The sequence below is a fragment of the Rhizobium sp. AG207R genome (assembly GCF_027109195.1).
GTDB classification, from domain to species: Bacteria; Pseudomonadota; Alphaproteobacteria; order Rhizobiales; family Rhizobiaceae; genus Rhizobium; species Rhizobium dioscoreae.
Window position 1 is genome coordinate 337,984 of record NZ_JAEPVT010000005.1, and the last position, 184,253, is coordinate 522,236.

General features: G+C 59.8%; 174 protein-coding genes and 1 pseudogene (1 of these 175 running past the window's edge). 70 read left to right on the forward strand and 105 right to left on the reverse strand.

The window, feature by feature from the left end; translation table 11 throughout:
- Positions 1 to 244, reverse strand: the start of a protein-coding gene (locus tag JJQ51_RS14080; RefSeq protein WP_246661166.1) for an acyl-homoserine-lactone synthase. It extends 584 nt beyond the left edge of the window; the window shows 244 of its 828 coding nt (coding positions 1-244); it begins with the start codon at positions 242 to 244; its stop codon lies beyond the left edge, outside the window.
- A 36-nt stretch (positions 245 to 280) separates the two neighbouring features.
- Positions 281 to 490: pseudogene (locus JJQ51_RS14085) on the reverse strand (3-hydroxyacyl-CoA dehydrogenase NAD-binding domain-containing protein); the annotation flags it as partial.
- 144 nt (positions 491 to 634) lie between these two features.
- On the opposite strand from JJQ51_RS14085, the gene paaG reads away from it, so the two are divergent.
- The 4 genes from paaG to JJQ51_RS14105 all read left to right on the forward strand — a co-directional run bounded on the left by paaG (position 635) and on the right by JJQ51_RS14105 (position 3,978).
- The gene (gene paaG / locus JJQ51_RS14090) at positions 635 to 1,423 is read left to right on the forward strand and encodes a 2-(1,2-epoxy-1,2-dihydrophenyl)acetyl-CoA isomerase PaaG (RefSeq protein ID WP_113350791.1); all 789 of its coding nucleotides are present in this window, start codon (positions 635 to 637) and stop codon (positions 1,421 to 1,423) included.
- Positions 1,420 to 1,863 carry a hydroxyphenylacetyl-CoA thioesterase PaaI gene (paaI, locus tag JJQ51_RS14095; RefSeq protein WP_113350790.1) on the forward strand — a complete coding sequence of 148 codons (444 nt, stop codon included), beginning with the start codon at positions 1,420 to 1,422 and terminating at the stop codon, positions 1,861 to 1,863. Before paaG ends, paaI begins: the two co-directional genes overlap by 4 nt.
- A gap of 104 nt (positions 1,864 to 1,967) precedes the next feature.
- Positions 1,968 to 3,278, forward strand: coding sequence for a phenylacetate--CoA ligase PaaK (gene paaK / locus JJQ51_RS14100; RefSeq protein ID WP_113350789.1), 1,311 nt, complete (start codon positions 1,968 to 1,970; stop codon positions 3,276 to 3,278).
- Between the two features lie 103 nt (positions 3,279 to 3,381).
- Positions 3,382 to 3,978 (forward strand): TetR/AcrR family transcriptional regulator, encoded by a 597-nt coding sequence (locus JJQ51_RS14105; RefSeq protein WP_113329420.1) that lies wholly within the window; start codon positions 3,382 to 3,384, stop codon positions 3,976 to 3,978.
- A gap of 9 nt (positions 3,979 to 3,987) precedes the next feature.
- Here JJQ51_RS14105 and JJQ51_RS14110 read toward each other — a convergent pair whose 3' ends face one another.
- The 11 genes from JJQ51_RS14110 to JJQ51_RS14160 form a co-directional block, all read right to left on the reverse strand.
- Positions 3,988 to 4,602: a transferase hexapeptide repeat family protein gene (locus JJQ51_RS14110; protein ID WP_113350788.1), complete on the reverse strand. Its 615-nt coding sequence runs from the start codon at positions 4,600 to 4,602 to the stop codon at positions 3,988 to 3,990.
- Positions 4,603 to 5,121 (reverse strand): acyl-CoA thioesterase, encoded by a 519-nt coding sequence (locus JJQ51_RS14115; RefSeq protein WP_113329422.1) that lies wholly within the window; start codon positions 5,119 to 5,121, stop codon positions 4,603 to 4,605.
- Between the two features lie 4 nt (positions 5,122 to 5,125).
- Positions 5,126 to 7,183 carry a phenylacetic acid degradation bifunctional protein PaaZ gene (gene paaZ / locus JJQ51_RS14120; protein WP_113350787.1) on the reverse strand — a complete coding sequence of 686 codons (2,058 nt, stop codon included), beginning with the start codon at positions 7,181 to 7,183 and terminating at the stop codon, positions 5,126 to 5,128.
- 69 nt (positions 7,184 to 7,252) lie between these two features.
- On the reverse strand, positions 7,253 to 8,008 hold the full coding sequence (locus tag JJQ51_RS14125; RefSeq protein ID WP_113350786.1) for a Phenylacetic acid catabolic protein: 756 nt from the start codon (positions 8,006 to 8,008) through the stop codon (positions 7,253 to 7,255).
- A 28-nt stretch (positions 8,009 to 8,036) separates the two neighbouring features.
- Positions 8,037 to 9,113: a 1,2-phenylacetyl-CoA epoxidase subunit PaaE gene (paaE, locus tag JJQ51_RS14130; RefSeq protein ID WP_113350785.1), complete on the reverse strand. Its 1,077-nt coding sequence runs from the start codon at positions 9,111 to 9,113 to the stop codon at positions 8,037 to 8,039.
- A gap of 25 nt (positions 9,114 to 9,138) precedes the next feature.
- Positions 9,139 to 9,663 (reverse strand): 1,2-phenylacetyl-CoA epoxidase subunit PaaD, encoded by a 525-nt coding sequence (paaD, locus tag JJQ51_RS14135; protein WP_162748759.1) that lies wholly within the window; start codon positions 9,661 to 9,663, stop codon positions 9,139 to 9,141.
- 9 nt (positions 9,664 to 9,672) lie between these two features.
- Positions 9,673 to 10,455: a 1,2-phenylacetyl-CoA epoxidase subunit PaaC gene (gene paaC / locus JJQ51_RS14140; protein ID WP_145634792.1), complete on the reverse strand. Its 783-nt coding sequence runs from the start codon at positions 10,453 to 10,455 to the stop codon at positions 9,673 to 9,675.
- Complete coding sequence (gene paaB / locus JJQ51_RS14145) at positions 10,455 to 10,739, reverse strand: 1,2-phenylacetyl-CoA epoxidase subunit PaaB (RefSeq protein WP_113350783.1); 285 nt, start codon at positions 10,737 to 10,739, stop codon at positions 10,455 to 10,457. Before paaB ends, paaC begins: the two co-directional genes overlap by 1 nt.
- 30 nt (positions 10,740 to 10,769) lie before the next feature.
- Entirely contained in the window at positions 10,770 to 11,774 is a 1,005-nt protein-coding gene (gene paaA / locus JJQ51_RS14150; RefSeq protein ID WP_113350782.1) for a 1,2-phenylacetyl-CoA epoxidase subunit PaaA, read from the reverse strand.
- Positions 11,775 to 12,098: 324 nt separating this feature from the next.
- Positions 12,099 to 12,989 carry a phenylacetic acid degradation operon negative regulatory protein PaaX gene (gene paaX / locus JJQ51_RS14155; protein ID WP_113350781.1) on the reverse strand — a complete coding sequence of 297 codons (891 nt, stop codon included), beginning with the start codon at positions 12,987 to 12,989 and terminating at the stop codon, positions 12,099 to 12,101.
- An 84-nt stretch (positions 12,990 to 13,073) separates the two neighbouring features.
- On the reverse strand, positions 13,074 to 13,553 hold the full coding sequence (locus JJQ51_RS14160) for an Lrp/AsnC family transcriptional regulator (protein WP_069610127.1): 480 nt from the start codon (positions 13,551 to 13,553) through the stop codon (positions 13,074 to 13,076).
- 118 nt (positions 13,554 to 13,671) lie between these two features.
- On the opposite strand from JJQ51_RS14160, the gene JJQ51_RS14165 reads away from it, so the two are divergent.
- The 4 genes from JJQ51_RS14165 to JJQ51_RS14180 all read left to right on the forward strand — a co-directional run bounded on the left by JJQ51_RS14165 (position 13,672) and on the right by JJQ51_RS14180 (position 19,841).
- The gene (locus JJQ51_RS14165; RefSeq protein ID WP_269244831.1) at positions 13,672 to 15,750 is read left to right on the forward strand and encodes an alpha-ketoacid dehydrogenase subunit alpha/beta; all 2,079 of its coding nucleotides are present in this window, start codon (positions 13,672 to 13,674) and stop codon (positions 15,748 to 15,750) included.
- 2 nt (positions 15,751 to 15,752) lie between these two features.
- Positions 15,753 to 16,970: a dihydrolipoamide acetyltransferase family protein gene (locus JJQ51_RS14170; RefSeq protein WP_152093068.1), complete on the forward strand. Its 1,218-nt coding sequence runs from the start codon at positions 15,753 to 15,755 to the stop codon at positions 16,968 to 16,970.
- A gap of 17 nt (positions 16,971 to 16,987) precedes the next feature.
- Positions 16,988 to 18,178 (forward strand): aromatic amino acid transaminase, encoded by a 1,191-nt coding sequence (locus tag JJQ51_RS14175; protein ID WP_269244832.1) that lies wholly within the window; start codon positions 16,988 to 16,990, stop codon positions 18,176 to 18,178.
- A 337-nt stretch (positions 18,179 to 18,515) separates the two neighbouring features.
- On the forward strand, positions 18,516 to 19,841 hold the full coding sequence (locus tag JJQ51_RS14180) for an MFS transporter (protein ID WP_113350777.1): 1,326 nt from the start codon (positions 18,516 to 18,518) through the stop codon (positions 19,839 to 19,841).
- Positions 19,842 to 19,916: 75 nt separating this feature from the next.
- On the opposite strand, the gene JJQ51_RS14185 is transcribed toward JJQ51_RS14180, so the two are convergent.
- The 12 genes from JJQ51_RS14185 to JJQ51_RS14240 all read right to left on the reverse strand — a co-directional run bounded on the left by JJQ51_RS14185 (position 19,917) and on the right by JJQ51_RS14240 (position 31,780).
- The gene (locus tag JJQ51_RS14185; protein ID WP_113350776.1) at positions 19,917 to 21,281 is read right to left on the reverse strand and encodes an amidase; all 1,365 of its coding nucleotides are present in this window, start codon (positions 21,279 to 21,281) and stop codon (positions 19,917 to 19,919) included.
- Between the two features lie 17 nt (positions 21,282 to 21,298).
- On the reverse strand, positions 21,299 to 22,516 hold the full coding sequence (locus tag JJQ51_RS14190) for an ABC transporter substrate-binding protein (protein ID WP_113350775.1): 1,218 nt from the start codon (positions 22,514 to 22,516) through the stop codon (positions 21,299 to 21,301).
- A 16-nt stretch (positions 22,517 to 22,532) separates the two neighbouring features.
- On the reverse strand, positions 22,533 to 23,582 hold the full coding sequence (locus JJQ51_RS14195) for a CobW family GTP-binding protein (protein WP_113350774.1): 1,050 nt from the start codon (positions 23,580 to 23,582) through the stop codon (positions 22,533 to 22,535).
- The gene (locus tag JJQ51_RS14200) at positions 23,572 to 23,904 is read right to left on the reverse strand and encodes a hypothetical protein (protein WP_113350773.1); all 333 of its coding nucleotides are present in this window, start codon (positions 23,902 to 23,904) and stop codon (positions 23,572 to 23,574) included. The genes JJQ51_RS14195 and JJQ51_RS14200 overlap by 11 nt, the downstream gene beginning before the upstream one ends.
- Before the next feature lie 45 nt (positions 23,905 to 23,949).
- Complete coding sequence (locus tag JJQ51_RS14205; protein WP_113350772.1) at positions 23,950 to 24,831, reverse strand: polysaccharide deacetylase family protein; 882 nt, start codon at positions 24,829 to 24,831, stop codon at positions 23,950 to 23,952.
- Positions 24,832 to 24,863: 32 nt separating this feature from the next.
- Positions 24,864 to 25,967 (reverse strand): ABC transporter ATP-binding protein, encoded by a 1,104-nt coding sequence (locus tag JJQ51_RS14210; RefSeq protein ID WP_113350771.1) that lies wholly within the window; start codon positions 25,965 to 25,967, stop codon positions 24,864 to 24,866.
- A gap of 78 nt (positions 25,968 to 26,045) precedes the next feature.
- Positions 26,046 to 27,278 carry an ABC transporter substrate-binding protein gene (locus JJQ51_RS14215; protein ID WP_113329440.1) on the reverse strand — a complete coding sequence of 411 codons (1,233 nt, stop codon included), beginning with the start codon at positions 27,276 to 27,278 and terminating at the stop codon, positions 26,046 to 26,048.
- Positions 27,279 to 27,377: 99 nt separating this feature from the next.
- The gene (locus tag JJQ51_RS14220) at positions 27,378 to 28,145 is read right to left on the reverse strand and encodes an SDR family NAD(P)-dependent oxidoreductase (protein WP_113350770.1); all 768 of its coding nucleotides are present in this window, start codon (positions 28,143 to 28,145) and stop codon (positions 27,378 to 27,380) included.
- Positions 28,146 to 28,158: 13 nt separating this feature from the next.
- Positions 28,159 to 28,911, reverse strand: a complete 753-nt coding sequence (locus JJQ51_RS14225) for an SDR family NAD(P)-dependent oxidoreductase (RefSeq protein WP_113350769.1) — start codon at positions 28,909 to 28,911, stop codon at positions 28,159 to 28,161.
- A complete protein-coding gene (locus JJQ51_RS14230; RefSeq protein ID WP_113350768.1) occupies positions 28,911 to 29,756 on the reverse strand; it encodes an ABC transporter permease in 846 nt (281 codons plus the stop codon). Before JJQ51_RS14230 ends, JJQ51_RS14225 begins: the two co-directional genes overlap by 1 nt.
- A gap of 2 nt (positions 29,757 to 29,758) precedes the next feature.
- Positions 29,759 to 30,658 (reverse strand): ABC transporter permease, encoded by a 900-nt coding sequence (locus tag JJQ51_RS14235; protein ID WP_145634806.1) that lies wholly within the window; start codon positions 30,656 to 30,658, stop codon positions 29,759 to 29,761.
- Between the two features lie 48 nt (positions 30,659 to 30,706).
- Positions 30,707 to 31,780, reverse strand: coding sequence for an ABC transporter ATP-binding protein (locus tag JJQ51_RS14240; RefSeq protein ID WP_145634809.1), 1,074 nt, complete (start codon positions 31,778 to 31,780; stop codon positions 30,707 to 30,709).
- Between the two features lie 553 nt (positions 31,781 to 32,333).
- Here JJQ51_RS14240 and JJQ51_RS14245 point away from each other — a divergent pair.
- On the forward strand, positions 32,334 to 33,344 hold the full coding sequence (locus JJQ51_RS14245) for a GntR family transcriptional regulator (RefSeq protein WP_145634812.1): 1,011 nt from the start codon (positions 32,334 to 32,336) through the stop codon (positions 33,342 to 33,344).
- A gap of 75 nt (positions 33,345 to 33,419) precedes the next feature.
- Here JJQ51_RS14245 and JJQ51_RS14250 read toward each other — a convergent pair whose 3' ends face one another.
- The 5 genes from JJQ51_RS14250 to JJQ51_RS14270 are packed head-to-tail and all read right to left on the reverse strand — an operon-like array spanning position 33,420 to position 37,673.
- Positions 33,420 to 34,391: a biotin-dependent carboxyltransferase family protein gene (locus tag JJQ51_RS14250; RefSeq protein ID WP_145634815.1), complete on the reverse strand. Its 972-nt coding sequence runs from the start codon at positions 34,389 to 34,391 to the stop codon at positions 33,420 to 33,422.
- Positions 34,381 to 35,256: a 5-oxoprolinase subunit B family protein gene (locus tag JJQ51_RS14255; RefSeq protein WP_145634818.1), complete on the reverse strand. Its 876-nt coding sequence runs from the start codon at positions 35,254 to 35,256 to the stop codon at positions 34,381 to 34,383. The genes JJQ51_RS14250 and JJQ51_RS14255 overlap by 11 nt, the downstream gene beginning before the upstream one ends.
- Complete coding sequence (locus tag JJQ51_RS14260; protein WP_145634821.1) at positions 35,256 to 36,641, reverse strand: acetyl-CoA carboxylase biotin carboxylase subunit; 1,386 nt, start codon at positions 36,639 to 36,641, stop codon at positions 35,256 to 35,258. The genes JJQ51_RS14255 and JJQ51_RS14260 overlap by 1 nt, the downstream gene beginning before the upstream one ends.
- Positions 36,638 to 36,880: an acetyl-CoA carboxylase gene (locus JJQ51_RS14265; protein WP_145634824.1), complete on the reverse strand. Its 243-nt coding sequence runs from the start codon at positions 36,878 to 36,880 to the stop codon at positions 36,638 to 36,640. Before JJQ51_RS14265 ends, JJQ51_RS14260 begins: the two co-directional genes overlap by 4 nt.
- Positions 36,867 to 37,673, reverse strand: a complete 807-nt coding sequence (locus JJQ51_RS14270) for a 5-oxoprolinase subunit PxpA (RefSeq protein ID WP_145634827.1) — start codon at positions 37,671 to 37,673, stop codon at positions 36,867 to 36,869. The genes JJQ51_RS14265 and JJQ51_RS14270 overlap by 14 nt, the downstream gene beginning before the upstream one ends.
- 259 nt (positions 37,674 to 37,932) lie before the next feature.
- Here JJQ51_RS14270 and JJQ51_RS14275 point away from each other — a divergent pair, with 259 nt between their 5' ends.
- Positions 37,933 to 38,841 carry a LysR family transcriptional regulator gene (locus JJQ51_RS14275; RefSeq protein WP_113329450.1) on the forward strand — a complete coding sequence of 303 codons (909 nt, stop codon included), beginning with the start codon at positions 37,933 to 37,935 and terminating at the stop codon, positions 38,839 to 38,841.
- An 84-nt stretch (positions 38,842 to 38,925) separates the two neighbouring features.
- Here the strand turns inward: JJQ51_RS14275 and JJQ51_RS14280 are convergent, their stop codons facing one another.
- The 11 genes from JJQ51_RS14280 to JJQ51_RS14330 form a co-directional block, all read right to left on the reverse strand.
- On the reverse strand, positions 38,926 to 40,662 hold the full coding sequence (locus tag JJQ51_RS14280) for a pilus assembly protein TadG-related protein (protein ID WP_145634830.1): 1,737 nt from the start codon (positions 40,660 to 40,662) through the stop codon (positions 38,926 to 38,928).
- The gene (locus JJQ51_RS14285; protein WP_113329452.1) at positions 40,662 to 41,084 is read right to left on the reverse strand and encodes a TadE/TadG family type IV pilus assembly protein; all 423 of its coding nucleotides are present in this window, start codon (positions 41,082 to 41,084) and stop codon (positions 40,662 to 40,664) included. The genes JJQ51_RS14280 and JJQ51_RS14285 overlap by 1 nt, the downstream gene beginning before the upstream one ends.
- 148 nt (positions 41,085 to 41,232) lie before the next feature.
- Positions 41,233 to 41,409: a hypothetical protein gene (locus JJQ51_RS14290; RefSeq protein ID WP_162748758.1), complete on the reverse strand. Its 177-nt coding sequence runs from the start codon at positions 41,407 to 41,409 to the stop codon at positions 41,233 to 41,235.
- Positions 41,410 to 41,619, reverse strand: a complete 210-nt coding sequence (locus JJQ51_RS14295; protein WP_069610151.1) for a hypothetical protein — start codon at positions 41,617 to 41,619, stop codon at positions 41,410 to 41,412.
- Between the two features lie 73 nt (positions 41,620 to 41,692).
- Positions 41,693 to 42,493: an ABC transporter permease gene (locus JJQ51_RS14300; protein WP_113350759.1), complete on the reverse strand. Its 801-nt coding sequence runs from the start codon at positions 42,491 to 42,493 to the stop codon at positions 41,693 to 41,695.
- A complete protein-coding gene (locus JJQ51_RS14305) occupies positions 42,490 to 43,344 on the reverse strand; it encodes an ABC transporter permease (RefSeq protein ID WP_113350758.1) in 855 nt (284 codons plus the stop codon). The genes JJQ51_RS14300 and JJQ51_RS14305 overlap by 4 nt, the downstream gene beginning before the upstream one ends.
- Positions 43,345 to 43,436: 92 nt before the next feature.
- On the reverse strand, positions 43,437 to 44,609 hold the full coding sequence (locus tag JJQ51_RS14310) for an ABC transporter substrate-binding protein (RefSeq protein WP_269244833.1): 1,173 nt from the start codon (positions 44,607 to 44,609) through the stop codon (positions 43,437 to 43,439).
- Between the two features lie 48 nt (positions 44,610 to 44,657).
- Positions 44,658 to 45,755: an ABC transporter ATP-binding protein gene (locus JJQ51_RS14315; RefSeq protein ID WP_269244834.1), complete on the reverse strand. Its 1,098-nt coding sequence runs from the start codon at positions 45,753 to 45,755 to the stop codon at positions 44,658 to 44,660.
- A gap of 1 nt (position 45,756) precedes the next feature.
- Positions 45,757 to 47,820, reverse strand: coding sequence for a hydantoinase/oxoprolinase family protein (locus JJQ51_RS14320; protein ID WP_269244835.1), 2,064 nt, complete (start codon positions 47,818 to 47,820; stop codon positions 45,757 to 45,759).
- Entirely contained in the window at positions 47,817 to 49,511 is a 1,695-nt protein-coding gene (locus tag JJQ51_RS14325) for a hydantoinase B/oxoprolinase family protein (RefSeq protein WP_269244836.1), read from the reverse strand. Before JJQ51_RS14325 ends, JJQ51_RS14320 begins: the two co-directional genes overlap by 4 nt.
- Before the next feature lie 98 nt (positions 49,512 to 49,609).
- Entirely contained in the window at positions 49,610 to 52,177 is a 2,568-nt protein-coding gene (locus JJQ51_RS14330; RefSeq protein WP_269244837.1) for a LuxR C-terminal-related transcriptional regulator, read from the reverse strand.
- Between the two features lie 439 nt (positions 52,178 to 52,616).
- Between JJQ51_RS14330 and JJQ51_RS14335 the strand changes: the two genes are divergently transcribed.
- Positions 52,617 to 53,945, forward strand: a complete 1,329-nt coding sequence (locus JJQ51_RS14335) for a DUF882 domain-containing protein (RefSeq protein WP_269244838.1) — start codon at positions 52,617 to 52,619, stop codon at positions 53,943 to 53,945.
- A gap of 30 nt (positions 53,946 to 53,975) precedes the next feature.
- On the opposite strand, the gene JJQ51_RS14340 is transcribed toward JJQ51_RS14335, so the two are convergent.
- On the reverse strand, positions 53,976 to 54,677 hold the full coding sequence (locus JJQ51_RS14340) for a TetR/AcrR family transcriptional regulator (RefSeq protein ID WP_113350753.1): 702 nt from the start codon (positions 54,675 to 54,677) through the stop codon (positions 53,976 to 53,978).
- Between the two features lie 133 nt (positions 54,678 to 54,810).
- On the opposite strand from JJQ51_RS14340, the gene JJQ51_RS14345 reads away from it, so the two are divergent.
- Genes JJQ51_RS14345 through JJQ51_RS14360 form a run of 4 tightly spaced genes read left to right on the forward strand, consistent with a single transcriptional unit; the run spans position 54,811 to position 59,866 of the window.
- Positions 54,811 to 55,821: an efflux RND transporter periplasmic adaptor subunit gene (locus tag JJQ51_RS14345; RefSeq protein ID WP_113350752.1), complete on the forward strand. Its 1,011-nt coding sequence runs from the start codon at positions 54,811 to 54,813 to the stop codon at positions 55,819 to 55,821.
- 12 nt (positions 55,822 to 55,833) lie between these two features.
- Complete coding sequence (locus tag JJQ51_RS14350; protein WP_113350751.1) at positions 55,834 to 57,594, forward strand: ATP-binding cassette domain-containing protein; 1,761 nt, start codon at positions 55,834 to 55,836, stop codon at positions 57,592 to 57,594.
- Positions 57,591 to 58,742 carry an ABC transporter permease gene (locus tag JJQ51_RS14355; RefSeq protein WP_113350750.1) on the forward strand — a complete coding sequence of 384 codons (1,152 nt, stop codon included), beginning with the start codon at positions 57,591 to 57,593 and terminating at the stop codon, positions 58,740 to 58,742. The genes JJQ51_RS14350 and JJQ51_RS14355 overlap by 4 nt, the downstream gene beginning before the upstream one ends.
- 2 nt (positions 58,743 to 58,744) lie before the next feature.
- Positions 58,745 to 59,866, forward strand: a complete 1,122-nt coding sequence (locus tag JJQ51_RS14360; RefSeq protein WP_113350749.1) for an ABC transporter permease — start codon at positions 58,745 to 58,747, stop codon at positions 59,864 to 59,866.
- Between the two features lie 160 nt (positions 59,867 to 60,026).
- On the opposite strand, the gene JJQ51_RS14365 is transcribed toward JJQ51_RS14360, so the two are convergent.
- Positions 60,027 to 61,121 (reverse strand): GGDEF domain-containing protein, encoded by a 1,095-nt coding sequence (locus tag JJQ51_RS14365; RefSeq protein WP_113329465.1) that lies wholly within the window; start codon positions 61,119 to 61,121, stop codon positions 60,027 to 60,029.
- Between the two features lie 215 nt (positions 61,122 to 61,336).
- Between JJQ51_RS14365 and JJQ51_RS14370 the strand changes: the two genes are divergently transcribed.
- The 5 genes from JJQ51_RS14370 (at position 61,337) to copC (ending at position 64,971) form a co-directional block, all read left to right on the forward strand.
- Positions 61,337 to 61,741 carry a hypothetical protein gene (locus tag JJQ51_RS14370; protein ID WP_173004571.1) on the forward strand — a complete coding sequence of 135 codons (405 nt, stop codon included), beginning with the start codon at positions 61,337 to 61,339 and terminating at the stop codon, positions 61,739 to 61,741.
- A 221-nt stretch (positions 61,742 to 61,962) separates the two neighbouring features.
- The gene (locus tag JJQ51_RS14375; RefSeq protein ID WP_145634832.1) at positions 61,963 to 63,336 is read left to right on the forward strand and encodes a PepSY-associated TM helix domain-containing protein; all 1,374 of its coding nucleotides are present in this window, start codon (positions 61,963 to 61,965) and stop codon (positions 63,334 to 63,336) included.
- Positions 63,337 to 63,400: 64 nt separating this feature from the next.
- Positions 63,401 to 63,880, forward strand: a complete 480-nt coding sequence (locus tag JJQ51_RS14380) for a copper chaperone PCu(A)C (RefSeq protein WP_145634835.1) — start codon at positions 63,401 to 63,403, stop codon at positions 63,878 to 63,880.
- Positions 63,870 to 64,466 carry an SCO family protein gene (locus tag JJQ51_RS14385; RefSeq protein ID WP_145634839.1) on the forward strand — a complete coding sequence of 199 codons (597 nt, stop codon included), beginning with the start codon at positions 63,870 to 63,872 and terminating at the stop codon, positions 64,464 to 64,466. The genes JJQ51_RS14380 and JJQ51_RS14385 overlap by 11 nt, the downstream gene beginning before the upstream one ends.
- 136 nt (positions 64,467 to 64,602) lie before the next feature.
- On the forward strand, positions 64,603 to 64,971 hold the full coding sequence (copC, locus tag JJQ51_RS14390; protein ID WP_145634842.1) for a copper homeostasis periplasmic binding protein CopC: 369 nt from the start codon (positions 64,603 to 64,605) through the stop codon (positions 64,969 to 64,971).
- 56 nt (positions 64,972 to 65,027) lie between these two features.
- On the opposite strand, the gene JJQ51_RS14395 is transcribed toward copC, so the two are convergent.
- Positions 65,028 to 65,684 carry a TetR/AcrR family transcriptional regulator gene (locus JJQ51_RS14395; protein WP_145634845.1) on the reverse strand — a complete coding sequence of 219 codons (657 nt, stop codon included), beginning with the start codon at positions 65,682 to 65,684 and terminating at the stop codon, positions 65,028 to 65,030.
- A 122-nt stretch (positions 65,685 to 65,806) separates the two neighbouring features.
- Between JJQ51_RS14395 and JJQ51_RS14400 the strand changes: the two genes are divergently transcribed.
- Positions 65,807 to 67,006: an HlyD family secretion protein gene (locus tag JJQ51_RS14400; RefSeq protein ID WP_145634848.1), complete on the forward strand. Its 1,200-nt coding sequence runs from the start codon at positions 65,807 to 65,809 to the stop codon at positions 67,004 to 67,006.
- A 32-nt stretch (positions 67,007 to 67,038) separates the two neighbouring features.
- Positions 67,039 to 68,619 carry a DHA2 family efflux MFS transporter permease subunit gene (locus tag JJQ51_RS14405; protein ID WP_145634871.1) on the forward strand — a complete coding sequence of 527 codons (1,581 nt, stop codon included), beginning with the start codon at positions 67,039 to 67,041 and terminating at the stop codon, positions 68,617 to 68,619.
- Between the two features lie 560 nt (positions 68,620 to 69,179).
- On the opposite strand, the gene JJQ51_RS14410 is transcribed toward JJQ51_RS14405, so the two are convergent.
- Together JJQ51_RS14410 and JJQ51_RS14415 are read right to left on the reverse strand one after the other, a co-directional pair.
- The gene (locus JJQ51_RS14410) at positions 69,180 to 70,484 is read right to left on the reverse strand and encodes a sigma-54-dependent transcriptional regulator (RefSeq protein WP_145634852.1); all 1,305 of its coding nucleotides are present in this window, start codon (positions 70,482 to 70,484) and stop codon (positions 69,180 to 69,182) included.
- On the reverse strand, positions 70,481 to 71,596 hold the full coding sequence (locus JJQ51_RS14415) for a sensor histidine kinase (RefSeq protein ID WP_246661171.1): 1,116 nt from the start codon (positions 71,594 to 71,596) through the stop codon (positions 70,481 to 70,483). Before JJQ51_RS14415 ends, JJQ51_RS14410 begins: the two co-directional genes overlap by 4 nt.
- 33 nt (positions 71,597 to 71,629) lie before the next feature.
- Between JJQ51_RS14415 and JJQ51_RS32920 the strand changes: the two genes are divergently transcribed.
- Positions 71,630 to 72,226, forward strand: a complete 597-nt coding sequence (locus tag JJQ51_RS32920) for a hypothetical protein (RefSeq protein ID WP_442966500.1) — start codon at positions 71,630 to 71,632, stop codon at positions 72,224 to 72,226.
- A 360-nt stretch (positions 72,227 to 72,586) separates the two neighbouring features.
- Complete coding sequence (locus tag JJQ51_RS14425; RefSeq protein ID WP_113350739.1) at positions 72,587 to 73,912, forward strand: MFS transporter; 1,326 nt, start codon at positions 72,587 to 72,589, stop codon at positions 73,910 to 73,912.
- 131 nt (positions 73,913 to 74,043) lie between these two features.
- Here JJQ51_RS14425 and JJQ51_RS14430 read toward each other — a convergent pair whose 3' ends face one another.
- The 3 genes from JJQ51_RS14430 to JJQ51_RS14440 all read right to left on the reverse strand — a co-directional run bounded on the left by JJQ51_RS14430 (position 74,044) and on the right by JJQ51_RS14440 (position 76,585).
- Complete coding sequence (locus tag JJQ51_RS14430) at positions 74,044 to 74,325, reverse strand: hypothetical protein (RefSeq protein WP_113351051.1); 282 nt, start codon at positions 74,323 to 74,325, stop codon at positions 74,044 to 74,046.
- 358 nt (positions 74,326 to 74,683) lie between these two features.
- A complete protein-coding gene (locus JJQ51_RS14435; RefSeq protein WP_113350738.1) occupies positions 74,684 to 75,316 on the reverse strand; it encodes a Vgb family protein in 633 nt (210 codons plus the stop codon).
- Between the two features lie 48 nt (positions 75,317 to 75,364).
- Positions 75,365 to 76,585 carry a helix-turn-helix domain-containing protein gene (locus tag JJQ51_RS14440; RefSeq protein ID WP_113350737.1) on the reverse strand — a complete coding sequence of 407 codons (1,221 nt, stop codon included), beginning with the start codon at positions 76,583 to 76,585 and terminating at the stop codon, positions 75,365 to 75,367.
- Between the two features lie 120 nt (positions 76,586 to 76,705).
- Here JJQ51_RS14440 and JJQ51_RS14445 point away from each other — a divergent pair, with 120 nt between their 5' ends.
- On the forward strand, positions 76,706 to 77,503 hold the full coding sequence (locus JJQ51_RS14445; RefSeq protein ID WP_113350736.1) for a DUF899 domain-containing protein: 798 nt from the start codon (positions 76,706 to 76,708) through the stop codon (positions 77,501 to 77,503).
- Complete coding sequence (locus JJQ51_RS14450; RefSeq protein WP_113350735.1) at positions 77,503 to 77,781, forward strand: hypothetical protein; 279 nt, start codon at positions 77,503 to 77,505, stop codon at positions 77,779 to 77,781. Before JJQ51_RS14445 ends, JJQ51_RS14450 begins: the two co-directional genes overlap by 1 nt.
- Positions 77,782 to 77,794: 13 nt before the next feature.
- Here JJQ51_RS14450 and JJQ51_RS14455 read toward each other — a convergent pair whose 3' ends face one another.
- On the reverse strand, positions 77,795 to 78,607 hold the full coding sequence (locus JJQ51_RS14455; RefSeq protein WP_113350734.1) for a helix-turn-helix transcriptional regulator: 813 nt from the start codon (positions 78,605 to 78,607) through the stop codon (positions 77,795 to 77,797).
- A gap of 187 nt (positions 78,608 to 78,794) precedes the next feature.
- Between JJQ51_RS14455 and JJQ51_RS14460 the strand changes: the two genes are divergently transcribed.
- The 5 genes from JJQ51_RS14460 to JJQ51_RS14480 all read left to right on the forward strand — a co-directional run bounded on the left by JJQ51_RS14460 (position 78,795) and on the right by JJQ51_RS14480 (position 83,612).
- Positions 78,795 to 79,886, forward strand: a complete 1,092-nt coding sequence (locus JJQ51_RS14460) for an ABC transporter ATP-binding protein (protein WP_113350733.1) — start codon at positions 78,795 to 78,797, stop codon at positions 79,884 to 79,886.
- Positions 79,887 to 79,908: 22 nt separating this feature from the next.
- Positions 79,909 to 81,072, forward strand: coding sequence for a polyamine ABC transporter substrate-binding protein (locus tag JJQ51_RS14465; protein ID WP_113350732.1), 1,164 nt, complete (start codon positions 79,909 to 79,911; stop codon positions 81,070 to 81,072).
- Positions 81,073 to 81,158: 86 nt separating this feature from the next.
- A complete protein-coding gene (locus JJQ51_RS14470) occupies positions 81,159 to 82,025 on the forward strand; it encodes an ABC transporter permease (RefSeq protein ID WP_269244839.1) in 867 nt (288 codons plus the stop codon).
- Positions 82,025 to 82,837, forward strand: coding sequence for an ABC transporter permease (locus JJQ51_RS14475; RefSeq protein WP_113329485.1), 813 nt, complete (start codon positions 82,025 to 82,027; stop codon positions 82,835 to 82,837). Before JJQ51_RS14470 ends, JJQ51_RS14475 begins: the two co-directional genes overlap by 1 nt.
- A 13-nt stretch (positions 82,838 to 82,850) precedes the next feature.
- A complete protein-coding gene (locus tag JJQ51_RS14480) occupies positions 82,851 to 83,612 on the forward strand; it encodes an SDR family NAD(P)-dependent oxidoreductase (protein WP_113329486.1) in 762 nt (253 codons plus the stop codon).
- A gap of 46 nt (positions 83,613 to 83,658) precedes the next feature.
- Here JJQ51_RS14480 and lhpI read toward each other — a convergent pair whose 3' ends face one another.
- From lhpI to JJQ51_RS14495, 3 genes are all read right to left on the reverse strand, one after another.
- Positions 83,659 to 85,356: a cis-3-hydroxy-L-proline dehydratase gene (gene lhpI, locus JJQ51_RS14485; RefSeq protein WP_269244840.1), complete on the reverse strand. Its 1,698-nt coding sequence runs from the start codon at positions 85,354 to 85,356 to the stop codon at positions 83,659 to 83,661.
- Positions 85,357 to 85,428: 72 nt separating this feature from the next.
- Positions 85,429 to 86,673 (reverse strand): NAD(P)/FAD-dependent oxidoreductase, encoded by a 1,245-nt coding sequence (locus tag JJQ51_RS14490; RefSeq protein WP_152093104.1) that lies wholly within the window; start codon positions 86,671 to 86,673, stop codon positions 85,429 to 85,431.
- A complete protein-coding gene (locus JJQ51_RS14495) occupies positions 86,673 to 86,831 on the reverse strand; it encodes a hypothetical protein (RefSeq protein ID WP_156090750.1) in 159 nt (52 codons plus the stop codon). The genes JJQ51_RS14490 and JJQ51_RS14495 overlap by 1 nt, the downstream gene beginning before the upstream one ends.
- 301 nt (positions 86,832 to 87,132) lie before the next feature.
- Between JJQ51_RS14495 and JJQ51_RS14500 the strand changes: the two genes are divergently transcribed.
- On the forward strand, positions 87,133 to 88,170 hold the full coding sequence (locus JJQ51_RS14500; protein ID WP_152093105.1) for an Ldh family oxidoreductase: 1,038 nt from the start codon (positions 87,133 to 87,135) through the stop codon (positions 88,168 to 88,170).
- A gap of 91 nt (positions 88,171 to 88,261) precedes the next feature.
- Here JJQ51_RS14500 and JJQ51_RS14505 read toward each other — a convergent pair whose 3' ends face one another.
- The 3 genes from JJQ51_RS14505 to JJQ51_RS14515 form a co-directional block, all read right to left on the reverse strand.
- On the reverse strand, positions 88,262 to 89,224 hold the full coding sequence (locus JJQ51_RS14505) for a dihydrodipicolinate synthase family protein (RefSeq protein ID WP_113329489.1): 963 nt from the start codon (positions 89,222 to 89,224) through the stop codon (positions 88,262 to 88,264).
- A gap of 124 nt (positions 89,225 to 89,348) precedes the next feature.
- A complete protein-coding gene (locus JJQ51_RS14510) occupies positions 89,349 to 90,050 on the reverse strand; it encodes a GntR family transcriptional regulator (RefSeq protein ID WP_113329490.1) in 702 nt (233 codons plus the stop codon).
- A gap of 99 nt (positions 90,051 to 90,149) precedes the next feature.
- The gene (locus JJQ51_RS14515; RefSeq protein WP_269244841.1) at positions 90,150 to 91,316 is read right to left on the reverse strand and encodes a GGDEF domain-containing protein; all 1,167 of its coding nucleotides are present in this window, start codon (positions 91,314 to 91,316) and stop codon (positions 90,150 to 90,152) included.
- Positions 91,317 to 91,584: 268 nt separating this feature from the next.
- On the opposite strand from JJQ51_RS14515, the gene JJQ51_RS14520 reads away from it, so the two are divergent.
- From JJQ51_RS14520 to JJQ51_RS14530, 3 genes are all read left to right on the forward strand, one after another.
- Positions 91,585 to 92,460, forward strand: a complete 876-nt coding sequence (locus JJQ51_RS14520) for an ornithine carbamoyltransferase (RefSeq protein WP_269244842.1) — start codon at positions 91,585 to 91,587, stop codon at positions 92,458 to 92,460.
- A gap of 140 nt (positions 92,461 to 92,600) precedes the next feature.
- Positions 92,601 to 93,041: a hypothetical protein gene (locus JJQ51_RS14525; protein ID WP_113350724.1), complete on the forward strand. Its 441-nt coding sequence runs from the start codon at positions 92,601 to 92,603 to the stop codon at positions 93,039 to 93,041.
- A gap of 76 nt (positions 93,042 to 93,117) precedes the next feature.
- A complete protein-coding gene (locus JJQ51_RS14530; protein ID WP_173004572.1) occupies positions 93,118 to 93,543 on the forward strand; it encodes a DoxX family protein in 426 nt (141 codons plus the stop codon).
- A 906-nt stretch (positions 93,544 to 94,449) separates the two neighbouring features.
- On the opposite strand, the gene JJQ51_RS14535 is transcribed toward JJQ51_RS14530, so the two are convergent.
- Complete coding sequence (locus tag JJQ51_RS14535; RefSeq protein WP_145634861.1) at positions 94,450 to 94,986, reverse strand: hypothetical protein; 537 nt, start codon at positions 94,984 to 94,986, stop codon at positions 94,450 to 94,452.
- A gap of 921 nt (positions 94,987 to 95,907) precedes the next feature.
- Here JJQ51_RS14535 and JJQ51_RS14540 point away from each other — a divergent pair.
- The 4 genes from JJQ51_RS14540 to repC all read left to right on the forward strand — a co-directional run bounded on the left by JJQ51_RS14540 (position 95,908) and on the right by repC (position 100,514).
- Positions 95,908 to 96,384 (forward strand): ProQ/FINO family protein, encoded by a 477-nt coding sequence (locus tag JJQ51_RS14540; RefSeq protein ID WP_113329495.1) that lies wholly within the window; start codon positions 95,908 to 95,910, stop codon positions 96,382 to 96,384.
- 467 nt (positions 96,385 to 96,851) lie between these two features.
- A complete protein-coding gene (repA, locus tag JJQ51_RS14545) occupies positions 96,852 to 98,045 on the forward strand; it encodes a plasmid partitioning protein RepA (RefSeq protein WP_069610191.1) in 1,194 nt (397 codons plus the stop codon).
- A gap of 4 nt (positions 98,046 to 98,049) precedes the next feature.
- The gene (gene repB, locus JJQ51_RS14550) at positions 98,050 to 99,051 is read left to right on the forward strand and encodes a plasmid partitioning protein RepB (protein ID WP_113350721.1); all 1,002 of its coding nucleotides are present in this window, start codon (positions 98,050 to 98,052) and stop codon (positions 99,049 to 99,051) included.
- A gap of 155 nt (positions 99,052 to 99,206) precedes the next feature.
- Entirely contained in the window at positions 99,207 to 100,514 is a 1,308-nt protein-coding gene (gene repC, locus JJQ51_RS14555; RefSeq protein WP_113350720.1) for a plasmid replication protein RepC, read from the forward strand.
- Between the two features lie 490 nt (positions 100,515 to 101,004).
- Here repC and JJQ51_RS14560 read toward each other — a convergent pair whose 3' ends face one another.
- The 7 genes from JJQ51_RS14560 to JJQ51_RS14590 form a co-directional block, all read right to left on the reverse strand.
- Positions 101,005 to 102,012 (reverse strand): hypothetical protein, encoded by a 1,008-nt coding sequence (locus JJQ51_RS14560; protein ID WP_113350719.1) that lies wholly within the window; start codon positions 102,010 to 102,012, stop codon positions 101,005 to 101,007.
- 507 nt (positions 102,013 to 102,519) lie between these two features.
- Positions 102,520 to 103,236, reverse strand: a complete 717-nt coding sequence (locus tag JJQ51_RS14565) for a hypothetical protein (protein ID WP_113350718.1) — start codon at positions 103,234 to 103,236, stop codon at positions 102,520 to 102,522.
- A 175-nt stretch (positions 103,237 to 103,411) separates the two neighbouring features.
- Positions 103,412 to 104,041 carry an exopolysaccharide biosynthesis protein gene (locus JJQ51_RS14570; protein WP_113350717.1) on the reverse strand — a complete coding sequence of 210 codons (630 nt, stop codon included), beginning with the start codon at positions 104,039 to 104,041 and terminating at the stop codon, positions 103,412 to 103,414.
- 48 nt (positions 104,042 to 104,089) lie between these two features.
- Complete coding sequence (locus tag JJQ51_RS14575; RefSeq protein ID WP_113350716.1) at positions 104,090 to 104,401, reverse strand: hypothetical protein; 312 nt, start codon at positions 104,399 to 104,401, stop codon at positions 104,090 to 104,092.
- Between the two features lie 68 nt (positions 104,402 to 104,469).
- Entirely contained in the window at positions 104,470 to 105,453 is a 984-nt protein-coding gene (locus tag JJQ51_RS14580) for a TerC family protein (protein WP_113350715.1), read from the reverse strand.
- Positions 105,454 to 105,622: 169 nt separating this feature from the next.
- Positions 105,623 to 106,339, reverse strand: a complete 717-nt coding sequence (locus tag JJQ51_RS14585; protein WP_113350714.1) for an SAM-dependent methyltransferase — start codon at positions 106,337 to 106,339, stop codon at positions 105,623 to 105,625.
- Between the two features lie 143 nt (positions 106,340 to 106,482).
- Positions 106,483 to 106,962 carry an Lrp/AsnC family transcriptional regulator gene (locus tag JJQ51_RS14590; protein WP_113350713.1) on the reverse strand — a complete coding sequence of 160 codons (480 nt, stop codon included), beginning with the start codon at positions 106,960 to 106,962 and terminating at the stop codon, positions 106,483 to 106,485.
- A 300-nt stretch (positions 106,963 to 107,262) separates the two neighbouring features.
- Here JJQ51_RS14590 and JJQ51_RS14595 point away from each other — a divergent pair, with 300 nt between their 5' ends.
- From JJQ51_RS14595 to JJQ51_RS14610, 4 genes are all read left to right on the forward strand, one after another.
- Positions 107,263 to 109,017, forward strand: coding sequence for an alkaline phosphatase (locus JJQ51_RS14595; RefSeq protein WP_113329506.1), 1,755 nt, complete (start codon positions 107,263 to 107,265; stop codon positions 109,015 to 109,017).
- A 74-nt stretch (positions 109,018 to 109,091) separates the two neighbouring features.
- Positions 109,092 to 109,556, forward strand: a complete 465-nt coding sequence (locus JJQ51_RS14600; protein WP_113350711.1) for a hypothetical protein — start codon at positions 109,092 to 109,094, stop codon at positions 109,554 to 109,556.
- A 4-nt stretch (positions 109,557 to 109,560) separates the two neighbouring features.
- Positions 109,561 to 110,247, forward strand: coding sequence for an ABC transporter ATP-binding protein (locus JJQ51_RS14605; RefSeq protein WP_113350710.1), 687 nt, complete (start codon positions 109,561 to 109,563; stop codon positions 110,245 to 110,247).
- Positions 110,244 to 111,536 carry an ABC transporter permease gene (locus JJQ51_RS14610; RefSeq protein WP_113350709.1) on the forward strand — a complete coding sequence of 431 codons (1,293 nt, stop codon included), beginning with the start codon at positions 110,244 to 110,246 and terminating at the stop codon, positions 111,534 to 111,536. Before JJQ51_RS14605 ends, JJQ51_RS14610 begins: the two co-directional genes overlap by 4 nt.
- 6 nt (positions 111,537 to 111,542) lie before the next feature.
- Here JJQ51_RS14610 and JJQ51_RS14615 read toward each other — a convergent pair whose 3' ends face one another.
- Positions 111,543 to 112,100, reverse strand: a complete 558-nt coding sequence (locus JJQ51_RS14615) for a winged helix DNA-binding protein (RefSeq protein ID WP_113350708.1) — start codon at positions 112,098 to 112,100, stop codon at positions 111,543 to 111,545.
- A 126-nt stretch (positions 112,101 to 112,226) separates the two neighbouring features.
- On the opposite strand from JJQ51_RS14615, the gene JJQ51_RS14620 reads away from it, so the two are divergent.
- Entirely contained in the window at positions 112,227 to 113,330 is a 1,104-nt protein-coding gene (locus JJQ51_RS14620; RefSeq protein WP_246661170.1) for an LLM class flavin-dependent oxidoreductase, read from the forward strand.
- A 65-nt stretch (positions 113,331 to 113,395) separates the two neighbouring features.
- On the opposite strand, the gene JJQ51_RS14625 is transcribed toward JJQ51_RS14620, so the two are convergent.
- From JJQ51_RS14625 to JJQ51_RS14650, 6 genes are all read right to left on the reverse strand, one after another.
- Positions 113,396 to 114,463 carry an ABC transporter ATP-binding protein gene (locus JJQ51_RS14625; RefSeq protein ID WP_113350706.1) on the reverse strand — a complete coding sequence of 356 codons (1,068 nt, stop codon included), beginning with the start codon at positions 114,461 to 114,463 and terminating at the stop codon, positions 113,396 to 113,398.
- A 30-nt stretch (positions 114,464 to 114,493) separates the two neighbouring features.
- Positions 114,494 to 115,348, reverse strand: a complete 855-nt coding sequence (locus tag JJQ51_RS14630; protein WP_113350705.1) for a carbohydrate ABC transporter permease — start codon at positions 115,346 to 115,348, stop codon at positions 114,494 to 114,496.
- On the reverse strand, positions 115,338 to 116,243 hold the full coding sequence (locus JJQ51_RS14635) for a carbohydrate ABC transporter permease (protein WP_442967314.1): 906 nt from the start codon (positions 116,241 to 116,243) through the stop codon (positions 115,338 to 115,340). Before JJQ51_RS14635 ends, JJQ51_RS14630 begins: the two co-directional genes overlap by 11 nt.
- A gap of 97 nt (positions 116,244 to 116,340) precedes the next feature.
- The gene (locus JJQ51_RS14640; protein ID WP_113329514.1) at positions 116,341 to 117,555 is read right to left on the reverse strand and encodes an ABC transporter substrate-binding protein; all 1,215 of its coding nucleotides are present in this window, start codon (positions 117,553 to 117,555) and stop codon (positions 116,341 to 116,343) included.
- Positions 117,556 to 117,641: 86 nt separating this feature from the next.
- Positions 117,642 to 118,427: a DUF4037 domain-containing protein gene (locus JJQ51_RS14645; RefSeq protein WP_113329515.1), complete on the reverse strand. Its 786-nt coding sequence runs from the start codon at positions 118,425 to 118,427 to the stop codon at positions 117,642 to 117,644.
- Positions 118,428 to 118,461: 34 nt separating this feature from the next.
- Positions 118,462 to 119,781, reverse strand: a complete 1,320-nt coding sequence (locus JJQ51_RS14650) for an alpha-L-fucosidase (protein ID WP_113350704.1) — start codon at positions 119,779 to 119,781, stop codon at positions 118,462 to 118,464.
- A 201-nt stretch (positions 119,782 to 119,982) separates the two neighbouring features.
- Between JJQ51_RS14650 and JJQ51_RS14655 the strand changes: the two genes are divergently transcribed.
- Positions 119,983 to 120,990: a LacI family DNA-binding transcriptional regulator gene (locus JJQ51_RS14655; protein ID WP_113350703.1), complete on the forward strand. Its 1,008-nt coding sequence runs from the start codon at positions 119,983 to 119,985 to the stop codon at positions 120,988 to 120,990.
- 262 nt (positions 120,991 to 121,252) lie between these two features.
- On the forward strand, positions 121,253 to 123,457 hold the full coding sequence (locus JJQ51_RS14660; RefSeq protein ID WP_113350702.1) for a DUF1217 domain-containing protein: 2,205 nt from the start codon (positions 121,253 to 121,255) through the stop codon (positions 123,455 to 123,457).
- A 17-nt stretch (positions 123,458 to 123,474) separates the two neighbouring features.
- Here JJQ51_RS14660 and JJQ51_RS14665 read toward each other — a convergent pair whose 3' ends face one another.
- Positions 123,475 to 124,251 carry an SDR family oxidoreductase gene (locus tag JJQ51_RS14665; protein WP_113350701.1) on the reverse strand — a complete coding sequence of 259 codons (777 nt, stop codon included), beginning with the start codon at positions 124,249 to 124,251 and terminating at the stop codon, positions 123,475 to 123,477.
- A 55-nt stretch (positions 124,252 to 124,306) separates the two neighbouring features.
- The gene (locus JJQ51_RS14670; RefSeq protein WP_113350700.1) at positions 124,307 to 125,200 is read right to left on the reverse strand and encodes an aldose 1-epimerase; all 894 of its coding nucleotides are present in this window, start codon (positions 125,198 to 125,200) and stop codon (positions 124,307 to 124,309) included.
- 379 nt (positions 125,201 to 125,579) lie between these two features.
- Here JJQ51_RS14670 and JJQ51_RS14675 point away from each other — a divergent pair, with 379 nt between their 5' ends.
- The 4 genes from JJQ51_RS14675 (at position 125,580) to JJQ51_RS14690 (ending at position 130,009) form a co-directional block, all read left to right on the forward strand.
- Positions 125,580 to 126,563, forward strand: coding sequence for an arabinose ABC transporter substrate-binding protein (locus tag JJQ51_RS14675; RefSeq protein ID WP_113350699.1), 984 nt, complete (start codon positions 125,580 to 125,582; stop codon positions 126,561 to 126,563).
- 71 nt (positions 126,564 to 126,634) lie between these two features.
- Positions 126,635 to 128,140 (forward strand): L-arabinose ABC transporter ATP-binding protein AraG, encoded by a 1,506-nt coding sequence (gene araG / locus JJQ51_RS14680; protein WP_113350698.1) that lies wholly within the window; start codon positions 126,635 to 126,637, stop codon positions 128,138 to 128,140.
- Between the two features lie 16 nt (positions 128,141 to 128,156).
- The gene (gene araH, locus JJQ51_RS14685) at positions 128,157 to 129,113 is read left to right on the forward strand and encodes an L-arabinose ABC transporter permease AraH (RefSeq protein WP_162748756.1); all 957 of its coding nucleotides are present in this window, start codon (positions 128,157 to 128,159) and stop codon (positions 129,111 to 129,113) included.
- Positions 129,114 to 129,232: 119 nt separating this feature from the next.
- Positions 129,233 to 130,009 (forward strand): FadR/GntR family transcriptional regulator, encoded by a 777-nt coding sequence (locus tag JJQ51_RS14690; RefSeq protein WP_113329523.1) that lies wholly within the window; start codon positions 129,233 to 129,235, stop codon positions 130,007 to 130,009.
- A gap of 38 nt (positions 130,010 to 130,047) precedes the next feature.
- Here the strand turns inward: JJQ51_RS14690 and JJQ51_RS14695 are convergent, their stop codons facing one another.
- Positions 130,048 to 130,821, reverse strand: coding sequence for an SDR family oxidoreductase (locus JJQ51_RS14695; protein ID WP_113329524.1), 774 nt, complete (start codon positions 130,819 to 130,821; stop codon positions 130,048 to 130,050).
- A gap of 135 nt (positions 130,822 to 130,956) precedes the next feature.
- Between JJQ51_RS14695 and JJQ51_RS14700 the strand changes: the two genes are divergently transcribed.
- On the forward strand, positions 130,957 to 131,877 hold the full coding sequence (locus tag JJQ51_RS14700; protein ID WP_113329525.1) for a LysR family transcriptional regulator: 921 nt from the start codon (positions 130,957 to 130,959) through the stop codon (positions 131,875 to 131,877).
- Positions 131,878 to 132,099: 222 nt separating this feature from the next.
- Complete coding sequence (locus JJQ51_RS14705; RefSeq protein ID WP_113350696.1) at positions 132,100 to 132,483, forward strand: YybH family protein; 384 nt, start codon at positions 132,100 to 132,102, stop codon at positions 132,481 to 132,483.
- Between the two features lie 38 nt (positions 132,484 to 132,521).
- Here the strand turns inward: JJQ51_RS14705 and JJQ51_RS14710 are convergent, their stop codons facing one another.
- Positions 132,522 to 133,805: a cystathionine gamma-synthase family protein gene (locus JJQ51_RS14710; protein WP_113350695.1), complete on the reverse strand. Its 1,284-nt coding sequence runs from the start codon at positions 133,803 to 133,805 to the stop codon at positions 132,522 to 132,524.
- 336 nt (positions 133,806 to 134,141) lie between these two features.
- On the opposite strand from JJQ51_RS14710, the gene JJQ51_RS14715 reads away from it, so the two are divergent.
- Positions 134,142 to 134,921 (forward strand): class I SAM-dependent methyltransferase, encoded by a 780-nt coding sequence (locus JJQ51_RS14715; RefSeq protein WP_113350694.1) that lies wholly within the window; start codon positions 134,142 to 134,144, stop codon positions 134,919 to 134,921.
- A gap of 103 nt (positions 134,922 to 135,024) precedes the next feature.
- On the opposite strand, the gene ppk2 is transcribed toward JJQ51_RS14715, so the two are convergent.
- Together ppk2 and JJQ51_RS14725 are read right to left on the reverse strand one after the other, a co-directional pair.
- Complete coding sequence (gene ppk2, locus JJQ51_RS14720; RefSeq protein ID WP_113350693.1) at positions 135,025 to 135,939, reverse strand: polyphosphate kinase 2; 915 nt, start codon at positions 135,937 to 135,939, stop codon at positions 135,025 to 135,027.
- 96 nt (positions 135,940 to 136,035) lie between these two features.
- Positions 136,036 to 136,824, reverse strand: coding sequence for a 3-hydroxybutyrate dehydrogenase (locus tag JJQ51_RS14725; protein WP_113329531.1), 789 nt, complete (start codon positions 136,822 to 136,824; stop codon positions 136,036 to 136,038).
- Positions 136,825 to 137,030: 206 nt separating this feature from the next.
- Between JJQ51_RS14725 and JJQ51_RS14730 the strand changes: the two genes are divergently transcribed.
- Both JJQ51_RS14730 and JJQ51_RS14735 read left to right on the forward strand, forming a co-directional pair.
- The gene (locus JJQ51_RS14730) at positions 137,031 to 137,777 is read left to right on the forward strand and encodes an acetoacetate decarboxylase (RefSeq protein WP_113329532.1); all 747 of its coding nucleotides are present in this window, start codon (positions 137,031 to 137,033) and stop codon (positions 137,775 to 137,777) included.
- 37 nt (positions 137,778 to 137,814) lie between these two features.
- Positions 137,815 to 138,972, forward strand: a complete 1,158-nt coding sequence (locus JJQ51_RS14735) for a patatin-like phospholipase family protein (protein WP_113329533.1) — start codon at positions 137,815 to 137,817, stop codon at positions 138,970 to 138,972.
- Between the two features lie 114 nt (positions 138,973 to 139,086).
- Here JJQ51_RS14735 and JJQ51_RS14740 read toward each other — a convergent pair whose 3' ends face one another.
- Entirely contained in the window at positions 139,087 to 139,707 is a 621-nt protein-coding gene (locus JJQ51_RS14740; RefSeq protein WP_113350692.1) for a CGNR zinc finger domain-containing protein, read from the reverse strand.
- Between the two features lie 307 nt (positions 139,708 to 140,014).
- On the opposite strand from JJQ51_RS14740, the gene JJQ51_RS14745 reads away from it, so the two are divergent.
- Positions 140,015 to 140,857, forward strand: coding sequence for an alpha/beta fold hydrolase (locus tag JJQ51_RS14745; protein WP_113350691.1), 843 nt, complete (start codon positions 140,015 to 140,017; stop codon positions 140,855 to 140,857).
- A gap of 354 nt (positions 140,858 to 141,211) precedes the next feature.
- Positions 141,212 to 142,036 (forward strand): DUF535 family protein, encoded by an 825-nt coding sequence (locus JJQ51_RS14750; protein WP_246661119.1) that lies wholly within the window; start codon positions 141,212 to 141,214, stop codon positions 142,034 to 142,036.
- A 23-nt stretch (positions 142,037 to 142,059) separates the two neighbouring features.
- Here JJQ51_RS14750 and JJQ51_RS14755 read toward each other — a convergent pair whose 3' ends face one another.
- Positions 142,060 to 143,289 (reverse strand): ATP-binding protein, encoded by a 1,230-nt coding sequence (locus JJQ51_RS14755; RefSeq protein ID WP_113350689.1) that lies wholly within the window; start codon positions 143,287 to 143,289, stop codon positions 142,060 to 142,062.
- On the reverse strand, positions 143,286 to 143,978 hold the full coding sequence (locus JJQ51_RS14760; protein WP_113350688.1) for a response regulator: 693 nt from the start codon (positions 143,976 to 143,978) through the stop codon (positions 143,286 to 143,288). The genes JJQ51_RS14755 and JJQ51_RS14760 overlap by 4 nt, the downstream gene beginning before the upstream one ends.
- Before the next feature lie 308 nt (positions 143,979 to 144,286).
- Between JJQ51_RS14760 and JJQ51_RS14765 the strand changes: the two genes are divergently transcribed.
- Both JJQ51_RS14765 and JJQ51_RS14770 read left to right on the forward strand, forming a co-directional pair.
- Positions 144,287 to 144,949, forward strand: coding sequence for a phosphatase PAP2 family protein (locus JJQ51_RS14765; RefSeq protein ID WP_233788565.1), 663 nt, complete (start codon positions 144,287 to 144,289; stop codon positions 144,947 to 144,949).
- Positions 144,950 to 145,202: 253 nt separating this feature from the next.
- The gene (locus JJQ51_RS14770) at positions 145,203 to 145,379 is read left to right on the forward strand and encodes a hypothetical protein (RefSeq protein ID WP_162748755.1); all 177 of its coding nucleotides are present in this window, start codon (positions 145,203 to 145,205) and stop codon (positions 145,377 to 145,379) included.
- A 109-nt stretch (positions 145,380 to 145,488) separates the two neighbouring features.
- On the opposite strand, the gene JJQ51_RS14775 is transcribed toward JJQ51_RS14770, so the two are convergent.
- Entirely contained in the window at positions 145,489 to 146,166 is a 678-nt protein-coding gene (locus JJQ51_RS14775; protein ID WP_113350685.1) for an O-methyltransferase, read from the reverse strand.
- Between the two features lie 177 nt (positions 146,167 to 146,343).
- Entirely contained in the window at positions 146,344 to 147,567 is a 1,224-nt protein-coding gene (locus tag JJQ51_RS14780) for an adenylate/guanylate cyclase domain-containing protein (RefSeq protein WP_113350684.1), read from the reverse strand.
- 57 nt (positions 147,568 to 147,624) lie between these two features.
- Between JJQ51_RS14780 and JJQ51_RS14785 the strand changes: the two genes are divergently transcribed.
- Positions 147,625 to 148,257: a TetR family transcriptional regulator gene (locus tag JJQ51_RS14785; RefSeq protein WP_113351047.1), complete on the forward strand. Its 633-nt coding sequence runs from the start codon at positions 147,625 to 147,627 to the stop codon at positions 148,255 to 148,257.
- A gap of 189 nt (positions 148,258 to 148,446) precedes the next feature.
- Positions 148,447 to 149,634, forward strand: a complete 1,188-nt coding sequence (locus tag JJQ51_RS14790) for an arabinose transporter (protein ID WP_113350683.1) — start codon at positions 148,447 to 148,449, stop codon at positions 149,632 to 149,634.
- Positions 149,635 to 149,710: 76 nt separating this feature from the next.
- Here the strand turns inward: JJQ51_RS14790 and JJQ51_RS14795 are convergent, their stop codons facing one another.
- From JJQ51_RS14795 to JJQ51_RS14805, 3 genes are all read right to left on the reverse strand, one after another.
- On the reverse strand, positions 149,711 to 150,304 hold the full coding sequence (locus tag JJQ51_RS14795; RefSeq protein ID WP_113350682.1) for a class I SAM-dependent methyltransferase: 594 nt from the start codon (positions 150,302 to 150,304) through the stop codon (positions 149,711 to 149,713).
- Positions 150,305 to 150,455: 151 nt separating this feature from the next.
- Entirely contained in the window at positions 150,456 to 151,034 is a 579-nt protein-coding gene (locus JJQ51_RS14800; RefSeq protein WP_113350681.1) for a flavodoxin, read from the reverse strand.
- Between the two features lie 70 nt (positions 151,035 to 151,104).
- Entirely contained in the window at positions 151,105 to 151,356 is a 252-nt protein-coding gene (locus JJQ51_RS14805) for a hypothetical protein (RefSeq protein ID WP_145633950.1), read from the reverse strand.
- A gap of 572 nt (positions 151,357 to 151,928) precedes the next feature.
- Between JJQ51_RS14805 and JJQ51_RS14810 the strand changes: the two genes are divergently transcribed.
- Positions 151,929 to 152,654: a response regulator gene (locus tag JJQ51_RS14810; protein WP_113350679.1), complete on the forward strand. Its 726-nt coding sequence runs from the start codon at positions 151,929 to 151,931 to the stop codon at positions 152,652 to 152,654.
- Positions 152,651 to 154,150 carry a sensor histidine kinase gene (locus JJQ51_RS14815; RefSeq protein WP_113350678.1) on the forward strand — a complete coding sequence of 500 codons (1,500 nt, stop codon included), beginning with the start codon at positions 152,651 to 152,653 and terminating at the stop codon, positions 154,148 to 154,150. Before JJQ51_RS14810 ends, JJQ51_RS14815 begins: the two co-directional genes overlap by 4 nt.
- A 291-nt stretch (positions 154,151 to 154,441) precedes the next feature.
- Here JJQ51_RS14815 and JJQ51_RS14820 read toward each other — a convergent pair whose 3' ends face one another.
- From JJQ51_RS14820 to JJQ51_RS14835, 4 genes are all read right to left on the reverse strand, one after another.
- Positions 154,442 to 155,791: a c-type cytochrome gene (locus JJQ51_RS14820; protein ID WP_113350677.1), complete on the reverse strand. Its 1,350-nt coding sequence runs from the start codon at positions 155,789 to 155,791 to the stop codon at positions 154,442 to 154,444.
- Between the two features lie 215 nt (positions 155,792 to 156,006).
- Complete coding sequence (locus tag JJQ51_RS14825; protein WP_113350676.1) at positions 156,007 to 158,271, reverse strand: xanthine dehydrogenase family protein molybdopterin-binding subunit; 2,265 nt, start codon at positions 158,269 to 158,271, stop codon at positions 156,007 to 156,009.
- Positions 158,268 to 158,729: a (2Fe-2S)-binding protein gene (locus JJQ51_RS14830; RefSeq protein ID WP_113350675.1), complete on the reverse strand. Its 462-nt coding sequence runs from the start codon at positions 158,727 to 158,729 to the stop codon at positions 158,268 to 158,270. The genes JJQ51_RS14825 and JJQ51_RS14830 overlap by 4 nt, the downstream gene beginning before the upstream one ends.
- Positions 158,730 to 159,004: 275 nt before the next feature.
- Positions 159,005 to 159,724, reverse strand: coding sequence for a CDP-diacylglycerol diphosphatase (locus JJQ51_RS14835; protein WP_113350674.1), 720 nt, complete (start codon positions 159,722 to 159,724; stop codon positions 159,005 to 159,007).
- Positions 159,725 to 160,059: 335 nt separating this feature from the next.
- Here JJQ51_RS14835 and JJQ51_RS14840 point away from each other — a divergent pair, with 335 nt between their 5' ends.
- The gene (locus tag JJQ51_RS14840; RefSeq protein ID WP_092707204.1) at positions 160,060 to 160,263 is read left to right on the forward strand and encodes a hypothetical protein; all 204 of its coding nucleotides are present in this window, start codon (positions 160,060 to 160,062) and stop codon (positions 160,261 to 160,263) included.
- Between the two features lie 90 nt (positions 160,264 to 160,353).
- Here JJQ51_RS14840 and JJQ51_RS14845 read toward each other — a convergent pair whose 3' ends face one another.
- Positions 160,354 to 160,701, reverse strand: coding sequence for an NIPSNAP family protein (locus JJQ51_RS14845; RefSeq protein WP_113350673.1), 348 nt, complete (start codon positions 160,699 to 160,701; stop codon positions 160,354 to 160,356).
- Positions 160,702 to 161,249: 548 nt separating this feature from the next.
- Here JJQ51_RS14845 and JJQ51_RS14850 point away from each other — a divergent pair.
- From JJQ51_RS14850 to fdxA, 4 genes are all read left to right on the forward strand, one after another.
- Positions 161,250 to 161,723, forward strand: a complete 474-nt coding sequence (locus JJQ51_RS14850; RefSeq protein WP_113350672.1) for a (2Fe-2S)-binding protein — start codon at positions 161,250 to 161,252, stop codon at positions 161,721 to 161,723.
- On the forward strand, positions 161,723 to 162,706 hold the full coding sequence (locus JJQ51_RS14855) for an FAD binding domain-containing protein (RefSeq protein ID WP_113351046.1): 984 nt from the start codon (positions 161,723 to 161,725) through the stop codon (positions 162,704 to 162,706). Before JJQ51_RS14850 ends, JJQ51_RS14855 begins: the two co-directional genes overlap by 1 nt.
- Entirely contained in the window at positions 162,703 to 164,991 is a 2,289-nt protein-coding gene (locus JJQ51_RS14860; RefSeq protein ID WP_113350671.1) for a xanthine dehydrogenase family protein molybdopterin-binding subunit, read from the forward strand. The genes JJQ51_RS14855 and JJQ51_RS14860 overlap by 4 nt, the downstream gene beginning before the upstream one ends.
- A 213-nt stretch (positions 164,992 to 165,204) precedes the next feature.
- A complete protein-coding gene (gene fdxA / locus JJQ51_RS14865; protein WP_113350670.1) occupies positions 165,205 to 165,546 on the forward strand; it encodes a ferredoxin in 342 nt (113 codons plus the stop codon).
- Between the two features lie 65 nt (positions 165,547 to 165,611).
- Here the strand turns inward: fdxA and JJQ51_RS14870 are convergent, their stop codons facing one another.
- The 9 genes from JJQ51_RS14870 to JJQ51_RS14910 form a co-directional block, all read right to left on the reverse strand.
- Positions 165,612 to 167,009 carry an amidohydrolase family protein gene (locus JJQ51_RS14870; RefSeq protein WP_113350669.1) on the reverse strand — a complete coding sequence of 466 codons (1,398 nt, stop codon included), beginning with the start codon at positions 167,007 to 167,009 and terminating at the stop codon, positions 165,612 to 165,614.
- 7 nt (positions 167,010 to 167,016) lie between these two features.
- The gene (locus tag JJQ51_RS14875) at positions 167,017 to 167,940 is read right to left on the reverse strand and encodes a LysR family transcriptional regulator (RefSeq protein WP_069610244.1); all 924 of its coding nucleotides are present in this window, start codon (positions 167,938 to 167,940) and stop codon (positions 167,017 to 167,019) included.
- 35 nt (positions 167,941 to 167,975) lie between these two features.
- Entirely contained in the window at positions 167,976 to 168,752 is a 777-nt protein-coding gene (locus JJQ51_RS14880) for an enoyl-CoA hydratase-related protein (RefSeq protein WP_113350668.1), read from the reverse strand.
- On the reverse strand, positions 168,749 to 169,906 hold the full coding sequence (locus JJQ51_RS14885; RefSeq protein ID WP_113350667.1) for a CaiB/BaiF CoA transferase family protein: 1,158 nt from the start codon (positions 169,904 to 169,906) through the stop codon (positions 168,749 to 168,751). The genes JJQ51_RS14880 and JJQ51_RS14885 overlap by 4 nt, the downstream gene beginning before the upstream one ends.
- Positions 169,903 to 171,261, reverse strand: a complete 1,359-nt coding sequence (locus JJQ51_RS14890) for an FAD-dependent oxidoreductase (protein ID WP_269244843.1) — start codon at positions 171,259 to 171,261, stop codon at positions 169,903 to 169,905. Before JJQ51_RS14890 ends, JJQ51_RS14885 begins: the two co-directional genes overlap by 4 nt.
- 27 nt (positions 171,262 to 171,288) lie before the next feature.
- On the reverse strand, positions 171,289 to 172,122 hold the full coding sequence (locus JJQ51_RS14895) for an ABC transporter permease (RefSeq protein WP_269244844.1): 834 nt from the start codon (positions 172,120 to 172,122) through the stop codon (positions 171,289 to 171,291).
- Positions 172,119 to 172,934 carry an ABC transporter ATP-binding protein gene (locus tag JJQ51_RS14900; RefSeq protein ID WP_113329810.1) on the reverse strand — a complete coding sequence of 272 codons (816 nt, stop codon included), beginning with the start codon at positions 172,932 to 172,934 and terminating at the stop codon, positions 172,119 to 172,121. The genes JJQ51_RS14895 and JJQ51_RS14900 overlap by 4 nt, the downstream gene beginning before the upstream one ends.
- Positions 172,935 to 172,939: 5 nt before the next feature.
- Positions 172,940 to 173,974 carry an ABC transporter substrate-binding protein gene (locus JJQ51_RS14905; RefSeq protein ID WP_113329559.1) on the reverse strand — a complete coding sequence of 345 codons (1,035 nt, stop codon included), beginning with the start codon at positions 173,972 to 173,974 and terminating at the stop codon, positions 172,940 to 172,942.
- A gap of 234 nt (positions 173,975 to 174,208) precedes the next feature.
- Positions 174,209 to 175,297, reverse strand: coding sequence for a DJ-1/PfpI family protein (locus JJQ51_RS14910; protein WP_269244845.1), 1,089 nt, complete (start codon positions 175,295 to 175,297; stop codon positions 174,209 to 174,211).
- A 62-nt stretch (positions 175,298 to 175,359) separates the two neighbouring features.
- On the opposite strand from JJQ51_RS14910, the gene JJQ51_RS14915 reads away from it, so the two are divergent.
- Entirely contained in the window at positions 175,360 to 176,385 is a 1,026-nt protein-coding gene (locus JJQ51_RS14915) for a GlxA family transcriptional regulator (RefSeq protein ID WP_233789828.1), read from the forward strand.
- A gap of 101 nt (positions 176,386 to 176,486) precedes the next feature.
- Here the strand turns inward: JJQ51_RS14915 and JJQ51_RS14920 are convergent, their stop codons facing one another.
- The 4 genes from JJQ51_RS14920 to JJQ51_RS14935 all read right to left on the reverse strand — a co-directional run bounded on the left by JJQ51_RS14920 (position 176,487) and on the right by JJQ51_RS14935 (position 181,413).
- A complete protein-coding gene (locus JJQ51_RS14920) occupies positions 176,487 to 177,740 on the reverse strand; it encodes an LVIVD repeat-containing protein (protein ID WP_113329561.1) in 1,254 nt (417 codons plus the stop codon).
- 73 nt (positions 177,741 to 177,813) lie between these two features.
- The gene (locus JJQ51_RS14925) at positions 177,814 to 178,857 is read right to left on the reverse strand and encodes a substrate-binding domain-containing protein (RefSeq protein WP_113329562.1); all 1,044 of its coding nucleotides are present in this window, start codon (positions 178,855 to 178,857) and stop codon (positions 177,814 to 177,816) included.
- A gap of 40 nt (positions 178,858 to 178,897) precedes the next feature.
- Positions 178,898 to 179,932: an ABC transporter permease gene (locus JJQ51_RS14930; protein ID WP_152093139.1), complete on the reverse strand. Its 1,035-nt coding sequence runs from the start codon at positions 179,930 to 179,932 to the stop codon at positions 178,898 to 178,900.
- The gene (locus JJQ51_RS14935; protein ID WP_145318997.1) at positions 179,932 to 181,413 is read right to left on the reverse strand and encodes a sugar ABC transporter ATP-binding protein; all 1,482 of its coding nucleotides are present in this window, start codon (positions 181,411 to 181,413) and stop codon (positions 179,932 to 179,934) included. The genes JJQ51_RS14930 and JJQ51_RS14935 overlap by 1 nt, the downstream gene beginning before the upstream one ends.
- A 333-nt stretch (positions 181,414 to 181,746) precedes the next feature.
- Between JJQ51_RS14935 and JJQ51_RS14940 the strand changes: the two genes are divergently transcribed.
- Positions 181,747 to 181,896 carry a hypothetical protein gene (locus JJQ51_RS14940; RefSeq protein WP_183808890.1) on the forward strand — a complete coding sequence of 50 codons (150 nt, stop codon included), beginning with the start codon at positions 181,747 to 181,749 and terminating at the stop codon, positions 181,894 to 181,896.
- Between the two features lie 80 nt (positions 181,897 to 181,976).
- On the opposite strand, the gene JJQ51_RS14945 is transcribed toward JJQ51_RS14940, so the two are convergent.
- Together JJQ51_RS14945 and JJQ51_RS14950 are read right to left on the reverse strand one after the other, a co-directional pair.
- A complete protein-coding gene (locus JJQ51_RS14945; RefSeq protein WP_269244846.1) occupies positions 181,977 to 183,860 on the reverse strand; it encodes an MFS transporter in 1,884 nt (627 codons plus the stop codon).
- 295 nt (positions 183,861 to 184,155) lie between these two features.
- A partial coding sequence (locus JJQ51_RS14950) for an IS3 family transposase (RefSeq protein ID WP_135488309.1) occupies positions 184,156 to 184,253 on the reverse strand: 98 nt, incomplete at its 5' end.

The window sequence follows — 184,253 nt, forward strand, 5'->3', positions numbered from 1 at the left end:
GCGCGCGGGCGCGGAACATCTGAGTGAAATACGAGGACGCCGCATTGCGGTCTCGTCGGGTCAGTATCTGTAGCATCAGCGTCTCCAAATTTTGCCTTAACAAAGCACCTTGGAGCCAGGCTTCAATATATCGATTCCGCCAGATTGCGTGACCGCGAGTACCCTTTAGAATCGAGGGGTACGGAGCAAGGCAGAGGTTCAACCGCTCCCGCGGCCCCTCCTGTCGGCATGCAAAGGTCGGCATGCAGGGGCTTGCTGGCATTCGGCGCGCTAACGCCTTTCAAGCGCAACGATTTCGGCAAGGCCGCGGGTTTGCCCATAATACATCGGGCCGCCGCGCCAGTGTTAAGCCGATCGCCAGGACTTCCGTGACCGTTTTCCCGGCCGGCACAATCTTCAGAAGCTTCGTGACATAGGCAGGCCCGAAGAAATGCAGCCTCACGAAGCGCTCCGGCTGCACAAGTCCTTCGCTAATTTCATCCGGATCAAGATAGGACGATGAGGGCCATCACACCTTCATACGTGAACGTTGACGGTCATGATCCTCATGTCAATCATTGCATTTATAATTGACTGACCGGTCGGTTTATGCAAGAGTTTTGCGTCGCCATCGAAAGGGCGGCAGGGAGGAAACATGTCCGAATCCGACACCATTCTGTCGGCGCTCGCCGATGGCGTCTTGAGCCTCACGCTCAATCGACCCGACAAACTCAACTCCTTCAACGAAGAAATGCATCTTGCGCTGCGCGCCGGCTTCGAGCGTGCACATCAGGATGCGGATGTTCGCGCGGTTCTCCTGACGGGAGCCGGTCGTGGCTTTTCGGCCGGCCAGGATCTCGGCGATCGCGATCCGCGCAAAGGCACTCCGGATCTCGGCCATACGATCGAGACTTTCTACAATCCCCTGCTGCGCCTCATTCGCAGTCTGGAAAAGCCAGTAATCTGCGCGGTCAATGGCGTTGCCGCCGGCGCCGGCGCCAATATCGCATTCGCCTGCGATATCACGATTGCAGCCCGTTCCGCCCGCTTCATCCAGGCCTTCGCGAAAATCGGCCTCGTGCCGGATTCCGGCGGCACCTGGAACCTGCCGCGGCTGATCGGCGAAGCCCGCGCCAAGGCGCTGGCGCTGACGGCTGAGCCTCTGGGTGCGGAAACGGCGGCCAGTTGGGGCCTGATCTGGCGCGTGGTAGACGATGAAACGCTGATGGATGAGGCAAAGGCGCTTGCCATCAGGCTCGCCGCCGGCCCTACAAAAGGCCTCGGCCTGACGAAGCGCGCCATTCAGGCGGCAGCGACAAATTCGCTCGACGAACAGCTCGATCTTGAACGCGACCTTCAGCGCGAAGCAGGCCGCAGCGCCGACTATGCCGAGGGCGTCACGGCTTTCCTCGAAAAGCGCAAGCCGGAGTTCAAGGGCAAATGAGCATGGCCGACACGCTTTCCCCAGAGGCGCTTGCAGAAGCATGCGCAAAAGCCATGTGGGACGAAGACAATGCCAGCCGCCATCTCGCAATGGAGTTGCTTGCAGTAGCACCGGGTGAGGCTACGCTCTCGATGGCGATCACCGAAGCGATGACGAATGGTCACGGCACCTGTCATGGCGGTTACATATTCACGCTTGCCGACTCGGCATTCGCCTTCGCTTGCAACAGCTACAACCAGCGCACCGTCGCCCAGCACTGTTCGGTGACCTATATCGCGCCGGCCTTCAGGGGCGACCTGCTGACGGCGACGGCGCGGGAGGTGTCGCGCCGCGGCCGCGGCGGAATTTACGACATTGCGATCACCAATCAGCAGGGCGAGCAGATTGCGGAATTCCGCGGCCACTCGCGAACGGTCAAGGGCACGCTGCTGCCGGAATAGGGTTCATGCCGGCAGCGCCCAGCATTACCCGGAAAAATGCGCAGCGGTGTTCCGGCCGGAATGGGGAAGAGACAAGAGGATAAGCATTTCTGGAGGAGACATTCATGGAAAACCTTTCTCCGCGAGCCAGCGAGCTGGAAGCGATCGAGATAGCCTCGCGCGACGAGATTTCCGCGCTGCAGCTCGAACGCATGAAGTGGTCACTCACCCATGCCTATGAGAATTCGCCCTTCTATAACAAACGCTTCGATGAAGCCGGCGTGCATCCCTCCGATCTGAGGGCCTTGTCCGATCTCGCCAAATTCCCCTTCACCACCAAGAAGGATCTTCGCGACACCTATCCTTTCGGCATGTTTGCGGTGCCGCGCGAAAAGCTTGCCCGGCTCCATGCTTCCTCCGGCACGACAGGTAAACCGACCGTCGTCGGCTATACCGCCAAGGACGTCGATACCTGGGCGAGCGTCGTTGCGCGTTCGATCCGGGCCGCTGGCGGCCGGGCCGGCGATCTGGTGCATGTCGCCTATGGCTACGGCCTGTTCACCGGTGGCCTTGGTGCACATTACGGCGCGGAAAAGCTCGGCTGCACGGTAGTCCCTGTCTCCGGCGGCATGACGGAACGGCAGGTGACGCTGATCCAGGATTTCAAGCCGCGCATCATCATGGTTACCCCCTCCTACATGCTGTCCATCCTCGATGAATTCCGCCGCCAGGGCATCGACCCCCGAGAAAGTTCGCTTGTCGTCGGCATCTTCGGCGCAGAGCCATGGACCAACGCCATGCGCGAGGAAATCGAACACGCCTTCGACATGCATGCCGTCGACATCTATGGCCTGTCTGAGGTCATAGGTCCGGGCGTTGCCAGCGAATGCGTCGAGAGCAAGGACGGGCTGCACATCTGGGAAGACCATTTCTATCCGGAGATCATCGATCCCGTCACCGGCGCGATCTTGCCAGATGGCGAACTCGGCGAGCTGGTGTTTACGACGCTGACCAAAGAAGGGTTGCCAATCATCCGCTACCGCACGCGCGACCTGACGCGGCTGCTGCCCGGCACGGCACGCTCGATGCGCCGCATGGAAAAGGTGACGGGGCGCTCCGACGACATGATGATCCTGCGTGGGGTCAATGTCTTCCCGACACAGATCGAGGAGCAGATCCTCAAATGCCGCGGGCTTTCGCCGCACTTCCAGATCGAGCTGACGCGCTCCGGCCGCATGGACAACATGACCGTTCATGTCGAATGCACGCTGGAGGCGGCGGACGAAATCGCGCGCGGCGTTTCGGCAAAGGAACTCACCCATCACATCAAGAGCGTGGTCGGTGTCTCGACGAAGATCGCCGTGCATCCGCCGGGCGGCGTTGTCCGCTCGGAGGGCAAGGCAAAGCGTGTGGTCGACAACCGCCCGAAAGAATGATTGGTGTCGTAGCGGATAGCCCGACAAGGATTTGATCGTGTATAGGAAGCATCGACCATTAGGCATGGATAATGTCAACCGGCAATGAGCAGAGCAGGATCACATGGCACGCACGCGCGCAGTTGATTTCGAGGAAAAGCAGCGCGGCATCCTGGCAAGCGCTGCGGCGGTCTTTGCCGAGGTCGGCATGGAGAAGGCCTCCATGTCGATGATCGCCTCGCACAGCAACGTCTCGAAGGCCCTGCTCTATCATTACTATCCCGGCAGAGATGCGCTGATCTTCGATATCGTGCAGACGCATCTGACAGAGCTGGAAAGCGCGATCGAAGCAGCCGATCGCACCGATGCAACGCCGCAGGAACGGCTGCGCCTGCTCGTGAAAGCCGTATTGAAAAATTACGAAGGCGCGGACAACGAACATCAGGTTCAGCTTAACGGCACGCATGCGCTCTCGCCGGAACAGCTGTCGGAGATCAGGACGATCGAGCGACGCATCGTCAAGCGCTTCTCCAGTGTGATCCAGGACCTCAACCCTGATCTCAACAAGAACAAGCCATTGCTGATGCCGGTCACCATGTCGCTCTTCGGCATGATGAACTGGGTCTATATGTGGTTCCGTCCCAACGGCCCGATCACCCGCGACGAATATGCCGATATCGCCACCACCCTCATCCTTGAAGGGGTCAAGGCCGTCCGTTGATATCGCGCCTCAATCGCCGAGCTTCATCCGTTCGAGAATAAGAGGATCATATTCCGGCGCGCGGATGCGACGGCGATCAGGCTCGGGCGCGGTGAGCGGCTCGACGGCCGCCAGCTTCTCCTTTGCCTCCAGTGCGAGGCGCTGATAGATGGCGGTACCCTGGCGCTTCCACGCAATCTCATCTGCCGTAAGCTCACGCACCGCTCGGGCCGGCGATCCCAGAGCAAGGCTGTTAGCCGGAATTTCGGCACCGGCCTTGACGAAGGCCATGGCAGCGACGATCGCATTCTCGCCGATAACGGCTTCATCCATGATGACGGCATTCATGCCGACCATGACATTGGCGCCGATGCGGCAGCCATGCAGCACAGCGCCATGGCCGATGTGCCCCGCCTCGCCGATCACAACTTCCAGATTCGGGAAGCTATGGACGACGCAGGTCTCCTGCACGTTCGAGCCGCGCTCGAGCACGATGCGCCCGAAATCGCCGCGCAGCACGGCGCCCGGCCCGACATAACAGGCCGGGCCGATGATAACGTCGCCGATGACGGTTGCGGCCGGATGCACGAAGGCTAAGGGATCGATGACCGGGATCAAGCCGTCATAGGAATAGATCTGCGCCATTCAGTCGGCTCCCAAACCTTCCACGTCGCGACCGGTTTCGGCTACGGCTTCCAGCCGCTGCGCGAATTCGCGACGCAAGGTGCGGCGAAGCTGGGCTGCCTTGTGACGGCGGATATCTGTCGGCGTGACCGGAACAAGCTCGGGCACGCGGACCGGTCGACCGGCCTCGTCAACGGCAACCATGGTGAAATAACAGGAGTTGGTGTGGCGGCGCTGGCCGGAACGGATATTCTCCGCTTCCACCCTTATGCCGACTTCCATGGAGGTACGGCCGGTATCATTGATAGAGGCCCGGAAGGTGACGAGTTCGCCAACATTGATCGGCTCCTTGAACAGCACCTGATCGACCGACAGCGTTACGGCATATTGCTTGGAATAGCGCGACGCACAGGAGAAGGCAACGCGATCGAGCAGGTTCAGAAGGGCGCCACCATGCACCTTGCCGCTGAAATTCGCCATATCGGGCGTCATCAGCACGGTCATTTCCAGGCGATGCGGGTCTTGCTCAATCGTCGTCATGCATTCACTCTCTTGTTTTCGCTACCATCGTCAGAACGTCATATTGCGCGACGACGGCATCCAGCTGGTTGGTCACCTTGCAATCCCAGCGCACCTCGCCGTGCTCGGCATTGATGCGGGGATTGATCTCCTTGCAGGTCAACTGCACCTGGAGCGTATCACCCGGATTGACCGGTGTCAGGAAGCGCAGATTATCGACCCCATAATTTGCGAGAACCGGGCCTGGAGCCGGATCGACGAAAAGGCCTGCCGCGAAAGAGACGATAAGATAGCCATGCGCCACCCGGCCCTCGAAGAACGGATTGGCCTTGGCTGCCTCCTCGTCCATATGGGCATAGAATGTGTCGCCGGTGAAACTCGCAAAATGCTCGATATCGTCGAGCGTGACGGTGCGCGTGGTGGTGACGAACTGATCGCCGACCGTTAGCTCGGCAAGCGATTTGCGGAACGGATGCTCGCTGCCGGTGCGCGCATCCGCCCCATCCATCCAACGTCCCGTCACGGCCGAAAGCAGGCGCGGAGTGCCCTGAACTGCAGTGCGCTGCATGTAATGCTTGACGCCACGGATACCGCCGAGCTCCTCGCCGCCGCCTGCGCGGCCGGGACCGCCGTGAACGAGGCCCGGCAAGGGTGAGCCGTGCCCGGTGGAACTCTTGGCACTCAAGCGGTTGCCGATCATGACGCGGCCGTGGAACGGTGCCAGACCGAGAACCACTTCCTCGGCAAAATGCGGATCATTGGTGAAGACGGAGGCCACGAGGCTGCCCTTGCCGCGTCGTGCTAGATCGACCGCCTCTTCCGCCGTATCATAAGGCATGACGGTGCTGACGGGGCCGAAGGCCTCGACATCGTGAATGGCACGCGCCGAGCCCGGCTTGTCACAATAAAGCAGAACCGGATTGAGGAAGGCGCCGGCGCTGGCATCGCCGGACGTGACGCGCGGATTGTCGGGATCGCCGCCGACGATCTCGGCCTCGATAGCGAGATCCCGAATGCGAGCGCGGACTTCCTCACGCTGGTCGAGGCTTGCAAGCGGCCCCATACGAACAGTCTCATCGGCCGGATTGCCGATCACCGTCTTGCCGAGGCGATCGTTCAAGGCGGCAATCAGCGCTTCACTATAGGAACGGGGCGCAATGACGCGGCGGATGGCGGTGCACTTCTGTCCGGCCTTGACCGTCATCTCACGGGCGACCTCCTTGACGAAGAGATCGAACTCCTCCGTGCCAGGAGCAGCATCGAGACCGAGAACGGCCGCATTGAGGCTATCGGCCTCCATGGTGAAACGCACGGAGTTTTCGATAATCGACTTGTGCATCTTCAGACGCTGGCCGGTTGCGGCAGAGCCGGTAAAGGTCACCACATCCTGGCCTTCGACATGATCGAGGAGATCGCCAACCGAGCCGCAAACAAGCTGCAGCGCACCTTCCGGCAGCAGGCCTGTTTCAATGATACGGCGAACCATCAGCTCGGAGAGATAGGCTGTCTGGCTCGCCGGTTTCACGATGGCGGGAACGCCGGCAAGCAAAGTCGGCGCGATTTTTTCCAGCATGCCCCAGCAGGGGAAGTTGAAGGCATTGATGTGAACGGCAACACCCTGTAGCGGGCTTAGGATATGCTGGGCGGAAAAGCTTTGATCCTTGGAGAGCTGCTCCGCATCGCCATCGAGCAGCACGCGTGCATTCGGCAGCTCGCGCCGACCTTTGGAGGCATAGGACAGCAGAGTTCCGATGCCGCCTTCGATATCGACCCAGCTGTCCGCACGCGTGGCACCCGTCGCCGTAGAGAGCGCGTAGAACTCTTCTTTCCTCTCGAGCAGCGCCTGCCCAAGCGCCTTCAGCATTGCGGCACGCTCATGGAAGGATAGGCGCCGCAGTGCCGGTCCGCCCTTGTCGCGGCCATGGGCTAATGTCTGCTTGAAATCGATACCGGAGGAATCGATGAACGCGACGGGTGCGCCGGTCGACGCATCAAGCAGCGGCACGCCTTCCTTGGCGCCGGCGACCCAGGTGCCCCCGACATAGCTTTCAAGCCGGCGCGGCTGTTTTGCCATGATGTTCATCCGTTTTTCCTTCCTTCATCTTTTCCGGCAATCCTGAAAGGCAAATAGCCGTTTGCTTTCCGGGCGTGGCTAAGCCAATCCGAGCGCAGAGAGCTGCGCATCGACATCGGCTCGCCATTCGGCCAGCAGGGTCTCGTTGGGCTGATGACGCAGGCCGAAGCGCGACAATGTCTCGAAGCGGGTCGAGCCGGCATGACCAAAGCTCGCGGCAACACGAGGGTACCAGTAGGCCATCGAAGGTCGCGCCTTGGCCCGCCCCTCATCATCGGCGACGATGCGGGCAAGACCGGCGGCGCCGAGTTCGGCGTGCCGCTTTTCGCGCGGCAGAATGGCACGGAAAGTTTCTGCCAGCGGCTGGTAGGAGACGCGCGCCAGCTCCTTCAACTGCACGACACTGGCAGCACCCATGAGCACATTCATGACGACAGCATCCACCCAGCCTTCGAGCGGGTAGTGGAATACGGCAAGCCGCATGTCGCCGCCGTGCCTCACAGCGCCTATATCGGCATCGCGGGCGAGCCGTGCCGCCCATGGATGCTGGACGGCATAGCGCTCGCCATCAACGCCGAAAGTCTCCATGATCTTCAGGACCTGACCGGCATGGTCGGTCTTTTCCAGCACGATGCGTGCCGCAGAAATGCGCTCCTGAATACCTGGGGCGTCGTTGATGATATCGGCAAAGCCGGCGGAACCGGCCAGTTCGCTATCGACAAAGCTCGCCATCAGACGCAAGAGTTCGCCGCGATAGCGCGGAGGCGCATTGTCCGGCGAGGAGAGCATCCCACCCTCCTCCAGATATTGCTCGATAGGCATCGTCTCGGACATCTTGTTCCTCCCTTCGACCCACACGCGCCTACTGGTCGTAGCTGACGGCGATGCGGTCGGTGAGCGGGTAGCACTGGCAGGTCAGCACATAGCCCTGGCGCACCTCGTAATCCTCGAGCGCGTGGTTGACCTCCATCTCCACCTCGCCTTCGAGAATCTTGGCGCGGCAGGTGGAGCAAACGCCGGCTTTACATGCGTAAGGCACGTCCATCGCATTTTCGAGCGCGGCATCGAGCAGGCATTGGCCATGCTTGGGAAATTTGAACGTTCGCGTCGCGCCGTCGAGCGTGACCGTTGCCTCGCACGCCGCGTCCTGGTCCGCGCCGGCGGCCTGTTCCACTTTGCGCCGCGCGCGGCCGGGCTGCGCGGAGGCGAAAAGTTCGAATTTAATCTGGTCGTCGCGCATGCCGTGCTCGCGCAGCGCCGCGGCAATTGCCAGCATCATCGGCTCGGGACCGCAGATGAAGGCTGTCGCAACCGACTTAATATCGATCCAGCTCTTGAAGAGCGCCTTGCATTTTTCCGCATCGATCCTCCCCGTAAAAAGATCGATTTCCTGCGCTTCGCTTTCAAGAATATGCAGCACCGATAGGCGGCCGAGATAGAGGTTCTTCAGATCATCGAGCTCTTCGCGGAACATGATCGAGCTGATCTGCCTGTTGGCATAGACCAGCGTGAAGACCGAGCGTGGCTCGCGCGCCAGCACGGTCTTGATGATCGAGAGAACCGGTGTGATGCCGCTGCCGCCGGCAAAGCCGAGATAGTGTTTTGCCGCGTCCGGCTCGATCGCCGTGAAGAAGGCTCCCATCGGCGGCATGGCTTCCAGCGTGTCGCCCGCTTTCAGTTTTTCGTTGATCCAGGTCGAGAAACAGCCGCCGGCCACGCGCTTGATGCCGACTTTCAATACGCCCTCGTCCTTGCCGGCGCAGATCGAATAGGAGCGGCGCAGCTCCTCATCATCGAACTTGCGGCGGAAGGTCAGATACTGGCCCTGCGTGAAATCGAAGATGGCTCGGTCCTCCTCGGATGGCGCAAGCGTGACGACGACCGCATCGCGCGTCTCGCGGCGCACATCGGTGACGGTCAGCGAATGGAAACGTGCCATGGATGCGGGCCTTGTCCTGTTGGGGTCAAATGCACTTGAAGTAATCAAAAGGTTCCAGACACTCGGTGCAGCGATAGCTTGCCTTGCAGGGCGTCGAGCCGAACTGGCTGATCTTTTCCGTGTCCGTCGATCCGCAGTGCGGGCAAGCGACAACGAGGTTGGATCGGCCTGCAAGCCGGTCAATGCGTTTCATCAGCACGCCATCGGCAGCGGTGCCATCGATCGGCGGGGCGATTCCGTAGGCGCGCAACTTCTCGCGGCCTTCCGCGCTGATCCAATCCGTCGTCCAGGCAGGCGACAGCCGGCGCTCAAGGCGCACATGGTCGAGGCCTTTTTCGGCAAGCGCCCGCTCGATATCGAGATTGATGACCGTCGTGGCGGGACAGCCCGAATAGGTTGGCGTCACCGTCACCACAAGCGTATCCTCGTGCCAGCCGACATCGCGGATGATGCCGAGATCGGTCAGCGAGATCACCGGGATTTCCGGATCCGGCACCTCAGACAGCCAGTGCCAGACCTCGTCGACCGAGGGATGCAGCGCGGTCACCATGTCAGCCTCCTACCAAGTCGCGCCCGGATAGGCGCGCTGCAGGAACTGCATCTCGGCCAGGAGATAGCCGAGATGCTCGGTGTGAACGCCGCGCCGGCCGCCCTTGTGCATGTAGCCATCTGCCTGGCGTTTCAGCGTCGCTTCGGTAAGTGTATCGGAGACGATCTCGTCCCAGCCCGCCTTGAGGCTTTGCGGTTCCGGGATCACGCCGGCCTGTGCCAGTGCCGCATCGGCGGCATCGCCAACGAACATTTCACCGGTGAAGGCCCAGAGATCGTCGAGAGCCTCCTGCATGCGACGATGGCTTTCGGCCGTGCCGTCGCCAAGGCGGATAATCAGGTCGCGGCTGCGATCGAGGTGATAGGAGACTTCCTTGAAAGCCTTCTCGGCGATCTCGGCGATGCGTCGGTCGGCAGATCCTTTCAACGCTTTCAGCAGCAGATAGTGCCAGGCGTCGAAGAGAAATTGTCGCATCAAAGTCTTGCCGAAATCGCCATTGGGGCGCTCAACCAGCAGGACATTGCGAAACTCGTAGCCATCGCGCAGATAGGCGAGTTCGTCGGCCGAACGGCCCTTGCCTTCCACCTCGCCCGCCAGAGCGAGCCAGAGTTGCGTCTGGCCAATGAGATCGAGTGCGGTGTTGGCAAGCGCGATATCCTCTTCCAGCGCCGGTCCGCGGCCGCACCATTCGGAAACGCGGTGGCCTAAGATCAGCGTGTTGTCGCCGATGCGCAGGAGGAATTCGACGAGAGCGGCCTGAGCGGCCGCCGGCTCAAGGGTAGCGGTCGCCATCACATGTGCCCCACTTCATCCGGAATGTCGAAAAACGTCGGGTGACGATAGACCTTGGAATTAGAGGGATCAAAGAGCGGGCCTTTTTCCGAGGGTGCGCTGGCGGTGATCTCAGACGAGCGCACCACCCAGATACTGATGCCTTCGTTGCGGCGGGTATAGACATCGCGCGCATTGTTGATCGCCATCTCGGCATCGGGTGCATGCAGGCTGCCGACATGGCGATGGTTGAGGCCATGCTGACCACGGATGAAGACTTCCCAAAGCGGCCATTCGCTGGACATGTTTCTCACTCCCTGAACTTTCGAGCCGCCTTATTCGGCGGCAATCTTTGCGGCAGCGCGGCGCTCGGCCACCTTTTCGGCATGCGCCGTCAGACCGTCGCGGAACCAGGCGCCATCGTCCCATGCCTGCTTGCGGGCATTCAGCCGCTCCGCATTGCAGGGGCCGTTGCCGGCGATCACGTTGAAGAATTCCTCCCAGTCCGGTTCGCCGAAATCGTAGCCACCCTTCTCCTCGTTCCACTTCAGATCGGGATCGGGGACGGTCACGCCGAGGTACTCCGCCTGCGGCACGGTCTGGTCGACGAATTTTTGCCGCAGCTCATCATTGGAATTCTGCTTGATCTTCCAGGCCATCGACTGGGCCGAATGCACGGAGGCATCGTCTGAAGGGCCGAACATCATCAGCGACGGCCACCACCAGCGGTTCAAAGCATCCTGCACCATGGCTTTTTGCACCGGCGTGCCCTTCACCATTTTCATCAGGATGTCGAAGCCCTGGCGCTGATGAAAGCTTTCCTCCTTGCAGATGCGGATCATGGCCCTGGAATAGGGGCCGTAGGAACAGCGTTGCAGGGGAACCTGGTTCATGATGGCAGCGCCATCGACCAGCCAGCCGATCGCGCCGATATCGGCCCAGGTCAGCGTCGGATAGTTGAAGATCGAGGAATATTTGGCCTTGCCGGAGTGCAACTGCTCATACATTTCATCGCGGCTGATGCCGAGCGTCTCGGCGGCACAGTAGAGATAGAGGCCGTGGCCGGCTTCGTCCTGCACCTTGGCAAGCAGGATCGCCTTGCGTTCTAGCGTCGGAGCACGGGTAATCCAGTTACCCTCCGGCAGCTGACCGACGATTTCGGAATGAGCATGCTGGCTGATCTGGCGGATCAGCGTCTTGCGGTACCCTTCCGGCATCCACTCCTTCGGCTCGATCTTCTGGCCGGCATCGACGCGCTCCTGAAAGGCGCGCTCCTGGGGATCCATCTCGTCGAGGGAGCGGATGCGGGCGTCGTCGGTTTTCACCATCTGTGCATACATTGATCTTTCCTCCGTCTTCGCGCGTCCGACGCGCTCGAGAATGATCGCAGGCCCGGGGTTGTCTCGAAGCGCATCAGCAAGGCCGCCGCGTTACGGCACCGCCAGTATAAGCCTGTTTCTCGTTCTCCTCCACGAAACAGCGATCCCGCGGCAAATGCATTAACCGACCGATCGGTCACTGTATTAACATGAGATATGTCACAGTACAAATGAATTTTCCAAATTTTTTGTGACATTTTAGACTATCATTTTTTGTGACATTTTAGACTATCAAAGAGTGCAGCGAGGCAACTGCTTCGCTATGTTACTGAGAGGATTGACCCTTCAGAGGGACTTGAGACGTTCGTGCCGATTTTGGCTCGCCGGCGTGGTCTCTTGAAGCTTGCCTGCCTCATTGATGAAATGGCGGCCAACATAAGCATCGGCTTTTTTCGACAAAAGCAGATAGAGATCGGCGAACAGCCGCCGTGCCTCCTCGCCCGGCCAATTATCCGGCAGCGCAGACTTGGGAAGATGCGGCTCACGCAGCATGATCAGGCGATATTGATGCACGAGCAACAGCCGCGCAATCAGGCAATCGAACGGCGATAGCGCGGCACAATTTCCGACGCGTTTGAAAAATGAACCGAACCGGGCAATGAATTCGCGATAGGCCTCTGCGAAACGCGGCAGGTTCCAGGCCTCTTCGGCAAATTCCCGCAATGCGCCGTTCTCGGTCGCCAGCTGCGCGTCGAAGACGACGACGTTGCTCGGCAGGGGCGGTGCTGGATGCGTTCCCACTGCCAGGCGCGGGTTCAACCTCGCAAACCCCTCCCGCTCAAGGCCCTGCATAATCTCTTCCGGCGCAGGTCCGTTGATGAGGACGAACTGCCATCGAACCGCGGGCTGCGGCCCATAAAACAGGCTGGCAGCCTCGACGAATTCGGCTTGAGCGGCGTCGGTCAGCCGATAGAAGCTGCGGCGCCCTTCGCGCTCGCCCACAAGCTGACCCGCCATAACCAATCGCGACACGGCGGTCCGCACCAGTGTCTCGGTAATCCCGACGCTCTTGCACGTCTCGATGAGGTTGCCGATCCAGACGACGCCTCCGCGCGGCTCGATGACATCGCCGTAGATCGTCACGATGAAGCTCGCCGCTTTTATCGGCAAGTTGATAAGGAGCGCCGCAACCGCTTCGCTCAAATCATGGCCGAGCTTGACGTTATCAGCCGACACTCCAACCCTGCTCCGCATCTGAAATTATTAGAGTTTATTAGCGTGAGACGCTCGCACTATTCAAGGCGAGTACGGACAGAGGCTTTATCGTGACACATTCGTCGGCAACGCCGTGGTGTATTTGACGCATTTCAGCGAGAAGTGCGACGATGAGCTCAGCACGGCTTCATGGGTCAGGATACCCCGCATCAAAAGCCCCTCATATTCCCTGACATCGGCAACGACCGCGCGGATCAGGTAATCCCACTCCCCCGACATGGAGTAGCATTCCAGCACCTCGCGATAGCTGGCGATGAACTGTTCGAAGTCGCGCCGCGTCGGCGGATCATGGGTCTTCATTTTGACCTGGCAGAAGACATTCAGCCCCTTGCCGATTTTGTCGGGATCGACAAGGCGAACCGTCCGGCCGAGCACGCCCGCGCTTTCCAATGCCTTGATCCTTCGCCAGCAAGAGGCAGGCGATGCGCCGACCTTTTCTGACAGCGCCGCCTGACTGATATCGCCTTCCTCCTGCAGGACGCGCAGAATCGCTCTGTCGACGTGATCAAGATCGAAATCTTCCATTCAGAAATCCGCCACTTATGAAACATATCTTTCAAAAGCTACGGCAAAGCCTGTCAAATTGAAAGGAATAGAGCTGACGCTTGAATTAAAATAGTTGAGCCATCTGTAGGAGGATCACATGGCCCAGCTTGCCTTCAAAAGCCACGAGCGGAACTCGCCCGACGATCACATCGACTGGCGCAAGGTTGCCTATCTCGTTCATCTCTCCCGGGCTCTCGACGAGATGGAGGAGAAGCGCCTCGTTCCGGAAAAGAAGGTTCTCTACCAGTTTTCCGCACGCGGCCATGACATGGCGCAAATCCTTCTTGGAATGCAGCTGACCGGCCTGCACGACGCGACCTGCGGCTATTATCGCTCGCGGCCACTTCTGCTTTCTCTCGGCGTCGACCCGGCCGATGCGCTGGGTTCAGCCATGGGCCGCGCCGGCGGCTATTCCGACGGCCGCGACATCGGTGTCGTCTTCAACTATCCAAACCGTTCCGGCGCCTCGGCCTTGCCCATGTGCGGCGGCGTCGGTGCGCAATACACGCCGACGGCCGGCTGGGCACAGGCGATGAAATACTATGCCACCACGCTCGGGCGCACGGAATACGCACGCGACATCGGCGTCGTGCTTGGCGGCGACGGCTCGGTTGCCTCGAACGGCTTTTGGTCGGCGCTGACCGCTGCAACCACGCAAGCACTGCCGATGCTGTTCTATATCGAGGACAATGGCTTTGGCATCTCGGTGCCTTCGACGGTGCAGACGCCGGGAGGGAATATCGCCGCCAATCTCGCGAGCTGGAAAAACCTCGCAATCTTCGATGGCGACGGCTGCAACCCCGCCGAAGCTGCGCATCTGGTGCAGGATGCCGTCTCCTTCGTTCGTGACGAACGCAAGCCGGCGCTTCTCAGGCTCACGGTTCCGCGCCTTGAGGGCCACAGTTTTCAGGACACGCAGGCCTACAAGAGCGAGGAAACCGTGAGGCGCGAATGGGAGCGCGATCCCCTGCCGCGCCTGAAAGATTTCCTCGTTCCCGCCGTGATGACAGCACAGGAATGGGATGTCTGCGAAAGCGACGCGCGCGAGACAGCCGAAAACGCCCGTGCGCAAGCCGAAAAGAGGCCGGTCGCCGACCCCTCCTCCGTGACCCGCCATGTGTTCTTCGACGGCGACATGCAGACGATGGGCGGCCAGCATCCCATGGGTTATTCCGCACCGGCCACGACAAGCGAACCGGAGACATCCGGGCCGCGCATCAACATGGTCACAGCAATCCGCAGAACGCTCGAACACGAGATGTCGATCAACGAGCGCGTCGTAATCTTCGGCGAGGACGTCGGCCCAAAAGGCGGCGTCCACGCCGTCACCCTGGGCATGCAGGAAAAATTCGGCAACGAGCGGGTCTTCGATACCTCTCTGTCCGAAGAGGGCATTATCGGCCGTGCGGTTGGCATGGCGCTCGCCGGGCTCGTCCCCGTTCCCGAAATCCAGTTCCGGAAATATGCCGAACCAGCGACCGAACAGCTGAACGATTGCGGCACTATTCGCTGGCGCACCAACAACCGTTTTGCCGCCCCCGTCGTGGTGCGCATGCCCGGCGGCTTTTTCAAATGCGGCGACCCCTGGCACAGCCAAACCAACGAAGTGGCCTTCGTACACCAACCAGGCTGGAAGGTCGCCGTTCCCTCGAACGCCGAAGATGCGGTCGGCCTGCTGCGTACCTCGACCCGCGGCAACGACCCGGTCATCTTCTTCGAGCATCGGGCGATGCTCGATCACGCTTGGGCGCGGCGCCCCTATCCCGGCGACGATTTCGCGCTGCCCTTCGGCAAGGCGAAGCTGACGCGGACCGGCAGCGACATCACCATCGTCACCTGGGGCGCCATGGTGCAGCGCTGCGAGGAAGCAGCCGAGGGTATCTCCGCCGATATCCTCGATCTCCGTACATTGATGCCCTGGGATCGGGAAGCCGTGCTTGCATCGGTCGCCAAGACCCATCGCTGCCTTATCGTCCATGAGGACCTCGAAGCTGCGGGCTTCGGTGCTGAGATTGCAGCCGTCATTGCGGACAAAGCCTTCACGGATCTCGATGCGCCGGTCTCCCGGCTCACCATGCCGGATATCCCCAGCCCGCATAACCCCCTGCTTCTCGACTGGGCCGTCCCGTCCAGCGAGCGGATCGCCAAGCGCATTGCCAAAATCCTGGAGTTTTAAGGATGACTGGTATCATCGAGATCACGGCGCCGATCGAGCAGGAGGGCACGAAAGCGGTTGTCCGAAACTGGCTGAAGCGGATCGGCGACCATGTCAAGGAAGGCGATGCGCTTGTCGAACTGGAAACCGACAAGGTCACCCAGGAGATACCGGCGCCATGCGACGGCATCCTGAGCGAAATCGCGATGGAGGATGGCGATGATGCCGCGCCCGGCGCGATCCTCGGACGGATGAGCATCGAAAATGCAAACGGTGTTGCAGCGCAATTGGCCGAGGTTCCGTCGCAGATACAGCCGGCTTCACCTGCCACGGCCTCCGCAGCCGCTTATTATTCACCCGCCGTTCGCAAGGCCGCCGAGGAATACGGGATCGACCCGGCCAGTCTGAAGGGCAGCGGCAGGGACGGACGGGTCACACGAGCCGATATGGATCATGCGCTGGAAACCGCCAGGCCGCATCCATCTGCGTCAGTGTCACAGCAGGCTGAGGCTGGACAGAACCCGCTGGCAGTCGCGGCTGACGGCAAATCTCGCATCGTTCCCCATTCCGCCATACGGCTTTCGATCGCCAGGCATATGGCCCAATCCCTGGCGACGGCACCGCAGGTCACCGCAATCTTCGAGGCCGATTTCACGGCGATCATGCGTCATCGCGAAAACAACAAGGATCGCCTGAAGGCCGAGGGCGTAAACCTCTCCTACACCACCTATTTCGTGGCAGCATCCGTTGCGGCCATGAAACTCGTACCCGAAGTCAACAGCCAGTGGCATGATGACGGCCTGGAGATCTTCGCCGATGTCAATATCGGCGTCGGCATCGCATTGGGCGACAAGGGCCTGGTCGCGCCGATCATCCGGCAGGCGCAGAATCTCCAGCTGGAGGCGATTGCCGCAAGGCTCCAGGATCTGACGAACCGGGCACGCTCCAACGCTCTCAAGGGCGAAGAGTTGAAAGGCGGAACCTTCACCATCTCCAATCATGGCGTTTCCGGCTCGCTGGTCGCATCCCCGATCATCATCAATCAGCCACAATCCGCCATCCTCGGCATCGGCAAGCTGGAAAAGCGCGTCGTGGTACGGGAGGTCGACGGGGTCGATACGATACAGATCCGCCCGATGGCTTACGTGTCCCTGACGATTGACCATCGCTCCCTGGATGGGCATCAAACGAATGCGTGGCTGACGGAATTCGTGCGGGTTCTGCAGGATTGGCCGCAATGAGCACGAGGGAGGAGCAAATGAACAAGACAGCGTTTTTCGATAGCCTTACGGAACAGAAGCCCGACCCGCTGCTTGAACTGATTGCCAAGTTCGCGGCGGATCCGCGATCCGGAAAGATCGACCTCGGGGTTGGCGTCTATCGGGATGCAACGGGCCGCACACCGGTCATGAGAGCCGTCAAGGCAGCCGAGCACTATCTTTGGGAAACCCAAGAGTCCAAAGCCTATATCGGCCCTGAGGGCGATCATGCTTTTCTGCGCGCGCTGGCCCGCGAAATCTTCGGTGAACGCCACGGCGGCAAGCCGGTCGCGGGAATTCAGACCCCTGGGGGCACCGGCGCTCTGCGTCTGGCTGCGGAACTGCTTGCCCTCGACAAGCGGCGCAAGATCTGGATGGGCACGCCGACATGGGTCAACCATCATGCGATCTTTGCCGCGGTCGGCCTTCAGGTCGAAACCTATCGCTTCTTTGACATCGGCAAGCAGGCTATTCTCGTTGACGAGATGCTGACGACCCTGCGCAACGCAGCATCCGGCGATGCCGTGCTGCTGCAAACAAGCTGCCATAATCCGACAGGCGCAGGATTGTCATCGCAGAATTGGCGAGACATCGCCGAGATCGTCGCCGACAAAGGATTGCTGCCGCTCTTCGACAATGCCTATCAAGGCCTCGGTCACGGCCGGGTCGAAGATGCAGCCGGCATGATCAACGTCATCGAAGCGGTCGGCGAGGCGATGGTTGCCGTCTCCTGCTCCAAATCCTTCTCACTCTATCGGGAGCGCACCGGCGCGGTCTATCTCTTCGGCGATCAGCAGGCGCCGTTGAACAAGGGCATCGGCAATCTGGCGAGCTATGCCCGCGCCAGCTATTCCATGCCGCCAGCGCATGGGGCTGCTATTGTTGCCGCGATCCTGCAGGACCCGTCGCGGCGCCAGGCCTGGGTCGATGAACTCAGCGAAATGCGCAACCGCATAGCCGAAATCCGCCGCGCCGCCGCCGAAGCCTTTGCGCAATTCCGTCCCGATCTCGCCAATATCGCTTCGCAGGAAGGCATGTTCTCCCTTCTGCCGATCCCTCCGGAAAATGTCCGGCAACTTCGGGCCGAACACGGCATCTACATGCCGGATTCCGGCAGGATCAACGTGGCAGGGATGCGTGTTACGGATGTCGCATCCGTCGCGAAGCGCATCGGTCCCTATCTTGCCTGAACATACGCCAAAATAGCCCGGCGTTTCGCGTAGAGACGTGATCGGGACGCGCCAATCGGCTCGCCGGCCGTAGCTTTTGCCGCGCATCCAACTCGGCAAAAGCACCCGGATTCCACTGCTGCCCGAACGCTATGCTCTGCCCTTAAGCGGACCGAGCGCGTGTGGGCTCGCGCCTATTGACCTTTTCATACATAAATATAATCTGCGTATATGCAAGATGGCGGTCAGGCTTGGCTGTCACGTCAATAGCCAGATCGAGATCCGGTTTAAGCATGAAGGCATGCCTTGTCCGCGAGGGTTTCGCTACGAGGCATTCTGCCTTTGGGAGGAGTAACTTATGACAAACGACAATCCGGCGCTGCAAAGCGCCGTGCGCAAGGCGACGATTCGTCTCCTGCCCTTTCTGGGCTTGATGCTGATCCTGAATTTTCTCGACCGATCCAATGTCGGCTTCGCCAAGGTGGCTTATCAGGCCGATACCGGTATTTCGGATGCAGCCTATGCCTTCGGCGCCGGCATTCTCTATCTCGGCTACGCCACCTTCGAAGTGCCGAGCAACCTGATCATGCAGCGCGTTGGCGCCCGCCTTTGGCTGAGCCGGATCATGATTACCTGGGGTATCGTCTCCGCCTGCATGGTCTTTGCCCACACACCAACGAGCTACTACATCGTGCGCTTTCTGCTCGGCGTTTGCGAAGCCGGTTTCTATCCGGGCGTTCTCCTCTATTTGACCTACTGGTTCCCCGCCAAGCAGCGAGCGCGCGCCACCGGCCTGTTCTATCTCGGCATTCCCCTATCGCTGGTGATCGGTGCACCACTCTCCGGCTGGCTGCTCACCCATCACGACGTCCTTGGCCTCACCAACTGGCAATGGATGTTTGCGGTCGAAGGCCTGGCGGCAACCGTCGTCGGCATCGCAGCCCTCTTCTTCCTGACGAGCCGCCCAAACGAAGCAAAATGGCTGACGGCGGAGGAGAAAAACGCGCTGAATGCCGTTATCGAGGCAGAAGAGCGCAGTAAGCTTTCCGAAGTGAAGCACTCGGTCTTCAGCGTGCTGAAAGACTGGCGCGTCCTCGCCTTCATCGGCATCTACCTGTTCATCCAGATCGGTGTCGGCCCGATCACCTTTTACCTGCCGGCGCGGCTAGCGCAGGCGCTCGGCGGCGGCGTCAATACCTGGGTCGGCGTGCTGCTCGGCCTACCCTGGCTTTGCGCGCTTTTCGCAACCCGCTTCTTCACCGTCTATGCCGACAAGCATGACAACCATCGCATCGTCTGCATCGCCATGCTGACGGCAGGCACCATCGCGCTAGGAACGATCGGCCTAACGATGAATCCGTGGGTGATGGTGATTGCGGCCTGCATCGCGGTTCCGGGCCTTGCCTCTTCGCAGCCGGTCTTCTGGAGCCTGCCGACCCGCTATCTCGGGGGCGTCGGTGCCGCTAGCGGCATAGCCTTCATTGTCTCGCTCGGCAATCTCGGCAGCTTCGCCTCGCCGCAGATCAAGGCCTATGTTGACGCAGCCACAGGCAATGGCGATATCGGCTTCTACATCCTCGCCGGCTGCTGCTTCCTGTCTGTCGTGCTGCTGATCGCGCTCGGCCCGCACCGCCGCTGGATCGTCGACGCCGAGCCGACCGCCGGTGGCAGCCGTTCGCATTGAAGGAAGAGAGCTTTCGATCCTCCCCCGCGATAGTGGGCGAGGATCGATAGGATGCGGCAAATCCGCCGCGCAACGTTAGCCCGCGACGATCTCTTCCAACGCCAGCGCCGCGCCCAACAGCCGCTCGTCATGGTTTCTCGGCGCCGACAGCAGGAAGCCAACCGGCATGCCTGCTTCACCCGTGCCGCAAGGCAGGGAGACGCCGCACCAATCGAGGAAATTGCCGATCGCTGTATTGCGCAGTGTTCTGCCATTGATCTTTACGAACAGCTCGTCATCCGCCTCCAAGGGGCCAAGCGCCGGCGCAACATGGGCAACCGTCGGATAGGCGATGAACTCGTTTGGCCCAAGCGTGTCAGTCACTTCCTTGACCAGTTGCTTGCGCACTTTGAGCGTTTCCAGATAGCCGACCAGTGTCGTCTTCTCTCCAAGGCGTGTCCGCGCGACAACACGCCGATCCATGGAAGCGGCTTCCGGTCCTGCCAGACGGCGGTGATGCAGCACGAAGGCCTCGGCAGTAACCAACGGCCCGTACTCAGCCATCAGCTCAAAGAGCCTTTCGAAAGCCGGAAAGGCAGCTCGCCGGATCTTAACGCCAGCGGCGCTCAATCTCGCCAGCGTCGCCTCGAAAGCTGCAAGAACACCATCCTGCGCATCATCCATGACGATATTTGTCGGCACCACGATAGAAAGCCCGGCGGCTTCGGCTCGCTCCACCTCGGGGACAAAGCACCCACGCATTGCGGTATCGACCCAGATCGCATCCTGGACGCTGCGGCACAAAGGCCCAAGCGAGTCGAGGCTGGTCGACAGTGGAAAGACACCGTCCATGCTGTAGCGACCATGGCTTGCCTTATAGCCGACAAGGCCGTTGAAAGCAGACGGTATGCGCACTGAACCGCCCGTATCCGTGCCGATCGAAACCGGCACGAGACCTGCTGCAACCGCGACGGCAGAACCGGAAGACGAACCGCCCGGAATGCGCGCGACATCGATCGCCCGCGGGTTTAGCGGGGTACCGTAATGCGGATTGAGGCCGAGGCCGGAAAAGGCGAACTCGCTCATATTGACCCGACCGACAGCCACCATGCCCGCAGCCTTCAATGCCTTGACGACCTCGGCATCGTCCTGCGCGGGCTTTGCATCCGCAAGTACGATCGACCCGGCTGTGGTCGGCAGGCCGGCGATTGCAAACAAATCCTTCCATGCGACCGGAATACCATCCAGCAGCCCGCGCGAACGCCCCTGACGCAGCCGTCGGGACGAAGCCGCCGCCTCTTCCTTCGCGCGCGTTTCCAACAGCCGCGTGAAGATCGCCTGATCCTTGTAGGTCCGGATCGCATCGAGGGTCTCCTCGGCCAGCGCGATCGGATCGAGACTGCCGGACTGGATCAGGACCGAGAGTTGGGCGATCGATTTGCCGAGATGTGTCTGTGTCATAGTCCCTGCTCTCCTTCTCAGCCGACCAGCTGCATCCAGCGGCGCACGAGATAATTGTGCTCATCCATTGTCGTATTCCAGACGGCAATACAATTGGCGCGCTGCCAATAGGATCCGCCGCTGCGCACAGAACCCTTTCTGATCCGGATCTGCCCATCCGGGCCGGGCAAATCCTCGGCCGCAGCAGCGCCCTCGTACCAATAATCCCATTCCGCCTGGGTCATGAACTGCCGCGAGCGCTGCGGTGTCGAAATGTAATAGCCCTGCCGTGCAACCACGGCACCCGGCCATCCCGAGATCCACCAATTCAGATAGTCATAGGCGACATCGAGCAGGCGGCCGTTCAAGTGTTTCGAAAGGCAGAGGCCGCCATGCCAGGCGCGATAGCCTTCGGCGGGCACGGCCTGCTCGACCGGCACACCCTTCGAATTCAGGATGCCGATGCCAGGCGACCACATGCTCTGCACGCTGGTCTCACCAGCGATCATCAGCCGCGCCGCATCCTCGGCGGTCTTCCAGAAATCCCGGAAGAAGCCGGCTTTCTTGCGCTCCTCCAAGAGATCAATCAGCTGGTCGATCTCCTGAATGGACATATTACCGATATCGCCGAAGGACATGAGGCCGGCGGCCTGTGCTGCGAGCGCAGCGTCAAATATTCCGATGGCGGGCTCATCCACCAGCGCCACCCTGCCTGCCCAGCGCTCGTCAAAGAGCGCGCCCCAGGAATGCATGCCAACACCATTCGGCGCCAGATCCGTCCGATAGGCGAAGCTGTCGAAATTATGCGTCGTCGGCAGCATCGAGATGAAGCGCGACGGCGTATCGCCGAGAGCGAGGTTCGGCTGCACGAAGAGCTTTTTCGCCGGCACATCGCCAAGCCCCATTCGCGGGTTGGGGCCGATATGGCCGGTCTTCGTCAGATCGTTGACCTCATCCCAGAGCACGATGCGCTGCGTGTCCACAGGCTGGATCGCGCGCCAGTGCCAGACGATATCGAGATTGTGGAAGCACTGGTCGTAGATATCGTAGGTTTCCGGCTCGCGGGCCGCCTTGTACTGCGTTGTCAGGAAGTCGTTATTGTCGAATGTCACGTCGATGCCGAGATCCTCCTGCGCGCGCAGGCGCAGTTCCTCCAGCAGTGAAATCGCTGTGCCGAGTACGCGCAGGCGCGGCCGGCCCTTCAGATGCAGGGCGGGAGCAGACATGCTTTTGGCGACGGACTCATGCTTGTTCATGGAGATCCCAATTGTCTCATCGCGCCGCAGCGATCGGGTAAGACGCGGCGGGCACGCGCGCCAATGTGAAGGCTTCGAAGGAGCGTTTCAATAGCGCGCCGTCGAGCCCATCCAAGATGAAGACCAGCCGCGAGTTACGATCTTCCGAAGGCCAACCTTCCATGTGCATCGGTGTATGAACCAGATGCTGGACACCATGAACCGCAACCGGGCGCTCCTCACCGCTGAGATTGAGAATACCCTTCACACGCAGCACCCGTTCGCCATGCCGATTGAGCAGCATGGTCAGCCAGAGCCCGAAAGCGGTCCAATCGACAGGCCTGTCTATGACGAGCGAAATCGAAGAAATGGCGGCCTGATGCGGCGCGCCGCCCGATGAGACGAGCTGCATCGGCTCATCGCAGTAAAAGCCGCTTTGCGAAAGGCTGCTTGTTGAGGCGTTGCTCTGGACCGCGACAAGCGAGGAAAGATCGAGATGCGGATCAGCCGCGATGAGGATCGGGGCATCGGGATTGAGCGTTCGAAGGCGAGCTTGGAGGTCGTATTCGCTACGATCCGCCTCAAGATCCGTCTTGGTCACGATCAACCGGTCCGCGACCGCCGCCTGCCTGTTGGATTCGATATAGGTGTCGAGCTGACGCAGCCCGTTCACCGCATCGACCGTCGTAATCACGTTGCCGGCGCAGAAATGGTGCCTGAGCACCGGATCGGCCTTGATGGTCGAAAGCACGGGGAAAGGATCGGCAAGGCCGGTGCTTTCGATGATGACGCGCCGGAATGGTGGCACCAGCCCGCGCTCGCGGCGGGAGTAGAGTTCCTTGAGTGCTGTGGCAAGGTCGTCACGCACCGTGCAGCAGACGCAGCCGGAGCGCAGCAGCACCATCTCGCCCTCGACGCTTTCGACGAGATCATGGTCCAGCCCAATCTCGCCGAATTCGTTGATGAGCACGGCGGTATCGGCAAAGGCCGGATCCGCCAGGATGCGCTTGAGCAGTGTCGTCTTGCCGGAACCGAGAAAGCCTGTCAGCAGATTGATCGGCAGGAAGCCGCCCGCCTCAATCGACATGCCGAGCCTCCATCCTTGCGACGAAAGCAGGGTCGAGCGGGTCACAGGGCCGGCCGACGAGCCTTTCGGCCGCCGGCCAGAGATGACCGAGATCCTCGATGATCTCACTCCTGCCTGTTCGCGTCGACAGGACGAAGGAGGCGCCCTGCCAATCGGAGAGGACAAGACCGAAACCCGAAAGCATTTCGTTGGCGGCACGCACGCGCTCGACTCGCTCACGCCGCCGGTCGAAGCTTGCGTGATTGCGGGTGAAGACGCCTGGCCGTGCCGCGGCATCCGTCCAGTGCTCATTGCCGCCGAGCACGCCGCACAGTGAACACATGGCAATCGCCTCCAACCTGATGCTTCGATACTTCAGCCTAGCCGGCTATTTCTTGCGCGGAAAGCGGGCTGCGAAATCGTCGGCGATCTCGTTCATCGTGACAAATTTGACGCCGGGATGCTTGACCATATGCGCATAGAGCCGCTCCAGCATCATCAGCACCTGCGGCCGGCCGGCGACGTCGGGATGGATGGTGATCGGGAAGACGGCATAATCCATCTCGCGATAGACCCAGTCGAACTGATCGCGCCACATCTGCTCGATGTGATGCGGATTGACGAAGCCATGGCTGTTCGGCGATTTCTTGATGAACATCATCGGCGGCAGGTCATCGAGATACCAGGATGCCGGGATTTCGATCAGATCGGTCTCCTGGCCGCGTTTCAGCGGTACCATCCAGTCCGACGGCTTGCGGGAATAGTCGATCTTCGTCCAGCTATCACCGACGCGCACATAATAGGGCGTGAAGTCATTATGCATCAGCGAGTGATCATACTTGATGCCGCGCTCCAGAAGCAGCTCGTTCGTCACGTTGGAGAATTCCCACCAGGGGGCGACATAACCGGTCGGGCGCTTGCCGGAAAGTTTTGTCACCAGCTCGATGCACTTATCGAGGATTTCCGTCTCCTGCTCGCGTGTCATCGCAATCGGGTTTTCATGGCTGTAGCCATGGATGCCGATTTCATGGCCGGCATCGGCCACGGCCTGCATCTGCTCCGGGAAGGTCTCGATCGAGTGGCCGGGAATGAACCATGTGGTCTTGATGCCGAAGCGTTCGAAGAGCTTCACCAGACGCAGACTGCCGACTTCACCGGCAAAAAGGCCGCGCGAGATATCGTCAGGCGAATCCTCGCCGCCATAAGAGCCGAGCCAGCCGGCGACGGCATCGACGTCGACGCCAAAACTGCACAAGATTTCCTTTGCCATGGGATGACCTCCTTCAATTTAAGTTTCTGTAATCAGTGAGCCGGGATGACGGTCGCATCGGCCGGATCCCAGGTAAGCATGACCTCGGCGCCTGGGGGAAAGGCGCCGGGCCGGTATTTGTCGACATGCGCCTCCAGCGCCAGGCCTCGGCCATCAGGCAGGCTGATGCCGATCTGCGAGATATGGCCGACCACGTCGAAGCGCTCGACGCGTGCGCCAACCACATTGCCGCCGAAGGTCCGGGCGAGATTTTCGCGCGCCGAGCCGCCCGCTGCGTGAACCTCGATCGCTTCCGAGGGGATGACGATGTTGACCTTGCTAGAGAGGCCGCCATTGGCACAGCCCGACAGCGTGCCAAATGCGGTGGAGACAAAAGTGTTGTCGGCCTCGGTGCCGGCAACCTCACCTTCGAAGATGGTGTTGCGACCGATAAACTGTGCCACGAAAGGCGTGTTCGGGCGTGTGTAGAGCTGAGCGGGCGGACTGATCTGCTCCACCCTGCCCTGGTTCATGACGACGATGCGGTCGGACAGCGCCAGCGCCTCCGACTGGGCATGCGTGACAAAAACGAAGGTCACCCCGAGCTTCTTCTGCAGCAGCTTCAGCTCATTCTGGATGGCCTTGCGCAGATTGGCATCCAAAGCACCCAGCGGCTCGTCGAGAAGCAGCACATCCGGCTCGACGACAAGGCCGCGGGCAAGCGCGATGCGCTGGCGCTGGCCGCCGGAAAGCTTGTCCGGCTTGCGATCGGCAATATCCTCCAGCCCGAGAGTCGCGAGAATACGATCGACCCGGACATCTCGTTCGGCCTTCGCCATGCCCTTGACCTCAAGACCATATCCGACATTCCGCCGGACGGTCATATGCGGGAACAGCGCATAGTTCTGGAAGATCATCGATGTCGGCCGCCTCTGCGGTCTGACATCGTTCATACGCTCGCCCTTGATCATCATGTCGCCGGAGGAAATGCTTTCAAAGCCAGCGATCATACGGAGCGTCGTCGTCTTGCCGCAGCCCGACGGGCCGAGGAAGGCGATGAATTCGCCCTTTCTGATCGATAGATTGAAGTCGATGACGGCGGGCGTGCCATTGTCATAGACTTTGCCGACATCGATGAGTTCCAAGTCATATATCATGGGAGATCTCCGGGCGTGGAGGAGGAGGCGGACATCGCCTCCTCGCGCGGCATGGGATAGCTGGCAGCAGCCATCGGATCAGGCATTGAGGAATTCATCCCACTTCTGGACGAGATGGTCGTATTCATCCGGCCACTGGTGCCAGTAGGCAACGTTCTTGGCGCGTTCCGCCAGCGAGCCGCCGTCGCGCAGGTCGCCTTCCTTGATGCCGCGCTCGGCAGCACCGACCCAAGGCTTGCCCTCGTACCAGAAGGCATACTTATCCGGCGCCATGACCTTCTGGATATTGGTCGACGGCGAATAATAGCCCTGTTCCGAAACGGTGATGCCGGGCTCGCCCGAGAGCCAGTAATCGGCATAGGCGATCACGGCTTCCTTGTTCGGCGTGCCTGCGATCATCGACGGGCCGATCGCCCAGCCACGATAGCCTTCCTTCGGCACGGCATATTTGCATGCCTTGCCCTGGGCTTTGACCGCCATGACAGCCGGCTGCCAGGCGTCGCAGACGACCATCTCGCCCGATGCCATCAGATTGACCAGCTCGCCGAAGTCACCCCACAGAGCGCGGAACTGCCCGTCCTTCTTCTTCGAAACGAGGAACTTCGCCGCTTCGTCGATCTCGGCCGTGCTCGGATTGCCGGGATTCTTGACGTTCAGAAGGCCAAGCGTGTTCATGGCCATGATCGCCTGACCGAAGGCGATCAGCGGATCGGTATTGAGACCTGATTTGCCCTTCCACTTCGGATCGAAGATCGCCGACCATGTATTGGCTTCCTCGGCGGAGAGAACGTCCGGATTGTAGCCGATGGAATCGTAGTTGTAGACCGCAGGCACCATGTTCAGCGTGGTCTTGGCATCATCGGCCCAGATCTGGCCGACGATCTGTTGCTTCGGCTCCCACTTGTCGGAAGGCGTGGTGAAGGTATCGCGGATATTGGCCCAGTTCTTCAAGGAAGCGGCCGGAACCGGCTCGACATTGTTGGTCATGACGATCGAGGGCAAGCGCTCACCGATGATCTCCCAGCAATCGTAATCCTTGGAGCCGGACAGGATCTTGGTCTGCGCGTCCGGAAAGGTCGCCGCTGTACCCGAGGTCTGGCCGACGCCGCTCACCTTGCGGAATTCATCAAGGATACGCTCCTGGACCGTGACCGAGAGACCGATGGTGCGCAACTGTTCCTTGGCAAGGTTCGCAGCCTGGGCGTAGGCCGCTCGCGACGACAGGAAGGGCGTGCCGCCTCCAATCGCGAGCGCCATGACGCCGGCGGAGTGCTTCAACAGAGAGCGTCTGTTCATTTCCATCTTGGACATATCTGTTCTCCAGTGCTGATTGCTGTTCCCTTGTGCCCTTCGCGGGCCTGCTTCATTGCCGTATCGCCCTTGACCCAGTCGTTGCCGGGACGATGGCGATCAGTACCGCCCCACAAGGAGGCCGCCATCCACGACCAGAACCTGGCCGGTCATGTATCTCGCGCCCTTCGAGGCGAGGAATGCGATCACGTCGGCGATGTCTTCCGCTTCACCTAACCGGCCCATCGGAATGAACTCGGCTGCCTTCTCCGCGCCTGCTGGGCCGAGCGAATTTTCTTCCGAAAGAAGCTGGGCTGTGCGGATATAGCCCGGCGCAATGCCGTTGACCCTGATGCCGTCCTTCGCCAGCTCGACGGCGAGCCCGCGCACCAATCCCACGACCCCGGATTTCGCCGCCGAATAATGGACATGCTCGTCCCAGCCATAGGCGACGCCCATGATCGAGGAGAGCGCGACGATACTGCCCGATCCGCGGGCACGCATGCCGGGTACCGCGGCACGCACCAGCTTGAAGATGCCCTTCAGGTCGACATCCATGGTCAGGTCCCATTTGTCGTCGGTGAGCTTCTCAAGAGGTGTGCGATGGGCGATGCCGGCATTGGCGACGATGACATCGATCTTGCCGAAGCGTGCCTCGACATTGGCGACAAGCCGGTTGGCGGCCTCCGTCGAGCGGACGTCGTAGAGATGGAATTCGGCAGAGCCGCCGCTGGTGAGGATGTCGCGGACGGTCTCCTCACCTTCCTTTTCGAGGATATCGGTGACGACGACATGGTCACCGAGCGCTGCAAACGCCTTTGCTGTCGCTTGGCCGATACCGATGCCCGCGCCTGTGACGATGACGATCCGCTTTTCCAAACTATCCATCTGCTTGTCTCCTTCAGAGCATCACATCGCCGGAATTCGGCCCAAGGGTCTGGCCGACGAAAAGGCTCGCTGCCGGCGACGCCAGAAACGCCACGGTCGCCGCCACCTCTTCCGGTTCGCCGAAGCGGCCGAGCGGCAGTTCGCGCTTCTTACGTTCGCGCCATTCTTCGGAAAGACCCCGCACCAGCGGCGTGTTGATCGGCCCCGGCGCTACGGCGTTGACGCGCACTCCGCAGCTCGAAACCTCGCGGGCGAGTGCCTTGGTCATGCCGATGATCGCCGCCTTGGCGCCGGAATAGTGGACCAGCTCGACACCGCCGATCTGCCCGAGCTGGGAGGCGACGTTGACGATGACGCCCTCGCCTCGCGCCAGCATCGACGGCATGACGGCCTTGGTCATCAGGAAGGTGCCGCGCACATGCACCGCAAACATCCGGTCGAAATCCTCAAGCTCGAGGTTTTCGAATGCTGCCTGATGCGCAATACCGGCATTGTTGACGAGAAGGGCGACGTCGCCGTGCGAGGCCTTGGCAGCCGCATGGATAGTCGCCACATCCTCGGGCCGTGCTACGTCGCCGGCGATCGCGGTTGCCACACCGCCCGCCTTGGTGATTTCCGAGGCAACAGTCTCGGCCCGGTCGCCCGAGAGGTCGTTGACCAGAACAGCATAGCCGTCGGTGGCCAGGCGAAGGGCGATAGCTCGACCAATACCCGAGCCGGCGCCGGTGACGATGGCAGAGATCGGAACGGAAACCTTCTCAGCCATCACGCGTCCTCCTGGATGCGGACGCGCTTGGCGCGCCTAACCGACAGACCCATCAGGATCGCGTAGGTGCCGAGAAGCGCGAAGGAAAACAGCGTGGTCAGCACCCCGAAAGCGAAAACGTTCGGATGCACCTCGACGGAGAAGGTGCCGTAGATGGCAAGCGGCAGCGTCAGCTCGCGGCCGGAAGCAAACAGGGTGCGCGAGAACTCATCATAGGAGAGCGTGAAGGCAAAGAGCATGGCCGAAAGCACGCCCGGGAAGATCAGCGGAAAAGTGACCTTGCGGAAGGTGCGTGCCGGCGTGACGCCGAGCGACCATGAGGCCTCCTCCATGCTCGGATCGAACCTGTTGAAGATGGCGAGCATGACGAGGAAAGCAAAGGGGAAGGTGTAGACGACGTGCAGGACGAAGGCCGTGCTCCACCAGTGACGATCGATGCCGAAGGCATTGGCGACAAGCGCCATGCCGAGGCCGACAAGCACGCCCGGCACCATCATGCCGAGAACGATCAGATAGAAGGCGACGCCCGAGCCGCGGAACTTGCGGCGAAAGGCCTGGGCGGACATGACGCCGAGCACGGTCGAGACGATCATGGTCATCAGCGCCAGAAAAAGCGAGCGGATCAGCGCCTGATCGATCGGCAACGGTGCGATGCGCGACGGCGGCGTGAGACCGAAGAGATGCCGATACCAGTAGGTCGACCATTCGATGATCGGAAATTGCGGACCGCCCTCTGGACCGGTCTGGAACGACAGGATCGCCAGGACCGCGAGCGGTCCGTAGAGGAAGATCAAAAAGAGGGTCGTATAGACACCCAGGCCAAGCTTGATGCCGCCGGCATTCATGATCAGAGCTCCTTTCTGAGGTCGACGACCTTGAGCAGCGCTGCGACGACAGCACCCATGATGATCGTCAGCACAACGCCGGCGACTGCGGCAAAGGCCCATTTCAGCGAGCCGACCTGGGTGACGATGATATTGCCGAGCAGATTGACCTTGCGGCCGGACAGGGCAGCGGACGTTGCGAATTCACCGAGAACCATGACGGAGACGAAGATCGCGCCGACCACCACGCCCGGCATGGACAACGGCAGGATGATGGTGCGGAAGATGCGCCAGAAGCCGGCACCGAGATCCTGCGCCGCCTCGATGACGGAGGCGTCGATGCGACCCATCATGAAGGCGATCGGCCCGACCATGAAGACGCAATAGATCTGTGTCATGCCGATGATCACGGACAGCTCCGAAAACAGCAGCACCTCTATCGGCTGCTGCACGATGCCGAGCTTCATCAGGATCATGTTGATGGCGCCCTCGGTGCCGAGCATCGGCCGCCAGGCAAGCACGCGGATCAGGAAGGACGTCCAGAACGGGATGACGCAGAGCACGAGCAACACCGTCTGCAGCGTCTTGTTCTTGATGAGAAGCCCGACGAAGAGCGCCGCCGGATAGCCGACGACAAGCGTCGATACCAGCACCAGCAACCAGATGCGGATCGTCGTCCAGAGCGCGCCGAGATAGGTGGGGCTCGTCAGGAAGGCGACCCAGCTCTGCAATGTTAGCGTCGGCTCGATCTTGAAGGTTGTCTGTGTCCAGAAGGAAACATAGACCATCATCAGCATCGGCAGGACGAGGAAGGCCACCATCCAGATCATGCCCGGCGCCAGAAGCAAGAGTGTCTTATTCGATTTCCGGCGCACGGTTGCGCCTTCCTGCACGGCTTCCTCTGATGTCGCGACCATGGTCATCTCTCGCTCTCCTTGGGGGGTCCGGCGGAAGGGTTGGAAAAAGTCACATCAGCCGAAGACAAGGGCATCCTCCTTCTTCCAGACGAGCGCATAGCGATCCTTTTCGACAAAGGCGGGCGGGCGGGCATGGCTCAGATGAGATTCGACCTCGAAGACGTGGCCGCCATCGAGCGCAAAGAAGGAGTTGACCGCCGCACCGGAATATTCGCTGGCGATGAAATCCGCCTCGATGCGCACTTCGCCATCCGAGAGCACCGCATCGCGGGAGCGGATCGAAACGCGGTCGTAGCGGATCGCATAAGCCGGCTGCGGCGCTTTTCGGCGCGATCCATTCAGAGGGAAGCGGCCGGCCGGTCCGACAAAAGCATCCTCGACGACATTGCCGGCAAAGAGATTGTAGCAATTGAGAAAGCGGGCGACCGAGGCCGTTGCCGGGCTGTTGTAGACCACATCCGAGGCGGCGGCCTGCGCGATGCGGCCGCGATCGAGCACGAGCACGAGATCTCCCATCGCCAAAGCTTCGCTCTCGCTGCCCGTAACATGCAGGAAGGTTACGCCGCAGCGCTCGCGGATGATCTTGAGCTCGCTGCGCATACGGCCGCGCAGATTGGCGTCAAGCGCACCGAGCGGTTCGTCCAGCAGCACCATCTTCGGCTCCGTCACCAGTGTACGTGCCAGGGCGACGCGCTGGCGCTGACCACCTGAAATCTGCGTCACGGCGCGGTCGTCAAATCCCTTGAGACCGACCAGCGACAGCATGTCCTGAACGCGCTTTGCCAGGATGCGCGCATCCGTCACCGGATCGACCCTGCGATTGCGCAGGCCGAAGGCAACGTTCTCGGCAACGGAAAGATGCGGAAACAGAGCGAAGTTCTGAAAGACGAAGCCGATGCCGCGATCATGCGGCTCGACGCCATCGAGCCGTTTGCCATGGAAGAGGATCGAGCCGGCATCCGGCTCCTCGAAGCCGGCAATGACGCGCAGCAGTGTCGTCTTGCCGGAGCCGCTGGGGCCTAGCAGCGAGATATACGCATTGTCGGGCAAAGAGAAATCTATCCTGTCCAGCGCGGGCGCCGCGCCATAGGACTTGGTGACTTGACTAAGCTGAAGAACGGTCGACACCGAATTCCCACCAGTTTCAAGGCAAGGACCATCCTTCGGGCAGAGCTCCGCCTTCGCCCGGATCACAAGTATCCGGACCTTCAGACGTCTGCCTGCGTTCGCGCATGATCACATGCGCGTCAAAGAGATGTTCCTTGGCGTTTCAAAGAGTTCCGCCTGCGGCGCTTCTGACGAGCACCTTGATGTTGAGAGCATTACATAAATGATTTTTGTATTCAATAGACTTTTTCGTGAAAATGCCGAACCCAGAAACACAAGTCAAACGAGGGCGACCGGCGGAAGGCCGCGACGCTGGCGAGCACCCTCGCCTCCGCGTAGAATTGGCATCAACGCAGCCGTTACGGGCGCCAAAGCGTGACGCGCCGCACCCGGATAACATTCGGAAAATAGCGCCAATCGCGGCGCTATGGGTCAGCAACCAGCGAAAAGAGATTCATCGCACTCGAGCGCAAAAACATATTTTGTATTCAATAGTCATTTATTTTTGCGCTATGTTAGAATTACAAAACGCGTAAGAGTGAGGTATCAGAACGACGTGAGTCCATTGCACCAGATGACCGAAAACCGTGCGCGCCCCAATGCGCAAAAGCGCTACGAGATCGCCGAGGATGTTCTGCGTGGCAATATCGAGGACAACACGCTGCCGCAGGGCGTGGTGCTGCTCGAAGGGCCGATCGCCGATATCCTGCAGATTTCGCGCGCGCCCGTGCAGAGGGCGCTGCAGACGCTGGAGAGCGAAGGTCTGGTGCATCGCTTCAACGGACGCGGCTATCTCGTCGGCCCCGCCGGACAAGGCATCGAGCCGAAGCGCACCGATATCAAGACCCTCGGCCTGACCATCCCGCGCCACGCAGACGAAGCCTTGCAGAGCCGCGCCTCCTGGGAACGCATCTACAATACCGTCGAGGCCGATGTCGCCGGCTGCGTCGTCTTCGGCCAGTACCGCATTATCGAGATCGAGCTCGCCGACCATTTCAACGTCAGCCGCACCGTCGTCCGCGATGTGCTGACGCGCCTGCGCGAGCGTGGCCTCGTGCGCAAGAACCAATCGTCCCACTGGATCGCCGGCCCGCTGACGGCGCAGATGATCAAGGATCATTACGGCCTGCGTGGTATGCTGGAACCGCAGGCGCTTGTCGCGGGAGCCAGCCGCGTCGACCGGGAGCGGTTGAACGATTTGTTTCTGCGCCTTTCCGATCTCGAACGGCACGAACCGGCGGATCATCTTGCGGCGCTGGAAGCTATCCATGCCGACTTCATCGACATCTGCATCCTTGCGACGCCGAACGAGCGGCTGAAGGAATCCATCCGCAATAACCTGCTGCCCGTCACGGCGACGGAGCGATTGCTGCGGCGCCTCGGGCTGCCCGGAGATCCTGCCATCATCACGGAGCTCCGCCTGATCGCGGAACTGCTTCTGCGGGGCGCCGTCAAGGCGGCGGCGGCGATGATGGAAAACCATCTCGAAGCCTCCGTCGACCGCACGATCGCACAGATGAAGATCGTCGCGATCGTCCCCGGTCCCGGCGTGACGGCTGCTTATCTCACCCGCGTTCTCGAGTGAGATGCAGGCACGCCCTAACCTATTCGATCTGTGTCGGAAACGCGGGATCGAAGGAGCAGCCATCCGCTTGATCCCTTACGCCAGAGCAGCACGAAGGCGCGCAAGCAATGCCTGCCGGTCCGCCCGGGCCGCCAGCGCCTGATCCATGGTGACCTCCACGAATTGCGTCGGCGTATGCGGCTGCAGTTGCGCGATCAGATCCATGTCGGCGGAGATCACCGTTCCCAGCATGAAATAGCCGCCGCCGGAGACGGCATCGCGATGCAGGATGATCGGCTCCGTTCCGCCCGGCACCTGGATCGAGCCATATGGATAGCAGCTGTCAACGATATTCGACGGATCCGAGCCTGCACCGAAAGGCTGCTTGCGCTCGACGAATTCGAGCTTGCGACCGCCGCGGAAGCGATACCCCATGCGATCGGCCTCCGGCGCAACCTTCCATTGGTCGGCAAAGAAGTTGCTCTTCGTTTGCTCTGTCAACCGATCCCAATAGAGCCCCGGCAGAACCCGGAGCTCCGCCGGGGTACCGGGCTTGCGGCGCAGCTCCTCGGCAATGGATAGCCCCTCGTTCTTCATGGAACCGGAGCCAACGGGAAGCTCATCTCCGGCAGCGATAGCCTTACCATTCAGGCCGCCGAGGGCGCCGATCACATAGGTCGACCGGCTGCCCAGCGCTTCGGGAACATCGATGCCGCCCGACACCGCAATGCAGATCCGCGCCCCGGACCTCAGAAAGTCGAAGCTTACGGTCTGCCCTGCCCTGACCTTGAGTGCCGTCCATCCCGGCTGCAGCTCGTCATCGATCCTGACGGGCATGTCGGCGCCGGTAACCGCAATCAGGGCATCGTCGAGAAATTCGAGCTTAGGCCCCATGAAGACGGCTTCGAGCCCGGCCGCACCCTCATCATTGCCGACGAGAAGATTTGCCGCCCGCATGGCGTAACGGTCCATGGCGCCGCCCACGGGAATGCCGAGATGGAAATAGCCGGGCCGTCCGAGATCCTGAATCGTGGTGGAAAGGCCGTGATGAAGAACCTTAATGGCCATGCAGCGCGCCCTCCAACCTGGCGTTGTAGCCGTCGATATCGGCCTGGTATTGCCTGAGATCGAATTTGACCTCGCGGATCGGCGGAGCGAAGCGGCCCTTGTCGACATCCTCGACCGCCTGGTCGTATCCGTCGCGCTCGATCGGCCGGAACTTCACGATGTCGCCCGGACGGAAGAACACCATGAAATCGCGGAGATAGCTCGTCGTTTGCTTGGGGTCGAAGATCGGCATCGGCGTGATGCCGAACATCTGATAGCCGCCGGCCCCGCGCACCGAATAGATGCAGCCGAAGCAGCCGCCGTGTCCCACCGTCAACCGTGGCGTGTCGGTTCGCGGGCGCAGATATTTCGGCACCTCGATCTGCCGCTGCCGCTCCACCATCTGATACATGAACGGCAGGCCGGCAACGAAGCCGACCATCGAAACGAACCAGGGCGAGCCGGCATGAGCCGAAATGAAGTCCTCGACCGCATCATAGCCATTGATCCTGGCAGCGTAGTCGAGATCGGTCCCCGTCGGCTCCTGATGCCGCTCGCGGAAGCGCATCAGCGTCTCATGCGTCCAGGGATCATTGTAGAAAACAGGGATTTCGACGATGCGGGTGGTAATGACGGGATCGGCCTTTTCGGCAGTACCCTCGATCGCCTTGACCTCGCGCAGGAGATCGTCCGGCTTGATTATGTCGGGATCGAACTTGATCTGAAAGGAGGCGTTGGCAGGGCAAATTTCGGTGACACCTTTGATGGCGCTCTCGCGCACCCCCTTGGCCATAGACAGGCTCTTGAAGAAGGCTTCGAGGGACATCTCGTCGCTGCATTCGACGAAGAGATGCTCGTCACCTCCGAACGTAAAGCGAGCTGGCATCAGGCAACCTCCGCCGATACGCCGTCAACCGCGGCAAAATCGGTCTCCAGCCAGGTTTCGAGAAAACGCGTGTGGAATGCCCCCTTGCGCACGGATGGATCGCGGGCGAGCGCGAGGTGCAGAGGGATCGTCGTCGGCAAGCCTTCGATCGTCAGACTGGAAAGGGCGGCGACCAACCTGTCGAGGCAGGCATCGCGATCCTCGGCCCAGACGATGAGCTTGCCAAGCAGGGAATCGTAGAAGGGCGGCACGGTATAGCCGGCGTAGAGCATTGTATCGAAGCGGATGCCTTCGCCTTCCGGAATCGAGAGCCGCGTCACAGTGCCGGGCGCCGGCAGAAAGCCTCTGGCCGAGTCTTCGGCATTGATCCGGCACTCTATGGCGTGACCGCGCGTCCGGATATCGGATTGCGTCAGTGACAAGGAAGCACCGCCGGCCACCTTGAACATCTCCTGCACCAGATCGATGCCGGTAATCATTTCGGTCACCGGATGTTCGACCTGGATGCGGGTATTCACTTCGATGAAATAGAACTGCCTGCTATCCTCGTCGTAGAGATATTCGACGGTGCCTGCGCCACGATAACCGACTTCCGCCGCAAGGGCGACGGCGCTGGCGCAAAGGCGCTGCCTGATGTCATCGGGCAGCGTGGAGGCCTGCGCTTCCTCCCACACCTTCTGACGGCGACGTTGCAGCGAGCACTCACGTTCGAAGCAATGGACGAAATTCCGTCCGTCGCCGAAAATCTGCACCTCGATATGGCGGGCGCGGGTGACGACCTTCTCCATGTAGAGGCCGCCATCGCCGAAAGCGGCCGCCGCCTCTGCAGAGGCAAGCGGAAACTGCTCCCTGAGCTCAGTGAGCGACTGCACGATACGTATGCCACGTCCACCGCCGCCGGCGGCCGCCTTGATCATGACGGGAAAGCCGATGCGTTCGGCAATCGCCTCTGCAGCCGCAATATCTGCCACGCGACCATCACTTCCCGGTACTGTCGGAACGCCGGCCCGTTTCGCAATCTCGCGGGCTGCCACCTTGTCGCCAAGCAATCGAATGGCTTCGCCGCTCGGCCCGATGAAGATCATGCCCGCAGCCTCGACGGCATCGGCGAAATCTCCGTTTTCGGACAGAAACCCATAGCCCGGATGAACGGCATCCACGCCCGCCGACCGCGCCGCCGAAAGGATGGCTTCGATGTTCAGGTAGGATCTCTTCGGGGCCGGCGAGCCGATATCGATTGCCTCGTCCGCAAGCTTGACCGCCAGCATGTCGGCATCAGCGGCACTATGCACCTGCACGGTGCGTATGCCGAGCGCTTTGGCGGCCTTTATGATCCTGACGGCGATCTCGCCGCGATTGGCAATGAGGACCGAGCGGATGGTCATGGATCCACCTCCGCTATGATCTGGCCGGCCATGACGGGCTCTTCATTATCGACGAGAAAGGTGATGTTCTTGCCATCGAGCCCAGCAGGGATCTGCTGGAAGGTTTTCATGACCTCGATGAGACCGATCGTATCGCTGGCCACAACGGCGTCGCCATCGACCTTGAAGGGAGGCGTGTCCGGAGAGGAAGCCCGATAGAAGGTTCCCGGAAGGGGTGATCTGATCTCAAGCTTGTTCATGGGACCTCCGCGCTGCGTCGCTGTTCAAAATCTGTGAAACGGGTGCAATCCTGATACCCTCGGCAATGAGCGCTTCGCGCATGTGGCGCACGATATCGAGCGCACCCAAAGTATCGGAATGAAAACAGATAGAATCGAAGACGATCGGAATATCCGCACCGTTGACGGTCCGCACGACGCCTTCGGTGCAGGCTCTCACGACCTTGCGGGCAATTGCCTTGGGGTCGGGGCGACCGACATCCCTGGTAAAGACGATCCAGCCCGTATCGCCATAATCGCGATCGGCGTAGAACTCGCGCACGACAGGCTGGCCCGCCTCTTCAGCAGCAAGGCAAGTGGCCGACCCGTCCATGCAGAAGACGAACATATTCGGCGCCACGGTGCGCATATATTGTATGAATATCTGCGAGAGATCGGCGTTCGCCGCCAATTCCATATAGAGAGCGCCATGCGGCTTCACATGCTGCACGGGCACGCCATAGCGTCTGGCGAACTCGCGCAGCGCACCGACCTGATAGATCAGATCGTTGACGATCTCGCGGCTAGTACCGTTGATCTTGCGCCGCCCGAAGCCCTGGAGGTCATTGTAGCCGGGATGAGCACCGACGCCGACGCCGTGGGCGGCTGCCAGCCGCACGGTCTCGTCCATGAGATTGGGATCGCCGGCGTGAAACCCGGTGGCAATATTGGCCGAACTGACGAGTGAGATAAGCTCCTCGTCATGCGCATCGCCGATCCGCCATCGGCCGAAGGCCTCCCCCATGTCGCAATTGATATCGACAACTTCCTTCAAATGCCTTCCCTCGCACCTGCGCCCCAACCGGGACCGATATGTGAACGCTAGAGGCAAAGGCCGCCTTTGAAAAATACAATTTTCAAAGGCATGATATCTGATAAACTGATATCTATGCTTAAAATTGCGTCAAGAAATATCTTGTAGTATCAATTACATATTAAAATTGCGCACGCTTTTGTCGAAAATCAGCTCGTTTTAGATCCATGAAATCTGAATCGCAGCTGGTGTTTTCAGATAAATAGATAGGAAGAACATCATGAGCTTGAGCCTGCGGCAGCTTCGCTACTTCGTCGCGACGGCGGAATATGGACAAATCTCGCACGCGGCCGTCAGCCTGTCGATCTCCCAATCCGCCGTCACTGCGGCGATCAAGGATCTCGAACTTACCGTCGGCGTCTCTCTGTTCAACCGCACGCCACAGGGTATGGATCTAACCACGGCAGGCCGGCAATTCCTGTCCCATGCCTATGAAATTCTGGCCAAAGTCGACGAGGCGACCCATCTCAACCTCGTCAGCAGCGACATCGAAGGCGAGCTTGTCGTTGCCGCGACCTATACCGTTATCGGCTATTTCCTGCCGATGCATATCGAGCGTATCCGCCGCCTCTATCCGAAGCTGAAAATCCAGCTCTACGAGGTCAATCGCGAGTCAATCGAGGAAGGCTTGCTGACCAACCGCTACGACATTTCGGTCTTGCTGACCTCGAACATCCTCAATCCGATGCTGATGACCGAGACGCTTCTGAGTTCGGTCAGACGTCTCTGGCTGCCGGCCGGCCACGAGCTGCAGCGTCGCGACGGCATCGGTCTGCGTGAAATCGCCGAGGAACCCTACATCATGCTGACGGTCGATGAGGCGGCACATTCTTCGCTGCGCTACTGGAGCCGAAGCCCCTATCAACCAAAGGTGCTCCTGCGGACCAGTTCGATCGAAGCCGTCAGATCGATGGTGGCGAACGGCCTCGGCGTCGCTATTTTGTCGGACATGGTGCATCGCCCCTGGTCGCTGGAGGGAAGACGCATCGAGACCGTGAACATACAAGACCCGGTTCCGCCCATGGATGTGGGACTCGCGTGGCGAGCCAATGTCGAGTTCAGCCAGCCCATGCTTGCCTTCAGGCGTTATTTCCAGCAGGCCTACAGCCTGCCGGGTACGAATTCCTGATCCGATCGGTTGGCAATCCAGCCCCTCGTTCGAGGCACAACTGGATTTAGAGCGTGCGGCTCGACCATACGCACCGCGAAGCCATTACTGTACCAGCACCGGCTGCGTGCATCTTGCGTCAGTAACGCTCACGTCGGCTTGACCAATACCAAGCCCGAGAAGGCCGAGTAGGCCGTACAGAACCTGATCGAGGGGCGCGGTCACGACCGACAGCGTATCGGCAACGGCTGAAAGCACTCCCGACGGCGTTCCAATGGTCAAGATGAGCAATTGGATAGTGATCGTCGCGTTTTTCAGAAGCGACGAGACCGTGGACGTGAGGACTGTACTGGTGGAAACCGTCTTGATTGTACCTGCCGAGATCTCCGACGGCTGAAAGTTCAATCGTGTCGGGCTCATATTGGCGATATCGACCTGCGCACTCGCAATCACTTTGAGAAGAAGGGAATCGATGATCGCAGCCGGCGTTACCCGCGGCTCAGAGCCGAAGTTTACGAAAGCAGACGTATTGACGTCACCAAGATCTACCTCGGCAACACCGGGCACGGCGTCTATCCCGACGACCGCGTTTGGCATGGAACCGCCGACACAGGTGATCGAGGCAAGCTTGGCTTCCGCGGGAGCAAGCTCGATATAGAGGGGAACCCTGAGCTTCAACCCGGCGATCAGCGACAGGCCGGTGACGGCGACTTCGAGCGCGGCACGGACTTGCGGCGTACGAACGATCGTGCCCGGAGCGCCCACGGCAAGGGCCGGCGTCTGCTGGGACATTTCCCCGATCGCCAGCGTCAGCTTCGCCGTCGCGACGCCTGGCAGAGCGGCCCCGAGATCGATCGCGATCTGCTTTTGCTGGTTGGCAGCCATTGCGGTCGCCGAGATCAGATCCAGCACGTTCATGGTGGCCGTCAGATTGGGGGAGGTGCCGACGACATTGCTCCCCAACGGACCGAGATTCACGATATCCTGCAGCTTGACGGTCAGCTTCGTTGTGGCAAGCGTCTTGCCGAGATTGTTGATGAGGGTGACGACTCCGGTCGAAAGATTGGTCGACTTGCCAAGAGCGCCGAGAATCTTGTCATAGGTGACGTCAGTTGCCAGAAGCTCGTTATAGCTCACGCCAGTAAGCTTGAGATCCGTAGCCAGCAGATTGAGAAAGCTCAGAAGATTGACATTCGCGCTGACAAGCGACTGATAATCGGCGACTTTCAGAGAGATTTGCGTCCCTAGCAACGTGCCAAGGAGCTGGTTCAGAATACCGCCATTGAGGCTCGCAAGCCGCGATCCCACCGAAAAGGCAGCCAGGCGCTCGCTGGACGCGGTGCCCGTCGCGCTCAAGGTCGGCGGCGTGGCAAAGGCGGAAGCGAAAGGCATCACCGCCTTTTGGGTCAATGTCACCTTAACGGAATCATACGGCGAGGTTCCCGTAGAGGAGAAGCGGTTTGCAAGCGGGATCGATGTATCTGCCGTGTAGGTGCCGAGGACCAGATTGGCCATGGTCTCATATTGACCGGAGTTGGCCGCAGCTGCGGTGACGAGCCCGTTGCTCGTCATATAGTTGCTGCCCGAGGCAACTGCCGCGGTCGTGCCATTGCTCTGGAGATTGTTCAGAAGCGCAGTCCGCGCATTTGCGATATCGGAAGCAGCCGATATCGCGCCGATGTCGCTCAATTGCTGCAGGCGCCGTTGCTGCAGCGTCATCATGCCGTAATCGATGCCGAGGCCAAGGCAATAGAGGATGAGGGGCGAGACGAGCGCAGTCGTGATGGCGACGTTTCCTCGCCTGTCCCGCAGAGAAGCGAGCCGACCGAGAAGCCGCTGCATCAGAGACCTCCGAGCCGGATGGTCGAATAGCGGCGGATGGTTTGATCCGGCATCGCAAAGGTATAGAGGTTCCAGATCGGAAGAGCCGACGCGTCATAGCTGGCGCTGACCGTGAATTGATTGACATTGGTCGGGTCGGTGGCGACGGTTATCGTCAACTTGCTCTTGTCGATGAAAGCGTCGTTGATCGTCGAATTGGTGACGAAGCTTTGAACCAGCTGGCTTCGCTCGTCCGCCGACAACCCGGCGATTGCCGTGCGGGCAGCGTCGGCCGTCAATTGCTGCAGCGAATGAGCGGCGGTAAGATAGATGGCAAAGGCAACCAGCGTGAGAAGCAGAAGGAAAAAAAGCGGCGCGATGAGAGCGAATTCAACTGCTGCAGCGCCCTCTTTCTCCCTGTTGAAATGAGAAACACGATACATGGTCCTGTCTCCTTCAATCGACCTTCATCTGCGCGATGACAGTCGAGGAGACCTTAGGCTTCGGATGTTAATTTTATATTTCTAAATAAGATATTTTCTAATATTATTTACATCTTAAAGATACCGAATACTTAACCAAATCATTATTTCACTGGGGAATAGCTGTCTTGGCAAAATTCCGAGCATGAAAAGCTTGCCAGAATATTGGCACCATGACCTTCCATTTGCAGTCGATGGAAATCTGTCCTTTCCAACCGCTGCGTCTCGCCCGCGCCGCACCTTCGACAGCGCTGGCCTGTTGGATGCCCCGATCAACAGCAGACATCTACTTCTTCTTCGGCACCAGATCCCAGCCGCCCTGAATGTTTCTCACGAAACGGCAGTTTCCTTTGTAATAGGTGACGGCGCCTGTCCGATCCACCTTGATAGACGTCGGCAGCAATTGCGTCGCCGCCTTCAGCCGCTCGACCATGTCAAGTGCCTCCTGCCTCTTTCCCGCGCGGATCAGCGCCATCAGTTTCGACTCTTGTTTCATCCTCTATACTCCCGTTGATGGAGGTCTAAGGGCGGGCGGAACTTGCGACTTGTCAGTCCTATTTGCATATCGATCACCCCACTCGGCGTTGCATGAGCAGCGAACGCAGTGCCACGGCCACCACGCAGACGCTGGAAACAAGGAAGATAGCGCCGGACATCGCATAGATTGTCGGCGACGCACCGGCATTCATCTTGCCGAACAGCACGACCGGCAAGGTGTTCTGGCGGCCTGCCAGATAGAAGGCGCGCGTGAATTCGTTAAGGGACAGCAGGAACGAAAAGATGAAGGCGCTGACGAGACCCGGCCGGATCAATGGCAGGGTAATATCCCAAAACTGCCGGAAGCGGCCGGCACCGAGATCGTCCGCCGCCATCAGATAGGTCCGCTTGACCGCGGCAAAGCTCGTCAGGATGACGATGAAGGCAAAGGGCATTGCCCATAAAAGATGGCCGGCAATGACAGTCAAAGCCGATGCCTTCACGCCGGCGCGGCTGATCACCGTCGATAACGCCAGCCCCTGGATGACGCCCGGTACGAACATCGGTAGCAGCACAGTCAAAAACCACAGGCTGCGTCCGCGATGAAGCTCGCGATGCGCCAGCGCCGCGCCGAGCGACAGCAGCGTCGCAATGAAAGCCGTCGCAAGCGCAATGACGATCGACTGGCCGAGCGCGGCGACGAGCGCGCTTTCGGAGCCGAGTGCAAGGTACCATTTCAGGGTGATGTCGGAGAAATGCGGCAGCCCCGGCTGCAGTGCAGGATTGAACGAGACACCGAGCAGGTAAAGCGGCGGCGCATAGATCACTATGAGGCCGAAGATGGTCAGCGCCCAAATGACGATGCGCGGGGTCGCTCCTTCTCTGACGATCATTGGCCTCGCTCCTCGAATAGTGAGGAGAGGCCGAACAGGGCATCCCCGATCAGCACCAGCCCAAAGACGATGGCGAGCATCAGCGTCGAAATCGCAAAGGCGAGCGGAAAATTGGCGACGCGCATGACGTCGTTGATCATCACCGAGACGATTGAAGCGCCAGCGCCGCCGAGCATCTGCACCTCCGTCGAGGAGCCGGCAACCATGACGAAGACGAACAGGAAGCCGGCGAAGACGCCGGAATAGGTCAGCGGCAGCAATACCGTGCGGACCATCGTCCAGAATCCGGCACCGAGATCGCGCGACGCCGCCAGCGCGATCGGATCGACACGGCGCATGGAAAGCAGGATGGGGAAGGTTGCGAACGGCAGGTAGGAGGCGATCAGTCCGACGATGACAGCAAAATCGCTGAACAGCAGCCAGTCGAGCGGCGCATCCGTGATGCCGGCCTGCTGAAGGAGCGTGTTGATGACACCGGTGCGGCCGAGCAGCAAGCGCCAGGAGAAGGAGCGAATGAGATAGGACGTGAAAAACGGGATCGTAAGCAGGGCCGCAAGCACCACAGACAGGGTGCGGCCCGCCAGGAAATACATCGCATAGGCGGTGGGATAAGCGATGACGAGGCAGATAGCCGATGTCAGAAACGCCTTGCCAAGGGTGGACAGGAACACGCTCCAGCGCCCGGCCTCCAGAATGGCGCCATAGGCAGCGAGGCTGAATTCCGGCTTGATCCAGTAGGTGGCGGAATCCCAGGCGCAGAAGCTCCAGACCACGACAAGAACGAGCGGCGCAAGGCCGAGCAGGATGATCGCCGCGAGCGGAGCAGCAAGCAATAGAACTGGTGTTTTCATCGTCTAACCCTCCTTCTCTCGGCGTTGATCCTATCGGCTCGGGGCCGGCCTCTCCCTCGGCAGATACGCCAGCCCCGATCCATCATGTTAAATCAGGCGTTGCGCAGCTTCTGCCACCACTCCTCGTAGAGTTGGAAATTGTCCGGGCGGCAATTCTGCCAGTAGACCTTTCCGGAGAACTTGGCCTTCACATGTTCGGCAAGCTTGGCAACGTCCTCGGCCCTATATTCATCCGGATGGGCCTTGGCGTAGGCGAGGTTGTTGTCGGTCGGCACGAGATAGCCGCGCGCCTTGCCGAGCTCGCAACCGTAGAGACCGGCAAGCAGACCATCGACGAACTTGTGGGCGACGTCGGCCTTGCCGCGCTCCGTGGCGCCCTTCAGCAGTACCGTATTGTTGCCCCAGCCTTCGTAGCCTTCGACGGGAGCTGCATACTCCACTTGCAGCCCGCGCTTGCGGCCTTCATAGACGATCGGCTCCCAGCCGGTCATAGCGTCGACTTCCTCGTTCGCCACCAGCTGCACGCCCTGTTCCCATCCGTTCCAGAAAGTGCGGAACTGGCCATCCTTCTTGTGCTTGATCAGGAACTCCATGACGAGGCCGAGCTCGGATTCCGTCAGGTTGCCGGGCTCCTTGATCGGCTTGTTCTCGGCTTCCTTCAGATAGATGGCGGTGAAGATGGCACTGTTGATCCACGCATCTTCCATCGCGACCCGGCCCTTGAGCTTGGGGTCGAAGATGACGCCATAGCTGTCGACTTTGCCGAGCTTGTCGGGGCGATAAATGATAGAGTCGGCGTTGACGACGGTGGGAATACCGTACTGCTTGCCCTCATAGGTCAAGGTCGGGATATCTTTGGCCCATTGCCAGATGCCGGCGAAATTCGAGATCTTGGAGACGTCCCAGGGGGCAATCAGGCCCTGCTTGGCGAGCTCGCGCTCGGCGCCGCCCTGAAAGCCGCCGACATCGAAGAGATCGTTGGCATTGCCGGCGGCAAGGCGCGCGACCACCGGCCCGACATCGTTGCCGTTATCGGTAAACTCAGGCGAAACGCCACTTTGGCGAGTAAACTCCTGCCATTTGTCGCCGATATCGAGCGTGGCGGTACCCCAGAATGCAACCGAAGCATCATCGGCCATTGCACTCGTTGCAGAAAGCCCGCCGACGGTGAGTGCAGCCGCACCCGCACCCATCAGCTTGAGCATGTCACGGCGCTGCATGTTACTCCTCAAGGCAGAGGAGACGAGATTATTGCTCTTGTTCATCGTGTCATTCCCTTCCCTCATTTTTCGCTTGTGTCAGCTATTCGGGTTCTACTCATCGCCTCCAGCCAGAGCCGGTATTCCGGAACGATCGATCAGGAGCGCAGCGCCCGGCTTCAGACACACGCGCACGCTTTCGCCCGGCAAGGGCGGAGTTGCGTCCGCGCTAGTCGTTAACACCACGCGCTGGCTGTCGGCGAAAGCGAGCGTAACGTCATGGCTGAGTCCGCGATAGATGCTTTCGACAACCTTAAGTTCAATTATTTCGGCAGCCTCTTCGGCAGCCGGGATCAGCTCAATTCGGTCCGGGCGGATTGCGACAAGCGCATCGGACGGAGGCGCGGCTCCGGAAAAGCTCGCACCGATGCGCTGTCCCGCAATCGTAACGAGAGCCCTGCCGCCTGAAACCGAAATGCTTTCGGGCCTGAGGAGCGTATCGATGCCGACAAAAAGGGCAACAAAGGCATTGGCCGGTGCCTCGAAGAAGCGCGACGGCACGTCGGTCTGCTCGATCCGCCCCTTGTGCATGACAGCCATCCGATCGGAAAGGCTGAGCGCCTCGTCCTGATTGTGGGTGACCAGGATAAAGGTCGCACCGGTACGCTTGTGAAGGCGGCCGAATTCGTCGCGCATCTGCTGGCGCAACCGCTCGTCAAGCCCGGTCAGAGGTTCGTCGAGCAGAAGAATGCCCGGTTCCATGACGAGCGCGCGAGCCAGCGCAACGCGCTGGCGCTGGCCGCCTGAGAGAAGATTGACGTCGCGATCCGCAAAACCCGAAAGTTCGACGAGGTCCAGTGCGCCATCGACCTTGCCTTTCAGGGCGGCACCGGACAACCCGCGCAGCTTCAGCCCATAGCCGATATTCTGGGCGACATTCATATGCGGAAAGAGCCCGAGCGACTGGAAGACGGTATTCACCGGCCGGCGATTGGCCGGAACATCGGCCATGTCCCTTCCATCGAAAAGCACACGGCCCGAGGTCGGCTTATCGAAGCCGCCGATCAGCTTCAGCAGAGAGCTCTTGCCGCAACCGGACGAACCGAGCAGCGTAAAGAACTCCCCTGCCCTGATGTCGAGCGTCACGTCGTCGACGGCGCGCGTCGGCCCGTAATTTCTGACGATATGGTCGAGACCGATCGCTATCGCCATACTAGACGCGTCCCCCATCACATTCGCGGATGAGCAGCAAGCCTTCCTCGCTCACTTCCAGTTCCTGTCCGGCAACAACCAGCGATGTCGCGGTTGCCTCCTCGATGATGAGCGGGCCGGCAATCCTCTCGGAAGACGGGAGCCGCGTGCGCTCGTAGACGGGGCAGGACACCCAACCGGTCGTTCCGCCGAAATAGACGTCGCGGCACCCCTTGAAGGCTGCATCCAGCGACCGGCCGGCGCCATCGAGTTTCGGAATGGCGATGACCGGGCCGTGGAGTACTGCCTCCAGATGGATCATGGTAATCTCGACCGGCGAACCGGGCAGGCAGAAGGTATAGGCGCGCTCATGCGCGGCATGGAAGCGTTCCGCAAAGCTTTCAGCATCGTCCTCCATTTCGAAGGGGGCGAAGACTCCGTGCTCCTGTCCGCGATACCGAGCTTCGACGCGGCAGGCGTAGCGTATCTCCGCCGCATCGCCTTTGGAGAAATATCTGACTGCCTCACGCTTCAGCTCGTCGAAACGACGCTTCAGATTGCTGACGGCTTCAGGACCAAGGGGCGAGAACCACGTGCTGCGGAAATCGGCCCGTGGCTCCGCCGCCAGCATTCCCCAGGCCGAAAAGATGCCGGGATGCGGCGGCACCACAGTCATCTTAACGCCGAGATCGCGCCCGAGGCGGGCGGCAAGCGCCGGCCCTGCGCCCCCGGAAATGACGAAAGCGGCATCGCGCGGATCGTGTCCGCGCTGGACGGTTACCAGCTTCAACGCGTTGATCATCGACGCATGCGCGATCTCGACGATCGCGAGCGCCGCATCCTCGACCGATAGCTCCATCGGCTTGGCAACCGTCGCGATTGCCGCCGCAGCCTTGGACTTATCGAGCTGCATCTGGCCGCCCGCGAAGCTTGCCGGATCGAAGATGCCAAGCGTCAGCAAAGCATCGGATAGCGTCGGCTTGTCGCCGCCACGGCCATAGCAGGCAGGCCCGGGTGTCGAGCCAGCACTTTCCGGGCCGACGCAGAGCGCTCCGCGCTCATCGATGCGGGCAATCGAGCCGCCGCCGGCACCGATTTCGACGATATCGACCACCGGCACCTGCACCGGATAGCCGGGTGCGATGCGGGTGTGCTCGAGCTTGTATTCGCTGTCAAGCGTCGGGCGGCTATCGTGGATCAGCGAGCATTTCGCCGTCGTGCCACCGACGTCGAGCGACAGCACTTCGGATTCGCCAAGCACAGTGCCGATACGCGCGGCACCCGCCACACCGCCGGCCGGCCCGGATTCGACCAATGTCAGCGGGCTCGTCTGCGCCTGATCGAATGTGGAGATGCCGCCGTTCGACTGCATGGCATAATAGGGGCAGGTGAGATCACGCTCGGTCAGCGCGCTTTCAAGCCGCGCAAAATAGCGCTTGATGATCGGCTGCACATAAGCGTTAAGCACGGCCGTATTGGAACGCTCATATTCCCGCCATTGACGGGAAACCTCGTGGCTGGCGCAAACCGTGACATCCGGCAGCGCTTCGGCGATCGCCTTGGCACAGGCGATCTCATGCTCGGGATTGGCATAGCTGTGGAGGAAGACGACGGCGACCGCCTCGACCTTGCGAGCACGGCATTCACGGACGATCGGCTCGATATCGCCAAGCTCGATGGGCGTCAGCACCCGGCCTTTGGCATCCATGCGTTCGCGCACCTCGAAGCGTAGGCTGCGCGGCACAAAGGTTTCCGGGCTCTTGAACTGGAGATTGTAGAGATCGGGGCGATTGCCGCGGCCGATTTCCAAGACGTCGCGAAAGCCGGCGGTCGTCACGAGCGCCGTGCGGACGCCCTTTCGCTCCGTAATCGCGTTGATGACGGTTGTCCCGCCATGCGCAAAGAAAATCACGTCGCGCGCCGAAAGCCCGTCCTTCTTCTCGGCAAGCTCGATTGCCGCAAGTACACCTTCGGATTGGTCGTGAACGGTCGTCAGGCTCTTGGCGGTAAAGATCTCGCCCGTGCGCTCATCATAACCGACGAGGTCCGTAAAGGTACCGCCTACATCCGTAGCCAGTCTGATCATGACGCCATACCCTCTTCATATCCATAGAGGCTGCGCGCCATCTCGCTGGTGATATAGCCATCTTCGACATCGCGGCGGACCTGTTCCCGTTCGCGAGCACGCGGGTCACCCCAGCCACCGCCGCCGCCTGTAATGATCCGCACGAGATCGCCGCGCTTCAGCTCGATATGCGGTTCGCGGCCGAAATTTCGGACCTTTCCGCCGCTCTCTTTCAGCTGCAGAAGATTGATGCTGCCGGATTTACCACCTTCTATTCCCCAGGGAGGCGTGTCGGTCCGCCCAAAGCTGCAATAGGCGGAAGCACCGTCTCCGAGGATTTCATAATCGCGAATGACACCGAAACCTCCGCGACGGCGGCCCGCACCCGATCCCCCTTCCACGTTCAGCCCATAACGGCGAACGAGCAAGGGAAAGCGCGCTTCGATGACCTCGACGGAGTAATTGTAGGTATCGCCATCGGTTAGCGCGATCAGCGCATTGGCGCCATCGCCGTCCCTGCTCGCGCCCCAGCCGCCGTGTTGCGGCTCGATATGGATGAATGGCTGCCCCGCCTCGTCCTTGCCGGAAACATAGAGGACGCAGAGGCTTGTATAGGAACCGGCGGAAAAGCGCTCGGGCATAAGCTTTGCAAGGGCCTTCCAGACGAGTTCGGAAGCATGCACCGAACCCTCATAATACCAGCCCGTCGGAGAAGGCTTCTCGGCGGTGAAAACCGAACCCTTCGGCGCAATGACGGAGAGCGGCCGGAACCAGCCCTCATTGGAGGGTGCCTGTGGTGCGACCAGCGCCTTGAAGATGGTGCGCACCGCCGACTGCAGCGCGCCCGCCGCACAATTGATCGGGCCTGCGACGGCAGGCGGGCAACCGGTGAAATCCGCCTTCAGGCGATCTCCGGAAATCGTGACGGCAACCTTGACCGAAATAGGATCGGTAGTGACGCCATCGCCGTCAATGATATCTTCCGCCTCATAGATCCCGTCCGGCAATGCGGCTATGGCGGCGCGCGCCTGCTTCTCGCTGACCGACAGGAGGTGATTAAACGCGGCTTCGACGACATCGGTGCCATATTTGTGCGCAAGCTCGCCCATCCGGCGCGCAGCAACACGGACGGTCGCCACCTGAGCCGTGAGGTCGCCGATCGCGACTTCGGGCAGACGAACATTCTCGCGGATGATGCGCAGGACTTCGCCCGAGAAGCGATCGCTGCGCACCACTTTGACGCCCGGCAACCTCAGTCCCTCTTGGAAGACAGAGGTGGCGTTCGGCGCAAGAGAACCTGGAACCGAGCCACCGACATCGAGATAATGGGCGACATTGATGGCATAGGCCAATATCCGGCCACCGAAGAAGATCGGCTTGACGATGGCGAAATCGCAGGCATGCGTGCCGCCGGAATAGGGATCGTTCGTAAGCAGGATGTCGCCATCTTCCAGATCATCGCCGTAGAGCGCGATCAGCGATTTGACCTGCGTGCCGAAGGTGCCGGTGAACAGGGTGATGCCGTTCATCTGCGCCACGAGCTCACCGTCACGGGTGAGGAGACCGCAGGCGAAATCAAGCACTTCATAGATCACCGGGCTCATCGAGGTCCTGGCCATGACCACGCCCATCTCGTCGACGGTGGCTGCCAGCTTGCCCTCGATAATCTCCTGCGTCACCGGATCGACGACGATCACGAATCTTCCCCTCATTATTATATTCGCACGCGTGCAGATTAGGTGTTTTTTCGTCCGTCGATAGCCTTCCCGATGGGTGGGCGGGCGCCTCAAAACCTACCCGAACGGGTAGGTCAGCGATCGAGCATGCCCTTTTGACGCGCTGCCGTCACGGCCGCAGTCCGCGTCGAGACATTGAGCTTGGCAAAGATATTGCGCAGGTGAAACTTGATCGTATTGTCGGACAAGGCCAGATTCCGGCCGATTTCCTTATTGGAAAGCCCAGAACTCAACAGCTCCAACACCATGCGTTCCCGGCCGGTGAAGGCATAGCCGCCATCATCGGCGGCAGGTTCGTGCACCGTCTCACCACTCATGAGCAGAGACTGGAGACGCTTTCGAGGAACGTTTGCGACAGTTGGATGATTGGCGAGTGCGCGAAGCTCGCCCAGTCCCGCGGAGTGATCGAGATGAAGCAGCGTCCGGTAGTCGTCGAGGGGGGTCGTCAACACGAGATCGGAAAGGCTGGCGGCGGCGAGATCCGCGCGGCCTTCCGCAAGAAGGATCCCTATTTCGATGAGAGCAAGCTCGATCGCGCGCGGGACATGCGGACGTTGCGACTGACCCATCCTGAACTGATCAAAGACCTCGCGCGCCTTAACCTTCTCACCAAGAGCCAGATAGGCGCGTGTCCAGAAGATCGCCGGCGTGGCTCCGCGCAGATGGATGGCCAGCGCATTGGCGCGATCTGAAACGATTGCCTGCATGCCGAAGCCGTTGGCCTCGGCATGCCGGATTGCCTGATCGAGATCGCCCGATGCCATGAGCAGCATGGCACGTTCACCGTCAATCAATCGCGTCAGCCGATCGAAGCCGCGCCGCCGTGCCACGGCGCGAATGCGATCCATCGCTGCATGGGCGGAAAGCAAATCCTCGCGCATGCGCAGGATCCGTTGCTCGGCCATGAAGCCCGCAGCCAGAAGGTCAAACCAGGTATCATGAAGCTCAAGGTGAGGCAGCGCCCATCCGAGCATCTCCGCTGCTGGCTCCACCTCGCCGCGCATCGACAGAACCTCGGCCTTCAACACCTGGCCGACGGCATCGAGATCGCTGCCCGGACCGATATTGGTCTGCGCTTCGCAGATCAGCTCTTCGTAGGCCGACAGAGCGCTCGCACAATCACCGGAGAGAAAGAAGGCCTGGCCGATATGGGTATAAAGGTGCATGGCGCCGAAATCGGCGCCACCGTCGCGAAAGGCGCGAATGGCCAGATGCCCGTAGTGCAATGCCCGGTCGAGCTCGCTGCGGATCAGGAAATTGTAGGAAAGCATGTTGAGGGCCAGCGCCCGATGAATGAGCTCCATTCCATCCGGCTGCCGCAAATCATCTTCGAGCGCGGAAAGATCGGCCGCCGTCGCCCAGTGATCCGTATAAAGCGCCAGAAGGATGCGCACGACGCGCAGGTCCTTTGCCAAGGTCGGGTCTGCAGCAGCGGCCCGTTCGGCGATGACAAGATAATGATTGGCCGCAGCAAGCTGCGCCGCCTTGGCGTTGAAGATCGAGAGCCCAAGTGTTGCAAGCGGAAAGCGGACGAGATCGATTTCCGAGGCGCGTCCGCTCAAGGCCTGAAAGAGCGTCGCGCCGCCGCGGGTGGTGGCATAGACACGCCGCCAGCCGCCGGCTGTTTCGACGATGCGCGCGGCAAGATTGGCGTCGCCCGCCGCAAGCGCATGATGCACGGCCCGATCTATGTCGCCCTGCGCCTCAAACCAGTGGGCGGCACGATTGAGCGCAAGATTGGCATCGATACCCCTGCGGCTGGCGGTCTTCTTCAGGAACTCGTTGAAGACCGGATGAAACCGCATCCAGTTGCCGGGGCCTGCCAGCAGTGTGACCGGGAGTGCGTAGTCAGCCAGCCTCTCGCTGAGATCCGCCTGCTCTCTGCTTTCCAGCACGGCTTCAAGCAACGAATGATTGAAGGCCGGAAGGGCGGCCGTGCCGATGAGAAACTCACGTATGTCTTCAGGCAGATGTGCGAACACCTGCTCCGACAGGTAAGAGCCCATGTCAGCACCGCCGCCATCGAACGAAGCCAGAATGCTGTCGCTCTCCTCCGATTCCGATACGAGCAGACTCACCATCTGCAGCGCGACCGCCCAGCCTTCGGTCCGGCGATTGAAGGAACCCACCTGTTCCTCTGTCAGATGAGTGCCCTTACCGGCGAAAAGCTCTCCCGCTTCGGCATCGGTAAAGCCAAGCTCGGCAACACCGAACTGTTTGAACTCACCACGCAACCGCAATGCGGAGAGCGGAAAGCGCGGCGGGCTGCGGCTGACCAGCACCAGCTTGACGTGTTCGAGCGAGAGGTCGGCGAGGATCTTCGCCATCAGCGCCTCGGTCGCATCCGTCTGAGCGAAATGATAGTCGTCGAGAAAGGCGACGAGTGGCCCCTCGATCTTGCGCAGGCGCGTCGCCAGCACGGAAAGCAATGCCGCCGCAGGCAGGTTGCCGGCATCCGCGCCATCCTCATGAAGCAGCGTCTGCAGGGCATCGATCAACGCGAGCAGAAAGGCTTCCTGATTGGTATGTTCGGCATCGAGCGACACCCAGCAGAGCTTGACACCATCCTCCTTCAACAGCTCGTACCATTGAACGGCAAGAGAGGTCTTGCCATATCCGGCAGGTGCGACAATGGTCGTCAAACGGCGCAGTCCGGCCCGCCGGAGCTGCCGCAACAGGTCGCTACGTCTGATTGTTTGCTGCCCACTTGATGGGGGAGCAAATCGATTCTGTCCACTCATGGGGCGGGATGATGCTGTCTTGGCCGGCAGTTTGCAACCCACGCGAAAACGTTTGCAAAGCCGGGTTTTCCCCAGCTTTCGAAAGACAGCGCCTTACAGGCACTGGTTGATGCCCACACAAAATTGCAACGGCACAACTGAAGCTTTCCGGAATAAGGGTCGCCAGGGCTGGAGGTGACTTCCGCCGCCCTATGAATGCGCTCGAACGGACAAAATTTTGCCGTTTCCACCTATAAACGGTCCGTTAGGGATTTGTTGACCATAATTGGAGGGTATAGCGATGCCGCGGACGCGGCGCCTCTGATTTCTGTTTCTCTTAGCAAGGGCGAAAGTCGTATCCGTGCATCACGTGATCTTTTCCATTCCGGCGACGGTTTTCGCCACGACTTTCTCATTCGTCGCTTGCCGGGTGGCGCTGATCGCAATGCTGGCGCTCGGTGCTTTTGCCGGCACCGCGGCGGCCGAGGATCGGGCACTCAAGCTCTTCTTCACCCACACGGGGGAAAGAGCGACCATCGTCTTCAAACGCGGCGGCAAATATGACCCGCGGGGCCTTGCTCAAATCAATCGTTTCTTACGCGACTGGCGAAAGAACGAGCCGACCAGGATCGATCCGGAATTGCTCGATCTCGTCTGGGAGGTCTATCGCCGCAGCGGCGCCAACGAGGCCATTCACGTCGTCTCGGCCTACCGCTCTCCCTCGACCAACAGCATGCTGCGCAACCGCTCGCGCAGCTCCGGCGTTGCCAAACACAGCCAGCATACGCTCGGCAAGGCGATGGATTTTTACATTCCCGGCGTGAAGCTTGCGAGCCTGCGCGCGATTGCCATGCAGATGCAGATCGGCGGCGTGGGCTTCTATCCCAATTCGGGCTCGCCCTTCGTGCATCTCGATGTCGGCAGGGTGCGAGCCTGGCCGAGAATGTCGCGCCAGGAACTCGCGCGGCTTTTCCCGAATGGGCAGACGCTGCATGTGCCGGCAGATGGCAGACCGCTGCCGGGCTATGATGTGGCGGTCGCCCAATCCAAAAAGCGGCCGTCTCAAATGAGCAGCAGGATCGCAGCCGTCGTGGATGACGATGACGACGCCGGGTCATCGATAGCGTCGCGCAATGACACGCCCGACCGCAGCCTTCTCACCAGCATGCTGCCGACGCCCAGGAGCCGGGCCCTGACTGGACTGGAGCTTCAGCTCAGCAAGCGAGTGACCGAAGAAAACAAGAGCCAGCCCTTTGCCGATCTTGCGGCCTATGCCGTTCCGCTGCCGGCTTGGCGGCCGACCAGCAGCATCGTCGTTGTCCCGACGGCCGCACCGGGGAGACCCGCCCCTCCCGCTGTGTTCGCCAGCCTGATCGTGGGACGCAGCGACGCCGGAAAGCTCGTAGTTTCGGACAATGCGAAGAATACAGCCGATAGCGCCATGGCAAAGATGCAGCCAATGGAGCGGCTGCCAAGCTCTGCCGTGCAGGACGTATCCGGCGGCGTCGGAGCCATGTCGACCGGAGCCATCGTCGCCTGGGCCTTGCAACCGCCGGGCATGGCAGTCGACATGACGCTCCCGAGCCTCGTCAGCGCGCCCATTCCGATGCATGACGACATGGCGGAGGCCCAGGCCGGAGCGTACGATGGCGACGACTTCGATGTCGAACGTTTCGGTTTCGAAGGCTGAAGCATTCCCCGAGGCGCGATTTGCCAGGAGTCAGCTCGGCTGTTCCGGTGATCCCGCCGCCGCATGTACTGGCAGGGAGAGCTGGGTAAGGCCGCCAAGCGTGAAGCGAAAGAGCCGGTCTGCTAGCTCCTCATCCGTGGTCGCTTCCCGTCCAAGCGCCGGAATGATCTCGGACACGCGCTTTTCGGCTACCAGCAGCATGAAGCATGGCGCCATCGTCGAAAGCGCCGCCTGAGCAACGAGCGGATGGTCCGGCGCCACGCCGATGATCTGGGCGATGACGCCGAACAGCAGGCCTTTCTTGGGCTCGATTTCCTCGCGCCGCAGCTTGTCGATGTGCGGCGTCGGCGCGATCAGTTCGCGGACAATCACCTTGGCCGGCCATGAGTGCTCATTGCCGGTTCGCACCACTTTGACCAGCAACGCGATAAATCGGCGCAGCTTCTCCTTCGGCTCGATGTCCGCGCCCACCGTGCGGGCAAGCACATCGTAACTCATCAGGCGATGATGCGCCTCGGCAAGAACGTCTTCGTACAAGGCCTCGATGCCGCCGAAATGATAGTTGACCGCCGCCGCATTCGTTCCCGCACGCAAGGCGATTTCCTTTGCAGTCGCGCGATCGAAGCCGAATTCGGCGAAGACGGCGCCGCCCGCCTCAAGCAGGCTTATCCGCGTGGCAGCCCCGTCCTGCCGATCTCGAGATCGCGCCGTTCGTCTTATGCCTCTGGCCATTGCTTTCGCTTTCTATTAATTCAAATATTAATTTGAAATTTGAATTTGACAAGTGTTATAATCGTCCCGCGGATCGATCTCTGTCACCGTTCGTTTCATCAAAGCTGGCATCTCTTTGGAGTTCAAATACAGTATGCAGCGCGTCATCATCATCTTGCTCCTGTTGATCGCCGCCGCGGGCGGAGCCTGGTGGTATTTCCATCGGGACAACGGCTCGAACGAGCTTGTTCTTTATGGAAATATCGACTTCCGGCAACTTGCCCTCGCCTTCAACGGCAGCGAACGCGTCGCCGAAGTCCTTGTCGAAGAGGGCGCGCAAGTCAAGAAAGGCCAGGTCGTCGCCAGGCTGGATACGAGCCGTCTTCAGCCCCAGGTCGCCCAGGCCGAGGCGCAGGCAGCAAGCCAGCGGGCCAATCTTGAGCGCCTCAAGAACGGTAATCGTCCGGAAGAGATTGCGCAGTCCCGCGCCAATCTCGAATCCGCCAAGGCGGAGGCGGTCAATGCCCGCGCCCAGTTCGAGCGCCAGAACACGCTTGCTCCCAAGGCCGCCGTCAGCCAACAGGCTTTGGATGAGGCGCGCTCTGCCGCCGCCGTTGCCGACGCCAAGGTCGTCGCCAATCAGAAGGCGCTCGATCTGCTTGTCGTCGGTTCCCGAGTCGAGGACATTCAGGAGGCGGAAGCGCAGCTTCATGCATCGGAAGCCAATGTCGCGCTTCTGCACCAGCAGCTTGCCGATGCCGAACTGAAAGCGCCGGTCGACGCCATCGTGCAGTCCAGACTGATCGAGCCCGGCGAGATGGCCTCACCCACGCGAGCGGCATTCTCGCTTGCGACGATCAGCCCGAAATGGGTGCGCGCCTATGTCTCGGAAACACAGCTTGGAATGCTTCGTCCCGGTATGAAGGCTAACGTCAGCGTGGATTCGCTGCCCGGACGGGCGATCCCCGGGTGGATCGGCTTCATCTCCTCGGTTGCGGAGTTCACGCCGAAATCGGTGCAGACGGAAGAGCTGCGCACAAGTCTCGTCTATGAAGTCAGGGTCTTCGTGGACGATCCCGATAACGCGCTGCGGCTGGGCATGCCGGCAACCGTCCGGCCGCTTCCCGGCGAGCAGGCGAATGTCGCAACCGCACAGCAGCAATAGAGTGGGAATGCCATGAGCGCCGGCGATCTCTCGGTCACAGCAAGGAATGTCCGCAAGACCTTTCGCCGCGACACCGGCGAGATGGTGGAGGCGCTTGCCGATGTCTCGCTGGAGGTCCGCAAGGGAGCGCTGACCGCCCTCGTCGGCCCGGACGGTGCCGGCAAGACGACATTGCTGCGCCTGGCATGCGGCCTCATCGCGCCGAATGAAGGCAGTTTGCAGGTGATCGGCGTCGATATTGCTAGGGAACCGCAGCGCGTTCAGGACCGGATCGGCTATATGCCGCAGAAGTTCGGTCTCTACGAGGATCTGAGCGTTCAGGAGAACCTCGATCTTTACGCCGATCTGCATGGCATGACGCAATCCCAGCGTGACGAGACCTATCCGCGCCTCTTCGAAATGACGCAGCTCGGTCGCTTCAAGGAGCGGCCGGCGGGAAAATTATCCGGCGGCATGAAGCAGAAGCTCGGCCTTGCCTGCACGCTGGTGCGGGCGCCGGAACTGCTGCTTCTCGACGAACCCACGGTCGGCGTCGATCCGCTGTCGCGACGCGAGCTGTGGGAGATCGTCTTCAAGCTCGTCAAGGAGGACGGGCTTTCGGTGATCGTGGCAACCTCCTATCTCGATGAGGCCGAACGCTGCGAACATGCCGTGCTGATGCATGCGGGCAAAATCCTCGATCAGGGGCCGCCGGCGGAGATTACGGCAAAGGCCGATGGCTGTTGCTTCATGGTACAAGGTCCGGAGGACATGCCGGCTAGATCGCTGCAGGCGCGCTTGTTCGCGCTGCCCGGCATTGTGGATGCCGTGCCGGAAGCCGGCCGCGTCCGGATCGTGCGCAAGCCGGAGCAGACGCGCGAGCCGCTGCGGCTGAATGAGACTGAGCTCGATACCGAGAGCGTCGCGCCCCGGTTCGAAGACGCCTTCATGATGCTGTTTTCCGCCGTCGTCGGCGACGCCGAGCGCCAGACGCACACCGGCCAGCCGTCCGACCGTCGCAACGGCGATGAAACGGTCGTGCAGGTGCGCGACCTCCTCCGCAAATTCGGGGACTTCACGGCCGTCGACCATGTGAGCTTCAGCGTCCGCAAAGGTGAGGTCTACGGCCTCCTCGGTCCGAATGGCGCAGGAAAGAGCACGACGTTCCGGATGCTCTGCGGCTTGCTTCCGGCCACTGGCGGCACCTTGATGGTCGCCGGCTCCAATCTGCTGACGGCAGGTGCGAAGGCACGAGAAAAGCTGGGTTATGTCGCGCAGAAATTCTCGCTCTACGGCCAGCTCAGCGTCGACGAAAATCTGGAATTCTTCGCGAGCGCCTATGGCTTACGTGGCCGGCGCAGAAAGGACAGGATCGTCGCCCTGAAGAGCCAGTTCGAACTCGACCAGTTCTCAAAGCTGCCGAGCGGACAGTTGCCAGGCGGATTCAAGCAACGACTGGCGTTGGCCGCGGCGCTGCTGCACGAGCCGGACATCCTGTTCCTCGATGAGGCCACAAGCGGCGCCGATCCGCTGGCACGCCGGCAATTCTGGGGACGGATCACTGCCCTCTCCGAACAGGGCGTCACCATCATCGTGACGACCCATTTCATGGAAGAGGCCGAATATTGCGACCGGATCATCATTCTCGATGCCGGCAAAAACCTGGCTGAGGGAACACCGGTCGAAATCCGGGCTCATGCGGGAGCGCACGGCGAGGCGGCAGCGACGATGGAGGAGGCCTTTATTGCGATCGTCGAGAAGGAGCGCCATAGGAAAATGGAGCAGGCGGCATGAACCAGTCCAAAGACAGCTCCGGCCAAGGATTGCGCGCAACCTTGCGCCGCATTCGCGCCCTCATCCGCAAGGAAACCTGGCAGCTCCTGCGCGATCCGAGCAGCATTGCGATCGGTATCGTCATGCCCGTGGCCCTGCTGATCTTGTTCGGATACGGCATCAATCTCGACGTCAAGAACGTTCCCGTCGCGATCGTCATGGAAGAAAATTCAGCCGAGGCGCGCAGCCTCGCTTCGGCCTTCGAGCTCTCAAGCTACTTCTCCCCGAAGCCCGTCAAGACGATGGCGGAGGCAGAAAGGATGCTCTTGTCCTCCGAAGTGCGGGCGATCCTGCGCATTCCCTCGGATTTCTCGCGGAAGGTTGCTCAAGGCGGTGGCGAAGTTCAGGCCGTCGTCAACGGCAGCGATGCCAATACGGCGCGCATCTCGCTGAGCTATGCCGAAGCGGCCGTTGGCGTCTGGGCCGCCAAGGAAACCTCGCGCAAAGGGACGGCCGGCGGCAGCGGCGTCACGATCGAATCCCGCCTGTGGTTCAACGAGGCCAATGACAGCAGCTATTTCCTCGTCCCTGGTCTCGTCGTCCTCGTTATGACGCTGATCGGCGCGCTGCTGACCGCCCTCGTCATGGCGCGGGAATGGGAGCGCGGCACCTTTGAAGCGCTGTTCGTAACGCCGGTGCGCTCGACGGAGATCCTGCTCGGCAAGACCGTCCCCTATTTTCTTCTGGGGCTTGCGGGCCTTGCGCTCTGCGTCGTCGGCAGCCGGCTTCTCTTTGGCGTGCCGCTTCGCGGATCCTTGCTGGTCCTGACCGTCGTATCCATGCTCTATCTTCTCGTCGCGCTGGGACTCGGCCTTGCCATATCCTCAATCACGAAGAGCCAGTTCATTGCCAGCCAGGTCACAGTTCTCGTGACCTTCCTGCCAGCCATGATGCTTTCCGGTTTCATGTTCGATCCGAGGAGCATGCCTTGGGCCGTGCAGATCATCACCTACATCTTCCCCGGCCGATATTTCGTTACCCTGCTGCAAACCCTGTTTCTCGCCGGCAATATCTGGAGCGTCATCCTGCCCAATGCCGCAGTGCTTGCCGGCATGGCGACAGCACTTTTGGCCCTTGCCGTGCGCATGACCCGCAAGAGGATCGCATAGCCATGTTGATCGCATCGCTTCTGCGCATCCTGACCCTGATCCGCAAGGAACTTCTCGTTATCCTGAAGGACCCGAGAAGCCGGGCAAGCCTTGTCGTGCCGCCGATCCTGCAATGCCTGATCTTCGGTTACGCCGCCACCTACGATCTCAATCATGTTCCCTATGCGCTCGTCGACCAGGACAGGACGACGACATCGAGAAACCTCGTAGCAAAGCTCGAGGGATCGGGCATTTTCGAAAGGGTGGCGACACTGACGCAGACCGGACAGGCCATCCGCTTGCTCGATACCAAGCAAGCCGTACTCATCATCGTCATCGAGCGCGATTTCGAACGACAATTGGAAGCCGGCACCACGGGCACGGTGCAGGTCGTCGCGGATGGCAGGAATTCCAACACCAGCGGCATTGCGCAAGGCTATGCCAACACGATCGTCAGCGACTTCACCTCCGACTGGCTGGCGCAAAAGGGGAGTTCCAACAGCAGCATGAGGGTCACGACGCGGGCATGGTATAACCCGCAACTGGAAACGCGATGGAGCATGGTCCCCTCGCTCATCGGGACCATCACCATGCTGATGACGATGATGCTGACGGCCATGTCCGTTGCGCGCGAACGCGAGGAAGGCACTTTCGATCAGTTGCTTGTGGCACCGTTCACGCCGACCGAAATCATGATCGGCAAGGCCGTTCCCTCGATGATCGTCGGCATTACCCAGGCATCGACGATCCTGCTGGTGGCCTTGTTCTGGTTTCGTATCCCGTTTGCCGGTTCGTTCCTGACGCTTTATCTCGGGCTCAGCCTCTTCCTTGCCGCGGCCATCGGCTTCGGGCTATTCCTATCGTCGATTGCCGCCAACATGCAGCAGGCGATGATCCTCTGCTTCGTCTTCCTGATGCCGTTCATGCTGCTCTCCGGTCTGATGTCGCCGACCGACAACATGCCGGAAGTCCTGCAATATGCGACGATGATCAATCCGCTGAAATACGCGATCAGCATCACGCGCGGCGTCTATCTCGAAGGTGCCGGCATCGACGCGCTGTTTCCGGATATGCTGGCACTCGTCGCCATCGCCGCCGCGACGATGCCGGTTGCCGCCTGGATGTTCCGCCACCGCTTGAACTGAACCACATCGCGTTTTTCCCGCGATCGCTCCGAGGGGATCGAGGGCGGCGAACTCATGCATTGTCTGCCGGGATGCTTCCTACCGCAGATCCTCGCGCATGCGAGTTGCCGGGAAGTGCGGGAAAGCATGCCGTGCTCATCGCCGAAGAATGACAGCCGGCCTATGCGGCCTCTGCCAGTTCAACCCGATTTCTTCCACTCGCCTTCGCTCGATAGAGTGCCTTATCGGCAGCCTCGAGCACATGCTTGAAATCCGTCGTCGGCTCAAGGGAGCAAGCAATACCGATGCTAACGGTGACATGGACGGCTTCCTGCTCAAACATCAGGCTTGTGCCCTCGATGTCCTTGCGAATTTTCTCCGCGACGGCAGCCGCAGCCCTCATATCCGTGTTCGGCAGCAACACGACGATCTCCTCGCCGCCATAGCGGGCCGCAATATCGGTCTTGCGCACGGTTTGCCTGATAACATCGGCCAGCCGAGCCAGAACGGTGTCGCCGAAGGAATGGCCCCAGCTGTCGTTGATCTTCTTGAAATGATCGATATCGAGCATGATAATCGAGAAAGGGATGCGCCGCGTACCCGCTTCTTTGCTGCATCGATCGCCTTCGCGCTGCAGCACGCGGCGGTTGGGCAGCCTTGTGAGTGGGTCGAGGCTCGCTTCATTCTCCAGCGCACGCTGTATGCCGATGCGATATTGCTCCCGCTGCAGCAGGTCTGACAGCAGCATGACGCCGAGGATATTGACGATCGTCACCGGAAGTGTCGCCGAGAGGAGCAGGGCGTGCGCAACCGCCCACGGCAAAAGGAAGACAACCACAATGGATGAGCAGGTCGCCAGACCGAACAGGGCCGATCGCCTCCATCCCGTGCCAGTCCATTGTCGCGGCAGCAGACTGAGCGCATAGCCCACGGCCGCAACAATCACGATGCCGGCAACGCCGACCACGGCGCCCATGCCGCCCACCATGAACCGAAACAGGGCCATCATCACCGCAGCGACAATGGTTCCTAGAAGGCCACCATAGATCGGCGTAAGAACAAGGAGGATCGACCGGCCATCCTGGATCACACCTGGCATCCATTGGATGGGATCGCCCATGGACAGGATGCCGACCAGCCCGAACAGCAGCCCGACGGCCACGGATTTCAAAGCGCCGCGCTCGACGATACGGATGACCCAGGAATAGGCATAGACAATGATCGCCACCTGGCCGAGGACACGTATTAGCGAGATCAAATGTGTTTCGATTTCCATGGCTATTCCCAGTCTTCGCTACGCGCCGCAATGGATGAGCTGTGGCGGCATGGTCGAAGTCCTTACGAGATACCATGCGATCTCTAAAAATAGTTTATATGCTTCTCATCGATCGGCAGTGCGGCAGGATCACGGCACGAATTGACGCATTGCGCTTGTGATAGGCCTGCCCTATGACTGGGACCTTATCCGCGAATGCGGTGGTGGGGACAAGCATGCGGAAGACAATTTCGCGTATAGGACAGTGGAGCACGCGCATTCTTTGCGCCGTTGCGCTGTTGCTCGTCGGCTTCGCCCATCAATCGATCGTCGCAACCGCGGACGAAATATCCCCGATCGAGCTTGCGCAATACAGGCTTCCAGACGGATCACTGCCCGTCCTCTGCATCACCTATAAGGATGCCGACGGCAAGGTACATGGGAAAGCCTATGCGCCTGGATGCGAGGCATGCCGGATCGCGTCCGCTGCGATGCTGCCCACACCTCCGACCGACATTTGCGAGCGCCTTGCCTCCGCGCGCGGAGAGACCGTCATCGCAAGATCGGAGGCTTTTCACCGCCAGCTTTATCCGCCGAATACAGGACCGAGAGCGCCTCCCCTCCTTGACACCGTTGGCTGAACCGGCGTTGCGGCCTCGCCGTGACGCCCGCCGTCAACGCTGCCGCATCGCGACCCTTTGGTCGTAAAATCTGAGGATTGGTGTTCCTGACTGTACTTTGCCGAGGAAGACGGGGCCGATTGGTCCGGCTGCCCAAGTGAAGCAAGCTCACCTCGAATGGCGAACCATCGCCACCCCTCCCCAGATTGATCGTGGCAGCCTGCCGATCTTCGGAGGATTTCATGTCTGCCTTTACCGCTGCAGAGCCTGCAGCCGCAGCAACCCATAATGTCTCGCTCTATCGCGCGATCTGGCGCTGGCATTTTTTCGCTGGCCTTCTCGTCATTCCCTTCATGCTCAATCTGGCGATCACCGGCTCGCTCTACCTGTTCAAGGACCAGATCGACGACACTTTCTATTCGCATCGCTACCTCGTTGCCGAGACCGGCACGATGCTGCAGCCACAGCAGATCGCCGATGCGGCACTCGCAGCCTTTCCCGGCACCCGCGCAACCTCCTATCACGAAGCGTCGGCACCGAACCGCTCGGCCTGGATAACCGTATCCAAGGGCGGCCAGTCAACCATCGTCTACGTCAACCCTTATGACGGCAGCATTCTGGGGTCGGTCGGCTCGAAGCAGGAATTCGGCTGGGTGGTCAAGCGTATCCACAGCCTCGAATATTTCGGGACATGGACCAATCGCCTCATCGAGATCGTCGCGGGCTTTGCCCTCGTTCTCGTGGTGACCGGCATCTATCTGTGGTGGCCGCGACAGCAGAGCGGCGGCGTGCTCACGGTTCGCGGCAATCCGTCCCGGCGCGTCTTCTGGCGCGACCTGCATGCCGTGACGGGGGCCCTTGCCGGCATCCTCATCTTCTTCCTGGCCTTCAGCGGCATGCCATGGTCCGGTTACTGGGGCGCCAATGTCAATGCCTGGCTGACGGCGAATAATCTCGGAACACCGGCTGCGGTGTGGGACGAGGTGCCGAAATCGACGAAGGTCACACAGGATATTGTCAGCCGCGCCGGCTGGGTGGTCGAGAATGCGCCTGTTCCGCTTTCCGATATCGCGGCGGTGCAATCGTCAAGGCCGATCGGCCTGAACAAGGCCGTCCACATCATGCACGGCCTGGGCATGGTCGCCGGTTCCGATCTTGCCATCCCAACGGATGAAACCGGCGTCTATACCGCAAGTCACTATTTCGGCGACCTCGGCAAGGAACGCACCATCCACATCGATCAATATTCCGGCAAGCCGCTCGTCGACATTTCCTATGACCAGTATCCGGCGCTCGGCAAGGCGATCGAATGGGGCATCAACGTCCATCAGGGACAGGAATGGGGCCTTTTCAACCAGCTTCTGATGCTGGCCGCCTGTCTTGCCATCGTTCTTTGCTGCGTGACGGCTGCGACCATGTGGTGGAAGCGAAGGCCATCGGGCCGTCTCGGCGTGCCGCCGATGCCGCCGCAGAAGTCCGTCTATGTCGGCCTCTGGCTCATCGCCATTGTCTTCGGGGTGGCCTTCCCGCTGACGGGAGCCGCCATCGTCGCGATGCTGCTCCTCGACCAGTTCGTGGTTCGTTTCGTGCCGCCGCTCCGGCGTTTCTTTTCCTGACGAGATCGGGCGGAGCCCAAAGGCTTCGCCTGCCCACTTCTTTTCCGGATCAAGGATATCGATCATGCTGAAACAGATTTTTGCCCTTGCCGCTTTCGGGCTGGCATTCCTGTCTTCCTCCCTCGTCTTTGCCGAGGATGTCAAAATCGGCAACCTCACCATTTCCGCGCCCTATGCTCGCGCCATGGTGCCGGGAGCTCCCGTCGGTGGCGGTTATATGACCATCACGAATACGGGCGGCACCGACGACCGGCTGGTGGCTGCGAGTTCACCGCGCGCCGCGACAGTCCAGATTCACGAGATGAAGATGGACAACGACGTCATGATCATGCGCGAGCTTGCCGGCGGCCTGCCGATACCGGCGGGCCAGACCGTCGAACTCAAACCCGGCGGCTATCACGTCATGTTCATGAAGGTTGCCGAGCCCTTCCTTCAGGGCCAGACGGTGAGGGCAACGCTCAAATTCGAAAAGGCCGGCTCGGTCGACGTCGATTTCCCTGTGGGATCGATAGTGGCGAACAAGGAGACGGCCCATGTCAAATAGACGACGTTTCGTTGCAACCGCCGTCGCCCTTACGCTTGCCGCCGGTGCGGGTGTGATCGGCTACGCGACGTTCCTCATGGTTCCTGAGGTGCAGGCCACGGGCAGTCACAGCACAGCCTTCACGCTCACGGACGATCGCGGTGAGCCCATCACCGAAAAGGCCCTGTCGGGCCATCCCTCGCTCGTCTATTTCGGCTATACGCATTGCCCCGACGTCTGCCCGACAACGCTCTACGACATGGCGGGCTGGTTCAAGACGCTCGGACCGCAGGCCGATGGGCTGAAAGCCTATTTCTTCACCGTCGACCCGGAGCGCGACACGCCGGAGATCATGCATAGCTACACGGGCAATTTTACCGACCGCATCACCGGGATCACGGGTGATCCCACCGAAATGCAGAAGGCCATCAAGGGCTGGCGCATCTATGCCAAGAAAGTGCCGAGCCCGGACGGTGGATACACCATGGATCATACCGCCTCCGTGCTGCTCGTCGATGCCGGCGGCAATCTCAGGGGCACCATCGCCTATCAGGAAAACAACGATGTCGCGCTGCAGAAGATCCGAAATCTGCTGCGGCAGGATTAATTCCGTGGCGCGTAAGCACCATCGGGAAAATCGAAATTCCGTCCGGCTCTGCCCGTAGCGGATATCGGCGATCGAGCGATCGCCATCACACGATCCGCAGACCTTCCGCGGATCATCAACAGGATGAGGAAACCAAATGCCCCCGATCAAGAAATTGCTCTTCGCTGCCGGCGTCATCAGCATCGCCTTTGCCAGCCAGGCCATGGCACACGCCCATCTGAAGTCGGCCGTTCCGGCAGCCGACGGCACAGTCAAAACCGCACCATCCGAACTCGACCTAACCTTCTCGGAAGGCCTCAATCTGAAATTCAGCGGCGTCAAGGTCACCGGCCCCAACAAGGCGAGCGTAAAGACCGGAGAAGGCATGCTGATGAACAGCGGCACCACGCTGATGGTGCCCGTGACCGACAAACTGCCAGCCGGCAAGTACACGGTCGAATGGCATGCGCTCTCCACGGACGGCCACAAGACCAACGGGAGCTACAGTTTCACCATTGCGCCTTGACCGGCCCGAAGGCTGCCCGCAATTGCGCGGACACCCTTCGCCCTTCCATTTCCGGCTCAAGCCGAGCCGGAAATGCAGCCCTGCAGGAAGATCGCCGCGCATTCGGTCGCGCGGGTTCTTATTTCCTCGTCGTCAGGAGCCTGGCGCTGGCCCAGCATGACAGCCCGCTGCGGCTCCATGGTCATCATACCCCTGAGGAAGCCGGCCGCGAGGGGGATATTGGCAATTCTAATCGCTCCCTTATCGTGCTGGCTGCGCAGCCAGACCTCGAAAACCACGCTCGATGCCTTGATCGCCCGCTCGTAAAAGGAGGCCGCGATTTCGGGAAAGCGATCGGCCTCGGCTACGGCCAGACGATTGATCGCGATGGTTTCCGGGTCCAGTGCCAGACGGCCGTAGGCAATCAGGATCTGTTCCAGCCCATGATGCAGATCCGTGTGCCTGAGCAAGCCCTGATCCACTTCGACGTTGAAGCGCGCGATGCGATCCGTAATCACGGCATTGAAGATCTCGCCCTTGCTTTCAAACAGCCGATAGACTGTTTTGGTCGATACTCCCGCATCCTGCGCGATGTCGTTGACGCATGCAGCGGCATAGCCTGCCTCCAGAAAACGCTTGCGCGCGGACGAAAGCACGATCGCCTTGGTGTCGTCATCACAGCGGATCTGCGGCCGTCCTCGTGGTCGTTTCGTGGCTTTTTGATTTAGGACCATATATATTTTCCAAAATCCGGTTGACTTGGATTTTATAGTGCTTATTTTGGAAAATATCAAGTTTCTAAAATGAACTTGGCCGCTACCCCTGCCCGGCAGCGACCGCTGTCAGGAGCAAGTACATGGCTAACAATCTGCATATCGTAACGTCCGAAGGCGCTTCCAGCGAGGCGCAGGGGACTGTTAAGGCGAAAGCCAAGGAAGGGATAACAGCCGAGCCCCGACCGGAGGCACCGCAGGGCCAGGTGGGCGGCAATGCTGCAGCAAGGCGCAGCAAGACACCGCGCCGGCTGATGTATGGCGTGGGCGCGATCGCCATTATCGCCGCCGTGGGCTATTACGGGCACGACTATTGGCAGAACGGCCGTTTCGAGGTGTCGACCGACGACGCCTATGTCCAGGCCGACAACAGCTCGATCGCCCCGAAGATCTCAGGCTATCTGGCGGAAGTGCTGGTCAAGGACAATGAGACAGTAAAGGCCGGCCAGCCGCTCGCCCGCATCGACGACCGTGACTTCCGGGCCGCACTCGACCAGGCAAGGGCCGATGTCGCCGCGGCTTTGGCGACCATAGAGGCCGAGCAGGCTTCATTGGATATTCAGCAGTCGACGATCGCCGCGGCCCGCGCAACGCTGGATGTGGACAAGGCCAACGAAACCTTCGCAGAGCAGAACAACAAGCGCTACGCCAGCCTCGCCTCCAACGGCTATGCGGCCGTGCAGACCGCGCAGCAGGCCGCATCGCAGATCGCCGCGGCGCAGGCCTCCATCGTCCGGGATACCGCAACGCTGGAAGGCGCCGTCAAACAGGTCGCACTTCTGAAAGCCCAGATCGCACAGGCAACCGCCGCCCTGCAGAAAAGCCAGGCCGTCCAGCATCAGGCCGAGCTGAACCTTTCCTATACGACCATCATGGCTCCCGTCGACGGCACCGTCGGCAACCGTACGCTGCGCATCGGCCAATATGTCCAGGCGGGAACGCAGCTGATGTCGCTCGTGCCCACCGACCAGGCCTATGTCGTCGCCAATTACAAGGAGACGCAGCTGACGAACGTGCATGCCGGCCAACCCGTCGATATCGAAGTCGACATGTTCCCCGGCAAGGTCTTCCATGGTCATGTCGACAGCCTTGCGCCGGCGAGCGGACAGGAATTCGCCCTACTGCCGCCGGACAATGCGACCGGCAACTTCACCAAGGTCGTCCAGCGCATTCCAGTCAGGATCGCGCTTGACCCGCAGACCATGAATAGCGGTGAACTTCGCCCGGGAATGTCCGTCGAGCCGAGCATAAACACCAAAGCAGACGCCGCACAGCGGAACTGACGGCGGGAGTCCCCACAATGTCCACGATTGAAATGAATGGCCGTCCGATGCCGGCCACAGCGGCAGAGCCGCGCGCATCGACAAGAGAGTGGATCGCAGTGCTGGCCGGCATGATCGGCGCGTTCATGGCGATCCTGAACATCCAGATCACCAATGCCTCCCTCCTCGATATCGAGGGGGGCATCGGCACAGGAGTTGATAATGGCGCCTGGATCTCGACCTCCTATCTGATCGGCGAGATCGTCGTCATTCCGCTCACCGCCTATCTCAGCAGCGTCTTTTCGTTTCGCCGTTATATCCTGGTGAACTCGGTACTGTTTCCGCTGTTGTCTCTCTCCTGCGCCTTTGCCCACGATCTCGGAACGATGATCGTGCTTCGCGGCCTGCAGGGGTTTGCCGGCGGCGTGCTGATCCCGATGGCCTTCACCATGGTGCTGACGAAGCTTCCGAAGCCGCAGCAGCCCTTGGGGCTGGCGATCTTCGCACTGTCGGTCACCTTCGCTCCGGCCATCGGCCCGACGATCGGCGGCTACCTGACCGAGAATTATGGCTGGCAGACCATCTTCTTCATCAATGCCGGCCCGAGCGCCATCATGGTGGTGGCGCTTGCCCTGACGCTGGACAAGCAGCCGATGCAGCTGAAATTGCTGCGCGAAGGCGACTGGGCCGGCATCGTGACGATGGCGATCGGCCTGTCGGCCCTGCAAACCGTGCTTGAGGAAGGCAACAAGGACGACTGGTTCTCCTCGCCCTTCATCGTCAAGCTCAGCATCGTCGCAGCGGTGTTCCTGACGCTCTTCATTATCATCGAGCTGAAGGTTTCGAAGCCGCTGGTGAAATTGCGGCTGCTGAAGCAGAGGAATTTCGGGCTTGGCGTGCTTGCGAATATCCTCGTCGGCGTCGCACTGTTCGGCACGGTCTATGTCCTGCCGCAATACCTGGGCCAGGTGCAGAAGTACAATGCCGAGCAGATCGGCAACGTCCTTGCCTGGACGGGGTTGCCGCAGCTGCTGCTGATCCCTCTGGTTCCATTGATGATGAAGCGCGTCGATGTGCGCTGGCTTGCCTTCTTCGGCATCGCAGTCTTTGCGCTCAGCTGCTTCATGAACGTCACGCTTTCGGCCGACAATGCCGGAGACCAGTTCTTCATTCCGAACATCGTTCGCGCCATCGGCCAGGCCTTCGTCATCACGCCCGTCACCGCGATCACGACAGCAGGAATTGCTCCGGCGGACGCTGCCGCGGCCTCGGGCCTGACGAACATGCTGCGCAACCTCGGCGGCGCCGTGGGCACTGCCTCGCTTGGGACTATCCTGACCAAACGCGAGCAGTTCCACTCCAACATCATCGGCCAATCCGTAACCCTTGCCCGTGACGAGGTTCGCGAGCGGATCGACCAGATGACCGGCTACTTCCTGTCGCATGGAGTTTCGGACCATCAGGCAGCCCAGCAGAAGGCGATCATCGCCCTCGGCCAGATCATCAAGAGACAGGCGCTGATCATGGGCTTCAGCGACACCTTCGCCGTCATCGGCGTGGTGCTTGCCATCGCAGCGATCACCATGCTGTTCACCAAGCGTCCCCAAGCCGGCGGCGGCGCAGGTGCCCACTGAACCATGCGGGTTTATGCACGCGATACCGTATGGCCTGAAGCTGGTAAGAGCGATCTGCGTCTGTACCATGACAATCATACGATGCGCCTCAATGGCGTCCGGAAACCCCAGGCGCTATTGTTCAGTCCCCGTCAGTTTGCCGAATAGAGACGCAAGCGGTCTTGCCGGGACGACAGGGAAACGGTGAACTGAAGAAGCAAATCGCGCGGCGCTGGTTCTTCAGGCACCGAAAGCGGCTACCTGTTCATGTCCTCGACGACCCAGCGGAAAAATAACAATATAACGGCTGCAAATAGTAATAGCTGCATCAATTTAGGCAAATCAAGCATATCATAGCTCTCTAATTTAACTGCTGCATCATGCAGGCGAGCCACAATATCTCAACATGCATTAATTATTCTCTATTTTACGCAGAATAATTATGATTAATTCATCGTTAATCTATTTTATACATCGCACATCTATACAGATATGGAGAAAATTACACTCAATACGCATCACGCCATCAAGTTGAGGCAGTAAACTATACTCGCCCTCTCACTCTCGACTTGCGACTGATCTCACTTACGGTAGGCCGATGGATTGATGCCGTGGCGTTGCAGACGGGCATAGAGACTTCGGCGCGGCAGTTTGAGCGCCTGCGCAACCTCGGAAATATCCCCCTCATATCTCTCCAGCGTGGCCCGCAGAATGTTTGCCTCGAAGTGATCCATCTGATCGGAGAGGCCGAGCTCCACGGAAGGTTGGCTGCGAGCGGAGGCAAGGCCAAGCGCCACTTGGATCGCATAATTGCGCAGCTCCCGGACATTGCCCAGCCAGTCGTCGGTTAGAAATCGCGCCTCCATCGCGGCATCGATGGGCGGACGCGGCACGCCGTGCAGGCGGGCGGCCTCGTCGAGGAAGGCGCTGAACAACAGTCCGATATCAGCCCGGCGCTCCCGCAGGGGCGGAATACGGATCCGCACGGTTTCCAACCGATAGAGCAGATCGGCGCGAACGCGGTTTTCAGCCACCGAGCCATGCGGAGCGTTCTTCGTCGCAGCGACAATGCGAAGATCGACAGGGGTCGATTCGCCGCTCACCGAAGGCAGCTCGCGTTCCTCGGCAACGCGCAGAAGCCGTCCCTGCAGCATGGGGGACATGCTATCAATCTCGTCGAGAAACAGCGTGCCGCGATCTGCCTCGGCAATACGTCCGCGCCGGGCGCGGTTTCCGAACAGGACCTCGTCGGCGATCGCGTCCGGCAGGGAGGCACAATCGACCGAGACGAAGCTGCGGGCGCGCCGCCTGCTCCAGCGGTGGATGAGCCGAGCCACGAGTTCCTTGCCGGTCCCCGTTTCGCCTTCGATCAGGACATCCACGTCGGCATTTGCGACCTGGCGGATCGTCTCGCGCAACCGTGCCATGACCGCCGTCTGGCCGAGAAGCGGCGCTGCGTCCTCCGCCTCTGCGGCTGCTTGTCGCAAACGCCGGTTTTCCAGCACCAGGCGGCGCGTTTCCAGCGCCCGGCGCACGGATGCGATCAGGTGATCGGTGGCAAAGGGCTTGGCAATGAAATCGTAGGCGCCCTGTTTCAGCGCGCCGACCGCCATGGCGATATCGCCGTGGCCGGTCATCAGGATAACGGGCAAATCCGGATCGCGCGCCAGCACGGCTTCCAGCAAATCGTGCCCATCGATGCGCGGCAGGCGGATATCGCTGACGATCACACCGGGCAATGCGGTTGCAAGACTTGCCAACGCAGATTGCCCATCACCATGCGTCTCCACGTCGAAGCCCGCTATGACGAAGGAATCGGTAAGCGCTGCATTGAAGGGACCATCGTCCTCGACCAGAAGGATTTTCTGCGACGCTTCCAGGGTCATGCCCGCCTCATAGTCATTACGAATGCCGCGCCGCCGAGCGGCGACGAACCGATAGTCAACGATCCGCCGAGATCGTTCATAATGTCCTGCGCGATCCCGAGCCCAAGACCGAGCCCATCGGGCTTGCCGGTAATGAATGGGCGGAATATCTCCTTGGCCAATGCCGGATCGATGCCGGGGCCATTATCGGCGACGGTCAGTTTCACCATATCCTTTCCGGCGGCGTCCACGAGCAGCGCAACATGCGGATCCTCGATACCGGCAACCGCATCGATAGCGTTCTGCAGCAGATTGACGATGACCTGCTCCAGCCGCACCCGCTCGGCAAGCACATGCGGCAGCCCTTTCGCCGGCAGATCCAGCCGCACGCCGGCTTTGCGAAATCGATTCCCCACCAGCAGCAAGGCGCCCGCAATGATGGCATCGAGCGGTTCCGCTGCTGCTGCGCGTCGCCCCCTGCGCGAAAACCGTCGCATCTCCTGCGTAATCGTCCCGATACGCGCCGTCACCTCGACCGCGGCATCGAGATTGGCGCCAACGCGATCGAGACGATTGGCCGCGAGATGGTGGCGCGCATTCTCGGCAAGGGTGCGGATGGTCGCGACAGGCTGGTTTATTTCATGCATCAACCCCGCCGTGATCGAACCGACAGAAGCAAGCCGGTTCGCCTGGGCAAGTTCCTCCCGAGCATCGCGATATCGGTCCTCGGCGCGCGCACGTTCAGCCATCTCCTCGTGCAGCTCGGCCGTGCGTGCGGCGACGGCCTCCTCAAGCGCTCGCCGATCAGCCGCTGCCCTGGCCGCCCGGGTCATCCGCCACCAGATCGCAGCAACAACGACGGCCAAACCGACGATGACGGGTAACGCCAGCAGCCAGGCGCGCGCCTGTGCCTCCTGCAGCGCCGCACGGGTATCGAGAAGATGCAGGAGACGCAAATGTGTCCCGCCCACCGGCTGCTCGGCAGCGATCATGATCCGACCTCGTGGACCGCGTATGCGACCGGCATCCTCGGCAAGATAATTTCCCTGCCCAAGGGCGGCGTCGCGATATTGGCCGCTTGCGGCGATGCCAACCCGGACTTCGGACGATAGAGGTGCAAGCGTCGTCAGCACCTGTGACGGCTCGGACGCGGCGAGGATGATCTGATGTTCGTCAACGACAAACGTTTTTCCGGGATCGTTCGCCCAGATTCGGGATACCGCATCGAACTCGAATTTGACTACGACGACTCCGACCGGAGCGGCAGCATCGCCGACCCTGCGGGCCAAAAACAGACCCGGCCGGCCGCTTATGGCTCCAGCGCCGTAATATTCCGCCGTGCCGTCTTTCAGCGCCTCGGAAAAATAGGGGCGGAAGCTGAAGTTCTTGCCAACGAAACTATCTTCGGTCCCCGCATTCGACGCGGAAATGACAAGTCCCTTCTGATCGACGAGATAGATGATATAGGCGCCGGTTTCCCGCGCCAGGAAACCAAGCTTTTCATCAAGCCGCCGGGCAGCGTCCGTCGTGGGGCTCGCGAGCGCCTCGCCAAGATCACGATATTCGCCAAGCACGATTGGAAGAAGCCGAAATCGCGCGAGCTCACTGTCAAGCAGGCGAATGTGCTGGACCGCGAGCCCGTTCGCCTCCGCATCCAGCCGCCTAAGCGCATCCTGACGCGCAAGCAAAAGGGCCGAACACCAAATGGCCGCAGCAGCGGCCAAACTGGCCACCACCAACAGCACAATTCGCTTCAGACTTGATCCCCTCATATGTGCAGAATATTGCACAAACTCCGAATTAGTCATGCAAAATCTTGCGCATCATATCCCTGCAATCGGCAGTACGTCCGAGGAAAAGTGAGTTATATCAATAGAATATCCTGACCTCTCCTAAAATCTCGCACCTCGCGTTTTCCCCACTTATCAATAGGATCACTGGGAGAGTGGACCTTCAATACGCAGAACAGTCGGCTACGGGGTCGGGCTACGGTATTGCCGACGGCGCCTTAAATGGCCGACCGCCAGCCGCCCAAATGCATAGGGCTCTCCTGACAAACCTGTCGTTTGCTGCGCCATCGCCGCGTAACGACGATCCGAAGTGAGAACGGGAGGAGAGGAACAATGCTGAATACATTAGAAGATACCATCACGACGACGGCGGCGACCGAAGGAGCCGCGCGGCGTCAACGCCTGAAATCGATCATCGGCGGTTCCACCGGCAATCTGGTCGAATGGTTCGACTGGTATGTCTATGCTGCATTCGCGCTCTATTTCGCACCGCATTTCTTCCCCGCCGGCGACCAGACGGCGCAGCTGTTGAATTCGGCAGCTGTCTTTGCCGTCGGCTTCGTCATGCGGCCGATCGGCGCCTGGATCATGGGGCTCTATGCCGACCGCAAGGGCCGCAAAGCCGGCCTCGCCCTTTCGGTGACGCTGATGTGTGCGGGGTCGCTAATTATCGCGCTGACGCCGGGATATGAGACCATCGGCGTGCTGGCACCGGCACTTCTGGTTCTCGCCCGCCTAATGCAAGGCCTGTCGGTCGGCGGCGAATATGGCGCCTCCGCGACGTACCTCTCCGAGATGGCCGGTCGCCAGCGTCGCGGTTTCTTCTCGTCCTTTCAGTATGTCACGCTGATCTCAGGTCAGCTTCTTGCCATTGCACTGTTGATCCTGTTGCAGGCCGCGATGACGACGGAAGCGCTGAATGCCTGGGGATGGCGCATTCCCTTTTTCATGGGAGCAGCGCTTGCAGTCGTGGTCTTCTGGCTGCGCCGCGGCCTGGCAGAAACCGAAAGCTTCAAGAATGCACGCGCAAGCGATACACAGAAATCCGGCTTCTGGATGCTCATCACCCGGCACCCCAAGGAAACCGCGCTCGTCATGCTGCTCACGGCTGGCGGCACGCTCGCCTTCTACGCCTATTCGATCTACATGCAGAAATTCCTGGTCAACACCTCGGGGTTCAGCCGGGAAACGTCGAGCGAGATAAACGCAATCACGCTGTTCATTTTCATGCTGCTGCAGCCGATTGCAGGTGGCCTCTCCGACAAGATCGGCCGCAAGCCGCTGATGATCGGTTTCGGTCTCTGCGGTATGCTGTTTACCTATCCGATCTTCTCGGCGCTCGAAACCACGAGGGATCCATTCCTCGCCGGGTTGCTCGTCATGGGCGCACTGGTCATCGTCACCGGCTACACATCGATCAATGCCGTCGTGAAGGCGGAACTGTTTCCTGCTCATATCCGGGCTCTCGGCGTCGCATTGCCCTATGCGCTGGCCAACACACTCTTCGGCGGCACAGCCGAATTCGTGGCGTTGAAATTCAAGAGCAGCGGCTGGGAACAGGGTTTCTATTGGTACGTGACCGCGATGATCGGCATTTCGCTCATCGTCTATCTCTTCATGCGGGATACGGCCAAAGACAGCGCCATTCAGGAAGATTGAGGCGATCGCGCCAACCGTCGTCATGTCGGCCGGAGAAGGCCGGCCCGATGGTACGGGAAAGCAAACCGCGCAAAGCATCCATCCGTACGTCCTGAATCGGATGGATGCGGCCGGGCCGGCCATTTATTGCGTCAATGCAGCAGCCCACGACCTTTCTTACGCCCATTCAGCAGATGGATGAAGGTGATCCCCTGCTCCAATAGCAGTTCCGCGGCTTTGAGATCATTCAGCCCGAGATCGGACGAACAGCCGCGCAGATTACATGCCAGGAACAGCGAATTGGTAACGGCGAGCGCATCGCCATCCTCCTCGGCCTCTTCGGCGGTGGCTTGCAGTACATCCGCGACAGCCGCCATAAGATCGGCGCGCTCCTGCAAGTTCATTTCGCCAAGACTTTTCGTGATCTCACTCATGACTTCTCCTTGGCGCGCCTGACCATTCACGACATCCGTCAGGATCGGCGCGGCTCGCAACTTGGAATGATTGAAATGCGGTTGGTAAGTGAAATATGGCAATGAAAGCGGAAACCGGCAAGGCATGGCTTCCATGTTGGAAACGCATGGCATTGCGGTTGGTTCAAAATGCGTGAGATGGCGATCGCAGGATCTAGCCCGAGCTCCGTTTATGGCTCGTCGAACTTCAAAGTCGCGCTATCCGGTCGTGATCGGGATACGATCTTTCAAGCCGGAGACGTAAGTCAACTCTTTCCAAAACCGAGCGCCTGGGATCGATCGACCGATTCCAGGCGCAAGACGTCTTCGTTGCCGCCACTCAGCGCGGACGGCGGATTGCTCGCACTTTGCCGCTGCCGCCGCCACCGGCATAGAAACGGTCCTTGCCATCGGATTCCAGCCCCGAAACGCCGGTACCCTCCGGCATTTCGAGCCGCTCCAAAACTTCGCCAGTCACCGGATCGACGCGGCGGACATCGCTTTCGTCACCCTCCCAGGTGCCGTGCCATAGCTCGCCATCCACCCATGTCACGCCGGTGACGATACGGTTGGATTCGATGGTTCGGCGGATGGCGCCGGTCTCCGGGTCTATCTCGTAGATCTTGCGGCCGCGATGCTGCCCCACCCACAGACTGCCGTCGCTCCAGGCGAGACCTGAATCGCCGCCATTGCCCGGTGCGGGAATGGTGGAGAGAATATTGCCCGTTCCAGGGTCGACCTTATGAATCTTGTCCTCGGCGATCTGATAGAGATTGTGGCCGTCGAAAGCGGTGCCAGCGTGCGAGGCGACGTCGATCGTGCGCACCTGCTCCCCGCTTTCCGGGTTCAGGGCATGCAGCTTGTCGCCGGAGGCGAACCAGACGTGCTGCCCGTCGAAAGTGACGCCGTTTACACGCGGCGCATTGTCGAAGGGGCCATATTCGCGAATGATTTCCGCTTGGGATTTTTTCATGGATGCATCCTCCAGTCGGGATTGGTTGAGTGTCGATGATGCAAAAGCTTAGTCGCTCGGCAGTGGTCCCGGGAGTAACAATGTTGACGGGAAGTCAAGAACCGGCGGCATCATCCAGCGGCGAGCCCGGCCTTTGCCGACGCCCTGCACCATCCCATCCGCGGCAAGTGCGTCGAGCGCGCGCTGCACCGTGCGCGGACTTATCGCGAGCGCGATAGATAGCGCCGAACTCGACCAGGATTCTCCATCCGACAGCAGGGCAAGCAGCGAGGCATTCTCGACTTCGACAGGCGGCACCAGCACCACGACATCTCGCTTTCCTCGCGGCGTCAGCGCGAAACCGTGCTGTGTCGCATTGATATCGGCAAGCGGCTCTAGGGCGGCGCGAAGCCTGCCAATCTCAACCCTCAGTCTGGCCCGATGGGATTCGTCGGCGTGACGGGCGCGAAATGCCCGGGAAAGCAGCAGCTCCCGCGGCGCATCGTCGGGTGCCGCCTCGGCCAGCGCGCGTGCCAGGGCAAAGAGCACCGGCCGGCTCGCAAGCGAGATAATGTCTCCATCGCTGCGCACGACATTGCGGCAGGCATCGACAACCAAGGTATCGGACGCCAGAAGCGTCTCGACTTCGTCAAGCGACAACAGCTTTTCCCGCCCCTGCACAAACAGGCGTGCCGCCGGCTCATCGAGCGCGCGCGCCGCATCGCGGACCTCGACCATAAGCGCGGGGATTCCCGCTTTGCCGGCCGCTTCCTCGGCGCGCGCCAGAGCGGCGCGTGCCGGCTGAATGCGCAGGCGGCGGATGGCGATGCCGGCAACCGCCAGTTCATGGCTCGCCTTTGCAGCGGGCGGCAGCGGCGACGCATCGAGTTTTGCCAGCAGCCGTTCGGCCTCGTCCAGATGACCGACCAGCAGCAGACGCCGTATCTGCAGATTGCGGGCATGGGCAGCGTTGATTTGATCGCCATGTTTTTCGAGAACGGCCCGTGCCGTCTCCAGCGCTTTCTCGGGCCAGCCAAGGTCGCGCGAGACAAGGGCGATCTCGGCTTCGGCCACCACGCAGCGGGCGCGGGCCACGGCCTCGCGCGGACCGAAGGCGCGCGCGGCACTCTTCAGAAGGGTCTTGGCGCGGGCGAGATCGCCGAGCTGGGCCATGGCAATGCCGCGAAGGGCCAGCGCCGGAGCATCGTCGCGCAGTGCGACGCGCTTCAAGGCCCCCAGCACATCTCCGGCAGCAAGCGCCTGGGCGGCCGCGACGATCAGCGAGTCCATCGAAATCCCGTCACACTTGTAACTCCCACCCCTTCGCACTCCAGCCGTAAGGTATCGCACATCGGCAGGCAAGACGCAGCGCCGACAAGGACAGATGTCGCTGACAAGAGGAGATCAACCATGACGATGCATGCGACTGGAACACGCAAAGAGTGGCTTTCGGCACGACTTTCCCTGCTGGAGCAGGAAAAGGAGCTGACGCGGCGCAGTGACGAGATCGCCGCCCGCCGTCAGGAATTGCCTTGGGTGAAGGTGGAAAAGGACTATCGGCTCGAGACGGACCAAGGTGCCGTTCCGCTCTCGGTTCTCTTCAAGGGGCGCTCGCAGCTTCTCGTCTATCATTTCATGTTTGGGCCGGACTATACAGCCGGCTGCCCATCCTGCTCGTCGATCGCTGACGGCTTCAACGGCATCGCAGTTCACCTCGAAAATCACGATGTCGCCTTCTCGGCCATTTCCCGCGCACCGCTTGCGAAACTGCAGGAGTTCAAGCGACGCATGGGCTGGACCTTCGATTGGGCTTCTTCCGCCAACAGCGATTTTAACCATGATTTCAATGTCTGGTTCACGCCGGAGGAACAGAGCGGCGGCAGCATCGAATATAATTATCGCCGCGAGCCGCCAATGCTCGATGCCCAGGCAGGCAAGACGATACAGCAATGGGAGCTGCGCGGCAGCGAAGGCCCAGTCGAACTGATGGCGTCAATGACGGGGACGGATATCGCGACTTACACGCGTGACCGGCCTGGCGTCAGCGCCTTCGCCATGCAAGATGGCGCGATCTATCACACCTATTCGTCCTATGCCCGCGGCCTTGATGGTCTCTGGGGCATGTATCAGTGGCTCGACCGCGCGCCACTCGGGCGCAACGAGACCGGCGTGTGGTGGCGGCACCATGACCGCTATGGAGCAAACTGATGTCCGTCTCGTCCGAAATCGGTGAGAGGGGCGGCCGCACCGCCCCTACCCTACCCCTCATCGCCGGCCGGCTGCTGGCTTTGGCCGCCGCGCCGAGCTTCGCCCTGATGACCGTACTATCCGCTTATGGTTCAGCCGGTGACATGATCTGTTCCACACAGGGCAGTTCGATGCTCGGCGGGATGGTGCCGATGTATCTGCTCATGACCCTCTTCCATTGCGGTCCCTGGCTGAAGCTGCTTGCGAGAGATGGAAATGGTGCGCGTCTGTTGGGCTAGAGCCTCGACTGAACTAGGCGAGATTCTTGAGGTAGAGGGAAAGCAGCTGGGTCTGAGAGGAAATGCCGAGCTTGCGGTAGACGTTGCGGCGATGAACCTTCACTGTACCCGTCGAAATATTGAGCTTCAGGCCGATCGATTCCGATGAGTGCCCCTGCAAGACGAGCTCGACGATGGCAGTCTCACGGCTTGTCAGATTGAGATCCCGCCAGACGGCTTCCGCTGGCGGGACGGTCTCGTTCTCACCCTTCCTGCGCCGGCCCCTGCTGCCGGCCGCCAATTGCGCATCGAAGCGCGAGGCGAGGCCGGACCAATAGTATCGCACCATGTTTGCGACCAGCGGCTCGACCTTCTTCAGCGTCGCAAATTCCGCAGGCGGAAAAACCCCGGTCCTCTCGCGTCGCATCAATGAGAGGACGATCGTAATGTCGTCGTCGGCATTGACAAAGAAGCCGATTTCCTCGGCCAAGCCGGTCTGAACGTAATAGGTTCGGTAGTATTCGCTGGAAAAGAAGCGATCCGGTGCCAGCTCCCGCATCCTGAGCACGCCTTCGCGGCGGCTGCGCGCCGTGTGGTAGAAGGGGTCCAGCAGATAGGGACCGGCCTGGTAGAGCGTGACGAAGACGACATGTTCCCCGGGATCGAAAGTGCTGTAGAGATCGATCGGCCGCTCCTTGCCGCGATAGGCGAAGACGACGACGTAATCGAACCGCACCAGCGCCGCCATCATCTGACGGAACGTCTCTCCGAATTCGGCATCCGTCATCGACGATCGGCCGATCGTGGCGTTGAAGGCGGCAAACAGCCCTTCAAGGTCGGTGCTCATGCGACGGATCCCCCTCTGCCGCCCTGCGCATTTGAGCGCAATCCCTATATACACCTCCCACGAAGCATTTGGCACGAAAATACCTCTTTCGGGGTATATACCTCGCGAGAAGCTCGGGCTTACTCTTTCCTTAACGACGGTGGCAATAAGGCAGATCAAGACTGCCGACCAACCGCAGGGAACAGACGTGGCATCCGCTTCAACGAACGATATCGAATTCCGTTCGGTCACAAAGAGCTATGGCGCCGTGACCGCCGTAACGGACATCAATCTCAATGTGCCCAAAGGCGCATTCCTGGCGCTTCTCGGCCCTTCCGGCTGCGGCAAGACGACGTGCCTGCGCATGATCGGCGGCTTTGAACAGCCGAGCGAAGGCACGGTGCTGATCGACGGACGCGAGATGAACGGCGTGCCCGCCTACCGGCGCCCGGTCAACATGGTGTTCCAGCACTACGCGCTGTTTCCGCATTTCAACGTCGCCCAGAATGTCGCCTATGGGCTGAAGCAGATGCGCCCGAAGATCGGCGGTGCCGAAATCGACCGGCGCGTCGCCGAAGCGCTCGAGATGGTTCGCCTCGGCGGTTTCGCCAAGCGGCGCATCCATGAAATGTCCGGCGGCCAGCAGCAGCGCGTGGCGCTCGCGCGCGCCATCGTCAACCGTCCCTCCGTGCTCCTGCTCGACGAGCCGCTGGCGGCCCTCGACAAGAAACTGCGCTCGGCCATGCAGATCGAGCTTCAGACGCTGCAGCGCGAGCTCGGCATTACCTTCGTTCTCGTCACTCACGATCAGGAGGAAGCGCTGTCGATGGCCGATATCGTCTGCGTCATGAGCGCAGGGCGCATTCGCCAGCTTGGCACGCCGCAGGAAGTCTATGATCGCCCGGCCGATCTTTTCGTCGCCGATTTCGTCGGCAAGACCAATCGCATCGAGGCGACGATGGAAGCCGATGGCGAAACGCTTCGCCTCGCGGATGGTTCGGCACTTTCGTCCGGCAAGCGCCTCGCACCGGGCGCGGCAATTGCGGCTCTGCGCCCGGAGGCAATCCATCTCAGCCGCGACATGGCTACATCCGGCACGTCCTTTAAGGGCACGGTGACGCATCGCATCTTCCTGGGCTCGTCAGCCGAATACGCAGTCACCGTCCCCGGTCTCGGCGATTTCCTGATCACGTCGGATCGCCGCAGCATGAACGACAGCGATCTCGTGGGGCCGGGCGAAGAGGTCTTCCTCGGCTTCGACCCCACGGCCCTCCATGTCTTTCCAGCATCGAATGCATAAGCCAAAACAAGGGAACAGCATCATGAGCAAGGATTACAAAGACAACCTTCCGATTTCAGCCGAAGGCTTCATGGACAAATTCATGCGCCTGAAGCGCGGCTCTATCAGCCGTCGTCACTTTCTGAATATCACCGGCCTCAGCCTTGCAACGGCGGTCCTGTCGCGCGTCCCTGGCGCGCTGTCGACACCCGCCTATGCCGCCGGCGAACTCGGCACGCAGATGTCGATCGCGACCTGGCCGAACTATCACGACCCTGCAACCTTCGAGAATTTCAAGGCCGCAACCGGCGTTGCCGTCGAGGTCAACGTATTCGGCTCGAACGAGGAAATGCTCGCAAAGCTGCAGGCAGGCGCCTCCGGCTGGTCTCTTTACGTACCGACGAACTACACGATTTCGACCTATCACAAACTCGGCCTCATCGAGGAACTCGATCTGTCAAAGATCCCTAACTTCAGCCAGGCAACGGAAAGCCCGCGCTTTACCAAGGAAGGACAGATCGACGGCAAGACCTATGCCGTGCCGAAGAACTGGGGCACGACAGGCTTCTCGGTCAACACCAAGAAGATAAAGACCAAGCTTTCGAGCTGGAAGGACTTCTTCGAGATCGCCCAGACCGAGGCCGACGGCCGCGCTATGGTCCACGACTATCAGCTGACCACCATCGGCAGCGCGCTCGTTTCCCTCGGCTACGATTTCAACTCGATCAAGCCGGAAGAGCTTGCCAAGGCCGAGGAGCTGCTGATCAAGGTCAAGCCGCATCTCTTTGCCATCAACTCCGACTATCAGCCGTCGATGCGTTCGACCGATGCGTGGCTGACCATGTGCTGGACCAATGACGGCGCGCAGCTTAACCGCGACATGCCCGAGCTTGAATATGTGCTCGGCAAGGATGGCGGCGAGATCTGGACCGACTATTACGCGATCCCGAAAGATGCGCCCAACAAGGCGGCAGGCTATGCCCTGCTCAACTATCTGATGGACCCGAAGAATGCGGTGAAGGAGCACATCGCCAATGGCGCGCCGACCACCGACAGCCGTGTGATCGAGCTCCTGCCGAAGGAAATCACCTCGAACAAGATCGTCTATCCGGATGAAGCCTCGCTGACGCCGCTTGAATTCGGTGCCGCCGTGACGCTCACCGATCCGAGCCGTGCCGAACTGATGGCACGCTTCAAGTCGGCCTGATCGTTTTTCTTCGACCCGATCCCTGCACCATGACGGCGGTAAGGGATCGGCTTCCTTCCCAGCACCGGCGGACAAAGAACCTCTCGATGCCCCTTAACCCAGCCACCAAACGGCGCCTCGTCACCGCTGCCCTCGTCGGGCCGGCAAGCATCTGGCTGTTCGTCTTCCTGGTGCTGCCCTTCATCGCCATCATCGTCTTTGCCTTTGGTGAGCGTGCACCCGAAGGTGGCTATCAGGCAGCTTTCACCTTCGCGCAATTCGCCAATCTTGGCTCGCGGTCGGCAGCTTTCATCAATACGTTGATCCTTGCGCCGATTGGTGCGGCTGCCTGCCTGCTCGTTGCTTATCCGGTCGCCTATTATCTGGCCGTCAAGGCGAGCCCGCAACGCCGCCTGCTGCTCGTTTCACTGGTCGTCGTTCCCTTTTGGACGAGCTTGCTCGTGCGCACATACGCCTGGATGTATCTGCTCGGCGCACGCGGCATACCGCATCTGCTGGAATTCCTGGGCATAGAGAATGTCCGGCTCATCAACACGCCCGGAGCCGTGCTGCTCGGCATCGTCTATGGCTATCTGCCGCTGATGATCATGCCGATCTATGTCAGCCTCGAAAAGCTCGACCGCCGACTGCTCGAGGCATCCGCCGATCTCGGCGCCAAGCCTATATCGACCTTCTTCGGCATCACGCTGCCGCTATCCCTGCCCGGCGTCATGACGGGCGTCGCTCTGGTGACGATCCTGTTGCTCGGCGAATATCTGATCCCTCAGCTGCTTGGCGGCGGCAAGGTGTTCTTCATCGGCAATGCGCTTGTCGATCTCTTCCTTCAGTCGCGTAACTGGCCGTTCGGATCGGCGATCGCCGTAACGCTCGTTGCCGTCGTCGTCATCGTGTTGGTAGTCGCGATGCGCATTGCTTGGCGCGTTGCCGGTACGCGCCAGGTGGATCTCGTCTGATGCGCGCACTCGTTACTTTCGTCTACCTGTTTCTCTATACGCCCATCGCGCTCGTCGTCCTGTTCTCCTTCAACGCCGGCCGCAATGCCAGCGAATTCACCGGCTTTTCGACGCAATGGTACGGACGGGCGCTGTCCAATACCTTCCTGATGGAAGCGCTGCGCAATAGCCTCATCATCGCCTTCACCAGTGCAGCACTTGCCGCGGTCTTCGGCACGATGGCAGCAATCGGCCTGGAACGGCTCGGTCCTCGTGCCCGCGCCGTCTTCGACGGGCTCTTTGCCGCCGCGATCGTCGTGCCTGGTGTCGTCATCGGCATTGCGACGCTGGTGGCACTCGTCGAGGTCTTCGGTATCATCAACCCATTGATCGCGGCCATCTGGCCTGGCGATCAGCCGCCGAGATTCGCGCTCGGCTATGGCTCGATTATCGCGGCACACGGCCTCTTCACCATGGCGCTGGTGACGATGATCGTGAAGGCGCGCATTGCAAGCCTTGGCCGTGACATCGTTGAAGCCTCCAGCGACCTCTACGCCACGCCGCTGACCACGTTCCGGCAGATCGTGTTGCCGCAGATCATGCCGTCGATCCTCGCCGGCTTCCTCCTCGCCTTCACCTTCTCCTTCGACGATTTCATCATCGCCTTCTTCGTCGCAGGATCGAACACGACGCTGCCGATCTATGTCTTCGCCTCGATCCGCCGCGGCGTCACGCCGGAGATCAACGCGATCGCGACCATGGTGCTGATCGCATCGCTCTTCCTCATTCTCATCGCGCGTTTCCTGATGCGCGAAAAGACAACGACAAACTGACCAGGGAAACATCATGATACTCAAGGATCGGGTCGCAATCGTCACCGGAGCCGGCTCCGGCATCGGCCGCGCCGGCGCGCTGATCATGGCGCGCGAAGGCGCCCATGTGATCGTCGCCGATATCGACTTGGCAAATGGCGAGGAAACTGTGAACCAGATTACCGGGGCGGGTGGCAGCGCCGAAAGCCTGGTCGTCGACGTCATGGACGATCAGGCGCTTGAGGCCGGCGTCGCAAAGATCGCCGCGAGGCATGGCCGCATCGACATCCTGCACAATCACGCAGGCGCTCAGGTTGCAGGCAATCTGGAAGAGGTCGCTGTTTCCGGTTTCGACGCGTCCTGGAACCTGAATGTGCGGGCGCACTTCATGGCTTCACGCTTTGTCATGCCGGTCATGAAGAAGGCCGGAAAGGGTGTCATTCTCAACACCTCGTCATCATCAGGCGTACTTTATGACCGCGAGATGATCGCCTACACCACCTCCAAGCATGCGGTCATCGCCATGACCCGGCAGATGGCTGGCGACTATGCCCGCTTCGGCATCCGCGTCAACGCGCTCTGCCCCGGCTGGGTCGACACGCCGTTCAACGCGCCATTCATCACGCAGATGGGTGGACGCAGCGCCATTGAAGATTACATCGCCGAGAAAGTGCCGCTTGGACGATGGGCCGATGTGTCGGAAATCGCCGAACCGATTCTGTTCCTCGTTTCCGACCGCTCCTCCTACATGACAGGACAAATCCTCGTCGTCGATGGCGGCGAAACGGTCGTCTAGGCTTACGGAAGAAAACGTCGCACCGATGCGTGGAAACAGTGCACCGTCATTCCTCCCAAAGCCAGTCCGGCAACCCCGCTGCAACGCGCCCGACGACAGCCGCCTCAACACAATCGGCAAGGCTGCCAAAGCGCACGGCGCGTCCGCTGAGCCCCGGCCCGTAATGCGCATACTTGCCCGAATTGGTCATGACCGCACGCGTGCCGGGCGGAAAGACCGGCTCGGAGATCGAGCACCAGCAAAGGTCGGGCAAAACCTGCACGCCGCTGCCGCGCAACCGCGCCAGTGTCCCGTCCACCTCCGCAGCCGCGATGACATCGCGTCCTGCCGTGACGATGACCATTACCTCAGGCAAGCGGCGTCGGCCGGCAAAGGCATCGGCGAGCATATGACATTCGGCAAGCGAGGCATGCGGGCTGCCGATGGCGACAAGCTCGACGGCTTCCGGCCCCTCGTTCAGTATTTTCCAGGCGGCTGCCATGTCGGCGCGTGTGATAGTCAGGCGATCGGCATTCGGATCGTGAGCATCGACAGCCTCCGGCGTCACGCCATCGACATGCAGCATGGGAGCAGCAGACGTCGTGCCAAAGGCAGCGCAGAGCGCCTTCAGGTCGTCGCGTGACGGATGTCCGGCGGCAAGACCACGCAGCAACGGAATGCGATCGGGAGACGCTTTTCCGGCAAGATAGCCGATGAGCGGCCAGAAAGCATCGTCGCGACCTTCTGAAAGTTCAACGTCGAGGATACGCGTCGCCTTGCGATTTTCATCCAGATATACGCCCGAAAGCGGCGCGCGACCTGTCAATGCAATACAAAGATCGAGGAAATCGGGATGCTTGGCGGTGCGCGCGCCCAGCACGCTGTTGGCGAAGATGACGGCATTGGACTCCGCCCAGCCGATGGCCTCCCCGGCGCCCGGTGCGCCGTCGAGCAAATAAGGAGAGCAGGTGAAGGTCGGGCGGCAGCCCATGCGCACATAGGCATCCGCCAGCCGCGCGGCGGGATCGCCAAAATCCTCCGGCACGCCCTGCGATCTCCAATTGGCGCGATCGACCGAAATGGCGTTCATGGTGGTAGGTATCCGCACACGCCCGCCGAGCTCAGCCATTTTTTCGGCGAAGGTCAGATTGGCCGGGCTTGCATAGATACATCCATCGATATGGCCCTGCGTCACGTCGATAAGGGAAGTGGCACCCTGCTGAGCCGCCATGGCAGTCAATATGCGCATGGCCTGAGCAGCCGCAACGCCTTCGTCGCCCTCCAGCATGGACCGGTCGGCTTCTGTTAAAGAAAGCCCGGAGATAGCAGGTGGCAAAAGGGGCATGGTCTCGCCATCTGCGACGACGGCAGCGGTTTCGACCTTGACCGTTTTTGCCTGCGCCAGGCGCACAAATACATCCGGATGGAGCCGCACGACAGGCAGCTGCCGGCCGAACATTTCGGCGGCGACAAGTGCGCCGAGCGTCAGCACATCCTCGGCTTCGCAAAAGATCAGGGCAGCCGGCGCGCGGCCCGTCAGCGCGAGATCGAGCAGCACGCCGGAGCCGCTGCAGGAACCACGGCTCGAAGGCATCATCAGAATTGCGCCGGTGAGACATTCGCCATGTAGCGGGTGATGGATATCGATGACCTTGCCGGTGGCCGGATCGACCCCACCCCAGAAGCTGAGGGCCTCTTGCGTGGCGATGACGCGGCCCTCCGCCGTGCCACCCAGGATGCTGCGAGCCGATGCCGTGTCGTTCATTTCATCGTGGGTCCATATGCGAGAGGATTGTAAGCGCCGATGTGACAATCCACATCGGCATGTCTGTTTGCATTAGAAGCGTTGCGGCGAGAATGGCGTCAGATCGATCGCCGGTGCCTTCCGTGTCAAAAGGTCGGCGACAATACGCGCCGTGCCGGCCGATTGGGTCAAACCGAGATGACCATGGCCGAAGGCATAGATCACGTCCGGCGTCGCCTTGGCGCTGCCGATCGCAGGCAGGCTGTCGGGCATCGATGGGCGGAAGCCCATCCATTGCACGCCATCTTCCGGCTTGAGACCGGTCAGGAAAGTGCGCGCCTTCTGCAGCATGGCTTCGGAACGGCGAAAATTCGGCGGCAAGGCCAATCCGCCCAGCTCCACCGCACCGCCGACACGAATGCCGGTCGAAAGTTTGCTGACGACGAAGCCATGGCCGCCGAAGGTGATCTGCGTGCGCAGGTCGAAGGCATCGGCCGGAAGCGTCGTGTTGTAGCCGCGTTCGGTTTCGAGCGGTATGTGCTCGCCGAGCGTCTTGGCGATCCGATGCGAGAAGGCGCCGGCGGCCAGGACGACCTTGCCGGCCTGGCGCAGCTTTCCATCCGCAGCCACCACCTCGACCCCAACCGGAAGCGCCCGAAGCGACGAAATCTCCGATGTCTCGATGACGCCGCCGCGGCTGCGGAAATGCTTAGCCAGCGCCAGCGTATAAAGCTTGGGATCGGCAATAGAATACCATCCAGGCGTAAACGTGCCGAGGATGAAGCGCGACGCCAACCCGGGCTGGATCGCCGCCATCTCGTCGGCTTTCTTCAGATGCTGGAATTCGATGCCGTGATTGCGGCGAACCTCCCAGCCTTGCAGCGAAGCGCGAAATTCCGCCTCGCTTTCATAGACCTGGAGATTACCCTCCTTGCGCAGCATGGAGAGCGTCTCCGTCGCGGCGAGAAAAGGCTCAAGTTCGGCCTTGGAAAGATCCATCAGGCTTGTCTGCGCCGCCGTGGAGTGGGCCACGCGTGAGGGCTGGCAGGCACGCCAGAACCGAAACATCCAGGGCGCGATCCTGAGTGCATAGGCAGGCGGCACCGAGAGCGGCCCCAGCGGATCGAGGAGCCATTTCGGCGCCTTTTTCAAGATGCCGGGGGACGCCAGCGGCAGGATATCCGTGAAGGCGAAGGCACCGGCATTGCCGGCCGAAGCGCCGGCGGCCGGCCCCTCGCGGTCGACGACAACGACGCTCAAACCGCGCGACTGAGCCGCAATCGCGGCGGATAGGCCTATGACGCCGGCCCCGATGACGATAACGTCCGGTTTTGCCATCAACGCACGCTCGCTAGAGATTTCTGCTGATACTGCGGCGCGCCGAAAATCTGTTCGGACTTGCCGATCTCGGTCATGACGCTCCGGTGGAAAGAGGCAACGCGATCGGAGACATCGCGAGCAGGCGCTGGTCCAAGCGTTAGGCAGATCATGGTCATCCCTCCTCCGATGCGGGATCAAGCGCGGATATTACGTCATCAGACAACATATGTTCCGGCGCCATGGCAAGCGTTCTTGTCGGAAGGATCAAGAACGTCTCGGCAACGCCGGTGCGGATCCGTTTTACCGTCATTTCTTCGGCTGCAGCGACCAGATATTTGCGGGTGACGGCAATTCACTGGCCTTCCTTAGCTGAAGCCGAAAAGCGCGACGGCATAGCATGTCGATTTTTTGTATTCTTTTTGTATTTATAATTTTCAAGTCTATGATGCAAGCGAGCATAATATGGGAGAACCGAAATTGACTGACGTGATCACCCTGACGCCTGATGCGCTGCGAGGCCGTGTCGAAGCGATCCTTTTAATAGCCGGCATCAATGCGCAGCAGGCCGGTGCAATCGCGCGGGTGATCGTCGCCGGTGAACGTGACGCCTGCAAGTCGCACGGCATCTACCGCATCGAAGGCGTGTTGCGTGCGGTCAAGGCCGGCAAGGCGCGGCCGGATGCGGTGCCGCTGCTGGAAAAGCGTGAGGATTCCGCCATCGTGCGGGTGGACGCCAAGAGCGGCTTTTCCAATGCTGCTTTCGAGCTCGGCATGCCTGTGCTTGCCGAACGGGCTCGCCGCTTCGGCATTGCCGCACTCGCCATCAACGACTGCACGCATTTCGCAGCGCTCTGGCCGGAGGTGGAAGCCCTGACGGATCGAGGCCTTGCCGCCTTTGCCATGTGTCCGAGCTATTCCACGGTGGCACCCGCCGGAGGCACAGCGCCGCTCCTCGGAACCAATCCCTTCGCCTTCGGCTGGCCGCGCCTCGATAATCCGCCTTACGTCTTCGACTTCGCGACTTCGGTTGCCGCCCGCGGCGAGATCGAACTGCATCGGCGCGCCGGCAAGCCCCTCCCCGAGGGCTGGGCGATCGATGCCGAGGGCCAGCCGACCACGGATCCGGAAGCGGCACTGGCCGGCGCAATGCTGCCGTTCGGGGGGCATAAGGGGTCGGCGATCGGCACGATGATCGAGCTTCTGGCCGGCATCATGATCGGCGACTTCACCAGCCGCGAAGCGCTCGATTATCTCGGCTCCACGGCCTTCGCACCGCGGCACGGCGAACTCATCGTCGCCTTCTCGCCGGAGGCCTTCGCTGCTGGTCGACCTGGAAATCCGCTCGCCCGTGCGGAAGTGCTGTTCGAAGCGATTGTCGGCCAAGGCGCGCGCCTGCCGTCGCAACGCCGCTTTGCCGCCCGCGCTCGCGCGGAAAAGGACGGTATCCCGCTGACAGCAGAGGAAATCCGGCAACTCGATCGCCTTGAGAAACTCGGCCTAGACGCCGTAGCTTGAGCAATATCGAAATGTAAGTGAAAGCCAACGTAAGGTAACAAAAAGAGGCCCATTCGGGCCTCTCATGTTTGGGTTTAAGCTTGCGACCGCCTCAGGCCTTGTACTTTTCCACGGCACCCGGAAGCTTGCTCCATTCCGCATACCAGCTGTTGAACAGCTTGAACTGCGCTTCGACATAGCCGCGCTGGCTATCGTTCAAGATGTCGCTTTCGTTGAAATGCAGCTCATATTCCTTGTCTCCCTTCAGCACCATCATATGCTTGAAGAAGAGAACCAGATCCGGACCTTCATCGAAAGAAGACAGAACGGCAAGCGCCTGCTCCAGCTCGAGCGCGCGCTGGCGCGCATCGACGTCGCCCTTGGCGGCCGCCTGGGCAAGGTTGCAGAGATGAACGACTTCCCTCGGCAACACGTTGCCGATGCCGGTAATGGCGCCGGTTGCACCGCAATTGACGAAGCCGTGGAAGACCGCCGTGTCAACACCGATCATCAGCGATACGTCATCGTCGCGGCTGGTGATGTTTTCGGCGGCATAGCGCATATCGGCCGGGCCGCCGAACTCCTTGAAGCCGACGAGATTGGCATGTTCAGCGCGTAGCGCGAAGAAGAGATCGGCGCGCGTTGCAAAACCATAGTAGGGGCTGTTGTAGATGACGGCCGGAAGATCGGGGGCGGCCGACAGGATCGCTTTGAAATGCGCCTTCTGGGCGGCGATCACTGAGCCGCGCGACAGCACGCGGGGGATGACCATCAGCCCCTTGGCACCGACCTTCTGGGCATGGGTAGCGTGGGCTACGGCCGATGCCGTATTGACGGCGCCGGTGCCGACGATGACGGGTACGCCCGCTTTGGTCAGCCGATCGACGCCCTCCATGCGTTGCGCATCGGTCAGAAGCGGCCAATCGCCCATCGAGCCGCAATAGACCACAGCCGACATGCCCTCGGCGATCAACTGCTTGCCCTTGCGCACCAACGCATCGAAATCGGGACTGCGATCGGCTTTGCACGGAGTCATCAAGGCCGGGATCACCCCGGAGAAAATGCTGGACTTCATCTTTCTATCCTCTTGGGCCGGGGGTGGATCGGCTATCAGCCCAGCTGCATCCGCCACCGCGCCTCACCGTTTTCGCAGCATTGATATACCTTTGTATTTATTTTGTCGACAAGAAATATGCAAATCAAAGGCTGACGTCGAGACGGTCCCCGCGCATCAGCAATTTCTGGATTTGGGCGACGATCTGCTCAGCATGTTCGCGCGCAAGGCGCTCGGCAAGTTCCGTATCCCGCGCCTCGACAGCGGCAATGATTTCATCGTGCTCCTCGACGAAACGACGCGGCAGACGATCGTCGTAGGATTGGTAATAGAGGCGCAGGAGGCGCCGTCCCTCATCTAGCAATCGCGAGAAGAGGCTGGTGAAATAGGGGTTGCGGCCAGCCTCGGCGATCGCGAGATGAAGCGCGGCATTGGTGGAGATCATGGCGAGCGCATCCTGCGCTTCGACGGCATCGGCGAACTCAGCCTGAAGCGCGCGCACACCTTGAAGATCTTCCGGACGATGATATTTGGCGGCAAGCTGCGTTGTCACCCGATACATCAGCACCAGCGCATCGAAATAGCTATGCATGTTGAGAAAATCGATCTGCGAGACCATGGTCGAGCGGTTGGGCAGCGTATCGATCAACCCCTCGCCTGCCAGCCGCACGAGCGCCTCGCGGATCGGCGTGCGCGACATGCCGAAGCGTTCGGAAAGCTGCACCTCGTCGATGGGGCTGCCAGGCGGCAATTCGAGATCCAGAATTTCGTCCCTCAGGATATCATAGACCACCTTCACGCCGGAGCCGCGCTTGCGCTCGTTTCGGAGGCTTGTTTCATTATCCATGGCTAACTGACCTCTTCTTTCAGCGTGAGAAATAAAGGGGCATGCCAGCTAAATCAACGCCGCTTCCCGGCATTCGGGGCCTTTACCAAAAATCGAGGATTACGCCGAGCGAACGTAAACTTCGGCGACAAAGTCGCTGCTCGCATCACAGACCCGGTTTCGTCCGCCTGCCTTCGCCAGATAGAGGGCACGATCCGCTTCGCGACAAAGCTCGGCTAGCGACCTGCATTCCCGGCTCACCTTCGAAATGCCAATGCTCGTCGTCACCACCACATCGACACCGAGATCCGGAAATCGGGTTCGCTGAACAGCTTCTCGAATGCGCTCGGCCTGGATAAGCGGCTCTCCTGCTTTCAAGGGAAGAAAGATTATGAACTCCTCTCCTCCCTGCCGCGCGAAAATGGCGGACGACGGCAGAATCGCCTCTATTGTTCGCGATACTGCAACGAGAACTTCATCTCCCGCCGCATGACCCCAACGATCATTGAAATGCTTGAAGTGATCGATATCGAGATAAAGAATGGCATCTCCATCCCGAAGCCGTGCGGAAGCGTTCTCGTTGAAGAAGCGGCGATTATAAAGACCGGTCAGGCCATCTCGCTCGGCTGTTTGTCTGAGTTTTATCTGTTGGCGCTCGCTTATGAAAATGACGATCGACAGCGCCAGCACGAACTTGGAAAGGATCATCAGCAGGAAGCCGCTCGCCACATCGAGAAGGACAAAGGAATGGAACGAGAACTCGAAGGCCATTATCAGCGATAGCAGGCTGCAGGTCAATAATATTGCGGCAACGAATTTTCTGATCGGCAGCGGTTCGCGAAAGGAATCCTTGAATATGACGCTCGCCGCGCCGGCAAGCATCACGCTGCCGAGGGAATTGAATGTCACCGCCCGATATGTATTGTTCAAATGAAATGCCGTGAAAGCTCCGACAAGCAAAGTCAGCAGCGCAGGCAGCAATGCAAGAGCCGGTATCACCTTTCTGTCGGGATCGCTGATCACTACGAAAGATGAGCCGAGCAGTGAATATCCAAGCACGGCGCAAACGAGATTGATAAGGCTGAGAGGCGCATAGAATGCCGTATAGGTTTCGGCATATCCGGCCAATGTTGATGCCGCAGCGAGAATTACGAAACTTGAGGCAAGCAGACCAACGCCGCGGCTTTCATTCGAGCTATATTTCAGATAACCCAAAGTCACCGCACCAGCGATATAGGATGTCTTTTGGAGAAAGAGCACCGTCGGCATATCTAATTCATTGATCATCGAAAACTACCAAAGCAGCCGGAAAGCATCGCGGCCTCGATACTCCGAACGATCTAAAGATTTTGCCAATGGGGTTGCTAAAGATCTTGAAAAAGCAGCATCTGCGATAAGTCTTCGCCGAAAGCAGATCACCGCTATGGGCGGGACTGGCATCAAGGCAACACCGGTCGGCTGACGCTTCTCCGCCATTGCGCCGGATCGAAAACTGCCTAGGGTAAACGCCTCGCCTCCGTTGCAGAAAGCTGCCGAATTCAACCTTGAACACGCTATGAATTTTATGTCGAACAGAGATTTTCTCGAGTTTCACTCGTTGCCCCCGAGCGTTATCCTAGGGATTATTGACCGGGCAGACCAACTTGCGAAGCATTGGCATGAACGCACGATGCCACAAGCCCTGTTCGGCAAGCGCGTGGGCATCATTGTCGACGACACGGGATGGAGAAACACGACCGCTTTCGATCTCGGCGTGAAGGCGATGGGCGGCATATCTGCTCAACCTCCCATCAGCTTCAGTACTCGCGAACCCACAGCCGATCTAGCGGGCTACCTCGATAATTGGTTTGATCTTCTTGTCGTCAGGACAAAGGAGCTTGCTACTCTGCATGAGCTTGCAGCCGCCGCAGAAGCACCCGTTATCAATGCCCGAACAAGAACCAACCACCCTTGCGAAACGCTTGGCGATCTTGCCTATATCAAGAGGGTAAGAGGAACGCTTGATGGCCTCAAGGTTGTCGGAATTGCGCCAGACGCCAATATATTGAGATCATGGGTCGAGGCATCACGATCGATGCCGATGCACGTCGTCCAGGTCTATCCGGAGCGCTGGCACGTCACCGACCCGGACCTTCTGAACTCGAATTTTGAAAGCAGCAGGGACATTCGCCATCTGCTCGATGCGGACGTCATCATTACCGATTCATGGCCAACGGACGCAGAAGAAGATGCGTTGGCTGAGTATCGGGTGTCGGCTTCGCTTCTCAACGAAGGAAAGCAAGGCGCTATCTTTTTGCCATGCCCGCCAGTCACGAGAGGTCAGGAACTGACGGCGGATGCAATGCTGCATACAGCCTGCCAAAGCCGATTGGCCAAGGCATTTTTGCTTCATGCCCAGAATGCCTTGATTGAGTGGATGATGACGTCGTAATCGTCGATGACGACATGTCTTGCGATGCGACGCAAATAGCGACCACGACTCTGATTGGTTTTCGAACTTTGAAGCGACGGAAGAGCTTTGGCTATAAAGGCGCCTGCGTGACACAATCCTGAAAATCGGAACCGCGGACAATGATCTGGTTTGATGCCGCTCTTGAAAAGCATGCTGACGATGATCTTCTGCGGCGTTCCATCGCGGCTGTACTCAGTGTCGATACCGACAGCGTGGACGTAATCCACGACATAGCGCAAATCGCGGATATGCCGGCAACATGCCTCGTGACGTCGGAAGCTTTCGATGACTATTCGCAGACCATCAGCATCTATCACTCCAGTGATCTGCACCCGCCGCTTCTTCTGGACGCTGCCAGCCAACTGGCACGACTGCTCCAGAGATCGCTCCTGGTTGCCAACGACGAGACAACGAATCCCTATTCTTTCATTCTGATATCCGGCGCCGGAGAGCCTTCCGTCGTTCTGGTGGATCCGGACGCACTCGACGAGAAACATCGCTATGTCATCACGAGCCATACTTCAGGCATGAGCGGACAATCACGGGAGTCCGGCAAATAATTTTCATCCTCCCTGTCGGAATCACCTTCGGTTGGCCGTCCTTGGAATATCAACCGCGTCAACCTGGAGGGATATCGTGGAAAACGCTCAATCAATTTGGCAGACAGCCGCCATTCTCATCGCGCGCCTCATCTTCACCGCCGTCTTTGTGATGGCCGTCTCGTTCAAGTTTATGGATATGGGCGCGACTGCGAGCTACATCGCTGCCGCCGGCTTTCCATTTCCATTATTCTTGGCTTGGTGTGCCGCAATCCTTGAAGTGCTGCTTGCCGTCGCTTTCTTGACCGGTGCTTTATTCGTCCCGGCAACGCTCGTTGCAGCCGTGTATGTCATCTTCCTTGGATTCTCATTCCATGGTCCGGGCCGTTGGGCCGGCAACCAAGCTGAATTCGGCTTCTTCGTAGATCACTTTGTTTTCGTAGCCGGACTGCTCTTCGCCGCCGTGCATGGGCCGGGAAGCGTATTTGCCCTCAGGTGGACGCCTTGGTCGGAAAGGATATGACGCCGCTTCAGCATGATCTGAAGCTGACCGCACCATTCCGTGTTGAGGGGAGATGGGTAATCCGCTGGCGCAAACTTGCAGCACATCGGTCATATCATGAGCGCTAGCGGCTTGGAATTCTCCTCGACGAACCGATACTGCGATAGGTGAAGCAGATTTGGAGACATAAATGCGCTTTCCAGATTATCCCACATAATTTATGAGATGGCGCCACCCCGCGCACTTAGGCACCCCGTCCCCGTTTAGCAAGCCTACCTCCTAGGCGAAGCGAACTATCCACACGATGAGGAGCATGTCGATTAGCAATGCAATCACCAAAAGGAGGCCTACGAGCTTTCGTCGCTCTACCGTCTCCCTGGATTCAATTTTGAAAGCAGCTTTGTAAGCGTTTTCGGTGTCTCGGTCACTCACTGGTCTAATAGAATTTCGAGGGCGCGTCATATTGACGAGGCCGCATGTGACGAAGATGAAAAATAATAGTAGATAGGGGGCCATCTCAAACGCAGCCTTTTGCTGTCCAGCCACTTGCAATTTCTCATTAGATAAACAGGTTTCACCATCCATCGCAATTGAAAGCCGCCTGCGCAAAGCGAGGCGGTTTTGCATTGCCAGAAATTTGCCCCACGTACGTTGCTGCTGCCTGGAAGCGTCAAGCCGCAGGTTTCACAATAGCTTGAGATTATGGTTAATACTTCGCTTAGCCGAAGCTATTTAAGATTTTGCTTCCGCCACACGCCAGCATCTCTGCAATCGGGTTTGGCAATCCGAGAGACCCGATACCGAACTCTCGAACCAAGAGCCGCTTCGGAGAAACAGATTGCAGCTCTAGGGCTCTCCTCCGCGGAGGACCATTGCCGTTGCCTTCCAACCGCAGGAAAAAGCAGCGGCCCCATACCCTGGCGCGCACTACTTCGGCGGTGATTGCATGCTCTTCATGGCTTCGAGGTCTTCATGCGAGACGAACTCGCAAGCCAGCAGGGTCTTGCCCGGGAAGGCCGCGGATTCGCGGGCGACCACGGAGACTACTCCCATCTCGGCCGCGGGCTGCTCAGCCTTGCGCAAAGCGCGCCCATATGACTTCGTTGCGGTGCCGAGGAGATTGCCAAGCCCATCCGGTGTCAGGTGATAGGTCTTAGCCAGATCGTCCGCCCGCAAGCCCTCGACCAGAATGCCGAAGCTTGTTCCGGCGAAGACGATTTCACTCGTCTTGAAGCCTTGGCGGCCAAAGTCCGTAGACATTTTGTATACGGCAGCCGTCATGAGCGACGTATCCGCCTTCGCGAGCTTTTCAGCCTCATCATACATCTTTGTCGCGCTGGTAGTCGAATAAGGCGGCTTGCAAAGCGCGGCTTCGAAGAAGGAAGCTTTGTCGAAAGCAAACGCACTCGAACCGAGCGTGAGTGAAACAACGACGCCCAATGAAAGGGATGCTGCTATGCTCAAGAAGACTTCCCCCAGTGACTGACGAGCCGTTCGAACTTGGATCGTGTCGACCGTGCTGTATCTATCGCTACGATCGCCGCCAGCCAAGTCGCCCATAGCAACTATCTCCAGATTTTTTACCGGGCTCACAGATTAGATGACGACGGTCGCGGAATGTGCTTCAACCTGCGAGAAAACGCACCCTGATATAGAGCAGCCCTCTTCAATGGACCGAAGGGCGCCGGTTTGGCTTTACGACGCAAGACGCGATTTGCGCGTTCCCGCGCGATACCCGCCCCCTGCCCTCGACGGCTTCATTCTCGCAACCGCTTCTCCGTCTGCAGCATCCCTCAAATACGAATGCTCCCTCGCTGCCTTGCCGATGAAGGATGCTACTCGGCGCCGGAGAATTGCAATGGAGAGCCTCGGACATTTGAAGCCAACAGCTGGCGTGGAGCAGCGAAGCCAAACCCATGCAATACTCTGTTACACCACGCTGCGCGCGGACTATTCGAAGGACGCAGCTTCACCAGGCAACCTGAACAACCGCAAATATAAGGAGTACCGTCGACCCATCGCCTATTGACCGTGACTTGCTCCGCTAGCATTTGGTTTGCAGCCGCCCGAATAAAAGGCCCCTCCCCTTTTGAACACACCAACCCGCGCAAACCAGAGCCCTGCGACATTTTCGCAGGCAGCTTGTTACAAATTCGGGATTGAGGGAAGATGCGCCGCGTACGCGCTACCTATCGCGGCTTCGCGAAAGCTAGCCGTCCAACTATAAAAATCTCGTTAACCAAAAACTTGCTGCAGGCTGCACCATCTCATATATGAACGTCGGCTTGGCGTGAGGGCGAACAAGCGGGACAGATTTCTTTGCCATCCCGTCAAAATCACTTCACAATCAGTCCGTAATGGAATTGCACGCAGAGGAACGATTTGATGGAAGAACCTTGGACAACCAATCGCGAGCCGATCGTGGCGACCGAACTCGATGTCAAGAAGGCAGCCGCGATCAACACGCTCTTGCTTCGCCCCATCGCTATCCTACCCGCCAAAGCCGGCGACCCTATCCGTCCTTTTGCGCTTGGCCTCTGGAATGAAATCCGTCCACTTTTGAAACCTGACGTGCCAGTCATGTCTCTGCGTCGCTCCACCAGCGCGTTTCTGCATTCCAAACGATATTATCATGCCTGCGCCCAGCCGGATTCCATGCGGCACGATCTCGCCGGCAATCCCGTCGAGCCGCTTTCGGCCGAAGACAGGCTTGCCGCACAGCAGCGCCTGATCACGCTGCGCCAAACGCAGGCTAAGGCTGCGGCCCAACGCGAAGAGCCGCCACCACCGCCAGCTTTGAGCAAAGCAGAACTCATTCGAGCCTCCCTCCTCGGCCGACGCTCCGATCGCGCCGCCCGCTGATGCGCCTGGGCGCATCGCCTCATATCCTCCTCGCCTTCATTGTGACGACCGTAATGGAAACGCTGCGCCCTTGGCGTGGTGGTGCGGCGATGCAATTGACAGCAGCTCCGGCTGCGTCCCGGTAGTCCGTGGACTACCGGCCCATCAAGCTCATTCATGAAGTGACACGCTTGGACGCGATCAATCCAGAATCCTGTTGGCCTTCAGCGAAAGTGGTCCGCGGACCACTCGCCGTTCGTCCATGAAAATCGGGATGCGAATCGCTATCCAGATCGGCCGTACCTAAATCGCCGAAATAGTAAAGCGGCATCGGATCGAACGTCGCTGCACGCTGTTGATGCGTAAAAACGCATCAAAAACTGCCTTTTATCTAAGCATTTGTAAAACGGACACGAATCGGAGCATATTGTAACTGCGTAGTTCAGTAGCATTCTGTCACAATTGCGCAGTTAATTGGGAAAACAACCATGCAGCCGAGTCTCGTGCTACAAGAAGATCAAGAGCACCTTCCAACGCTTCTGGCGACAGATGCGCAGGAATTGTCTTATCAGCTCCAGCAACATCAGGCAAAGATCTTCCCGCCTCAGTCACAGAAAACTATGCGGATGTTTTCGCCGGCCGAAGCTGCAGCCTTCATCGGCATCGGTGAGGGCTATCTTCGCCAGATCGCAGCCGAAGGCCATGGACCCGACCCGCTTTCCAATGGGCGCCGGCTTTATGCCGCCGAGGATATGGACCGCATCCGCAAGGTACTGGATGAGCGCAACGGGACACCCAAATATGTTCCCTGGCGCAGAGGGTCGGAAAAGCTCCAGATCATCTCGGTCATGAATTTCAAGGGCGGTTCGGGCAAGACCACCACCGCCGCTCACCTCGCCCAATATCTGGCGCTGAGGGGCTATCGCGTGCTGGCCATCGATCTCGATCCGCAGGCCTCCTTGTCTGCCCTCTTCGGTCATCAGCCGGAACTCGATGTCGGTGAAAATGAAACTCTCTATGGCGCCATCCGCTATGAAGAGCCGCGTCCAATCGCCGATATCGTCCGCTCGACCTATACGCCGAACCTGCATCTGATCCCCGGCAATCTCGAGCTCATGGAGTTCGAGCACGAAACGCCGCGCGCAATGGCGGCAGGTCGTGCGGAGACCATGTTCTTTGCTCGCATTGGTGAGGTTCTGACCGAGATCGAAAGTTTCTACGATGTCGTTGTCATCGATTGCCCGCCGCAGCTGGGTTTCCTGACGATGTCTGCGCTCTGCGCCGCGACGTCGATCCTCATCACCGTTCATCCGCAGATGCTCGACGTCATGTCGATGTCGCAGTTCCTGACAATGACGAGCGAGCTTATGTCCGTGGTCGAGAATGCCGGCGGGCGCACCAGCTACGACTGGATGCGCTATCTCGTCACTCGTTTCGAACCGAACGACGGGCCGCAAAGCCAGATGACAGGCTTTATGCGAGCCATCTTCGGCAATCGCATGCTGCAGAATGCCATGGTCAAATCGACGGCCGTTGCCGATGCCGGTGTCACCAAACAAACGCTTTATGAGGTCGACCGTGCCCAATTCACCAGGGGTACCTACGACCGGGCTCTGGATTCGCTCAATCTCGTCAACAGCGAGATCGAGATGCATCTCCGCCTGACCTGGGGAAGGAAATAAATAGATGGCGCGCAAAAACCTTCTTGAAATTTCGGCGCCGAACACGGCGCGCACGGATGCGCCAGCAGCAAAGGACAATCGCCCGATTGCAGGCTTCCTGCCGCAGGCGAGGGGTGGTGGTCCGGTGGGCGGCATTACGAGGACACTCGGAAACATCACGGAGAAGATGGAACGCGCCAGCGACCTCGAACGGCAGCTGGCGGAAGGGCAGACGGTCGTCGACATCGATCCCGATGTCATCGACGGATCCTTCGTTACCGATCGCCTCGAAATAGATCCCATTGAGCTCGGCCAACTGGTTGAGCAAATACGCGAGCACGGCCAGCAGGTTCCGATCCTTGTGCGACCGCATCCGGAGTCCAAGGGGCGCTTTCAGGTTGCCTACGGTCATCGTCGTCTGGCAGCCGCGAAGGAACTCGGCATCAAAGTGCGCGCTGTCGTCCGTCAGCTCACGGATGACCAGCTAGTGGTTAGTCAGGGCCAGGAAAATAGCGCACGCACCAATCTTTCCTATGTCGAGCGAGCGTTGTTTGCGTTGCGCCTCGAGCAGCGTGGTTTCGGCCGCGATATCATCATGGCCGCACTCGGTGTGGACAAGGCAGCGCTTTCCAAGATGCTGATCGTCACGAGGCAGGTGCCTCTGCCGCTTATCAGCGCGATCGGGCCTGCTCCTGAAATCGGCCGCAGACGTTGGCTGGAACTGGGAGAACGTCTTGAGAGCATCGCTTCCGAGCCGATCATTGCCGAGTTGTCCGCGGACAACTATCGGAAAATGTCTAGCGATGAGCGCTTCCAGCAGGCACTCGCTCTGGCAACAGGTAAGCCCGCTTCTGGCAAGAGCACTGCAGCTCCCTCATCCATAGCCGGAGTTCCGGTAACCTTTAAGCGAACGCCGGCGCGCGCCACTTTTGTTTTCGACAGCAAGGCTGCGCCCGGTTTTGACGAGTTCGTGCAGGAGAGACTGCAATCTCTCTTCAACGAGTTTCAGCAAGGAAAGGAAACGTAACCCGCAAAAGAAAAAGGCCCCCAAACGACGTCGTCGTGGAAGCCCTTCTCTGATCTTAAGCAAATCGAGAATCGCATTTCCCCGAATCACAGTCAAGAGTCTTTGACGCCGTTTTGGTGAGCTGTCTTCTTTTGCCACAACGTAGGTGAAAGAAAATGGAAGCCGAATATGTGACGACGCCTTTTGGGCGGCGGCCGATGACGCTTGCCATGTTGATGGCTCAAAGACGAGCCGAGCATGGGAAGCGCATCAAGTCCGTCGACAAATGGAAGATTTATCGCGCGCTCTGTGAAGCTAAGCCTCTTCTCGGGGTGACGGATCGTGCGCTTGCAGTTCTCAATGCGCTCTTAAGCTTCTATCCGAAAAACGAGCTATCGGATGACGCCAACCTGATCGTGTTTCCCTCGAACGCGCAGCTCTCGTTGCGCGCCCATGGGATGGCCGAGCAGACCATTCGCCGCCACTTGGCTGCGTTGATCGCTGCCGGGCTTCTGGTACGCAGGGATAGCCCCAACGGCAAGCGTTATGCTCGTCGGAGCAGGGCAGGGGACCTCAATGAGGCCTATGGCTTCTCATTGGCGCCTCTTCTCGCACGCGCCGAAGAGATCGAGCATCTCGCCACTCGGGTTGCGGCCGAACGGCTCCATATGCAGAGCTTGCGCGAGCGTATAAGCCTCCACAGACGCGATATCGCCAAACTGATCGAAACTGCCATTGCCGAAGCCGTGGAAGGCCCTTGGGAAGCCGTCTACGTGGCTTTCCGTGCGTTGATTGACGGTGTTTCGCGATCTCCCACCGCAATGGAGCTGGACGTTCTCCTGGATAAACTCTGCCGCCTGCACGACCAAATCATCAACCAATTGGAAACACATGTAAAAGCCACGAAACTAAGCGGCAATCCCTATCAAAATGAGCGGCACATACAGAATTCAGACTCCGAATCCCTAATTGAATCTGAAACCGAGGCCGGACAGCAAGAAATGCCACTGGACGAGACCGTATTTCCGCGGACAACACCACAGACGCCCGAAGCGGCAACATCTCCGGGCGTTATCGGACCAACATCCTCAACAATGCGCAGCTTTCGCGTTGAAGCTCGTAACGAGACTGCGATGGAGCTAAAGTCCTTCCCACTGGATCTCATTCTCCGCGCTTGTCCAGACATCATGTCCTATGGACCAGCAGGGACTATCAACAACTGGCGTGATCTGCTTGCAGCCTCGATCATCGTCAAATCAACACTCGATATCAGCCCTGGAGCCTATCAGGAGGCCTGCAGGATCATGGGGACAGAAAATGCTGCCACCGTCATCGCCTGCATCCTCCAACGCGCCCCATACATCAATTCAGCCGGCGGCTATCTTCGCGATCTGACCCGGCGAACGGAGAAAGGAGAGTTTGCGATCGGTCCCATGCTTATGAGCCTTCTGCGGGCAAATACGACCGCGCCAAAGGTGGCCTAGCCGGTTCTAATTTCAATGTGGAAAGATTGATATCCGGTTCCGCCTAGGCCTCGATACGGAGCGCTGGTTTAACGCAGACCTGATCAAGTCTGCTGAGACGCATCGACCACGGTTTTGGTTGATGCGAAAGACGGCGCAGCCCTCCTATAGGGCTAACGGCAGGAAAGAGAGGGATAGCTTCTGATTGAGGCTTTATCTCAATGAAATCAATCGGCTAGAGGCTGTGTAAAATTCAGCCAGGTCAGCCGAAATAAGTCATAGGAGGCGTTCTTATCGTCCGCCGATCTCAAGTTTTTATGCCGTTTTTACCGGCAAATGTCCATATATTTTCGCGTCGATCCGGCGCTATGGTATCCACAGGCAAGCTTACCGCGCAGGCATTTGGACGCGACAGGAGAAATTGCATCCCGGCTCCCTTAAACAGGCGCGGCAATGATCAATGATCCCGGCCGTCACCTGTCAAATTTCCTGATTTGGCTCTCGGCCACCGTCACGGCTGGTCGCAGATCGGGATCGGCTTGGCAGGCGGTGCCGGATGGTCCTTCTTGTATTGCACGATGATCGGTTCGAGGGTTTCCTTCGGCCAGAACTTAGGCGTGCCGATCTCCTTCAAGCAGGAGTCGTTCCAATATAATCCGGATTGGGCCGGAGAGCGCCCCGCCGCAACGGCTTTGGCGATCGCCTTGATGTCCGAGGACTCCGGATAGATGTAGAGCGTCGTCGGATTGTCCTTCACCATGGAAATGATCTGATTGGCATCCGATGCCGCCCAACTGGTGCAGCCGTCGCTACGGCCGCCAGCATATTCCACCAGCTTTCCGAGCGGAACATATCCGTCCCGGTTGGCGTAGGGGCTCTGCGGATCCTTCTTCATGCAGATGCCCGCAACCTTGGCGGCCGCATGTCCGCCGATCGCCCTTTCGCGAGCATTCGCGGTCTCGCCTTCGCCATCGAACTGGAGGAACGTGCGAAGATAGGCAGCTTCCTTGGTTTGTGAGAGCTTGTAGTAGCCCTTGAAGGTCGTCTTCGTCTCCTCCGTCACATAGGAACCGCCCGTCGTCAGGTTCGAGTCCATCGCATTGCCGAAGTTCTTGGCGCACATGCGGCCGTTGCCGAAATCAGCTACGCCCTTGAGATCGCGGCCGCTGCCGTGGCCGGATGAAACGACACGGAACGTCTGTGTCGCCTCGCAAACGATGTAGAAGCGGCCCGCGGACTTGCCGTCATTTGGAGTGTTCGGACGAGTTGCGTCCATGGCGAAATAGCAGGGATTTTTGACCGTGCCTTCGCTCACCTTTCGCATGTAGAGCGCGCGGGCTCTTTGCAGGACTGGTTGAGCGATCTGCCCGTCGCCGGTACCGACATAGGCTCCGAGCCAGGCCGGAATGTCCGGCTGCCGGGTGGCTGCCAGGGATTGCGATGTTGCGGGAATGACGAGGGCGAGGGAGCAGAGGCTGAGCATCTGGGGGACGCTTCGAAGGGCATATCTCAACCGCACGGAATTAGTTCTCCTATCAAATATTCTGGGTCGGCATTCGCTGCTGCCGTCAAAAGCAATGTTGACAGCCTGCCTGCCCCACAAGCTCGCCTGCCAAACGCTTAGATCCAGAACTCATACTTGTGCGCTGCTTTGCTGAACTAGATCCTAACAGATGCCGGAAATCCTGGCTGACGAGGAAAATTGCTCGCCTGTCATTGATCGACTCCATCCGTTTTGCGCCAGCATTCTTCAGCGATCGCGGCGCAAATATGGCGGACTTGAGGCGGTGAGGGCGCCAACAAAGCCTTGATGGGCTTATGCCGCGTCACGAGGTGGGGTGTGCTGCTTCTGCAAACGCGGCAAGCCGTCTTCCAGATTGAAGGACAGAATTTGCTCGCTCACCTATCCATGGACGGCGGGCGCGTAAAATTCCGGATAATGCAACGGCATCATCCCTTACGATGTCGGGGTGTTGCCGATGTCGCTCTTCGGTGTCTGGATCAGGTCGACAAAGTGGTCGGCCACTTACTGCGATGGCAGATGGGGAGCGGGAAAGTCCAGCACCCGGCTGGTATAGCTTTCGATCAGTGCGCTGAATGGTGTTCCATCCGGCAGCTTCAGCACGGCATGGTGTTCGAGAAGAAAGGAAGGCAAGGCGAGAGACCCGCTCCCGGATGGCGGCAGATCGGCGCCGGTTTCCCATCCTTGCGGGAGCGGCGACCAAAGGAGCTTTGCCGACAGGTTCGTGCGGGTGAAATTGAGAGCCTGAACGGCACGGCCGAACGCGATGTCGCTCGTATCGAGCGACTTGTTCATTTCGGCTGTGAGCTTTGCCGGCACGTACCAATTGTCCGCCTCGGACAGAATACGATCCCCGCAAGCCAGACGAACGCGACGATAGGCGACAGGTTCGTCAGGTCCGACCGCCAGCAGCTTCCGGATTGAATCGTCGGCCGGCTTGTCCTGACCGCGCACGCGCTGCGCAACGATTTTCGAGCCATCCGGTGCAAGCTTATGCGCAGCACACCAGCGATCGAGCGTCAGCGTGGCACTGGCATTGCTGAGGAGATCGGCATTCAGGGTCTGCAGGATTGCCAGTGCTTCCAGACGCGAGGTCGGCGTGTCGGGCCACTGAGAGGCAGCCGGCATTTCCTGCGCCGTCGCCGTGTGCGCGCCAAGCGCGATGGCGACGGAGCTGCCGAGGGCAATCATGCGGACGAAAGACGGGGGCTTTGATGGCATGCGATGAAATCCTCTGCACTGATGATTTTACAGGCCGGAACCTAATGGCTGAGAAATGCGCCGCTGGCATAGATGGCAGGCTTGCCGCTATTGGCAAGACGCGAAAAGGCTGTTGCGGACAAGCGCGGCAACTGGCCGCAAAATCATCCGCTGTCTTCCTTACTGAATAGGATGCTTACGATCCGATCGCATTCAGGCTGGTGAAAGCCAACTGAATGAGACCGGCCGTGGCGATGAAGGCCAGTGCTGAGACGAACAGCGCCGCCAGGATCAGCAAACCGTCCCGTGCCATCAGGGCGACTGAGATCGCCATGAGGGCAACGACCGGCATATAGTTGCCGAGCGGGATCGGAAGGACAATGGCGACGGCCAGCAGGAAGATCGGAAAAGACAGCAGCCATTGCATGGTGCCGCCCGTGAAAGCGGCCAGACGGCCCGGACGAACGACAGTTTCGACCTTGGCGAGGATCGGCGCGCTGTAGCGTACGATGAGTTCCACGATTACTGGCGAAAGCCGGCGTCGGTTGATAAAGGCCGGTAGCCATATCCTCCGGCGGCCCAGTGCGATCTGCACCGCCACCAGAGCGAGAGCGCTTCCGAAGACGACGCCGAACGGTCCTGGGATCGGGATCAGTGCCGGCAGCGAGAGAAAGAGGATGGTAAAGGCCATGCTCGTGTGCCCGAGGCCGCTGAGCACCTCGCCGATGGAGATGCCGCCCTGCTCATGGGTGAGCCTGGCGAGATGGTGCAGGCGAGTGGATGCCCTGTCATCATGCCCAGTCGTATCGGCAGCCTGTTCTGTCATCGGACATCACCAGATAAGGTCACCGGAATTTCTTGTTTGCACAAAGCGTCAGGCTTCATCGACACCTTCGCCCTTTCCCTGGATAAGCCTGATGACGGGCGCGCAGTCCGGATTGCTTTTATCGAGCAGATCGGCAGGGCTGCTCCAGCCGGTCGACAGGCCGATGACGGTTGAAATCGTCCAGAAAGTGTCTTCGGAGGCGCGTTGCGCCAGTGCCGGGACCTCGGACGAGAGACATGCCTGCGATTGCCTGATGATCCCGACAGGCTGGCCGGCGGCAGCGGCATGCCGCTCGATTTCGGCTTGAAGCGGGCCAAGGGCGAAAGTTGCAAAAAGGGCTGCGAGGAGATTGGAGATCATGTCTGTACCTTGTCGGAAATCTGTTTGAAGCGGGGAGGGAAGTGCCCCAAGCGGGGCACCTCATGGCGTCAGGCGCTTTCAGCCTTGTCGCGCGTCTTCAGCAGGCTCCAGCCGACGCCGCTTGCAATGATCGCGAAGGTGATGCCGAGCGAGAGGACGGCCGGGAATTTTTCGAGACCCAGCATATCGGCGACGAAGATCTTCGAGCCGATGAAGACGAGCACGACGGCGAGCGCGGGCTTCAGGTACCGGAAGCGGTGGATCATGGCGGCAAGCGCGAAATAGAGGGCACGCAGGCCAAGGATCGCGAAAATATTCGACGTATAGACGATGAACGGATCGGTGGTGATCGCGAAGATCGCAGGAACCGAATCCACGGCAAAGATGACGTCGGCGACTTCGATCAGCACGAGCGCCATGAAAAGCGGCGTGATGAACCAGACCATTTTTCCGTTCTGCGGATGCGGCTGCTTGACGAAGAAGCGCTCGCCATGATGGTGGTCGGTGACGTTGAAGCGGCTGCGCATGAAGCGTACCAGCGGGTTCTTTGACACATCCGGTTCGGTATCCTTCACGACCAGCATCTTGATGCCGGTGATGATGAGGAAGGCGGCGAAAACATAGAGCAGCCAGGAGAACTCGGCCACCAGTGTCGTGCCGACGCCGATCATGATCGCGCGCAGCACGATGACGCCGAGAATACCCCAGAAGAGCACGCGGTGCTGATAGAGGCGAGGCACGGCGAAGAAAGCGAAGATGAGGGCAATGACGAAGACGTTGTCGAGAGCCAGCGTCTTTTCCACGACGAAGCCCGTCATGTAGGCCAGGCCGGAATCGGCACCGAGATACCACCATACCCAGCCGCCGAAGGCGAGGCCGAGCGTGATGTAGAGAACGGAGAGTTTGATGCTCTCGCCGACACCGATCTCCTTGTTTTCCTTATGCAGCACACCGAGATCGAAGGAGAGAATGGCGATGACGAGCGCAAGGAAGCTTACCCACATCCAGAGCGGCTTTCCCAGCCACTCCACGAAGAGCAAAGACGTTTCCATGTCGGAAAACCCCTGTCGGCGCGGTGTCGGAAAGGTCCGACATCGCGAGAGCGCCGACGGCTCTCACCAGAGGGGCCCGGACCAGCGGGTTGGCCAATAGCTGGGAAGCCGACGTCGGCGTTTCAAGGGTTTGCGTGCATTTTGCAAAGACGACAATGTCACGTAGCGTCTAAGGGTTGGTTCGACCGATATGGATGCCGTAAACGCTTGCCCTTTCCTGCGCGACGAAATCAGCCAGGGCGGGAGGAATTTCGACCTGGGCGGTATGCCGCGCGAGAATATGGAATCCCTTCGGAAGACAGGTCGCGATGCGGCCGATGATCGTTTCATAATCGACGATCAATATCTCCTGTCCGGCCACAAGGTCGAACAGCAGCGGATCGTCGATCACATGCTCATTTTCACAAAACCAGTAAGAGGAGATTGTCAGGTCGGGAAGATACCCGATCTGCGCCGGCAGGCTTCGTTGCTCGAACTGGAAACGTCCCGGCAGGCCAGCCGCTGACATCAGCTCCCTGGCGAGAGCGAGCTGATGTTCGGATATGTCCAGCCCGTAAACCTCGAGCTCGGGATTTCCGGCAAGATAGGCAAAGGCAAGGCTGAAGGCGCCCGAGCCGCAGCCGAGATCGCATACCCTTCTATATTTGTGGACCGTTGCTTCGAGGCTGGTAAGTACCTGCAGGCACTTCAGTGAATTTCGCATTCCGAACGCACGCGTGAAGGCATCGGCGGAACGACTATAGTCGAATATCTCGATCTGGCGCCTGCTTTCGACAGCATTGCGCAAGGCAATGGAATCGTTGCTGGGATGGTATAGATGATTACATCTGAGCAGAACTTCGGCAAATTCTTCGAAATGCCGCGTCTGTACGTCCGTGCCGGTCATGCAAGCCTGTCCTCGCCAAGGATATTGTCTTTGGCGTGATTGGAAAGGCTGCATGCGCCGAAAGCAAGCCCTCAAAACTTGCCCATGATGCCCGGTAGGGCAAGGGCGCGCAACAACGATCATCGAACGTCGGCGCCGCCATGTCAGCCTTGCGGCAGGGCGATCGGAAATCCTTCGAAGGTCTTGAGAGTATCGAGGACGATTGCCGTCTTCACATGCTGGACCGATTCATGCGGAAGCAGCACGTCGTTGACGAAACGGGAGAGATCGGTAAGCCCGCGGGTGGCGACCTTCAGGTGATAGTCCATTTCTCCTGTCAGCGCATAGGCTTCCAGCACCTCCGGCAGACCGTTGATGAGCTGCGAAAACCGGCGGGCATTATCCCTGTTGTGGGTGGCAAGCGTCACCGAGATGACGACGAGCATGTCCAGCCCCAGCTTCTGCCGGTCGAGATTGGCCTGGTAGCTGCGAATATAGCCTTCTGCCTCCAGCCTCGTGCGTCGCCTCGAGCATTGCGACGGCGAAAGCGCAATGCGCTCGCCGAGCTCGTTGTTCGTCAGTCTGCTGTCTTTCTGAAGCTCCTCCAGCAGACGCAGATCCAATTTGTCGAGCTGTTCATCCATTGCACAAAACTCTGAGAATCCTCACGAAGCGTGTGTAGTATTCGCTTATCTTATGAGGATGGCAAGTTTGACATCATGAATGTCGGCTTAGCTTGCATGACGAAGGTTGCGCGGATTGTGTCGAATTGGAAAGAAGGTCCGTAGGTTCGGCTGGCATTTTAGATGCGGCACACACAATCAATCTTACTTACCGATCGTCGTTTTGGAATTAGCGGTTGAGAAAGTTGACTCCATTTTACGTGATTGTCATCTGGCTTTTATAAGTGGGGAGCGGGAAGCAACCAAACGCAGGGGGTATAAATGCGTAAACTTCTTCTCGCCATGATGTCTGCGGCCTTGATGTCCGGCGCAGCCCATGCAGCGACAGTCTATCCGTTGGACCGGGCAACGGTACTTGCCGGCTCTCCGTTCGATTTCAAGGTGGAATTCAACAAGGTCGTCAAGCCGGAAGACGTGAAGGTCACGGTCAACGGCGAAAGCTACGACGCGGTTTTCGGCAAGGCGGCTGATTTCGTCGCAGAAGAGAAGGGCGCTGAAGACAAGGTACTCGGATCGGCCCTGATCCTGCGCGGCATCAAGCTCGCAAAGCCCGGCCAGTACAAGGTCGAGGTTTCGGCCGGCGACGAGAAGAAGTCCGTCAACTGGGATGTCTATGGCACGTCGGCCACGCCGAAGGCCAAGAACATCATCTTCCTGCTCGGCGACGGCCTCTCTGTTGCACACCGAACCGGCGCCCGCATCATGTCCAAGGGCATGACCGAAGGAAAGGCCAATGGCCGTCTTGCCATGGACGATATCCCGCCGGTCGCCTTCATCGGCACCTCCTCGACCTCTGCGATTGCCACCGACAGCGCCAATACCATGTCGGCCTACATGACCGGCCACAAGTCGGCCGTCAACGCCCTCGGCGTCTACGCCGACCGTACGCCGGCAAGCCTGGACGACCCGAAGGTCGAAACGATCGGCGAGGCGTTGCGCCGCACCGGCAAGAAGTCGCTCGGCATCGTCACCACGGCCGAAGTCGAAGATGCGACGCCGGCAGCGCTCGTTTCCCATACCCGCAAGCGCGGCGACAAGGCGGAGATCGTCGGCATGATGTACGACGTCAAGCCGGATGTCCTGCTCGGCGGCGGCTCGGCCTATTTCCTGGCGAAGAGCGTTCCTGGCTCCAAACGCAAGGACGACAAGGACTATATCGCGCTCTTCAAGGATGCCGGCTATGCCGTTGCGACCGACAAGAACGAACTGGCGGCGGCTGCCGGCTCCAACCAGGACAAGCTGCTTGGTCTCTTCCACACCGGCAACCTTGACGTCACGCTCGATCGTGAATTCCTGAAGAAGGGCACCGTCGACAAGTTTCCGAACCAGCCGGGCTTGGTCGACATGACCAAGGTCGCGCTCGATAAGCTTGCCAAGAACCCGGACGGCTTCTTCCTGGTGGTGGAAGGTGCCTCCATCGACAAGATGAGCCATCCGCTCGACTGGGATCGCGCTCTGGTCGAAACCATCGAGTTCGACAAGGCCGTTGCCGTCGCCCGCGAGTTTCAGGCCAAGAATCCGGATACGCTTGTTGTCGTCACCGGCGACCACACGCATGGCGTTTCGATCATCGGCACCGTCGATGACGAAAAGAAGGGCACCGAGATGCGCGAGAAGGTCGGCACCTATGCGGCTGCCGGCTTCCCGAACTATGAGGACAAGGATGGCGACGGCTATCCGGATCGCGTCGACGTTTCGCGTCGCCTGTTCATGGCCGCCAACAATGGTCCGGACCACTACGAGACCTTCCGCCCGAAGCTCGATGGTCCTTTCGTGCCGGCTGTTCAGAACGAGAAGAAGGAATACGTCGCCAATGAAGCCTATAAGGACGTGCCCGGTGCCGTCTTCGTGCAGGGCAACATTCCGCGGGACGAGGACAGCGGTGTCCACGCCGTCGATGATGTCGTGCTGCAGGCGGCTGGTCCCGGCGCCGAAGGCTTCCGTGGCTACATGGAACAGAGCGATGTCTACCGTGTGCTGGCCGATACTTTCGCGTTCGGCTCCGAAAAGATGTAAGTTGTTACAGATCGTATGACCATGACAGGCGGCTTCGAGGCTGCCTGTCTGTTCACCTTTCATGAGGATATGCGATGTCCGGGGACAGGATCGCCACCATCAATCGTCGGGGCTTCTTGGCCGCTGCCGCGATTTTGCCGGTCATGGGCATTGCGGCACGTGCGAATGCCGCCGAGACATTGGGCTTCGGCGAACTCTATAAGAGCTTCGGCCCACTCGGGCTCGAATTTTCCGACAAGGTGAAGCAGCTGAGCGGCAGGGAAGTCGCCATCAATGGCTTCATGGCGCCGCCATTGAAGGCCGAGGCCGCTTTCTTCGTGCTCACGGAAATCCCGATGTCGCTCTGCCCGTTCTGCTCTTCCGATGCCGATTGGCCCGACAACATCATGGTCGTCTATCTCTCTTCCAAGCAGACATTCGTGCAGTACAACGCGCCAATCACGGCGCGGGGCGTGCTGGAATTTGGCTCGTGGACCGATCCGGAAACCGGATTCATCAGCCAGCTGCGTCTCCGCGACGCATCGTTCAGGACCGTCTGAACACATGCTTGCGCTCGATATCTCCGGTCTTGAAATGCAGTTTCCCGGCCTGGCCGCGCCGGTTCTCGCCATCGACCGCTTCCATCTGCCGGCGGGCGGCAGGCTTGCGATCACCGGTGCTTCAGGCTCCGGCAAAAGCACGTTCGTCAACGCCATTACCGGCTTGGAAGATGTCGGTAATGGCAGCATATCCTGGAGCGGCACGGAGATCACACGCCTGTCGTCCGGCCGGCGCGATGCGTTCCGCGCCCGCAATATCGGCCTTATCATGCAGGATTTTCATCTCTTTCCCGGCCTGTCCGCCTTCGAGAATGTCGTGCTGCCGATCAAGCTGACGCGGCGCCTTACGGCCAAGGAGCGGGAACGCGCACTTTATCTGCTGTCTGTCACCGGTATCGCCCGACCGCAGCAGAAGATCGAAACCTTGTCACGCGGCGAGATGCAGCGTGTTGCCGTTGCCCGCGCACTGCTGTCGCGTCCCGGCGTCATCGTTGCCGACGAGCCGACCGCCAGCCTCGATCGTCAGGCGGGTAGTGATGTCGCGGAGCTTTTGCTGCAGCTTTCGGCCGAGGAGGGGACGACGCTTGTCGTCGTCACGCATGACGCTGCACTTGCCGAGCGCCTTGGCCGCCGCATCAATCTGGCAAACGGGCGCATCGAGGAAGACAGCCAGGAGGTGGCCGCGCGATGATCACCTTCATTCTTGCCGACCTCAGGCGCTTCTGGAGCGGGGCGTTAGCGGTTGTCGTGCTGATTGCCCTGTCAGTCGCGCTGAGCGTGACGGTGACTCTGCAGGAGCGGGCAGTTCGCCTCGGCAGCGCACGCGCCGCGGAAAAGTTCGATCTGCTTGTCGGTGCTGCCGGCAGTGAAACGCAGCTGGCGCTTTCCGCCGTTTTCCTGCAGCCGGCGCCATTGCCGCTGATGGAGGGTGCCGTTCTGTCTCGCCTTGCCAGTGATTCGCGTGTCGAACTGGCGGCACCGGTCGGCTTCGGCGATTCCGCCTACGGACATCCGATTGTCGGCACGACCACGGGCCTCATTTCGTCCCTCTCGCCGTCGCTCTCGCAGGGGGTGATGTTCGCGCGTCTCGGCGAAGCGGTTGTTGGCTCGGATGTCGCCTTGCCGACCGGCGCGGAAGTCAAACCAATGCATGGCACGGCCGAGACCGGCGGCGAAACCCATACGGCCATCGCCTATAAGATCACCGGCCGCATGGCGCCGACGGGAACAGCCTGGGATCGCGCCATCCTGGTGCCGATCCGTGCCGTCTGGCAGTTGCACGGAATGCATGGCGCGGACCATCACGACGATGATGGCGACGAAGCCAATGTGCATGGCGCAGCCGAGCCGCATCAGCATGACGACGGGCGCGAAGAAGGCCACGACCATGAGCACGGTCATGTTGATGCCAATGCGCCGCTCGACGAGCATTTCGACGTGCAGACGCCCGGCGTTCCGGCCGTTCTGGTCAAGCCGAAGACGATTGCCGATGCTTATCGCCTGCGGCAGGAATACCGCACGGGTACGACACTCGGCATTTTCCCGGCTGAGGTGCTGACCAGGCTCTATGCAACGCTCGGCGATGCCCGCAGCCTGCTGCTGGCGATCGCATTTGGGACCCAGGCGATCGTGATTGCCGCGATCGTGCTGGTCACCATCATGCATGTCGGCTCGCGGCGCCGGCAGATCGGCGCCTTGCGGGCGCTTGGAACACCGGTCCGCTCGATCATCACGCTCGTCTGGGGCGAGCTCTTCGTCCTGTTCGCCGCCGGCATCCTGCTCGGTATCGCCCTCGGCTACGCGGCAGCGCTGGTTATCTCCGTCAGGCTGGCGGCAGCGACCGCCGTGCGCCTGCCCGTCGGTTTCTCTTTCGATGATCTCTGGCTTGTCGGAGGCTTTGCAGCCGTTGCCGCGATCATCTCCATCGTGCCGGCGTTCAGCGCGCTACGCTCCAGCCCGGCTGCCGCACTGCGCGCCTAAGAAAGTCTAGTCGTCCTTAAAACGGCGATGCGTCGCTGCGCTTCTGGCCACGTGCTCATAAATCCCGGTCATCAAGTCCAATGTGCTGGACGCTTCCTCCAAACGGCGGCCCATGTTCGGAACGCCTTGCACAGCTTTTACCAGAAGGGCCGAGCGCACTGCGGCGTATTCATCTGTGACGTCTCGACCTTTTTCTGTCACCGAATATGTCACCCCCGAACGGCCGCTGCCCCTTCGTTCTACCAGTCCTGCACCGACCAGCTTTCTCAAGCTGTACTGCATGTTCGGGATATCTTCTCGATTGGACAGGCGCGCGAGATCCTTGATGGATTTAGGCCTATCATGCATGCGAATTATATGGAGCATGGCATTCTCAGGGCCGCTTGCTGCCAGTCCAATGACCGAAGCCAGACACTCGGTTTGCCAGCGTCCGAACGCTTCGAACGCGCGCATGAGGGCAAATTCCAATTCGGTCAGGTCCACTTGCAGCGGTGTTTGCGCCAGATGCCAGCTTCGATCCAAGCCGCGTGGATGGCCCTTCTGGTCTTCGGTTTCGGTGCTCATATGCTTCCTTTGCGGGATATTGCGGTGACGCCAAGACGGCGAGAGTTGACAAGTTTCAAGTTTCAAATAAAATTTCTATCGTAAATTATATCAAAAAATAAAGGGAACGAAATGTCGGAGAACTCGATGTTCGCCGCAGGGCAATTTTTGCTCGGCACCTTCGCCAGCAATTGCTCCAGTGGCATGAGCGTTACCAAAGTGCCGGAACGCTGGGTCAATTCCTGGGACAACAATCTGAAATTGGCCCAGCAGCTGGATGAAGCAGGTATCGATTTCATGTTGCCGATCGCCCGATGGATCGGATATGGCGGCGACACCAATTTTCATGGCAATGTGCTGGAAACGATGACGTGGGCGGCGAGCTTGCTCGCTAGCACGAACAACATTAACGTCTTTGCCACCATTCACACGGCCGCGAACCATCCAGTCGTCGTCGCCAAGCAAATCGCGACGATCGATCAAATCAGCAGAGGACGGATCGGCCTCAACATAGTTGCCGGTTGGAACCAGCCGGAATACGAAGCGTTGGGGCTTGACCTGCCCGCCGATCATGAAAGCCGCTATGCCTATGCGGAGGAATGGTTTGATATCGTCAAAAGCCTATGGGAGCGAGATCGGGCCTTTGACTATGATGGGCAATTCTTTCATCTCAGAAATGTACTTGGCGATCCTCGCCCCGGGCATCGCGCACCTATCCTCAACGCTGCAGGTTCCGGCCAAGGCCGCTCCTTTGCCGTGCGGAATGCAGATTTTCTGTTTACTCCGGCCATAGATCTGAGCCGTTCGACGACTGAAATCGCGGAGTTGAAACAGCAGGGCAAAGCCGCCGGTCGCAATTTGGGTGTCCTCACCTTTGCCCATGTGGTCTGCCGGCCGACGGAGGGAGAAGCGCGAGACTATCTGCAGCATTTCGGAAAGGACAATGCGGATTGGGAGGCAGTCGACAATCTGGTGCGCCTGCAATTCGCGCATGCGCAATCCTTTCCGCATGACCTTCTGGCATTGATCCGGGACCGGATGGCTGCCGGACATGGCGGTTTCCCGCTCATCGGGACGCCCGAGCAGGTGGCGGAGGGTATTCTTGCCCTTCACAAGGCGGGCTTCAGCGGAACGACCATTTCATTTGTCGATTACAATGCCGAATTCCCATATTTCCGTGATCGGGTTCTTCCGCTGCTCGAACAGGCCGGTATTCGCAAGCCGGTTTCAGTGCCCCATGTGACGGTCTAAATCCATCGTGGATATCAGGAGGGAAGGTTGCTGCGGGGGCTTCCGCCACAAGCTGAGAAGCATTCTCAATGCAAGCGCTGGCCATTCGACGGATCGAACAGATGTGTCTTTGCCGGGTCGATCTTCAGTTGGATTGGCTGGCCGGGTGACACGGTGGGACGGTCCCTGATGGCTGCGACGATCGATTGCGCGCCGGCCTGCAATTGCAGATGCGTGTCCGAGCCTGTCGGTTCGATGATGATGACTTTGGCCTGCACGCCATCCGTATCGACGGCAATATGTTCCGGGCGAATGCCGAGCTGGACGGATCGGCCGAGATGGCGGCGGGCGCTTTCCGGCAGCGGCCAATGCAGATCTTGCGCGTCCTGCAGCCCCAACGTCCCGTTTAAGTCGGTGACGAGGCCGTCGATAAAATTCATCGACGGCGATCCGATAAAGCCGGCGACGAAGCTGTTGGCAGGCGCGTCGTAGATGTCAAGCGGTGAGCCGATCTGCTCGATATGGCCGCCGCGCATGACGACGATACGGTCGGCCATGGTCATGGCCTCCATCTGGTCGTGCGTCACGTAGACCATGGTGGTGCCAAGCCGCTGGTGCAGCGTCTTGATCTCGGTGCGCATCTGCACGCGCAGCTTAGCATCGAGATTGGACAGCGGTTCGTCGAAGAGGAAGACGGCGGGGTTGCGGACGATGGCGCGCCCCATCGCCACGCGCTGGCGCTGGCCACCGGACAATTGCCGGGGATAGCGATCGAGCAGGGCGGCGAGATCGAGGATCGCTGCGGCATCGTTCACCTTTTGCTCAATTTCCTGGCGGCTGCGGCGCGCGAGCTTCAGAGAAAAGGCCATGTTGTCGCGCACGGTCATGTGCGGATAGAGCGCATAGGACTGGAACACCATGGCGATATCGCGCTCATTGGGTTCGAGATCATTGACGATACGATCGCCGATTTCGATCTCGCCGTCGCTGATGCCTTCCAGCCCGGCGATCATCCGCAGCAGGGTGGATTTGCCGCAGCCCGAGGGTCCGACAAGCACCACGAATTCTCCATCCTGTGCGGCGACGGAGACGCCGTGCAGCACTTCAAGCGCGCCGTAGCGTTTGATGGCATTGCGAATGGTCAGTTTCGCCATGGATATCTCTCCCAAAATTCGGCGGGCGCTTCAGCGACCGCCCATGCCCGCATTGAGGGCGATGCTGTTGTAGATGAGCTTCTGCAGGATGATCGCGAGGAAGATGCCCGGAAGCATGGAAAGCGTCGCACCCGCCATCAGATAGTTCCACTGCGTACCTTGCTGCGTCTGGAACAGGGTGAGGCCGACCGGCAGGGTAGCATTGTCGGCACCCGTCATGACGATCAGCGGCCAGAGGAAGTTGTTCCATTGTCCAATGAAGGTGAAGAGTGACAGAAGCCCGATCGCTGGCATGGATAGCGGCACGATAATGCTGACGAGGATGCGTAGGCGGGACGCGCCGTCGATCCTGGCGGCTTCCTCGAGTTCCATGGGAATGGAGAGGAAGAACTGCCGCATCAGGAATGCGCCGAAGGTGCCGAAGGAGATCGGCAGGATCACGCCGGGGAAGGTGTTGACCAGACCGAGCTTGTTGACGATCAGAAACAGCGGAATGATGAGCATCAGCGGCGGCACCATCAGCGTGCCGATATAACCGAGCAGCAGCGTTTCGCGCGCCCTGAATTTCAGCCGCGCGAAGGCATAGCCGGAAAGGCAGGAGACGACGACAGTGATCGCTGTCACGCAGATCGCGATGATGGCGCTGTTGAGGAAGAAGCGGCCAAAGGGCAGCTGAGTCCAGGCAGCTGCAAAATTACCCCATTCGAAGATATCGGGCAGGATACGTGGGGGTATCGCCGTCACCTCGGCATTTGAGCGCACTGCATTCGATACCATCCAGAAGAAGGGAAAGAGAAAGGCGATGGCGACAAGCGTGATTGCCAGGTGATTGACGACATCGAGCACCAGCTTCCGGCGTGTTCTGGCTTCGGATTTAAGCGTCATAATGCACCCATTTGCGCTGGAACCAGAATTGCAGGGCCGTCAGCGCCATGATCAGCGCGAACATCACCCAGGCGATGGCAGAGGCGTAGCCCATTTGGAAGTTCTGAAAGCCGCGTTGGTAGATGGCATAGCCGAGCGTCGCGGTCGACGATCCCGGCCCGCCCTTGGTCATGACGAAAATCTGGTCGAAGACCTGCAGCGAGGTGATCGCCGTCATGACGGTGCCGAAGAACAGCGTCGGCGAAATCAGCGGCAGCCGGATTTTCCAGAAGCGGTCCCAGGCCGTCGCGCCATCGATGCGGGCTGCTTCGAGGTAACTTGCCGGCACCATGTCGAGCGCGGCGTTGAAGAGAACGGTATTGTAGCCAACGCCGGCCCAGATCGAGGTGAGGACGACCGCCTGCATGGCAAGTGTGCGATCGTTCAGCACGCCCGACAATGGCAGCGATAGTGAGGCCATCAGACTGTCGAAAAGCCCGCCGCTGGTGAAGATCAACATCCAGACCATGGCGATCGCAATCAGTGGGGTGAAGGTCGGGAGAAAGAAGATCACCCGGAACCAACGCTGCCCGATCTTCAGGCTCGAAATCCACGTCGCCAGCCCGAGCGAGATGATGATGTTCAGTACAAGATATTCGACGGTGAAGAAGAGGGTGTTGCGCAAGACCGTCCAGAATTGCGGGTCGGTCGTAAACAGGCGCACATAGTTGGAAATGCCGACGAAACGCGGCGTACCGAGCAGCTGCCAATTGGTGAAGCTGAGCGCGATCGAGGCAAGGATCGGCAGGACGAGAAACAGGACGATGCCGATCAGGCCCGGCAGCAGGAAGAACAGTGCCGTCCATCCCTCGCCTCTGAACCATTTGCGCGAGCGTGGCCTTGGTCTTGCGATCATGTCGGTATGCTTGCCCAGCATCATGGGCCTCTCCTTTCCGGCGATGGCGCTGCGGTCGAGCCGATGAGCCCGGCCGCAGGCCGACGAGACGTCCGGTCTATGGCAGCTGGCTCTGAATGTCGCTCAATACGCCTTCGGGTTTCGAGTCTCCCGTCAGCGCGAGCGGCACATATTGCATCACCAGATTCTCGAACTGGTTCCATTTCTCGTTGATGCGGAACGGCGTGGTGTGGGCAAATATATATTGAAGCGTATCGCGTGTGCCGCTGACATTCTTGGCAGCGCCATCATACCAGGCGGTCTGCTGTGCAAGCCGGGCCGGCAGTGCGCGTCCGGCCGCGCCAAGGATTTCAGCGGCCTTGGGGCCTGTCAGCACCTGCAGCGCCTTGAATGCGGCATCCTTGTGCTGACTGGTGGCGGAGATACCCCAGCCCGAGCCGGCCGTAATGAAGCGCGAAGAGCCGCTGCCGCGCGGCAGCGGTGCGATGCCGATCTTGAAATCGACATTGGCCTGCCCGGTAATCAATGACCAGGGACCGTCGATATACATGGCGACATTGCCCGAAGCGAAGCGGCCGCTTGCGGCCGAAGCATCGGCCGCGGAGGCAAAGACCGGCGAGAGTTTGTCCTTGGCGGTGAGATCGGCGTATTTGCTGAACGCATCGACAAAGCCGGCATTGGTAAGGTCGAATTCATTGTCGGCGTTGAAATAATCAGCACCGAGCGCGACGGGGCCGGCGATGAAATCAAAAGCCTGGGTGCCATAGCCGTAGACTCCATCCTTGGTTAGTGCCTTGGCGTCGGCCTTGAAGTCGTCGAACGTCCAGTCTTTGGCCGGCTCCTTCAAGCCGGCGGCTGCGAACTTGTCGCGATTGTAGAAGACCATCCACGGGCCGACATCGTAGGGCAGCGCATAGAGTTTGCCGTCCTGCGAAAGACCGGACATGATCGATGTCTCGAAATCAGCCACCTTCACGTCGCTGCCTTTCACGTAATCATCGAGCGGTGTCAGGATCGAAGAGAAATTCGGCAGGCGCATCGATTGCATCGAGACGATATCGGCGACCTGACCCGATGCTGCCAGAACCGGCAGGCGTGTCCAGTAGTCCGTCCAGCCCGAAAGCTGCAGCTTGACCTTGATATCGGGATATTGCTTGTTGACGAGATCGGCCAGCTGCTGCCAGAGCTCCGCATCGTTCGGCGCGCCCCACATCTGCCAGGTAAGGGTCACGGCGGTATCCTGCGCTTGCGCGCAGATGCCGGGTAGTGAACCCGCCGCAAGGGCGGCGGCAAAGATCAATGAATGCTTCATGATTGTTCCTCCTCCTCAATGACTTTCGTTGCAGTGACGTTCATCACTATCCGGACGCTCCCCTCCGGCTTGGTCTTGCGGCTCGTTCACGCCGCGATCATCGCCTCCAGGTCGGCGATCAGGCCGATCAGTTCGCTTCGCTGACGCTGCCACGTGTCCGGACCTTGCTCCGGCTCCAGAATGGCCGTCATCCGCTGGAGAAAGTCGGGCGGCAGCCGTTCGAGTTCGGCTGCCATGGGCAGATTCCAGCCGTCGCCCGGAAAATAGACCCGGTTGAAGGCAAAGACGGTCTGTAGAATGGCATTGGCAAGCTTGCCTGTGAGACCGACGAGAAAGACGAGGTCGCGGCGAACGACCTTGCTCTCATAGTGATAATCTCGGGCCCAATAGCGCAGGACATCCATATATTGGCTGAGCACGGAAGCCCTGAGCGCTTCCGGATATTGCGCCAGCTGCTGCCTCCAGCCGGCCAGCAAACCCCTGGGATCGGCGATGATCTGCTGGTTGGCAAGATCGGTCGGCAGATGATAGCCCCAGATCGTCCATTCGAAGCTCTTGGGCACGACCACTCCGGCAAGCCAGGAATCCAGGTCGCGCTGGACGCCGGCATACCGCCGCATCCAGACGCCATCCATGCGGATGCCTTCGGCCTGCCAGTCTCGCAGCGCGGCATCGAAACGCCGCCACGCCGCGGTTTGCCGGACCTCCGGTCCGCGATAGGCGTCGGCATAGACCCTGAAGTCGAAATCTGATTGCGCATCCGACCTCCCCTTGCCGCGCGATCCGGCGAGTGCAACGGCACCATTGCCGTCTTCTGCCAGATCGGCGATCAAGGGGGTCATCGCGGCTATGAGTTCGGTTTCGCGGCTCACGGCGGCACAGGACGGCTGGGTTTCGCTATCCCCCTCAATCCTTGAGGATCAGTTCGATGACTGGCGTCACGACGTCAGGCTTGAGCACCGGCAATTCCAAGGTCAGAATGCCCTCTCCGACGGCGACGCCCACATTGGAGTCGACTTCCGCATCCGGGTCGAGCCAATGAAGCTCGCTGGCATCGTGCAGGAACTGTGCATATTTGACCTTGCGCCCCAGCTCTTCGATATGGATGTGGCGGAAGGGCCAGGTCTGTATATGCAGGTAGAGCCGATTACCTTTCTGCGTGAAGCGGCATCCGTTGGGCGCCTTATAGGTCGAAGGTCCTGCGCCATAGATCGCGCGGCCGTTCAGGCGCAGCCATTCGCCATAGGTGTCGAGCGCCTTGATGGCGCGGGCGTCGAAGGTGCCACGGCCGGTCGGGCCGACATTCATCAGCAGATTGCCGCCGAGCGAGACCGTGTCGACCAGGATGTTGATGAGCTGGCCAGCATCCTTCCAGCTGGTCTCGTCGCGATAATAGCCCCAGGAGCCGCTGAAGGTGTGGCAAGCTTCCCATCGTACCGGCAGGCCGGCAACGGTCGGTGCGACGCGCGGCGTATATTGCTCCGGCGTGACGAGTTCGGGCATGTGATCCGCATCGCGCGGCAAGTCGAGGCGGTCGCCGACGATGATATCGGGCTGTAGCTGGCGCACCAGTTTCATCAGGTCGTCGCTCTCCCAATCGGCACGTCCCTTGCCGGGCAGGCCCTTGTAGACGCGCTGGGGATAGCTGAAATCGAACCAGATCACGTCGATCTTGCCGAAGTTCGTCAGAAGCTCGGTCACCTGATCGCGCATGTATTTCGCATAACGCTTGACGTCGCGGCCCTCGTTGAGCTTGGCGGCGTCGGGATGGTTTCGCTGGGGGTGATGTCCGTCGATCGGGAAATCGGGGTGGTGCCAGTCGAGCAGCGAATAATAGAAGCCGACCTTGAGCCCTTCGGCACGAAGTGCTTCGACATAGGGGCCGATCAGGTCCTTGCCATAGGGTGTGTTGGTGACCTTGTAGTCGGTGACCTTGCTGTCCCACAGGCAGAAGCCTTCATGGTGCTTGGCGGTCAGAACAACATATTTCATGCCGGCTTCGCGAGCGCGGCGTGCCCATTCGCGGGCGTCGTAGAGGTCGGGGTCGAAATTGTCGAAATATTTCTGATAGGCCTCGGTGGTGAACTCCTCCCGGTTCTTCAGCCATTCGTGACGTGCGCCGAGGGCGTAAAGTCCGAAGTGGATGAACATGCCGAAGCGGTCGTGTCCAAACCATGCCTTGCCGTCGGCCACATCCTGGCCGCCACTGATCGCTGCGTCGCTCACACTATCCTCCCAAGTGTTAAGGCTTCATCGAACCGGTTCGATTTGATAATTGATCCTCATGCCCGGTATGTCAAGCGCACTGTTGAAATCTCTTTCCGCATATTGCTTCACGGCCGGCAAATGGTAGATTTATGGCAGAGATTCACGGAAGGGAGCCTTTGATCGGAAGGCTCGAGGCGATAGAAACGGTTCGAAAAATTCATGGCCACCATTCGTGACGTCGCCAAACTCGCTGACGTATCCGTCTCGACGGTGTCGCTGGCCTTGAGCAATCCGGCGCGCGTCAGCCAGAAAACACTGGAGAAAATTCATCAGGCGATCGCTGCGGTCGGCTTCGTTGCCGATCCGCTTGCCCAGAGCCTGGCGCGTGGGCGCAGCCGCATGATTGGCTTCATCGTCGGCAATGTCGGCAACCCGTTTTTCGGGGATATCCGGCGCGAGCTGGAAAATTATGCGCTTGACCATCAGCACTTCGTCGTCGTCACCGATTCCTCAGGCAAAACGGATCGCGAGAGGGCGATGGTCGAGCACCTGATCGGCCTGAAGACCGCAGGCCTTGCGCTTGCGCCGTCAGGCCATGATCGGGATTATATCGACTTCATTGCCGGCCTGAACCTGCCGATCGTCTGTTTCGACCAGAAGGTTGCCGGCATCGAGCGCGATTTCGTCGGCTCCGACAACTATCTGGCCGGGGCGATGCTGACGGAACATCTCCTGCAGCTCGGCCACAGGCGCATCGCCGTCATCACCGGCCCGAGCCATATGCATACCGCGACGGAGAGATATCGCGGCTTTGCCGATACGATGGCCAATGCCGGCGTAGACATCAATCCGAATTTCGTCGTCGACGGCCAGTTCACGCGCACAGCCGGCTACGAGGCGGCCATGCGTTTGCTGATCCAGCCCGAACGCCCCACTGCGATCCTCGGCACCAATAACGCAGTTGCGCTCTCGGCGCTGCAAGCCATGCAGGAGCTGGGCTTCCGCTGTCCCGAAGACATCTCGCTCGCCATGATCGACAATGTGCAGTGGAGTTCGGTCATCACGCCGCGCATTACCATGGTGGTCCAGGATACGCTGGCGCTCGGCGGCATCATTGCAAGACGCCTGATGCACCGCATCACCAATCCGCAAGGTGCGGTCGAGCCGCCGCAGGATTTCGTGCTGACGCCGAAATTCGTTCCGGGCAATTCCTGTCGGAGAATTTAGAACTCTTTGCACCTTGCATTGGGGCGCCGAAGACATCTTGTGCTTTGGCGGCGAACGTTCTCAGGATTGCCTCAGAACTGGTTGCCGAAGCCGAGCCGGAAGTTTCCCCTTGTCGTAGTCTTGCTTCAGGAACGCCATGGCGGAGCTGAGATTGATCACACCGAATGGTAAAGCACAGATTGCCGATCTAGTCTCGCACAAGGTCTGATTGCGATAGTTCAGGCGGGGCGAATATCGATGAACTGCGCTGTGGGGGCGATCTATGATTTCGACGTATCTCGGCTACGTGTCCGCGACAAAGGACATGGCATCGACGCTTGCGCGCATCGCCAAGCAGGCGACGGTCAAAAGCGACCAGCAATATTACGATGCGCATATCGGCAAGATTAAGAATGTCGATGAGTTTCTGAGCGACTACAAGCTGTATAGCTATGCGATGAAGGCCTATGGCCTCGAGGACATGACCTACGCCAAGGCCTTCATGAAAAAGGTCCTGACCAGCGACCTTAGCGACACGAGCAGCTTTGCAAACAAACTGACGGACAGCCGTTACCGGCAATTCGCTGCCGCTTTCAATTTCGGCGGCACGTCAAAAAATCAATCGGCTCAGAGCGATTCACAGAAGAGCGATACGATCGGGCTCTATGAGCAATCTTTCGCCAATGAAACGGCTTTGGCCAAGAAGGAAAGCAAGTTCTACGATAGCTGGATCGATAAGGTGTCGAACGTCGACGACATCGTCAACAGCAGCAGAATGACGGACTATATCCTGCGGGCGCACGGTTTAAACCCGGACAATATCTCGAAGGCGTTCCTCAAGTCGGTTCTGACCAGCGATGTCAACGACCCGAACAGCTTCGTCAACACCGCAAGCAATTTCTCGACGGCATCGCTGCAGCCGACATACAAGCTGATCGCGTCGCAGTTCAGTTTCAATGCCGACGGAACGCTTTCCGGTGCGACCGCGCAGACGGCGGAGCAGAAGGAGGCCATGATCTCGCGGTATGACAGCATGGTCCCGAGCCTGTTGAGCCCGGCTGCGGCCGCCAGCAACGACGATTACTATCGTCAGACGATCACGAAAGTTCAGTCGCTCAGCGACATAACCGGCGATAACAGGCTGTTTTCCTACATAAAGACCGCATTCAACCTGAATCCCAAGCTCACTCCGGTCCAATTCAACCTCGCTTTTACGAACTCCGATTATGCCGCCGTGACTGGAATGGCGGATATGGTTTCGCACTTTCAGTTTGCATCCGATGGTACGCTGCCCGCCGGTCAGCCGGCGCAGACGCCGCAAGCCATCGACGACATCTCGACCAAATATTTGAACCAGGCGAAAGATGCGAAACAGAACCTGTTCGGCGATGCGGAGAAACACTACAAGAGCGCGGTCGGCGAGATAAAGACGATTGCGGACTTCTTTGCCGCCAACGATACCAAGAACAAGAATCTTCCAACCGTGGAGGACATGGCGCTTCGTGCCTTTGGGATCGGCAAGAACGAGGTCTCCAGGGACCAGCTGCGCAAGATACTGGAGAGCGATCCCTATGACAGCAAGAGCTATGTCAATTCGCTGAAAGACGACAGATTCGTCGGGCTTGCCAAGGCTTTCAATTTCGACAGTGAGGGCAATCTGCGGGCGCCGGTCGCGCCCTTGTCCCAGACTTCGATCAACAGCCTGATCTCAGCCTATTCAAAGTCGAAGACCTTCGGATTGACCGGCGAGATGCGAGATAAGGCGGTCAAGGATGCGAAGGACGCAGCGACCGAATTCAGCAAGTCGATCTCCAAGATCAAGACGGTCGACGAACTCCTCGCAGACAAGAAGCTGACGGAGTTTATTCTCGTTGCGAACAATATCGATCCCAAGTCGGTCGACAAGAATAGCTTGAAGAAGGCCTTCACCGCGGACCCCGAGGATGCCAAGGGCTTTCTGAACACGCAGGCAGGCCAGCAGTTCAAGGCGATGGTGAACGCCTTCAATTTCGACGCCAAGGGAAATCTGACCACGGCCAAGATCGAGCCGGGACAGAACAAGGGCGCGCGTCTCGCCACCAACGATCTCTATCTTCATCAGACCCTGGAGACGCAGCAGGGAAGCTCCAACGAAGGTGTTCGTCTCGCTCTCTATTTTCAGCGCAAGGCACCCCAGGTCAATTCGGTCTACGATATCATGTCGGATCCGGCGCTCTACAATGTGATCAAAACGACTTATTCGCTACCCGCATCCATGTCGAACATGGATGTGACCCGTCAGGCGGCGATGCTTGAAAAGCTATTCCCGATCAAGGATTTGCATGATGCCGGCAAGGTGAACAATCTGCTCAAGCGCTTCTCGGCCGTCTATGATGCGGCAAATGGCGGGAATACGACCTCTGCCGCATCCGCCATCCTGACGCGCGGATCGGGGATTGGCATGAGCGCCGATCTGATGCTCTCGATTGCCCAGCTCAGATCGCGATAGCGCCTTCGTTTGCGATACTATTGATGCTGCAACACGCTCAGGCCCCCGTCCACGGTCAGGCAGGCGGCATTCATGAAGGGACACTCGTCCGAGACCATGAAGACCGCTGCCATGGCGATCTCGTGAGGGGTAGCGATGCGGCCGCCCGGATGCAGTTTCATCGTTTCGGCCTTCGCCTTTTCCGGGTCGGGGAAACTGTTCCAGTAATCGATGGCCTTCTGCGTTGCGACATAGCCGGGCGCGAGTGCGTTCACGCGTACGTTCTTCGAGGCATATTCGATCCCCAGAGATTTGGTCATGCCGAGAAGAGCATGCTTGGCAAGCGGGTAGGGGAAGGTATGCGGGATGATCGTGAAGGCGTGGGTTGAAGCGATGTTGAGTATGACGCCGCCGCCACGGGCGATCATCTCGGGCAGCACGGACCGGCAGCAATTCCAAGCGCCCTTGAGATTGATGTCAAAGCAGCGCTCCCAGTCCTCGTCCGTCGTCTTCAACGGTTCGGCGAAGACGTTGACCCCAGCATTGTTGACGAGCGCATTGATGCCGCCGATTTCGCCGGATGCTCTGGCCACGGCTACGCGCACGGCTTCGGCATCGGTGATGTCGGCCGCCTGATAGCCAAGATTGGCACCGTCTTCCTTCAGACTATCCGCAGCTTGTTCCAGCAGAGCTTCGTCGCGATCGATCAGGAAGATGCTTGCATCTTCAGCCATGCATGCCTCGGCTATGGCCAGCCCGATCCCCTGCGCGGCTCCGGTAATGAAGATCCGTTTTCCCGAAAGGCGATTTGACATTCAGTGTTCCTCTTTGTGCTGGGGCGGAAATCTCGCGGTCAGCCGACCCCTCAGGCTACCGCGAATATTCCTGTGGCCGCAGGCGGATCGATCCTGCAAATGTCTCTCCCGGCTGCAGGATTTTCAAATCTCCGAAGTCGGGGAGATTGTGACCGTTGGCGATGTGGGACATAGGCTCGAAGCAGAAATAATCATGGCGAAAGGTCGGATTGAAGTTCGTATCTGGAATGAAGATGAATGCGTGTCTGACTGAAGCGTCGGCGGTCAGCCGCAGGCCTGCATGTCTCTCCGGCCAGACGATCTCCGCTTCGCCGCTCCATCCCTCGAAGCCGTTGTTGACCCAGCGGCGAGGCAGGGGTGAGGGCGCGGAAAAGTCGAGATCGTCCGGAATCTCGGTACGTTCTCCCGGAAGCCAGCCTTCCGTTTCCGTCCAAAATCGCTGCGCCGGCGCAAAGAGTGTCGTCTCAGGGGTCATCGGGAAGTATGGATGCCAGCCTAGCCCGAAGGGCAGCGCCTCCTTGCCAGTGTTCTCAACGCTCATGTGAAGCATCAGCTCTTCGGATGACAGCGCGATGATCTGCCTCGCTGCGTAACTGTAGGGCGTATCGCCCTCCCGATGATGAAAGCCGATCTGCAATTCGTTGCCGATGCGGGAGAGGACGGACCATTCGGCTTGCCAACCGTCGCCATGAAGGTAGTGAGGATCCGAAGCCGTGTTCGGCCTCAGCCGATAGTCGCGCCCCGCGAACGCGAAACGATTGTTCCGCACGCGGTTGCCGAAGGGAACGAGGGGATAGCAGGCGGAGGCGGACGGATGCGCATCGTCCGGTGCGGATCTCAATAACGCAATCCTGCGCCCCTCCACCGTCCAGGTATAATCGAGCAATGTGCCGCCGAAGGTTGAAGCGCGAGCAGAAAGCGAACCGTCCCGCAAATCGATGATGGTCATTAAGCGGTTGCCTTCTCCCTACAACCAAGGCCGGTGCCGAACGCACAACACCCTATATCTGCCTCGGCCCATGTCAACGGATATATATGATTTATTTTCGGATCCTCTCTGAGGTTCTTGCCGGTATATCCCGCAATATATCCCTGTTCGGCATCTTAAGCGAGCCTTTGGCGATCAGCTAATGCCGCAACGGCATAAATAATCATACATAAATATTGACTGGTATGATGTTTTTTCATATTCAAGGTCTCGGGTCCGTTGGGCTGCAAATGCAGTTTAATTGTTATACAAATAATTGACTCATATTACAATATAACTTACGGAAATCGAGCGGTTCCCGGGAGATGGATGGGGACGCGCAAACAAAGGGAGAGAGATCATGCGCTTTTTCAAAGCGGCTATCCTTGCCGGCACCTTTGCCGTTCTGGCGGCCGGCTCTGCTTTCGCGGAGGACGTCAAGATCGGCTTCATCGTGAAGCAGCCCGAAGAACCATGGTTCCAGGACGAATGGAAATTCGCCGACCAGGCGGCCAAGGAGAAGGGCTTCACGCTCGTCAAGATCGGCGCTGAGGATGGCGAGAAGGTTCAGTCGGCGGTCGACAATCTCGGCGCGCAAGGAGCACAGGGCTTCATTATCTGCACCCCGGACGTGAAGCTCGGCCCTGGAATCGTTGCCAAGGCTGCCGCCAATCAGCTGAAGCTGATGACGGTCGACGACCGCCTGGTGAATGCCGAGGGCAAGCCGCTCGAAGATGTGCCGCATATGGGCATTTCCGCAACAAAGATCGGCGAGACCGTGGGCCAAGCGATCGTCGACGAAATCAAGAAGCGCGGCTGGGACATGAAGAATGTCGGCGCGATCCGCGTGTCCTACGATCAGCTGCCGACCGCCGTCGACCGCGTCGAAGGCGCGATCTCGGTTCTGAAGGCCGCAGGCTTTCCGGCTGCGAATATCTACGACGCGCCGCAGGCCAAGACCGATACGGAAGCAGCGCTCAACGCTGCGACCACCGTTCTCAACAAGCATGCCGATATCAAATACTGGGTTGCCTTCGGCCTTAACGACGAAGCTGTGCTTGGCGCTGTCCGCGCCTCGGAATCGGTCGGCATTCCCGCAACGAACATGATCGGCGTTGGTATCGGCGGCGCGGATTCGGCGATCAACGAATTCAAGAAGCCCGCCGCGACCGGCTTCTTCGGCACGGTCATCATCTCACCGAAGCGCCATGGTTATGAGACGGCGCTCAACATGTATGACTGGATCGCCAACAGCAAGGAGCCGCCGAAGCTCACGCTCACTTCCGGTTCCCTCGCACTGCGCGGCGACTATGAGAAGGTTCGCAAGGATCTCGGCATCGAATGATCATCCAGGCAGGATGATGTCCGTTCGGCGGCCTCACAAATGCCGCCGGACCTTCTCTCGATGGGGCAAGTATGGCTTTCCTTGAATTCAAGGGCATTTCCAAGGGCTATCCCGGTGTCCAGGCGCTGTCGAACGTCTCTTTCGATGTCGAAAGGGGTGCCGTGCACGGGCTGATGGGCGAAAACGGCGCCGGCAAGTCGACACTGATCCGGGTTCTCTCCGGCGATCAGGCTGCCGATAGCGGCAGCATCGTCATCGATGGCGTGGAGCAACACTATAGCTCCGTCCGCGATGCCTTTCATGCCGGCGTCATTGTCATCCATCAGGAACTGCAGCTGGTGCCGGAACTGACGGTTGCCGAAAACCTCTGGCTCGGCCGTTTTCCCGGCAAGGCCGGCGTGATCGACGGCAAGATGCTGATCGAGACCGTTCGCACGAAGCTCAAGGAAATCGGCATCGATGTTGATCCTGCGGCAAAGGTATCCTCGCTGTCGATCGGCGCGCGCCAGATGGTGGAGATCGCCAAGGCCGTCATGGTCGATGCGCGGGTGATCGCGCTCGATGAGCCGACCTCCTCGCTCTCGTCACGTGAAAGCGAAATCCTGTTTTCCCTGATCGACCGGTTGAGAGCCAACGGCACCGTCATTCTTTATGTCTCGCATCGCCTGGATGAGATCTTCCGGCTCTGCGACAGCCTCACCGTGCTGCGCGACGGCAAGCTTGCGGCCCATCATCCTGACATTGCCGATACGACGCGCGAACAGATCATCTCGCAAATGGTCGGCCGCGAGATCAGCAATATTTGGGGCTGGCGCGAACGCCCGCTCGGCGAGGTGCGTCTGGAAGTCAAGGGCCTCTCCGGTTCTAAGTTGCGCAATCCCGTCAGCTTCTCGGTTCGCAAGGGCGAAATCCTTGGCTTTTTCGGCCTCATCGGTGCCGGCCGAAGCGAAATGGCCCGGCTTCTCTATGGTGCCGATCATCGTCATCAGGGCAGCGTCTCGATAGACGGCGTTGCCGTCGCGCCGAACAATCCGAAGGCGGCCATCAGTGCCGGCATGGTTCTCTGCCCTGAGGATCGAAAGTTCGACGGCATCATTCAGGGGCGATCGATCGAGGAAAATATTGCGATTTCTTCGCGGCGGCATTTCTCGCCCTTCGGCATCCTTAATCCGAAGCAGGAAGCCTCGGTCGCCGATCAGTTCATCGCCAAGCTCAGGGTCCGTACGCCCTCCCGCAAGCAGGATATCGTCAATCTCTCGGGCGGCAACCAGCAGAAGGTCATCCTTGGCCGCTGGCTTTCGGAACAGGGCGTCAAGGTCCTCGTCATCGACGAGCCGACGCGCGGCATCGATGTCGGCGCCAAATCGGAAATCTATGAAATTCTCTACGAGCTGGCGGCTGGCGGCATGGCGATCGTCGTCATCTCCAGCGAGCTTCCCGAGGTCATGGGCATTTCCGATCGCATCATGGTCATGTGCCAGGGGCGCGTCGCAGCCAATGTCGCTCGCGCCGATTTCGACGAACGGGCCATTCTGACCGCAGCCTTGCCCGATAAGAATGCCGCCGGCACGATCTAATTCAGGAATGGTAGTGATGAATTCGTTGAAAAAAATTCTCCTCGGCGAACAGGGCCTCGTGGTGATCTTCGCGATCGCCTTCGTGATCGTCTCGCTCTTTGTGCCGAGCTTCCTGACGGAGCGCAACATGCTCGGTCTGCTGCAGTCGGTGGTGACGATCGGCATCGTCGCCTGCACGATGATGTTCTGCCTGGCCTCGCGCGACTTCGATCTTTCGGTTGGTTCGACGGTCGCCTTCTCGGGCATGATCGCCGTCATGGTGTCGAACTCCACCGGCTCCATTCCGCTCGGCCTGCTCGCCGCGCTGATATGCGGCAGCGTCGTCGGCGTCGTCAATGGAGTCGTCATCGCCAAGTTCCGCATCAACGCGCTGATCACCACGCTCGCGACGATGCAGATCGTGCGCGGCCTCGCCTTGATCGCGTCTGATGGCCGTGCCGTCGGCATCAACGATCCGGCCTTCTATCAGCTCGCGCTGTCGCGCTTTCTGACGGTGCCGACGCCGATCTGGATCATGGTGCTGCTCTTCATCATCTTCGGCTTTACGCTCAACCGCACTGTTTTCGGCAAGAACACGCTTGCGATCGGCGGCAATCCCGAGGCGTCGCGTCTGGCCGGCGTCAATGTCGTCAACATGCGGATCTGGATCTTTGCCTTGCAGGGTCTCGTCTGCGCCATTGCCGGCATTCTGCTTGCCTCGCGCATCACCTCGGGCCAGCCGAACGCGGCAACCGGGCTCGAGCTTTCCGTCATCTCGGCCTGCGTGCTTGGCGGCGTGTCTCTCGCGGGCGGGCGTGCAGCGATGACTGGCGTGATCGTCGGCGTCCTCATCATGGGCATTGCCGAGAACGTCATGAACCTGCTCAATATCCAGGCCTTCTATCAATATCTCGTGCGCGGCTGCATTCTGCTGCTTGCCGTTCTGTTGGACAATCTGCGCTCGTCCGCGGTAGGGCGTGGCAGTCGTTTGTAACGGTCGGATTTCCTTGGAGAAGTTTGGGGAGAAGTTTATCGAGCTTGCAGTTGCGCATTGATGCCGGGGCGTGGTGCCGCTCATGATCGCTGATGGGTCAGCGGAAGGGAGTGCTAGGGATGAGTACGCGTTTGGGGTCTTTACGGACGACGCCGGCCGGGGCCGCGCCTGAGCAGGGAAGGCGTACCGTGCGCGAGGAGCTGTTGAAGAAGCTCATCGGCCAGATCGTCTCGGGCTCTCTCGCCGAGGGCTCGGTTCTTCCCAATGAGGCTGAACTCTCGGAAGTTTACGGCGTTAGCCGCACCAGCCTGCGCGAAGCCATGCAATATTTGTCGGCGCTGGGGATGGTCCGTTCGCGCACCCGCGCCGGTACCACTGTTCTGCCACGAGAGAACTGGAACTATCTGGACCCGCTGGTTCTCGATGCGACCCTGGCACTCAGCAATGACCGCAGCTTCTACGATTCCCTGCTCGATGCGCGGCAAGTGCTGGAACCCGCCGCCGCCGCACAGGCGGCTGCTAATGCCACGGCCAAGCAGCTCGCACAGATTGCCGAGGCCTTCGAGGATATGGTCGCTGCCAATGCCCGCGACAACGAGGCATGGAGCCAAGCAGATCTGGAGTTTCATACCGCGATCATCAATGCTAGCGGCAACTGGGTTTTCCGGCAGTTCGCCACTGCGATCCGCGCCGCTTTGCTCGCGAGTTTTCGCCTGACCAACCGGGCCAGCCAGTCGCATGATTACGCGATCGCGCGCCATCAGGATGTCCTGGATGCGATCCGCATGCGCCGGCCCGATGCTGCACGTTTTGCCATGGAGCAGCTCATCGGAACGGCCAGAATGGAGCTTAGCGACGCCCTGCGTGCCGCTAAGCTGAAGGACGGATCGGAATAGGCTGCTTTTTGGACAGGCCGGAAGCAGATACGACCCGTTTACTTTGTCGTATAGCCACCGTTGACGAGAATGGTCTGTCCGGTCATCCACCAACCGTCGGAGACCAGGAACCGGATATAGGGCACGATATCCTCGATATCGGTAAGGCCGGTCTTCGAAAACTTCGAGAGAGCGGCGGCGCCCTTGTGATAGGCCTGGGCATCGGCGCTTTCCGCTGGGTAGAAGAAAGGCGTGTCCATCGGACCGGGGCCGATCGCGGTCACCGAGATGCCGCGATCGCCGAATTCCTTGGCCGCAGCGCGGGTAAAATGCTCGACTGGCGCCTTGGTCCCGGCATAGCTTGAATAGAACGGCGTGAAGGCACCGAGCAGCGACGTGACGAGCGTGCAGATCTTGCCGTTGTCGTTGAGCGATTTGCCGGCCTCCTTGAGGAAGAAGAAGGCCGATTTCGAATTGACGGCACTCATCTCGTCATATTCTGCCTCGGAGATATCGACGATCGGCTTCTTCAGCACCTTACCGACCGTATTGATCGCAATATCGGGGCGGCCGAAGGCGGCAATGGCCTCGGCAAAGAGTTTCTCCACCGCGCCTGCTGTCGTGAGATTGGCCTGGAATGCGGCAGCTTCGGCACCGGCTGCCTTGATGGCCGCAACCGTCGCATCGGCATCAGCCTTGGTAGCGGCGCTGTTGTAGTGGACGGCGATCGCTTTTGCGCCGTGCGCTGCGAAGTCGCGGGCGATCAGGCCGCCTAGATTCTTGGCGCCGCCGGCAATGATGACGGTTTTCCCTTTGATCGAATGATCGGTCATGAAAGAGCCCTCCTTGGGAAGTGGGACGGCACCGTGCCGCCCTTCCTGAAGCAAATCTATCGTCTGGAATTTGCCGATAAAGCGGTCTAATTTAACATCATCTGTCAGAATTAACGGACAATAGCGGTATAGCTTTTGGATCGCATCGACCTCTTCAGGATTTTCACGCGTGTCGTGGAATGCAGCAGCTTCACCCGCGCAGCGGATACGTTGGGCTTGCCGCGCTCCTCGGTCTCCGCTGCCGTCATGGAGCTGGAGGGCCGCGTCGGCGCGCGTCTGCTTCACCGCAGTACGCGCAAGGTGTCGCCCACCCAGGATGGCACGGCCTTCTACGACCGCTGCCTGAGGGTAATTGCCGATGTCGAGGAGACGGAAAGCCTGTTTCGACAGAGTGACGCCAAACCATCCGGTAAATTGCGGACGGATGTGCCGGGCCGCATCGGTCGCCTGATCATAGCGCCGGCGCTACCGTCATTTCTCGATCAGTTTCCCGATATCGAAGTGGATCTCGGCGTTACCGACCGTGCCGTCAATCTGGTGGAGGACAGCGTCGATTGCGTGTTGCGCGTCGGCCCGCTTGTTGATTCAGGGCTGATTGCCCGGCCGATCGGAAAATTGCCGCTCATCAATGTCGCAAGTCCTGCCTATCTGTCGAGGCATGGTACGCCGCAAACGCCCGAAGATCTCGGCCGCCATTGGGCCGTGAATTATGCCTCGCCCTCGACCGGGCGAACCGAGCCCTGGGAATGGTTGGAAGACGGGGTATTGCGCAGCCTGCCGATGCGAGGCCGCGTGACCGTCAATAGCGCCGAGGCCTATATCGCCTGCTGTGTCGCTGGCCTGGGGCTGATCCAGAATCCGGCCTATGACCTACGCCAGCATCTGGAGGCGGGCGAACTTGTCGAGGTCATGCCAGATCATCGGGCGGAACCGCTGCAGATGACGTTGCTCTATCCGCATCGCAGGCATCTCTCCCGCCGCGTTCATGTTTTCGCCGACTGGCTACAGGCGCTCCTGGAGGAGACCGTGATCCCTCGCTCGAGCTCGTTCGAATGAAAAGCCGGATGGACGTGAGAAACGCCCACGATGCGGACGGCTTGTTTGTTCAGTTTACGGTCACTTGCCGTTATGATGTCGATCTGGAAGCCAAGATCTGGGCAGGCGATTGATCACACGGGATAGGTCGCAATGGTGAACCTGTTCAACCGACAGGCTGCCGCTGACAGGGGGCAGATCGCAGCCGCCCGGTAGCGCGGCGCCTATCGAGGAGAATTCGGAATGACCGACGATGAAAAGGCAATCCGGAAAGTCGTGGAAACCTGGATTGCCGCGAGCAAGGCGGGCGATACGGCAACCGTCCTAGGACTGATGACGGACGATGTCATCTTCATGGTTCCCGGCCAGGAACCCTTCGGCAAGGCGGCATTTGCCGCGGTTTCCAAAGGCATGGAGGGCATGAAGATGGAGGGTGCGAGCGAGATCGTCGAACTGCAGGTGCTCGGCGACTGGGCCTATATCCGCAATCACATCGACATGACGGTGACACCGCCGGGTGGCGACGCCGTTCATCGATCGGGTTATACGCTCACGCTTCTGCGCAAGGAGGCTGACGGGGAGTGGCGCCTCGCACGCGATGCCAACCTTCTGGCCGTGCGGCCCTGATCCATCTCACTCCCAGTCTTTCGGCCGCATAGGCTTTATCAGGCGGCGTCGAGGGAAGCAGCAAGATCGGCAATCAGGTCATCGGGGTGTTCAATCCCGATCGACAGGCGGATCGTCGATTCCAGCACGCCGATGCGATGGCGTACATCCACAGGCACACCGGAATGCGTCGTCGTTGCCGGATGGGAGGCTAGCGATTCCGTGCCGCCGAGGCTGACGGCCAGCTTGAAGATCTGCAGGGCGTTCAGGAATTTGAACGATGCCGGCTGGCCACCCTTGATGTCGAAGGAGAAGGTGGAGCCCGCACCGCTGCACTGGGCGGCGAAGGTACGGCCCGTTGCCGAGGATGGATCCGTGTAGGGGAGATAGTGGATTTGCTCGACCTTCGGATGATCCCGCAGGAAATCGGCGACCGCCCGTGCGTTGCTGTTTGCCCGTTCCATGCGGATCTGCAGCGTTTCCAGCGACCTGCCGAGCATCCAGCAGGAATGCGGATCGAGCTGAGTGCCGATCGCTCCGCGCAGTGCTTTCACCTGTTTGATGACGGCTTTTGAGCCGAGGGCGGCGCCGGCGATCAGATCGGAATGGCCGCCAACATATTTGGTCAGCGAATAGAGGGAGATATCGGCCCCGTGCTCGATCGGCCGCTGAAAGACCGGGCCGAGCAGCGTATTGTCGCAGGCGATGATCGGCGTGTGTCCTTGCCTCTTGCCGATCGCATCGGCAATGCGGCGGATCATGGCGATATCGACGAGACTGTTCGTGGGGTTGGCCGGTGTTTCCACCAGAATGACCGAGACACGGCCTTTGGTCATCGCTTCCTCGGCAGCTGCCGTCACCGAGCCTTCGTTGACGCCATCGGCGAAGCCGACGGCGGCTACTCCGAGATTGAGGAATGTCTTGGCGACTAGCGTTTCCGTACCGCCATAAAGCGGCTGCGAATGCAGGATCGCATCGCCCGGTCGCGCGAAGGTGAGAAGGGTTGTTGCGATGGCCGACATGCCGGAGGAAAACAGCGCGCCGCTTTCTGCCTTTTCATAGACGGCGAGGCGATCCTCGACGATTTCGCTGTTCGGGTGGTTGAAGCGTGAGTAGACGAGCCCGACGCCAGTGCCCGCCGGCGGTTCGGTGCGGCCGGAGATATAATTGAAGAAATCGCGTCCGTCCTCGGCCGATTTGAAGACGAAGGTGGAGGTCAGGAAAACAGGCGGTTTGACCGCGCCCTCGGACAATTCCGGGTCATAGCCGTAATTCAGCATCTGAGTTTCGGGATGCAGCGCATGGTTGCCGATATGCGTTTTGGACGGATGCGGCGCAGTCATGACGGTCTCCTCGGCCGATGATATGAATTTTAGACTCACATTATACATCACTTAGGATGCCGGCTCGCTATTCGTCATCATCTGCGATGTGGTTTCGGCATTGATCCTAATATGGGCCGGACTATCCAACTCGCGCATGGCTATCCGGAATACGACAGAAAGGCCGCAATATTCGTGAGCGGTGCTCGCCTTGAGGCCGTGCCGTCCCAATTTTCGAGAGCTTCCGGCTTCGCTGCCGCAGTCGTGGCAGAAACGGGGCGTTTCTTGATCGACCGGTTCCAATCGATGAGCAAGCTCGGAGGCGAAATGCATGAAGAAAACCAGTGAGGTTTACATTTGAAATCGGGCGTTCGAAAATTTGTGTTTAGCGATCTTCAGAAAATCGATGGTTACATCGATCCGCCGGATGCGCTTGTCTTCCTGTCTTTGATCGAAAAGCAAAGGCAGGAGAAACTTTATGGCGGCCTCGCCGAAATCGGGGTTTACTACGGGCGGTCCTATTTTTTGCTGCGCAAGATCAGCGCACCCGATGACAATGTGCTTGCGATCGATCTTTTCGACATAGAAGCGGATGGTGCGCAATATCAACGCTTCCTCGACAATGGAAGATCACTGGGCATTCCCGTTGATGAGGATCTCGTCATAACGGGTGATAGCACCGGGCTCGATCCGCAGGCCATCATCGACAAGGTTGGGCAGGTTCGTTTTTTCAGTATCGATGGAGGGCATTTGCTTCGCCACATCGTTGCCGATAGCCGGTTGGCGAAGAGCGTACTGGCCGATCATGGCATCATCGCCTTTGACGATACGTTCAATCCGGCCTGGCCGGAGGTGACGATCGGTGTCTCGGATTTTCCGCGCAGAAACAGCGATAGCTTTGTCGCCTTTTGTGTGACGAAGTACAAGACCTATGTCTGCCGCCGGGATTTTCATGGGCTCTATCGAGCCGCACTTGGCAGAGCACGACATCTCCTGCCGTTTGAACATGTGGAGATGGATTTTCTTGGCTCGAAAGTTCTCAGGCTGCACAATCCCATCAACCGGAGAGTCGCCTATGAGCTCTTGCGGCGGCTGGGTTTGGGCGCCATGTCCGAATGGGCCTATCGTTCAGCCTGACCTTGAGCCGGCCTCGCCTGCTGGTGGCGGAGTGACAGGGATTTCGTTTTTCAAGTAATCCTTCAGAGAGGCCCGCCAGAAGCGGGCCCCTCATCGGTCCTGATCAGTAGATTTCCGGCACATACATTTCCGGCGGCACCGGCGTACGGTGATAATCTGCATTACGCATGCGTTCCGGCAGCACGATTTCCGGCTTCGGCACGCTTTCGTAGGGGATCTGGCTCAGAAGATGGGCGATGCAGTTGAGGCGCGCCTTCTTCTTGTCGACGGCGTGGACGACCCACCACGGCGCTTCCGGAATATGGGTGCGCTCCAGCATCTCTTCCTTGGCCTTGGTATATTCCTCCCAATGCACGCGGCTCTGTAGGTCCATCGGCGACAGTTTCCACTGCTTCAGCGGATCCTGGATGCGCATGTTGAAGCGGAATTCCTGCTCTTCATCGGTGATCGAGAACCAGTATTTGATGAGGATGATGCCGGAGCGAACCAGCATGCGCTCGAAATCCGGCACGGAGCGGAAGAACTCCTCCAATTCCTCCGGCGAGCAGAAGCCCATGACGCGCTCGACGCCGGCGCGGTTATACCAGCTGCGGTCGAACAGCACCATTTCGCCCGCGGTTGGCAGGTGCGCTGCATAGCGCTGGAAGTACCATTGATGCCGTTCGCGCTCGGTCGGTGCCGGCAATGCGACGACGCGGCAGACGCGCGGATTGAGGCGCTGCGTGACGCGCTTGATGGCGCCGCCCTTGCCCGCGGAATCGCGCCCTTCGAACAGCACGACGACCTTCAGCTTTTTGTATTGGACCCAGTCCTGCAGGCGCACGAGCTCGTGCTGAAGCCGGAAAAGTTCGCGGAAATAGATGCGGCGGTCGAGCGTCGCCTCACCTTCGCTGATAAGGCCTTCTGCGACCAGTTCGTCCAGCCGGTCCTCTTCGAGCTGCATCTCCAGCTCTTCGTCGAAGCTGTCGACGATCTCATCCTTGATACGGCTGAGCGGGTCCTGGGTTTCGTCGGTCATTGTGCGCCTCCTGCTCTGTTTTCATGTTGATGCTGCAGCCCTGGGCTGCTGAGAGCCGGCACGGTGCTCAAGCATGTGCCGGCTATGGCTGCGGTGTTATTCGGCGGTCCAGCCGCCGTCGACGGAAAGCGTCGTGCCGGTAATCTGCTTTGCGGCGTCACTGCACAGGAACACCGCGATAGCGGCAACTTCGTCGACGGTTACGAATTCCTTCGTCGGCTGGGCGGCCAGCAGCACGTCATGCTTGACCTGCTCTTCCGTCATGTTGCGGGCCTTCATGGTCTCGGGGATCTGCTTTTCGACGAGCGGCGTCCAGACATAGCCGGGCGCGATGGAGTTGACCGTCACGCCGTTCTGCGCGGCCTCGAGAGCGATGGTCTTGGTGAGGCCGGTAATGCCGTGCTTGGCCGAGACATAGGCGGACTTGAAAGGCGAGGCGACCAGCGCATGCGCCGAGGATGTATTGATGATTCGACCCCATTTGCGCGCCTTCATGCCGGGAATGGCGGCCTTGATGGCGTAGAAGGCGGCAAGCAGATTGATGCGGATAATCGCCTCCCACTTGTCGTCGGGAAACTCCTCGATCGGGGCGACGAACTGGATGCCGGCATTGTTGACGAGGACATCGAGGCTGCCGAAGGCTTCCTCGGCTTCACGCACCATCGATGTCACTTCCTCGCCATTCATCATGTTGGCGCCGGAATAGCGGCACTTCACGCCGAAATCGGCTTCGATCGCCGCGCGCTCCTTTTCGATCGCATCGGCATCCCCGAGGCCGTTGATCGTGATGTTCGCGCCCTCGGCGGCAAAGGCGCGGGCGATCGCAAGCCCGATACCGCTCGTCGAACCGGTGACCAGTGCATTCTTCGAAGTCAACGAACCCATGATGCAACTCCTGCAATCTCTATGACATGGTTGGGTAGAGGGAAATGCTCAAGATGAGCGCACACTGCCAGCCTGATATGTCGCTTTGATAACAGCGCGGTTTTGCCTCGCGGCGCTGCCAATCATTGGCTGACACTTCACTGTCATGCAACCGTGCAAGTTTTCGCTCTGGCGCCCGGCGATTTCCTCCAACGACGGACAATACGATGAAGGTCGAAGACATTCTGAAGCATGCCTATGCGATGCCGCTGACCAATCCTTCCTATCCTCCAGGGCCTTATCGGTTCTTCGATCGCGAATATATCATCATCACCTATCGCACCACGCGCGAGGCGCTTGAAGCGGTCGTCCCGGCGCCGCTCGAAATCGACGAGCCGCTGGTGAAATACGAATTCATCCGCATGCCCGATTCCACTGGCTTTGGTGATTACACCGAGACCGGACAGGTCATCCCCGTGACCTATCGCGGACAAAAGGGTGGCTATGTCCACTCCATGTATCTTGATGACGATGCGCCGATCACCGGCGGGCGCGAGATCTGGGGCTTTCCGAAGAAGCTTGCCAATCCGAAGATCGTCAACGAAGGCGAAGTCATCGTCGGCACGCTGCATTACGGCAGCGTTCTCTGCGCCACGGGCACGATGGGTTACAAACACAAGCCGATCGACCAGGGACCGCTTCTAGCAGCTCTCTCGGAACCGAATTTCCTGATCAAGATCGTGCCGCATGTCGATGCCACGCCGCGTATCTGCGAGCTCGTGCGCTACTATCTGACCGATATCACCATCAAGGAAGCCTGGACTTCGCCGGCTGCCCTCGATCTTCGGCCGCATGTCATGGCCGACGTCGCGCGACTGCCCGTGCTGGAAGTGGTTTCGGCGGTTCATTTTACCGCCGATCTGACGCTCGGGCTAGGCGAAGTCGTTCACGACTATCTCGCCGAGCGCAGGTAGCCGAAGCCTTATTGTTAGACCATACTGGAGACGGATCGTGCTCGAACGAAATATCAAGGCGGTAGCGCCGACCATCCCGGAAATAGCCGCGCAATATGATCGCGTTGCCCTGGTCTTCCAGGGTGGCGGTGCGCTCGGCGCCTATCAGGCCGGCGTCTATCAGGCGCTTGCCGAAGCGGGATGCGAGCCGACCTGGCTCTCGGGCGTCTCCATCGGCGCAGTCAATGCCGCGATCATCGCCGGCAACGAGCCAGGCCGGCGGTTGCAGCGTCTGGAGCAGTTCTGGCAGATCATTTCCGGCCGCAAGATCTGGGCCTATACGCCGGAAGGCGATTTCTTCCGCGATATCCGTAATCGCACCAGTTCCTGGATGACTATGACCATGGGCCAGCCCGGCTTCTTCAAGCCGCGCTTTCCCAATCCCTGGTTCGAGCTGCCGGGAGCCGAGGGGGCAACCAGCTTCTATGACTCGGCAGAGCTCAAGAAGACGCTGGAGATGCTGATCGACTTCGACGTGCTGAACGATGGCAAGAAGCGCTTCAGCGTCGGCGCGGTGAATGTCCGCACTGGTAATTTCGTCTATTTCGACACCGACAAAGTGCGCATCGGCCCCGAGCATATCATGGCGAGCGGCGCCCTGCCGCCGGCCTTGCCGTCCATCCGGATCGAAGGCGAATATTACTGGGACGGCGGCATCGTTTCGAATACGCCGTTGCAATATCTGCTCGATCAGGAAGAGGACCGCAGCTCGCTCGTCTTCCAAGTGGATCTTTTCAGTGCCCGCGGCGTCCTGCCGCGCAGCATGCCGGACGTGCTCTCGCGCCACAAGGACATCATGTATTCGAGCCGCACGCGGCAGAATACCGACAATTTCAAGCGTATTCACGGACTGAAGATGAAGCTCCTGAGCGCCCTAAAGCGTGTTCCGAAAGAGCAGTTGACTGCGGAAGAGGAAGAGCTGATTGCGGATTATTCCGATGCCGGCGTCGTCAATATCGTGCATCTGATCTATCAGCATAAGAACTACGAAGGTCACGCCAAGGACTATGAGTTCTCCGGCACGTCGATGCGCGAGCATTGGGACATGGGCCTCGAAGATACCAAGCGCACGCTGCGCCATACCGACTGGCTGCTGCCACCCTTCAGCGACGATGCCGTCGCCATCCACGATCTTCACAGGGAAGATCCGGCTTGAGCCAATGGTGTTCTCGGCTCGACTCTAGTGATATCGGGCAGGAGCGAGCTGGGCTTAGCTTCAAGCTGTAATTCATGCTTCCAGCAAAACGCCTGTCTTTTTGCGGGACTGGCGTCAGCTCTGCTTGAGCCGATGTCGATGGGCTGCCTGCTTGGAGCGATTGCCGCACATCGCCATGCTGCACCAGCGTCTGCGGCGCCCGCGGGTATGGTCAACGAACATCAAGGTGCATGCGTGGCCTTCGCAGGCCTTCACATCGGAAAAATCTTCCGTGCAGACAAAACGTCCCAGCGCTTCGCCGATCGGTAATAGCAGCGATTCCGGAGAGCGCCATTTCCGCATCGGCTGAAGGCAGAGTTTGCGATCTTCGCCCGGCTTTCTTGTGACAATCCGGCTAAAACCTTCATCGCGTTCCAACAGACGGTTCAGCGGTTCCAGATCGTTCAAGGCCTCTGATGCCAGCGGCTTTCCCCTGTGGGAGTTTACGAAAGTTCTGAACCACTCACGCAGGCTTCTTGCCTGGTCGGCGACTTTGTCGAGTTCGCCCGGCAGCGCCTGCTTGCGCATGGCGGCAAGCGTTTTCCGCGGCACTAGGCCTGCCTGTTCCAGCCAGCGCAGCAGACCCTCTCCGTCGTCAATCCAGTCGATCGGCACATCCACCGGCGTTGCGACCGAATTGAGGAAATCCAGTCCGAGCGTGTCGCCAACGAAGATGGCGGGTGAACGGCTGTCCATCGACTGCTCCTTATTCCGGCCGACAGGGGGCTGAAAGGCCGCTCGAAAACATAGCGACTATATAACCCTTCCAAAGCCTCTTGACAAGTTACCCAAGTGAAGAGTAACCATATCAGTGTCATTAAAGAGGTTATTTATTCCAACTGGCGGGAGAAGGCCAATGCTACTACAGAGGGCCGAGTTGTCCGCGCTGATGATGGCGTCTGTCGCTGATATCGGTGCCAATGCAGGCGCGTCCGCGGCATCATTTGAATTCTGAGATGTAACCTAAAAAATAGATGTTCATAGGTTACGAAAGGAGCTTAACATGACTGATATCACCTATCGCAGCGTCAATATCGAAGATGTCAAGGTTTTCTACCGTGAAGCGGGCTCGGCCGGCGCGGACAAGCTTCTGCTGCTGCATGGCTTCCCGACTTCCAGCCACATGTTCCGCGATCTCATCCCGCTTCTGGCGGATCGCTACCACATCATCGCCCCAGATCTACCCGGCTTCGGGCAATCCGACGCGCCGAAGGGCAGCAACACATTCGACAGCATCGCCGAGACGATCGACCGTTTCACGGAAGTCGTTGGCTTCGACCGTTTTGCCGTCTATGTCTTCGATTATGGTGCGCCGACCGGCTTCCGACTGGCGTTGAAGCATCCGGAACGGATCACGGCGATCATCTCCCAGAACGGCAATGCCTATGAAGAGGGCCTGAGCGAAGGTTGGAATCCGATCCAAGCCTATTGGCGCGAAGCCTCCGATGAAAATCGTAATGCCCTGAAGGCATTCCTTCAGCCGGACGCGACGGCGTGGCAATACACGCACGGTGTCCCGGACCTCTCGAAGGTCTCTCCCGACGGCTATTCGCTCGATAGTCTCTATCTGGCCCGACCTGGTTCGGAGAAGGTGCAGCTCGATCTTTTCGGCGACTACAAAAGCAACGTCGCGCTCTATTCGACCTTCCAGAATTATTTCAGAACCTACAAGCCGCGTCTGCTTGCGGTCTGGGGCAGGCACGATCCCTTTTTCTTGCCGCCAGGTGCTGAGGCCTATCGCCGGGACATTCCAGACGCGGTGGTCAAATTCTTTGATACCGGCCATTTTGCTCTAGAAACCCACGCTGCCGAGATCGCAGTCGAAATCCGCGCTTTCTTGGGTTGATATCAAGCTGGACCGCGCCGGCGCTCGATCGGCGCGGTCGGATCATTCGCAATGCAAATGGGAGGAGACCGCAAAGCTGATGCCTTTCGGGGTTTCCTCGAGCGCATCAGATCGCTTAGGCTCGGAACCCTTCGTGGCATGCCTCATGAAAGGCTGATCTTGTCTTGACGCTGCCTTGACAATCCCAACGCAGATGGTTCGGCGAAACCAAATCCGCCGGACTTTCGCATGAATCAAAAGACATCAGCTGCTGCGGCGCCGGAGCGCCTCCTATCCAAGATTTCCCCTTGTCCTGCGTTGCCACCAACGGCTTCCCGACCGCCTATATCGCGATACATCGTCATCTGGAGAATATTGACCTTCGGCCTGCGCGTGCGCTGGAAGCGTGCTTTTCTCTTCTGGTGCCGCTTTGCTGCAAACCCGCTTCTGACTATTCGTTGGTGGCGCTTTATCGCGGCGTTCGCGGCTACGCATGAATTACCGCCTCCGCATGACGAACTGCTGCAGAAACCGCTTTCGAAGTTTCTCGTCCACAGAATGCCCAATTCCCGTCGGCTGTCTCTTCTCATCGAGCATTTTTCGATTGCTGAAACCATCCTCTCCAGAGACAGCATGATACGGCTCTGGCGCGGCGAATGGCTGGAAATGGGGACGGTGCAGGGCAAATGCGAGGCATATGCATGCCACCTTGCGCTCGCCGACCGCAGCGGCGGCCGCCATGAGGGTGCTTTCGCCATCAAACTCCTGCGCGTGAGCGATCAGGCTGTTCTTTGCACGGCCAGATTCACGTTCGTCTATCAAGGGACGAAGGGGCGTTATACATTCGTCGTCGGCAGCATGCAGGGACCACGCAATGCGAAGCAGCGTATCATCGAGGTAACTCGCGATCTCGCCGGCCTCAGGCCCAAAGAGGCGATCCTGATCGTGCTGCAGGGCCTGGCGGCGGAGGGAGGCATGCAGCACTTCCTCGCGGTTTCGCAGGCAAGGCACCCGATTCAATATCGCCGGCGTTCCCGGCAATCGATGCTGCTATCGAACATCGATGCTTTCTGGCTTGAGCGTTCCGGCGAGCCGGAGTGCGTCTACGGCTTCCAGATCCCCCATTCGAAAATTCAGAGAGAGGACAGGCGCAGCCAGAAAAAGTCGTGGTTCCTCAATATCGGCGAACTCTTCCACTGACGGCCCGACCGCGGTGGCCTTGTTCAACAAAGCCGGCATTGTCCGGAGGCTGTATCCTGCTCACCGAAACCGCGCGTTTCTCCAGGCATACCGTCTGGCAAATGGATTGCGACCATGGCGCCGCCCTCGGGCCGATTTGCGAATTCAAGATGTCCGCCGTGGGCAGCCGCGATTGCCTGCACCACGGATAGTCCCAGCCCGGTGCCGCCGGTCGCCCGCGAACGCGAGGGGTCGCCGCGCCAGAAAGGGTTGACGGCGACGGCATCCATATCCTGCGGAAATCCGCGACCGTGATCGAGAACGCGAATGACGATCCTATCGTCCGCCAGCTGCTCGGTTTCGCATCGCAGCCATCCACCTTCGGCAGCGTAGCGGCACGCATTTTCGAGCAGCGCCAGCACGGCTTGGCGAATGCGGGGGGAGTCGGCTGAGATCCAGGCGGGTTTCAGCTCAGTTTCGACCTGCAGCTTGCTGGCTTCCAGCATGGGTTTTGCCGAGGCGATGACAGTCTCGACCAGCAGGGATGCGTCGATGCGCTGACGTTCCATCACGAGTTTCTGGCCGATGGCGAGCGACAGGGTGCGCAGATCCTCGACAACCCGTCCCAGGCCTTCGACCTGCAAGAGGAGGTCGGAAATGATTTTCCGATCCATCGGAAACACGCCATCGAGCATGCTCTGCAGCGATCCCTGCAGGATGGTCAACGGTGTGCGCAGCTCATGTGCAACCGCCATGTTGTTGAAGCGCAATCTTTCCTCCATCGTCTCCAGGCTGGTCGCAAGGGCGTTGAAGGTTTCAACGAGGCTCGCGACTTCGCGCGTGCTGCGATAGGAGGCTGCGACGCGGACGGAGAAGTCGCCGGACTTCAGGCCCTCGGCGGCGAAAGTGAGATCTTCGAGCGGGCGCGCAAGCCGCCGCGCCAGGAAGACGCCGATTACGGCGCAGAGTAGAGCCGACAAGAGGCCGAAAACGAGGACGGAGAGCTGCACCTTGAGATCCGTAGGTTCCGTCAGCGAAATGAGGTGTTCGACCAGGAGCTTAAGGGAATCTCCATCGGGAACCTTGTTTTCGCTCAGCATCTTGTAGGTCGCCGCGGCCTTGGGCGGCAGGGCCTCGCTGATGCCTTGCTCCAGATAGGTCGCATACCAGTTGACCCCCAGATAGGTTAGGCCAACGCTGAGCAGCAGCATGATCGTGGTGACTATGGCCGTGAGCGTTGCAAGCGGCGCGCTGGGAATTCTCTGTCTTTTCATCGCGGATCCGAAAAGCGATAGCCGATGCCGCGCACGGCAGGAAAGAAGCCGATCTGCCCCATTTCTTCCAGTTTGCGTCTGAGATTAGAGATGTGGGTATCGACTGTACGCACCAGGGCATCGCTTTCCGGCAGGCAGGCATCGAGAATATCGGCGCGCGCGAAAGCCTGGGTCGGATGGCGGATCATGTAGGCGAGGATTCGAAATTCGCTCAGCGTCAACGGCACTGCAACACGGCCTTCGTCCCTGTTGATGAAGACGGTGTAGCTGCCGAAATCGACCTCCAGCGCGCCGAAGCGCTTGATGGCTTCTGCGCGCTCGCCCTGCGTCCGGCGTAGGACCGCTCTGACGCGGGCGACGACTTCCTGCGGGTTGAACGGTTTGACGACGTAGTCGTCGGCACCGAGGCGCAACCCGCTCAGTCGGTCGATGTCGTCAGCGACGGCTGTGACCATGATGACCGGCGTTGAGCCGGCCTGGCGCAGGCGGCCGAGCACACCGAAGCCGTCCAGTTTCGGCAAACGAACATCCAGAAGCACGAGATCGGGCTTCAAAAGCGCATGGTGCTGCAGCGCGGTTTCGCCGTCGCCGGCGCGGACCGTGCGAAAACCGTCCCGCGTCAGATAGCCCTCGAGTATCTGTGCGATTGCCGGTTCATCCTCCACGATGAGAACAAGACTGTTATCCACCCCTAGCGCCCTGTGTTTCTTCTGTTTTTCCGTTCGGCTTTGCCGCCCGAGTTCTACTATTGCGGACAAAACCGGCTTCCGCAATTTCCAAACAGCTTTCCGATTGCCTGATGGCCGATTCTGAACAGGGCCTTGATGCGATCTTCGCCATTTCTTGACAATCGGGATTCAGCTTGGCGCCATTCCGTCTCTGGAGATATGGCATGTGGAAATTTGCATCGAATTCCTGGAGCTCCGATTCCGGCCAAGCGCGGCTGCGCCGGCGGCAGGAGCACGCAACGGCTGATGGTGAATTGGCAGCCATCGGTATGCTGATCGTCTGGAGCAGTTTCGTCTTCGTGGTCTTTCCGAAACTCGATCTGGCCGTTGCGCGCTTATTTGCCCACGGACATGTCTTCTGGCTCGCGGAAAACCCCTGGCTGAAGGCGGTGAGGGATATTGCCCGTCAAAGCCAGCCTTATATTCTCGGCACCATGGCCGTCATCATCGTCCTGCATGTTTTCCTGCCGCGGCGATTGCGGTTCTGCCCTCCTCACAAACCGCTTTTCGTGCTCCTGAGCTTTGCCGCCGGGCCGCTATTGGTGGTGCAGACGCTAAAAGTAGCGATTGGACGCGTGCGCCCTCGTCAGCTGATCGAGTTCGGGGGCACAGCTGATTTTACCCCGGTGTGGCAGTTTTCGGCAGCGTGCACCCGCAATTGTTCCTTCCCTTCCGGCGAAGCAGCCGCGGCTGCGGCGGCGCTGTCCCTATTGATATTTGTGCCTGTGGGGCGCAGATGGATTGCTGCGGTAATCCTGGTACCATGCTCGCTGTTCGTGGCGTTCAACCGCGTGATCTTTGGTGCTCATTTCCTGTCGGATGTCATGCTCGGATGGCTTCTGACCATGTTTGTCATGGCCATGGTCTGGCGCTGGATCGAAGCGAATTCGCGGATGATCGATCGCCACGTCACGCGCCTGATGTTCAGATGATCCCATCGTTATGGAAGCAGGCGCCGACATCCTCGTTCAGCCCTGTTTGCGATCGCCGCCGAGCGGGATTGGCTGCCGGGTGTCGCCGCAATGCGACAGTCCCAGGCAAACCCATGTTACAAACCTTAATACAACGTTTCTTCACCTTTCTTTCGATCAGGGGTTACCTATTTAGCGTTGGCCATGCCGTCGGACGCGATTGAGGCCGGTAAGGCGGATGGTGAAGGGACCTTGGCGGGGTGAGAGTGACGGGATGGGGTTGGTAGATTGGGCGTTGCGCGGAATGCTCGACCCGGATGGCCGACGCAGGATGCGCTCCCGCAGAGACCATTACGAGCCGTGGGTCGTGCTGGCCGTGGAAAGTTTCGAGCGGGAAATGCTGGCCTTCTACAGGCGCTCGCAGTTCAAGCTTGTTCATACCGCGGCGTGACGGCCGCGACGCCAACGCAATAGAGCATGTGAAAGCCGTCGCCGCAGTCGGCAGTGAATGCAGGGGATGTTGCAAGCACTCCAGGGACGCGCTTGCGCCGTGAATGGCGTCATCCGATCCGCATCGACAGTTCGATGTCTTCGGCGAACGGTACGGACATATATCCGCTTGCCGGCGACCGCACCCATGCCAAGTAATCGGGGCAGAAATCCGCATTGTCGGCCAGCACGAGAGCTCCCGGCCTTAGGCGGCTTTCCACCAGCCTCAGAATGTCCGGATAGAGCGCCTTGGCGCCATCGAGAAGCAACAGGTCGATAGCATCGGGCAGATCGGCGCTCAGCGTCTGCAGGGCATCGCCTTCCCGGATCTCTACGAGATCGATGAGGCCAGCGGCTTTTAGATGTTCCCGCGCCCGTGCCACTTTGGAGGGTTCGAATTCGGTGGTGATCAGACGCCCGCCGCCATTGTCCCGCAGCGCAGCCGCAAGGTGAAGGGTGGAGATGCCGAAGGAAGTTCCGAATTCGACGATGGTGCGGGCTCCCGTGCTTCGCGCCAGCATATAGAGCAAGGTTCCAGCCTCGCGCGAGACCGCGAGCGGTATGTCCTTCAGCCGGGCATAGAAATCGAGGTAGTCGGTTTTGCTGCGCACCAGACGCGCGCGTTCCTCGCTGGAAAGGCCGCCCCAGTAGGCGGCGACCGATGGAGTTGTCGCGGGCGACGTCGCATCGGCTTCCTCGAACAGGCGATCGAGCAAGGGTGCGAGCGGGGCGTTGGTCAGGGAGGTCATATTTTTCTCCGTTCAGGACTGACGTTTTCGTCGGCGAAAAAATACGAATAATTCGTCGCTTTTCATAATCGCGTCGGCCGATGTAGGCGTGGAATGCATTTATGATTTTGAAAATATTCAGTAAATCCGCGAGCTGATCACATCCCGTGCAATCTCGTGAGAGCTGTCATTCGCATTTCAGTGGTCGCCGGAGATATCGAAACCGACGATGTCGACCGGATGGTCGAAGCCCCTCAGAGCGTGGCGGCCGAAAGACTTGCATTGAATGCCGGCGGCCTCCGCGAGAGCCGAAGTCATCAGCATAACTGCGTCCAGATCCTTGGCGAGGGCCTGCAATCGGGCCGAGCGGTTTACCGGCGTGCCGATGATCGTAAACGAAAATCTGCCTGCGGAACCGATATTGCCGTGAACGACGTCGCCGATGTCGATGCCGATCCGCGCCCGCAGCGGCGGCGCCGTCTTTCGTGACAGCATGGCATTGACGCGCTCCAGTGCCTGCAGCCCCTCCAGCGCGGCCTTTACCGCAGCAGCACAGAGCGGCCGTTCACTTTCGGCGTCCGGAATGGGAAAGAACATGACGACGGCGTCACCGACATGACCGGAGACCTGGCCGCCGGCACGAGCCAGAGGCCGGGTAATCGTCTCGAAGAACAGATTGAGGTGGTCGATGAGAGCCCGAGGATCCAGCCGCTCGGTCAGCGAGGTGAACTGGAATAGGTCGCAATAGATCACGATCGCCCGAATTTGCTCGACCTCGCCAAGGCCCACGCGGCCGTCGAGCAAGGCGGTTGCAGCATTGCGGCCCAGATAAGTCTGCAGCAGAACGCGCGCGGCGGCGGCATTCAATCGGGCTCCGAGGGCAAGTGCGAAGACAGGCGTCAAGAGATGCAGCAGCTCTATTTCCATCGCTGAAAACCCACCGGGACGCTCGGTGATGAACAGGCTCATGACGTCGTCGAAGAAACCGAGCGTGACGTCGGGGGCAAGATGGTTCGCAAAGGCGATGGCGTCCGTTGCTCTATCCTGCGGAACGGATGCAAGGCGACCGCTGCGAGCATCAAGGCGGAGAACCGCTGCGTCCTCCTCCAGCATGGCAGTGAAGATCTTACCGCCGAGAATATTGTCTTCGGTGCCTTCGCCGTCTCGCCGCCAACGAATGAAATGCTGCACCCTCTCCGGATCGACGGCATCACAGCCGATCTCGATCGTCGAAATGTCGAGACCCACCGCATACAGCGCACGGCCGAGAAGAATGACGAGCTCGGAGTCGCTCGCGCCGGCAAGTGCGGCTTTCACCAGGCTTTGGCTCACATGCGAGACAGTCTTTGCCAGGGCGTCGGTTTCGACTGCTCCGCGTGCCGGCCCGCTGCTTTCATCGCCATGTTGTTCTTCGGTTTGCATGGCGCGCAAAATACGATTAATTCGTCATCTTTCCTATTCGCATTGTCAGGCCTCGATATGACGGATCGTCCAAGAGCCCGGATTTCCTCGCGAAAGCAGCCGAAGCAGGCTCGCTCGACCGAGCTCGTTTCCGCGATCCTGAGTGCTGCGGCTCAGGTTTTGGCAACGGAGGGCGCTCAGCGCTTCACCACCGCACGCGTTGCCGAAAAGGCCGGTGTCAGTGTCGGCTCCCTCTATCAATACTTCCCCAACAAGGCAGCGATCCTCTTTCGCCTGCAAAGTGACGAATGGCGGCGGACTTCGGATATGCTGCGACGCATCCTCGAGGATACGGCAACGCCACCGCTGGGCCGATTACGCTCCCTGGTCCACGCGTTCATCCGCTCCGAATGCGAGGAGGCCGCGATGCGTGTTGCGCTCAACGACGCGGCGCCGCTTTATCGTGATGCGCCGGAGGCGCATGAGGCGCGGTCATCCGGGGACCGCATCCTGCAGCTCTTCATGCGCGAAGCCTTGCCGGAGGTCGATGACGCGGCCCGTGTCCTGGCGGCGGACTTGATCGCCACGACGCTGAGCGCCACGGGAAAGCAGCTTTCGGAAAGCACGCAAACTGCGCAGGAGATCGAAGCCTATGGCGATGCCATGGCGGATATGTTCTGCGCCTATCTTAAAAGCCTCAGGCTTCGGTGAGGGGCGGGCCAGCATGCCTCCGGCGCGGTCAACGCGATGTTGACACGCTTGCGGCAAGCGCCTATTGGAATGGCAGCCGGCGGTGCCGGCCGTAAGCGTTTGACGTCAAGCAACGCACTCAACGATCCTCGTCGGTCGGAGTGCGTTTTTTTGTGCCTTCGCTGATCGAGGAAAAGCCCGGAGATTATCATGGCTTTTCGATCGACACCTGAACAGACGCGCGGCCGGCTGATGCTGCTGAGCGTCATTCTCTTCATATCCTATCTTTGCATCGGCATCTCGTTTCCGATCGTGCCCCTTTATGTGAGCGGTCAATTGCGGCTCGGCAATGTCTGGGCCGGGCTCGGCGTCGGCATCGCCTTTCTGGCAACCATCCTCACGCGCGGCTATGCCGGCGGGCTCTCGGACCATCGCGGCGCCAAGGTGGCTGTGACGCGGGGGCTTGCATTCTATGTCGTGGGGGCTTTGATGGCTTTGGGTGCCGGCGTTCTCACCGACACGCCGTTGCCGTCCTTTCTACTCCTCCTTCTGGGACGCTTGGCTTTGGGGCTGGGCGAAAGTCTGGTTGCCGTCGGCATCATCGCCTGGGGCATTGGCGTCGTCGGCCCGGCTCGTTCGGGCAGGGTTCTGGCGCTGGTCGGCGCCGCCATCTATGGAGCGCTCGCCGTAGGCGGGCCGATCGGTCTGGCTTTGTTCAGCCGGTTTGGCTTTGCCGGGACAACGGCGATCAGCGCTGTTCTACCATTCCTAGGGCTGATGGCGATCTGGCGGGTTCCTGGCGTTGCGCCTAATCCCGGTGCGCAGCGCCCGCCATTCTGGACCGTCGTCGGCAAGGTCTGGCTGCACGGGGCGGTCGTGTGTTTTCAGGGCATAGGCTTCGCCGCGATTGGTGCCTTCTTCACGCTGTATTTCCTTAATCGGGGCTGGAGCTATGCCGGGCTGGGCCTGACGGCCTTCGGCGTCGGCTTCGTTTTGGTGCGCGTGCTCTTCGGCCATCTGCCTGATCGTATCGGTGGCTTGCCGGTCGCGTTCGGGTCACTGGCGGTCGAAGCGGTAGGCCAATTGCTGATCTGGAGTGCCGCCGATCCCATGCTCGCCCTGGCGGGTGCCTTTCTGACCGGGCTCGGATGCTCACTGATCTATCCTTCCATGGGCCGCGAGGTCGTCCGGCGGGTGGAACCGCATCTGCGCGGCACCGCGCTTGGAGGCTTCTCGGCCTTTCAGGATCTCGCCTACGGGCTGACCGGGCCATTTGCCGGCCTTCTGGCCGACCGGACCGGCTATGGCAGCGTCTTTCTGGCGGGCAGCGTCGCGGCGATCGCCGGCCTGTTGATCGCACTCTCGCTCCGCAGGATACGCACTGTTGCGTTCGGCTGATTGATGTGGTGGTCCCTGCGTTCGGCCGGGACCGCCAGTAGGCTTGGCAATATGACCAGCGACATCCTTGGCACAGCTATAGGGCAGCGAAAACCACGCCGTAGTGATAGGGCGGCAGCTCGATCACGGCCTGGGACTTGAAGCCGAAGGTCTCGACAATCGCCGCGACCTTGGCCGGCGCCATGCGCATCTCGGTCCTGGGACCGCGCGGCAGCCCGAGCACCGTAGTCTCCTCGCGCGATCGCGTCTCCCAGTTGACGATGCCGAAAAGCCCCTTGGGAGCGAGCACCGAATGGATGGCGCGGACGAGGCCAGGCTGATCGGGAACACCGTGAAACGTGTTCGCCATCAGGACATAATTGATATTTTCGGGAAGATGTTTTGCGACGTCGCGCGCATCGGCATGGATCCATTTTTGCACGGAGACGCCTTGTCGATCGGCTTCCGTCCCCGCCATTTCGAGCATGGTTTCGTCCAAATCGAGCGCATAGACCTTTCCGGCAACGAGTTTTGCCAGCGGTGCGGTGAAGTAGCCATCGCCGCAGCAAAGATCGAGGACGGTCATGCCGGGCTTGATGCCGAGTGCTTGGAGTGTTGCCAGCGGATCGGGCCAAAGTGCCGTCCACCAATCGCGGTCCGGCATCGATGTCGCTGGAAATGCTTCGCCCATTGGGATCTCCGCAGATGGAGGACTTGCGGCACCATAGAATACCATTGATACCGCGGCGTCAGAATATCACGGCGAATGCGGCGTCATCGCGACAAGAGGCTGCAACATGCGTGGATGGTGGAGCGAGAGCAATCCGCGTGTGTTGGCGACCTTAGAGAGCTTGCGGCGCATCCTTCGGCAGGCTTTTGAGAGCCCAGGATGCGATGGCCTTGTCCGCCAGCCTCTCCGTGACCTCGAATTCGCTGATCATCAGGCTGGGTAGAAGCGAAGTGCTGCGTGCCTGTGCGGCAAAATTCCTTTCATAATGCGCCGGCTCCAGCACATATGTGGAGAAGGCGGCAACCTTCCGCCCCCCAAAATCCATCCGTTCGAGGAAACTCATGACAGGCGGCGTGATGGTATTCCACCACACCGGGCCGCCGACGAGGATCAGGTCGTATTTCGAAAGATTGGGAAGGCCATCGAGCAAGGGAGGAAGCTCTCCCGTTTCCAGCTCGTATTTGGACTGCTCGGCTGCACGCTGCATGTCGAGAGGATAAGGGTTGCGCATCTGGATTTCGAAGAGCTCGGCCCCCAGGAGTGCACGAAGCTTTTCGGCAACCGCCCTGGTATGGCCGGTATAGGAATAATAGACGACCAGAGCCCGTCGTTCGTCTGCGGCAAAGCTCCATCTGGGTGCGGCGGCCGCGGCCACCATCGATGTCAACACGGTGCGGCGGGAAATGTGCATGGGTTTGCCTTCCAATTTAAACGAGGCTTTTGGGTGCGGAAGATGACCGGACAATTTCGACGGCGGACAATCATTGCTGCCGCGCCGATGAAGCGCCCATTGATGCCACGGCCCTTTGGGCCGGCAGCATAGGTCCGCCGGAAGTCTGCATTGCCTCGTCGAGGCGCTGCTCGAGAGCCAGGGGATCGGTTTCGCCCTCGTCGGCGAATTTCATGAGCTCACGAGCGGCGATGATCGCCGTTCGATCGGCGAACTCCAGTTCGTGCCGGGCGCAGAAGATTTCGAGAACGCGGCGAAGCGTTGCGATCTGTGATAATTCCATGGCCAATTCCATATCCTCCTGTCAGCGTCGATAGTCTCGACCGGGCAAGTGATCTTCGAGCAGGAGGTTAAGACGCTCATGTCGCAGCTTTGTGCCGGAGATGTAAAAGCCTGTCGCCGGCGATGGCAGCGCCGGCCATCGGCTCTGGCACAGGCCGGCGCGGCAGTGATTGTTGGACGGCTGCTGCAAGCGGCCTATTTTGCAGAGCAAATGGCAGGATTTGCCCTTGATCGAAGCCGGGCGATGTCGTCGCCCCATTCCGCATATCGGTGGTACGAGAGCTGCGACAGCTTGTTACAAATTTGCCCGTCCGCGGCACATCCATGTGACAACAACCTTATAGTTTGTCAGCTGCAGGGGACCTCTTCGCGCAACATATCGATTGGATTTCGAGGACAGGTTCGATGAAATCCGTATCCTCTCGATACGGCTTGCACCGGCTGTCGCAAGGTTTGCAAGCGGGGGTGCCGCTTGCAGCGCAACCCTCCGGTCTATGTGAAACTTTGATACACTTTTTTCGATGCGGCTCGGAGCGGCCTTCTGTAGAATGACTTGAGATCGTGGAAACCGTCATGCAAAAAGCTGCGCACATCGCCGTCGTCGATGATCATTCGGATATAAGGGACCTTGTCGGCCAATATCTCGAGCAGCAGGGCTATAAGGTCAGCGTCGCCGATAGCGGGCTCGCCCTGAGAAGGATCCTCGAGCGCGGTGCGGTGGATCTGATCGTTCTGGACGTCATGATGCCGGGCGAAGATGGTCTCTCCGTCTGCCGCCATCTCAGGGGGACGACGGATACCCCGATCATCTTTCTGACCGCCATGAGTGAGGATACGGACCGCATCATCGGCCTTGAACTGGGGGCTGACGATTATCTGGTGAAGCCATTCAATCCGCGCGAATTGCTGGCACGCATCCGGGCTGTCCTGCGTCGGGCCAATGGTGTGCCGCAGCAGCAGCGGGAAACGCTGAAAAAGGCCAGGGTTATCCGCGTCGGTCAATGGCGCGTCAATATGGGGCGGCAGGAGCTTTCGGGCGACGACGGTGTCGGCATCCCGCTCAGCACCGCCGAATTCCGGCTTCTGAAGGTCTTCCTCGAACGTCCGGGCATGGTGCTCAGCCGCGAGCAGCTTCTCGATCTGACGGTTGGCAGGACGGCCGACATCTTCGACAGAAGCATCGACAACCAGGTGAGCCGCTTGCGCAAGAAGATCGAGCCGGATCCGAAGAATCCTTCGGTCATCAAGACGCATTGGGGCGGCGGCTACAGCCTCTCGGCGGATGTGGGGTTCGAATGATCTACTGGTGGAGGAGGAGCCTTGCTGCCCAGTTCATCGGCTTTACCCTGCTTGCCCTTGTCGTCTCGCAGTGCCTGACGTTTTCGATTTCCTGGGACGAGCGCACCAAGGCGCTGCATGCCGCCATGAAAAGCGAATTCTTCAGCCGGTGCGCCTCCGTCACGCGCTTGATGGAATCCATGCCCAAGCCGTTGCGTGAACAGGCGCTGCTCGCAAGCGAGACCAGCTATTCCCGTTTCTGGCTTTCGCAGATTGAGCCGACGGATGCCGGCGCATGGCGCTCGCGTGCGGCAAATGAACTTGCACGGCCGATCGAGAATTTTATCGACCTTGGAGCGAAGTGGGGCATGCGCTCGAGCCCGGATGTCGATCATCTGATGTCGAAGGGGGTAATGACGGCGAACGCCGGCGAGGACTGGGCTACCCCACCGCCCGTTCTCTGGAGCCTGCCGCAGCCGGCAAAGTTCGTTTATTTCGGGGATCGCAATGGATATGGCCTTGCCGTCAAGCTCAATGATGGCATGTGGCTGAATACGGCGTTCTATAAGAATGTCGGCGACCGCTGGTGGGATATGAAATCGCTCACCTCACTTGCGACCACCGCGCTCATCCTGTCGCTCATCGGAGTATTCATCGCCAGCCGCATCGCACGCCCGCTGAGACGGCTTGCCGTTTCGGCGGAAGCCTTGGGGCGTGGCGAAAATCTGCCGCCGTTGCCGGAGCAAGGACCTGACGACATCAAGCGTACCGCCGAAGCATTCAACCGCATGCAGGAGCGTCTGCATCGCTTTGTCGATGATCGAACGAGGATGCTGGCCGCGATCGGCCACGATCTCAGGACGCCGTTGACCTCGCTGCGGTTGAGGGCCGAGTTCGTCAAGGATCCGGACGTACAGCAGAAGATGCTGGCGACCATCGACGAGCTTCAGAGCATGACGGAAGCCGCCATTTCCTTCGCACGTGGTGAATCCACGGCCGAGGAAACGCGGGCCATCGAACTGGAGGCGCTGGTCGGCAGCATTTGTGACGACCTTGCCGATCTCGGCCTGCCAGTGGAGTATATCGAAGGACCAAAGACGACTTATCGCTGCCGGCCCGATGGCTTGCGCCGCGCCGTCCGCAATCTTGCGGAAAATGCGGCGCGCTACGGCGGCCATGCCAGGGTCCATATTCACCATTCGGCCGGCACCATCGATATCGTCGTCGAAGACAATGGCCCGGGCATACCTGAGGATATGAAGGAAAAGGTATTCGCGCCCTTCTTCCGTCTGGAAGCTTCGAGAAACAGGGGCACGGGCGGCGTCGGGCTCGGCCTGTCGATTGCAAGGGCAGTGGCCCGGCAGCATGGCGGCGATATCCTGCTTCAGCCCAACAATCCCGGTCTGAAGGCGATCATTTCCTTGCCCCAGGAAGGGCAGGTCAAGACGCCTTCGTCGCGGGTGAGCCGGAGAAGAAAGCGGGCGCAAGCTCTCAAGCTTGCCGGGCAGGAACATTAAAGCACGTCGCGATCTTTCAGATTCGCTTCCTGTGCTTTAGTTCCTTGATTTTGCGCATGTCGTTCTCGCAAAACCGCTACACACTTTTGCGCGACATGCTTTAGATGCTTGATTCGGCTTATGGTAGGGCAACCGCATGAACTGAAGTCGTTGCGGCGTCCCTTCTCCCCGCCGGGGAGAGGGAATTTTCAGTGCTCATCCGCCCCATGTGCAATAGCCCTGCGGCTTATGGGGAGACAATGCCGGAAGTCACAAGTAGCGGCACGGCAACGGTCAACGGGCAACCAGGAGCTACCGCATCTGCAATATGATCGGGCTGCTGCTTGCCGGATCCGTATGCTCGCGTAGGGCCTTCACATCGTTTGCTGCAACCGCTCCGCCTTGATTTCCCCACGAAGAGCGCACGAATGTCAGGACATCGGCAATCTGCTGGTCCGAAAGCTGCTGGCGGAACGGCGGCATGCGATAGGCATCCGGAATTCCGTTCGCCACGACGCGGCTGGAACCGTTCAGCGTCACATTGATCTGCGATGCGTTTTCCTTCGCAAGCGAAGCGGCAGAGCCGGCGAGCGGTGGGATCCATTGCTGCTTTCCGCGTCCGTCGACGCCGTGACAGAAGCTGCATTTTGCAACGAAAGTCTGGGCGCCCGGTATCTGCTCACGGTTGGAAAGCGATACGTTCTGGGCGGTGCCTTCGTCGTATTGCCAGGGCGTGCCGTCGCGGGCGGGATCGCCGGGCAGGGATTTCAGGTAATGGCTTATTGCCTTCAGGTCGTCATCACTCATGAACTGTGTCGAATTGTTGAAGGCATCCGCCATGGAGCCGAAGACGACGGCGTGACCGTTCCTGCCGCTCTTGAGGAAGGCATAGATATCCTCCTCGCTCCAGCGGCCAAGGCCGGTATTGGGATCGCCGCGCAGGCTTGGCGCATACCAGCCGTCGAGAAGAGCGCCGGAAAGATAGAGCGGACTGCTCTCATCCAGCGCCTTTTCTGCCATCGTAATGGCGCGCGGTGTATGGCAGCTGCCGCAGTGTCCCGGCCCCTGAACGAGATAGGCGCCACGGTTCCACTGGTCGTCGCCGGCCGTTTTCGGCTGATAGGTGCCGCCTTCGGTGAAAACGGCGTTCCAGAGTGCCAGAGGCCAGCGCATGTTCATCGGCCATTTGATGTCGGAGGGTCTGTCCGCCTGTTGTACCGGCGCGACCCTATTCATGAAATAGGCGTAGAGCGCTCGAATGTCGTCGTCGTTCATCTTCACATAGGAAGGGTAGGGCATGGCCGGATAGAGGCGATGCCCGTCGCGCGCAACACCCTGGCGGACGGCGCGGTCGAAATCTGCGAGCGTATAGTTGCCGATCCCGGTTTCCTTATCCGGGGTGATGTTGGTCGTGAAGATGGAGCCGAGCGGCGTCCCCATTTCCAGCCCGCCGGCGAAGGGACCGCTCTTCGGCGTGCTGTGGCAGGCGACGCAATCGCCGAGGCGCGCAACATATTCGCCGTTCTGCAGCAGGTCCTCCGAGGGCGCCTGTGTCGCGGCGACACTATCGAAGGGCGAAGCCGGCGTGCGCGTGACGAACCACGCAATACCGCCGGCCACAAGCACGATAATCAGGAGAAGAACCAGAAGAAGTTTCTTCAAGAGTGTGCCCTCATGTCTTTGCTTCGGGATTTCGTACACGGCCAGAGCATGATGCCGAAAAATGGGATCGGTTTTCGGACGACATCATGCTCTACTTCTTTAATTCTAGAGCCGGACAAGATCGTCCGGCTCTAAGGGGGAGCCAACCAAGCCGGCTCTCGGACCGAAAATGGGCCGAGAGCCGGAACTTTGCCTGGCGCAGCGAGTGCTGCGTCTCAGCTTTCAAAGGTGTAGTTGGAGAGGGGCATACTGCGTATCCGCTTGCCCGTCAGCGTGGAAACTGCATTGGCGACCGCCGGAGGGACGGCTGGCAGGCCCGGCTCGCCGATGCCGCCCATCTCTGCCCCGCTTTCGACGATGCGGACGTGAACGCGCGCCATGCGATCCGGCGGCAGGATCGGATAGAGGTCGTAGTTGCGCGCCACCGGCTCGCCGTTCTTGTAAACGGCCTCCTCCATCAGAACCTGTGACATTCCGAGCGCAGTCGCCGAATTGATCTGTGCTTCGATGATCGCCGGATTGACGATGCTGCCGGGATCGATCGCTTCCCAGACATCATGGACGACGACCTGGCCGTTGTGAATGGAGACCTCAGCGATTGCCGCCGTATGGCTGCCGAAGGGAGAGGCCATGGCAACGCCACGCGCCCGCTTCGAGCCATCCTCCGCCGTGAAGGGGCCCCGCTTCCAGCCGCCTGAGAGATCGCCGGCCGCTTTCAGGAGATTGCTCAGCCGCTCGTTCTTTTGCAGCAGCTTGAGACGCAGCTCGTAGGGGTCCTGCCCACCCTTGTCGGCCAGTTCGTCGAGGAAGGTCTCGTAGAAGAAGTCGTTCATGGAATTGCCGACAGAGCGCCAATAGGCGAGTGTCGTGGGGTTTTTGACGTAGATCTGTGCGATGCGGTAGTTCGGGATTGCATAGGATTTGCCGGCCAGGCCCTCCAGGGCCGTCGGATCCAGCGAATCCTCCTTGTGACCGTAAACGCCCTCGGTCGGTCCCTCGCAAGCGCTGATGGCCTCGAGCGCCACTGGCATACCGTTGGCGTCGAGTGCGCCGCGGAAGCGCACTGCCGCCATCGGGCGCATCGGATCGCGCAGAAATTCCTCCTCGCGGCTCCAGATCAGTTTGACCGGCCGCCCGACTTCCTTTGCAAGCTGGATGGCCTGCGGATAGGGATTGGCGGACGGATACAGGAAGTGCCGTCCAAAGAAGCCGCCCAGAATGGGGCTGTGGAGCGTCACTTTCGATGGGTCGAGGCCGGTCAGCTTGGCGATATCCGCCTGGAATTGCTCGGGCGCCTGGTTGGGCATCCAGATTTCGAGACTGCCATCCGGGTTGAAGCGGGCTAGGGTCGATGGCGGCTCCAGCTGCGCATGATGCAGATACTGGCTCCTGTAGGTGGCGGAAATGACGGTCTTGGCGCCGTCGAACGCTTTGGCGATATCGCCGACATTCTCCGCCTCCTTGCCATTGCCCGGTTCGTTGGCGAGCTTGTCGTTGAAAGCTGTTGTCGAAAAATCGGCGGGCATATAGCGGAGCGCAGGATCGGCGTCCGAGCCGGGTTCGCGCCAATCGACTTGAGCGGCTTCTGCTGCCCGCTTGGCATTCCACCAGCGTTCAGCGACGACAGCAACAGCGCCGGACAGACTATGGACGGAATGAACACCCGGCATCGCCTTCAGCTGGTCTTCGTTGCGGATCTTGCCGACCGTCAGGCCGAGGCGGGGAGCGTGCTGGACGGCGGCATGCAACATGCCGTCAACCTTGCAATCGATCGCGTAGATTGCCTTGCCCGTTGACTTGTCATGCATATCGAGCCGTTCGACCGGTTTGCCGATCCATCGGAATTTGCTTGGGTCCCGAAGCGCGACGTTCTCAGGGGCAGGAACCGGCAGATCCAGTGCTTCGCTCGCAACGTCGCCATAGGCGAGGCTGCGGCCCGATGCGGCATGGATCACGCGGCCGGGTTCCGTCGTCAGCTCGGTAATCGGAGCATCCAGGCGCTTGGCGGCTGCTTGCAGGATCATGTTGCGGGCGAGCGCGCCGAGCCGGCGCATGGTCTCATAGCTGGTGCGCACCGACATGCTGCCGCCGGTGATGCGCATCTTGCCGTGCACGACAAGATAGTCGCTGCCTGTCGGCGCATTTTCGACAATGAAGGTCTTCGGATCGGCATCGAGTTCTTCGCCGACGATCTGCGCCATCGCAGTGAAGACGCCTTGCCCGCCCTCGACGAAGGGGCTCATGAAGCGGATGGTGCTATCCGGGCGGATTTCGAGGAATGCCGGAACGCGAGTGCCTGGAGGCATAGCGCTTGCCGCCTGCTGTGCCCGTGCCCGGCCGACAGGAACGCCGAAGCCAAGCACGAATGCCCCGGCTGCCGCACCGGCAGAAGTGAGGAGAAAGTGCCGGCGTGAGATGTTGACCGGAGATCCGGTAGGGAATTCATCCTCCGGAACGAGATTGCGGCTGGTTTCGGTCATAGCGTCTCTCCTTCCTTGGAGGAGAGGTCTTTGACCGCCGCCTTGATCGCATTGTAAGTCCCGCATCGACAGAGATTGATCATCGCCGCGGCGATTTCGTCATCGGAAGGGTTTGGCGTTTGTTTGAGGAGCGCGGTCGCGGCGACGACCTGCCCCGATTGACAGTAACCACATTGCGGAACCTGATGCTTGACCCAGGCGGCGACAACACGCTTTCCAACCGGGTCGGCTTCGATCGCCTCGATCGTCGTGACCTGTCGACCGGCGACGCTGTCGAGCGGCGTCACGCACGAGCGCACCACTTCGCCGTCGACAAGGACCGAACAGGCGCCGCATTGTGCCAGCCCGCAACCATATTTGGTGCCGGTCATGCCCAACTCATCACGGATGATCCAGAGGAGCGGTGTATCTCCCTCCGAATCGACTTGGTACGATTGGCTATTGATTTGAAGATTCATGAGGCGCCTCCTGAGGCTTTCGATCGCGAACCTTCAATGCCGGTGCTGTTCGATGATCTGGATGCTCAACGAACGGATGACGTATAGCTCAGGCTCACAACCCGGACTATAACACTGAACCGGCCGCATCAAAAAGATTAGTATGTGAAACGTGATAGACGTTAGAAACCAGATTCATAAATCCGGTTTCCAGGCCTTTTTCGTTCGCGCAAAGGGGCGGCTGCATCGAAGAAGTGATCGATGCAGCTTTCGCGCCAAGCGATAATATGCTGATTCTAATGCGTAATCGCGCAGCTATGGTCCTGCACGTCCTCGCCGCCCATGCCCGGTGCGGCGACATCCGTCAGGACGATGAAGCCGGGGCCGTCGGCGAAGTTGGCGCCGACCACCACGAGATTGTGATCGCCCATTTCCTTTGCCGGGTCCTTCAATGTCTTGGCAAGCGCCAGGAATGGATTGAAGTCGCCCAAAGTCTCGCCCTTGACCCGGACCGCCATGAACCTGTGGCCGGCGATGGTATCGGGAAGAGGTGCCCAGTCGGCACCAATTTTGTCGGCATCGGCCTTGAGGACTGCCCGTGCATCAGCGCTCAGGCAATCGATGTGGATATGCAGCTGGTTCTGTGAGCGCGCTTGCTGTGCGTTAATAGCCAGGCTGAGGCCGTCACGCGGGAGCGCATGCGGCAATCGAACATCGACATCGGCCCGCTCGGCCCAGGCATCGGCAAAGAAGTTATGCGTTGCAGGATCGAGGAGCGCCGCGCTCTCCATGCCGGTAATCTTGTCGGTCGGAATCAGCAGAACTTGCGCAACGCCCCGCAGATCCTTCAGCATCGCGTAGTGTTCGGCCGTATTCACCGAAAGGCAGGGTGCAGTTTGTACGACGCACTTGTCATGAACGATCTTCCAGAGCACGTCGGAGTCGGCGAAGGCCGGCGCGAAAAGGAGGGGGAGGAAGGATGCGGCAAGAGCCGTGACGCGATACGAGAATGTCATGGCGGGAAATTTCCTAGGTTCAAACGGTTTGGCATTGTCCGAAATTCTGGAAGCTTAGCACAGGCCTATTAGGCTGATGTGACGGCTTGGCGGCGGCAAGTGACAAATGTGGGCAGGCGCGTGTCGCAGAGATTGCGCAGCATCAGCTTCGCTTCATCTTGGGCTAAGGCCGCTTTCAGTTTAGTTGCCTAAATGGCAGGAGCCGGGGAAAACCATGCCTCGCCCCAGGGAGGAAAAGGTCGCTTGCGGTGACTTTCCAAACATCGGCTGCGAGGCGTTCGCAACGCTCGATTGCCGCAACTTTGCGGCAGACAAAAAACGATCAGGAGCTTGAAATGGGTATCGGAAAGCTGATTGAAGAAGTTGCAGGTGCCGTGGCTGCCGACGAGGCCGTCGAGGCTGTCGACCCGAATGCCGGTTTCCTGACGAAGGCGGCCGCCGCCGTCGCCGGTTTCGAAGGCGTCAACAAGCTGACGGACGTGCTGAAGGAGAAAGAACAGGAGCCGGCTGCCGACAATAGCGGCGACCAGAACGGCTGACAGGAAGCGGCAAGCACGCCTGCCGAAAAGATTTTGAAAGCCGGGCATGTCCCGGCTTTTACGCCAGGTTCATCAATCTGCTGTCCGTCTTCAGCCATCGGCCTCGATGGAGATAAAAGGGCGAAAGAATGCAGTCGGCTGCAGGATCGAACTGGCGATATTGGCGATGATCGGGCCTGAAGCCTCGCTCTTTGCCAAAGCTTCCTTCCAGACCGGATCGGTTACGAACTCCGCCCATTTCCGCTGGCGTTCCTCTAGTGATTGCCATTCAAGTAAATAGATGAGGTCATTGCTGGACGGTCCGATCATCGTCGTCCAGAAACCGATGGGGCGGATTCCGATCCGATCCCAGATCGCGAGTGTCGCCGTTTCAAAACGCTCCTGGAGCGCTGGCAGCTTGCCGGGTAGGCAGGTATAGATGCGCATTTCATGGATCATGAAAATCCTCCTTAAGTGAATTCACAAGAGGTCGAGCCTGTCACTGACGGCCAGATTTAAAAATAGTTGAGCGATGACAGGAGGTTGTGATCATTTTGGTGCTGAATCAAAATGAGGGTCCGATGGCCTCGGCTACTATTGCTCGATTTGAGCATAACTTAGGTACACTTCATTTTTCAAGTGATTTGATGGATGGGGAGCGGGCGTTGATCGATCCCTTCACCCCGCCGGCTCGCAAGAAGGGACCGAGGACAAATAGCAGAGGCTCTTTCGATCCGCCTCCTGCCCATCCTCTATCTCGATCGTTTCAAAGCTAGATTCGCCCGAATGTCGGGGCTTGACGAAAACAAGCCAGGCATTAATTTAAACGGAGGCGCCTCCGTTTATTTGTTGCGTCCTCCGCTTCCCAATTCAGATGAGAGCCGATCATGACGTCAGAATTCCATCGGCCCATCTTTCCAACAGAAACCATAGCAACCGGTAGACCGACGGATAGATTCCACTAGATTCCGCAGGTCTTATCTTCGTGACGATGGCAGGAGCTTATCATGACACGAACCATCCATATCGCGCTCGACATTAACGGGCAGCGCCACGAGCTCGATATCGAGCCGCGTGTGACGCTTCTCGATGCGCTGCGCGAGCATCTTTCCCTCACCGGCACCAAGAAGGGCTGCGATCAGGGACAGTGCGGCGCCTGTACCTGCCATGTCGACGGTAAGCGCGTGCTATCCTGTCTGACGCTGGCTGCGCAGGCCGAAGGCCGTGAGATCACGACGATCGAGGGACTGAGCGGCGAGAGCGGCGATCTGCATCCGGTGCAGGCCGCATTTATCGAGCAGGACGCTTTCCAGTGCGGCTATTGCACGCCGGGCCAGATCATGTCGGCGGTTGCCTGCATCCGCGAGGGACATGCCGGCTCGGATGCGGAAATCCGCGAATATATGTCCGGCAATCTCTGTCGGTGCGGGGCCTATAACAGCATCGTTGCGGCGGTGCGCCAGGCCGCGGAGGTGGCATGATGCGAAACTTCTCCTATCTGCGGGCCACATCGACAGCAGAAGCCGCCCAGGCGGCGCAGCAGGCCGGCGCCATGCTGCTTGCCGGCGGAACGACGCTGCTCGATCTTGCCAAATGCGGTGTCGGCGAGCCCGATACCGTCATAGACATTACCCATCTTTCCGGTATGAGCGGCATCACCGTAACCGCCGATGGTGCAACGATCGGCGCGCTTGCCAGGATGAGCGAAGTCGCCGACCACAAGGATATCCTCGCGGCCTTCCCGGCTGTTTCCGAATCCTTGTCTCTGGCCGCCTCCGCCCAGCTTCGTAACATGGCGACAGTCGGCGGCAACCTCCTGCAGCGGACGCGCTGTTCCTATTTCCGCGATCCCGGCGCCTTTCCCGCCTGCAACAAGCGCAATCCCGGTTCCGGCTGTTCGGCGATCGGCGGCGTCACGCGCAATCACGCCGTGCTCGGAACCAGCGAGGCCTGCATCGCCTCCTACCCCGGTGATCTGGCGGTTGCTCTGGTCGCATTTGACGCCGTGGTCGAGACGGATAGCCGTAAAGTCGGCATCGACGATTTCTTCCTCGTTCCGGGCGACACGCCGAACAAGGAAACCGTCCTGCAGCGCGGCGAGATCATTACCGCCGTCACTATTCCTGCCTCCGCCGCTGCTCGGAACTCCACCTACCTCAAGGTCCGTGATCGGCAGTCCTATGAATTTGCTGCCGCGAGTGCCGCAGTCGGCCTGGAGCTTGAAGCCGACGGGAGAACGGTGCGTGATGTCCGCGTGGCAATCGGCGGGGTTGCCACCAAGCCCTGGCGGGCACGGGCAGTCGAGCAGGCACTCATCGGCAAGGCTCTCACTCCGGAGGCTTTGGAGAAGGCCAGCCGGCTCGCCATGGAGGGTGCCGCCGATCATGGCGGCAACCATTATAAGATCGAACTTGCGCCGCGCGTCATCGTCCGCGCCATTCAGAAGATGGGAGGTCTCGCATGACCATGATGGAACCCCGCAAGCACGGCGATGCGTCCGACGGCACCGTCGGCGGTCGTCAGTCGCGCTTCGAAGGCAGTATGAAGGTAACGGGTACGGCGACGTATGCGCTGGAATATCCGGTCGAAAACCTCGCTTATGCCGTGCTCATCCAGAGTACGATTCCGGCTGGCCGCGTTGTCGAGGTGGATGCTTCGGCAGCACTTGCGATGCCGGGCGTGCTGCTGGTGCTGACGCCGGAAGATGATCTCGGTCTCAAGCTTTCGGCTGATTGGGGCGGCAATAAGCCCGCCGACGGACCCTACTATCCGCTGCCGCGTGATGTGGGTTTCAACGGACAGTCGATTGCCGCTGTCGTTGCGGAGAGCCGCGAACTGGCGACGGAGGCCGCCAGGCTGGTGCGCGTCACTTACGAAGAGAGCCAGCACGTCGCCGATCTCAACGATCCGAATGCCGGCGAGGGCAAGCTCATGGAGCCCCTCTCGATTGCCTGGGGTGATGCCGAGGCAGCACTTGCTGCTTCCCCGGTTAGGATCGAAGCGGAATATTCGACACCGCGCGAATATCACGTGGCGATGGAGCCGCATGGTCTGACGGCGAAATGGGATGGCGACCAGCTGACGATCTGGGAGCCAAGCCAATGGTCCCATGGCATGGCGCGCATGTATTCCGAATGGTTCGACATGCCCTATGAGAATGTCCGGATCATTTCGCCCTTCATCGGCGGCGGTTTCGGATCGAAGGGGGTGCCGCTTGCCTATGGCGCGGTCGCCGTTGCGGCTGCCAGAAAGCTAGGCCGGCCGGTGAAACTAGCGGTCACCCGCCCGCAGAATTTCACGAGCTATGGCGGGCGCGCCGCGACCAGGCAGAAGATCGCGCTTGGCGCGACGGAAGACGGTATCCTGCAGGCGATCGTCCATCGCGGTGCCAGCGAAACCTCGGTCGATGCCGACTGGCCGGAGCAGACGGGGGCGGCAACGTCGATCCTCTACAAGGTCGAGAATTTCTCCTCGCAGCATCGTGTCGTGCCGGTCAATAGCGTCACGCCGGGCGCCTTGCGTGGTCCGGGCAAGAATCCGAGTGCCTACGGCATCGAATGTGCGATCGAGGAGCTGGCCTACAAGCTCGGCATGGACCCGCTCGAGATAAGGCTGAAGAACTATGCCGATCACGATTACCAGTCCGGCAAGCCGTGGTCGACGCGCCGGCTGCGCGAGGCGCTGACGGAAGGCGCGGAGGCTTTCGGCTGGTCGCGGCGCAGCCACGCGCCGCGCTCGATGCGGGACGGCAAGACGCTGATCGGCTGGGGCATCGGCTGCGGCACCTTCCCGGTCATCCGCGCACCGAGTGAAGCGATGATCCGCATTCTCGCAAACGGTCGGGTCGAGGTCGTCAGCGGCGCCATCGATATGGGGCAGGGCACCTACACGATCCTTGCCCAAAGCGCTGCGGAGGTCTTCGGCATTCCGGTCGATCAGGTCGAGGTCTATCTCGGCGATTCACGCCTACCGGGTTCGGCGATCGCCGGCGGTTCCATGCTGGCAGGCTCGATCATGGGGGCCGTCCATAAGGCGGCGGTCGCTGCCCGTGACGAACTCATCGGCCTTGCGCTTAGTGATGCCAATTCGCCCTTCCGCGATACGGGTGCAAATACGCTGAATTTTGCCGAGGGGCGCATCGCAGCCCCGCGTGGCGAGGCACCATCGCTGACGCTCGCCGAACTGATGTCCGCGCTGAAGCGCGAGGAGATCGAAGTCCGGCGCAACACCCTGCCTGACGGTGCGAACGCACAGGAGCAGCTTCAGGCGTGGACCACCATGGCTAGGGTTCAGGGACCGACCATGGGCGATTATTCCATGCATAGCTGGTGCGCCCATTTTGCCGAAGTGCGAGTCGACGAGGACTTCGGCACGGTGCGCGTCTCGCGCATGGTTTCCGCCTTTGATTGCGGCCGGCTCTACAATCCGAGGCTGGTGGAAAGCCAGTGGCGGGGCGGCATCATCATGGGCATCGGCCAGGCGCTTCTGGAAGAGGGGCTGGTCGATCAGCGTAACGGACGCACCGTCAACAACAATGTCGGCGATTACCTCGTGCCGACGAATTCCGACATTCCGGATATCCAGGTGATCTCCGTCGGTGTTCCTGACCATAATGCTTCGGCGCTCGGAGGCAAGGGCGTCGGGGAAGTCGGCATCGTTGGTGTTGCGCCTGCCATCGCCAACGCCGTGTTCCATGCCACCGGCAAGCGTGTTCGCGACCTGCCGATCACGCTGGAAAAGCTGCTCTAACGACAGTTCGGCTTGAGCCGCATTGTGTAAATGCGTGCGGCTCAAATGCCTCAAGCCTATCTCACTTCTGGTGGGTGTCTTCCAACAGATTTTCTCCCCCGCGAGCGTTGCCATTTCGGCAATCAGAAGGCCGAAAATCGGCGCTTCTTCAGAACGCTCCCATTTGTCATAGTTCGTCGAAAGCGCCCTTGAGAGCGCTGCGAGGCGAGCGTTATGGCTTACGTAATCACCGAGCCCTGCATCGATACGAAGGATGGCGCCTGCACTGTCGCCTGTCCGGTCGATTGCATCTATGAGGGCGGACGTATGTTTTACATCCATCCGGACGAGTGCATCAATTGCGGCCTCTGTCTCTCGGTCTGTCCCGTCGACGCCATCCTGTGGGACGAGGAAATGCCGGCGGAGCGGCTGTTCCTGCGCGACGTCAACCGCGATTTCTTTGCCGACGGCGTGACCGGCTGGGGTGCCCCCGGCGGCTGGGACAAGAGCCGCACGACCAGTCTCGATCATCCCTTCGTGGCGGCTTACGATGGTGCGCCCGAAAATTGCTTGTGATGCAAAGATGTCCTGATTAGGTGTCTCCGCTGCTCTTTGGGCAGTGGTTGTTGCCTCTCGCGATATCAGGAAATGCCGGACCAGCTCGCATAATAGGCGCGCGTCGCTTCCGACAATGCGTTGACGAGAGGCCGTTGCCTCTCAAGTCTCGGCAGATCGGCTCTTGCCTGCGCCAGGAGCTCGGCAATGGCAGCATCGAAGTCGACGCCTGTCAGTTCGCCTCCGCGCATCACCTCGCGGCCAGCCACGACAAGTCCGCGGGCGTATTGCGCGCTCATGCGCGTCAACAGGACCTCCGCCTCGTCGACATCATCGAACAGCGCATCGGCGATTAGGGCTTTATAATCGATGATCGTAAAGTCTTCCGCACTCTTGGCATTGATGACCTGCCTCCCAACCCGGATTGCTGCGTCGAAGACATTCTCGGCCGTCAAATGTCGTGTCAGGTTACGTCCGCCATGTAGCAGATAAAGGAGACGCATTTCCCGCCATAGATCCTGATCGTCATCCAGCCCTGTGCCGTCGAGGCCGATGGCGAAGGCGGGACCGCCGAGTTCGGTCATGGATGCGATCGGAGCGATGCCGGAGCGAAGGCGCAGATTGGCTGAGGGATTGCTGACGAGCTGCACGCCGCGCTCGGCAAGCAGTTCAAGTTCATCGGGGCGCAATTGGACGCCATGGGCGATGGCGAGCCGCGGCGACAGGAAGCCTATTTTGTCGAGATAGTTGACGACGCCCTCGGGAAAGCGGCGGTCCAGCCATAGGCGCTGGCGGGGACTTTCGAGCAGATGCATGTGTATGCGTCGATTATGATGCGCAGAAGCCTCCGCAATCGCCTCCAGAAGCGCGTTCGAACACCATTGCGGCCCGATCGGCCCATACTGCACATCGACCAGCGGGCTGGTGTTGGCCGCAGCAACCGCCTCAACGGCTGCAAGTTGGGTGGAGATCGGAGCGTAGGCTGGGATGGTCGGCTCCAACGCCTGCCAATCACCTGTGGACAGAAACGGCTTCAGCCGTTGCGGCCCGCCATCATAGGCCCAGGCATTATAGTCGAGCAGCGGGCAGGAAAGCGCAAGTCGAATGCCGATATCGTTGGCGGCCCGTATGACGGCGCTTGCCTCATCGACCAGATGATCGACATTGAGCGAGTTGTGGCAGTGCATCGTCGCGCCGACGCCGGTTTTGGCCAGCCGGCCGAAGGCGACAAGCGCCTCGAGATAGGGATCGGTGCGCGGCCGCAGCCTCAAGCCCGGTATCCACACCTCAAGTGCGTCGTCGACCGCGCCAAAATCAAGTGTGCGGATGCCATAGCCATGATCGTGGGCGTTGACGGGCGAGGGGAGGATGAGGTCGCCGGGCAGCGCAGTCGCAGCGTTGAACTGCAATGGCAGGTCTGTCAATCTGTCGAAGCGCGTGGCCGGGTCGTAGCCAGGACATTTTAGCAGGCGGATCGTTTTCATACTTTTCTCATCTGCTGACGATGGCTCTCAAATCCTCGCCGAACCTGCGCAACTCGGTATTAAGCAGCTCGATGACTGCTTGGCTAGCATGAGTTAGATGCCGATCGCGGGGGACGAAAACAGCGATATCGACGGTGCTGAGCTTGAAGTCCCGAATCGGAATGGCAACGATTTCGCCCGTCTGGATTTCCGGCCAGAGTCCGACCGGGGTAAAGAAACCAATGCCGTCTCCCGACATGATTAATGGTTTGAGGAGGATTGGATTGTTGGATGCGACCAACGTTCGCCCCACACGATTAAGCCCCGCAAGCTCGACCGCTATCGCCGAACTGACGACTTCGCTGTCGAGCGCCAGAAGCAGCTTATATTGGGCGCATTCTGGCAGCGTCACCGATTTCGCCCTAGCCAATGGATGCGATGAAGCGACCATGGCCATGAAGGCTGTGCGGATCGACCCCACAAGCTTCAGGTCATGTGGGGTCGCAAGGTCAAAGCTGATGCCGATATCAATGTCGCCCGCCGCCATGAAATGGAAAATATTGTTGTAGGCTCCCGCTCGGACGCGAAAGTCGACCGCAGGATGCAGTTTATGAAACCTCTTAATGAAATCAGGAAGAAACGTGACGAGCAGGCTGTCGAGGGCGGCGATATGGACGCGGCCCGTATTCTTTCCCTGAAGGTCACCGAGATTGGACTTCATTACCTCGAAGTCCTGCAGCGTCTCCTTGGCGTGGCGCAGCACGATTTCGCCGGCGGACGTCAGCCGCAGCCCGTCGGAAAAGCGTTCGAAGAGCGGTGTTCCAAGCTCGTCTTCGAGCTTCTTGATCTGGCGGCTGACGGCGGAGGTTGCCACATGCAGCTCTTCGGACGCCTTGCGGATGGATCCAGAGCGTGCGACCTCGGTGAAATATTTCAGGATGCTGGCATGCATAGAAAGCCCTCGGCAATCTTGAAGCTATAGCATGCCTATCTGCCGCGCCAAACGGGCGCACGCTTCTCGCGGAAGGCCGCTACACCCTCCATCGCATCCTCGCTTTTCAGCGCCTTGATGAGCGCCGGCGTCCGCAGCGCCTGTGCCTCGGCCGGGCTCAAATGGGCGGTGCGATTGACCGTCTGCTTGATCGCCCGCAGCGACAGCGGCGCGCAGGCGACAATGTCGGCAACCCAGCGATCGACAGCCGCATCGAGTTCGCCAGCCGATACGACTTCGTTGACGACACCATAGCTTGCCATTTCCTGGGCGCCGAACTGACGTCCCGTCAGCATCACGGCCATGGCGCGGTTGAACGGGATTTTGCGCTGGAGCAGCACCATGCCGCCATCGAGCGGCATGCGACCGACGCGCGCTTCCGGCAGGCCGAAGCGTGCCGTTTCCACCGCAATGACGATATCGCAACCGAGCACCATCTCGAAACCGCCGCCCAGCGCGTAGCCGTTGACGCGGGCGATGACGGGCACGTCGAGCGAGCGGCGGAACGCGAGGCCGCCAAAGCCGTTTTCCCGGCCGACGGTCCAATAATCGACGCCGGAACTGCCGCTGCCACCCTTGAGGTCGGCGCCTGCACAAAAAGCCTTTTCGCCTGAGCCTGTCAGGACGACGCAGCTGATATCGTCGCGCTTCTCGATCTCCGCCCAGATCGACTCAAGTTCGGCTTCCGTCTCGGCATCGACGGCGTTCATCCGGTCGGGCCGGTCCAGGGTGACGCGGGCGACGCGGTCTCCTACGGTGAAGGAGACGCTCATGCTGCGTCTCCCTGCACCTCGGAAAGCGAAGCCAGAATTTCGTCATTGTGCTGGCCGAGCTGCGGCGGAGAAATTCGCACGGTCACCTGTGCGGCCGACATGTCGATCGGCGAGCCGATCAGACGGATCGGACCGGCTGCGGTCTCGCCTGCCTCGAGGATCATCTTGTTGATGATCGTCTGCTCGTCCTTCAGCGCCTCGGGGAGTGAACGCACCGGGGCGCAGAGGATGTCGACGCCTTCCAGCCGTTCAATCCAGTGCGCGGTGCTGTTCTTGGCGAAGTTGTCGCGGAAGATCGCCTGCAATTCCGGCCGCCGCGCCATCTGCGCATCGAAATCCTTATAGTGCGGATATTGCGAGAGGTCCTCGATCTCCAACGCCTCGCAGATGTCACGCAAGGGGTTCGGCTTGAAGGCGCCGACCATGACGATCGCGCTGTCCGTTGTCTCGAAAACACCCGTCAGCGGAAAGGCGCCCCAGTTCAGATCCTTCTGCCGCATCAGATGTGTCGTGCCCTCCTGCATCTGCATGGCGATCATGGAGTTGTAGAGGCTGACGGCGACCTGTTGGCCTTCGCCGGTCTTGTCGCGTTGCAGCAGGGCAAGCAGGATGCCCTGGACGAGATGCATGCCGGCCGAGTAATCGGCAAGCGGCGTGGCATAGATCGAGGTCGGGTGGCTATTGTCCGACTTGCGGCGCATGACGCCGGAGACGGCCTGCGCCAGCACATCCTGGCCGCCTTTATGCTGATAGGGGCCGGTCAGCCCGAAACCCGTGCCGACGGCATAGATCAGGCGCGGATTGATCTTCTTGAGATCCTCATAGCCAAAACCCATGCGTTCCATGACGCCGGGCCGGAAGTTGTTGACGACCACGTCGGCAGTCTCAAGCAGCGCCTGGACGGTTTTGCGGGCGCCGGCATCCTTCAGATCGAGCGCCAGGCTCTTCTTGTTGCGGTTCAAGGAGCAAAAGACCGGATTGTTGAGCCCGTCCGGATCGGAGCCCAACGACCAACGCGAGAGATCGCCGATCTTGACCTTCTCGATCTTGATAACTTCGGCGCCATAGTCGGCCAAAACCTGCGTGCAGGAAGGGCCGAGCATGACCTGCGTGAAATCGATCACGCGGATTCCGTCGAGTGGCAAAGTCGTCATTCTGCAGCCTCCAAATATGTCGCGTTCTCCGAGGGAATGTCGCCTGGATCGGCTCCCTGAGCCCGCATCTGCTTCTGAATTGCCCGGATATCGGCCTTGCGAACGGTCGTGCCGGCATTGAGGGCAACCGTTGCTGCGACACCCGCCGCTTCGCCCATCGCCATGCAGGGCGGGATCTCGCGGCTGGATTTCTGTGCCTGCGGCGTTGCCGAATAATGCCGGCCGGCAACGATCAGCTGATCGACCTCCCTGGGCAGCATGGCGCGGTACGGCGTGTAGTAATCGCGGCCGCGGCAGACCGTGTCCGCAAAATGGCGGCGGGTCATGACGTCGTCCTTCGTTACGACATAATCTCCCTGCAACAACCGCGTCTGGCGCACGCCGGTCTGCGGCGCAAAATCGACGACATAGGCGTTCTCGAAGCCGGGCATTTTTTCCCGCGCGAAATCGAGCAGCTTTGCGATCCGCGAGCGGCCTTCCATCTCCGCCTTGGTCAGGTCGTCGACCTTCAGACCACTCAGCGTCGGCATATGCGGGCAGTTCAGCCAGACGACGCCTGGCAGCGGCGTCTTCAGCCACCAGAAGGACCAGCAACCGCCGATCAGCCGCTTGGCTTCGTGATCGCGCGCCTTGAAGGCTTCCGGCTCCTGCCGTTCGAAACGCTCCGCCGCTTCCGTATCGACGCCACCCCAACGCGAGACCGTCGTCAGGATGAAGTTGGATTCGACATGGGAAGCCCCCGCGCTTGCAGCGACATCGAGATCGCCCGTCGTGTCGATGACGACATCGCCGAGGATCGCCTGCATGCCTTCCTTGGTCTGGCAGATGACGCCCTTGATTGCGCCACCCTCGACGATCGCCGAGGAGAACCAGCTATGGGTCCTGAGCTTGATCTTCGCTTCGGCGATCATGTCATAGGCGGCGCGCTTGAAGGCGTCGGGATCGAAGGCGGCCGAAAAACAGATCGGATGCGGCATCGACTGGGTGTGGAAGTCGAAGAGGCCCCAGCGCGCCCAGCGCTGCCAGGCCTCCGGCGTATCGCGGAATTCGATCAGGCGATCGCGATCGGTAGGGGTCACGCAGAGTCCCCAGCGCTTCATACGCTCGATCATCTCCATGCAGATGCCGCGCACGGTGATTTCGAGCTCGTTGATCATGTCGTCGAGCACGAGCACCATGCCGCCGGCGGCAAGTCCGCCGACATAGGGATAACGTTCGAGAAGCGTGACGCTGGCGCCGTTGCGTGCGGCCGAGACGGCAGCGGCAATCCCTGCCGGGCCACCGCCGACCACAACCACATCAGAGCGATCGACGACACGGATATCCCGTGCAGGCTGGTGAATAACCTGTTCCATTGGTGTTCCCTCGATGTTTTCTAAGCTTTAGTGCTGTCCCGCCGGCTTCCAGCGGATCATCTTCGCCTCGGCGACTGAGACGATGAAGAAGAGGATCACGGCCAGCAGCGCGGCAATGACTACCGTTGCGTAAAGCAGCGGCGAGCGGAAATTGTAGGTCGCCTCGATGATGAGTGCGCCAAGCCCGAAGCTGGAACCGATCCATTCCGCGACGATCGCGCCCATGACACTGCTCGTTGCGGCGATCTTCAGCGCGGCGAAGAGAAATGGCAGCGAGCTTGGCAGACGGACCTTCCAGAGAATCTCCGAATTGCTGGCCGAAAGCACCCGCATCAGGTCGAGCATTGCGGGGCTGGCGGAGCGAAGTCCCTGCACCATGTTGACCAGCGTCGGGAAGAAGCAGATGAGGCCGGCGATGATGATCTTCGGGGCGACGCCGTTGCCGAAGATCAGGACCAGGATCGGCGCAAGCGCGATGATCGGGATCGCCTTGACGAAGACGGCGATCGGATAGAAGGCCTTCTCGGCCGTCGCGCTGTGGACGAACCAGATCGCCAGCAGTATGGCGACGAGATTGCCGAAGACGAAACCGAGAACGGCCTCGAGCACGGTCGGCAGGAAGTTTCGCGTCAGCGTCGCGGCATTATCGCGAAAGGCAGAGAGCACATCGAGCGGGCTTGGCGCCATGAAGGTCGGGATTTTGAAGATCCAGATGACCGCCTGCCAGAGCACGATGCAGCCGAGTGCCGCAAGAATCGCCGGCATATGCGAGGAGAGAACGCCGACGGTTGCGTCGAGGATGGCGACCTTGCGCGGCGCCTTGGCGATGTGGCCGATGTCGGAGTGCACGGCGTTGCTCATATGCATTCCTCCAGCAGCGCGCGCAGATGCGCGGTCACTTTTATGAAGTCGACCGTGTCACGCATCGCAAGGGCGCGGGGATAGGGAAGATCGACCTTCATGAATTCTTTCACCCGGCCGGGGTGGGCCTGCAGCATCAGCACGTGCTGACCGAGGAAGACCGCCTCCGGAATGGAATGGGTGACGAAAACGATGGTCGTGCCCGTTTCGCGCCAGATGCGAAGCAGTTCCTCGTTGAGCTTGTCGCGGGTGATTTCATCCAGAGCGCCGAAGGGCTCGTCCATCAGCAGGATACGTGGCTTTGTTATCAGGGCGCGGGCGATGGCGACGCGCTGGCGCATGCCGCCGGACAATTCGTGCGGCAGGGCATTTTCACGACCCTTGAGGCCGACGAGAGCGAGCAGCTCCATGGGATCGGCGTAGGAGCTTTTGTCGTGCCTGCCGACTTCCAGCGGCAGGCGGACATTGTCGATGACGCTCCGCCACGGCAAAAGCGTTGCCTCCTGGAAGACGAAGGCAAAATCGCGACCCTGGCGCGCCTCTCGTGGCGGTCGGCCGAAAACCGAAACCGAACCGTCGCTGATGTCAACGAGATCGGCAATGCAGCGCAGCAAGGTCGACTTGCCGCATCCGGACGGCCCGAGCATGGTGACGAACGATCCTTCCGGAATATCGACGGAGACCTTGGACAGAGCGGTGAACTCGTTGCCTTTGTCGCCGAAGCGAATATCGAGATCGCGAATGGAAACGGCAAGCCTTGACGTTTCGACGACCGGTAGCGGCGGCTGCTTGATGGTGGCGGCGCTCATCATGGCATTCACCCGATCTGCTTGCGGATATCGGTCGTCGCGTCGAGGATCGCCATGGTGGCGACGTCATCGACGGTCGGTATTGCTCCCGTAAACTGCTTGAGATCGGCGTAAGCCTTGATCTGTGCTGCCCAATTGTCCTTGTTCATCGCGCCCCAGCCGGTCTGCTTGGTGCTATCGCCGAAGGAGAAATCGATGACCGGGTGGACGGCTTCAAGCTCGCTGGCCTTGTCGAGATTGGGATAGGCGTCGACCAGCATGTCGACGGCTTCTTCCGGATGGTCGCGGACGTAACCCCAACCTTTGGCGGCAGCCTTGGTGAAGCGCACCAGCACGTCGGAATGTTTGTCGAGCTGTTCGTCGGTCGTATAATAGACGTTGGCGTAGAGCTGCAGGCCGGCATCCCAGAGCATCATGTCGACACGGTCGTCGCCGAGCACCTTCAGCGCATTGGTGTTCGTGACCCAGCCGGTGACGGCGTCGGCCTGGCCGGTCATCAGCTGGTTCATGTCGGAACCCATGTTGACCATCTTCACCTTGTCTTCCGGAATGCCGTTTTTGGCCAGCAGCGCGCGCAGCAGGATGAAGGCGGTCGGCTGGGTGGCGATCGTCTTGCCGATCATGTCCTTCGGCTCGCGGATCGGCGCCTTTTTCAGCGAGAAATATGTAAATGGATGCTTACGGTATCCTGCCAGAAACGCCTTGACGGGCATGCCGGCCGAGCGCGCGAGCATGACGGACGGGCTGGAGGAAATCTGCCCGATGGTGGATTGGCCTGCCGCAACGCCGGCAACGCCATCGACATTCGGGCCGCCGGGGACGATGGTGAGATTGATGCCCTGCTCGGTGAAAAAGCCCTTCTTCTGTGCCGCGACTTCGCCGATGAGTCCGTTGGAAGCAAGCCAGCCGAGCTGCATCCGCACTTCGGCAACATCGGCGGCCTTGCCGGCACGGATGCCGACGAAGGTCTGGGTCGCAGCAAGACCCCCGACCAAGGCAGCATTGGATAGGAAACGGCGACGATTCATCATGAATTGAGACATGCTGATAGTTCCCCTGTTGATTGGGCGATCGGACTTTTCGTCTCGTTATCCACCAATGCCAGGGATGATGGGGGAATTCAGCGTTCTAATAAAGAACAATTATGCGCACTATCGATTGCCGAAAAGGCAACGCTCAAGGTGGCGTAAGTCATGTCTTAGCTGCCGTGTTCATCACGAGAGTGCAGCCGTCGACCACCGCCGAACTTTGCGAGATCGGTGGCGGATAATGATGGATCAATGCTGTATGGGATATTCGAGCTGCAGCGCGACGATATCAGATGTTCGCGCACCATACCGCGCGGCAATCTCGAACAGCGTCTGATCCAGCGCCTGCGCGGGTGGGCGCGCGGGAACCGTCACGACCGAGGCATCGGTATGGGCTGAAAGGTCCGGCACAAGCAGGAGGCCGCTGCGCGAACGGATGGATTGGGCCGGCTCCGCGATGACAGCCTTCGAACGATAGGTTCTCGACCACGCATCCGCCGTCAGCGCCAAAGCGATTTCATCGAAACCGTCCTCCGCGGGCAGGCGGATGATCTCGTGGTTCCAGAAGGCAAGGGTGTTGCCGGCAAAGCGCCAGAAGCGGCTCGTTGTCATGTGAAACGGTGCGGAATCATGCGCGCTGCTCCAATCGATGACACCCAGCCGGGTGGCCGCCGAGCGCGCCTTCTGCGCGCCAGCAATGGCCTCCACCAGAGTCAGGGAAGCGGGGATCGATGCCGTGACGCCCGTGGTGCTCATGACATTACCATCGACGATGTAACGCCGGTTATGAACCCACTCTGTCCGCGGAAAGGTACGGCGGATTGCGTCGAAGGCGTACCAATGGGTGGTGGCGTGCTTGCCGTCGAATACGCCGGCCCTTGCCGCAAGCCAGGCGCCCTCACAGATCGAAACGACCATCGCGCCCTTCGATGATTGCTCGCGAATCCAGGCAATGACGTTGCGGCTGCTGTTGTCATGCATGGCGGGGACGATGACGATATCGGCGCCTTCCGGATGCCCACGGTCAAAGTCCCGCATTGTTGCGTCCGGCTTGATTTTCAGCGCCGGCATGAGGTTCACGATGCCAGCCTGGGTCGAGACGATCACGACGTCGGCGACACCGGCACTGCGCAGGACGCCGTAGGGGATGACGAGATCGGTTGTCTCCGTGCCGCGGTTGTCGGCGGCGATCGCGATGAGGGGCCGTGTCCGGCCGGCTTTGAACGTCGGGAGCCGGATGGCATTTTCCGCAGCTATCGCAGGTCTTTCGAAAGGGAAAATCGCAATGCAAAATACGAGCAGGGCGAGAAGCAAGATTTTGGGGAAATGGCGATCCATGGCACGTGTCCAGATTTTTGATGTCATACCCTCGGAAATATTTGGTTCGCAGGCTGGCGAAAATGACAAAGATATCGCATTTTCCGCCAATGCAGGATTCTGGACATTCCCCGCGGCGTATCGTCGTTATCGGCTATGACGGTGTTCAGGCGCTCGATATCGTCGGACCCATGGAGGTCTTCGCGATGGCGAACCTTCATTTGCCCGAGGGTGCGCCGCCTTACGAAGTCGTGCTCGCGTCCCCGGCCGGTGGATCGGTGAAAAGCAGCTCCGCCGGCGGCCTTGTCTTCGGCGAGACCATGAGCCTCGAACAACTGCCCGCCGATCTCGATACGATCATCCTCTCCGGCGGCAGCGAGGATGGGCTTCGGCAGGTCATATTTCAGACGGACCTGCTTGCCTGGCTGCATTCGCGGGCGAGGCCTACCCGGCGCATGGCCAGCGTCTGCACCGGAGCCTTCATCCTCGCGGCCGGCGGCTTCCTCGATGGCAGACGAGCGACCACGCATTGGAATTCCTGTTCCCTTTTGAAGGAATTGCGGCCTCAGATCGAGGTCGAGCCAGACGCCATCTTTGTGGCGGAGCCGCCCGTCTTCACCTCAGCCGGCATTACGGCTGGTATCGATCTATGTCTGGCGCTGGTCGAGGCCGATTGTGGTCCGAAGACCGCTCTTGCCGTTGCGCGACAGATGGTATTGTTCATGCGCCGGCCGGGCGGTCAGTCGCAGTTCAGCGCGGGCCTCGCCCTTCAGGCGAATGCGACACCGCGCCTGCGGCAGCTCTTGAGCGAGATCATCGACGATCCCACAGGGGATCTATCGGGACCTGCTCTTGCCAGCCGGGTCGGCATGACGGAGCGCACCTTTTCGCGCAGTTTCCGAAAGGAAACCGGAACAACGCCGGCGCAATTCGTGGAAGCCGCACGGTTGGAGCGGGCAAAGGCGCTTCTCGAAAGTTCTGACTGGCCGCTGGCCCGCATCGCCGAGCGTTCGGGCTTTTCAAGCCTCGACACGCTGCATAGGGCCTTTCTCAAGAATCTTGCCATAACACCCGGCTTTTATCGGGCGCGTTTTGGCACGGGCGCCTGACGACAAGGTCAGCCTCGTCACTCACATGTCGACTCATGCCGTGCTGGTAAAAACTTCTCTTCTTTCGTCGATAAATATGGATTTGGAGCCAAGCTCGCGCATCAGCCGCCATATTCGATGATTTCGAGCCCGGCATTGTAATCCGTGGCATAGACCAGACCATTGGCGTCAACAAAGACGTCGGCTGATTGGATCACTTTCGGGCGGCCTGGACGGCGGTCGGTAATGGCAGTCGGCCCCGCCGGCACGAGAGCGCCGGTTTCGACAGGATGATAGGGGTCGGAAATGTCGAAGGCGCGGATGCCGGCATTCTGCCACGTCGCAAAGATCAGCGTCTCGGAGACGAAAGAGCCGGGCCGGTTTTCGTGCAGATTGTGCGGTCCGAAATGACCGCCCTTCTTCGCGTAGTCGATTTCGGCGGGGATCGGGAAAGTCGAGATGCTGATCGGATTTTCGGGCACGCGGATGTCGAAGACCCAGGTATGTTTCCGGCCGTCTTCCTCATTGTCCAGCACAGCCTCATCCGCCACGACAAGAAGATCGCGGCCGGGAAGTGGCAGCGGCGAATGTGTGCCGCCGCCGTAGGGCGGGCACCAGTTATGGTGTTTGATGAGCCGGGGGGCGGAACGATCCTTGATATCGAGGAGCGTCAATCCGCCATCGCGCCAGCAAGCGTAGGCGGTGTCGCCATGGACGAGCGCGTGGTGCAGGGCATAGCGCTTGCCGTCGCCCCAATTTGGGGTTTCGCCCGCCGCGCGGTTCATGCCGGGAAGCCACCATTGGCCGACAAGTTCGGGCCTGGTTGGATCGGCCATGTCGATGGTCACGAAGATATAGTCGGTAAAGCCGTCGAGCAGCGCCGAGGCATAGGCATAGCGGCCGCCGACATACCAAAGCCTGTGAAAGCCGACGCCTTCGACATCCAGTTGGCCGATCTTGCGCGGCTTGTCGGGAACGGAAATATCAAACACGCTCATGCCCGCGGTCCAGGCGCGCTCACGCTTTCTGGAGGCGACCGTCTCGCCGACGGATTGCGTGTAGTAGGCCTTCTCGTTCGTGAAGGTTTCCACGTCGGCAAAGAGGTCGAGCGCGTTGATGACCAGCAGCAGGTCGTCATGCGTCTGCAGATGGATGTTCCAGGTGTTGGCTGGCGCTGGCACGTAATTGACCGTCTTGGGATGTTTCGGGTCGCGTACGTCAACGATCGAGAAGCCCTGCGACCAGGGATGGGCGACATAGGCGTAGCCTCGATGAACCATCAATTGCAACCCATCGCCACGGCCGCCGATATCGTTATGGCCGATCAATGTCATGTTGCGGGCAAAGTCAGGTTTCGGCAGGTCGGTCGATGCCATGGGACGTCTCACGCTCAGGGGAATGAAAAGGGCCGCCCTTGCGGGCGGCGCCTGCGAAAGCAGCTGATAAGTCTCAGTTCTTGGCCGCCGGAATCCAGGCTGCCGTGGCGGCATCGCTCTTCAGGAAGGCCGGGAATTTCTGCTGCAGTTCTTCGATGGTGCCGATCTTGTTGTTGACGAGATCGTCGCGCGTGATGAGTGTCGGCTGCAGAAGAACGGAGTGGCCCGGAGGCTGACCGGCAATGGCAAGCGAAACGGCGCGGACGGAAACTTCACCGACGACGGCAGCGTTGGTGGCAGCCGTCGCTACCCAGGCGCTGTCCGGTTCGACCATCAGCTGGATATCGGCGGTCGACGTGTCTACGCCGTAGATCTTCACCTTGGCGGAAAGGCCGAGCTCGTCGATAGCGAGCTTTGCACCCTTGGCGAACTCATCCCATGGCGTGAAGATCACCGAAATATCCGGATTGGCGCGCAGGACGGCCTTGGTCTGGTCGGCGACGGAGGCGGGAACGGTGTCATTGACCACGCCCCAGACGGCCTTTTCCTTCAGATTGTGCTTGGCAATAAAATCCTTCCACACCGCATATCGGCGGTCGAGCGGCGCGAAACCGGCAACGTAGACCGCACCGCCGGTGAAGCCATCACCCTTATCCTTCACGGCCTGGTCAAGCACGAGCTTGGCCATATCCTTGTCGCTCTGTTCGATCTGCGGAATTTGCGGATTGTCGAGGTTGACGTCATAGGCGAGCACCTTGATGCCCTTGTCGAGTGCCTTCTGCGCGACATCCTTCAGGACCTCTGGGCGGCCATTGTTGATGATGATGCCGTCGACGCCGAGATTGATCGCCTGCTCGACAAGATTGCGCTGCGTGTCGTTGTCATTGCGGGCCTGCGAAACAGTGAGGTTGACGCCAAGCGCATCCGCCTGCCGCTTGACGCCAGCCTCGAAGGCTTGCAGCCAGTCGCCGCTGCCAAGGAAGCTGATGACGGCGATATTGACTGTTCTTTTATCGAAGGGAGCGGGCGCGCCGCTGAGGCCTGCCGCCGATGCTGTGGTCATGAAAAGCGAGCCGGCGACGACGGCCGAAGCTATGATTTTGAATAATTTGATCATTGAAAATCCATTGAGCGTTGAGTTGGGATGGATGGCGGGATCACGCCTTGCTGCGGCCGATCCCGTAGGTCAGCGCAAGCGCGCCGACGAGAACGGCACCCTTGATGAAATCCTGGGTATAATAGGGCGCATTCAGCATCGTCAGGCCGTTCAGAAGCACACCGACGAAGACCGCTCCGATCGTCGTGCCAAGAACGTTGGGGCGGCGCAGGCCAAGGACGGCAAAGCCGATGAGCGAGGCTGCGACGGAGTCCATCAGCAGCGATGCGCCGGAAGAGACGTCGCCGCGACCGACGCGGGCAGCAACGATAATGCCGCCGAGCGAAGCGAGAACGCCTGACAGCACATAGGCAAAGGTTTTCAGCTGGGCGATATTGGCGCCGGCGAGCCGCGTCGCGGCTTCATTGCCGCCGGTTGCGTAAAGAAGGCGACCGAGGCGCGTACGCTCGGTCAGCACGAAAAGCACAAGCGCCACGACGAGCATCAGAATGACGGGAAAGGGAATGGTGCCGAACAGGCTTGAACGTCCTATCGTCAAAAAGGTGGGATCGACTTTGCCGATCGCCTTCGTCCCATCGGGAAGGATCAATCCCACCGAGATCGAGCGTCCGGCTGTCGGGATCAGCTGTAATCCCGTGAGCAGGAACATGGTAGAGAGGGTCGCGAGGAGATCCGGCACCTTCAGCCGAACGATCAGCAGAGAATTGACGAGCCCGACGATCGCGCCGAAGGCAAGCACCAGCGGCACGGTCTCATAGACATCGAGGTTCCATACGATCATGGCGTAGCTGGCGGCCATGACACTGGAGGCAGCCACCGCGCCAACGGATAGATCGAAACCGCCGATGGCAAGCGTCACCGTCACGCCGGCACCGATGATGGCGACCACCGAAACCGCCTGCAGGATGCTCATCAGATTGTTGATGTTGATGAAGGCCGGCTGGGCGAAGCTGAAAATGATGATAAGGGCAAGGAGGAGGAGAAATACAGCGCCCCGCCGCACGAATTCCTGCGGCGATATCGCATGGTTCGTCCGCCTGATCTGTTCGGGGATTTCCACGGTACCTTCACTCATCAGGCATATTCCTCGTTCTGTCGGCCGCCCGAGGCCGCATCAACGGCTTCTTTGAGACCATGATGTTCCATCACCAGCACCCGGTCGGCGACTTCGAGTGCTTCTTCCGGATCGGATGTGGCGATCAGCGTAGCGCGGTCGGTATGGGCGCGTATGGCCGCGATAATGTCCTGGCGGGCGCCGACATCGACCCCCTGAAAGGGCTCGTCGAGAAGCAGCAGGCGGCTTGGCTCGGCTTCCCAGCGCGCGAGCACGACCTTTTGCTGATTGCCGCCGGAAAGAGACCAGACGGACGCCTCGGGACCGGGGGCCTTTATGCCGAGGCGCCGGATGGCCTTTTCTCCCTCACGGCTCTCGTGCCCGGAAAACAGGAAACCCGACGGATACCAGCGTTTTAGGTGCGGTAGGCTGATCGTTGCCGCAATACTCTCTCCGGGCCAGTCTGATGGCATCAGAGAAGAGCGATGCCGGTCGGCGGCAGCCATGACGACGCCACGCGCGATTGCATCCGCGGGCGAGCCGGGCTGAAATGCAATGCCATCCAGAAGTGCCGTGCCGGAGGCAAAGCGCTCGAGGCCGAAAAGCGTAGACAGAAGACGGCTCTTGCCGGCGCCGAGGACGCCGGTAATGGCGACGACCTCGCCGGCATGAAGCCTGAGATCGATCGGCGGGCTGTCGGCAAACAGCTGTATGCCCTGAAGCTCCAGTATGGTTCGGTCAAATTGTTCACGGCGATGCGGGCGAGCCGCCTTCATGGAACGGCCGATCATGGTTTCGATGGCGGCATCGAAGTCAATCGGGCGCGAGAAGGCACCGACGTTGCGGCCGCCGCGCAGGACGACCACGCGATCGGCGAGCGCATCGAGATCGGCCGTACGGTGCGAGATATAGAGAATGCCCAAGCCGCGGGCCTTCAGCCGACGGACGATATCATAAAGCCGGCTCGCCTCGCGCGCAGACAGGCTTGCGGTCGGTTCATCCAGGATCAGCAATTGCGCCTGATTGGAAAGGGCGCGTGCAATGGCGACCATCTGTCGGTCAGCGGTTCCAAGATCGCCGAAATCCCCGTCGAGCGGCAAGTCGAAGCCGGCTTCAGACAGGATCGCTTCTGCCTTCCGCCGCACTGAACGCTTCGACAGAAAGAAGGGCTGGCGTCCGTCAACATATTGGTTGAGCAGCAGCGCATCCGCGACCGAAAGGCCGGCGACCCCGACGACATCGGTCGATTGATGCACGGTAACGATGCCCCGCGCTGTTGCCTCGGCCGGACTTTCGGGGCGATAATCCGCGCCGTTCCATAGGATCGTGCCTGAATCGGCGCGGTGAATGCCCGACAGGATTTTGACCAGCGTCGACTTGCCGGCGCCATTCGCTCCCATCAGTGCGACGACCTCGCCGCGATCAACGGTTAGAGACGCTGCCGACAAAGCCTGTGTCGAGCCGAAAGCAAGCGAAAGATTTTGGGCATCCAGCAAGGTCATGGGCATGGGTTCGATGATTGTCAGCGGTACTCGTAAGCCACTGGCGATCAATTAAAAGGACGAGCCTTGCTTTGTTTATTTAATCTATAGAATAAATTTTTTCGGGCTCCGGTTCGCCTCCATCTGGAGCTCGTGGATGTGCGGCGAGATCGAGCAAGTGTTGCCGACGCCTGTCGTCAGGGAGTTTAATTTGTCTGAAATTCCGAGGGAGCCGGAAAACCCTTCCTTTAATCTACTAATTTTATAGACAATATAAAACCGTTAAATATCAGCAATGTCCGCGATAGCGAGGTGATCACGTCGCGCCCGCAGAAACATGCGCCAGGGGTTTTCATGGATACAGTGCTCTATCTCGCTTCTCTTGCAACGCGGCCAAGCCTTGCGGCAACCAAACGCGCCTGGTCGATCCTGCAGCATTTTCTGGCAGGCCTGATGGTCCTCCTTTCGCTTCTGGTACTGCTGCACGCTATTTGCGGAAGCTGAGATCCGCGCTTCCATCAGGAACTGACGAGAGAAGACGAAGAGGCCCGGCGTGCCGCATCTGAACGCCGGGCCTTATGCGGTTACTTGATGCTGTTCAGATCGACGCCCTTGGTTTCCCGAACGAAGATAAGGCCGATGATCAGAGTCATCGCAGCAATCGCGATCGGGTACCAGAGGCCGTAGTAGATATCGCCCTTGGCGGCGCTCATGGCGAAGACCGTTGCGGGCAGCAGGCCGCCGAACCAGCCGTTGCCGATATGATAGGGCAGCGACATACCTGTATAGCGGATGCGGGTCGGGAACATCTCAACCAGGATTGCGGCGATCGGGCCGTAGACCATCGTCACATAGATGACGAGGATGGTCAGGATGAGGATGGTCAGCGGCCAGTTGATGGCCGAGGGATTAGCAATCATCTTGAAGGCGCCGCCATTGGCGATGGTATAGACCGGCATCTCGGTTGCGCCGCCAGCTTGATCCGCCGTCAGAAGCTTCGCCTTGACGAGATCCGCTACCGGAGTGACCGTCTTGTCGCCCGCCCGCACGGTTGCTGCGTTGAGCCCCAGTTCGGGATTTGCGGCGATGAAGGCATCCAGCTTGGCGTCCGGTACCTTGGCGGGATCGCGCGCCAGTGGGAAACCGGCCTTCTGCAGGGCAAGGTTCATGTCATGCGTGAATGCCGCGCTCTTGGCCGCTGCACCGGCACCTGCCGCCGTCGCATCGTAAGAAGTGATGGTCGCGTCGCCGACCTTGACCGTCGCCGGCTGCCCGGCTGCGCCTTCGACAATGGTATAGGGCACGGACGACTTCGCCAGGAAGGACGTGGCGATATCGCACGAATTGTTGAACTTGGCGGTGCCGACCGGATTGAACTGGAAGGTGCAATCGCCAGGAGCAGCCGTCACCGTCGCCCGGATGGTTTGCTCCGCTTGGGCAAGCGCCGGATTTGCGGCATTGGTCAAAGCCTTGAACAGCGGGGAATAGGTGAGGATCGCCAGTGCAAGGCCCGCCATGATGATCGGCTTGCGGCCGATCTTGTCGGAAAGCCAGCCGAAGAACACGAAGAAACCGCTGCCGATCAGAAGCGCGATCGCGATCATGATGTTGACCGATTGGCCGTCGACCTTCAGCACGTTCTGCAGGAAGAACAGGGAGTAGAATTGGCCGGCATACCAGACGACCGCCTGGCCGGCGGTAAGGCCGAGCAGGGCGATCAAGGCGATCTTGGCATTCTTCCACTGGCCGAAGGCCTCGGAAAGCGGAGCTTTGGAGCCCTTGCCCTCTTCCTTCATCTTCTTAAATGCCGGCGATTCGCTGAGCGACAGCCGTATCCAGACGGAGATGGCGAGCAGAAGGCAGGAGAGCAGGAAGGGAATGCGCCAGCCCCAGGCGGCAAAGGCATCCTTCCCGAGGGTGTTCTGGACGATCAGGATAACGATCAGCGACAGGAACAGGCCGAGCGTCGCGGTCGTCTGGATCCAGGAGGTGTAATAGCCGCGTTTGTTGTCGGGTGCGTGTTCGGCGACATAAGTCGCAGCACCGCCATATTCTCCGCCGAGCGCCAGACCTTGCAGCAGGCGAAGGATGATCAGGACGACGGGCGCGGCGATGCCCCAGCTCGCCGATCCGGGAAGGACGCCGACCAGGAAGGTCGAAAGACCCATGATCAGGATCGTGACGAGGAAGGTGTATTTACGCCCGACAAGATCGCCGATGCGCCCGAAGACGAGGGCGCCGAACGGCCTGACGAGGAAGCCTGCGGCAAAGGCGAGCAGGGCGAAGATATTGCGGGTTGCTTCCGGATAGTCGCTGAAGAAGGCCGTGCCGATGAAGGCGGCCAGAGAACCGTAAAGATAGAAATCGTACCATTCGAACACGGTTCCAAGGGAGGAGGCGAAGATGACCTTCTTCTCCTCCCTGGTCATGCCTCGACTCGTCGTCTCGGCCACGGACGTGGATGCCATGAATCAATCCTCCCAATTGCACCAGGGACATGGTCAAAAGACCCGTGTCATGTCCCCCATAATGACATTACGCAGGACTTTCCTGCCGATGGGCGCGGAAAGTCGCGCCAGTGGGTGCTCTCCTGATTTCCTCCCCCAGAAGATCACGCACCTGATGCATATGTGAGTGTTGGCCAAAAATTGAAAATTGCAATGGCTGCAACCGCTGCCGCTTATGGAAATCTGTGTGTAAGCATCAAGAAATACGAATATGTCCTTCACCAGCATGTGAACTGACCCCGTAAAGTTGGACGGTTTATTGGCTGGGCTGATTTAAGGGCTGTGTCCTGTATTGAACAGGGCTCAGCCCTTTGAGTTTTAGCCTGATGCGATCGTTGTTGTAATATCGAATAT

Excerpts from the sequence above, each read along its gene's own strand:
- JJQ51_RS14465 (WP_113350732.1), top strand. The coding sequence starts at position 79,909 with ATGAGCAAGGATTACAAAGACAACCTTCCGATTTCAGCCGAAGGCTTC.
- JJQ51_RS14920 (WP_113329561.1), bottom strand. The coding sequence starts at position 177,740 with ATGGCATCGACCGACCTGCCGAAACCTGACTTTGCCCGCAACATGACA.
- JJQ51_RS14365 (WP_113329465.1), bottom strand. The coding sequence starts at position 61,121 with ATGGAAATCGAAACACATTTGATCTCGCTAATACGTGTCCTCGGCCAG.
- JJQ51_RS14345 (WP_113350752.1), top strand. The coding sequence starts at position 54,811 with ATGCAGCGCGTCATCATCATCTTGCTCCTGTTGATCGCCGCCGCGGGC.
- JJQ51_RS14375 (WP_145634832.1), top strand. The coding sequence starts at position 61,963 with ATGTCTGCCTTTACCGCTGCAGAGCCTGCAGCCGCAGCAACCCATAAT.
- JJQ51_RS14275 (WP_113329450.1), top strand. The coding sequence starts at position 37,933 with ATGAGCTTGAGCCTGCGGCAGCTTCGCTACTTCGTCGCGACGGCGGAA.
- JJQ51_RS14640 (WP_113329514.1), bottom strand. The coding sequence starts at position 117,555 with ATGAAGCATTCATTGATCTTTGCCGCCGCCCTTGCGGCGGGTTCACTA.
- paaC (WP_145634792.1), bottom strand. The coding sequence starts at position 10,455 with ATGGCGACCGCTACCCTTGAGCCGGCGGCCGCTCAGGCCGCTCTCGTC.
- JJQ51_RS14255 (WP_145634818.1), bottom strand. The coding sequence starts at position 35,256 with ATGCCAGCTCGCTTTACGTTCGGAGGTGACGAGCATCTCTTCGTCGAA.
- JJQ51_RS14580 (WP_113350715.1), bottom strand. The coding sequence starts at position 105,453 with ATGGAAACGTCTTTGCTCTTCGTGGAGTGGCTGGGAAAGCCGCTCTGG.
- JJQ51_RS14505 (WP_113329489.1), bottom strand. The coding sequence starts at position 89,224 with ATGAAGTCCAGCATTTTCTCCGGGGTGATCCCGGCCTTGATGACTCCG.
- JJQ51_RS14785 (WP_113351047.1), top strand. The coding sequence starts at position 147,625 with ATGACGGATCGTCCAAGAGCCCGGATTTCCTCGCGAAAGCAGCCGAAG.
- paaD (WP_162748759.1), bottom strand. The coding sequence starts at position 9,663 with ATGGTGACCGCGCTGCATCCCTCGGTCGACGAGGTCTGGCACTGGCTG.
- JJQ51_RS14590 (WP_113350713.1), bottom strand. The coding sequence starts at position 106,962 with ATGGATGAACAGCTCGACAAATTGGATCTGCGTCTGCTGGAGGAGCTT.
- JJQ51_RS14425 (WP_113350739.1), top strand. The coding sequence starts at position 72,587 with ATGCTGAATACATTAGAAGATACCATCACGACGACGGCGGCGACCGAA.
- JJQ51_RS14340 (WP_113350753.1), bottom strand. The coding sequence starts at position 54,677 with ATGGCCAGAGGCATAAGACGAACGGCGCGATCTCGAGATCGGCAGGAC.
- JJQ51_RS14115 (WP_113329422.1), bottom strand. The coding sequence starts at position 5,121 with ATGACGACGATTGAGCAAGACCCGCATCGCCTGGAAATGACCGTGCTG.
- JJQ51_RS14725 (WP_113329531.1), bottom strand. The coding sequence starts at position 136,824 with ATGGGTTCGTTGACTTCGAAGAATGCACTGGTCACCGGTTCGACGAGC.
- paaB (WP_113350783.1), bottom strand. The coding sequence starts at position 10,739 with ATGTCCAGCGAATGGCCGCTTTGGGAAGTCTTCATCCGTGGTCAGCAT.
- JJQ51_RS14570 (WP_113350717.1), bottom strand. The coding sequence starts at position 104,041 with ATGACAGAACAGGCTGCCGATACGACTGGGCATGATGACAGGGCATCC.
- JJQ51_RS14225 (WP_113350769.1), bottom strand. The coding sequence starts at position 28,911 with ATGGCTGAGAAGGTTTCCGTTCCGATCTCTGCCATCGTCACCGGCGCC.
- JJQ51_RS14695 (WP_113329524.1), bottom strand. The coding sequence starts at position 130,821 with ATGACCGATCATTCGATCAAAGGGAAAACCGTCATCATTGCCGGCGGC.
- JJQ51_RS14185 (WP_113350776.1), bottom strand. The coding sequence starts at position 21,281 with ATGACACAGACACATCTCGGCAAATCGATCGCCCAACTCTCGGTCCTG.
- JJQ51_RS14875 (WP_069610244.1), bottom strand. The coding sequence starts at position 167,940 with ATGCATGCCAGCATCCTGAAATATTTCACCGAGGTCGCACGCTCTGGA.
- paaE (WP_113350785.1), bottom strand. The coding sequence starts at position 9,113 with ATGGCACGTTTCCATTCGCTGACCGTCACCGATGTGCGCCGCGAGACG.
- JJQ51_RS14395 (WP_145634845.1), bottom strand. The coding sequence starts at position 65,684 with ATGGTCCTAAATCAAAAAGCCACGAAACGACCACGAGGACGGCCGCAG.
- JJQ51_RS14265 (WP_145634824.1), bottom strand. The coding sequence starts at position 36,880 with ATGAACAAGCTTGAGATCAGATCACCCCTTCCGGGAACCTTCTATCGG.
- paaI (WP_113350790.1), top strand. The coding sequence starts at position 1,420 with ATGAGCATGGCCGACACGCTTTCCCCAGAGGCGCTTGCAGAAGCATGC.
- JJQ51_RS14325 (WP_269244836.1), bottom strand. The coding sequence starts at position 49,511 with ATGAGGGGAAGATTCGTGATCGTCGTCGATCCGGTGACGCAGGAGATT.
- JJQ51_RS14160 (WP_069610127.1), bottom strand. The coding sequence starts at position 13,553 with ATGGAAGATTTCGATCTTGATCACGTCGACAGAGCGATTCTGCGCGTC.
- JJQ51_RS14710 (WP_113350695.1), bottom strand. The coding sequence starts at position 133,805 with ATGACTGCGCCGCATCCGTCCAAAACGCATATCGGCAACCATGCGCTG.
- JJQ51_RS14400 (WP_145634848.1), top strand. The coding sequence starts at position 65,807 with ATGGCTAACAATCTGCATATCGTAACGTCCGAAGGCGCTTCCAGCGAG.
- JJQ51_RS14805 (WP_145633950.1), bottom strand. The coding sequence starts at position 151,356 with ATGGAATTATCACAGATCGCAACGCTTCGCCGCGTTCTCGAAATCTTC.
- JJQ51_RS14320 (WP_269244835.1), bottom strand. The coding sequence starts at position 47,820 with ATGATCAGACTGGCTACGGATGTAGGCGGTACCTTTACGGACCTCGTC.
- JJQ51_RS14775 (WP_113350685.1), bottom strand. The coding sequence starts at position 146,166 with ATGACCTCCCTGACCAACGCCCCGCTCGCACCCTTGCTCGATCGCCTG.
- JJQ51_RS14660 (WP_113350702.1), top strand. The coding sequence starts at position 121,253 with ATGATTTCGACGTATCTCGGCTACGTGTCCGCGACAAAGGACATGGCA.
- JJQ51_RS14665 (WP_113350701.1), bottom strand. The coding sequence starts at position 124,251 with ATGTCAAATCGCCTTTCGGGAAAACGGATCTTCATTACCGGAGCCGCG.
- JJQ51_RS14355 (WP_113350750.1), top strand. The coding sequence starts at position 57,591 with ATGAACCAGTCCAAAGACAGCTCCGGCCAAGGATTGCGCGCAACCTTG.
- JJQ51_RS14945 (WP_269244846.1), bottom strand. The coding sequence starts at position 183,860 with ATGGCATCCACGTCCGTGGCCGAGACGACGAGTCGAGGCATGACCAGG.
- JJQ51_RS14200 (WP_113350773.1), bottom strand. The coding sequence starts at position 23,904 with ATGTGTTCACTGTGCGGCGTGCTCGGCGGCAATGAGCACTGGACGGAT.
- fdxA (WP_113350670.1), top strand. The coding sequence starts at position 165,205 with ATGGCTTACGTAATCACCGAGCCCTGCATCGATACGAAGGATGGCGCC.
- JJQ51_RS14930 (WP_152093139.1), bottom strand. The coding sequence starts at position 179,932 with ATGAGTGAAGGTACCGTGGAAATCCCCGAACAGATCAGGCGGACGAAC.
- JJQ51_RS14380 (WP_145634835.1), top strand. The coding sequence starts at position 63,401 with ATGCTGAAACAGATTTTTGCCCTTGCCGCTTTCGGGCTGGCATTCCTG.
- JJQ51_RS14230 (WP_113350768.1), bottom strand. The coding sequence starts at position 29,756 with ATGAATGCCGGCGGCATCAAGCTTGGCCTGGGTGTCTATACGACCCTC.
- JJQ51_RS14800 (WP_113350681.1), bottom strand. The coding sequence starts at position 151,034 with ATGCACATTTCCCGCCGCACCGTGTTGACATCGATGGTGGCCGCGGCC.
- JJQ51_RS14360 (WP_113350749.1), top strand. The coding sequence starts at position 58,745 with ATGTTGATCGCATCGCTTCTGCGCATCCTGACCCTGATCCGCAAGGAA.
- araH (WP_162748756.1), top strand. The coding sequence starts at position 128,157 with ATGAATTCGTTGAAAAAAATTCTCCTCGGCGAACAGGGCCTCGTGGTG.
- JJQ51_RS14600 (WP_113350711.1), top strand. The coding sequence starts at position 109,092 with ATGTCCGGGGACAGGATCGCCACCATCAATCGTCGGGGCTTCTTGGCC.
- JJQ51_RS14430 (WP_113351051.1), bottom strand. The coding sequence starts at position 74,325 with ATGAGTGAGATCACGAAAAGTCTTGGCGAAATGAACTTGCAGGAGCGC.
- JJQ51_RS14635 (WP_442967314.1), bottom strand. The coding sequence starts at position 116,243 with ATGATCGCAAGACCAAGGCCACGCTCGCGCAAATGGTTCAGAGGCGAG.
- JJQ51_RS14370 (WP_173004571.1), top strand. The coding sequence starts at position 61,337 with ATGCGGAAGACAATTTCGCGTATAGGACAGTGGAGCACGCGCATTCTT.
- JJQ51_RS14490 (WP_152093104.1), bottom strand. The coding sequence starts at position 86,673 with ATGGCAAAACCGGACGTTATCGTCATCGGGGCCGGCGTCATAGGCCTA.
- JJQ51_RS14755 (WP_113350689.1), bottom strand. The coding sequence starts at position 143,289 with ATGAAAAGACAGAGAATTCCCAGCGCGCCGCTTGCAACGCTCACGGCC.
- JJQ51_RS14250 (WP_145634815.1), bottom strand. The coding sequence starts at position 34,391 with ATGGCCATTAAGGTTCTTCATCACGGCCTTTCCACCACGATTCAGGAT.
- JJQ51_RS14890 (WP_269244843.1), bottom strand. The coding sequence starts at position 171,261 with ATGGAACAGGTTATTCACCAGCCTGCACGGGATATCCGTGTCGTCGAT.
- copC (WP_145634842.1), top strand. The coding sequence starts at position 64,603 with ATGCCCCCGATCAAGAAATTGCTCTTCGCTGCCGGCGTCATCAGCATC.
- JJQ51_RS14170 (WP_152093068.1), top strand. The coding sequence starts at position 15,753 with ATGACTGGTATCATCGAGATCACGGCGCCGATCGAGCAGGAGGGCACG.
- JJQ51_RS14780 (WP_113350684.1), bottom strand. The coding sequence starts at position 147,567 with ATGCAAACCGAAGAACAACATGGCGATGAAAGCAGCGGGCCGGCACGC.
- JJQ51_RS14815 (WP_113350678.1), top strand. The coding sequence starts at position 152,651 with ATGATCTACTGGTGGAGGAGGAGCCTTGCTGCCCAGTTCATCGGCTTT.
- JJQ51_RS14610 (WP_113350709.1), top strand. The coding sequence starts at position 110,244 with ATGATCACCTTCATTCTTGCCGACCTCAGGCGCTTCTGGAGCGGGGCG.
- JJQ51_RS14435 (WP_113350738.1), bottom strand. The coding sequence starts at position 75,316 with ATGAAAAAATCCCAAGCGGAAATCATTCGCGAATATGGCCCCTTCGAC.
- paaK (WP_113350789.1), top strand. The coding sequence starts at position 1,968 with ATGGAAAACCTTTCTCCGCGAGCCAGCGAGCTGGAAGCGATCGAGATA.
- paaZ (WP_113350787.1), bottom strand. The coding sequence starts at position 7,183 with ATGAACATCATGGCAAAACAGCCGCGCCGGCTTGAAAGCTATGTCGGG.
- JJQ51_RS14690 (WP_113329523.1), top strand. The coding sequence starts at position 129,233 with ATGAGTACGCGTTTGGGGTCTTTACGGACGACGCCGGCCGGGGCCGCG.
- JJQ51_RS14915 (WP_233789828.1), top strand. The coding sequence starts at position 175,360 with ATGACAAAGATATCGCATTTTCCGCCAATGCAGGATTCTGGACATTCC.
- JJQ51_RS14475 (WP_113329485.1), top strand. The coding sequence starts at position 82,025 with ATGCGCGCACTCGTTACTTTCGTCTACCTGTTTCTCTATACGCCCATC.
- JJQ51_RS14840 (WP_092707204.1), top strand. The coding sequence starts at position 160,060 with ATGGGTATCGGAAAGCTGATTGAAGAAGTTGCAGGTGCCGTGGCTGCC.
- paaA (WP_113350782.1), bottom strand. The coding sequence starts at position 11,774 with ATGTATGCACAGATGGTGAAAACCGACGACGCCCGCATCCGCTCCCTC.
- JJQ51_RS14925 (WP_113329562.1), bottom strand. The coding sequence starts at position 178,857 with ATGATCAAATTATTCAAAATCATAGCTTCGGCCGTCGTCGCCGGCTCG.
- JJQ51_RS14620 (WP_246661170.1), top strand. The coding sequence starts at position 112,227 with ATGTTCGCCGCAGGGCAATTTTTGCTCGGCACCTTCGCCAGCAATTGC.
- JJQ51_RS14310 (WP_269244833.1), bottom strand. The coding sequence starts at position 44,609 with ATGAACAAGAGCAATAATCTCGTCTCCTCTGCCTTGAGGAGTAACATG.
- JJQ51_RS14125 (WP_113350786.1), bottom strand. The coding sequence starts at position 8,008 with ATGTCCGAGACGATGCCTATCGAGCAATATCTGGAGGAGGGTGGGATG.
- JJQ51_RS14105 (WP_113329420.1), top strand. The coding sequence starts at position 3,382 with ATGGCACGCACGCGCGCAGTTGATTTCGAGGAAAAGCAGCGCGGCATC.
- JJQ51_RS14245 (WP_145634812.1), top strand. The coding sequence starts at position 32,334 with ATGACCGAAAACCGTGCGCGCCCCAATGCGCAAAAGCGCTACGAGATC.
- JJQ51_RS14175 (WP_269244832.1), top strand. The coding sequence starts at position 16,988 with ATGAACAAGACAGCGTTTTTCGATAGCCTTACGGAACAGAAGCCCGAC.
- JJQ51_RS14455 (WP_113350734.1), bottom strand. The coding sequence starts at position 78,607 with ATGAGCACCGACCTTGAAGGGCTGTTTGCCGCCTTCAACGCCACGATC.
- JJQ51_RS14525 (WP_113350724.1), top strand. The coding sequence starts at position 92,601 with ATGATCTGGTTTGATGCCGCTCTTGAAAAGCATGCTGACGATGATCTT.
- JJQ51_RS14180 (WP_113350777.1), top strand. The coding sequence starts at position 18,516 with ATGACAAACGACAATCCGGCGCTGCAAAGCGCCGTGCGCAAGGCGACG.
- JJQ51_RS14290 (WP_162748758.1), bottom strand. The coding sequence starts at position 41,409 with ATGTCTGCTGTTGATCGGGGCATCCAACAGGCCAGCGCTGTCGAAGGT.
- JJQ51_RS14190 (WP_113350775.1), bottom strand. The coding sequence starts at position 22,516 with ATGAACAAGCATGAGTCCGTCGCCAAAAGCATGTCTGCTCCCGCCCTG.
- JJQ51_RS14705 (WP_113350696.1), top strand. The coding sequence starts at position 132,100 with ATGACCGACGATGAAAAGGCAATCCGGAAAGTCGTGGAAACCTGGATT.
- JJQ51_RS14470 (WP_269244839.1), top strand. The coding sequence starts at position 81,159 with ATGCCCCTTAACCCAGCCACCAAACGGCGCCTCGTCACCGCTGCCCTC.
- JJQ51_RS14605 (WP_113350710.1), top strand. The coding sequence starts at position 109,561 with ATGCTTGCGCTCGATATCTCCGGTCTTGAAATGCAGTTTCCCGGCCTG.
- JJQ51_RS14900 (WP_113329810.1), bottom strand. The coding sequence starts at position 172,934 with ATGATGAGCGCCGCCACCATCAAGCAGCCGCCGCTACCGGTCGTCGAA.
- JJQ51_RS14235 (WP_145634806.1), bottom strand. The coding sequence starts at position 30,658 with ATGACCATGGTCGCGACATCAGAGGAAGCCGTGCAGGAAGGCGCAACC.
- JJQ51_RS14765 (WP_233788565.1), top strand. The coding sequence starts at position 144,287 with ATGCTGATCGTCTGGAGCAGTTTCGTCTTCGTGGTCTTTCCGAAACTC.
- JJQ51_RS14870 (WP_113350669.1), bottom strand. The coding sequence starts at position 167,009 with ATGAAAACGATCCGCCTGCTAAAATGTCCTGGCTACGACCCGGCCACG.
- JJQ51_RS14480 (WP_113329486.1), top strand. The coding sequence starts at position 82,851 with ATGATACTCAAGGATCGGGTCGCAATCGTCACCGGAGCCGGCTCCGGC.
- JJQ51_RS14440 (WP_113350737.1), bottom strand. The coding sequence starts at position 76,585 with ATGGACTCGCTGATCGTCGCGGCCGCCCAGGCGCTTGCTGCCGGAGAT.
- JJQ51_RS14540 (WP_113329495.1), top strand. The coding sequence starts at position 95,908 with ATGGAAGAACCTTGGACAACCAATCGCGAGCCGATCGTGGCGACCGAA.
- JJQ51_RS14405 (WP_145634871.1), top strand. The coding sequence starts at position 67,039 with ATGAATGGCCGTCCGATGCCGGCCACAGCGGCAGAGCCGCGCGCATCG.
- repC (WP_113350720.1), top strand. The coding sequence starts at position 99,207 with ATGGAAGCCGAATATGTGACGACGCCTTTTGGGCGGCGGCCGATGACG.
- JJQ51_RS14810 (WP_113350679.1), top strand. The coding sequence starts at position 151,929 with ATGCAAAAAGCTGCGCACATCGCCGTCGTCGATGATCATTCGGATATA.
- JJQ51_RS14835 (WP_113350674.1), bottom strand. The coding sequence starts at position 159,724 with ATGACATTCTCGTATCGCGTCACGGCTCTTGCCGCATCCTTCCTCCCC.
- paaG (WP_113350791.1), top strand. The coding sequence starts at position 635 with ATGTCCGAATCCGACACCATTCTGTCGGCGCTCGCCGATGGCGTCTTG.
- JJQ51_RS14625 (WP_113350706.1), bottom strand. The coding sequence starts at position 114,463 with ATGGCGAAACTGACCATTCGCAATGCCATCAAACGCTACGGCGCGCTT.
- JJQ51_RS14630 (WP_113350705.1), bottom strand. The coding sequence starts at position 115,348 with ATGACGCTTAAATCCGAAGCCAGAACACGCCGGAAGCTGGTGCTCGAT.
- JJQ51_RS32920 (WP_442966500.1), top strand. The coding sequence starts at position 71,630 with ATGTTCGTCAACGACAAACGTTTTTCCGGGATCGTTCGCCCAGATTCG.
- JJQ51_RS14110 (WP_113350788.1), bottom strand. The coding sequence starts at position 4,602 with ATGGCGCAGATCTATTCCTATGACGGCTTGATCCCGGTCATCGATCCC.
- JJQ51_RS14280 (WP_145634830.1), bottom strand. The coding sequence starts at position 40,662 with ATGCAGCGGCTTCTCGGTCGGCTCGCTTCTCTGCGGGACAGGCGAGGA.
- JJQ51_RS14575 (WP_113350716.1), bottom strand. The coding sequence starts at position 104,401 with ATGATCTCCAATCTCCTCGCAGCCCTTTTTGCAACTTTCGCCCTTGGC.
- JJQ51_RS14520 (WP_269244842.1), top strand. The coding sequence starts at position 91,585 with ATGAATTTTATGTCGAACAGAGATTTTCTCGAGTTTCACTCGTTGCCC.
- JJQ51_RS14315 (WP_269244834.1), bottom strand. The coding sequence starts at position 45,755 with ATGGCGATAGCGATCGGTCTCGACCATATCGTCAGAAATTACGGGCCG.
- JJQ51_RS14830 (WP_113350675.1), bottom strand. The coding sequence starts at position 158,729 with ATGAATCTTCAAATCAATAGCCAATCGTACCAAGTCGATTCGGAGGGA.
- JJQ51_RS14745 (WP_113350691.1), top strand. The coding sequence starts at position 140,015 with ATGACTGATATCACCTATCGCAGCGTCAATATCGAAGATGTCAAGGTT.
- JJQ51_RS14385 (WP_145634839.1), top strand. The coding sequence starts at position 63,870 with ATGTCAAATAGACGACGTTTCGTTGCAACCGCCGTCGCCCTTACGCTT.
- JJQ51_RS14450 (WP_113350735.1), top strand. The coding sequence starts at position 77,503 with ATGTCCGTCTCGTCCGAAATCGGTGAGAGGGGCGGCCGCACCGCCCCT.
- JJQ51_RS14205 (WP_113350772.1), bottom strand. The coding sequence starts at position 24,831 with ATGGCAAAGGAAATCTTGTGCAGTTTTGGCGTCGACGTCGATGCCGTC.
- JJQ51_RS14675 (WP_113350699.1), top strand. The coding sequence starts at position 125,580 with ATGCGCTTTTTCAAAGCGGCTATCCTTGCCGGCACCTTTGCCGTTCTG.
- JJQ51_RS14770 (WP_162748755.1), top strand. The coding sequence starts at position 145,203 with ATGGGGTTGGTAGATTGGGCGTTGCGCGGAATGCTCGACCCGGATGGC.
- JJQ51_RS14860 (WP_113350671.1), top strand. The coding sequence starts at position 162,703 with ATGACCATGATGGAACCCCGCAAGCACGGCGATGCGTCCGACGGCACC.
- JJQ51_RS14730 (WP_113329532.1), top strand. The coding sequence starts at position 137,031 with ATGAAGGTCGAAGACATTCTGAAGCATGCCTATGCGATGCCGCTGACC.
- JJQ51_RS14300 (WP_113350759.1), bottom strand. The coding sequence starts at position 42,493 with ATGATCGTCAGAGAAGGAGCGACCCCGCGCATCGTCATTTGGGCGCTG.
- JJQ51_RS14445 (WP_113350736.1), top strand. The coding sequence starts at position 76,706 with ATGACGATGCATGCGACTGGAACACGCAAAGAGTGGCTTTCGGCACGA.
- JJQ51_RS14885 (WP_113350667.1), bottom strand. The coding sequence starts at position 169,906 with ATGACGACTTTGCCACTCGACGGAATCCGCGTGATCGATTTCACGCAG.
- JJQ51_RS14195 (WP_113350774.1), bottom strand. The coding sequence starts at position 23,582 with ATGTCGATTGAGGCGGGCGGCTTCCTGCCGATCAATCTGCTGACAGGC.
- JJQ51_RS14410 (WP_145634852.1), bottom strand. The coding sequence starts at position 70,484 with ATGACCCTGGAAGCGTCGCAGAAAATCCTTCTGGTCGAGGACGATGGT.
- JJQ51_RS14350 (WP_113350751.1), top strand. The coding sequence starts at position 55,834 with ATGAGCGCCGGCGATCTCTCGGTCACAGCAAGGAATGTCCGCAAGACC.
- JJQ51_RS14655 (WP_113350703.1), top strand. The coding sequence starts at position 119,983 with ATGGCCACCATTCGTGACGTCGCCAAACTCGCTGACGTATCCGTCTCG.
- JJQ51_RS14220 (WP_113350770.1), bottom strand. The coding sequence starts at position 28,145 with ATGGATAGTTTGGAAAAGCGGATCGTCATCGTCACAGGCGCGGGCATC.
- JJQ51_RS14585 (WP_113350714.1), bottom strand. The coding sequence starts at position 106,339 with ATGACCGGCACGGACGTACAGACGCGGCATTTCGAAGAATTTGCCGAA.
- JJQ51_RS14940 (WP_183808890.1), top strand. The coding sequence starts at position 181,747 with ATGGATACAGTGCTCTATCTCGCTTCTCTTGCAACGCGGCCAAGCCTT.
- JJQ51_RS14260 (WP_145634821.1), bottom strand. The coding sequence starts at position 36,641 with ATGACCATCCGCTCGGTCCTCATTGCCAATCGCGGCGAGATCGCCGTC.
- ppk2 (WP_113350693.1), bottom strand. The coding sequence starts at position 135,939 with ATGACCGACGAAACCCAGGACCCGCTCAGCCGTATCAAGGATGAGATC.
- JJQ51_RS14295 (WP_069610151.1), bottom strand. The coding sequence starts at position 41,619 with ATGAAACAAGAGTCGAAACTGATGGCGCTGATCCGCGCGGGAAAGAGG.
- JJQ51_RS14855 (WP_113351046.1), top strand. The coding sequence starts at position 161,723 with ATGCGAAACTTCTCCTATCTGCGGGCCACATCGACAGCAGAAGCCGCC.
- JJQ51_RS14790 (WP_113350683.1), top strand. The coding sequence starts at position 148,447 with ATGGCTTTTCGATCGACACCTGAACAGACGCGCGGCCGGCTGATGCTG.
- JJQ51_RS14510 (WP_113329490.1), bottom strand. The coding sequence starts at position 90,050 with ATGGATAATGAAACAAGCCTCCGAAACGAGCGCAAGCGCGGCTCCGGC.
- JJQ51_RS14880 (WP_113350668.1), bottom strand. The coding sequence starts at position 168,752 with ATGAGCGTCTCCTTCACCGTAGGAGACCGCGTCGCCCGCGTCACCCTG.
- JJQ51_RS14210 (WP_113350771.1), bottom strand. The coding sequence starts at position 25,967 with ATGATATATGACTTGGAACTCATCGATGTCGGCAAAGTCTATGACAAT.
- JJQ51_RS14825 (WP_113350676.1), bottom strand. The coding sequence starts at position 158,271 with ATGACCGAAACCAGCCGCAATCTCGTTCCGGAGGATGAATTCCCTACC.
- JJQ51_RS14215 (WP_113329440.1), bottom strand. The coding sequence starts at position 27,278 with ATGTCCAAGATGGAAATGAACAGACGCTCTCTGTTGAAGCACTCCGCC.
- JJQ51_RS14515 (WP_269244841.1), bottom strand. The coding sequence starts at position 91,316 with ATGATCAATGAATTAGATATGCCGACGGTGCTCTTTCTCCAAAAGACA.
- JJQ51_RS14910 (WP_269244845.1), bottom strand. The coding sequence starts at position 175,297 with ATGGATCGCCATTTCCCCAAAATCTTGCTTCTCGCCCTGCTCGTATTT.
- JJQ51_RS14495 (WP_156090750.1), bottom strand. The coding sequence starts at position 86,831 with ATGACCATGATCTGCCTAACGCTTGGACCAGCGCCTGCTCGCGATGTC.
- JJQ51_RS14285 (WP_113329452.1), bottom strand. The coding sequence starts at position 41,084 with ATGTATCGTGTTTCTCATTTCAACAGGGAGAAAGAGGGCGCTGCAGCA.
- JJQ51_RS14670 (WP_113350700.1), bottom strand. The coding sequence starts at position 125,200 with ATGACCATCATCGATTTGCGGGACGGTTCGCTTTCTGCTCGCGCTTCA.
- JJQ51_RS14935 (WP_145318997.1), bottom strand. The coding sequence starts at position 181,413 with ATGACCTTGCTGGATGCCCAAAATCTTTCGCTTGCTTTCGGCTCGACA.
- lhpI (WP_269244840.1), bottom strand. The coding sequence starts at position 85,356 with ATGAACGACACGGCATCGGCTCGCAGCATCCTGGGTGGCACGGCGGAG.
- JJQ51_RS14905 (WP_113329559.1), bottom strand. The coding sequence starts at position 173,974 with ATGTCTCAATTCATGATGAATCGTCGCCGTTTCCTATCCAATGCTGCC.
- repA (WP_069610191.1), top strand. The coding sequence starts at position 96,852 with ATGCAGCCGAGTCTCGTGCTACAAGAAGATCAAGAGCACCTTCCAACG.
- JJQ51_RS14595 (WP_113329506.1), top strand. The coding sequence starts at position 107,263 with ATGCGTAAACTTCTTCTCGCCATGATGTCTGCGGCCTTGATGTCCGGC.
- JJQ51_RS14565 (WP_113350718.1), bottom strand. The coding sequence starts at position 103,236 with ATGCCATCAAAGCCCCCGTCTTTCGTCCGCATGATTGCCCTCGGCAGC.
- JJQ51_RS14165 (WP_269244831.1), top strand. The coding sequence starts at position 13,672 with ATGGCCCAGCTTGCCTTCAAAAGCCACGAGCGGAACTCGCCCGACGAT.
- JJQ51_RS14895 (WP_269244844.1), bottom strand. The coding sequence starts at position 172,122 with ATGAGCAACGCCGTGCACTCCGACATCGGCCACATCGCCAAGGCGCCG.
- JJQ51_RS14845 (WP_113350673.1), bottom strand. The coding sequence starts at position 160,701 with ATGATCCATGAAATGCGCATCTATACCTGCCTACCCGGCAAGCTGCCA.
- repB (WP_113350721.1), top strand. The coding sequence starts at position 98,050 with ATGGCGCGCAAAAACCTTCTTGAAATTTCGGCGCCGAACACGGCGCGC.
- JJQ51_RS14850 (WP_113350672.1), top strand. The coding sequence starts at position 161,250 with ATGACACGAACCATCCATATCGCGCTCGACATTAACGGGCAGCGCCAC.
- JJQ51_RS14305 (WP_113350758.1), bottom strand. The coding sequence starts at position 43,344 with ATGAAAACACCAGTTCTATTGCTTGCTGCTCCGCTCGCGGCGATCATC.
- JJQ51_RS14615 (WP_113350708.1), bottom strand. The coding sequence starts at position 112,100 with ATGAGCACCGAAACCGAAGACCAGAAGGGCCATCCACGCGGCTTGGAT.
- JJQ51_RS14740 (WP_113350692.1), bottom strand. The coding sequence starts at position 139,707 with ATGGACAGCCGTTCACCCGCCATCTTCGTTGGCGACACGCTCGGACTG.
- araG (WP_113350698.1), top strand. The coding sequence starts at position 126,635 with ATGGCTTTCCTTGAATTCAAGGGCATTTCCAAGGGCTATCCCGGTGTC.
- JJQ51_RS14795 (WP_113350682.1), bottom strand. The coding sequence starts at position 150,304 with ATGGGCGAAGCATTTCCAGCGACATCGATGCCGGACCGCGATTGGTGG.